190 protein-coding genes, 3 tRNA genes and 2 other RNA genes (1 of these 195 cut by a window edge) are annotated in these 230686 nt (G+C 34.0%); 67 read left to right on the forward strand and 128 right to left on the reverse strand.

Features of this window, described 5'->3' with window-relative positions; all coding sequences use genetic code 11:
- Window positions 1–20: 20 nt before the first annotated feature.
- The gene (locus AC6CH4_RS09495) at window positions 21–2138 is read right to left on the reverse strand and encodes a TonB-dependent receptor domain-containing protein (protein ID WP_498102345.1); all 2118 of its coding nucleotides are present in this window, start codon (window positions 2136–2138) and stop codon (window positions 21–23) included.
- A gap of 249 nt (window positions 2139–2387) precedes the next feature.
- Here AC6CH4_RS09495 and AC6CH4_RS09500 point away from each other — a divergent pair, with 249 nt between their 5' ends.
- Entirely contained in the window at window positions 2388–3746 is a 1359-nt protein-coding gene (locus AC6CH4_RS09500) for a sensor histidine kinase (protein WP_498102347.1), read from the forward strand.
- 10 nt (window positions 3747–3756) lie between these two features.
- Complete coding sequence (locus tag AC6CH4_RS09505; protein WP_498102349.1) at window positions 3757–4446, forward strand: response regulator transcription factor; 690 nt, start codon at window positions 3757–3759, stop codon at window positions 4444–4446.
- Between the two features lie 31 nt (window positions 4447–4477).
- Here the strand turns inward: AC6CH4_RS09505 and AC6CH4_RS09510 are convergent, their stop codons facing one another.
- Window positions 4478–5020: a hypothetical protein gene (locus AC6CH4_RS09510; RefSeq protein ID WP_498102351.1), complete on the reverse strand. Its 543-nt coding sequence runs from the start codon at window positions 5018–5020 to the stop codon at window positions 4478–4480.
- Between the two features lie 189 nt (window positions 5021–5209).
- On the opposite strand from AC6CH4_RS09510, the gene AC6CH4_RS09515 reads away from it, so the two are divergent.
- A complete protein-coding gene (locus AC6CH4_RS09515) occupies window positions 5210–5404 on the forward strand; it encodes a hypothetical protein (protein ID WP_192187960.1) in 195 nt (64 codons plus the stop codon).
- A gap of 12 nt (window positions 5405–5416) precedes the next feature.
- Here AC6CH4_RS09515 and AC6CH4_RS09520 read toward each other — a convergent pair whose 3' ends face one another.
- From AC6CH4_RS09520 to rnpB, 3 genes are all read right to left on the reverse strand, one after another.
- Complete coding sequence (locus AC6CH4_RS09520; protein WP_498102353.1) at window positions 5417–6331, reverse strand: ketopantoate reductase family protein; 915 nt, start codon at window positions 6329–6331, stop codon at window positions 5417–5419.
- 94 nt (window positions 6332–6425) lie between these two features.
- Window positions 6426–7676, reverse strand: coding sequence for a cation:dicarboxylate symporter family transporter (locus AC6CH4_RS09525; protein WP_498102355.1), 1251 nt, complete (start codon window positions 7674–7676; stop codon window positions 6426–6428).
- A 30-nt stretch (window positions 7677–7706) separates the two neighbouring features.
- An RNA gene (rnpB, locus tag AC6CH4_RS09530) (RNase P RNA component class A) lies at window positions 7707–8022 on the reverse strand.
- Window positions 8023–8145: 123 nt separating this feature from the next.
- On the opposite strand from rnpB, the gene AC6CH4_RS09535 reads away from it, so the two are divergent.
- A complete protein-coding gene (locus AC6CH4_RS09535; protein ID WP_056194495.1) occupies window positions 8146–8439 on the forward strand; it encodes an SH3 domain-containing protein in 294 nt (97 codons plus the stop codon).
- 52 nt (window positions 8440–8491) lie between these two features.
- Here AC6CH4_RS09535 and AC6CH4_RS09540 read toward each other — a convergent pair whose 3' ends face one another.
- Complete coding sequence (locus AC6CH4_RS09540) at window positions 8492–8803, reverse strand: nuclear transport factor 2 family protein (RefSeq protein WP_498102357.1); 312 nt, start codon at window positions 8801–8803, stop codon at window positions 8492–8494.
- Window positions 8804–8830: 27 nt separating this feature from the next.
- Window positions 8831–9625: an SDR family oxidoreductase gene (locus tag AC6CH4_RS09545; protein ID WP_498102359.1), complete on the reverse strand. Its 795-nt coding sequence runs from the start codon at window positions 9623–9625 to the stop codon at window positions 8831–8833.
- A gap of 127 nt (window positions 9626–9752) precedes the next feature.
- On the opposite strand from AC6CH4_RS09545, the gene AC6CH4_RS09550 reads away from it, so the two are divergent.
- Window positions 9753–10121 carry a winged helix-turn-helix transcriptional regulator gene (locus AC6CH4_RS09550; RefSeq protein WP_498102361.1) on the forward strand — a complete coding sequence of 123 codons (369 nt, stop codon included), beginning with the start codon at window positions 9753–9755 and terminating at the stop codon, window positions 10119–10121.
- A gap of 200 nt (window positions 10122–10321) precedes the next feature.
- On the opposite strand, the gene AC6CH4_RS09555 is transcribed toward AC6CH4_RS09550, so the two are convergent.
- The 7 genes from AC6CH4_RS09555 to AC6CH4_RS09585 all read right to left on the reverse strand — a co-directional run bounded on the left by AC6CH4_RS09555 (window position 10322) and on the right by AC6CH4_RS09585 (window position 14159).
- Window positions 10322–10693 (reverse strand): LysM peptidoglycan-binding domain-containing protein, encoded by a 372-nt coding sequence (locus AC6CH4_RS09555; RefSeq protein WP_498102363.1) that lies wholly within the window; start codon window positions 10691–10693, stop codon window positions 10322–10324.
- Window positions 10694–10700: 7 nt separating this feature from the next.
- Window positions 10701–11180 (reverse strand): BON domain-containing protein, encoded by a 480-nt coding sequence (locus AC6CH4_RS09560; RefSeq protein WP_498102365.1) that lies wholly within the window; start codon window positions 11178–11180, stop codon window positions 10701–10703.
- Between the two features lie 158 nt (window positions 11181–11338).
- Window positions 11339–11824 carry a cupin domain-containing protein gene (locus tag AC6CH4_RS09565; RefSeq protein WP_498102367.1) on the reverse strand — a complete coding sequence of 162 codons (486 nt, stop codon included), beginning with the start codon at window positions 11822–11824 and terminating at the stop codon, window positions 11339–11341.
- Between the two features lie 33 nt (window positions 11825–11857).
- Entirely contained in the window at window positions 11858–12307 is a 450-nt protein-coding gene (locus AC6CH4_RS09570; protein ID WP_498102369.1) for a nuclear transport factor 2 family protein, read from the reverse strand.
- A gap of 11 nt (window positions 12308–12318) precedes the next feature.
- Window positions 12319–12804 (reverse strand): hypothetical protein, encoded by a 486-nt coding sequence (locus AC6CH4_RS09575; protein ID WP_498102371.1) that lies wholly within the window; start codon window positions 12802–12804, stop codon window positions 12319–12321.
- A gap of 46 nt (window positions 12805–12850) precedes the next feature.
- Window positions 12851–13354: a LemA family protein gene (locus tag AC6CH4_RS09580; RefSeq protein WP_498102373.1), complete on the reverse strand. Its 504-nt coding sequence runs from the start codon at window positions 13352–13354 to the stop codon at window positions 12851–12853.
- 10 nt (window positions 13355–13364) lie between these two features.
- Window positions 13365–14159, reverse strand: coding sequence for a hypothetical protein (locus tag AC6CH4_RS09585; protein WP_498102375.1), 795 nt, complete (start codon window positions 14157–14159; stop codon window positions 13365–13367).
- Window positions 14160–14416: 257 nt separating this feature from the next.
- Here AC6CH4_RS09585 and dnaX point away from each other — a divergent pair, with 257 nt between their 5' ends.
- Complete coding sequence (gene dnaX / locus AC6CH4_RS09590; RefSeq protein ID WP_498102377.1) at window positions 14417–15502, forward strand: DNA polymerase III subunit gamma/tau; 1086 nt, start codon at window positions 14417–14419, stop codon at window positions 15500–15502.
- A 284-nt stretch (window positions 15503–15786) separates the two neighbouring features.
- Entirely contained in the window at window positions 15787–16203 is a 417-nt protein-coding gene (locus AC6CH4_RS09595; protein WP_225585465.1) for a DUF8439 domain-containing protein, read from the forward strand.
- A 20-nt stretch (window positions 16204–16223) separates the two neighbouring features.
- On the opposite strand, the gene AC6CH4_RS09600 is transcribed toward AC6CH4_RS09595, so the two are convergent.
- The 6 genes from AC6CH4_RS09600 to AC6CH4_RS09625 all read right to left on the reverse strand — a co-directional run bounded on the left by AC6CH4_RS09600 (window position 16224) and on the right by AC6CH4_RS09625 (window position 21716).
- Entirely contained in the window at window positions 16224–16802 is a 579-nt protein-coding gene (locus tag AC6CH4_RS09600) for an NAD(P)H-dependent oxidoreductase (RefSeq protein ID WP_498102379.1), read from the reverse strand.
- A 56-nt stretch (window positions 16803–16858) separates the two neighbouring features.
- A complete protein-coding gene (locus tag AC6CH4_RS09605; protein WP_498102381.1) occupies window positions 16859–17419 on the reverse strand; it encodes a Crp/Fnr family transcriptional regulator in 561 nt (186 codons plus the stop codon).
- A 9-nt stretch (window positions 17420–17428) separates the two neighbouring features.
- Complete coding sequence (locus AC6CH4_RS09610) at window positions 17429–18004, reverse strand: TMEM175 family protein (protein WP_498102383.1); 576 nt, start codon at window positions 18002–18004, stop codon at window positions 17429–17431.
- Window positions 18005–18217: 213 nt separating this feature from the next.
- On the reverse strand, window positions 18218–19108 hold the full coding sequence (locus AC6CH4_RS09615) for a Ppx/GppA phosphatase family protein (protein WP_056194448.1): 891 nt from the start codon (window positions 19106–19108) through the stop codon (window positions 18218–18220).
- 35 nt (window positions 19109–19143) lie between these two features.
- Window positions 19144–21225, reverse strand: coding sequence for a polyphosphate kinase 1 (ppk1, locus tag AC6CH4_RS09620; protein ID WP_498102385.1), 2082 nt, complete (start codon window positions 21223–21225; stop codon window positions 19144–19146).
- Window positions 21226–21230: 5 nt separating this feature from the next.
- Window positions 21231–21716 (reverse strand): SixA phosphatase family protein, encoded by a 486-nt coding sequence (locus AC6CH4_RS09625; protein WP_498102387.1) that lies wholly within the window; start codon window positions 21714–21716, stop codon window positions 21231–21233.
- Window positions 21717–22300: 584 nt separating this feature from the next.
- Between AC6CH4_RS09625 and AC6CH4_RS09630 the strand changes: the two genes are divergently transcribed.
- Window positions 22301–23218 carry a PorP/SprF family type IX secretion system membrane protein gene (locus tag AC6CH4_RS09630; protein ID WP_498102389.1) on the forward strand — a complete coding sequence of 306 codons (918 nt, stop codon included), beginning with the start codon at window positions 22301–22303 and terminating at the stop codon, window positions 23216–23218.
- A gap of 11 nt (window positions 23219–23229) precedes the next feature.
- Entirely contained in the window at window positions 23230–25152 is a 1923-nt protein-coding gene (locus AC6CH4_RS09635; protein WP_498102391.1) for an OmpA family protein, read from the forward strand.
- Between the two features lie 121 nt (window positions 25153–25273).
- Here the strand turns inward: AC6CH4_RS09635 and AC6CH4_RS09640 are convergent, their stop codons facing one another.
- The 7 genes from AC6CH4_RS09640 to pyrR form a co-directional block, all read right to left on the reverse strand.
- Complete coding sequence (locus tag AC6CH4_RS09640) at window positions 25274–25780, reverse strand: CAP domain-containing protein (RefSeq protein WP_498102393.1); 507 nt, start codon at window positions 25778–25780, stop codon at window positions 25274–25276.
- A gap of 173 nt (window positions 25781–25953) precedes the next feature.
- A complete protein-coding gene (gene pdxH, locus AC6CH4_RS09645) occupies window positions 25954–26598 on the reverse strand; it encodes a pyridoxamine 5'-phosphate oxidase (protein ID WP_498102395.1) in 645 nt (214 codons plus the stop codon).
- 106 nt (window positions 26599–26704) lie between these two features.
- On the reverse strand, window positions 26705–27610 hold the full coding sequence (locus tag AC6CH4_RS09650; RefSeq protein ID WP_498102397.1) for a ribonuclease Z: 906 nt from the start codon (window positions 27608–27610) through the stop codon (window positions 26705–26707).
- A 96-nt stretch (window positions 27611–27706) separates the two neighbouring features.
- Window positions 27707–28039 carry a ribonuclease Z gene (locus AC6CH4_RS09655; protein ID WP_498102399.1) on the reverse strand — a complete coding sequence of 111 codons (333 nt, stop codon included), beginning with the start codon at window positions 28037–28039 and terminating at the stop codon, window positions 27707–27709.
- 110 nt (window positions 28040–28149) lie between these two features.
- Window positions 28150–29076, reverse strand: a complete 927-nt coding sequence (locus AC6CH4_RS09660; RefSeq protein WP_498102401.1) for an aspartate carbamoyltransferase catalytic subunit — start codon at window positions 29074–29076, stop codon at window positions 28150–28152.
- 48 nt (window positions 29077–29124) lie between these two features.
- Window positions 29125–29766, reverse strand: coding sequence for a DUF6891 domain-containing protein (locus tag AC6CH4_RS09665; RefSeq protein WP_498102403.1), 642 nt, complete (start codon window positions 29764–29766; stop codon window positions 29125–29127).
- A 31-nt stretch (window positions 29767–29797) separates the two neighbouring features.
- A complete protein-coding gene (gene pyrR, locus AC6CH4_RS09670; protein WP_498102405.1) occupies window positions 29798–30337 on the reverse strand; it encodes a bifunctional pyr operon transcriptional regulator/uracil phosphoribosyltransferase PyrR in 540 nt (179 codons plus the stop codon).
- A gap of 308 nt (window positions 30338–30645) precedes the next feature.
- Between pyrR and AC6CH4_RS09675 the strand changes: the two genes are divergently transcribed.
- The 4 genes from AC6CH4_RS09675 to AC6CH4_RS09690 all read left to right on the forward strand — a co-directional run bounded on the left by AC6CH4_RS09675 (window position 30646) and on the right by AC6CH4_RS09690 (window position 33815).
- Window positions 30646–31419 (forward strand): TIR domain-containing protein, encoded by a 774-nt coding sequence (locus AC6CH4_RS09675; RefSeq protein WP_498102407.1) that lies wholly within the window; start codon window positions 30646–30648, stop codon window positions 31417–31419.
- Window positions 31420–31524: 105 nt separating this feature from the next.
- A complete protein-coding gene (locus AC6CH4_RS09680) occupies window positions 31525–32016 on the forward strand; it encodes a hypothetical protein (protein WP_498102409.1) in 492 nt (163 codons plus the stop codon).
- Window positions 32017–32151: 135 nt separating this feature from the next.
- Window positions 32152–32745, forward strand: a complete 594-nt coding sequence (locus AC6CH4_RS09685) for a dihydrofolate reductase family protein (RefSeq protein ID WP_498102411.1) — start codon at window positions 32152–32154, stop codon at window positions 32743–32745.
- An 899-nt stretch (window positions 32746–33644) separates the two neighbouring features.
- Window positions 33645–33815 (forward strand): hypothetical protein, encoded by a 171-nt coding sequence (locus AC6CH4_RS09690; protein WP_498102413.1) that lies wholly within the window; start codon window positions 33645–33647, stop codon window positions 33813–33815.
- A gap of 62 nt (window positions 33816–33877) precedes the next feature.
- Here AC6CH4_RS09690 and AC6CH4_RS09695 read toward each other — a convergent pair whose 3' ends face one another.
- The 10 genes from AC6CH4_RS09695 to AC6CH4_RS09740 form a co-directional block, all read right to left on the reverse strand.
- Entirely contained in the window at window positions 33878–35497 is a 1620-nt protein-coding gene (locus AC6CH4_RS09695; RefSeq protein WP_498102415.1) for an ABC-F family ATP-binding cassette domain-containing protein, read from the reverse strand.
- A gap of 231 nt (window positions 35498–35728) precedes the next feature.
- The gene (locus AC6CH4_RS09700; RefSeq protein WP_498102417.1) at window positions 35729–36502 is read right to left on the reverse strand and encodes a TlpA family protein disulfide reductase; all 774 of its coding nucleotides are present in this window, start codon (window positions 36500–36502) and stop codon (window positions 35729–35731) included.
- 493 nt (window positions 36503–36995) lie between these two features.
- Window positions 36996–42755 carry a glycosyl hydrolase family 18 protein gene (locus tag AC6CH4_RS09705; RefSeq protein ID WP_498102419.1) on the reverse strand — a complete coding sequence of 1920 codons (5760 nt, stop codon included), beginning with the start codon at window positions 42753–42755 and terminating at the stop codon, window positions 36996–36998.
- A 501-nt stretch (window positions 42756–43256) separates the two neighbouring features.
- Window positions 43257–45323 (reverse strand): beta-N-acetylhexosaminidase, encoded by a 2067-nt coding sequence (locus AC6CH4_RS09710; protein WP_498102421.1) that lies wholly within the window; start codon window positions 45321–45323, stop codon window positions 43257–43259.
- A gap of 153 nt (window positions 45324–45476) precedes the next feature.
- Window positions 45477–47414: a glucosamine-6-phosphate deaminase gene (nagB, locus tag AC6CH4_RS09715; protein WP_498102423.1), complete on the reverse strand. Its 1938-nt coding sequence runs from the start codon at window positions 47412–47414 to the stop codon at window positions 45477–45479.
- A 106-nt stretch (window positions 47415–47520) separates the two neighbouring features.
- Window positions 47521–49101 (reverse strand): RagB/SusD family nutrient uptake outer membrane protein, encoded by a 1581-nt coding sequence (locus AC6CH4_RS09720; RefSeq protein ID WP_498102425.1) that lies wholly within the window; start codon window positions 49099–49101, stop codon window positions 47521–47523.
- A gap of 10 nt (window positions 49102–49111) precedes the next feature.
- Complete coding sequence (locus AC6CH4_RS09725; protein WP_498102427.1) at window positions 49112–52144, reverse strand: SusC/RagA family TonB-linked outer membrane protein; 3033 nt, start codon at window positions 52142–52144, stop codon at window positions 49112–49114.
- A gap of 351 nt (window positions 52145–52495) precedes the next feature.
- On the reverse strand, window positions 52496–53521 hold the full coding sequence (locus AC6CH4_RS09730; protein ID WP_498102429.1) for a glycosyl hydrolase family 18 protein: 1026 nt from the start codon (window positions 53519–53521) through the stop codon (window positions 52496–52498).
- 85 nt (window positions 53522–53606) lie between these two features.
- Complete coding sequence (locus AC6CH4_RS09735) at window positions 53607–55130, reverse strand: SusD/RagB family nutrient-binding outer membrane lipoprotein (RefSeq protein WP_498102431.1); 1524 nt, start codon at window positions 55128–55130, stop codon at window positions 53607–53609.
- 11 nt (window positions 55131–55141) lie between these two features.
- Window positions 55142–58330, reverse strand: coding sequence for a SusC/RagA family TonB-linked outer membrane protein (locus AC6CH4_RS09740; protein ID WP_498102433.1), 3189 nt, complete (start codon window positions 58328–58330; stop codon window positions 55142–55144).
- Between the two features lie 269 nt (window positions 58331–58599).
- Between AC6CH4_RS09740 and AC6CH4_RS09745 the strand changes: the two genes are divergently transcribed.
- From AC6CH4_RS09745 to AC6CH4_RS09755, 3 genes are all read left to right on the forward strand, one after another.
- On the forward strand, window positions 58600–59652 hold the full coding sequence (locus AC6CH4_RS09745) for a sensor histidine kinase (RefSeq protein ID WP_498102435.1): 1053 nt from the start codon (window positions 58600–58602) through the stop codon (window positions 59650–59652).
- The gene (locus AC6CH4_RS09750; protein WP_492966551.1) at window positions 59642–60343 is read left to right on the forward strand and encodes a LytR/AlgR family response regulator transcription factor; all 702 of its coding nucleotides are present in this window, start codon (window positions 59642–59644) and stop codon (window positions 60341–60343) included. Before AC6CH4_RS09745 ends, AC6CH4_RS09750 begins: the two co-directional genes overlap by 11 nt.
- A gap of 177 nt (window positions 60344–60520) precedes the next feature.
- The gene (locus tag AC6CH4_RS09755; RefSeq protein ID WP_498102437.1) at window positions 60521–61990 is read left to right on the forward strand and encodes an MFS transporter; all 1470 of its coding nucleotides are present in this window, start codon (window positions 60521–60523) and stop codon (window positions 61988–61990) included.
- Window positions 61991–62081: 91 nt separating this feature from the next.
- Here the strand turns inward: AC6CH4_RS09755 and AC6CH4_RS09760 are convergent, their stop codons facing one another.
- The 4 genes from AC6CH4_RS09760 to ffs form a co-directional block, all read right to left on the reverse strand.
- Complete coding sequence (locus tag AC6CH4_RS09760; protein ID WP_498102439.1) at window positions 62082–62576, reverse strand: hypothetical protein; 495 nt, start codon at window positions 62574–62576, stop codon at window positions 62082–62084.
- An 87-nt stretch (window positions 62577–62663) separates the two neighbouring features.
- Window positions 62664–63320, reverse strand: coding sequence for a fructose-6-phosphate aldolase (fsa, locus tag AC6CH4_RS09765; protein ID WP_192187922.1), 657 nt, complete (start codon window positions 63318–63320; stop codon window positions 62664–62666).
- A gap of 118 nt (window positions 63321–63438) precedes the next feature.
- Window positions 63439–64242 (reverse strand): SDR family oxidoreductase, encoded by an 804-nt coding sequence (locus AC6CH4_RS09770; RefSeq protein WP_498102441.1) that lies wholly within the window; start codon window positions 64240–64242, stop codon window positions 63439–63441.
- A gap of 174 nt (window positions 64243–64416) precedes the next feature.
- Window positions 64417–64514: signal recognition particle sRNA small type (gene ffs / locus AC6CH4_RS09775), an RNA gene on the reverse strand.
- An 88-nt stretch (window positions 64515–64602) separates the two neighbouring features.
- Between ffs and AC6CH4_RS09780 the strand changes: the two genes are divergently transcribed.
- The gene (locus tag AC6CH4_RS09780) at window positions 64603–65655 is read left to right on the forward strand and encodes a glutaminyl-peptide cyclotransferase (protein WP_498102443.1); all 1053 of its coding nucleotides are present in this window, start codon (window positions 64603–64605) and stop codon (window positions 65653–65655) included.
- Window positions 65656–65762: 107 nt separating this feature from the next.
- Window positions 65763–67001 (forward strand): imidazolonepropionase, encoded by a 1239-nt coding sequence (gene hutI, locus AC6CH4_RS09785; RefSeq protein ID WP_498102445.1) that lies wholly within the window; start codon window positions 65763–65765, stop codon window positions 66999–67001.
- Between the two features lie 89 nt (window positions 67002–67090).
- On the opposite strand, the gene AC6CH4_RS09790 is transcribed toward hutI, so the two are convergent.
- Complete coding sequence (locus AC6CH4_RS09790; protein WP_498102447.1) at window positions 67091–67969, reverse strand: DUF8428 domain-containing protein; 879 nt, start codon at window positions 67967–67969, stop codon at window positions 67091–67093.
- Between the two features lie 96 nt (window positions 67970–68065).
- Between AC6CH4_RS09790 and AC6CH4_RS09795 the strand changes: the two genes are divergently transcribed.
- Both AC6CH4_RS09795 and AC6CH4_RS09800 read left to right on the forward strand, forming a co-directional pair.
- Window positions 68066–69103, forward strand: coding sequence for a formimidoylglutamase (locus tag AC6CH4_RS09795; protein ID WP_498102449.1), 1038 nt, complete (start codon window positions 68066–68068; stop codon window positions 69101–69103).
- A 135-nt stretch (window positions 69104–69238) separates the two neighbouring features.
- Window positions 69239–70489, forward strand: a complete 1251-nt coding sequence (locus tag AC6CH4_RS09800; RefSeq protein WP_498102451.1) for a DEAD/DEAH box helicase — start codon at window positions 69239–69241, stop codon at window positions 70487–70489.
- Here AC6CH4_RS09800 and AC6CH4_RS09805 read toward each other — a convergent pair.
- From AC6CH4_RS09805 to aroC, 3 genes are all read right to left on the reverse strand, one after another.
- Window positions 70486–72642: a response regulator gene (locus tag AC6CH4_RS09805; protein WP_498102453.1), complete on the reverse strand. Its 2157-nt coding sequence runs from the start codon at window positions 72640–72642 to the stop codon at window positions 70486–70488. The genes AC6CH4_RS09800 and AC6CH4_RS09805 overlap by 4 nt on opposite strands.
- Window positions 72643–72808: 166 nt before the next feature.
- On the reverse strand, window positions 72809–74092 hold the full coding sequence (locus AC6CH4_RS09810) for a dicarboxylate/amino acid:cation symporter (RefSeq protein ID WP_498102455.1): 1284 nt from the start codon (window positions 74090–74092) through the stop codon (window positions 72809–72811).
- A gap of 53 nt (window positions 74093–74145) precedes the next feature.
- Complete coding sequence (gene aroC, locus AC6CH4_RS09815) at window positions 74146–75204, reverse strand: chorismate synthase (RefSeq protein ID WP_498102457.1); 1059 nt, start codon at window positions 75202–75204, stop codon at window positions 74146–74148.
- A 188-nt stretch (window positions 75205–75392) separates the two neighbouring features.
- Here aroC and AC6CH4_RS09820 point away from each other — a divergent pair, with 188 nt between their 5' ends.
- Together AC6CH4_RS09820 and AC6CH4_RS09825 are read left to right on the forward strand one after the other, a co-directional pair.
- Entirely contained in the window at window positions 75393–76220 is an 828-nt protein-coding gene (locus tag AC6CH4_RS09820) for a UDP-2,3-diacylglucosamine diphosphatase (protein WP_498102459.1), read from the forward strand.
- A 162-nt stretch (window positions 76221–76382) separates the two neighbouring features.
- Window positions 76383–76880, forward strand: coding sequence for a hypothetical protein (locus AC6CH4_RS09825; protein WP_498102461.1), 498 nt, complete (start codon window positions 76383–76385; stop codon window positions 76878–76880).
- A 110-nt stretch (window positions 76881–76990) separates the two neighbouring features.
- Here the strand turns inward: AC6CH4_RS09825 and AC6CH4_RS09830 are convergent, their stop codons facing one another.
- From AC6CH4_RS09830 to AC6CH4_RS09860, 7 genes are all read right to left on the reverse strand, one after another.
- Window positions 76991–77413, reverse strand: coding sequence for a protease complex subunit PrcB family protein (locus AC6CH4_RS09830; protein ID WP_498102463.1), 423 nt, complete (start codon window positions 77411–77413; stop codon window positions 76991–76993).
- 25 nt (window positions 77414–77438) lie between these two features.
- A complete protein-coding gene (gene bshA / locus AC6CH4_RS09835) occupies window positions 77439–78575 on the reverse strand; it encodes an N-acetyl-alpha-D-glucosaminyl L-malate synthase BshA (protein ID WP_498102465.1) in 1137 nt (378 codons plus the stop codon).
- A gap of 607 nt (window positions 78576–79182) precedes the next feature.
- Window positions 79183–79665, reverse strand: a complete 483-nt coding sequence (locus AC6CH4_RS09840) for an ABC transporter ATPase (protein WP_072972053.1) — start codon at window positions 79663–79665, stop codon at window positions 79183–79185.
- 93 nt (window positions 79666–79758) lie between these two features.
- Window positions 79759–80550 (reverse strand): (Fe-S)-binding protein, encoded by a 792-nt coding sequence (locus AC6CH4_RS09845; RefSeq protein ID WP_056194314.1) that lies wholly within the window; start codon window positions 80548–80550, stop codon window positions 79759–79761.
- 126 nt (window positions 80551–80676) lie between these two features.
- Complete coding sequence (locus tag AC6CH4_RS09850) at window positions 80677–82014, reverse strand: 4Fe-4S dicluster domain-containing protein (RefSeq protein WP_498102468.1); 1338 nt, start codon at window positions 82012–82014, stop codon at window positions 80677–80679.
- A gap of 6 nt (window positions 82015–82020) precedes the next feature.
- On the reverse strand, window positions 82021–82986 hold the full coding sequence (locus tag AC6CH4_RS09855) for an MlaD family protein (protein WP_498102470.1): 966 nt from the start codon (window positions 82984–82986) through the stop codon (window positions 82021–82023).
- A gap of 50 nt (window positions 82987–83036) precedes the next feature.
- A complete protein-coding gene (locus tag AC6CH4_RS09860; protein ID WP_498102472.1) occupies window positions 83037–84158 on the reverse strand; it encodes an N-acetylmuramoyl-L-alanine amidase family protein in 1122 nt (373 codons plus the stop codon).
- A gap of 82 nt (window positions 84159–84240) precedes the next feature.
- Here AC6CH4_RS09860 and AC6CH4_RS09865 point away from each other — a divergent pair, with 82 nt between their 5' ends.
- Together AC6CH4_RS09865 and AC6CH4_RS09870 are read left to right on the forward strand one after the other, a co-directional pair.
- Window positions 84241–86937, forward strand: a complete 2697-nt coding sequence (locus tag AC6CH4_RS09865) for a putative LPS assembly protein LptD (RefSeq protein WP_498102474.1) — start codon at window positions 84241–84243, stop codon at window positions 86935–86937.
- A 25-nt stretch (window positions 86938–86962) separates the two neighbouring features.
- Window positions 86963–87343, forward strand: a complete 381-nt coding sequence (locus tag AC6CH4_RS09870) for a RidA family protein (RefSeq protein WP_056194303.1) — start codon at window positions 86963–86965, stop codon at window positions 87341–87343.
- Here the strand turns inward: AC6CH4_RS09870 and AC6CH4_RS09875 are convergent.
- The 5 genes from AC6CH4_RS09875 to AC6CH4_RS09895 all read right to left on the reverse strand — a co-directional run bounded on the left by AC6CH4_RS09875 (window position 87324) and on the right by AC6CH4_RS09895 (window position 95573).
- The gene (locus AC6CH4_RS09875) at window positions 87324–87698 is read right to left on the reverse strand and encodes a methylglyoxal synthase (RefSeq protein WP_056194557.1); all 375 of its coding nucleotides are present in this window, start codon (window positions 87696–87698) and stop codon (window positions 87324–87326) included. The genes AC6CH4_RS09870 and AC6CH4_RS09875 overlap by 20 nt on opposite strands.
- 10 nt (window positions 87699–87708) lie before the next feature.
- Entirely contained in the window at window positions 87709–88560 is an 852-nt protein-coding gene (locus AC6CH4_RS09880) for an N-acetylglucosamine kinase (protein WP_498102476.1), read from the reverse strand.
- A gap of 129 nt (window positions 88561–88689) precedes the next feature.
- On the reverse strand, window positions 88690–89694 hold the full coding sequence (gene gap / locus AC6CH4_RS09885) for a type I glyceraldehyde-3-phosphate dehydrogenase (RefSeq protein ID WP_026984486.1): 1005 nt from the start codon (window positions 89692–89694) through the stop codon (window positions 88690–88692).
- 95 nt (window positions 89695–89789) lie between these two features.
- Window positions 89790–90776 carry a 6-phosphofructokinase gene (gene pfkA, locus AC6CH4_RS09890; protein ID WP_498102478.1) on the reverse strand — a complete coding sequence of 329 codons (987 nt, stop codon included), beginning with the start codon at window positions 90774–90776 and terminating at the stop codon, window positions 89790–89792.
- A 309-nt stretch (window positions 90777–91085) separates the two neighbouring features.
- Window positions 91086–95573, reverse strand: a complete 4488-nt coding sequence (locus AC6CH4_RS09895) for a translocation/assembly module TamB domain-containing protein (RefSeq protein WP_498102480.1) — start codon at window positions 95571–95573, stop codon at window positions 91086–91088.
- 206 nt (window positions 95574–95779) lie between these two features.
- Between AC6CH4_RS09895 and tsaD the strand changes: the two genes are divergently transcribed.
- The 8 genes from tsaD to AC6CH4_RS09935 all read left to right on the forward strand — a co-directional run bounded on the left by tsaD (window position 95780) and on the right by AC6CH4_RS09935 (window position 102788).
- Window positions 95780–96802, forward strand: a complete 1023-nt coding sequence (tsaD, locus tag AC6CH4_RS09900) for a tRNA (adenosine(37)-N6)-threonylcarbamoyltransferase complex transferase subunit TsaD (RefSeq protein WP_498102482.1) — start codon at window positions 95780–95782, stop codon at window positions 96800–96802.
- Window positions 96803–96805: 3 nt separating this feature from the next.
- Window positions 96806–97519, forward strand: a complete 714-nt coding sequence (locus AC6CH4_RS09905) for a 16S rRNA (uracil(1498)-N(3))-methyltransferase (protein ID WP_498102484.1) — start codon at window positions 96806–96808, stop codon at window positions 97517–97519.
- A gap of 70 nt (window positions 97520–97589) precedes the next feature.
- The gene (locus tag AC6CH4_RS09910; protein WP_498102486.1) at window positions 97590–98228 is read left to right on the forward strand and encodes a DUF4159 domain-containing protein; all 639 of its coding nucleotides are present in this window, start codon (window positions 97590–97592) and stop codon (window positions 98226–98228) included.
- Window positions 98229–98238: 10 nt separating this feature from the next.
- Window positions 98239–98733, forward strand: coding sequence for a TrmH family RNA methyltransferase (locus AC6CH4_RS09915; RefSeq protein ID WP_498102488.1), 495 nt, complete (start codon window positions 98239–98241; stop codon window positions 98731–98733).
- A 158-nt stretch (window positions 98734–98891) separates the two neighbouring features.
- Entirely contained in the window at window positions 98892–99842 is a 951-nt protein-coding gene (locus tag AC6CH4_RS09920; RefSeq protein ID WP_498102490.1) for a zinc metalloprotease, read from the forward strand.
- A gap of 104 nt (window positions 99843–99946) precedes the next feature.
- Window positions 99947–101038 carry an AI-2E family transporter gene (locus tag AC6CH4_RS09925; protein ID WP_498102492.1) on the forward strand — a complete coding sequence of 364 codons (1092 nt, stop codon included), beginning with the start codon at window positions 99947–99949 and terminating at the stop codon, window positions 101036–101038.
- Between the two features lie 2 nt (window positions 101039–101040).
- Entirely contained in the window at window positions 101041–102222 is a 1182-nt protein-coding gene (locus AC6CH4_RS09930) for a THUMP-like domain-containing protein (protein ID WP_498102494.1), read from the forward strand.
- A 2-nt stretch (window positions 102223–102224) separates the two neighbouring features.
- On the forward strand, window positions 102225–102788 hold the full coding sequence (locus AC6CH4_RS09935) for a hypothetical protein (RefSeq protein ID WP_498102496.1): 564 nt from the start codon (window positions 102225–102227) through the stop codon (window positions 102786–102788).
- Here AC6CH4_RS09935 and AC6CH4_RS09940 read toward each other — a convergent pair whose 3' ends face one another.
- Complete coding sequence (locus AC6CH4_RS09940) at window positions 102789–103442, reverse strand: M15 family metallopeptidase (protein WP_498102498.1); 654 nt, start codon at window positions 103440–103442, stop codon at window positions 102789–102791.
- A 199-nt stretch (window positions 103443–103641) separates the two neighbouring features.
- Between AC6CH4_RS09940 and AC6CH4_RS09945 the strand changes: the two genes are divergently transcribed.
- The gene (locus AC6CH4_RS09945) at window positions 103642–104169 is read left to right on the forward strand and encodes an Ivy family c-type lysozyme inhibitor (protein ID WP_498102500.1); all 528 of its coding nucleotides are present in this window, start codon (window positions 103642–103644) and stop codon (window positions 104167–104169) included.
- A gap of 64 nt (window positions 104170–104233) precedes the next feature.
- On the opposite strand, the gene AC6CH4_RS09950 is transcribed toward AC6CH4_RS09945, so the two are convergent.
- From AC6CH4_RS09950 to AC6CH4_RS10075, 26 genes are all read right to left on the reverse strand, one after another.
- Window positions 104234–104875 (reverse strand): hypothetical protein, encoded by a 642-nt coding sequence (locus AC6CH4_RS09950; protein ID WP_498102502.1) that lies wholly within the window; start codon window positions 104873–104875, stop codon window positions 104234–104236.
- Between the two features lie 643 nt (window positions 104876–105518).
- Entirely contained in the window at window positions 105519–105935 is a 417-nt protein-coding gene (locus AC6CH4_RS09955; protein WP_498102504.1) for a hypothetical protein, read from the reverse strand.
- Window positions 105936–106048: 113 nt separating this feature from the next.
- The gene (locus AC6CH4_RS09960) at window positions 106049–106285 is read right to left on the reverse strand and encodes a hypothetical protein (RefSeq protein ID WP_498102506.1); all 237 of its coding nucleotides are present in this window, start codon (window positions 106283–106285) and stop codon (window positions 106049–106051) included.
- A gap of 219 nt (window positions 106286–106504) precedes the next feature.
- A complete protein-coding gene (locus AC6CH4_RS09965) occupies window positions 106505–106912 on the reverse strand; it encodes a hypothetical protein (protein WP_498102508.1) in 408 nt (135 codons plus the stop codon).
- Entirely contained in the window at window positions 106912–107514 is a 603-nt protein-coding gene (locus AC6CH4_RS09970; RefSeq protein WP_498102510.1) for a hypothetical protein, read from the reverse strand. Before AC6CH4_RS09970 ends, AC6CH4_RS09965 begins: the two co-directional genes overlap by 1 nt.
- A gap of 637 nt (window positions 107515–108151) precedes the next feature.
- Entirely contained in the window at window positions 108152–108547 is a 396-nt protein-coding gene (locus AC6CH4_RS09975) for a hypothetical protein (protein ID WP_498102512.1), read from the reverse strand.
- Window positions 108548–108549: 2 nt separating this feature from the next.
- Window positions 108550–108774 (reverse strand): hypothetical protein, encoded by a 225-nt coding sequence (locus AC6CH4_RS09980; protein ID WP_498102514.1) that lies wholly within the window; start codon window positions 108772–108774, stop codon window positions 108550–108552.
- The gene (locus AC6CH4_RS09985) at window positions 108728–109306 is read right to left on the reverse strand and encodes an RHS repeat domain-containing protein (RefSeq protein WP_498102516.1); all 579 of its coding nucleotides are present in this window, start codon (window positions 109304–109306) and stop codon (window positions 108728–108730) included. Before AC6CH4_RS09985 ends, AC6CH4_RS09980 begins: the two co-directional genes overlap by 47 nt.
- Before the next feature lie 714 nt (window positions 109307–110020).
- Window positions 110021–110425: a hypothetical protein gene (locus tag AC6CH4_RS09990; protein ID WP_498102518.1), complete on the reverse strand. Its 405-nt coding sequence runs from the start codon at window positions 110423–110425 to the stop codon at window positions 110021–110023.
- Window positions 110426–110467: 42 nt separating this feature from the next.
- A complete protein-coding gene (locus AC6CH4_RS09995; RefSeq protein ID WP_498102520.1) occupies window positions 110468–112279 on the reverse strand; it encodes an RHS repeat-associated core domain-containing protein in 1812 nt (603 codons plus the stop codon).
- A gap of 256 nt (window positions 112280–112535) precedes the next feature.
- Entirely contained in the window at window positions 112536–113033 is a 498-nt protein-coding gene (locus AC6CH4_RS10000; protein ID WP_498102522.1) for a hypothetical protein, read from the reverse strand.
- Between the two features lie 56 nt (window positions 113034–113089).
- Complete coding sequence (locus AC6CH4_RS10005; protein WP_498102524.1) at window positions 113090–114472, reverse strand: polymorphic toxin type 23 domain-containing protein; 1383 nt, start codon at window positions 114470–114472, stop codon at window positions 113090–113092.
- Window positions 114473–114696: 224 nt separating this feature from the next.
- A complete protein-coding gene (locus AC6CH4_RS10010; protein ID WP_498102526.1) occupies window positions 114697–124548 on the reverse strand; it encodes a SpvB/TcaC N-terminal domain-containing protein in 9852 nt (3283 codons plus the stop codon).
- Between the two features lie 81 nt (window positions 124549–124629).
- Complete coding sequence (locus tag AC6CH4_RS10015; RefSeq protein ID WP_498102528.1) at window positions 124630–126594, reverse strand: T9SS type A sorting domain-containing protein; 1965 nt, start codon at window positions 126592–126594, stop codon at window positions 124630–124632.
- Between the two features lie 31 nt (window positions 126595–126625).
- Window positions 126626–127357 (reverse strand): outer membrane beta-barrel protein, encoded by a 732-nt coding sequence (locus AC6CH4_RS10020; RefSeq protein ID WP_498102530.1) that lies wholly within the window; start codon window positions 127355–127357, stop codon window positions 126626–126628.
- Window positions 127358–127371: 14 nt separating this feature from the next.
- Window positions 127372–128073 carry an outer membrane beta-barrel protein gene (locus tag AC6CH4_RS10025; RefSeq protein WP_498102532.1) on the reverse strand — a complete coding sequence of 234 codons (702 nt, stop codon included), beginning with the start codon at window positions 128071–128073 and terminating at the stop codon, window positions 127372–127374.
- 257 nt (window positions 128074–128330) lie between these two features.
- Window positions 128331–129434 (reverse strand): fatty acid desaturase family protein, encoded by a 1104-nt coding sequence (locus AC6CH4_RS10030; RefSeq protein WP_498102534.1) that lies wholly within the window; start codon window positions 129432–129434, stop codon window positions 128331–128333.
- A 117-nt stretch (window positions 129435–129551) separates the two neighbouring features.
- The gene (locus AC6CH4_RS10035) at window positions 129552–130373 is read right to left on the reverse strand and encodes a phospholipase A (protein ID WP_498102536.1); all 822 of its coding nucleotides are present in this window, start codon (window positions 130371–130373) and stop codon (window positions 129552–129554) included.
- A 247-nt stretch (window positions 130374–130620) separates the two neighbouring features.
- Window positions 130621–131463 (reverse strand): DUF4249 domain-containing protein, encoded by an 843-nt coding sequence (locus tag AC6CH4_RS10040; RefSeq protein WP_498102538.1) that lies wholly within the window; start codon window positions 131461–131463, stop codon window positions 130621–130623.
- Between the two features lie 5 nt (window positions 131464–131468).
- Window positions 131469–134081, reverse strand: a complete 2613-nt coding sequence (locus tag AC6CH4_RS10045) for a TonB-dependent receptor (protein WP_498102540.1) — start codon at window positions 134079–134081, stop codon at window positions 131469–131471.
- A 101-nt stretch (window positions 134082–134182) separates the two neighbouring features.
- On the reverse strand, window positions 134183–135028 hold the full coding sequence (locus tag AC6CH4_RS10050) for a FecR family protein (RefSeq protein ID WP_498102542.1): 846 nt from the start codon (window positions 135026–135028) through the stop codon (window positions 134183–134185).
- A gap of 268 nt (window positions 135029–135296) precedes the next feature.
- Window positions 135297–135818 (reverse strand): RNA polymerase sigma factor, encoded by a 522-nt coding sequence (locus AC6CH4_RS10055; RefSeq protein ID WP_498102544.1) that lies wholly within the window; start codon window positions 135816–135818, stop codon window positions 135297–135299.
- A gap of 551 nt (window positions 135819–136369) precedes the next feature.
- Window positions 136370–137371, reverse strand: coding sequence for an NADP-dependent oxidoreductase (locus AC6CH4_RS10060; protein WP_498102546.1), 1002 nt, complete (start codon window positions 137369–137371; stop codon window positions 136370–136372).
- Window positions 137372–137394: 23 nt separating this feature from the next.
- Window positions 137395–138162, reverse strand: coding sequence for an SDR family oxidoreductase (locus AC6CH4_RS10065; RefSeq protein ID WP_498102548.1), 768 nt, complete (start codon window positions 138160–138162; stop codon window positions 137395–137397).
- Window positions 138163–138262: 100 nt separating this feature from the next.
- Window positions 138263–138853, reverse strand: coding sequence for a TetR/AcrR family transcriptional regulator (locus AC6CH4_RS10070; protein ID WP_498102550.1), 591 nt, complete (start codon window positions 138851–138853; stop codon window positions 138263–138265).
- A 208-nt stretch (window positions 138854–139061) separates the two neighbouring features.
- On the reverse strand, window positions 139062–139253 hold the full coding sequence (locus tag AC6CH4_RS10075; protein WP_056194237.1) for a cold-shock protein: 192 nt from the start codon (window positions 139251–139253) through the stop codon (window positions 139062–139064).
- 832 nt (window positions 139254–140085) lie between these two features.
- Between AC6CH4_RS10075 and AC6CH4_RS10080 the strand changes: the two genes are divergently transcribed.
- From AC6CH4_RS10080 to AC6CH4_RS10095, 4 genes are all read left to right on the forward strand, one after another.
- Complete coding sequence (locus tag AC6CH4_RS10080) at window positions 140086–140667, forward strand: Crp/Fnr family transcriptional regulator (protein ID WP_498102552.1); 582 nt, start codon at window positions 140086–140088, stop codon at window positions 140665–140667.
- A gap of 135 nt (window positions 140668–140802) precedes the next feature.
- Window positions 140803–141642, forward strand: coding sequence for an MBL fold metallo-hydrolase (locus tag AC6CH4_RS10085; RefSeq protein WP_498102554.1), 840 nt, complete (start codon window positions 140803–140805; stop codon window positions 141640–141642).
- 65 nt (window positions 141643–141707) lie between these two features.
- The gene (locus AC6CH4_RS10090) at window positions 141708–142097 is read left to right on the forward strand and encodes a nuclear transport factor 2 family protein (protein WP_498102556.1); all 390 of its coding nucleotides are present in this window, start codon (window positions 141708–141710) and stop codon (window positions 142095–142097) included.
- Window positions 142098–142261: 164 nt separating this feature from the next.
- A complete protein-coding gene (locus tag AC6CH4_RS10095) occupies window positions 142262–142723 on the forward strand; it encodes a Crp/Fnr family transcriptional regulator (protein ID WP_498102558.1) in 462 nt (153 codons plus the stop codon).
- 59 nt (window positions 142724–142782) lie between these two features.
- Here the strand turns inward: AC6CH4_RS10095 and AC6CH4_RS10100 are convergent, their stop codons facing one another.
- The 4 genes from AC6CH4_RS10100 to AC6CH4_RS10115 form a co-directional block, all read right to left on the reverse strand.
- Window positions 142783–143250 (reverse strand): cyclophilin-like fold protein, encoded by a 468-nt coding sequence (locus AC6CH4_RS10100; RefSeq protein WP_498102560.1) that lies wholly within the window; start codon window positions 143248–143250, stop codon window positions 142783–142785.
- 8 nt (window positions 143251–143258) lie between these two features.
- The gene (locus tag AC6CH4_RS10105; protein ID WP_498102562.1) at window positions 143259–144302 is read right to left on the reverse strand and encodes an alpha/beta hydrolase; all 1044 of its coding nucleotides are present in this window, start codon (window positions 144300–144302) and stop codon (window positions 143259–143261) included.
- Window positions 144303–144312: 10 nt separating this feature from the next.
- Complete coding sequence (locus AC6CH4_RS10110; RefSeq protein ID WP_498102564.1) at window positions 144313–144873, reverse strand: sugar O-acetyltransferase; 561 nt, start codon at window positions 144871–144873, stop codon at window positions 144313–144315.
- A 94-nt stretch (window positions 144874–144967) separates the two neighbouring features.
- A complete protein-coding gene (locus AC6CH4_RS10115; protein WP_498102566.1) occupies window positions 144968–145408 on the reverse strand; it encodes a nuclear transport factor 2 family protein in 441 nt (146 codons plus the stop codon).
- 122 nt (window positions 145409–145530) lie between these two features.
- Between AC6CH4_RS10115 and AC6CH4_RS10120 the strand changes: the two genes are divergently transcribed.
- Window positions 145531–145935, forward strand: a complete 405-nt coding sequence (locus tag AC6CH4_RS10120; RefSeq protein WP_498102568.1) for a winged helix-turn-helix transcriptional regulator — start codon at window positions 145531–145533, stop codon at window positions 145933–145935.
- A 5-nt stretch (window positions 145936–145940) separates the two neighbouring features.
- On the opposite strand, the gene AC6CH4_RS10125 is transcribed toward AC6CH4_RS10120, so the two are convergent.
- Window positions 145941–146768: a helix-turn-helix domain-containing protein gene (locus AC6CH4_RS10125; RefSeq protein WP_498102570.1), complete on the reverse strand. Its 828-nt coding sequence runs from the start codon at window positions 146766–146768 to the stop codon at window positions 145941–145943.
- Window positions 146769–146866: 98 nt separating this feature from the next.
- Here AC6CH4_RS10125 and AC6CH4_RS10130 point away from each other — a divergent pair, with 98 nt between their 5' ends.
- Window positions 146867–147028, forward strand: a complete 162-nt coding sequence (locus tag AC6CH4_RS10130; protein ID WP_498102969.1) for a pirin-like C-terminal cupin domain-containing protein — start codon at window positions 146867–146869, stop codon at window positions 147026–147028.
- A 121-nt stretch (window positions 147029–147149) separates the two neighbouring features.
- Here AC6CH4_RS10130 and AC6CH4_RS10135 read toward each other — a convergent pair whose 3' ends face one another.
- From AC6CH4_RS10135 to AC6CH4_RS10175, 9 genes are all read right to left on the reverse strand, one after another.
- Window positions 147150–148055, reverse strand: coding sequence for a carbohydrate kinase family protein (locus AC6CH4_RS10135; protein ID WP_498102572.1), 906 nt, complete (start codon window positions 148053–148055; stop codon window positions 147150–147152).
- 24 nt (window positions 148056–148079) lie between these two features.
- Window positions 148080–149633 (reverse strand): family 43 glycosylhydrolase, encoded by a 1554-nt coding sequence (locus tag AC6CH4_RS10140; protein ID WP_498102574.1) that lies wholly within the window; start codon window positions 149631–149633, stop codon window positions 148080–148082.
- 21 nt (window positions 149634–149654) lie between these two features.
- Window positions 149655–151052, reverse strand: a complete 1398-nt coding sequence (locus tag AC6CH4_RS10145; protein ID WP_498102576.1) for a DUF4960 domain-containing protein — start codon at window positions 151050–151052, stop codon at window positions 149655–149657.
- 19 nt (window positions 151053–151071) lie between these two features.
- Window positions 151072–152763, reverse strand: coding sequence for a RagB/SusD family nutrient uptake outer membrane protein (locus AC6CH4_RS10150; protein ID WP_498102578.1), 1692 nt, complete (start codon window positions 152761–152763; stop codon window positions 151072–151074).
- A 22-nt stretch (window positions 152764–152785) separates the two neighbouring features.
- Window positions 152786–155890 (reverse strand): SusC/RagA family TonB-linked outer membrane protein, encoded by a 3105-nt coding sequence (locus AC6CH4_RS10155; protein WP_498102580.1) that lies wholly within the window; start codon window positions 155888–155890, stop codon window positions 152786–152788.
- Window positions 155891–155908: 18 nt separating this feature from the next.
- Window positions 155909–157516 carry a glycoside hydrolase family 32 protein gene (locus AC6CH4_RS10160; RefSeq protein WP_498102582.1) on the reverse strand — a complete coding sequence of 536 codons (1608 nt, stop codon included), beginning with the start codon at window positions 157514–157516 and terminating at the stop codon, window positions 155909–155911.
- Complete coding sequence (locus tag AC6CH4_RS10165) at window positions 157479–158837, reverse strand: sugar porter family MFS transporter (protein ID WP_498102584.1); 1359 nt, start codon at window positions 158835–158837, stop codon at window positions 157479–157481. Before AC6CH4_RS10165 ends, AC6CH4_RS10160 begins: the two co-directional genes overlap by 38 nt.
- A gap of 230 nt (window positions 158838–159067) precedes the next feature.
- Window positions 159068–161779 carry a substrate-binding domain-containing protein gene (locus AC6CH4_RS10170; RefSeq protein ID WP_498102586.1) on the reverse strand — a complete coding sequence of 904 codons (2712 nt, stop codon included), beginning with the start codon at window positions 161777–161779 and terminating at the stop codon, window positions 159068–159070.
- Between the two features lie 258 nt (window positions 161780–162037).
- Window positions 162038–162394 carry a winged helix-turn-helix transcriptional regulator gene (locus AC6CH4_RS10175; protein WP_498102588.1) on the reverse strand — a complete coding sequence of 119 codons (357 nt, stop codon included), beginning with the start codon at window positions 162392–162394 and terminating at the stop codon, window positions 162038–162040.
- A gap of 105 nt (window positions 162395–162499) precedes the next feature.
- Between AC6CH4_RS10175 and AC6CH4_RS10180 the strand changes: the two genes are divergently transcribed.
- The gene (locus AC6CH4_RS10180) at window positions 162500–163270 is read left to right on the forward strand and encodes an SDR family NAD(P)-dependent oxidoreductase (RefSeq protein ID WP_498102590.1); all 771 of its coding nucleotides are present in this window, start codon (window positions 162500–162502) and stop codon (window positions 163268–163270) included.
- Window positions 163271–163286: 16 nt separating this feature from the next.
- Complete coding sequence (locus AC6CH4_RS10185; RefSeq protein ID WP_498102592.1) at window positions 163287–164045, forward strand: SDR family NAD(P)-dependent oxidoreductase; 759 nt, start codon at window positions 163287–163289, stop codon at window positions 164043–164045.
- A 396-nt stretch (window positions 164046–164441) separates the two neighbouring features.
- On the opposite strand, the gene AC6CH4_RS10190 is transcribed toward AC6CH4_RS10185, so the two are convergent.
- Together AC6CH4_RS10190 and AC6CH4_RS10195 are read right to left on the reverse strand one after the other, a co-directional pair.
- Window positions 164442–165872, reverse strand: a complete 1431-nt coding sequence (locus tag AC6CH4_RS10190) for a hypothetical protein (RefSeq protein ID WP_498102594.1) — start codon at window positions 165870–165872, stop codon at window positions 164442–164444.
- 25 nt (window positions 165873–165897) lie between these two features.
- A complete protein-coding gene (locus tag AC6CH4_RS10195; RefSeq protein WP_498102596.1) occupies window positions 165898–170481 on the reverse strand; it encodes a molybdopterin cofactor-binding domain-containing protein in 4584 nt (1527 codons plus the stop codon).
- A gap of 614 nt (window positions 170482–171095) precedes the next feature.
- On the opposite strand from AC6CH4_RS10195, the gene AC6CH4_RS10200 reads away from it, so the two are divergent.
- Complete coding sequence (locus AC6CH4_RS10200; protein WP_498102598.1) at window positions 171096–172826, forward strand: phospholipase D-like domain-containing protein; 1731 nt, start codon at window positions 171096–171098, stop codon at window positions 172824–172826.
- A 270-nt stretch (window positions 172827–173096) separates the two neighbouring features.
- Here AC6CH4_RS10200 and AC6CH4_RS10205 read toward each other — a convergent pair.
- From AC6CH4_RS10205 to AC6CH4_RS10215, 3 genes are all read right to left on the reverse strand, one after another.
- Window positions 173097–173170: transfer RNA gene (locus tag AC6CH4_RS10205), tRNA-Arg, on the reverse strand.
- A 31-nt stretch (window positions 173171–173201) separates the two neighbouring features.
- Window positions 173202–173276, reverse strand: a tRNA-Pro gene (locus tag AC6CH4_RS10210).
- Between the two features lie 14 nt (window positions 173277–173290).
- Window positions 173291–173374 (reverse strand) — tRNA-Ser (locus AC6CH4_RS10215).
- Between the two features lie 249 nt (window positions 173375–173623).
- On the opposite strand from AC6CH4_RS10215, the gene AC6CH4_RS10220 reads away from it, so the two are divergent.
- Complete coding sequence (locus AC6CH4_RS10220; protein ID WP_498102600.1) at window positions 173624–174802, forward strand: acetyl-CoA C-acyltransferase; 1179 nt, start codon at window positions 173624–173626, stop codon at window positions 174800–174802.
- Window positions 174803–174869: 67 nt separating this feature from the next.
- Window positions 174870–175631: a C40 family peptidase gene (locus AC6CH4_RS10225; RefSeq protein ID WP_498102602.1), complete on the forward strand. Its 762-nt coding sequence runs from the start codon at window positions 174870–174872 to the stop codon at window positions 175629–175631.
- A gap of 127 nt (window positions 175632–175758) precedes the next feature.
- Here AC6CH4_RS10225 and AC6CH4_RS10230 read toward each other — a convergent pair whose 3' ends face one another.
- Complete coding sequence (locus AC6CH4_RS10230) at window positions 175759–176604, reverse strand: AraC family transcriptional regulator (RefSeq protein WP_498102604.1); 846 nt, start codon at window positions 176602–176604, stop codon at window positions 175759–175761.
- Between the two features lie 117 nt (window positions 176605–176721).
- Here AC6CH4_RS10230 and AC6CH4_RS10235 point away from each other — a divergent pair, with 117 nt between their 5' ends.
- The 5 genes from AC6CH4_RS10235 (at window position 176722) to AC6CH4_RS10255 (ending at window position 180412) form a co-directional block, all read left to right on the forward strand.
- The gene (locus AC6CH4_RS10235) at window positions 176722–177708 is read left to right on the forward strand and encodes an aldo/keto reductase (RefSeq protein ID WP_498102606.1); all 987 of its coding nucleotides are present in this window, start codon (window positions 176722–176724) and stop codon (window positions 177706–177708) included.
- A 298-nt stretch (window positions 177709–178006) separates the two neighbouring features.
- Entirely contained in the window at window positions 178007–178612 is a 606-nt protein-coding gene (locus AC6CH4_RS10240) for an NAD(P)H-dependent oxidoreductase (RefSeq protein WP_498102608.1), read from the forward strand.
- Window positions 178613–178614: 2 nt separating this feature from the next.
- On the forward strand, window positions 178615–178893 hold the full coding sequence (locus AC6CH4_RS10245) for a putative quinol monooxygenase (protein WP_498102610.1): 279 nt from the start codon (window positions 178615–178617) through the stop codon (window positions 178891–178893).
- Window positions 178894–178906: 13 nt separating this feature from the next.
- Window positions 178907–179887, forward strand: coding sequence for a zinc-dependent alcohol dehydrogenase family protein (locus AC6CH4_RS10250; protein WP_498102612.1), 981 nt, complete (start codon window positions 178907–178909; stop codon window positions 179885–179887).
- A gap of 60 nt (window positions 179888–179947) precedes the next feature.
- Window positions 179948–180412 carry a DUF3291 domain-containing protein gene (locus tag AC6CH4_RS10255; protein ID WP_498102614.1) on the forward strand — a complete coding sequence of 155 codons (465 nt, stop codon included), beginning with the start codon at window positions 179948–179950 and terminating at the stop codon, window positions 180410–180412.
- Between the two features lie 85 nt (window positions 180413–180497).
- Here the strand turns inward: AC6CH4_RS10255 and AC6CH4_RS10260 are convergent, their stop codons facing one another.
- A complete protein-coding gene (locus tag AC6CH4_RS10260; RefSeq protein WP_498102616.1) occupies window positions 180498–181205 on the reverse strand; it encodes a class I SAM-dependent methyltransferase in 708 nt (235 codons plus the stop codon).
- A gap of 193 nt (window positions 181206–181398) precedes the next feature.
- On the opposite strand from AC6CH4_RS10260, the gene AC6CH4_RS10265 reads away from it, so the two are divergent.
- The 3 genes from AC6CH4_RS10265 (at window position 181399) to AC6CH4_RS10275 (ending at window position 183823) form a co-directional block, all read left to right on the forward strand.
- Complete coding sequence (locus AC6CH4_RS10265) at window positions 181399–182280, forward strand: LysR family transcriptional regulator (RefSeq protein WP_498102618.1); 882 nt, start codon at window positions 181399–181401, stop codon at window positions 182278–182280.
- A 121-nt stretch (window positions 182281–182401) separates the two neighbouring features.
- On the forward strand, window positions 182402–182530 hold the full coding sequence (locus AC6CH4_RS10270) for a hypothetical protein (RefSeq protein ID WP_498102620.1): 129 nt from the start codon (window positions 182402–182404) through the stop codon (window positions 182528–182530).
- Between the two features lie 15 nt (window positions 182531–182545).
- Entirely contained in the window at window positions 182546–183823 is a 1278-nt protein-coding gene (locus tag AC6CH4_RS10275; RefSeq protein ID WP_498102622.1) for a DUF2130 domain-containing protein, read from the forward strand.
- A 265-nt stretch (window positions 183824–184088) separates the two neighbouring features.
- Here AC6CH4_RS10275 and AC6CH4_RS10280 read toward each other — a convergent pair whose 3' ends face one another.
- Window positions 184089–184871 carry an META domain-containing protein gene (locus tag AC6CH4_RS10280; protein WP_498102624.1) on the reverse strand — a complete coding sequence of 261 codons (783 nt, stop codon included), beginning with the start codon at window positions 184869–184871 and terminating at the stop codon, window positions 184089–184091.
- 292 nt (window positions 184872–185163) lie between these two features.
- On the opposite strand from AC6CH4_RS10280, the gene nirB reads away from it, so the two are divergent.
- From nirB to AC6CH4_RS10335, 11 genes are all read left to right on the forward strand, one after another.
- Window positions 185164–187677, forward strand: coding sequence for a nitrite reductase large subunit NirB (gene nirB / locus AC6CH4_RS10285; protein WP_498102626.1), 2514 nt, complete (start codon window positions 185164–185166; stop codon window positions 187675–187677).
- Between the two features lie 242 nt (window positions 187678–187919).
- On the forward strand, window positions 187920–188300 hold the full coding sequence (nirD, locus tag AC6CH4_RS10290; protein WP_026984527.1) for a nitrite reductase small subunit NirD: 381 nt from the start codon (window positions 187920–187922) through the stop codon (window positions 188298–188300).
- A gap of 135 nt (window positions 188301–188435) precedes the next feature.
- Window positions 188436–189020: a DUF4202 domain-containing protein gene (locus AC6CH4_RS10295; RefSeq protein ID WP_498102628.1), complete on the forward strand. Its 585-nt coding sequence runs from the start codon at window positions 188436–188438 to the stop codon at window positions 189018–189020.
- Between the two features lie 15 nt (window positions 189021–189035).
- Window positions 189036–190841: an ATP-binding protein gene (locus AC6CH4_RS10300; RefSeq protein WP_498102630.1), complete on the forward strand. Its 1806-nt coding sequence runs from the start codon at window positions 189036–189038 to the stop codon at window positions 190839–190841.
- Window positions 190842–191142: 301 nt separating this feature from the next.
- On the forward strand, window positions 191143–191802 hold the full coding sequence (locus AC6CH4_RS10305; RefSeq protein ID WP_498102632.1) for a response regulator: 660 nt from the start codon (window positions 191143–191145) through the stop codon (window positions 191800–191802).
- Window positions 191803–191900: 98 nt separating this feature from the next.
- Window positions 191901–193379, forward strand: a complete 1479-nt coding sequence (locus tag AC6CH4_RS10310; protein WP_498102634.1) for an MFS transporter — start codon at window positions 191901–191903, stop codon at window positions 193377–193379.
- Window positions 193380–193701: 322 nt separating this feature from the next.
- The gene (locus AC6CH4_RS10315; protein WP_498102636.1) at window positions 193702–194970 is read left to right on the forward strand and encodes an alginate export family protein; all 1269 of its coding nucleotides are present in this window, start codon (window positions 193702–193704) and stop codon (window positions 194968–194970) included.
- A gap of 136 nt (window positions 194971–195106) precedes the next feature.
- Window positions 195107–195472 carry a hypothetical protein gene (locus AC6CH4_RS10320; protein WP_498102638.1) on the forward strand — a complete coding sequence of 122 codons (366 nt, stop codon included), beginning with the start codon at window positions 195107–195109 and terminating at the stop codon, window positions 195470–195472.
- 138 nt (window positions 195473–195610) lie between these two features.
- Window positions 195611–196315: a hypothetical protein gene (locus AC6CH4_RS10325; RefSeq protein WP_498102640.1), complete on the forward strand. Its 705-nt coding sequence runs from the start codon at window positions 195611–195613 to the stop codon at window positions 196313–196315.
- Between the two features lie 22 nt (window positions 196316–196337).
- Window positions 196338–197051, forward strand: coding sequence for an endonuclease/exonuclease/phosphatase family protein (locus AC6CH4_RS10330; RefSeq protein ID WP_498102642.1), 714 nt, complete (start codon window positions 196338–196340; stop codon window positions 197049–197051).
- Window positions 197052–197054: 3 nt separating this feature from the next.
- Complete coding sequence (locus AC6CH4_RS10335) at window positions 197055–197678, forward strand: class I SAM-dependent methyltransferase (protein ID WP_498102644.1); 624 nt, start codon at window positions 197055–197057, stop codon at window positions 197676–197678.
- Between the two features lie 66 nt (window positions 197679–197744).
- Here AC6CH4_RS10335 and AC6CH4_RS10340 read toward each other — a convergent pair whose 3' ends face one another.
- The 5 genes from AC6CH4_RS10340 to AC6CH4_RS10360 all read right to left on the reverse strand — a co-directional run bounded on the left by AC6CH4_RS10340 (window position 197745) and on the right by AC6CH4_RS10360 (window position 203341).
- Window positions 197745–198551 (reverse strand): ABC transporter ATP-binding protein, encoded by an 807-nt coding sequence (locus tag AC6CH4_RS10340; protein WP_498102646.1) that lies wholly within the window; start codon window positions 198549–198551, stop codon window positions 197745–197747.
- Between the two features lie 79 nt (window positions 198552–198630).
- Complete coding sequence (gene ntrB / locus AC6CH4_RS10345) at window positions 198631–199518, reverse strand: nitrate ABC transporter permease (protein WP_498102648.1); 888 nt, start codon at window positions 199516–199518, stop codon at window positions 198631–198633.
- 23 nt (window positions 199519–199541) lie between these two features.
- Window positions 199542–200771 carry a CmpA/NrtA family ABC transporter substrate-binding protein gene (locus AC6CH4_RS10350; protein WP_498102650.1) on the reverse strand — a complete coding sequence of 410 codons (1230 nt, stop codon included), beginning with the start codon at window positions 200769–200771 and terminating at the stop codon, window positions 199542–199544.
- A gap of 28 nt (window positions 200772–200799) precedes the next feature.
- Complete coding sequence (locus AC6CH4_RS10355; protein ID WP_498102652.1) at window positions 200800–202239, reverse strand: alginate export family protein; 1440 nt, start codon at window positions 202237–202239, stop codon at window positions 200800–200802.
- Window positions 202240–202636: 397 nt separating this feature from the next.
- On the reverse strand, window positions 202637–203341 hold the full coding sequence (locus AC6CH4_RS10360) for a Crp/Fnr family transcriptional regulator (protein WP_498102654.1): 705 nt from the start codon (window positions 203339–203341) through the stop codon (window positions 202637–202639).
- A 188-nt stretch (window positions 203342–203529) separates the two neighbouring features.
- Here AC6CH4_RS10360 and AC6CH4_RS10365 point away from each other — a divergent pair, with 188 nt between their 5' ends.
- From AC6CH4_RS10365 to AC6CH4_RS10375, 3 genes are all read left to right on the forward strand, one after another.
- Window positions 203530–207048 carry a molybdopterin-dependent oxidoreductase gene (locus AC6CH4_RS10365; RefSeq protein WP_498102656.1) on the forward strand — a complete coding sequence of 1173 codons (3519 nt, stop codon included), beginning with the start codon at window positions 203530–203532 and terminating at the stop codon, window positions 207046–207048.
- An 89-nt stretch (window positions 207049–207137) separates the two neighbouring features.
- Window positions 207138–208568 carry a rubredoxin gene (locus AC6CH4_RS10370; RefSeq protein WP_498102971.1) on the forward strand — a complete coding sequence of 477 codons (1431 nt, stop codon included), beginning with the start codon at window positions 207138–207140 and terminating at the stop codon, window positions 208566–208568.
- 146 nt (window positions 208569–208714) lie between these two features.
- Window positions 208715–209323 (forward strand): hypothetical protein, encoded by a 609-nt coding sequence (locus AC6CH4_RS10375; RefSeq protein ID WP_498102658.1) that lies wholly within the window; start codon window positions 208715–208717, stop codon window positions 209321–209323.
- Window positions 209324–209449: 126 nt separating this feature from the next.
- On the opposite strand, the gene moaA is transcribed toward AC6CH4_RS10375, so the two are convergent.
- The 17 genes from moaA to AC6CH4_RS10460 form a co-directional block, all read right to left on the reverse strand.
- Entirely contained in the window at window positions 209450–210457 is a 1008-nt protein-coding gene (moaA, locus tag AC6CH4_RS10380; RefSeq protein WP_498102660.1) for a GTP 3',8-cyclase MoaA, read from the reverse strand.
- Window positions 210444–211358 (reverse strand): bifunctional molybdenum cofactor biosynthesis protein MoaC/MoaB, encoded by a 915-nt coding sequence (gene moaCB / locus AC6CH4_RS10385; RefSeq protein WP_498102662.1) that lies wholly within the window; start codon window positions 211356–211358, stop codon window positions 210444–210446. The genes moaA and moaCB overlap by 14 nt, the downstream gene beginning before the upstream one ends.
- A complete protein-coding gene (locus tag AC6CH4_RS10390; RefSeq protein WP_498102665.1) occupies window positions 211351–211788 on the reverse strand; it encodes a molybdenum cofactor biosynthesis protein MoaE in 438 nt (145 codons plus the stop codon). Before AC6CH4_RS10390 ends, moaCB begins: the two co-directional genes overlap by 8 nt.
- 190 nt (window positions 211789–211978) lie before the next feature.
- Window positions 211979–213058, reverse strand: coding sequence for a molybdopterin-synthase adenylyltransferase MoeB (gene moeB, locus AC6CH4_RS10395; RefSeq protein WP_498102667.1), 1080 nt, complete (start codon window positions 213056–213058; stop codon window positions 211979–211981).
- Between the two features lie 10 nt (window positions 213059–213068).
- Window positions 213069–213305 carry a MoaD/ThiS family protein gene (locus AC6CH4_RS10400; RefSeq protein ID WP_056194042.1) on the reverse strand — a complete coding sequence of 79 codons (237 nt, stop codon included), beginning with the start codon at window positions 213303–213305 and terminating at the stop codon, window positions 213069–213071.
- Window positions 213305–214096, reverse strand: a complete 792-nt coding sequence (gene cobA / locus AC6CH4_RS10405; RefSeq protein WP_498102669.1) for a uroporphyrinogen-III C-methyltransferase — start codon at window positions 214094–214096, stop codon at window positions 213305–213307. Before cobA ends, AC6CH4_RS10400 begins: the two co-directional genes overlap by 1 nt.
- Window positions 214097–214101: 5 nt before the next feature.
- Complete coding sequence (locus AC6CH4_RS10410) at window positions 214102–214674, reverse strand: molybdenum cofactor guanylyltransferase (RefSeq protein WP_498102671.1); 573 nt, start codon at window positions 214672–214674, stop codon at window positions 214102–214104.
- Window positions 214675–214885: 211 nt separating this feature from the next.
- A complete protein-coding gene (locus tag AC6CH4_RS10415) occupies window positions 214886–215632 on the reverse strand; it encodes a sulfite exporter TauE/SafE family protein (RefSeq protein WP_498102673.1) in 747 nt (248 codons plus the stop codon).
- 149 nt (window positions 215633–215781) lie between these two features.
- Window positions 215782–216954 carry a molybdopterin molybdotransferase MoeA gene (locus AC6CH4_RS10420; RefSeq protein WP_498102675.1) on the reverse strand — a complete coding sequence of 391 codons (1173 nt, stop codon included), beginning with the start codon at window positions 216952–216954 and terminating at the stop codon, window positions 215782–215784.
- 256 nt (window positions 216955–217210) lie between these two features.
- Window positions 217211–217459 (reverse strand): DUF6755 family protein, encoded by a 249-nt coding sequence (locus tag AC6CH4_RS10425; RefSeq protein ID WP_026984554.1) that lies wholly within the window; start codon window positions 217457–217459, stop codon window positions 217211–217213.
- Between the two features lie 23 nt (window positions 217460–217482).
- Window positions 217483–217995 (reverse strand): QcrA and Rieske domain-containing protein, encoded by a 513-nt coding sequence (locus AC6CH4_RS10430; protein ID WP_498102677.1) that lies wholly within the window; start codon window positions 217993–217995, stop codon window positions 217483–217485.
- Window positions 217996–218005: 10 nt separating this feature from the next.
- Window positions 218006–218575, reverse strand: a complete 570-nt coding sequence (locus tag AC6CH4_RS10435; protein WP_498102679.1) for a 4Fe-4S dicluster domain-containing protein — start codon at window positions 218573–218575, stop codon at window positions 218006–218008.
- Between the two features lie 18 nt (window positions 218576–218593).
- Complete coding sequence (locus AC6CH4_RS10440; RefSeq protein ID WP_498102681.1) at window positions 218594–220810, reverse strand: molybdopterin oxidoreductase family protein; 2217 nt, start codon at window positions 220808–220810, stop codon at window positions 218594–218596.
- A 124-nt stretch (window positions 220811–220934) separates the two neighbouring features.
- Window positions 220935–221984, reverse strand: coding sequence for an MFS transporter (locus AC6CH4_RS10445; RefSeq protein ID WP_498102683.1), 1050 nt, complete (start codon window positions 221982–221984; stop codon window positions 220935–220937).
- Window positions 221985–222011: 27 nt separating this feature from the next.
- Window positions 222012–223604 carry a magnesium transporter MgtE N-terminal domain-containing protein gene (locus AC6CH4_RS10450; RefSeq protein ID WP_498102685.1) on the reverse strand — a complete coding sequence of 531 codons (1593 nt, stop codon included), beginning with the start codon at window positions 223602–223604 and terminating at the stop codon, window positions 222012–222014.
- A 16-nt stretch (window positions 223605–223620) separates the two neighbouring features.
- Window positions 223621–225093, reverse strand: a complete 1473-nt coding sequence (locus AC6CH4_RS10455) for an MFS transporter (RefSeq protein ID WP_498102687.1) — start codon at window positions 225091–225093, stop codon at window positions 223621–223623.
- A 204-nt stretch (window positions 225094–225297) separates the two neighbouring features.
- Window positions 225298–226770 (reverse strand): MFS transporter, encoded by a 1473-nt coding sequence (locus AC6CH4_RS10460; RefSeq protein ID WP_498102689.1) that lies wholly within the window; start codon window positions 226768–226770, stop codon window positions 225298–225300.
- A gap of 1016 nt (window positions 226771–227786) precedes the next feature.
- Between AC6CH4_RS10460 and AC6CH4_RS10465 the strand changes: the two genes are divergently transcribed.
- Window positions 227787–230686: the 5' portion of a SusC/RagA family TonB-linked outer membrane protein gene (locus tag AC6CH4_RS10465; protein WP_498102691.1), read on the forward strand. Its footprint extends 232 nt past the window's final position; the window shows 2900 of its 3132 coding nt (coding positions 1–2900); it begins with the start codon at window positions 227787–227789; the stop codon falls past the right edge of the window.

Genomic DNA, 230686 nt, shown 5'->3' on the forward strand with positions numbered 1-230686 from the left:
AAATTCAAGGGCTTTTTCTTTTATCTAACTCTATTTGAATTTTCATCGATGTTTTTCTCTTTGAATTCTGTTTCTTTTACTTTTCCAAAAGAATATCTTATTGCTAAAGAAATCTCATGATTATCGACGACATATCTTGCTTTAGAATTAATACTATTAATAGTAAATTGTTCTGTTTCAATATTATTTTTAAAAACATTATTACAGCTTAAAGTGCAATTCCATTTTTTAATAAACGTTTTTGAAACCGCCATATCGACTATAAATCTGGTGTTTGTCACAAAAACACCAGTATATTGTTTTGTTAATCCCCAAAAATTCAAAACAAAAGAATAATCTTTTGGAAGTTTAAATTCGTTATTTGAGCTATAATAGGAATATGGTTTTGACGCGAGGAATACTGCAGATTTATCTTCTATTTTCTCTAAAATAAAAATTAAAGAATTAGTTGTTGTCCAGAATTTATAAGTGAATGGTAATGTAAAATCGACTGTAAATCCAGAACTTTTATCAAAATTTATATCCTGAAAAGTCATTATATTCTTTTGATCGTCAAACGAAAAACTGTTGTAAACAGGATCTTTGGCATGCGTAAAACTCAATTTAACCGATTTATCATGATACTGAAAAGTGGTCGAAATTTCGTCAATAATTGTTGGCCCCAAATTAATATTCCTTGCATACAAAAAATAGGGATTTATATAGGTTGCCCCCTGACTTAATGAAGAATAATTAGGTCTCGAAATACTTTTAGCATAATTAAAACTCAAACTTTTTGTGCTGTCAATAGGGAATGTAAACTGTGCTTTGGGGAAAAAATTAGTATACTCTTTAGCAATCAGCGGTAATAAATCTGTTTTAAATTTTCCGTTTATATTAGTTTCTTCAACACGAACTCCAACAGAGAAATCGATCTTCTTAATTTTTCCGGAAAGTTGACTGTATCCGGCTAAATTCTCTTCTTTAAAATCATAATGGCTTATTTCATTTGTATTGGTTTCATAATAAAAGATATCAAAATCAGATTTTGAATCTGCGGCTGAATACAGTGCGCCTATTTCAAATTTCATTTCATTTTTAAGCTTTTTCTCAATGTCAATTCTGCCCGAAAAAACATTCACTTTAAACTTTTGATCACGAATTTGAGCCAATTCAAATTGTGTATAATTAAAATTATTCCGAACCTCACTCCACGATGTCTGATCAAAATTAGAATATTGAAAACCGGTAAAAATTTGTGTATCGATTGATTTTATCTTTTTATTATAATTTAAAAAAGAGTTCACGAAGTTCTTTTTACTCTCATTATCGCTATATGTCACAACATTATTTACAACGTCCTGGTTTTTATTTTCTGTTATCGTATTGATAGGAAAAATGTCCGTCTGCAACTTACTATTTATATTAAACGAAAAATAATCATCCTCATTTATTTTGTAGAACAAACCGCCGCCAAAAACAAATTGTCGTTTTTGTTTACTATCGGCTGTAACATCATATTTTGAAGCAATATCAGCATTTGTGATTTGATAATCAATACTGTGATTTTCCCAGGGCTTCAGCAAGTTGTAGTTAAAGTTAGCTTTCAGCTCCAGTTTATTTTTCTTGAAATTAGAATTAAATCCCAGATAATTATTGTAATTTTTCTTAAACGAAGCGACTTCTGAAATCTCCGTTCTGAAACTGTCTTTTTTACTAAACTTTCGTGTAATCAAAATGACGACCCGACCTTCAGCTTCATATTTAGAAGACGGATTCTGAATGATTTCAATTGTTTTAATATCGGCGACAGCCAGAGCATTTAAATCGTTCATACCCACTTTTTGATTGTCAATATAAATCAGTGGATTTCCTTTACCCACAACCGAAATACTTTCCCTATCAGCACTAACCTGAACCGTTGGTATTTTAGACAATAAATCAACTGTGTTGGGAATTGAATTAAAAATAGAATTGGAAACATCCAATTTTATATTCCCATTTTGATTCGAAAATGCTTTTTTATTTTGAGTGACAACAACTTCATTCAGCTTATTCGAAATACTATCTTTAGGTGTTTTATTCTGGGCATTTCCAAAAAGAGAAAAACATAACAATAGTAGAATTATAAAAAATTTTAGAGGCAAATAAACATTCATTTTAAAAAGATTTGGTTTAGATTGAATGCAAAAATGCTTCTAAAAAAAGGTTGCGAAGGTTAATTGAAGGTTAATGCGGAGTTAACACGCTTTTTATACCATAAAAGCATTAATTTTGAATTGAGAAATTAGCGCACAGATTTTACTGATTGAACGGATTTACACCGGTTTTAATAGTAAAGTTTTTGTAAAAAATAAAATCTGTGTAAATCCGTTCAATCCGCTTAATCTGTGGGCCAAAAAAAACTAATGAAACAAAGAATCAATTTATTAATAGCATTTTCCATTGTCGCGCTGGTCGTTTTGTCGACCGTGCAATGCTATTTGGTAAAAACCACTTACGATTATAAAGTGGCGCAGTTTCATACAGAAATCAAAAATGAAATTGCCCAGATTTCAAATAATTATAGTGATATCGATTCGGTTATAGTTTCTAAAAAAGAAGCGCTTTACAAACAATTATCAGAGAATTATATTCAGGGCAAAAACTCCAAAATAGATATTAAAAAAAACATCCTGCAGAATGAATTCAGTGATGTGTTGACCCAGAAAATAAAACGCAAGTTTGAAAGAGACTTACCTAATTTTAAAATTGATTTCGCCATTGTGCTGAATAAATTTATTCTCTACAAAAATGCCCGAAAAGCAGATACTATTTTCTCTGAAAAACCTTTTATCAGTAATAAATTATACGGCAATTTAGCTTCTTTAGATCATGCCTTTTTGGTACGGAATTATGTAGGCACAACTAACGGAACATTTGAAAATCAGGATTACAGTTTATTGACAGAAGATTCGATGTATGTTTCCGTTATTGACTGGGAAATGATCATTTTAAGACGCATGACTTTCGTTTTGATTTTGTCTTTGCTTTGTATTTTAACGCTCATAACGCTTTTTGTAATTGCCATTAAGGCTTTAATAAAACAGAAAAAAGTCAGTGACGTCAAAACTGATTTTATCAATAATATCACGCACGAACTCAAAACACCTTTGGCAACTTTAGGTATTTCTACTAAAATTTTGGAGCAGAAAAACATTCGTGAAAACGATGAAAATTTTAATGCGATTATCAATACGATTTCGCGCCAGAATAATCGCCTTCAGAGTTTGATTGATCAGGTAATGGCAAATTCATTGGCAGAAAATGAAATCGAATTGCAAAAAGAAAAAATAGAAACCGAAGATTTTCTGCTTTCCATTGTAAATGATTTTAAAATTACATTTCCAAAAATTAATCTTAAAACCGATTTTCAAACGCAGAAAACCATTTTGATTTTAGATAAATTCCATCTGACAACTGCTTTTTTAAATGTTTTGGAAAATGCCGTAAAATATGGCTCAACTACTATTACTATAAAAACCAGAATTATAGAAAAACAATTTTCGATCAGCATTGAAGATGATGGAATTGGAATTGAAAAGAACAAACAATCCCTCCTTTTCGACAAATTTTATCGCGTTCAACAAGGAAATCTGCACAACACAAAAGGTTTAGGATTAGGTCTTTATTATGTAGATCAAATTGTAAAAGCGCATCAGGGCTCTGTTAAAGTTGTAAGTGATTTAGGAAAAGGAACCGAGTTTACTATTTTATTAAAAGTTTAATTACCTTATTTTGAAAAGACTACTTTTAGCTGAAGACGATTTTGATTTTGCTGCCATTTTAAAACAATATTTAGAACTGCATCAATTCGAAGTAATCTGGGCAGAAAACGGAGAAATAGCTTTAGACTATTTTAAAAAGCAAGATTTTGATATTTGTATTTTTGACGTAATGATGCCCAAACTGGACGGGTTTTCACTGGCCGAAAAAATAATCACCATCAATCCCGAGATTCCATTTATTTTTCTAACGGCAAGAAAGTTAAAAGAAGACAAAATCATTGGCTTAAAACTAGGTGCAGACGACTACATCATAAAACCTTTTGAAGTTGACGAACTGATTTTGCGTTTGCAGAATATTCTAAAGAGAATCGAACAAAAGAGAAGTCTGGAAGGAAATAATATAATTGAAATTGGTTCTTATATTTTTGATAATGAAAGATTAACCCTCAATAATAAAAATCACGTCCAGCAGCTCACAGAAATGGAAGCTTCTCTTATTGAATATTTATATTTAAACCATAACCAGTTATTAAAAAGAGATCAAATTTTAATGTCTGTCTGGAAAAAAGACGATTATTTCTCAGGGCGCAGCATGGATGTTTTTATTAGCAGGCTTAGAAAATATTTTAATTCAGATCCAAAAATTAGAATTGAAAGTGTTCGTAATATTGGATTAGAATTTAAAATAGAAAAATCTTGACGAATCAAGGTTTTTCTATTTTATATAAGAATTAGTTTCCAATTACCCATCCTAAAGTAAAGTTGATAAGTGGTACAAATTCTGTATCATATTTATCAAAATTCACCCCGGGACCTGCGCTAAATTCCAAGTTAAACTTTCTTTTGTAAGTGCGCTGGAATCCCCAAAGAGCTCCTATTGTAAAGGAAGGAACCGATTCTCTATAATTATCATTTGTCGAAATAGATTCAAAATTATAAGCTGCATTTAAGGCAAGATAATTTCCCGAATTAAAAGCTGTTCTCTTTCCTTTTGCAGCTCTTTTTTCAAGATTGTAATAATGACGAAATTGTTCAACAATTTGTGGAAAAAAAGCAAAATTTGAATCGTAAGAGTTCGCTGAAAATCCCAAACCTAAACTTGCTTCAGAGTACAAAGTGTTTTTAGAATCAAAACCATGTTCATAAACGAAGCCTGGTAAAAACATATTAATCTTGAATTGATTTTTTTGAACAGCTGTAACTGGTTCATCTTGCGCCTGAACGGCATTAAAAAAAAGAACGGATAGAAATAAGAACAAGTAATTTTTCTTCATTTTGGTTTTTAAATTGGTTCTCACAAAAATAGTATTTAAACAACACAACCTATTAAAAACAAAAATAATTTCTTACAGAAAAACTCAAACCCAATCTTACTGCAAATCATATAAGCTTCATAAGTAATTGTATAACAGTTTAGATAATTTTAGAAGGTAAATTTGATATGAATCTTAAAAACATAAATCATGAACCTTAAAAGACTTTTTGGAGCAGTGCTTACCATTCTGGGAATTGTGGGCCTTATTTACACCGCAGTAATTTTTGCTGATACTTCAGGAGGAGAGCGAGATATTAAATCACTTATTATTTACGGAATCCTTGGAATTGTTTTCTTTACATCCGGAATCAGTTTAGTTCGAACTACAAAAGACGAATCATAGTATTATAGTATTTTACATTAATGCTATTGTAATCTTTTCATAGAGAGGAGTTTTTACGTCATATTTTAAGCCTTCGTTGACTACAAATTGTGTCAACGAAGTTACTTCTGTTTTTCTTCCTGCCAACAAATCCCTGTGCATAGACGAAGTTGCTTCTTTAGGCGATTTTTCTAGCTTGACAATAGTTTGATTGACAATATCTTTTGGCAATTGCAAGCCTTTTGCTTTGGCAACCGCTTCAATTTCATGAAGTAATTCTACATAAACTTTCATCGATTTCTTGTTTTTTTGCACCTCTCCTATATTTTGGTTTAAATAAGACGTTACCGACGCCAATGCCGAGATAAAAATAAATTTCTCCCAAACGATTTCCTCAATATTCTCAACCAAATAACTTTCGATTTTAGCTTTTTGGAGAATATTTTGTAATTCTTCTAATTTAGCAACCGAAGTCTTTTTCGAACCAAAAAATAACTTTTCATAAAAGCCCATTTTTCTAATGGTTCCCGGCGAAGCAATCATCGAAATAATATATACACAACCCTGTAAAATCTCATTTTCAGGAAATATTTTCCTGATACGTTCAGGTGCATCAACACCATTGTATAAAGGAAGAATTATAGTTGCCGGCGTAATACATTTTTTTAGTGGAAGTAAACTTTCTTTAATATCGTATGTTTTTGTAGCACAAATTAAATAATCTAAAATACCAATTTCATCAGGATTATTCGAAACCAATTTTGGGTGAACTATAATCTCATTCTCATCGGTAACTATTTTTAGTCCGCTATCAGCAATTGCCTTTTGGGTTTCACCACGGGCAATAAAAATAACCTCAACCTCGTCCGACTTAAAATAAGCTTTCGCTAAAAGTCCACCGAAGTAACCTCCTACGCCGCCTAGTCCTAAAATTCCAATTCTTTTCATAATAAACTTATTAAATGCCACAAAGGCGCAAAGACACAAAGTTTTTTACTTTTTCTTTTTTGATTTGTGTCTTTGTGTCTTCATGGCAAACACATTATTCCTCTAAAACAGGCTCCAAATTCAACTCCGTAAAATCATGCTCGGTTTTTGAAATTATAATCGTTGCGACTGTATTTCCAATTAAATTTGTAATCGCTCTTGCTTCACTCATAAATTTATCAACACCCAATAAAAAAGCCAAACCTTCCACCGGTATTTTATGGATCGCTGTCAAAGTCGAAGCCAAAACTATAAATCCGCTTCCGGTAACGCCCGCCGCGCCTTTCGAAGTAATCATCAAAATTCCGATTACACTCAGAATTTCTGCGAAACTCAAATGCACATCATACAATTGAGCAAGAAATATAACCGACATCGACAAGTAAATCGAAGTTCCGTCCAAATTAAAAGAATAACCCGTTGGAATAACCAAACCTACTACCGATTTACTACAACCCATTTGTTCCAGTTTCACCATAATACTTGGTAACGCCGCTTCTGAAGAAGATGTTCCCAGAACCAATAAAAGTTCTTCTTTAATGTATTTTAGAATCGAAAGAATACTGATTTTATAATATCTCAAAATGGTTCCCAAAATCATGAATACAAACAAAGCCATAGTCAGATAAACGCAAAGCATCAATTTTCCAAGTGGAATTAATGTCTCCAATCCAAATTTCCCAATCGTATAAGCCATTCCTCCAAAAGCACCAATTGGAGCCAAATACATAACATATTTTAATCCTGTAAAAACTACTTTTGAAAAACGTTCTAAAACCAGAATCGTCTGTTCTCTTTTTTGATAAAAATTCAAAGCTATTCCACAGACAATCGCCGCCAAAAGAACCTGTAATGTAAAATTAGAAAGGAAAAACTGCAGCCACGAAAAGTTCTCCGCAGCGTGATTTGTGTATTTGCTCGCATCCTGCAAAGCCAAACCTGATTTATCAATTTTTCCGGGTTGAAAGAAATAAGCAACACCAACTCCAATGGCTAATGAAATAGTCGAAACCACTTCAAAATAGAGTAATGCCTTCACACCAATTCGACCCACTTTTTTCAAATTTCCCATTCCGGAAATTCCCAAAACAATTGTCAGAAATATAATTGGTCCAATAAATAGTTTGATAACATCCACAAATGTTTTCCCTACAATTTCCATTTTCACACCATTTTCAGGCGAAAAATGTCCGAGTAAAACGCCGGCAATAATGGCAATCAAAACCCAAAAAGTAAGATTAGTAATGATGGTATGAAAAGTACTTTTCCTGGTTTTTGAGGAAGAGTTTGGAGTAGTTATATTCATAAATGTGATTTAGGGCTATCACAAATATATAAAAAATGCAGACCTATAAGCCGGATTCTGTCCCTGATAAATCAGGGCCTTATCATTTATCTAGATCCAGCATTACTACTGGACTCGAGCTACCTACCCTTCAACAACGGACGAGAAGCCCTTAAATGCTGATATACTTGGTATTTCACCGCATAGAGTTTACCTGGTTTCACTACAGCATTACCTGTACATACTTTCTGTTGCACTTGTCCTTACGCTATTGCTAACGTCGACGGGTGTTACCCGCTATGCTTCTCTTTGGTGTCCGGACTTTCCTCCCCTCAACGAATTGAGCGACGATAAGGCGGTCTGCGGTGCAAAAGTAGCGATTTATCAACGAAGAATCCAGCATTTAAATTTCCGTTTTTTATATATTTTTCATAACAATTTAATTTTAAATTGGTTATCTTTAAAATCCTTAATTTTTAAATTCATTATCATGACAAGAATGTATCACTACGCAACTGTTTCAAAAGCTTTAGATCAACTTCATGAAAAAGGATTTACATGTGATTTTAATCTGAACTCAGACATGATTAAAAAAAATCCTGAAAAATTTGAAATTGTACATGTGTATCGATACGAAGGGGAATCAGATCCAGGCGATGAGGCAGTTGTATACGGAATTAAATCGAATTCGGGCAAAAAGGGCGTTTATGTAGCAGGTTTCTCCGCTGACTCCGATCAGGAAACTGCAAAATTTTTATTTGATTTGAGTATAAAGGGAAGGTAATAATTAGCCGCTGAGTTTAAAATTTTAACTTTATACTCAGCGGCTTAAATAGCTAAATTGTTATTTCCAAACGATCAATTTTTCCTTCTTTTAATTCGAAATGATATTTTAAAACAATTGGACTTCCTTCAAAATTTCCTGTCACTTTTGTTGTCAGAACGTTTGTTGCAAATTCTAATGCTTCAAGTTGGGTTTGATACATTTCATTCGTTTTTTCATTCCATTTCTCTATTTCATTTAGACCTGTATGTGTTTCATTTTCATCAAAAACTAAAGCAGTTTCAGAGAAACATGCCGCATAAGCTTTACTATTAAAATTTGACTGAGCTGTCAGCAAATCTAAAATTATGTTAGGTAAATTCATCTTTATATTTTTTATTGGGTTATTAAATTAAATCGTTGGAATCGTTCCGCCATCAATAACAAATTCGGTTCCTGTTAAATAATCAGCTCTTGGCGAAACGAGAAAACCAACCAATTCTGCTACTTCTTCAGGTTGTGCTGGTCTTCCAAAAGGAATTCCGCCTAAAGCATTCATAACACTTTCGGTAGCTTCTTCAACAGTACCATTTGAACTTTCTGCAATTCTTTCCATCATTCTGACCGATGATGTTGTCATGATCCATCCCGGTGATACCGTCAATATACGAACACCTTTTGACGAAACCTCATTAGATAAACTTTTGCTGTAATTAATTAATCCTGCTTTTGCCGACGCATACGGCAAAGTAGCATCATACAAAGGTAATCTTCCCTGAATAGAGGCGATATGAATAATCACACCTGACTTCTGTTGGATCATCTCAGGTAAAAAACCACGATCTAAGCGTACCGGAGCAAACAGATTGGCCTGAAAAGTTTTCTCCCAATCTTCATCTGTCAACACCTTAAAACCTCCACCTGGAGTTTCGGAACTTCCCAGATTATTAACGAGAATATCTAATTTACCGAAAGCTATTTTTACTTCTCCAATTACTTTTTCAGTACCTTCTGACGTACTCAAATCAGCAGCAATAAAATGTATATTGCTATTTTCAATTTCAGGTTTGTTTCTTGCTGTTATAATAACTGTTGCACCAGCCTGCAATAATCTTTCTGCAATTGCTTTCCCTGTTCCTTTTGTCCCTCCGGTTACCAAAGCGATTTTGCCTGATAACTCTCCATTAAAATTAAATTCTTTTTCCATTTGTCTTTTTTTTATTAGACAAATTTCGGCAGTATGATTGGTTCATACAATTACGGAAAATCGAATTGCATAGGGATAATTTTTTCCCCTATTGTCCAGTTAAGAACATTAAGTTATTTTTGCATATATGTACGAAAGAAAAATTCCTTTGAACTTAAATTGTGGTCTCGACCTGATCGGTGAAGTGCTTTACGGCAAATGGAAAATCCGTTTACTGTGGTTTATCAATGAAGGATTTCAGCGGCCAAGTGAATTGCAGCGAAAAATTCCCGATGCTTCCAGAAGAGTCTTAAACATTCAACTGAAAGAATTGGAACAGCACGAATTAGTTTCTAAAATTATTTATGCACAGATGCCTCCTAAGGTAGAATACAGCCTAACCGATTTTGGAAAGACAATAATACCTATACTCGCTGCTTTAGGCAATTGGGGAGATGAAAATCAGGATCGTTTGAGAACCGCAATTTTAAAAGATCCTATAACTGATAGTTTATAAAGTTATTTACCGCAAAGAATGCAATAAAATTACCGCAAAGCGCGCAAAGTATTTTCTTGTTGTGTTTGAAGCTGGCTTTATTAAGTTCGCAAAGCTTTTCGTGGCGTACTTTGTGTAAAACCAGACTCTTTGCTGTTAAATAATTTAAATTAAAAAGTCCATCATAAAATGACAGACTTTCAAAACAACTCCCAACTAAATTACGAAGTTGGTATTTTCAATTTCCACCCTGGCTGAATCAGATCTGGGTTTTTAATAATATCTTTATTCGCTTCAAAAATATCTTGCCATGAAACGCCATATTCTTTTCCTATTTTTGATAAAGAATCCCCACTTTTTACTGTATATTCTGTAGTTGTTCCTTCGGCTACTTCAATATTCATCACCACATCGGCTGATCTGTAATCTGGATCTAATGTTCCGTAGCTATCCCAAAGTTTCTCTTTATCATCTGCAGATTTTGCTGTACCATCAATGTACAATACATTATCCTGCTCTCTTACCTGCAAATTTGCTATACCTAAAGTAGAAGCTAAATCTGTTAACTCTCTATATTTATCTTGTAAACTCATAACTTTTTTATTTAATAGTTAATTTGTTTTCTACTTTTTTAGGCTTCAATTCCTGCACGCTTTGAATTAACGGAGCCAATTGGCTTCTTTTAATCTCTCCAGAAAGCGTTACAACACCTCCTACAACGGTAGCACTCACGCCATCGTATGCTTTTACTACCTTACTAACCGATTTATCTAAATCAGCATCTGAATTAATTATAACAGCAGCTGCAGCAGGTTCAACATTCGGAACTGGAATTTGACAGTTATTCACTACCGTTTTAACTCCTTTAACCGCTTTAACAGTTCGCTCAATATTCTTTTTGAAAGCATCATCATCGCAAGTTCCCACAATAGTGGCAACACCTTCATGAACTGTAACCTGAACACTAGGCGTATTACTTAATTTTTCATTAATTTCTTTTTGAATATCTGCATCCTTAGGAGCGCACGCCACTAAAGAAAAAGCAAAACTCATTCCCAATAAAATAGATCTGATTTTCATAATGATATTTTTTTAGTTTATTACTTCTAAAGTTAACAAATTAAAAATCAATATTTTACAAAATAATATTATCAAATTTATATTATTTCCAGTTTTTAGTTTACAGTCGTAATCTCAGTTTTCAGTACTTGATTGAAAACTGTGATTGCGACTTAATACTAATCCAAATAATCAGGAGGAAACATTTGCTGTCCGTATTTTTCGAAGAGTGAGTTTAATTTCTCCTTTGTTTCGCTTTCTGTTTTTGAAGAAGCTGTTTCAAGATATTCCGCTATTTCTCCAAATAAATCATCTAATCCGGCTGGTGTTACGGTACACAAAAGTTTTGCCGGTTCGTTGGAAAGGTTTTTAAATCCGTGTACAATTCCGCCTTTTGGGATATTTACAAAAGAACCTTTTTTGGCAACATAACTTCCTAATTCTGATTTAAAGGAAACTTCACCTTCCAAAACAAAAAAGGTTTCTGTAAAGCCAGCATGCGAATGCGGATTAGGTCCCGCACCCGGAGGAACCGACATTTCGATTACCGCATATTCTCCATCGGTTTGTTTTCCTGAGATTATGATTCTGTAATTGCCTCCGGCTATTTTTAGTTTTTGGCCTTCGGTTTCGTTGACGGTTATGATTGGGTTTGGAGTTTTCATTTTATGGGATTGTTTTTTACTTAATACAGTGACCTATTCATGCTGCTTTACATCATTATATTGCCAAAGCACATTTATTATTTTCCATTCGCCATTTTCCTTTACTATATGCATATAATCTATCCAGGCATCGGCTATTAATTTGACAGATGCTGTTCTGGCGGAAACATCTAACAATTTCACTTCTTTTCTTGGATTTTTTGGAAATTTATCTCCTTTTACGTTATACGTTTCTGCAAGAATAATCATGTTCTCTGCAAAGTATTCTGATACAAAATCTTTCTGGGCTGTCTTATTCCTAAAAACCGATCTTTTTACCAAACGAGGATGCAAAGCATTTTCCATCAATTTTGGATTCGGAGTATGCTGCGATTCGATATAAGCTAAAGCAATACGCTTGATATCAAGTGAATCCTGAGCAGTTTGAGCGCGAAGCTGAAAAGAACAAATTGCAACTACAATTAATAGCAAGTACTTTTTCATAAAGTAAAGTTTTAGTAATTAGTGACTGGTTGTAATATAAAAAGTAATGATTCCAAATCATTCATTGGCATTTTTACAACTGATTCCATCTGCGATTCTTCAGAAGAAATAACCAACACACCTTGATTGTCTTCTTCATAACCAGCTGATTTAAAAGAATAACTCGGATTGGTAATTTCAATTTCTTTCTTTCCATCTTTAAACCATCCATAATTTACTTCATAAATGATTTTATTTTCTAATATCTCGATAGTTTCTTGCCCATAAGTGTTCCATAGAGAGAGCCTAAGAAGATAAAATCCTATTAATGAAAATAAACCTATTCCAATAAAATAACCAAATTGTAATCCGCTCTCAAGTAATAGACCAACAACAGTTCCTGCGATTGGAAATACAAAAAAAGCAAATGCCAAAAAGAACATTACAATTCTTACTGCTATTGGAGATTTTTTAACTTTTAAATTTAAAATATTATTACTGAAATTATATTGCTGCATGTTTATGAGAATTAGTTTTTAGAATCAATTTTAAGAAAGGAAAATATCAAAATTCAACGGAAGGCAATCTATCTTCATTATGATTTTCGAATATCAATTCTTTCCTATTTTGTTTTATGCAAACTTCATTATACTTTTTGATAGTTACAAAAATCTGATATTCCACAGCAGCTAACTGATCAGATAATGAAAGTATTGATTCCTGACTTTTGAGTTTAAAATCAGACTCCAAATTAACCAAAGTTCTTACTAGATGGGTATTCAATAAATCATTTGCTTGTTTTACTTTACTAACTGCATCTTTATTCAATAATTTATTCTCACACATCTTACTGAATTCCTTGGCGTAAAATGCAGTTTGTTCTAATTCTTTTTTATCTATTTTTTTTGACTTTTGAAGTTTAGATGTGAATTCAACAACCAACTCTATTTTATGTTTAAATTGATCTTTTAGTTCTACCCACTTTTGATTAATTTCGGATTCATCCTGAGCAAAAAGATTTAAACTTTGTAAAAGAAAAAATATCGTTATAATAATTATGTTTTTCATATATACTCAGTTAACTTCCTAATTTACCATAACGTTGTTGTTCAGAAAAATACAATACTATTTTTCTTCCGTTTTTTTTGCAAGGATAAAACAGTTCATAATTTCCATCATGAGAACTATACCTTACCTCATCATTATTTTTATTAAAAACACTATTTAAATATTCTCTTTCTTCCTGAGTTGTTTCATAAATATAATCTGCTTTTTGTGGCAGAATTTCTTCTTTTATACTCTCTCTGAAATAAGAATTAAAACCCAGGTAAACAGGAGAACCTTTAAGCGAATCTTTAACAATTAATGTTACGCTTGGAAAGTTTTTATCAGTGCTCGATAATATTTTTAAGGCATCTGCGGTCTCTTTAAGATATTTTTTTGAAAAAGTATAATTTAATAATTTATCATTGTTCTCTTTATTGTTATTCACTATTGATTTCGCAGATTCAATTAACATTTTTTCTTTTTTATTCGAAGTCAAATAATCTCCACCAAATAGAATTAAGGTAATCAATGGAAATATTAATAATAAAGTAATAAAGCTAGATCTGCTTGATTTCTTATTTATCTCATCTAGATTATGTTTTTCAGCAATCCTGGTCAAATTAAACATTAAATTAATTATTAGCGAACCAGACATTAGTGCAAGAATTCCTAAAACACTTAGGTAAAAAGTTTCAGTCATGTTTTCTCTAAAAACTTTCAACCCAAAAACCTGGATCATTATAAAAGTAAATACCCAATAAACTAATAAAAGTATGGATGTGATTCCGATAATATTACTTAATTTAACTATTTGTTTTGCGTTCATAAATGTTAATTATATTTAATTATTTTATCAAAACATCAATTTGTTTCGGATTAAAAATAGTACATTTTTTATTACAAAATAATTAATCACACTATTTTCATTAGAAATAATTAAAAGTAAAAAGCGCTAATTTCAAACACAACTTTCTCAGAAAAAACAGGTTACTTTTTAATGTTCAAAACACATGAAATCTTTCAATTTTTAAATTTTTAAATCATTAAATTATACTCTATATTTGCTATCGAATAAAAAAGAATATGGAACAATTTGTAGTATCGGCTCGTAAATATCGCCCACAGACCTTTAAGGATGTTGTAGGCCAGAAAGCCATTACCAACACTTTGCTAAATGCTATTGAAAGCAATCATCTTGCTTCTGCCCTTTTATTCACCGGACCGCGTGGAGTTGGAAAAACAACCTGTGCGCGTATCCTGGCACGTAAAATAAACCAGCCTGGATATGACGATCCAAATGAAGATTTTGCCTTTAACGTTTTTGAGTTAGATGCGGCTTCAAACAACTCGGTTGATGATATTCGTAGCCTGATTGATCAGGTTCGAATTCCACCACAAACAGGGCAATACAAAGTTTATATTATTGACGAGGTTCATATGTTGTCTTCGGCTGCTTTTAATGCTTTTTTGAAAACATTAGAAGAACCGCCAAAGCATGCTATTTTCATTTTAGCAACAACAGAAAAACATAAAATTATTCCAACGATTTTATCTCGTTGCCAGATATTTGATTTCAAAAGAATTACAGTAAAAGATGCTAAAGAACATTTGGCAGAAGTTGCAACAAGTCAGGGAATCAATTTTGAAGATGATGCTTTGCACATTATTGCTCAAAAAGCAGATGGTGCTATGCGTGATGCTTTATCTATTTTTGACCGTGTGGTTTCGTATTGCGGAACTAATTTAACACGCCAGGCTGTAACTGAAAATCTAAACGTTTTAGATTACGAAACCTATATCAGTATTACCGATTTACTTTTAGAGAATAAAATTCCGGATCTTTTATTGGCCTACAATGATATTCTGGCTAAAGGTTTTGACGGACATCATTTTATTGCAGGTTTAGCTTCGCATTTCAGAGATTTATTGGTTAGCAAAACTCCGGCAACTTTAAGTTTGCTTGAAGTTGGTGAACAAGCGCAACAAATGTATGGCGTACAAGCTCAAAAATGTTCGCAAGACTTTTTATTAAAAGGAATTGACATTGCCAACGACTGCGATTTAAAATATAAATTAAGCCAGAATCAGCGTCTTTTGGTCGAATTATGTTTAATGCAATTAGCCTCTATCAACTTTGATGGAGAAAAAAAAAAGTTGAGCAATTCATAATTCCCCCTACTTATTTTAAAAATGGAGGGTATTCTATAGTTGAAGTCAAAAGTCAAAAGTCGAAAGTCGAAAGTGATGCTGAAGTTCAAACTCCAAAGTTTAATGTCGAAAATCGTGCTGAAACTGGAACCGAAAACATTGCACCTCAAGCTCAAAACTCAGCAAATTTAACTACTGGAGAAGCTTCAAAAACTGAAAATTCTCAAACTGAAAATCCTTCCACCGAGAATCAACCTAAAAAAGTTTCTGCTTTTTCGCTTGCAAGTATTCGTGCGAAAAAGGAAATGGAAGAGAAGAATAAATCTTACGTAAAACCTTCGTCAGTTTTGCCTACGGAAGATTTTACAGAGACTGAAATGTTAGTGCAATGGAATAAATATGCACAACGTCTGGGTGATAAAGGTTTTAAAATTATGGAATCTTTATTATTGATAAATGATCCAAAATTAAACGGTACGGTAATTACACTTGAATTGCCAAACGAAGGTTCTAAACTAGATTTTGAAGGTCAGATTAATGGACTTTTAGGACATTTAAAAGGACATTTACACAATCACGACATTACAATTGAAATCATTGTAAATGAAGCTATAGAAACTAAGAGAAGTTTTAACGATCAGGATCGCTACAATCGTTTGTTAGAAATCAACCCAAATATTGAACTTTTGCGTTCAACCTTTGGATTGGATTTACTGGGTTAATATTTTTTTGCCACTACATTTTATTTATTTCGCAATCCGAAATCATAGACTTTTTTCAGCCATTTTTCTCTTTGCAAATCAGTAGCTGTTTTTACAATTCCGATATAACTGACTTTTACGGGTTTTACACCACAAAATTCTAAAGTCGATTTTTTAAGTTGATTAACACTTGGTCTTCCAAAAAATAATCTGTAATACCAGCCGGGCTGATCTAAAGTTGTGATAATATGCGCCGTTTTGCCTTTTAAAAGTTTATCCCACCAAACTGAATTTTCGCGATATTGAAAAGCCATTCCGGGCAAAAATAACCGGTCGATAAATCCTTTTGTAATTGCGGGCAAACCACCCCACCAAACAGGATGAATCCAGACTAAATGATCTGCGTTTTGAATTTTTTCCCACGACTTAACTAAGTCAGGTTCCAGTTCTGTTCTTTTTTGATAACCGAATTGTAGATTTGGATTAAATTGTAATTCGGCAATAGTTATGGTATCCACTTGAGCGCCTGAAGCAATTGCGCCTTTTTGGTACGAATCTGAAATGCCAAAATTGAAACTTGCCGGATTGGGATGACCATTTATAATTAGTATTTTTTTCATGATTAAGCTTTTTACAAAAATACCATTCACCTAAAAAATAATACTGGACAAATGTCCTATAAAATCGCTTTACGGATACGACTTAAATGTCTAGGAGTTACACCTAAATAAGAAGCTAAATATTGAAGCGGAATAAGCTGAAGGTATTTTTGATGATTCTGATAAAGCTCTTTATAACGTTGTGATCCGGATAATTTCTGGAAAGAAATCATTCTTTTTTGAAGTGTTACATATTCCATTTCAGTTAATTTCCGCCCGATTTCCTGCCAATGAATTCCTAGTTTATAAAGCTTCTCCAAGCTTTCACGACTTATAATCTGCAATTCTGTATCGACTAATGCCTGAATGTTTTCTTCAGCAGCATTTTGCGTTATAAAACTGGAGAAAGAAGCCATAAATTCGTTTTCAAAAGCAAAGCAATTGGTGATTTCGTCGCCCTGATGATTAAAAAAATACGATCGTAAAATTCCTTTTTTGATAAAATAGATTTCATTACAAACCTGATTTTCCCTCAAGAGAATTTCTCCTTTTTTAAGATTTCGAAAAGTAATTAAATCATCTAACTGATCTAATTCATTTTGTGGTAAAACATGAATAGATTGAAAAATAGATTTCATTTAAAAAAATTATTTAGCAAAAACTCTTTCAATTCTCTTATCAGGAATAAGCCAGGACATTGCAACAATAAAATAGGCTGCACCGGACACCCATTCGTTGTAAAACGATGCTGCAATTCCAATAGTATATAAAACTGCAGAAGCTTTTCCTTTCAAATCTTTTCCTAAAGCTTTTGCCAGCACAGAATCTTTTCCTTCCACATCTAAAACAGTTTTTTGAAGAATCACGTAAGCAATAGCACAAAGCAGTAAAATACCCCCATAAAATGCCATTGCTGCTTTTGCAAAATTATGTTCACCCATCCAGCCTGTAGCAACGGGTATTAATGACAGCCAGAACAACAAATGCAAATTAGCCCAAAGTATTTTTCCGTTTACTTTTGATAAACCGTGAAGCAAATAATGGTGATTGTTCCAATATATTCCAACATAAATAAAACTCAAAATATAACTTAAAAACTTTGGAATAAGTGGTTTTAAATCGGCAAATTCATGTCCATGAGGTACTTTGATTTCTAAAATCATAATCGTTATGATGATTGCTAAAACACCATCACTAAAAGCCTCAAGTCTGGTTTTGTTCATTTTGTATAAATTTTAAAAAAGGTTTGCCACGGCCCGAGCGATAGCCAACTGGCGAAGCAATTACACTAATTTTTACTATTTTTTTATTCGTAGTTAAATATATTAATTCGTATAAATTAGTGTAATTAGTGGCGAATATTTTTTTTGCCACAGATTAAAAGATTTTCCCAGATTATTAATCTTTCTAATCTGTGCAATCTGTGGCGAATATTTTTAAATTTTACCGTAATACATTGCTTTTACGATACCATCAGAAAGTCCGATTTTTGGAACGTAAATTTGGCGCGCTCCACTCCATTTCATCGCATTTAAGTAAATACGGGTTGCGTGGATAATAACGTCGGCACGGTCAGAGTTTAGTCCTAATTCAGCGATTCTTTGTTCGTACGTCAATGAATTTAAAAAGGCGTACTGTGAATTGATATAAATATATGAAAGCGGTTTTTCCTGTTGTTTCCCCGACATTTTAAACAATTTATTGATGTTTCCACCAGAACCAATCAAGGTTACTTCTTCATAATCTGCAGTATTGGTTTTAATCCATTTTTCGATTTCATCCCAAACGACATCGCAAACCATATCGTTTAACAAGCGAACTGTTCCTGCTTTGAATGATCTCGAATTGATCATTTTTCCGTCAGAGAACAAGGTAAACTCGGTGCTTCCACCGCCCACATCTACAAATAAATAGGTTTCGTCTGTTTTTAATAAATGATGCAAATCTGTAGAAGCAATAATGGCAGCTTCTTTTTTACCATCGATAATTTCGATTTTTATGTCGGCTTTTTTCTTAATCAAAGCGACAACTTCTTTGGCATTATACGCCTCACGCATTGCCGAGGTTGCGAACGCCATATAACGTTCTACTTTATGTACTTTCATCAAAAGGTTGAATGCTTTCATGGCATCGACCATTCGATCTATATTTTCTTCTGAAATTTCACCTACCGTAAAGGCATCTTGTCCCAAACGAATTGGCACACGAACAAGGGAACTTTTATTAAATTGTGGTTCTTTGCCTTCTTGTTCTACAACATTCGATATCAGCAGCCTCATGGCATTTGAACCGATATCTATCGCTGCATATTTTTTTATTTTAATCATGCTCACTTATGATTTGAAATTGATTTTGGTTTTTATTAATTTATTTTCTGCGGAACCTCTTCTAATACCGCAATCTTATTTTGGTAATATTTATAGGTTTCAAGCTGAGCTCTAAATGGGGCATGATGATTTCGAGGCTTGTATTTATTATCTAGTTTATAGGAATGGTATCTTACTTTAACATTCCCTTTCCATGCAATATTAAAATTGTCTATTAGTTCTTTTTTAATTTCTAAATCATAAATCGGGCATGTAACTTCGACTCTTCCGTCGAGATTTCTGGTCATAAAATCGGCCGATGATATATATACTTCGGTTAAACCGGCATTTCCAAAAATATAAACTCTTGAATGCTCCAGGTAATTATCAACGATACTTATAGCTTCGATGTTTTCGCTCATTCCCGGAATTCCCGGAATCAATGAGCAAATTCCTCTCACCTGCAACTGAATTTTTACTCCGGCATTACTTGCTTCGTATAATTTATCGATCATTTTAAAATCAGACAAACTATTCATTTTAAGCTTAATGTGTGTCTTTCTACCAGCGAGAGCGTGCAGAATTTCACGATCTATTAGTTTGATAAATTTGGTTCTTGTATAATGTGGCGATACAATTAAATGTTTGTATCGGTGTACCCTATAATTAATATCAAAGAATTCGAATATTTTAGAAATGTCTTTCAAAATTCCCTGATGGCAGGTAAACAACGTCACATCTGTATAAATTTTCGCCGTTGATTCGTTGAAATTTCCGGTTGAAATAAATCCGTAACGTCTTGTTTTTTCGTCTTCAACTCTTTCAATCACACATATTTTACTGTGTACTTTCAGACCTTTTATACCGAAAATAAGTTCAATACCTTCTGTCTGCATTTGTTCAGCATACGAAATATTCGTCGCCTCATCAAAACGGGCCTGTAGTTCGATTTGAACGGTTACTTTTTTACCATTTTTAGCTGCATTAATCAAAGAACTGATGATCTGCGAATTCTTAGCCAAACGGTACAAAGTAATTTTTATACTTGTTACTTGTGGATCAAGAGCAGCTTCACGCAAAAACTTTGTCAAATAAGAAAATGACTGGTATGGAGCATGAAGTAAATAATCTTTTTTATTGATTTTCTCCAATATACTTCCACCTAAACTTAAGCCAGGAATAGGTAATGGTTCATTTGGTTTATAGAGCAAATCATATCTTCCTAAATTTGGAAAATTCATATAATCACGACGATTATGATATCTTCCTCCCGGGATTATACTATCGGTTTCTACAATTTTCATTTTATCTAAAAAGAAACGTAATGTATCTTCTTCAATCAAATTATCATAAATGAAACGAACAGGTTCCCCTATTCTTCTGTCTTTTACTGAAGTTGCAATTTTTTCGAGCATACTTTTACTCAAATCACTATCGATATCCAACTGGGCATCTCTGGTAATTTTGATCATATGTGCCGAAACGCTCTTATAATCAAAAATATTGAAAATGTTTTTCAGATTATATCGAATTACATCATCAATTAAAATAACATAATGTTTATCATCATGTGATGGCAAGACCACAAATCTATTTATTGTTTTAGGAATTTCGATAACCGCATAACGAACTTCGTCATTTTTATTCATTTCTAACCGAACCGCTAAATATCCTAAAGTATCTTTAAGAATTGGAAACTCGGCCAAATCATTTAAGATAATAGTTACCAATTCCGGACTTAATTTTTGAATAAAAAAGTCTTTTAGAAATCTTTCCTGATCTTGTGTAATTTGGCTTTCGTTGATAATGAATATATTTTCAGCTTCAAGCTCAGCTTCAATATTACCTAAAATACGAAGACTTTCAGATTGTTGCTGAATAACGATTTCTGTAATATCCTTTACTAACTGATGGGCAGAAACGCCGCCTAAATATTTTTCGCCAGAAATTCCCGAAAGACTTAATCTCCGGATTGCGGCATAGCGAACTCTAAAAAATTCATCTAAATTGTTTGAAAAAATTCCAACAAAACGCAACCTGTCTAAAAGTGGTACTGTGTTATCTGCTGCTTCCTGAAGCACTCTTGCATTAAACGCTAACCAACTTTTTTCTCTATCGATATATTTCTGTTCGTACACTTTATTTATTTTAAATCTTTGGGGAAAATTGTTTTATGGGTTTTGCCTTTATTGATGTTATCCCAGCTTTCACTATCAAATTGCAGTGATACAAAACCTGAAGTTGGGACGTTTTCGATAAAAACATCTCCAAATTTATTAACAAAATTTGTAATAGCCTCGTTATGTCCAAAAAGAATAACGCTTTCGAAACTATTATCACATGATTTAATAACCTTTTCGAGCTGTTTATCATCAAAAGTATAAAGATCGTCTTTATAAACGATACTCTCAATAGGGTATGAAATATTTTGGGCAAAAATAAGAGCAGTTTCTGAGGCACGTGCTGCGGTACTACTCCATATGATATAGGTTTTAGGAAGAAATTTTGAAATATTTGTTGATACATCATGCGCATCCAGAATTCCTCTTTTCATCAGAGGTCTGTCAAAGTCTTTTAATGGTGCTTCCCAACTTGATTTTGCATGGCGTATTAAGATTAAATTTTTCATAGGCTGAAGTATTTAGAAACATCAAAAAAGAAGTTCTGAATTATTGAAGTTCTAATTTACAAAAGAAATTTTAATAGTTCTTACTTTTTTATTTCTGTTAACATTTGATCAAAAATTTTAACAAGGAAAAAAAAGTATTGTTTAAATTAAAAAAAACATTCCTTTTTTAAAGTGCATTAACGAGACAACCTACTATCCTGAAATGCAGTTAAAATTTATAACCATTGTGAATATTGTATGTGAAATTTTAATTTACAGCATTACAAACTAAAAAAAGTATTGGAAGAACTTCTGAAGAAAAATGACTACCAATAAATCTTATAGCCTGTCAATTAGAACTTATTTTATAGTAATTAATTATAAATCTTCTGACACTAATGTAATACAATCTAACAAAAGGGATGGCTATCTTTATCTTTCCAAATAAAGACACTTATTATGTACTTCGCTATGAACATCTATTTTGTAGCGAGATACACAATAATTAATAAAAAAAACCTTAAATTTAAAAAAGCGAATGTACCGGTTTTTTATTTTTTGGAAGTTCTATTAATAAAAATCAATAGTAATAATAAATATCTACTATGAGAACAAAATTATTTTCCTTCGTCATGATGTTTGTTACAATTGTAGGTTTTGCACAGCAGGACGCACAATTTACACAATACATGTACAATACGATAAATATTAATCCTGCCTATGCAGGTTCTCGTGGAGCTTTAAGCGTTTTTGGCTTGTACCGCACACAATGGGTAGGACTAGATGGAGCTCCTGAAACTAGTAGTTTTTCAGTCAATACACCAATTAATAATAGTAATATAGGAATTGGAGCTTCGCTATTAAATGATAAGATCGGACCAACAAATGAAAATAATATCTCACTTGATCTTTCTTATACCGTTCAGACATCGGCCAATTTCAAACTTTCTTTTGGTATTAAAGGAACTGCCAATATCTTCAATTTAGATGTGAGCAAACTAAATCCGGAAGATCAGGGAGATCCGCAGTTTCAGGATCTGGACAATAAATTCTCTCCAAATGTGGGAGCCGGGATTTATTGGCATTCTGATAAAGCATATATTGGTTTTTCTGTACCTAATTTTATTGAAACCAACCGATATGATGATAATGATGTTGCGATTTATAAAGATAAAATCAATTATTATTTGATGGCCGGTTATGTATTTGATTTGGATAAATACCAATACATAAAATTCAAACCTGCTATACTTACCAAAATGGTAGAAGGCGCACCACTTCAGGTAGATATATCCGCCAATTTTATGTTTTATGACAAATTTGTAGTCGGTGCTGCTTACAGATGGAGCGCTTCACTTAGTGCTATGGTAGGATTTCAGATCACAGATGGGCTTTATTTAGGTTATGGTTATGATCGTGAAACCACAAACTTAAATAATTATAATTCGGGATCGCATGAAATATTCCTTCGCTATGAATTCTTCAAAAATAATAGTAAAATGACAACTCCACGTTTCTTCTAAAAACTACGATTATGAAAAATTATATACTTCTTTGCCTAATAATTGTAAATGTTTTTTCATTTGACAGTTATGCACAGCAATCAAAAATAAATGCTGTCGATAAAGAGTACGACAGTTACGCTTATATTGATGCCATAAAGACTTACGAGAAGGTAGCAAACAAAGGATATAAGTCTGAAGATATGTTTAAGAAACTTGGGAATTCATACTACTTCAATTCAAATTTTGAAGGAGCTTCAAAGTGGTATGGTGAACTATTTGCCATGCATACTTCTGTCGAACCTGAGTATTATTACAGATACGCACAATCGTTAAAATCTATCGGAGAGATTGATAAGGCCAATAAACTTTTAGGGGAGTTTAATGCGAAAAACAAAACAGATAACAGAGGAAAACTTTATGAGGAAAATGTAAATTACCTTGATCAGATTAAAGCTAATTCAGGGAGATATGACATTGAAAATGCCGGAATCAATTCGAAATATTCTGACTACGGAACCTTTGTTCATGACAACAAAATATATTTTACCTCTGCACGCGATACCGGGAATTTCTCTCAACGAAAACATAAATGGACAGGAGAATATTTTACAAATCTGTATATTGCCGATGTAGATTCTTCAAAAGTCAAAAAATTCAAAACCGATCTGAATACTAAATTTCATGAATCATCACCAGCTTTTACTAAAGATGGAAAAACAGTGTATTTTACAAGAAACAATTATCTTAACGGAAAAAAAGGAAAAGATGTAGAAAAAACTACCTTAATTAAAATATACAAAGCCACGCTTGAAAATGGAAAATGGACTAATATTACCGCAGTACCATTTGCCAGCGATAATTACAGTACCGCACATCCGGCATTTAGTCCCGATGAAAAAACCTTGTATTTTGCATCTGATATGCCCGGAACGTTAGGCCAATCTGATATTTACAAAATAAGTATTAACAGCGATGGTAGTTATGGTACGCCTATAAACCTGGGTAAAACCATTAATACGGAAGGAAAGGAAACATTTCCGTATATAACCGATGAAAACGAAATCTATTTTGCTTCAGACGGACGTCCGGGACTTGGAGGATTGGATGTTTTTGCAGGAAAAATCGAAAAAGATGGAACTATAAGTGACATTCAGAATCTTGGAGCCGATATTAATTCACCTAAAGACGATTTCGCTTATGTTATTGATCCGGTTTCCCGAAAAGGATATTTTAGCTCTAATAAAGAAGGAGGACAAGGATCTGATGATATTTATAAGTTTGTAGAGAACAAAGCATTAAGATGCATACAGGAATTAAGCGGTACAATAACCGATTCTGAAACGGCTGTTATTTTATCTGGAGCAAAAGTTTCACTTTACGATAATATGGTAGTAAAAAACACCACAATTGCTGACGTTAATGGGCTTTATAAGATCCCGGTTGATTGTAGCAAAACCTATAATGTGAGAGCTGAAAAAGAAGACTATGCAACCAGAGAAATTAGCATAACAATTGGAAAACTGTCAGGGAAAACAAGCTTGCCAATTGCTTTGGACCCTACAACTTGTAAAGTAACAATTGGTGATGATTTAGGAAAATGCTTTAAAATAAAAATAATTTATTTTGATTTGGATAAATCTAACATTAGAACAGAAGCAGCCATTGATTTAGAAAAAATATTGGCTGTCTTAAATGAAAACCCAGGCATGAAACTCGATATTCGTTCACATACTGATAGTCGAGCCACCTTTAAATACAACGAAGCACTATCTGACAGAAGAGCGAAATCTACTATAGAATGGCTGATTAAAAATGGTGTCGCCGCCAACAGATTAACCGGTAAAGGCTATGGTGAAACACAGCTTGTAAATAAATGTGCCGATGATGTACCGTGTACAGAAGCAGAACATCAGGAAAACAGACGAAGCGAATTTATCATTACTGCATTGTAATTAATTAAGATTTTCATACCTATTTAAAAAGCTGTCTTTTTGAGACAACTTAAAAAAAAACCGCTGTAACCCCGTAAAGGGCTACAACGATCACTAAAAAACCAACCAGTTTTAAATTATCTTAAATTTTAACAAATATATTAGTATAGTATTTATCACCTGTTGCAGCATCCGTACTTACAGATAATCCGAAGTGGGTAAAATTACCTTTGATATTTTCTTTGTGTCGCGGGCTCTCCAGCCAGGCTTTCACTACAGCTTCAGGAGTTTTTTGTTTTCGAGCTACATTTTCACCAACCTTTTTAGCACCAATTAATTGCATGATATTTCGAGATCTCGCACTAAAACCATCATGATTTAAAACATGATTAGCAATCATGTACTTATTATGTTCCTGACATTTATAAGAGATATAATTATTTTTTTGCAATGCATTTAAACCAATTCGCACACGATAATCGTTTATTAATTTCATGATTTCTAACTCTGAATTATTGTAAGTATAATTCGTAACCGGAGCTGTTGTCGGAGTACTGCTTTCTGTTTCTTTGGCAATATTAGCAGAGCATGAGTTCATTGCAATAAAAATTGCAATGAACAGCATGGTGTGCATAATTTTCGTCTTCATAGTCATCAGCAGTTTACGCAAGCTTAAAGTAAATGTTGGGGCAAATCCTTTAAATTTTTATTTAAATTAAATCGTTTTTTTCTTACACCAAACATATTTAATTTATCGGTAAACTACAAAAATAATCGATGAACTACATGTTAATTTTTAATATCAATATAATTTTCTTACAACTAAGAAGATAATCGTTCAATTTTCCATGAATAATCAGATTGACTTTGATATCTAATCCTGTCATGTAATCTATTTGGCCTTCCCTGCCAAAATTCTACTTCTAATGGAGTTACTAAAAATCCACCCCAATTTTCAGGTCTCGGAATTGGTTTTCCTTCAAATTCTGCTTCCAGTTTTTTAAGATTTTCTTCTAAAAAAGTTCTCGACGGAATCACTTCACTTTGATTCGAAACAATAGCGCCTAATTTACTTCCGTCAGGACGTGAATCAAAATAACCATCAGAAATGTTTTCAGAAGTTTTCTGTGCAATTCCTTTAATGATCACCTGACGTTCCATTTCCTGCCAGAAAAAAGACAGGCAAACATGAGGATTCGCTTCAATTGCCTTTCCTTTTTCCGAATTATAATTGGTATAAAATATAAAACCTTCTTCAGAGAATTTCTTTAATAAAACTACTCTGGATTTTGGAAAACCATCCAAACCAATCGTTGAAACAGTCATGGCGTTTACTTCTCCGCTTGCACCGAAATCTTCCACTTCATGAAACCATCGGTTAAAAAGATTAATTGGATCTTCCGGAATATTGCTTTCTAATAATTCGCTCTTCTCGTAAGATTTTCTATAATTGCTTAAATCGTTCATTTTTTTAGACTTCTTAGATTGTTAGATTTTTAGACTTCTTAGACTTAGATTAGAATTATAGCTCTTTAACTAGTTCAGAAATAACTCATAATTCATAATTCATAATTTACCACTCGAAACTTCTTCCGTCATCTGCCAGAAGCACATTTGGAAAAATAGCTTCTGCTTGTTCTTTAAAAGAATCTATTCCATCATATCGTGTTGAATAATGGCCTAAAACCAATTGCTTTGCATTTGCTTTCAAAGCTATTGTTGCCGCTTCTTTGGCGGTTGAATGTAATGTTTTTAGTGCCAAAGGCGCTTCTGACTCTAAAAAGGTAGATTCGTGATATAAGACATCTACATTTTCAATAATCGGAATTATGGCTTCATTATAAACCGTATCAGAACAAAAAGCATAACTCATTGACGGAATCGGGTCAAAAGATAATTTGGCGTTTTCAATTACGGTTCCGTTATCAAGAGTCACATCGCCACCGCCTTTTATTTTTTGATAATAGGCTGTGTGAATATTATAATGCTGAACAGCTTCTACATTTAATTTTCTGTCTCCGGGTTTTTCCTGAAATAGAAATCCATTAGTGTATACACGATGTTTGAGCGGAATCGTTTTTACAATTACTTTTTGATCTTCAAAAATCACTTCACTTTCCTTCGACTCTAATTCGTGAAAAAACAAACTATAAGTAGTCCAGGATTCTGTTAGTTTTAATTGAAGAAGAATTAATTCTTTTATTCCTTTTGGTCCGTAAACATGTAAATCGGTCGTTCTTCCTAAAAGGGAGAACGTTGAAATTGTCCCAATTAATCCGTACAAATGATCTCCATGCAAATGCGATATAAAAATGTGATTAATTTTTGAGAATTTAATCTTGTTCTTGCGCAATTGAACCTGAGTCCCCTCGCCACAATCAATCAAAAACAATCTGTTTTTAATTTCTAAAACCTGCGAAGTCGGGTTTGTAATGGTTCTGGGAGTTGCGGCATAACAGCCAAGTATGGTTAATTTCATTTTAGATTTTAGAATTTAGATTGCAGATTTTAGATTAAAAAAACATTTTAGATTCAGTATTAAAAAAATCTAAAATCTAAAATCAGAAATCTAAAATTAAAACCCGAGGTCTCTTTCAATTTCTTCCATTTCGATAATATCGTGTGCTTCCAAAAGAGAAGGAACAACCACTAATTTATCAGAAATTGAGTTGAAATCAAGATCAGAAACTACAATTACAAATGACTTCTTTGCTTTTTTTTGTTGTTTAGAAAGCGGTAAAAAAAGTTTTAAATCGCTTTCAGACAAATTAGAATCTGCTGATAAATCGATTATAATATTCTGTTTTTCAAAGGTTTTAAATTGTTGCGTCACTTTCTCCAAAAAAGAATTAAAATCTCCCTGGGTGTCTTTAATCGTAACGGTATGTCCTTTTTGATCTACTTTCATTTTACTAAGGTACGAAGTTTTTTTTATTGTTGTTTCCGGTTTCAGTCGCAGTCTCAGTATTCAGTCTCAGCTAAAACTGAAAACTGCGACTGCGACTGTAAACTAAAATTTTACTGAATTTTAGAAGCTAAAAGATAAATAACCGCCATTCTTATCGCTACTCCATTCTCCACCTGATTCAGGATTACAGAATGATCTGAGTCCGCTACTTCAGAAGTAATCTCTACTCCCCTGTTGATTGGTCCCGGGTGCATGATGACGATTTCTTTTTCAAGAGAATCCAATAAAGGTTTATCTACTCCGTATTGCTGTGCGTATTCTCTTGTTGAAGGGAAAAAGTTCACATCCATACGTTCGTTTTGTACACGAAGCATGTTGGCAACATCGCACCATTCTAATGCTTTTCGTAAATTCGGCTCGACCGTAACACCAAGCGATTCGATATATCTCGGAATCAAGGTTTTTGGTCCGCACACTTTTACTTCTGCGCCTTGCATTTTCAAAGCATATATGTTGGACAAGGCAACTCTCGAATGCAGAATATCGCCTACAATAACCACTTTTTTTCCGGCAACATCGCCTAGTTTTTCTCTTATCGAATAACTATCTAACAACGCCTGAGTTGGATGTTCGTGCGCACCGTCGCCAGCGTTTACGATACTTGCTTTGACATTTTTAGATAAAAAATAAGCCGCTCCGGGGTTGGAGTGGCGCATTACAACCATATCAACTTTCATCGAAAGTATATTGTTAACCGTATCAATAAGTGTTTCTCCTTTTTTAACTGAAGACTGAGCCGCAGAAAAACTAATTACATCTGCCGATAATCTCTTTTGGGCTAACTCAAACGAAAGTTTGGTTCTGGTACTGTTTTCGAAGAAAATGTTAGCAATGGTGATATCTCGTAATGAAGGAACTTTTTTAATTGGTCGGTTAATGACTTCTTTAAAATGATCTGCCGTTTCAAAAATTAGGTTAATATCATTCTCGTTGATGTATTTAATTCCTAATAAATGATTTACGCTTAATTCTTTCATTTTTTATTGTTTAATTTTATTTGTCAAATTCTTTAAGAGCAGTTCCGTTTATTGAATCATTCGCTCTATAACCTCGCCATAATCCTGCAAATCTCTTCCGTCTTCATCAAAAATATGCTGCCATCTAAAACCCGGAATTTCTATTTTTGTTCTTGCCGATGGACTCCACTTTATTTGAAAACCGTTGTTTCTTAAAACTTCGGCCACTTTTTTTCCGACTTCCATTGTTACTGCATCATCAGAATTATCTACTTTTTGAAAAGCGATAAACAAACCCGGATCTTCTACTGCAACAGCTCTGGCCAAATCTTGCTGATGATAAAAACAATAACCATCAGACCAGACTTCGTTTTCCTGCAGCTCTCTTTCTACCTCCACTACTTCATATTCGCCCTCTGTTGTGGTATAACCTGCATTGTGAAGCGCAACGATGTTTTCATCGGCCAATTCATCAAACGCTTTTATTAGTCTTTCCGTATCTGTTGGATTTTTCCATTGTTTACTTTCTGCAAGTAACTTTTGGTATTCTTCTTTTATGGTGTCAAAAGCCCACTCTTCTGAAATTTCGTCTTCAAATTCGTTGTCTTCAATTTCTTCTATGATGTTCTCTTTGATCTCATCAATAGAAAGAAATCCCATTCTAACCTGATTAAAAATTGATTCATAAATAAACGTTTCGTTTTCTGTCATTATTATATTTTTCAATTTTTAAAGATTCCAATTAATTCGTAATCAGGTAAACGGCATCTTCGCCTTCGTTTTCTTTCCAGCTTACCTTTACTTTTTCATTATTTATGGCATCTACCTGACGGCCACGATAATCTGGCTGAATAGGTAAATTACGACTAAAACGTCTGTCGATTAACACTAACAATTCGATTTCTGACGGTCTCCCGAAAGATTGAATTGCTGTTAAGGCAGAACGAATGCTTCGTCCGGTAAACAAAACGTCATCGATAAAAATGACTTTTTTGTTTTCGACTATAAAATTTATTTGTGTTTTGTTGGCTTCAAGCGGTTTATCAGTACGACGAAAATCATCTCTAAAAAAAGTGATGTCTAAATATCCTAAAGAAATTTCAGGAGTCTGGTATTCGTTTTCTAATATTTGTTTTAAACGTTCAGCTAAAAAAACGCCTCTTGGCTGAATCCCGACTAAAATAGTATCGGAGAAGTCAAGATGTTTTTCGATTAACTGACAAGCCAAACGATGGAGTATGATAGTAACTTCTTTTGAATTAAGTAATACTTTTTGGCTCATAATTAAGTGTGATGTTTGGTTGGGCAAATATACGAAATCAGAATTTATTTGTTGGGGTGTTGTGGATGGAAATATTTTTTTTTGATTTGGCAAAGATTTTAGATTTGAAAATTTGTCTTTTGAAAATTTCTCGAATTTCTTTTTTAGAAAATTAAATCTTACATTTTAACTGTAGTTTTATTATAAAAATATATTTTAGCACAATATAACAATCTGACAACACTAAAATAACATTTCTTAATAGAGAAAGTTTAAAATGAAGATATTTCATAATTTATAAGTTAGATAAAATTAAATTCAAATAAATTATGATAATTAAAGAAATACAAATACTTACTGAAGGTTTATGGGAAGGCGCTAAAACTAATTTAGTATTCTTTTCCTCTATACAAACTTTTATAAAAAATTTATCTGAATTAGACTTTAGTAATGAAGATGCTTTTGAAGAAGCTGAGTTATATATTGGAAAAATTCAAGATTTTTTTTATTTATATAGAAATGATGGATCAGATATGTTTTACACCGAACCTCATTTAATTTCTACTAATAAGGAATCTGTATACCAAATTCAACAGTTAATTAGCAAAGCAAAATCATTAAATGAAATTCAACTAAAAAAAGAAATAGAAAGTTTAAAAATAAAAAAGAAGGTAAAGACTAAGGGTGAAGGTAAAATATTTATTGGACACGGTAGGAGTAAACTCTGGGCCCGGCTTCAATTTTTTTTTAAAGATGATTTAAAAGTGAATACATTAGCTTTTGAAGACGAATCTAGAACTGGAGAAACAATAATTAATATCTTAGATAATTTTTTAAATGACTCTTCATTTGCAATATTAATTATGACTGCCGAAGATGAAACAGCTTTAGGAACATCTAGAGCAAGACAAAATGTTATTCACGAAGCGGGGCTTTTTCAAGGAAGGTTAGGTTTTGATAAAGTAATTATCTTAAAGCAAGATGGTGTAGAAGAATTCTCAAATATTGCTGGATTACAATATGTCCCTTTTATGGGAGACAATATTGAACAATGTTTTTATGAAATTCAACGTAAATTAAAAAAATTAGGTCTTATTAAGTAAGTATTTTATTGGGTATGTTAAAACTTAAAAATCAGATAGCGGAATTCTTTCCATGCCAGTAAAAATTTTAGCTTTAAAAATTACATAAAACCAACATTTTTTACAATGAAAAAATTATTGTTTTTAATTTTATCACTTTCCTTTAATGCGTATTCTCAAGATAGCTTAAGATTTAAAAACGTATATATTGAAAAGGAACTATGTTACCAAATTGAAACAGGTAAATTGTTTACTGGAAAAGTACAAAGTTACAAACACAAAAACCATCTAGTTTTCGAAAACAATTATATCGATGGCCAATTAATAAAATATACCGAATATTTTAATGGTAAAAAAAGAAAAATAGCAGAAGAAATTTTTTATGACAATCATCGTTTGAAAGAAAAAAGAATTAGATACGAATATTCAATTGATTTTAAATGGACAACATATTACAACGCTAAAAACGAAAAAACTTTAGAGGAAGATTTTAAAGATGGTGTACTAGTGTACAGATGTGAATATCTGAATAATAAGAAAAATGGAATATTATTTTCTATAAATGATAAAGGAGAAAAAACAGAATGTAAATATGAAAATGGAAAGTTTATAAAATGATGAAAGCGAGTTACAATCTACACATATAAAATTGCTGCTCCTTAACCTACATAAAATACACATTATCAATAAATCAAATAAAAAAATATTTCCTTTTTTTTATATTTGATATAAACAAATAAAACACCAAACATCATGAGAAAAATAATCGTCATAACCATGATTACAATCGATGGCGTAATGCAAGCGCCTGGTGGTCCTGAAGAAGATACTTCGGGCGGTTTTGAATATGGAGGCTGGGTGGCGCCTTTTGGAGATGAAGAATATGGCAATGTCATGCAAAAACAAATGAAACCGGCAGATATTCTTTTAGGCAGAAAAACATTTGATATTTTCGAGGATTATTGGCCCAAACATGCAGAAGGCTGGCCGGGAATTAATGAAGTTACCAAATACGTTTTGTCGTCCAACAGAAAAAGCTCTGACTGGGAAAATACGGAATTTCTTTCCACTATAGGAGAAATCAAAAACCTTAAAAATTCAGAAGGCGGAGACATTAAAGTTTGGGGAAGTGCGACACTTGTTCAGCTTTTGCTTCAACATGATTTAGTCGATGAACTTGGACTCTTAATTTATCCTATAATTTTGGGCAAAGGAAAAAAACTATTCGATGATAGTTCAACTCCGTCAGGATTTGCTTTAATTGAAAGTACGGTTACGCCAAGCGGTGTGATTGCGGTAAGTTACAGACGTGGTGGAGATGTTGAGACCGGAACAATTGGAGAATAAGAAAATCAACAGCATATCAGTCCCAGCGGGACGTCATATTTATAGAACTAAATAAGTCGAATTCAAAAAAGCCCCATCGGGGTGATATTTCACTACCACAATAAAACGATATGTCGCTCCGCTGGAGCTTTTTCTCTCTTACGAAAATTAATTATCTATAAACATTATGCTCCGCTGGAGCTTTCTAATTTGAGATCAGAAGATAAAAAAGTTTATGAAAGAAAACCTTAAACAGTATATAGCGGAACCTAAAAACATATTTCTCATAGACGCTTTTGGTGCGATACTTACGGCTTTTTTACTTTTTTTCGTTCTCAGAACTTTCAATACCTTCTTTGGTTTATCTAAAACCACTTTGGAATATCTTTCTTTTTTGGCGCTGATATTTTCGATCTATTCCTTTTTTTGCTTCTTTCTATTAAATAACAATTGGAAATCGTATTTAAAAATAATCTGCATTGCCAACGTATTGTATTGCCTTTTGACTTTTGCAATTATATTGTATTATTATCAAAGTATTTCAGTGTTTGGTATCGCTTATTTTCTAGGTGAAATATTAGTTATAGCCGGACTTGTCTTCTTAGAAATCACAACAATAAGAGACAAGAATCTATTTAAAAATTAATCATTTCTGAAGATATTTTCAATAATAAAATGAAAAGTACTATTTCGCTCCTCCGGAGCTTTCTCAGTTACGCATAATTAATTAGCTATAAACATTATGCTCCGCTGGAGCTTTTAAAAAGATGCTTAAATATTTACTATTTGTACTATAAATCATCAAATATTGGAACTTTTCAACCAAATTATATAAAACATTTTTTCGCTGTTTGAAGTAATTTTATTCTACGGTAATTAGAATACTAAATTCTTTTTAAAACAATTAAAACAGCAAAATCATGCAAAAGAACATTACACGTTTGTTAATGGTATTCGTAATACTATTTTCATTTACAAGTTGCGAAGTTATTGGAGACATTTTTAAAGCCGGAATGGGATTCGGAATCTTTATCGTAATCTTTATTGTTGCGATCATTATCTGGATTTTCGCCAAGCTTTTCAGAAAATAAAAACATAAAAAAATCCCGATCGCAAAACGATCGGGATTTCTTTTTTATAGTCAGTTACACTATTACAAATTGTACATTTTCTTTCTTAATTCCTGAATTTTTTCATCATCAAGATATTCGTCAAACGTCATGTAACGGTCAATTGCTCCGTTTGGTGTCAACTCCACTACTCTATTACCAACAGTTTGTGCAAACTCGTGGTCATGCGTTGTAAAAATTACAGAACCCTTAAAGTTTTTCAATGAGTTGTTAAAAGCGGTAATCGACTCCAAATCTAAGTGATTCGTTGGTTCGTCAAGCATTAAAATATTGGCACGCTCCATCATCATTCTCGACAACATACAACGTACTTTTTCACCTCCTGATAATACACGGCTTGTTTTCAATGCTTCTTCTCCAGAGAAAATCATTTTCCCTAAGAAACCTCTAATAAAAACCTCATCGCGCTCTTCTTCTGTTTTTGCATATTGACGTAACCAATCTACCAAAGTCAAATCATTTTCAAAGAAAGAATGATTTTCAGCTGGCAAATAAGCTTGGTTTGTAGTAATTCCCCAATCAAAAGTTCCTGCGTCAGCTTGCTGGTTTCCGTTTAATATTTCGTAGAAAGCGGTTGTAGCACGTGAATCTTTAGAGAACAGCACGATTTTATCGCCTTTTGCCATATTCAAATGAACACCTTTAAACAAAAGATCTCCTTCTACAGAAGCTTCTAAATTTTCAACGTTCAAAATCTGATCTCCTGCTTCACGATCCTGATCAAAAATAATCGCAGGATAACGACGGCTTGAAGGTTTGATATCTGAAATATTCAATTTAGAAATCATTTTTTTACGAGAAGTTGCTTGTTTAGACTTTGCAACGTTCGCACTAAAACGACGAATAAATTCTTCAAGTTCCTGTTTCTTTTCTTCTGCTTTTTTGTTTTGCTGTGCACGTTGTTTCGCCGCTAATTGACTAGACTCGTACCAGAACGTATAGTTTCCTGAATAGTGATTGATTTTTCCGAAATCAATATCAGAAATATGTGTACAAACCGAATCTAAAAAGTGACGGTCGTGAGATACTACAATTACAGTATTTTCATAATTGGCTAAGAAATTCTCTAACCAGGCGATTGTTTCGAAATCCAAATCGTTGGTAGGCTCATCCATAATAAGCAAATCCGGGTTTCCAAAAAGCGCCTGCGCCAAAAGCACACGAACTTTAATTTTTCCCTCTAGATCGCCCATTAAAGTATAATGGTGTTCTTCGTTGATTCCTAAGTTAGACAACATTGACGCAGCGTCAGAATCTGCATTCCATCCGTTCATTTCTTCAAACTGAACCTGAAGCTCTCCAATTCTGTCAGCGTTTTTGTCGTTGTAGTCTAAATAAAGTTCATCCATTTCTTTTTTAACAGCGTACAAAACTTTATTCCCCATCAAAACAGTTTCCAAAACGGTATGTTCATCGAACATGTTGTGATTTTGGTTCAAAACCGACATACGTTTTCCCGGCTCTAAATGAATGTGGCCAGAAGTTGGGTCGATATCACCCGAAATGATTTTTAGAAAAGTAGATTTTCCAGCACCATTGGCTCCAATAACGCCGTAAATATTTCCGTGAGTGAAAGTGGTATTTACTTCGTCAAACAAAATTCGTTTGCCAAATTGAACTGATAAATTATTGACTGTTAACATGAATGTCTTTTTAATTAATTTTGTGCAAAATTACGAAAAAAGGTTCAGTGGTGCAAGTGAACTTAGTGGCTATGTTTTTTTATTGTTGGTGCTTATTTTTTCACCATATAAGTCATATAAGTTCATTTAAACTAAGCTTGTGATTGTATTAGCTATATCAAAATCATATAAGCTTTATGACTATTTTAAGCTAGCCTTACATTTCTTATATTACTTATATGGTTTAAAAAACTACAGTTTACTTTCTTTTGCCAACGCAACTTCCAGACTTTCAAAATTAGGCAGCACTTTTGCAATTAAACCTTCTTTATTTAGAATGAAATGGCTTGGAAAAGCATTTAAATTCAATGTTTCGTTCATGTAGATTTTCATGTCCGGAATTACAGCATAGGACAACGGTTTTCTTGCTAAAAATGTTTTTAATTGTTCTGGCGAATCTTCGGCTAAGCTTATAAAAAGAATGTCTTTTCTGTCTTTATATTCTGCTGCTAAACGGTTTACTTGTGGAAATTCTCTTATACAGGGCGTGCAGTGAATGTACCAGCATTTTACGACAATAATTTTTCCTTTCATGGTTTCGTTTGAAGCTTCATTTCCGTTTAAATCTTTAAATGAAAATTTAGGAAATGGAGTTCCTTCCATTTTATAGTTTTTAAGCGCATCAAAACCTATTTGATTGATCGTGGCTTTTATACTTGAATCGGAATTTAGGTCAATTTTGAACAGTTTATAATAATAGATTTTATCATCTGATTTTAATCGGATTGGGATAAAATTTCCATTTGCCAATTCGTTTAAAAATGATTCTTTTGAAATTTCTTTTGAGAAAGGATCAAGTGCCACAAAATCTCTGGAAAGCATGATATTTTTGCTTTGATAGGCTGACCATTGGCTGAAGTTTTTTTGAATTTGAATTGGGTCAACTTCCGGATTTCCGTATTTAGTTTGAGCTGAAGAAATGGTGAATATCAGGAGTGCTATTATTAAGCTAATTGATTTTTGCATGAGATTTTAATTGGCATTCAAAAGTACTTAAAAAATTTAATGTAGTTGCTGATGATTTAACCGCAAGGAGCGCAAGGAGTTTACGCAAAGGTCGCTAAGTTTTTATTCTCATTTTTGTGGTTACTTTGTCAAATAAAACTTCATAAAAATGACTGCCCTAGCCCTGATAGGAGCGGTATCCTTTTATGGTGTCCCGAGGCTTCGGGACCACCATAAAAGATACAAGCGGATAGCAGGAATTAGCTCCTGAAAAAATTAAAAACCCAATTTTTCTAACTAATTACATTCTACTTCTCGCATTTCACATCTCAAAACATAAAAAAACCCGGCAATAAATGCCGGGCTTATAATGCTCTACTCTAAGTGAAAACCAAATAACAAATCACTTAATTCGATGCATTTATTCGAAATAAAAACCAGATTAAAAAATAAATAACCAAACTCAATTTTAACTGTCCCAATTTTTCATTTCTAATTTTATTATTCATTGTAACTAGTTTAAAAAGTTCATTACTTTGAATGATTTTCTGTTTCCTGCTTTGTCTGTTACAACAACTATAAACAATTGTTTAGTTGTGAAACTTTGATTTTGAAGCAGGACTTCTCTGTTGTTTTGAGTGTTTTTATAACTTACTAATGATTGTCCGATTGTATTAAATACATCAACCTGAGCAATATCTTCAGTTTCATTTGTAACCGATAAAGCATCATTTCTAAAATAAGCTATTGTACTGCCTTTTAACTCAATTTTATCAACAGCTAATGTTTTGGCTGTTGACTGCGAAGCAAAATAAGTGGCATACGCTTTAGATAATTCAGATGAATTACCACAAGAAGATGCATCCCAGTTTACAGACCAAGTCATTAAACCTCTTAAAGAAGGATATGGTCCGCCTGGCTGCATAGTGTATGTTCTTCCTGAAAAAGTGGTTCCGGTTCTTAAATAATTCATAGCACTAATTCCTTCTGCCGGCGTTAAATAACCGCTACCCGCTGCACTTGGACAAGCTGGTAAGGCAATAAGAACTTTTGAGGCCGGTAAACCATCAAAATGCATTCCTGTTGTACCAATATTATACCCTTTTATCACCATATCAGTTAGGGCTGTTACCATGTTTGCTTTCTTAGCTGAACCATAATATTGACCATCTAATCCGTTTTCTCCTCCTGTATTATACAATTGTACAGCTAACAAATCCAATTCGTTACGCAAGTTTTGAATGATTGGCACGAAGGAACCAAAAGTATCATTATAGGTAGAATATCCTCCTTGTACGTATTGTGTTTCCGGAGCTGCAGTTAATAAAAATCCAGGACCATAGTAAGCTTTTAATTCTTTGAAAGCATCTACTACGTTTTTTAATCTTGGATAAGCAGAAATACCAGCATAAGAAATATCTCTTAAACCTCCTGCATTAAAATTCATCGATCCGCCTTCAAAATCAATATCAACTCCATCAAATTGATACTCATCAATAATTGCTTTTAGACCATTAACAAAAATATTTTTTTGAGTTACATTGTCTAAAACAACATGGCCATTTTGACCTCCAATAGAGACAATAACTGGAACGCCGCTATCTCTTAAGGATTTTATATCATTTTTCAACAATTGCTTATTGAAAACACCGTTGGTCAAATATCTAGTGTCATTTGTAGTTAATACTGGTGTATAACCATCACGATTAACTGTTTCTACGAAAGAATAATCAACTACGTTAAACTTACTTCCCACCATTTGAGAGAAGTATAAAAACGGAGCACCGGCATTTTCCCAAGAATGTGCATATCCTAAAATAATTTTAGACGGAAGTGCAATGAATCTATTAGTGCTCACCGGAGCAATTTTAATTGTATTGTTTAATGTAGTTACAGCAGAAGTATTATCGGTTGCTTTGATTACAACTGAATAATCCTGATAAGCAGATGGTGTAAAATTATACGTATAGGTATTATTTGCACCTGCTGCCATGTTAAATGTACCCCCATTTATTGTAATACTAACTCCTGAAACCGATCCGTCACTATCAACAGCTGTAACTGAAATTGGCACAACCTGGAAAGAACTTTGGTTTACAGTAGTATTCGATGGTGAACTCCAAGTAATTACAGGTAATGAATTAGGGCAGTTTGCACCTGAACAATTTAATGTAAAACTATATGTTTTTGCATCTGTTGTTCCGTTTGATGCAGTAGCCGTAACGGTTAACGTATGACTAAGCGAAAACTGATTTGCTGCTGGTGTCCAAATCGCTGTATAAGTTCCCGAAGAATTGCTAGTACTCAGGCTTTGTCCATCTAAACTAAATACAACAGATGAGATTGTAGTCGCGTCAGTAGCACTTAAGCCAACACTCGCAACAAAATTAATTGCTGATCCTAAATTTATAGCAATCGCCGAAGCTGTTGGCGCTGTAATAGTAACCACTGGCTTAGTCGCAACCTCCGTTTGTCTATTAAAATTATAAACCGTTGGGGTTGTTGGAACTGCAAAGTTGACTAAGTTATTTGGATAATAAGTCACTTCACCATTTTCCCATGAATTCAATTTTAAACTTGTGATAGTTGAATACCCTGCTAAAGCCGAATTGTTGTAGCTAAAATTCCCTGAAGCATCTGTGGTTGCAATAATACTTACATAGCCATGAGTATTATCCGTCCAAGGTAAAATTAGTTCGACTTTAGCACCAGAAACTGGAGTTGAACCATTTTTAACTGTTCCGCTAATTAGATTTCCGCTTACTACATTTTGTGTAAAGTTCAATGTTTTACTTGCATTGATGGCCGTATAAACTGTAGTGGCAGGACTAAAATTTAAACCTGTTTTTGCCGCTGTTACAGTATAATCTGAACCTGCAACTAAATTGGCAACGCTATAATTTCCTGAAGCATCTGAAGTTGCTGTTAAAGTAGTTGTTCCTGAAGTAGCAGAAATCGTTACGCCAGAAACTGCTGTAGTTCCGTTTTTAACTGATCCACTAACAGTATAATAAACCGGAGTTACAACTTGGGTGAAATTCAGCGTTTTATTAGAACTGATTGCATTATAAACTGTTGAAGCTGGTGTAAATGTCAATCCCGTTTTAGCAATAGTAACCGTATAATTTGATCCTGAAACTAAATTAGCAACACTATAATTTCCTGAAGCATCTGAAGTTGCTGTTAAAGTAGTTGTTCCTGTAACTGCTGAAATCGTTGCACCAGAAACTGGAGTTGCACCGTTTAAAACTGTTCCACTAACAGTATAAACTGGTGTAACTACTTGTGTAAAATTCAGCGTTTTATTTGAATTGATTGCATTGTAAATCGTTGATGCCGGAGTAAATGTCAAACCTGTTTTAGCAATAGTAACTGTGTAATTTGATCCTGAAATCAAATTAGCAATACTATAATTTCCTGAAGCATCTGAAGTTGCTGTTAAAGTAGTTGTTCCTGTTACTGCTGAAATTGTAGCACCAGAAACTGGAGTTGCTCCGTTAAGAACTGTTCCACTTACAGTATAATAAACAGGACTTACTACTTGTGTAAAATTCAACGTTTTATTTGAATTGATTGCATTGTAAATCGTTGATGCCGGAGTAAATGTCAAACCTGTTTTAACAATAGTAACTGTGTAATTTGATCCTGAAATCAAATTAGCAACACTATAATTTCCTGAAGCATCTGAAACTGCTGTTAAAGTAGTTGTTCCTGTAGTTGCAGAAATTGTTGCTCCTGAAACCGGAGTTGCTCCGTGAAGAACTGTTCCGCTAACCGTATAAGTTGTTGTAACTGCACCTGTATTAAAATCGTAAACAGTTGGATTTGCAGGAACAGCAAAGTTCGTTAGATTATTTGGTAAATAAACAACATCCCCGTTTTCCCAAGTATTTAATTTTAAACTTGAAATAGTTGTGTATCCTGTTAAAATAGCATTATCAAAGTTGTATTTTCCTTGTGCATCTGTAATCGCAATTTTACTTTGATACTGATGTGTACTATCTGTCCAAGGCAAAATCAATTCGACTTTTGCACCAGATACCGGAATTGTTCCGTTTTTAACTGTTCCGCTAATTTTACTTGAAGGAACTACGATCGCATCTTGGGAGAAGTTTAATGTTTTGTTCGCCGTTAAATTAGTATAAACTGTTGAAGCCGGAGTATACGTTTGTCCCGCTAGTGCAGCCGTCACCGTATAATTTCCGCCTGATGGCAAATTAGTAATTGAATAAACTCCACTTGCGTTTGTAGTTCCAGTAAAAGTTCCCCCTGTTGAAGTTGCTGTAACTGTAACTCCTGAAACTGGAGTACTATTATTCAAAATAGTTCCGCTTACCGTATAATAAACAATTGGTGCACCCTGAACAAAATTCAACGTTTTGTTAGCATCGATTGCATTATAAACTGTAGAAGTTGGTGTATAGGAGAATCCAGATTTCGCAGCTATTACTGTGAAGTTAAGTCCGGCAGTTAATCCTGCAACACTATAAACCCCACTTGCATTTGAAATTGCTGTCAAAGTTGTCGCTCCTGATATAGCAGAAACTGTAACTCCTGATACTGGCGTTGCTCCGTCTAAAACTGTTCCACTTACAGTATATGTTGGCTGAGTTCCGTTAATTACAACAGCAGTTTGGTTAACTGTAACATTCGTTAAAGTTACCGGAGTAAAAGTATAAGTCGCTTTTAAAGCTGTTAATTTATAAGTTTGTCCAGAAGGTAAATTATTGAATGTAAAATTTCCTGCTGTAGAAACTACTGTTTGCAATACTGCATTACTAGCGTCTCTTAATTCGACCGTTACATCTGGAACTAAAGCTGATCCATTTTTTACAGAACCTGCAATACTTACTGTTCCCGGAACAACACTTCCGAAAGAAGTATCAACCTGGTTTAATAATGCATTTGGGATTGAGCCTCTGGTATCCTGAGATAATTCCCAAACCATACCACCAGCAAGATTTCTTGATTTAATATATTGTACTTTTAAATCCATTGATTGTTTATCTTCATAAGAAATAAACTGTTTTAAAGTAGCATTGTATAAATAAGGAACTTTAGTTGTATTGTCAAAATACCTAACCCATCCCGCAACTGCTGCAGTTGATGTAACTAGCATTGTATTTGGATCTAAATAAGGATGTGAATTGGTAACCGGATTTCCAACTAAATCACAAATTTCGATACTTCCTGATTTTTCACAGGCTGCCGGACCATCCCAGGTTCCTGTCGGATTTTGTGGATTTGTACATCCTGAAACAATATATCTCGGTGCAGAAACGAATAATCCGGGTAAGTTTGGATTGGTTCCATTATTCGCAACATTGTCGAATTTTTTCCCGTAGAAAGGCAATCCCATGATTAATTTATTAGCAGGAAAACCAACAACATTCAAATATTGATTTGTCAATTCATCTAATGATTCTGATTGACTTGCTCCGTATAATGGATCATTTGAATTTCCACTTGAATATAAAGGAGCATTGTAGCAGGTTTTATCATACCAGTTTCCTCCAAAATCATATCCAAAATAGGTGATATAATCACAATAAGTCGAAATGTCTTCTGTCATTCCATATTGTGCTCTTGTGTTTGGCCCTAAATATTGTTTGGCTACATTTCGAACATTATTTCCGGCAGCTATAGTGACTAATTTATTTGGCATCGCCTGACGCATTGCTTTTAATAAATACACTAAGTTTTTGTTATCATCCGGGCTGTACTTTTGTGGAGGAATTGGTGCTCCATTGATCACTTCAGTACCGTCTGTACCTCCAGAAAGAGGATATTCCCAATCAATGTCGAATCCATCAATAAATGGATATTTTGTAATAAAGTTTGCCATGTCTGCAGCTAAAGCAGCTCTTGCTACGGGACTTGCAGCAATTGGAGAAAGATCCTGACCTTTTGTCCATCCTCCAACAGAAATTAAAATTTTTAAGTGTGGATACTTTTCCTTGAGTTTCATCAAATCATAAAAGTTTCCTTTTACAGGAGCATCCCAAGGGATTCCGCCTTCCATATGCTCAAAATCAGCATATGAATCTAAACATAATAACTTTGTATTCTCGGGATGGGCAGGATCATAAGTTGTCCCATAAAAAGAATAATTCAAATGCGTCAATTTACTTCCGTCGATCTTCGGAACATTGAAATCCCGGGCATAGATAGACCATTGCGCATAATACCCTACTACCTTTTTACCGTGAGCTGGTTGAGCTAACGCGAGTAAGGGAAACAGTAACAAAAAAAGCAATCTGTAATAATGTTTCATAATTTAATAAATATTGGTTAATAGAAAATAAATATTCCGGTTATCATATGATACATGCCAAAAACGTAGCATATAAAGAACAATAACGGGGGTTTCAGCCAACTGCAAAGTGGAAATTGCAGCCAATTGGAAATTAATTCATATTACTTCTATAAATAAATATTACTATTACCGATTCTACCATAATCACTAGCCAATAGTATTGATTGATATTTAGATATAATTTTTAAAAAATTGTATTAAATACAAGAAGATAAACTTGGGGATTCATCAATCTAAAATTCTATTTTTTGTCATGTTTTGTTTTATTCTCTTTATTTGGTTTTAAAATGTTAATACTCCGTGAATGGTTATTTTTTTTAAGCTTTTATTTTATGTTGTTTTTGAAAAAGTTTGAAATTATCCTGACTACCTTATAAATATCTCTACCAGAAATTCTGGTAGAGATAAATAATTACTAAATAATCCTGCTAACTAAAACATACTAATTCAAACCAAACTTCAAATTAATTTTTTAAGACTTTCATATACTGATAATTCAACATCTGCGTGATCTTTGCTGTTACATTGCTCTATCAAATTCTTTAAATCATCATTTTTTAATGTTGATTTATTATCTAATACAAGTAACAACTCCTGCGATGCATCGGTTAACTTTTTAGACAAAGGCAAAATGGGCTGTATTAGCGGCGCAATGGAACTCAGTTCAATTAATCCTTTATTCATAGCAATCCATTTGTTGAAAAATGCAATTACTTTTGCTTTATTTTCAGGCGATTTGTTTGCTAAATATTGAGTAACTGCCGCGTCAAAAGCTAAAGAATCTTTAGCATCAGGTGTACACGCATCTGCAAACAATGTGAATGGAGAATACATTTGATATTCAGTTCCTCCTTTATTACGTTTATATCCTTTTAAAGGTTCGCAAACATTTGTAAATTCATCTAATGCTTGTGTATCTTGATTGTTTGATATATTTCTTAAGATTACTTCTTTATTTCGAATATGCGTCAGTCCTAATTCTTCCAGTCTAAATGAGATTACATCAAGGCGTTTACGCATATTTTCAACATCTGTAATATTTTCTGCTGACCATAGTCTTTCTGCAATTGCAGCTGTTCTTGGCCAAACTCTGGAATCTATTGTTGTTGGTGTTGCAAGTTCTGTCCACATTGTTGCTTCTCCTCCTAAAATTCTTGCTTTTTCTTCAGTAGATAAATTAGCTCCTTTTGGCATTGGATCATTTAAATAATGACTCTCAACCGGATACATCAAATCAATATAATATCCATTTGACAATACTGTTTTATATCCTTTTTTTACTGCATCAACTAACGATTGACCGGCGACAACACCTTCGTTAGGTCCTCTCCATGAGTGGATAATAGCCTCTTTTGACATGTTTTTTGTCAAAATTTCTTCCCATCCCATTAGTTGCTTACCGTGTTTTTTAAGCATCGGCACTAATTGCATGGTAAAATAAGTTTGCAATTCGTGGTTTGTCGCTAAGTTATTTTTCTTTTTGAACGCTTGGATTTTCGGATTTGCATCCCAGTCTTTCCCTTCATTTTCATCTCCCCCGATATGAAAATACGCTCCGGGAAACAAAGGACAAACCTCATCAAAAAGCTCGCTTAATAATTGATATGTTTTAGGATTTGAAGGATCTAATGTTGGCGAAAAGATACCAGCATTTCTTTCAATTCCATAGGTAGCGATTGCTGTACCCTGAATATTTTTTTCTGAAGTTCCACCAGTCAGCGTAATCACTTTGCTCCCAATTTCCGGGTAAGCTGTAAGTATTGCAGATCCGTGACCCGGAACATCTATTTCCGGAACTATCAAAATACCGCGTTCATCAGCATATTTTACGATATTTTTAATTTCCTCTTGTGTGTAATACAATCCATCAGAAGCTAATTCAATTAGTTTTGGATGTTTTTTCATTTCAATTCTCCAACCCTGATCGTCTACTAAATGCCAGTGAAAAACATTCATCTTCATTGCAGCCAATCCATCAATATTTCTTTTGATAACATCAACTGGCTGAAAATGTCTTGAAGCATCTATCATCAACCCCCTCCAGGTAAATCTTGGAAAATCTGAAATTTGTGCGTTTGGAAAATAAAATGATGTATTATTATTTTGCAACATCTGCAATAACGTTTCAAGGCCATGTAACGCCCCTAAATCGCTTGTTGCATTAATTGTAATATTATTTTGTTTAATATCTAAATGATAACTTTCATCCTCATACAAACCAATTTTTCCGCTTTTAGTACAGTTAATCTGAAGTTCTGCTGTTGGAACTTCATTTAATTTTGTAATAAAACCCTGTTCAAAAAAAATACCAGCTCTACCATCTAATCGTCTTAAGAAACGGGTCACACCTCCAAAAATTCTTGGATTTGGATTTCCGGTAACATTTACTTTAAAATTCTTAGTTAAAGTAAAGTTTCCGTCGTTTAAAACAACACTTTGAGGCCAGGGCATAAGGTTTAGCTGCTCTTTTTGAATTTGAGCACTAGAAGTTAAACCCGCTAGTAGTAGGACTAATAAATATTTCATTTTATTGTGTTTGAAAGATGCTATCCGGAGACAACATTAATAAATAGATAAAAGAAACAAAACTCAGAATGACTTCTATTGAACCTCACTTTCGTTATAAAATCAAACTGAATTTTGAAATTTGATTCGCTCTAACCGAATCTGAAACTAATTTTAGTAATCAAAGCGTTTAAAAGCTTCGATTGCTTCGTATTCTGCCAAACCTAATTCATCGTATAAGATGGCTGTGTTTTTATTTCGGTCTTCTGCCCTAACCCAAAATTCTCTAGAATCGTTTCCTTGAAACATTACTCTGTCTTTTTGGGATTGGTGATATAAAATCGCGTGACGTTTCAATAATACTTCTGATGGGGAAAGCGGAACGGCCATGTCTATTTCATGAATATCCCATTCGTGCCATGCGCCTCGGTATAACCATAACCAGCAGTCATCCATATATTTTTCCGGCTTCAATTCTTTCATGGCAGCAAAAATGGCATTAAGACAAACTTCATGTGTTCCGTGCGGATCAGCCAAGTCACCTGCAGCAAATACCTGATGTGGTTTTATTTTGGCGATAATATCTTTTACGATAGCAATATCTTCCGGACCTAGCGGATTTTTCTTCACTTGTCCTGTTTCATAAAAAGGAAGATCCAGGAAATGTGTATTTTCATCTTTTAAGCCAATATATCTTGTCGCTGCATAAGATTCTCTTCGTCTGATCAGTCCTTTTAATTTTCGAACTTCCAAAGAATCGATCTGGTTTTCTGATTTTTTATTCAAAAATTCAATAACCGATTTAAAATTTATTCCGCTTCCTGCTTCGCCAATAAAATCTTTGGCAACTTCGGCAAATTTTAATGCTTCATCATCTGTAACCGCTATATTTCCAGAGGTTTGATATACAACATGTACATCGTGACCTTGTTTTATCAATTTTGAAAAAGTTCCTCCCATAGAAATCACATCATCATCAGGATGCGGACTAAAAAGAATTACTCGTTTTTTTGCAGGATTGGCTCTTTCCGGACGATGTGAATCATCAGTATTTGGTTTTCCGCCTGGCCATCCCGTAATGGTATGCTGTAATACATTGAACATATTGATGTTCAAATCATAAGCAGAACCTTCCTGTGCCAAAAGATCAGACATTCCATTATTGTTGTAATCTCTGTCTGTTAATTTTAAAATAGATTGTTTTGTTTTTTGGCATAACCAAACAATTGCTTTGCTTTTTAATTCTTGTGTCCAGATGCATTCCCCAACTAGCCAGGGTGTTTTAAAACGCGTTAATTCTACCGCTGCAGACTGGTCTAAAACGAAAGTTGCATTTGGATGATTTTGTAAAAATGTAGCAGGAACTTCTGAACTGATATCACCCTGAATAGTTCTTTTGATGATATCGGCTTTGTTTTGTCCCCAAGCCATTAATACAATTCTTTTTGATCTCATGATCGTAGAAACTCCCATGGTAATCGCTCTTTTCGGAACGTTATCAATACCATTAAAATCAGATGAAGCATCTACTCTTGTAATGTGATCCAGTGTAATAATTCGGGTACCAGAGTTAATGTGAGATCCTGGTTCGTTGAAACCTACGTGACCTGTACGCCCGATACCTAATAATTGAAAATCAAGTCCGCCGGCTTGTTTGATATTCATTTCGTAATCAATACAGTATTGATTTAATTCATCAATCGCTACAGTACCGTCAGGAATATTAACATTTTCAGGCTTGATATCAATGTGATTAAAAAGATGCTGATGCATGAAATAGTGATAGCTCTGATTGTTCTCTTTTGTCATTGGATAATATTCATCCAGATTAAAAGTGATAACATTGCTAAAACTTAGTCCTTCTTCCCTGTGCATTCTAACTAATTCCTCATATACTTTTATAGGAGAAGAACCTGTTGCTAAACCTAATACACAAGATTTGTTTTTTTCTTGTTTAGATCTAATTAACTGAGCGATTTCCTGCGCTACAATTACTGAAGCTTCTGCAGAACTTTTGAAGATTTCATTATGGATTTTTTCAAACCTTGTCTCTTCAAATTTTCCTGCACTTTTATAGCTGATATCAGGTTTTATTTCTAAAGCACTTTTCATTTTTTTCTTTTTTGGTAATTATTAAGTTGGTTTTGAAATGGTATAAGCAACTTGCATCGCTTATACCATCTACTAACCAAACTAAAATTCTTTTAATCTTGTTTTCTTAGAAGTTTGCTTTGTTAACGTCCCACCAAACTCTGGTTCCTCCGTTATCAGGACCTCCAAGTTTTGCAACACCTGAAGCAACACCACCTGAGTTTCCGGCTTTTTCAGAATTAACATAATTGATTCTTCTTGCACCAAATTCAGTAGTGATTTTACCTCCACTATAGTTTTTAAGTACAGGGAAAAGTTTAGGATATCCAGTTCTTCTATAGTCAGACCAAGCTTCTTGTCCTTCCGGGAAACCAGCAATCCATTTTTGAGTAATAATTTTTTGCAATTTAACTTCGTTATTTGCAGCAGCATCCCACGCAACAGTAACATTATTAACTGCAGGAGAGTTATTCACAGGGAAATTAGGATCTACGTAAGCTTTTGCAGTTTTTGTATTATCAGCAATATAAGCTGCTGCACCTGAAGCACCTCTTTGTTCAAATGAAGCTCTGATTCCAGCCTCATACAAATCCTGAGCAGTACCGTTCATGTTCCATCCTCTTAATGCACCTTCGGCTCTTAAGAAATAAGCTTCGGCAGTAGTCATTAAAACAATTTCTTTTGATCTGACAACAGCCCCAATACCTGAAAAATCCTGATGATCTGATTTTGCAGCGATTTCAATTCCTGTACGAACACCTTTGTATTGTCCTGGAAATTGAGTTGAAGTATCAAAATAAGTAGCTGTTCTTGGATCATTATACCCACCAAGGATCGACTCCATGTCTGCTGACATACGGATATCTAACCACGCACCACTAAGTGTATTGATTGGATTAGTGTAAACTGGAGAAACAACTTTAAATAAATCGGCATTTGTCATAAATACTCCAAACTTATGAGCTACTGCTTTTTCAGCTTGTGTTTTTGCCAATGCAGGGTCAATTTTAACAACACGCATCGCTAATCTTAAGCGTAAAGTATTTGCAAACTTTACCCATGCCTTATAATCTCCACCGTAACCTGACATATCAGTTGTTGCAAAAGATGAAGCCTCACCTGCATCTACTCTTTTAGTTAATTCAGCAACAGCCAAATCTAATTCAGCAAACATTTGATTGTAAACCTCTTGTTGTGAATCATACGCGATAGTTGCAGCAGTAGTTCCAAATTTTGAATAAATAATTGGTCCAAAAGTATCTGTTAGTCTATGCATACCTTCTACTTTCAATATTAAAGACAAAGCATAAAACTGATCGTATTTACCTTTAGATTTTTGGGCAATATCGTATGCGTTAAACATTACATTACTATAAGCATAATCCCAAATAAATCCGTTCCAGTTGTCAACCAGCGCATAAGTTGTGTTGTTTATACCACCTTCAAAGCCTGTCGGCGTAGCCATATATCCAGACCAGATATCAGAATTTAACCCTTGTTGTAATTGATAAACCCATTCTGGTGTTAAAACCTGAATATTATTAAACATTGGAGCAAATCCTCCTTTGATATGATTAAAATCCTGCTCAAATAATTCAGGAGTAATACCGTTTGGATTAGTATTAATATCTTCAAAATCACCTGTACAACCTACTGCTGCGAGTAGTGACATACAGATAGCTGTTCTTTTTATTGTATTTAATTTCATGTTTTTAAAATTAGAATGTTACATTTAAATTAAGACCGATACTTCTTGTAGATGGTAATCCATAAATATCAACACCTTGTAAACCTTCGCCTGTACTTAATGCAATATTTGGATCAAACGGTGCATCTTTGTAGATAAAGAATAAGTTTCTTGCAATTAACGAAACACTTGCAGTCTGAATAAATGGTAATTTTTTAGCACTGAAATTATATCCAATAGAAAGTTCTCTTAAGCTTACGTTAGTTGCACTATAAACATATTCTCCAGTGATTCCTGCTCTACCACCTACCTGAGTGTAGTAAAGTTGAGCATCCATAGTTGAAACCGGAGTTCCATCACTAGCTCTAACGGCATTTATGCTAACTCCACCAGCATTTCTTGCATCTCCTGTAGCTTTAGATACTCCAAAAGAATCATTCTGTGCTTGTGTCAAACTCATTACTTCACCACCAAAACGACCGTCAATTAATACATTAGCGAAGAAAGAACCTAGTTTGAATGAATTAGAAAAACCTAACATAAAATCAGGATTAGAATTTCCTACTTCTTCAAAATCAGTTTTTTGAATTGTTCCATCATCATTTAACAATATTCTTCCCTGAGCATCTTTCTTAAAGTTTATACCTTCAATAACACCAAATGGTTTTCCTTCAATTAAAGCATATCTGTAGCTATTTACACCTGCTTCAGTTAAGTTAACTCTACCTCCTAGCTCAGTAGGAATTTCTTTAACTTTATTTTTATTTTGTGAATAGTTAATGCTTGAATCCCATGAGAATTTTTCTCCTCTGATAATTCCTGCTGTAACAACTGCCTCAAAACCTTTATTTTCTATACTACCTGCATTGATACCGTAAAAATCAACTCCTTGAGAATTTCCTGCTGGTGCAACAACTTGTAAATATTGATTTTTAGTCTCTGAATTATAATAAGATAATTCAAATGCAAATCTATTATTAAACATTCTCCACTCTGTTCCAAATTCATATTCTGACTTTAATTCCGGTTTCAATGATGTTCCCGTTTTAGGAGCAGCAATTGGCTTTGGATCTGTAACCCCAGGAGTATAATAATAAGTTGGAGAAGTAATAAATGGGTAAATATCATTACCAACTTCTGCATAAGTAGCACGAACTTTACCAAAGTTAATCCATTCTGGCATTGTTGCCATTTCACTAATAATAGCTGTTAAACCAACAGACGGATAAAAGTAACTTGGACTAGATGTATTTGCTAATGTTGATGACCAGTCATTTCTAGCTGCAACGTCTAAGAATAACATTTCTTTATATCCAAATGTTGTAGCTGCAAATATAGATTGTACTTCTTTTCTGGAATCAATAGTTTGATAATTTCCTGAATTATTATTGAAGTTTTGTAATGTAAACCAGTTAGCATATTTTAATCCGCCACCAATTCCTGAATCCAAAATAGTTTTTTGGTTTCCTAATGTATTCGTAACACTTGTACCAATGTTAGCATTGAAAGAAAAGTCTTCACTGAATTTTGTATTAATAGTAGCAATTAAATCAGCATAACGTTGTGTACTTAAAGCATTTTCTACATAATATCTACCATTGACGTGAGATATTGTACCTTGAGTAGTTGCGTATATTTTTTTATCAAAAGCATTTTCAGCTCTATTGTAACTGTAACGTCCAGCAATACTTAACCAGTTATTAGCTTTATAAGTCAAAGACAATGCTCCGTTGAAGAAATTATTTTTATCTACAGATTTATTTCTATTGATACCCCAATATGGGTTTTGCATAATATCTCTGTTTGTCATCCAATTTTGAGCCATTAAGTTTCTATTTGGATCAAAAACTTCATAATTATCTTTATAATAATCAAAATCATTTCCTCTTGGCATCAAATAAACTCCTGTAAGAGGATTGAAGTAAAATCCGTTTACTGGCTTATTTACGATATCTTGAGTAGTATAATTAGCATTTGCTGCGAAAAGAAGTTTATCATCAAAGAATTTTGCTGTTTGACGAACACCAAAATTGTTTTTCTTGATACTATTTCCTGGCATAATACCTGTTCCTGAGGTATTAGAATAAGTAAATGCTGTAGAAGAATTTTCAGCAGAAGTAGAATATCCTACTGAAGTAATTTGTGTATTTCCAACATTAAAAAAGTCTTTTACATGATCTTTTGATTTTCCTGCAGCACCCCATGATTCATCAGCACCTGGAGCAGCGATGTAATCACTTTGAAATTTAGGCAAATATGCCGCTGATTCAAAAGTTGTTACAGATGAAACTGTAAGAGCTGGTTTACCAGCTTTCGCTTTTTTAGAAGATAACAAAATTACCCCATTCGCTCCCTGACTACCATATAACACAGAAGCAGCAGCACCTTTCAACACAGTCATACCTTCATAATCATCCGGATTAATAAGAGAAACAACATCACCACCATCACGGTTACCTGTAGCTGTACTACCAAAACTATCATTTGGCTGGCTTGAAGAACCATTATATAATGGAATACCATCAATAACATATAAAGGCTGATTATTTGATACCGAAGAATTTCCTCTAATTACAACTTTTGTAGAACCTCCAGTTCCGCTTGAACTTTTAGTTACAGCAACACCAGCAATTTTACCAGCAATAGTATTAATAAGGTTGGCATCTCTTACTCTTGTTAATTCTTCTCCTTTAAGCTCCTGAGCTGCGTAAGTTAAAGATTTTCTAGTTTTCTTAATACCTAAAGAAGTTACTACAACTTCATTCAATGCATTAGTAGATGCAATATTCATTTTTACATTAATTGTAGTAGCATCACCTACAACTATACTTTGCGTTTCAAGACCCACATAGCTAAAAACTAATGTTTGTCCTTTTTGTGCTTCGATTGAATACAAACCGTCAAAATCGGTAGTAGCACCTTTTTGACCTCCTTGTACTGCAACAGATGCCCCTGGCAATGGCACCCCATCAGAATCTGTAATCACACCTTTAACATTTTTTACCTGAGCAAGCGAAACCTGCGCCGTAAAAACAATCATAAAGATTAAGAAAATTTTTTTCATGTTTATTTATTTTGTTAGTTATGGTGTAAAATTATTCTTAAGGTATTGTTAAAAAAAATATATTATACAAACAGCAATAAATTTTAAACGAACGACATAAATCAATCAATAATCTGTTTTTCGAAAACGTTTTCTTTTAAATAAACAGCACATTTTGCAGTACTAAAGAAGATTATATTCAGTAAATTAACTTTTTTTACAAAACACGCAAACAAACAACAACACCTTAAAAATCTGATATTTAGATTTAAAAATTAAGTTTTATTTAACAGCCTGTTTTAACAATCTGAATAAAGTCATCTTCATATATAATTGACGCATTTATTTTTCAAAATGAGTTACAGTACTATTTTAATTACCACAAAGCCCAGTAGTTTTAAATTTTAAACTGATATATTTCTTATGAATTACATCCAGCAGTGAATACTCACCAAAAGAATCTTGTGCTACTTCCCAAATCATAATACCTCCGGTATTTTCTGAAGCAAATTGTACTTTTTGAGCAATTGTTTGTCTACCGTTATAATATATCTTACCTATTTCATCCTGATCTGCAAATTGAATTTCTACTTCTACAATTTGACTAAAAGTAGCACTAGTGACATTTGCATAAGTAAAATTATATCCATAAAATGGCACTCCAAGAGTTAATTTTTCGCTTGGAATATTATGCAGTTTATGCCAAAAATTGATTCCGTCTTGTGCATTATTAAATGAACTGTGCTGTCCGGGATTATCTGGTGTCCACGGTCCGGTACTATCATAAGACATAATATTTATAAAATCGAAGGCATTTAATGCCGCTGAATTTATATTATCAAAGCGGGAATTATTGGGTAGCGCCGCCGTCATTAACTTTTTATGTTCGCTCAGAATTTTTCTTAATTCAATAACAAAACCACTATAGCCAGTTGTTACAGCATCCCATTCCAGATCGACATCAACTCCCTCCAGATGATGAAGCTCTACAAATTTTATAATGTTTAGAATTAAATTAGGACGATTTTCAGGTTTATCAATTAACAAGGACCAAATGGTTGTCTGTTCTTCTGATAAAACTCCGCCGGCGAGCGAAATACTTATTATAATATTAGGATTGACAGATTTAGCATATTTAGCTACTGCATCAATATCTCCGTTAAAAATTATATTCCCATTTTTATCCGGATTTGCAAAGGCAATATTTAAATGTGTCAATTTGCAAAACTGAATCGAATTCATTTTACTAAAATTTTCTGAAGATAAATAACCTAAAACTCGTGCCGTTTTTACTTTTGAAATTTTAACATCGTTCTCTTTTTGTGAAGAGCAGCTATAAGCAGAAAAAAGAGAACATATAAAAAAAAGGATGCCTAATAAGGCTTTATTTTTAATCATAATTTTTAATTTAAACTTTTGTTTTTAATTTTAATTAGAATGAAAATAACACCTTATTAGGCATACAACTTATCTTGGATATTTTTTAATTTTTATCCCACCAAACTTTATTTAACCAATCGTTAGTTCCTCCCATTCTTGATAAAGCTTCTGTATAATTTACTTCATTTTTTTGCGCCTCATCATTTGGATAATATAAGCGAGTTGGTGTAACTCCTCCAGTTTCAGAATCTGCATTGGTTATTGGAATTAATTTTGGAAATCCTGTTCTTCTCCAGTTTGAATACGCTTCAATACTATTAAATATATAAGTAATCCAAAGTTGCGTTGCAATTTGTTCTTTTTCTTTTCCTGCAACTAAAGGTTTAGCAGTTAAATAAGTATTGATACTTGCCGCAGTAGCCGGTGTAGCACCATAAATTTCCAATTGCTTAATACCTGCTTCAACTCCTTTTTTATAGTAATCAGCTGCAGAGCCCGCAACCCAGCCTCTAAAAGCTGCCTCAGCCAATAATAGCTGTGTTTCTGAATAGCTAACATGTAAAAATGGTGTCGTTTTTTTCTTAAAATAATCCTGAATTCCTGAAGTTGAACTTGCGCCCATCGGAACCTCCCATTGAAAAAGTCCTGGTTTTACTCCTTCATATGGCGTTTCGCCTGGTTGTAATGGTGCTCCCCAGGCAAGACTACTAGTTGTTTTAGGAGTAGCATACATCGGCAATCTTGGATCTCCGTTATCTCTTAAATAGTCTATAACTAAAGTGCTAAAGTGATCTCCATTTTCATTACCCACAAGAGCATACGCCAATCCATTACCTCTAAAATCGATAGAAGCTGGATCATCATTAAATGTGGCATCTAAATGCTTCATGATACAGTTGTCAAGATTGCTTTCAAAAACTCCCGCTTGCAAAGCTGCTTTCACTTGCTTTTCAGATTCTGCTGGTTTTACTTCAGAAATTCTCATTCCCAAACGCAATCTTAATGTATTTGCCAATTTTTTCCATTTAGCGATATCGCCATTATAAAACAAATCGCCTTTTACTGCTCCGCCGCCAGCATTTAATTGGTTGTTAGCATCTTCCAAATCTTTAAAAAATGAAGTATAAATATCTTCCTGTTTATCATATTTAGGAGCTACGATTCCTTTCGAAAAACCTAACCCAGCTTCAGAATAAGGTATATCGCCATAAATATCAGTTATACGTTGTACAACCATAACTTTCATGATTTTAGCAACAGCATTCATATTTACCATTGAAGGATCTCCACTAGTTTTTTCGAGGATATCAACAACATTTTTTAATTCGTTTTGATAACCATTTCGCCATAATGCAGTGGCATACCCATCATTTTTCTTAAATTTGCTACCAAATTCAGTTACATTCCATGCTCCTGCATAATGCTGTACAAAGCCACCAGAATAAATCAGGTTGGCTCTCCATTGATAAAATCCATCTCCAGACATACACAATTGAGTAAACGTAAGTTGTCCGGCTGGATTTGCAGACAATGCTACTGGATCTTTTTCCAGTTCATCAAAATTTTCGGTACAGCCTACTGCAATAAACAATGTGAGTATGGCTATTATTATCTGTTTAAATTTCATAATTTCTTTTTTTAGAATGCAACTTTAATATTAAAACCATACGATCTTCTAAATGGTAATGAACCATATTCAAATCCTTGTCCGTTTCCTGAAGTATACATTGACTCCGGGTCAACGTTTGGAAGATCTTTATTAAAAGTCAATAAATTTCTTGCAAATGCAGAAATGTAAATTGAATTAATTTTTGCTCCACTATAGACACTTTTCGGAATACTATAGCCCAAACTAACTTCTCTTAATTTTACATAAGAAGCATCATAAATAAATGGTGCTGGTGAGTTATTAAATACCGTATTCCAGTAATCCTGAGGATTAACAGGAATTGTGTTTTTTACATAAACCGGATTTGCTGCTGTTCCTGTATTTACGACACCTTCTGCAACATAACCTGCTGTAGGCACCCAAGTTCCCTGACTAAAATTAGGATCACTGGCAACTGCCTCAGCTCTTGCATGATTGTATTCATCTCTACCTTCAGTAGTTACATCTAAAAGTCCTTTTGTCGCCGCAACTGAATTGGTCATAGAATATACATCCATACCAAATTTCATATCTATCAAAAATTGAAGTGTAATACCTTTATAAGTAAATCTGTTAGTTAAACCAGCTGCCCAATCCGGAAGTCCTTTTCCTAATGCTACTTTCTCATCAGTAAACAAAGGCAAGCCATTTGCTGCAACTACTTTTTCTCCAGCTTCATTTCTTAAAAAATCTCTACCCATGATAGTACCGTACTGACCGCCAACTTTAGCTACGATAGAAGCTCCAGCCCAACGAGCATCAGAAATGGTGTAAGTATTAATATCCGGATGTAGAGAAAGTATTGAGTTTTTGTTTTTTGAGAAGTTCAAATCAATTCCCCATTCAAAATCTTTAGTTTTAATTGGCGTTCCCGATAAAAATATTTCGATACCCTCATTCCTTAATTCTCCGGCATTTACAGAAATAAATTCGTAACCAGAAGTTGAAGATGAAGGTAAATCCAGTGTTTGGTCAGAAGTATCTTCACGATATACTGTAATATCAGCTTTTAACCTGTTTTTAAAAAAAGCCATTTCCAATCCAAATTCAATTCCAGTTTTAGATTGGTAAGTTAAATCAGGGTTTGGTGCCGCAGTATTTTTAATATTTACAACACTCTGACCATTGTAAGAAGCAAAAGTGGTGTAATTTAATGCATTTTTATAAGCTCCGGGAGCATTAGAAACTTGTGCCCAAGATGCTCTGAATTTACCATAAGAGAATGCATCACTTTGAATTCCAAATGCGTCTGAGAATACGAAACCTAATGAAGCTGCAGGATAAAAAGCATCTTTATTGATTACACTAAACCAATCATTTCTTCCTGTAAACTCAGTATACAAATAACCTTTGTAATCAAACTTTGCAGAACCATAAACTGAATTTGTTCTTGTTTTTGTTTCTACCGGAGCATTTTCTGTTTGGTTTACAAAATTACTTATGTATTCTGTTCCCGGTTCAATAATTTTAGTTCCGAATCTTGAGTTTTGTTCTCTTCTAAAATCTCTTCGGCTTGCTCCTAAAATTCCAGAAAAAGTAAAGTCATTTGCTAATTTAATGCCATTAAAAGTTGCAATTAAATCAGTATTCATTTCTGAAACGTTGATGTTGTTTAAACCTAAATATCCTTCATCTCTGCCTGGCCATGTACTCCCGGCAGCCATAAAATCTTTAGCGCCAAAAGCATAAGTATCTAAACCTGTTCTAAAAGTTAAGGCAACCCATTTTTTTAATTGATATGTTCCTGTAACATTTCCTATAAAACGATTTTTTACAGATGAATTATGATTTTCCTGTGTAGTAAAATAAGGATTCAATTGGTAAACATTACTGTTCCACTTATAAATTTCCCCAGTTTCCTCATTTTTATAATTTTGTAACCAGGCCTGATCTATGTTAGGAGCCAATCCACTCAATGAGTATCCAACATTATTAGGAGAATCTCCTAAACCTGGCCTATTATTAGTATTCTCTGCAATATAATTTACATTAGCATCTAAAGTAAATTTCTCTGATCTTAAAGTTGCATTTAAACTGGCATCATTTCTTTCCAAACCAGAATTTGGAATAACATCATCATTTTTTAAATTATTGAAACCAAAACGCACGAATGCATTGTCATTTCCTCCAGATACCGCTATTCCATTTGTAGTAGTAAATCCTGTTCCAAAAAAATCCTGAATATTATTTTCAACTTTTGCATATGGTTTCATCGAACCATCAAATATTTTTACTTGTTGTCCAATTGTTTCAGAGAATTTAGGGCCCCAAGCATTTGTAGTATACCCATAAATTTCTGTAGGCGATTTTAAAGGATCTGGCAATACACCATTTGATCCTGTACCATATTCACTTTGAAAATCTGAATATTTAGCATTTACCCGGTCAAAACTAACGCCGCTGGTTAATTCAACCTGAAGTTTTCCTTTGTTTCCTTTTTTAGTTGTAATTAAAATTACTCCATTTAATGCTCTTGAACCGTATAAAGCTGCAGCAGCTGCACCTTTCAATACCGTTAAGCTTTCAATGTTATTCGGATTAATACCAGAAATCCCATCTCCGTTATCTCTTCCATCAAACCACATACTATTTGCTGCATTATCATTCGATAAACCTCCGTTATCAATAGGAACACCGTCTACAATATAAAGCGGTTGATTACTCTCGCCTATACTAGAAATGCCTCTAATAATAACTCTTGTACTTCCGGCAACTCCAGTTGCAGGGATCGAAACATCAACCCCGGCTACCCTACCGGAAAGTGCTGTAGTTACATTGGTTGTAATTACTTTGTTTAATTGATCTCCTTTAACATCCTGAACTGCATACCCCAGTTCTTTCTTCTGTCTTTTAATACCTAATGCCGTAACGACAACTTCATCTAAATTTTGTGCATCCTCAGTTAGCACGACATTTAAAGTAGCTGCTGTTGTAACAGTTACTGCTTTGGTTTTAATTCCTATATACGAAAAAACAAGCACGTCACCTGGCGAGGCCTGAATTGAGTATATACCATCATAATCACTTTGAGTTGCAGTTTTTGTACCTTGAATACTAACAGTTACTCCTGGTAACGGCAATCCGTTCTGATCGCTTACTAAACCTTTGATTATTTTTACCTGTGCCAGCGTGACCTGCGCAGTTAAAAAAATCATAAAGATCAATACAATTTGTTTCATTTTGTCATGGTTTTTTTTGGTTAAGTCGCTAATTTATTGTTAAAATTAACATAAATAAAACATTTTAAACAAACAGCATTAAACCTTAAACAAACGACATAAAACACTCAACATTATGTTTTACGAAAACGATCTCTTAAAAAAATAATCGACGAAATGACAATTTTTATAAAATTTTCTTCAAAAGAATTGTGTTTTAATAACTAATTGTTTAAAGTTGCATTATATTTAAACAATTGTTAAAACGCACTAATCTCTTACCTACTAAGTTGAACGAAATTCAAAAATTAAAATTTGACATAAAACTTCAAAATCACTTCTGGTTTTGGGGTAGTTACTTTACTTTGAACTTTTTACGATGGGGTGCGTACTTTAACGATTATCCGTATTCGTTCAAATCAAATTTAGTTGAGTTCTCCTTACACATTCCTCTAGTATATTTTAATCTCTTTGTTTTGGTGCCACGTTACGTATTAAAACAGAAGTATATTACGTATACCTTTTCGTTACTATTAAGTTTATTTGCTATTTATTTACTCAAAACAGCTCTTACCTATTATATTATATCCGAAAATATCTGGCCAGAAGCAAATCGTGAATATCATCCTTTTGAGATCAATCACATTGTTGCTGTTTGTATTGGTGAATTATATGTTTTGGCAATGGCTTCATCTGTTTATTTGACTTTAACCTGGTTGCGGGAACGTGAAAGAAACAGATCATTAAGGGAAAATCAATTCAAAATCAAATTAAAGTATCTTGAAAATCAGATTCAGCCACATTTCTTTTTCAATACCTTAAATAATTTATATGCTTTATCATTAGAATCCTCCAACAAGGTTCCAGACGTTATCATTAAATTATCAAATTTGATGGAATATGTTTTATATGATGTAAAAGGAACCAAATTTGTTCCTTTAATTAAAGAAATCGATTATATTCAGAATTACATTGAAATTGAAAAGTTACGCTTTGAAAATGTAGAAGTTACGATCAACTTAGAATCTAATATTGAAGATGTTGTAGTTCCTCCGCTAATTTTTATTTCTCTGGTCGAAAATGCCTTTAAACATGGAGGTTTAAACAATCGAAACTTAAAAATTAAGATCAATTGTAAAGTTATCGATAATAAAATGTTAGATTTTGAAATCCTAAATAATTTTGTAATTTCACAAAATCTTAATTCAAAAGGTGGAATCGGATTAACTAATACCAAGAAAAGACTAAAGTTAATTTACAAAAACAATTTCAGCTTAAAACAAACCACAAAATTGAATTACTATATAATTCGTTTGCAAATACCTATTTATAATGAAGATTAAATGCGTGTTGATTGATGATGAACCATTAGCTATCAAAGTCTTACAAAATTATTTTAATAATTTTACTGATTTTGAGGTTATTGCTACATTCAATAATTCTTTAGAAGCACTTGATTTCATAAATAGCACAACTGTTGATGCCGTATTTTTGGATATCAATATGCCAATGATGACCGGATTTGAACTCATTAGTCTGATTGAAAATAAAACAAAAGTAATCATCACAACTGCATTTAGGGAATTTGCTGCTGAAAGTTATGACCTTGATGTTTTAGACTATCTGGTAAAACCTATTCCGCTTCCACGATTTATAAAATGTATTAATAAAATTACAACCGAATACAATTTAAAAAACAACATTAAAGTAGAAACAACAAAAGGTGATTCTCATATTTTCATTAAGGTTGATAAAAAAATGATGAAAATTAATATTGAAGAAATTTTATTTGTTGAAGGAATGAAGGAATATATCAAAGTAGTGACTCCTGACAAAACCTACATTACACATAAATCACTAACGTCATTATCTGAAGAATTACCTGCAGACCGCTTCCTTCGCATCCATAAATCGTATGTAATTGCCTTAAACAAGGTGAAATCTATTGAAGGAAATCGCATTCAGATACAATCTTATACTATTCCTATAGGACGAAATTATAGTAAGGATGTAAAAACTAAAATTCTTGAATAAAATACCATTCCATTTTTCATTTTCTAACTAGGTAAAAATTAACACTTTGTTGAAAAAATCATGTTGTTGGTTTAAATTTAACATTATTTGTACCTTTTTATTTTTTTTTGATATACTTAACAAATATATTTACGGTCTTCAAAAAACAATAAATTAAAAAATTAACCTTATTCAATTATGAGTTCAGAAAATGTGCAAACCAAGTGGGGGCAATTTATCTCATTGATAATCGTCTTCTTCTTTTGGGGTTTTGTTGGATCTGCCAACGACATCTTAATTCCAGTATTCAAAAAAGTATTTACCTTATCTCAGGTACAATCGCAATTAGTAGCCTGGGCATTCTACGTTTCTTACTTTGTAGGATCTATAATCTTCTTTTTAGTTTCTCTAAAAGTAGATGTTTTACAAAAATTTGGATACAAAAAAACACTTTCAGCTGGTTTAGTTCTTTCAGCTGTTGGTTCATTTTTATTCATTCCAGCTGCAACAATGGAAAGTTTCCCTTTCTTCTTAACAGCTTTGTTTACTGTTGGTTTAGGATTTTCAATTCAACAAATTGTGGCCAATCCTTTAGCTATTAAAATGGGAAGTCCTGCAACAGGAGCTCATCGCTTAACGTTGGCAGGAGGAATTAACTCTTTCGGAACAACTATTGGAGCTATTCTATTAGGAATTGCATTGTTCGGAATGGGAGACAACAAGAAAACTTCACTTTCATTAGAAGATATCAAATTACCATTTATCATCTTAGGTCTTGCTTTTATAGCTGTAGCTATTTTTATGAATTTCTCTAAAATTGAAGATCCTGCAAAAGAAGAGGAAGAAGTTGTTAAAGTAGCGCACGAAAAATTCAACATATTAGACTATCCACAACTATATTTAGGAATGTTAGGAATCTTTATTTATGTTGGTACTGAGGTAACTATTATTAGTAATTTACCCGCTCTTCTTCATACTGCAGAATTTGGGAATGTTTTAGAAGATGCCATCGCTCCTTTTATTGCTCTTTATTGGGGAAGTTTAATGATTGGTCGTTGGAATGGTGGAGTAAATGTTTTCAATACTTCAAATTTGGTAAATACAGCCCTTAAGTTTATTGTTCCTGCTATTGCATTTGGAGTAATTATTGGAGCTAATATTTTTGCAGGACATGACGTTTCTGGATTTTATATCTATCCTATCTGGATTCTACTATTTATAGCTGTAAGTTTTGTGGGAGGTAAAAATGCCGGAAAAACTTTAATGCTTTTCGGTATATCAGGCGTATTAATGATGTTGATTGGATTGGTTTGTCCAGATCCTTCAATTGCTAAATTCTTCTTTATCTCAGGAGGTTTATTCCTTTCTATCATGTGGCCTTCTATCTTCGATTTAGCGATTGCAGGTTTAGGAAAAAACACAGGAAAAGCATCTTCATTTTTAATTATGATGATTCTTGGAGGAGGAGTTATTCCTTTGGTTCAGGGAAGTATCTGTGATATTGACCTTACCAGCCCTGAAGGAATTTTCGGAATTACATGGACACATTTCTCTTATATTGTTCCATTAATCGGATTTGCATACTTAGGATTCTACGGTTTTTATTGTCCTAAAATACTAAAAAGACAAGGAATTAATCACGTTGAAGGCGGTGGCGGAGGTCACTAAACTATAAAATAACAATTAAAAAATCCCAAATTCCAATTTTTACCAATTGGAATTTGGGATTTTTTTGTTTCATATTAAAACTAATTATATCTTATTTTGCGGTAATAATGTTGTTCAAGTTTTTCTTAAAAATAGCTTTGTTTTGCTCGGATAATGTATAAACAACTTCTTTATCGGCATGAACAATAATTTTATCAATATTGGCTTCTAAAAGCGCTTTAGGATCTTTAATTTTCAATGTACAAGCACCATCAAAAAAACCATCGTCTTCAATTATTTTTCTGGCTTCAATTACAGTTCCATCACTTAAAACTGCCGAGATAGTCATTTCCTTATTTAATGTTTTAGAATAAAACCCATCCATTACCAGGAGCAAACGATAGGAGTTTTTCATTTCCGGACCTTTAAATTCATGACGTGTTATATTATATCTCAACCCTTTGGCAAGTGTCTGAAATTTTACTGTACAATCTAATTCAAAAGTAGCAACATCACCCGCTTCATTTACTGATTTCAAAACTTTAGCCTGTGCATTTATCTGCAAACCAGACATTAACAACACGAATAATACTATTATTTTTTTCATATGTGGGTTATTTGATGAATAAAAATAATAAAAAAAACGCCATCTTTTACAAGAAAAGATAGCGCTTTGATAATGTTTTAAATTTTATTATTTATTTCCTTTTTCAAAATCAGCCACAAATTGTGCTAATCCAATATCTGTTAAAGGGTGTTTCAATAATCCATAAATTGCAGAAAGAGGACCTGTCATAACATCTGCACCAATTTTAGCACAGTTTACAATGTGCATTGTATGACGTACAGAAGCTGCTAAAATTTGAGTTTCATATCCGTAATTATCATATATCAATCTAATCTCTTCGATTAAATTTAAACCGTCTGTAGAAATATCATCTAAACGACCAATAAAAGGAGAAACATAAGTTGCTCCGGCTTTTGCTGCTAATAAAGCTTGTCCAGCTGAAAATACAAGTGTTACGTTTGTTTTAATTCCTTTATCTGAGAAATATTTCGCAGCCATTACACCTTCTTTAGTCATAGGTAATTTCACTACGATTTGATCATGCAATTCAGCTAATTCTTCACCTTCTTTAATCATTCCATCATAATCCAACGCATTTACTTCAGCACTTACATCTCCTTCTACAAGATTACAGATGTCAACATAATGCTTCAAAATGTTATTTTTTCCGGTAATACCTTCTTTTGCCATCAATGATGGATTTGTTGTTACACCATCTAAAACACCTAATGCCTGTGCTTCCTTAATTTGCGCTAAATTAGCTGTATCAATAAAAAACTTCATATCTATTTATATTTAATTGTGTGTTTAAAAATTCGGTGCAAAATTACAAAATCAATAGCAATAACAATTTCAAAATCAATTTTAAATTAAACTTAAAAAATGAAAACAGTATTTGCGCCTACAATTTATAATGATTCATTAACATTTTTTCATAAACTTTATCTGGAAGAGCGCGTTTTAGTACAATAGAAAATTTCTGCATAAAAACACCAACTTTGTAGTGTACTTTAGGCCTTTTTTGTTGCATAATTTTATAAATCGCCTCTGCCATTTCATTCGGATTACTTCCTGCATCAACATGTTCATTCATCGTTGCAAGAGTATCTCCATACACTTTTTCATAAGCAGACCCTTGTATAACCGGTGCATGATAACGTCCAGAAGCAATATTGGTGGCAAAATCACCTGGTGCCACATTTGTAATTTCAATTCCAAATGACTTTACTTCCATTCGTAAAGCCTCAGTAATCAATTCTAAAGCTCCCTTTGATGCCGAATAAACACTTCTGTAAGGCAATCCCATATAAGCTGCAATTGACGTTATATTGATAATCAAGCCCGATTTTTGTTCACGCATTTTTGGTAAAACCGCTTTCATTACTTCGATTGGACCGAAAAAATTGGTTTCGAAATTATTTTTGATCTCTTCCATCGGAATTTCTTCTAATGGACCTGTAATGCCAACTCCGGCATTATTTATCACAACATCTAATCGCCCTGAAGTTGCAATAATCCTGGCTACAGCAGATTGAATAGATTCGACGTTTCGAACATCTAAAGCAACTAACGGGAAAATTGAATTCAAAACTTTTTCGGGATTTCTACTCGTTCCGTAAACAACGAAACCTTTTTTATGCAAAAATTCTCCAATAGATTTTCCAATCCCTGAAGATCCTCCGGTAATTAAAACGACTTTACTCATTTTTTAGTTAGATGTTAAATGTTATAGGTTAAACGTGATTGTCTGTGATTAGAGCTCGATGTAGGAGATAAACTTCTAACTTCTCACATATAACTTCTAACTTCCGACAGGTCCAAAAATAAAAAAATCCTCCCGAAGGAAGACTACTTTTGTATTAAATCTAAAAAAATAAAAAAATGGCAAGCGACCTACATCGCACCGCTCAACCACGTACCCTTGCTATGTTCCCATCCTGGGGGAGTCTGCAGGAGCTGGTCGTGTAGGACTTGCCGGTGCAAATATACAATCTTTTTATATTTTTGCAAGAGCTTTGTTGCTATAAAAATATCGTCGTATATTGGCTTATTCAAATTTTTAACTATGAAAAAATATAACTTCCTAACTGTCATTTTATTAGGAATCACATTAATTGGATGTGGAGATAAAAATAAAGGTGAAAATTCTTTTTTTACTATTGATGATTCTGCTTTTCCTGCTCATTTTTTACCACAAGAAGCCATTTCAATCTCAGTTTTAAATCCAAATGCAAAGGAAATCGATAGTATTGCCTACTTTATTAACGATATAAAAGTCGGAAGTACAAAAGGAGCTGAAAAATTCAAATTTGAATTAAAAGATCAAAAACTAGGTTATCAATACTTAAAAGCCACTGTTTATTTTGGCTCTGATTCTTCGGATGCTACTAAACGCGTAGAACTTGTTTCTGATATTGAACCAAAATTATTAAAATATAAAGTTGTCAATTCGTATCCGCACGATAAAAAATCTTTTACTGAAGGGTTAGAGTTTTATAATGACACTTTGTATGAAAGCACAGGACAAGAAGGCGCTTCTTATTTGAGAAAATACGATTATAAGACAGGTAAAATTTACAAACAAATAGATTTGGATAAAAAATACTTTGGAGAAGGAATTACCTTCATCAATGGTAAATTATTTCAATTAACCTGGCAAAATAAAACGGGATTTATTTACGATGCAAAAACCCTTAAACTAGAAAAAACATTTACTTACGACAAAGATATAGAAGGCTGGGGAATGACAAATGACGGAAAATATATTTACCAAACTGATAAAACAGAAAAAATCTGGAAAATGGATCCTGCAACTCAAAAAATGATTGATTATGTAAATGTATACTCCGGAGCTTCTAAAATTAAAGCCATTAATGAATTAGAATGGATAAATGGAAAAATTTACACCAATGTCTGGTTTAAAGACGCTATTGCGGTTGTAAATCCAACTTCAGGAGCTGTTGAAGGAATCCTTGACATGTCAGGTTTGCGTAAATTTATGACAGACATAACCAAAGATGATGTTTTAAACGGAATTGCCTACAACCCGAAAACTAAAACTATTTTCGTAACAGGTAAAAACTGGAGCAAAATATTTGAAATAACGGTTTCTGAATAAGAACAAAATTATTTAAACACGAATTTCACAAATTTTCACGAGTAGATTAGTGATAATTTGTGAAATTCATGTTTTATAGCACTACATAAACAACTAAATCAATAGTAATGATTACTCTAATTAAAAATATAAAAGAACTGCTTCAGGTTCGGGAAACATCAGTTTCTAAGGTTTCAGGAGCTGAAATGGCAATTCTTCCCACCATAAAAAATGCTTTTCTTATTCTAAAAGATAATCTGATTGAAGATTTTGGATCGATGGAAAATCTTCCCGAAATCAAAGCAGATAAAATTATTGATGCAAATGACCGAATTATTCTTCCAACATGGTGCGACAGTCATACGCATATTGTATACGCAGGAAATCGCGAACAGGAATTTGTAGACAGAATCAACGGATTTAGCTATGAAGAAATCGCTAATCGTGGAGGTGGGATTTTAAATTCGGCTAAAAAACTCAACGAAACTTCTGAAGAAGAAATTTACGAGCAATCAAAACTTCGATTAGAGGAAGTCATGCATTTAGGAACCGGAGCTGTCGAAATAAAATCAGGCTACGGGCTTACCGTTGAAGGTGAATTGAAAATGCTTCGTGTTATTAAAAAATTGGCAGAGAATTATCCAATTTCGATTAAAGCAACTTTTTTAGGTGCACATGCTTTTCCTGTGCATTATAAAGAAAACAAACAAGGTTATATTGATGAAATTATAACCAAGATGCTTCCTGAAATAGCACAAAACAAATTGGCCGATTATATTGATGTTTTTTGTGAAACAGGTTATTTTTCTGTAGAAGAAACAGAGAAAATAATGGAAGCCGGTATTCAATTTGGCTTAAAGCCAAAAATTCATGTTAATCAATTCAACTCTATTGGAGGAATTCAGTCTGGAATCAAATTTAAGGCCCTTTCTGTTGATCATCTCGAAATTATGAACCCGGAAGATATCGAAGCTTTAAAAAACACTGAAACGATGCCTGTGGCATTGCCTTCGTGTTCTTACTTTTTAAGTATTCCATATACACCTGCACGCGAAATGATAAAAGCAGGTTTACCTCTTGCTTTGGCAACAGATTTTAATCCCGGCTCTACTCCATCCGGAAATATGAATTTTGTGGTCGCAACGGCTTGCATCAAAATGAAAATGACTCCTGAAGAAGCTATTAACGCAGCAACAATAAACGGCGCTTATGCAATGGGACTTTCAGAAACCCATGGAAGTATTACAAAGGGAAAAAAAGCAAATTTAATACTAACAAAGCCAATTTCGTCTTATTATCAGATTCCATATGCTTTTGGTAGTAATCTAATTGAAAGTGTTTTTCTGGAAGGAGAAATTCTGAACTAATTTTTAAAAATTCTTTTTAATAAAAAAAGGTCTGTAAAAAACTTCACAGACCTTTAATATTTTAGTGGTATTTATCCCGATGGACGCTATTATCTCAAAGAGAAACTAGTTTTAGAAACTAACTCATCATTATCAAAAACATTGATAAAATAAGTCCCTTTTTCGAAATCTTTACCAATTAAATCTTCAGAAACATTTACAGATTTATTTTCATATTGAACAGTAGTTTTAAAACTATAAGTCAATGTGTTATCACCAAAAGTTTCTGTTTTTTTATCTCCTAAAACATTGTTTTTACTGTCAATAACCTGTACATAATAGGTTTTATCTCCAGATTTTGCGATTTGATTCTCAGCAATTGTAAAACTAACTTTTAAAACATCAGCACGACTTGCTTTATCTGTTTCAACTTGTTTACCAGAACCTTTTACTTTGTAAGCAATTGTTTTAGTATTTAAAACTGATAATTTAGAACCTTTTTCAACCGTTTTAGCCAATTCTTCATTTTGACCAACTAATACTTCATTGTATTTTTTCGACTCTCCTAAAACCACAATTGTACTGTCTCTTTGAACTGTAAGAACACCATTTTGTTTTTTCAATTCATCGTTTTCAGCAACTAAAGTTTTCATTTTACCTTGCATTGCCTGAACCTGAGATCTGTATTTAGATACATCTCCTTTAGATTTATTCAAATCGTCCATCAAAGCGACCACTTTGTCTCTTTCCTGGATTAGTTCATCAGACATTGATGTGTTTTCAGCGATAGCAGCATCATAAGTTGACTTCAATTCTTGTAAATCTTTCATAACAGATTCTTTTTCTGTCATGGTTGTTGTAAGCTCTGTTTTAACTACTTCTGTATCAGAAGACAATTTAAAAATATACACTAAGCTACCGATCAATAGGACTGCTAAAACTGCGATTACCGCTTTTAGACTTGAGTTGTTGTTCTTTGGGTTTTCCATATTTAATAATTTTCTTTAAAAACAAATTTAAGAATTAATATATCCTAATAACGTAAGTTAATACAATTATATTATTTTTGAGCAATATTTTTTTTTATGGAGAAACTAATTCCTTTTACTGTTAATGATTTAGCAAAAGTTACAAACCACCGAAGTGGTGAAATAAAGTTTGGAGAAAAGATGATTGTCATCCCGAAAGGTGTTGACAAAATTACTTTTCTAAAAGAAAGTGAGGCTAAATATGTGCTTTTGGGAATTCCTGAAGATATTGGCGTGCGTGCAAATTACGGAAGACCCGGAGCTGCATCGGCATGGCAATGTGCTATAAAAAGCATCGCTAATATTCAGCATAATCGTTTTTCAAAAGGAAGTCAGATTATTGTTTTAGGGCAAATAAATGTTGCTGAAGAAATGCGCGATGTTGAAAATCTGGATTTTAACGACATCGACGACCGTTCAAAATTAAGTCAGTTAGTTGAAAAAATTGACAAGGAAGTTTCACATATTATTTTTACTATTGTCAAAGCAGGAAAGACTCCAATTATTATTGGTGGAGGACATAACAATGCCTATGGAAATATAAAAGGTTCAGCTTTAGCCAAAGGAAAACCTATAAACGCCATTAATTTTGATGCCCATTCTGATTTCAGAATTTTAGAAGGACGTCACAGCGGAAACGGTTTCTCTTATGCTTATGAAGAAGGTTTTCTGAAAAAATACTTCATTTTTGGTTTGCATGAAAATTATACATCAAAAAGTGTTCTGGATATCATTAAAAAATTAGAAGATCGTGTACGTTATAATACGTATGACAGTGTAAATATTCGAAAAGAAAAAGAATTCAACAAGGAAATGATTATGGCCTTAGAATTTATCAAAAATGATTCTTATGGTATCGAAATTGATTTGGACGCCATTCCAAATATCGCCAGTAGTGCCATGACGATTAGTGGATTCTCAGTAGAAGAATTAAGACAGTTTGTTTCTTTCTTTGGACAACATAAAAATGCCACTTATTTACACATTTGCGAAGGAGCACCAGATTTAGCTGATTCTCCAAACAACAATTTAATAGGAAAACTAATTGGCTATTTGATAACCGATTTCATTAAGGCAAACAACGAAAAAATTTAATCTTAACTGAAATTTAAATAACCAAAAATTAGTGTATTTCCCAAATAAACCCCAATTCAAATAAACGATTGGCTGAATAAACCTATCTTTGCACAGAATTTTAGTACTTTAAACTAAAATCTTAATACCTAAGATATGTTATTCGAAGATTTATCACTTTCAAAAAGTATACAAAAAGCCGTATTTGAAGAAGGCTACCTAAACCCCACTCCCATTCAGGAACAATCTATCCCGATCGTTTTATCAGGAAGAGATTTAATTGGGTGCGCGCAAACGGGTACAGGAAAAACAGCGGCATTTGCTATTCCAATCATACATCAGTTACACCGAATTGTTGGTTCAACAAAAAAAGCCAAAGTAATTCGTGCCCTTATAGTTACACCAACACGTGAATTAGCGGTTCAGATTGGACAAAGTTTTGATACTTATGCTAAATACACCAACTTAACGCAATTAACCATTTTTGGTGGCGTTTCTCAAAATCCCCAGGTTGACACTTTAAAAAATGGTGTTGACATTTTGGTAGCAACTCCGGGGAGATTACTGGATTTACAAAAACAAGGATTTCTTGATTTAGATCATTTACACACCTTGGTTTTAGATGAAGCCGATCAAATGCTGGATATGGGATTTATAAACGATGTGAAAAAGATCGTAAAATTAACTCCTAAAAACCGCCAGACTTTATTATTCTCTGCGACGATGCCAATTGCGATTCGTGAACTGGCTGAAATGTTCTTGCAAGATCCTGCAAAAGTAGAAGTTTCTCCAGTTTCATCAACTGCTGAAACTGTAGAACAACGTGTTTATTTTGTTGAAAAAACAGAGAAAAGAAATTTATTATATCATTTAATAAAAAATGAAAACTTATCAAATGTACTTGTTTTTTCAAGAACCAAACATGGCGCAGATAATGTTGTAAAAGCACTTCGTAAAAAAGATATTCCTGCTGAGGCTATTCACGGTGATAAATCACAAAATGCAAGACAACGTGTTTTGGATGCATTTAAAAATAAAGAAGTTGGTGTTCTTGTCGCTACAGATATTGCTGCAAGAGGAATCGACATCGATCAATTGCCATTTGTAATCAACTTTGATTTGCCTAATATTCCTGAAACCTATGTTCACCGAATTGGAAGAACCGGACGTGCAGGAAATGGTGGAATTGCTATTTCATTTTGTGGTAAAGATGAAGAACCCTATTGGAAAGACATTCAAAAACTAATAAAAGTAGATGTAAAGACAATTAACGACCATCCTTATCCGTGGCATTCCGGAAGCCCGGAAGCAACAGCAGAAAAGCCGAAAAATTCTAACCGAAGCGGCGGGGCTCATAAATCAAGAAAATCAAACGCTTCTAAGCAAAACAAAAAACGTTGGTATTAACCAACGTTTTTTGTTTCTTTTATTAAGTAACTGATAATTTTAAATAGTTTAACTGGTTCAAACGGTTTCACTATAATATCATTTATTCCAGCTGAAATTGCTTCATCTGTTATTTCGTCTTTATCAAAAGCAGTTAAGGCTACAATTGGAGTTTTTACATCTTGCAAACGAATTCTTTTAGTTGTTTCAAATCCATTCATCAAAGGCATATTAATATCCATTAAAATTAGGTCAAAATTTTCATTTTCTAAAATTTCTAAAGCTTTAAAACCATCATCAACTACTTTACATACATAATTATTTTTTTCAATAATCTTTTTTGTAACCAACTGATTGATCAGATTATCTTCAACAATTAAAATTTTATATACTTCATTAGATGTTAAATCAACCTCTATTTCATTAATAATATTCTTGGTTTTTTGAGGATTATGTTCAAACGGAATTACAAATGAAAATGAAGTTCCTGCACCAATATCACTTTCCAAATTGATCGTACTTCCAAAAAGTCCTAAAAGTCTTTTCACTATACTTAATCCCAATCCGGTTCCCTGATAATCTTCGTCTTTTCTTCCAACCTGAACAAATTTTTCAAAAATTTTGCCTTGATCTACAACAGCAATTCCAACACCATTATCTATAATATGAAACTCTAAAAAATAAATTCTTTCTTCAACTTTACTAAGCTTAACAATGATTTCTACTTCACCATCTTTAGTAAATTTTAGTGCATTACTAACTAAATTCATAAGTATCTGAGCCAATCTCAGTTTATCACCAATCAAATACTCAGGAATACACGGATCAATATCAACCTTAATTTTATTATTGTTTTTCTGTGACAGAAAAGAAAGTGAATTTTTAATCATTGTAATTTCATCTGAAATATTAAATGTCAGATTTTCAAGAACAACTTTATTTTCCTCAATTTTATTAATCTGCAAAATATCATTTACCAAAGACAATAAATAACGTGCAGAAAATTTCAATGAACTCAAATGCTGACTTTGAGATAATTCTTTATGTTCTTCTAATAACATATTCGTAATACCAACAACACCGTACAGAGGTGTACGCAATTCATGACTTATAGTCGATATAAACTGAGTTTTGAGTAGTGAGGCTTCTTCTGCGATTTCTTTTGCTTTTAAAAGCTCTAAATTGTTTTGTTTTTTAAATCTAATATTTTTAATCAGGGTAATAATCAAAAAAATCAGAATAAGTGAAATCAAAACAAACAGAATTACAATAATCCGGGATTTTTTAAGACTTTGATATTGTGAAATTTTTTCATTTTCAATTTTATCAATTTGTCTTTTGTATTCGTCCAATTCAAGATTAAAACCTGCTATCGAAGCTTTTTTAAGTTTTTCTTCGTTATATAATTCTTCTGTAATTTTATTGTATGAAGTTAGGCTTTCGTAAGCTTCTTTATATTTCTCCATTTTAGTTAAAAACTTGGAATATTCTAAATGGGCATAGGACAAATCTGATTTCTCATCGCTATTTTTTCCTGCTTCTATTGCATTTATAAAATAAACATTTGCTATGTCATTTTCATTTCTGAAACTGGCATACATTCCATTCAACATGTTTACAACAATTTCTGTTGATTCATCACCATATTTCTCAATGTTGTTGCCTACAAACTTTAAATAAGGGTAACCCTCTTTAAATTTTCCTATATCAAAATAAGCCCAGGCAATATTTACATTTGTAAAATAAACCTGACTGATGTTGTTTATTTTTAAGCTATAAGCAATTGATTTTTTATAATAACTAATTCCTTTATCAAACTGTTTTTTTTCAAAACAATATATATTCCCTAAATTATTATGAAGACTATATTTTATCGAATCGTTATCGGTTTTATTGGCGTAATTTAAACTTTTATTATAGAAAAAAATAGCCTTATCAAACTCTGATAATTCATTATAATTGCCTGCAATAATCTTATAGGATTTTGCGATTAAATAATTATTTTTTGAGGAGGTTGCATAATTTAAGGCTACACGCGAAGTAATTAATGATTTTTCGAAATTGGTCTCCTTAAAATCTTCCCAGGCCTGCTTAACAAGTTTATTAATTTTCGCATCTGAAATTATTTCCGATTGCGCATTCGCTGAATTGAAAAAACAATTCAGAAATAACATAAGAAGAAAAAAAATCCGCATACGGGGCATAGGTCGGCTAATTTTCTCAAATATACGCTTAAAAATAAAAAAAAGCTGTATTTACTTTAAAAATACAGCTTTTTCTTTTATTTTTTTATCTCTTTAATCTTATCTTAATTGACAATATATATAAATATTTTCTTATTTATTTTTCAAAATTAGCTTCTATTTCCTTATTATTTTCCCATTGCCCAACTACAGAAGTTGCAAGAGCATTTCCTAAAACATTTGTAGCACTTCTAAACATATCACAAAAGTGATCAATAGGTAAAATTAATGCGATTCCTTCAACCGGAATATCAAACATACCACATGTTGCCGCAACCACCACTAAACTAGCTCTTGGAACACCTGCAATTCCTTTACTGGTTAACATCAAAACCAAAAGCATTACCATCTGAGTACCTATATCCAGGTGAACGCCATAAAATTGCGCGATAAATATACTGGCAAAAGTCATGTACATCATACTCCCGTCCAGATTAAAAGAATATCCAAGCGGTAACATAAAAGATACGATTTTATCTTTTACACCAAACTCTTCCAATTCCTCAGTTAATTTTGGAAAAACAGCTTCACTACTAGTTGTTCCAAAAGCAATTGCCAATGGTCCAATAATACGTCTTAATAACTCTGTCATTCTTCCTTTCAGGAAAATATAACCAACTGCGATTAAAATAACCCATAATGTACTGATTCCTATTAGGAACGATCCAAAGAATTTAAAATAGGTAATTACTAACTCCTCAGCATCTCTTACAGCAAACACACCCGCAATGGCCCCAAAAACTCCAATTGGAGCAAAGTTCATTACATAGTTTACCATTTTCAAAACAATATGCGACGCTTTATCTAATGCATTAATTACTGGCTTCACAGTACTTCCTAATGAAGCTGCTGCCAATCCAAAAAAGATTGAGAATATTACAATCTGTAAAATCTCATTAGTTGCCATTGCTTCAAAAATACTTTTAGGAACAATATGCTCAACAAAATTCTCAATAGAAAGTATTTTAGTTTTACCCGTTACTTCTGAGGCTGCTGCCATGTCGACATGATCTAATTTTAAACCTACTCCCGGTTCTAAAATATTGACATAAAACAAACCAATTAATAAGGATATAAAAGAAGCTGTAAAAAACCATCCAAGCGCCTTTCCTCCAATTCTTCCAACCGTTTTTATATCTCCAAGTTTGGCAATTCCAACTACTAAAGTGGTAAATACTAAAGGCGAAATAATCATTTGTACCAATCGTATAAATACGGTGGCTAACATTTTTATTTTATTGCTAAACGATTGCGCTGCTTCTGGCGAAATATAATTGTGCAATATAATTCCTAAAGTAGCTCCAAGAACCATTGCAATTATAATTTGCCCGGTTAGTCCTGAAAGAAATGATTTTTTTTTGGTTTCTGTAATTTGCTGCATTAATTTGTTTGTTTTAAATTAAAATATTAAGACCCTCACTGCCTTAACTTTTATTAATATGTTTTGTTGATCAAATAAAAATCAGCCAAAACAATCGCCGCCATTGCCTCAACAATTGGCACTGCACGAGGTACTACACACGGATCATGACGGCCTTTACCTGTCATTGGTGTAATATTTCCTTTATTATCTAATGAATCCTGAGTCTGCATGATAGTTGCAACAGGTTTGAAGGCTACTCTAAAGTAGATATCCATACCGTTACTAATTCCGCCCTGAATTCCGCCGGAAAGATTTGTTTTTGTAGTTCCGTCAGGATTGTATAAGTCATTGTGCTCACTTCCTTTCATTTCAGATCCTGAAAATCCACTTCCGTATTCAAAACCTTTTACCGCATTGATAGAAAGCATTGCTTTGCCAAGTTCTGCATGCAATTTATCAAAAACTGGTTCGCCCAGACCAACCGGAACGTTCTGAATTACACATGAAACAATACCCCCAACAGTATCCCCTTGTTTACGGATATCACGAATATATTCTTCCATAATTGCAGCCGATTTTTCATCCGGGCAACGAACAGGATTACTTTCAATTTTTGAAAAATCCAAATCCTGATAAGGAGTATCCAAATGAATTGGCCCAACAGATGAAACGTAAGCATTAATTTTAATCTCAGGTAACATTTGTTTTGCAATAGCACCCGCCACTACTCTACTGGCAGTTTCTCTTGCAGAACTTCTTCCGCCTCCGCGATAGTCACGAAAACCATACTTTTGATCGTATACGTAATCTGCATGACTTGGTCTGTAGTTATCTTTTATATGCGAGTAATCATCTGATTTTTGATTGGTATTCGGGATAATAAAACCAATCGGAGTTCCGGTTGTTTTTCCTTCAAAAATTCCAGATAAAAACTGAACTGCATCTGGTTCTTTTCTTTGTGTTACAATTGCTGATTGTCCTGGTTTTCTTCGAGACATTTCAACTTCAATTGCTTCTAAATCAAGTTGTATTCCTGATGGACATCCATCTATAATTCCGCCTAAAGCTTCACCATGAGATTCTCCAAATGTTGTAACTTTATATAGGGTGCCGTAGCTATTTCCTGCCATTGTAATTTGTTTTGAGCAAATGTAAGTTTTATGAATTAAATTAAAAAATTTAAAGTTGGTATTATTAAGTAAAGGTTAAGTTGGCTAAAAATCATAATTTATTAAAATTGAAGCCAAATTGATAACCTTTTGATAAAACAAAACTACTTCAGTTTTCTTTTATTTGCTAAACTTCAAATCAAGAAAAATTGAAAAAAAGAAATGTCGAATTGGTTATTCTTTCTGATGTTCATTTAGGGACTTACGGAAGCCACGCCAAAGAACTAAACAACTACTTATCAAGCATTAAACCAAAAACTTTAGTCCTAAACGGCGACATTATTGATGCCTGGCAATTTAGAAAATCATATTTTCCTAAAGCGCATTTAAGAGTCATTCAACGAATTATTGGGATGGCTACTAAAGGTACAAAAGTGTATTACATCACTGGAAACCATGATGAAATCCTTCGTAAATTCAGCGACATGAATATGGGGAATTTTGCGTTGCTAGATAAACTTGTTTTAGATTTAGACGATAAAAAAGCCTGGATTTTTCATGGAGATGTTTTTGATGCTTCTGTACAGCACTCCAAATGGATAGCAAAATTAGGCGGTTTAGGCTATGATTATTTAATTCTGAGCAATCGATTTGCCAATTGGTGTTTAGCAAAACTAGGTCGCGAACCATACTCATTTTCAAAAAAAATTAAAGCCAGCGTAAAAAAAGCAGTGAAGTTTATTTCAGATTTCGAAACTACAGCAACTGATTTGGCCATCGAAAAAAAATATGATTATGTAATTTGCGGACATATTCATGAACCAAAAATTGTTACCAAAGAAAACAAACACGGATCTACTTTATACCTGAACTCTGGTGATTGGGTTGAAAATTTAACAGCATTGGAATATCATAAAAAACGTTGGAAATTATTTTCTTACGCTGAATCAAATTTAACTGGAGAAGATGAAAATTTATTTGAAATGGAAGACATTGTTGCTTCCCAGTTAATTACTTCCTTTATAACAAAGAAATAACTATCTAAAAACAAGAAACATGGCGTTATTATTGACCTCCGCATTTTAACATGCGAGTTGACAAATGCATAAAATGTGAATTATATAACAATATTAAGGAATCTTATACGTTCTATGATTGGTCCTAATTATACATTTGACAAAAATTAATAACCATTTTTTATGAAAAAAATCATTTTATCTGCCATTATGCTATTTGGATTAGCGTTTACAGCTCAAGCACAAGACATCGCTAAAAACGCCCTTGGATTACGTTTAGGAGACAATAACGGATTTGGAGGAGAGATATCATACCAAAGAGGTTTATCTCAAAAAAACAGACTTGAGTTTGATTTAGGATGGAGAAACAGTAGCGACGTTGACGCTATTAAAGCAGTTGGTCTTTACCAATGGGTTTGGAACATCGATGGAGGTTTTAACTGGTACGCTGGTGTTGGTGCTGGTATCGCAGCGTGGGATCATGATTACTACAACAATAATGTAAAATATAATGATAGCGGAACTTACGTTTTTGCTGCAGGAGATATTGGTATTGAATATGGATTTAAAGAAGTGCCTATTTTATTATCATTAGATGCAAGACCTGAAATTGGTTCAGGATATTATGACGATGACAACTTTGGATTTGATGTTGGTTTAGGAATCAAATTCAAATTCTAAATAAAAATTAAAAAATAATTGTAAAAAAACCTGTCGCCTTAAATTACGACAGGTTTTTTTTATTTGTCACACTAAGCGAAGTCAAAGTGTACTTGTTGTAAGTCGAGAAATCACTTAATAATAATTTCTTTTTTTGAATGAACTTTCACGACTGTATAAGGATAAGTAATCACTTGTATTGTCATAGCATCCGCAGCCGGATTATTTTCTTTAACAGTGATAATAATATTTTTATCGGTTTCTTCTACTTTTTCAACTCCAATAGAATACCCACCAGTATTTTTCTCCCCCATGTTCAAAATAACATAGTTAGAAGTATTAATATCAGCCTGTTTCATTTTATCAGCCAAAAGAGGATCATTTTCTAACATTTTGATCTCATTTGGTTCTGTCAAAATTTCATAAAACTTGATATTTCCACCGCCGTCTGATTGTGTTGTTAAAACTTCATACAATGCTTTTGAATCTGATGTTTTTTTTGCTCCACAAGAAATTAAAACAAAAACTGCTAAAACCGAAATTACTTTTTTCATTTACGTTACTTTAAAATTAATGTTTCTAACCTTTATAATCATCAATTGCTTTTTGATATAGGGCTTCGTATATTGGAAGTATGTTTTTGATATCAAATTTCTTTGCCACTTCAAGAGCATTCTCTTTAAACTTATTTAAAACTTCATCATTTTCCAGAATTTTAATCGCATTTGCAGCCATTTCCTCAACATTTCCAACATTACTCAAATATCCGGAAACGCCATCAAAATTAACTTCGGGAAGCCCACCTGAATTGCTGGAAATAACCGGAACACCACAAGCCATTGCTTCTAAAGCAGCCAAACCAAAACTTTCTGTTTCAGACGGAAGCAAAAACAAATCTGTCAAACATAAAATCTTGTCGATTTCATTACTGTTTCCAAAGAAAATTACTTTATCGTAAATCCCTAATTCCATGCATAGAATCTCCGCTTTCTCTTTTTCAGGACCATCACCCACCATCATTAATTTAGCAGGCATCACTTTCTGAATATTATAGAAAATCTTAATAATATCCGGAATACGTTTTACTTTTCTAAAGTTACTGATATGAGTAATAATGCGCTCATTTTCCTTCGCCATAACATAACGGTGACAAGGAGCAGTCGGATCTTTCTTAACTTTATCCAATTCAATAAAATTTGGAATTACCTTTATTTTATTCTTGATTTTGAATAATTTCAAGGTATCATCCTTCAGACTCTGTGAAACCGAAGTAACATAATCTGATTTATTGATACTGAAAGTTACGGCTGGTTTATAAAATGGATGATTTCCAACTAATGTAATATCCGTTCCGTGAAGCGTTGTAATCATCGGCAAATTAATTCCTTCGTTTTTTAGCATTTGCTTGGCCATATAGCCTGCATACGCGTGTGGAATTGCATAATGTACATGAAGAACTTCAATTTTATATAATTTCACCATATCAACCAATTTGCTTGACAAAGCCAATTCGTAAGGCTGATAATGGAAAAGAGGATATTCAGGAACGTTTACTTCGTGATAATGAACATTAGGATTTAAAAGTGCCAACCTAACCGGCTGACTGTAGGTAATAAAGTGGATTTCGTGTCCGCGTCTGGCTAATTCGAGGCCTAATTCTGTGGCTACAACCCCACTTCCGCCAAATGTCGGATAACAAACTATTGCTATTTTCATGTATTAAATTTAGTACTACGAAAGTACTCAAAAATCACGTTTAATCGAAGTATTCATTTGTTAGATTTTTGTGAATATTCGATTTATCAGATTATTAGATTGTTAGATCTTTAGAATATTAAACTTGCTTAAACCATTAGATCATAGACTTCTTAAAATTCTTATATCTTTTAGTTTAACAAAATCTTTATAAGCCCTTTTGTCTCAGTCAAACTCATAATTCATAACTAATAATTCATATTTTTTATCAGGAGCAGAAGTTTCATTTTCAAAAGAACGACCCGTCCCGCTGTCCACTATATCTTTTATGGTGAACCCCACCATAAAAGGATATCGCTCCCATCGGGGCTAGTATAGAGGTTTTTGTTTTTATAAGAAAGTAATACTTGAAAATTTAGTAACTATCAATCAGGCGGATGCAAACCATAAAACATTCTACCTGTATAATAATCCAATACTAAATATTCAATCATTATCAGAATGAAAAGCATTATAATTATTTTTATCTTTCTAATCTTCATTTTTTCATGTCTTTAACTAGTATTTCGTCTAACAAAAAAGGCATAAAACCTAAATTTTATGCCTTTTCATATATTATAAACTTCTCTTAGAAAAATCTGCTATGCCAGCTATCAGCAGCAGGAACTTCCCAAGATTCATTAAATTCCTCGATATTGTTTACCAAATTATTAAACACAATCGTATTCTCAGAAACTGATTTATCTTTAACCATTTTCTTGAAATCGATTAATGTCTTGTGTGCGATATGTTCGCCATTTTTAAAAGTTACGTTCATTTTATCTAACAAATCAACGTTGTACTTTTTCTCTAAACTCTGAATAAATTCAACAGAGCTATCAATAGAACATCCTGTAGCTGCTTGTACTTCCTGATTCACTGCGAGAATAATAAATCGGTTGTATTTCAATAAATACGAAGCTTCTAAACTCGTTCCGTGCGCCGCCCATTCTTCAACAAAAGCTTTTAGGTCAGTTTCAATTTCAGAAAATTCTTCCTCAGAAAATTTTCTGTTTGATTGATAAATCCAAACTCTGGATTCACCAGGTAAATTTTCAAAAGGTATATACATTTTTAATTTTTCTTTTAGTTTATTTGTTTCAGGTTTCAGGTTTCAGGCTCAAAAACTTAGAACCTTAGTATCTTAGCAGCTCAGAACCTTTTTTTACAAATCTTGTGCATTAGCAATTAACTCCGCAATATCCATTACTTTAACCTGTCCTTCTTTCTCCTGATGTTTAATACCGTCAGTTAACATCGTGTTACAGAATGGGCAACCAGCTGCAATGATGTCTGGCTGTACTTCTAAAGCATCTTCGGTACGCAACACGTTCACTTCTTTGTTTCCTGGTTCAGCATCTTTAAACATCTGTGCTCCACCAGCTCCACAGCATAATCCATTTGCTTTTGAGCGTTTCATTTCGACCAATTCAACATCAAGTTTCTGAATTAAATCTCTAGGTGCTTCGTATACTTTATTCGCTCTTCCTAAATAACAAGGATCGTGAAAAGTGATTTTTTTCCCTTTAAACTGGCCGCCTTCAACAGTCAATCTTCCTTCATCGATTAATGACTTTAAAAATTCAGTATGATGAATTACATCATATTGACCACCCAATTCAGGATATTCATTTTTTAAAGTATTAAAACAATGCGGGCAAGCTGTAACAATCTTTTTAGCCTCATATGCATTTAAAACCTCAATATTCATCATGGCCTGCATCTGAAACAAAAATTCATTTCCAGCACGTTTTGCAGGATCTCCGGTACAACTCTCTTCTGTACCTAAAACTGCAAATGAAACATTAGTACGATTTAAAATACGTACAAATGCTTTGGTAATTTTTTTTGCTCTATCATCAAAACTTCCTGCACAACCCACCCAAAATAAAACTTCTGGCTGTTTTCCTTCGGCTAGCATTTCAGCCATTGTTGGCACTACTAAACTTTCTGACATCTTCTTTTGTTGTTAAATCGGTTAATCGTTAAATTGGTTAATCGCACTCTCTCTACTATAACCTCCACTAAAAACCTTTATATTTTATTCAATGAATTAAACTGTTAAACAAGTAACCTTTTAATTCTAGTTCTCGTTCTTCCAGTTCAATCTGTCTTGTTGACTGTATTGCCATGGTGCTCCATTATTTTCAATATTCGTCATCATAGCATTCAATGACATTGGAGCAGCACTTTGTTCCATCACCAAATAACGACGCATATCCATAATAATAGACAACGGACTAATATTTACCGGACATTCTTCAACACAAGCATTACAAGAGGTACAAGCCCACAATTCTTCCGGTGTAATATAATCGTTTAATAATGTTTTATTATCCGGAACAAAAACACCTTTATTGGCATCAATATTTTTTCCTACTTCCTGCAAACGATCTCTTGTATCCATCATAATTTTACGAGGAGACAATTTTTTACCCGTTTGATTTGCCGGACAAGCTGATGTACAACGCCCGCATTCTGTACACGTATAAGCGTTTAATAACTGCACCCAATTTAAATCCTGAACATCGCTTGCGCCAAATTTACTCGGCGTTGCATTTTCATCAACCGGCGCTGCTGCAAACGGATCAGCATTTGGATCCATCATTAACTTAACTTCTTTTGTAACCGATTCTAAATTATCAAATTTCCCTTTCGGATTTAAATCTGCAAAATAGGTATTTGGAAAAGCCAAAAGAATATGTAAGTGTTTAGAAAAGTATAGATAGTTCATAAAAACTAAAATACCCGCAATATGAACCCACCAGAAAACTTCAAACAACATCATAACCAACTCATTCGACATTCCATTAAACATCGGGGCGATAAATTGACTTACAGGAAAAGTTCCTGCTTTATAAAAATGAGAAAATCCTCCCGGAACATTCTGTAAATGCAAATCAGAGGCGTTCATCAATAAAAACAAAATCATCAATACCGTTTCAAAATACAGAATATAATTAGCATCACTTTTAGGAAAACCTTTTAAATCTGAATGTATAAAACGTTTCATTCTAACAATGTTTCTTCTAATCCAGAAAACGGTAACAGCAAAAATTACCAGTATTGCCAATATTTCAAATGAAGCAATTAAAACATCATAAACTACACCTAAATAAGGTGCAAAAATTCTATGAGTTCCAAATAATCCATCAATGATAATTTCAAGTAATTCTATATTTATGATAATAAATCCAACGTATACAATAATATGCAATACACCAGCAACAGGACGTTTCACCATTTTAGATTGTCCAAGAGCAATCAATGCCATGTTTGCCCAACGTGCTTTCGGATTGTCTTTTCGATCTACATCAACTCCCAATTTTATGTTCCTGATTATTTTTTTTACACTAGATGCAAAAAAACCAAAACCAGCTATCAGAAGTATAGCGAATAAAATATTATCTAAATAACTCATTCCTTATTATTTTTTGTCGGTTGTATTGGCATCTTCTACAGGTGCAACGTATGGTTTATTTTTCTTTCCAAAAAGAGAAACATTTACATAACGTGTTGGATATAATCGAACATCCTGCAATAATAATTCAAGCTCTTTTGAAGTTTTAGCTAAATTATTATACAAAGCATCATCATTCAATAATTTACCTGCAGAACCTTTTCCTGAGTTTAAGTTAGTCATAATACCATCTACTTTTGCTAAAGTTTGGTTTAAGTTTCTAACTGTTTTTCCAAGATCGGCTTTACTTAAAGAATCTGATATTTTATTGAAGTTGCTTGACATTTTATTAAAGTTTGTTACCACTCCATTAATCTGTGCTTTGTTAGTATCTAAAATAGAATTAAGACTTCCTGAGGCTCTATGAAATTGCTCCATTGTCTGACTCAATTCTGACAATGACTTTTTCAAATCTTCCTGGCCTTTTTTATCCAAAACATTGTTTAACCCGCTAACAAGCGTGTTTATGTTTGCCAGCATTAGATTTAATTTTTGCTGAATTGGCTCTATTTTACCGCCTAAAGATTCTGTTAATCCTAATTCTATAGTTGCTTCCAAGGTTTGCCCATCTACCGCAGGGTCTTTATCCGCAAGATTCGGAATAATTTTAATTTGTTTTCCTCCGATTAAACTCGGAGAATATAATGCTGCTTTACTGGTTTTAGAAATTGGAAAATCAGTTTTTAACTGAAGTTCAACTAATAATCTACCCGTTGTTTCGTTGATTGTAATTTTATTTACTTTACCAATTCCCAGTCCGTTTAAGGTTACCGGAGCTGATTGTGATAAATCTTCAACATTATCATATTCTACATATAATGTTTTGTAATTTGTAAAAAGATCTCTGCCTTTTAAAAAGCTGTAGCCCCAAATAAATAATAAAATTGACGCGATGACTAAAATAGCCGTTTTAATTTCTCTTGTTAGTTTCAAAATTCTAAGTGTTTGTACAAAATTAATATAAATATTCGAACTTGTGGCTATTATTTAGTGGCGTCCTGAATACTGATTTTTTCTCCGTCTTTATATGCTATTAAAAAAGAAGCCCCATATCCTTTACTTTTAGCTTCTTGCAAATATTTTTGTGCCGCCTGATAATCTGAAGTTTCCTCGTAGAAATATTTATAAATATTATTTTCATACAACATCGTCACATTTTTCAGTCCTTTAAAGTTCTTTGGCTCTAAAGGTGTCTTTTTAATACTGGCAATCAATTGTACTTTAAAGATAGTTCCTTTTGTTGCATTTTTGTTTGTTGTCGGAGCAGCTATAACCGTTTTTGGTTTAGCAGTATCTTTTGCTGGTCTAGCATCCATTACTTCCGGAACTCCAGAACCAAAATACTCTCTTTTGTAACTTATAATTGCTTCAGCGATAGCTTTGGCGATATCATTTTGACCTTCTTCCGAATTTAAAATATTTCCTTCAGTAGGGTTCGAAACGAAACCAGTTTCAACCAAAACCCTAGGCATATAAGCTTTATGCAGTACCATAAATGGTGCTTGTTTTACCCCACCCTGACGAAGTTTTTTTCCTAATCTGTCAAAATTATCTTCGATTTTACTGGCCAATGCAATACTATTATCTAAATATTCTTCCTGCATTAAGGTCATTCCAATCATAGATTCCGGAGAATTCGGATCGTAACCTTCATACTTACGTTTATAATCTTTCTCCAAAGTAATTACCGAGTTCTCTTTTTTCGCAGCTTCAAGATTCGATGCTACTTTACTTAAACCCATTACATAAGTTTCGGTTCCGTCTGCAGCAGTATTTTTGTTTGCATTACAGTGGATAGAAACAAAAATATTTGAGTTGGCTCTGTTAGCAATATTGGCTCTTTCGACCAAATCGATAAAAACATCCGTCTTACGGGTATAAATGACATTAACATTTGGGCTGTCTTCTAAAATTTTTCCAACTTTTAACACAATGGCCAATGCAATATTTTTCTCGATTCTTCCGCTATAGACGGCTCCAAAGTCATGATCACCGTGTCCGGCATCAAGTGTTACCTTAAAAACATTTGCCTGACTGTATGCGCAAAATGAAATTATAGTTAGAAGAAAACTAAATATTAGCCTAGTTTTGTTAAATATGTTCATAAATCTAAAAGTTAATTTTAATAAAATGCAACTGCTATAATTTTTACAATTGATTATTTTTGCCAAAAAATTATATGTAAGTTTGACATGTCAAAAAACAAGCCATACTTTTACAAAAATAGCATTTAAACCTTTGCATACAAACTTATTTAATATCGTTTTATTATCATTTTTCCTAACACTAGGATGTGGTAAATTATATTCGCAAGAGATAAAAATCAAAAAAAACGCATTACCTGTTGAAAAACAAACAGATAAAACCACTACCACTGTACAAGATACAGTAAAATTGGACACTGTTCGACCTAAAAAGACTTTTCTTGATGGAAAAGTAAAGTATAGGGCAAAAGACTATGCGAAAATCGATCAGAAAAACAAACTCATTACCTTATATAACGAAGCTGAATTATATTACAAAGACGTAGAGTTAAAATCTGGTATAATTGTTTTGAATTATGAAAAAGATGAAGTCTATGCTGGAAGGATAAAAGATTCTGCAGGTGTTTTGAGTCAATTTCCAAATTTCAAGCAAGGAGCAAGTGAGGTTCAGCCAGACTCTATCCGTTTTAATTTTAAAACAAAAAAAGCATTAATCTATAATTCCAGAACGGAACAAGGCGAATTCAAAATCAAAGCCGCTGTTACTAAAAAAGAGAATGATTCTGTTTATTTCTTAAAAGGCGCGCGCTTTACAACTTCAAGTGATGTAGACAATCCCGAATATTACTTTCAGACCAATAAAGTAAAGTTTATTCCGGGAAAGAAAGTAGTTACAGGTTTAACTAATATGGTTATTGCAGACGTTCCCACTCCTCTTGCCTTACCTTTTGCATACTTCCCGATGAGTCAGGAAAAGAGTGTTTCAGGAATCATTATACCAAGTTACAATGACTCCAACACAAGAGGTTTCTCTTTGCAAAATGGTGGTTATTACTTTGCATTAAGCGATAATTATGACCTGACTGTTTTAGGAGATTACTATACGAACGGAAGTTATGCCATGCGTTTTGAATCTTCGTATGCAAAAAAATACAAGTACCGTGGAAATGTAAATGTTCGTTTTGAGAATTTGATCAGTAGCGAAAGAGGTTACCCTGATTATTCAAAGCAAAATATTTACAATATTCAGTGGTCACATTCGAAAGACACCAAATCAAATCCTAACTCAACTTTTTCTGCTTCTGTGAATATGGGTAGCAGTAAATACTTTAAACAATCTATTAATCAAGCAAACGTTGGTTCAAATCTAAACAACACTTTAAGTTCGTCTATCTCTTATAATAAAACTTTTAATACAATTCCCGGGGCTCGTATAGCTTTAACGGCAACACACCAGCAAAATACACAAACAGAAGAAATTCAAATGACACTACCATCCTTACAAGGTAGTATTGATCGTGTCTATCCTTTTGTTGGTAAAGACGGTGTTAAAAAAGGCCTTATTAAAAACATTAACTTACAGTACAATGTAACCGGACAAAATAGATTTGTCACTACTGATTCTTTATTCTTTAAACCTCAAATGTTTAGAGACGCACAAATTGGACTCCAACAATCGATTCCTATTAGTACCAACTTTAAAATATTCAAGTATTTTAGTGCGGGAGCATCAACAAACTATCAGGAAACCTGGGTTACAAAAACAATAGAAAAAAATTACGATCCAACTCAAAACAAAGTTGTCGATCAGACAATAAACGGTTTTGATGCTTTCAGAACTTACAATTTCAGTTCTAATTTAGGAACTACCATTTATGGTACTTTTAATTTTGGTGATGATAAAAGAATTCAATCGATTCGTCACGTTATGAGACCATCTATTACATACTCATACACTCCAAGTTTTGAAAAATATTATGATAATTACTATGTAGATGCTTCAGGAAGAATATCAAATTCCTATTCACGCTTTGATGGAGGTGTTTACGGAGCTCCTAGTAAAGAAAACTCAAACATTGTTGGTTTTGCCTTAAGCAATACTTTTGAAGCTAAAGTGAGAGATCGTGACAGCACAAAGACCGAGCCTAAAAAAATAATGTTGTTAAACAACTTAAATTTTAGCACAAGCTATAATTTTAATGCTGATGGCAAAGACATCCTAGGTTGGCAGCCAGTCCTTGTAAGTGGAGGAACACAGCTTTTTGACAACAAAATGAATGTTAATTTTGGTGCTACTTTAGATCCCTATGCAATTGATAATTCCGGAAAGAGAATGGACGTCTACAACATTGACAATGGTGGCAGCTTATTCAGAATGACAAGTGCTAACTTAACATTAAACTACTCTTTTTCAAATAAAGGAGTCAAGGAAGAAAACAAACAAAGTGAGCGGAATGGTGGTCGTAAAGATGATTTATTTGGCACTAATACAGACTTAAATGATAGCCGCAATAGTCAGTTTGCAGAGGAAAAAGATGATGGCGAAGATGTTATAACCGAATTCTTTAATTCGAAGATCCCATGGGACATGACAATGGCTTATTCATTAACTTATTCTAACATAAACAGAGAAAGTAAAATAACCGGAAATTCTATCATGGTTTCTGTCAATATGGACATTACACCTAAATGGAAAGGTGGAGTTTCTACCGGTTACGATTTCGTTCAAAAAGGGGTAACTTTCACACAATTTCGTTTTGAAAGAGATTTATTAAGCTGGAGAATGGCTTTCAACTGGACACCACTAGGTCCTAACTCAAACTGGAATTTCTTTATCGGAATCAAATCAGGGGTTCTTAGCGACATCAAGTGGAATAAACGAAGTACTTCAAACCGATAATTTACATTCTATTAAAATAATTATTATGAAAAAAATCATCTTTACCGAAAAAGCTCCCGCTCCAATCGGACCATACAATCAGGCCGTATTATCAGGAAATACGCTATACGCTTCAGGGCAGATTGCAATAAACCCAGCTTCAGGAGAACTTGTTACTGAAAACATCAATGACGAAACAAAGCAAGTAATGGAGAACATTGCCGCTATTCTGGAAGCTGCAAATATGACTTTTGAAAACGTTGTTAAAGCAACTATTTTCATTATGGACATGAATAATTTTAGTGCTATAAATACGATTTACGGATCTTATTTTAACGAAAAAACCGCTCCAGCTCGTGAAACGGTTCAAGTGGCATGTTTGCCAAAAAATGTAAATGTTGAAATTTCTATAATTGCTGTGCAATAGCATCTAATAATAATTGTGCCGTTGCTTCATTCGTTGCCAGCGGCACATTATGTACATCGCAAACACGAATCAACATATTAATATCTGCCTCATGCGGATGGCTCGATAAGGGATCTTTAAAAAAGAACACCATTTGAGTTATTCCTTCTGCAACTCTTCCTGCAATTTGCGCATCACCACCAAGAGGTCCTGAAAGCATTCTTTGCGTCTTAAAACCCGCAGCTTCCGCTTTTCCTCCAGTAGTTCCTGTACCAATCAATTTTATTTTTTCATGATGTAAAACATCTGAATTTTTAATTAAAAAATTAATTAAATCAGCCTTTTTACCATCATGAGCAATAATCGCAATCTCCATAAAACCAGAACTATTGATTAGCAACATGGTAGGCAATTAGTCCATCAATTGGTCTTCTTAAAACATTTCCTAATTGAAGCTCATATTTATCAAATGTTTCTTGTAATTCGTCTTTTAAATAAAAAGCGATAGAACCTACAAAATGCACAGGTACTTCTTTACAATTATCATATTGCTTGATATAATTTTTAACGAAAGATTTCATCCCTTTGAAAATAATTTTTCTGCAGAAATCAGTGTCTTTATGTTTAATTAAGAACTTTGCAAAAGTCGCTAAATAAGCGTTTGGGTTTGGTTCTTTATATAGTTTATTTTTAATAAAATCAGGATCCAAGTCGTATTCTTTTTCAAATTCAACAGCCAATTCTTTAGGCATTTTATTAAAGTAATACTTTCTGATTAATTCTTTTCCAAAAACATTTCCACTACAATCATCCATAGCAATATAACCTAATGATTGAACTTTTTGATGCAATACTTTTCCATCAAAATAACTGCAGTTAGAACCTGTTCCAAGAATACTTACTATTGCTTGTTCTCCTTTTGGAGTTGTCGCATAAACTGCAGCATAAGTATCTTCATGAACCTCTACAATTGCGTTAACAAAATACTCCTGAAAGATTTGTGTCAATGCAATTTTCATTCTGTCAGTACCACATCCTGCTCCATAAAAAAACAAATGTGATGCATTTTTTTTATTTTGTAAAATATCAAAACGATCGTTTAGTCTTTCAATAATTTCCGGACCGTCAAGAATTTCAGGGTTTAATCCCAAAGTTTGTGTCGTGAATAATACTTTTCCATTATCATCAATTGCAATCCAATCGGCTTTAGTAGACCCACTATCAACTATTAATTTCATTTTTTTTTGTTTTTGGATTAGTTTTTCTTCAATAAATTAAAAGTGTATTTTTTACATTAATTAAAGACGAAACAAAATAAGAAAATCCCGTTACTTTGAAATAACGGGATTTTGCAAAATTATATAATTTTATTTTAAACCTGCAATGTGCACAGATAAATCAATCAATTTACTAGAGTATCCATACTCATTATCATACCAGGAGACTAATTTGAAGAAAGTTGAATTTAAACCAATTCCAGCTGTAGCATCAATGATTGAAGTTCTTTTATCAGAAATAAAATCCTGAGAAACAACTGCATCTTCAGTATATCCTAAGATACCTTTCATTGTAGTTTCAGAAGCATTCTTTAAAACAGCCATAATTTCTTCATAAGAAGTTTCTTTAGCTACTTTTACAGTTAAATCTACTGTAGAAACGTCAGCAGTAGGAACACGGAAAGCCATACCAGTTAATTTTCCATTCAATTCAGGAATAACTTTTCCAACAGCTTTTGCAGCACCAGTTGAAGATGGGATAATGTTGATGCTTGCAGCACGTCCACCTCTCCAGTCTTTTCTAGAAGGACCATCAGCTGTCATTTGAGTTGAAGTTGTTGCGTGAACAGTTGTCATTAAAGCTTCTACGATTCCAAAGTTATCGTGAATAACTTTAGCTAGAGGAGCTAAACAGTTTGTAGTACAAGAAGCGTTAGAAACTACTAAATCTGTAGCTTTTGCTGTCTCGTGGTTTACTCCCATTACAAACATTGGAGCATCTGCTGATGGAGCAGAAATAATTACTTTTTTAGCACCACCTTTAATGTGCTCATTTGCAGTTTCGATAGTTGTAAAGATACCGGTACATTCAGCAACTACATCAACATCAACTTCATTCCATTTTAAATCAGCTGGATTTCTTTCTGCAGTGATACGGATGTTTCTTCCGTTTACATAAAGTTTTCCTTCTTTTACTTCTACAGTTCCGTTGAAACGACCGTGAACTGAATCATATTTTAATAAGTAAGCTAAGTGATCAACATCTAACAAATCGTTGATTGCAACTACTTCTACATTATCTCTATTGAAAGTTTCTCTAAAAACGATTCTTCCGATACGTCCGAATCCGTTTATTCCTAATTTTACTTTTGACATTTTACTAAATTTTTTGCTTTTGTTTTTGTTACACTAATTTAAAGTCTAATTTCCTCACAATAAACTTCTTTCCTTTTTAAACTTTTTTATTTATTTTATGTTGACATGATGTCAGACACTCTTAATAATTCTCTATCAATTTCAGATTTACCTTTAATTGCTTGCTCCAATGGTGTCAAAGCCACTTTATCTTCACGAAGTCCAACCATATAATTTGATTTTCCTTCTATTAAAGACTCAACTGCTTTTACTCCTAAACGGCTTGCAAGAACACGGTCAAAACAAGATGGCGAACCACCACGTTGCATGTGTCCCAATACAGAAACTCTTACGTCGTACTCAGGTAAATTAGCTTCAACGTAATCTTTTAATTCGAATACATTTTTACCAATTTTATCACCTTCAGCAATTACAACTATACTCGATGATTTTCCTGAAGCTTTACTTTTTTGAAGAGAGTCTAGCAATCTGTCTAAACCTAAATCTTCTTCAGGAATAAGGATTTCTTCGGCACCAGCTCCAATACCAGCATTAAGAGCGATATGCCCTGCATCTCTACCCATAACCTCTACAAAAAACAGACGATTATGTGAACTTGCAGTATCTCTGATTTTATCGATACAATCTACTACAGTATTTAAAGCAGTATCATAACCTAAAGTATGAGTTGTACCAAAAATATCATTATCAATTGTTCCCGGAATTCCCATTACAGGAAAGCCATATTCAGCATTAAAAATTAAACCTCCGGTAAAACTTCCGTCTCCTCCAATAACAACTAAAGCATCAACTCCAGCCTTCACAAGATTTTCATGAGCTTTTTTTCTACCTTCAGGGGTTCTAAACTCAACAGAACGAGCCGATTTTAAGATCGTTCCACCTTTGTTTACAATGTTATTTACACTTCGAGGGCCCATTTCTTTAAAATCTCCTTCGATCATTCCCTGATACCCTCTATAAATTCCTATGCATTCTATATTATGATAAGCACATGTTCGAACAACTGATCGTATTGCGGCATTCATTCCAGGTGAATCTCCTCCTGAGGTTAGAACACCAACTTTTTTTATTGTTTTTGGCATTATTTAAGTATTAAAGTGTAAAATTAGCAAACATTCACCACTTTTCAGGTTATGATTGTAATAAATTAATAAAATATGTTAAATTCAAACGTTTTCGTTAATAAGTTTTTTGATATGAAAAAATTCATTTAAAATAATAAAAGCCCCTTATTTTAATTAAATCCTTAAAATTAACAATACATAAATGAAGTGTTATAAAATTATGCTGTTTCCTTAATTTGACGAAAAAAATTGAAGCATCTAAAATTAACACAAAAAAACCATTCGTTGCAGCGAATGGTTTTATAATTGTACTTTTTTAACAAAAGCTTAAAAATCGTCATTATCCGGAATTAATCCCTGATTGTTATTTTGAGGCTGTGGTTGCTTTTCTTCTTCCTTTTTATCCGTCTTCTTTTTATTCTTATCAGTCTCTTTTTTACTAGAAAAATTTATATAATCCGGATTCAAATTAGAATCTTGTAAATCATCCGAAGAGCCTTTTAAAGTCCTTTCAAGCTTATGACTCTTAAACAGCTTATTTACCAATTCGCTGAAAGTATCAAAATCTACTTCATATGAAATACCAACACCTTGTGTATAACCAATTCCCTGTCCTATATAATTAATATCGTTTTCTTTATTAAACAGACGAAGGTTCATTGATCCATCTTCATTTACCCTGTAAAGTATTTCAATATCTCCTACGATTGCCGATTCATTTACTCCTCCAACAGGAACACCTACTTTTCCGTTAATTGAGATTTTCTCATTAATCTGTGACGAAATATTTGCTACGAACTGACCATCTGCTTCCTGACCTATTCGTTTATCTGCAGATATAAAGTTCAGGTCGATATTAAACTTATCATTATCAGATTTTATAATTCCACCCAATAAACTGGCAGCTGTTTCGGCAAATGTTCCTGACAAATCACTTTGATTAAATCCGTCCGGACTCATAAACGAACCTGTTGACAATAGATATAAAGCCTGCGTTTGTCGTACATCTTTATCGTCTAACTTATATTGTATCTCGGATTTCAAAACACTACTTACGGATGGAAACTGAATATCAAAATTTGGCTCCGGGCTTGCTAAATCTCCTCTTAAGCCAATAACCACCTCTACGGGTACTTTTTTATTGAAAGAAGAATTTTCCAAAAGTACCGCTGGATTTGCTGATGTTCTGTAAACGGCTTCTAAATTTAACTGGGCTTTCATCGGGTTTCCTTCCCAAATAATTGATCCTCCTTTTTTAACCGCAAACTTTTTATCAATTAAACCTCCGTATTTAAAATTATATGTTCCTTCATATGCCTGGAAATCTCCCCACATATTAAATTTACCGAGTGTATTAATTTTAAATAATAGCGATCCGTATCCTTTACCTTTCATTCCATGTCCGGAATTTCGATCCAGAATTACCTCTACTTCTGCATCAGGCGTAATATCAAAATCAAATTCAAGTTCAAGTCCATTATAATTCCTCGTTTTTTCTACAATACCATTTTCTAAATTGTATTTTTCTTTTGGTGTAACAAAATGTATCCAGCTACTTTCTCCAACACTTTGGACATTATTGATCGGAATTTTAACTTCGGTACCTTTCTCTGATTTTGCATCAACTTTTATAAATAAATTTTCTGTCGGTCCTTTTATACTTGCTGTACCATTTATATACGCAGTACCAAAATAAGCTGCATCGTCACTATCTTTAGTATCAAGTGCCAATAATCGTTTTGAAGTAATGGTTAAATCTAATTTCCAATCACCAAAATTATGATGTTCGATACTTCCGTTTAACAATCCTTTTGTTCCGTACTTTGTGTCAGTTAATTGATTATTTCTGAATAAGAATTTCTCATCAGTTAAATCAATTACAGTTCGATCACTCAATTCATAATCCGTATTCAGATAAGGAATGGTCATCCCCGCTTTCTCAACATACAGCCTTCCGTTAATTTCAGGCTTTTTTAGATTCCCCACAACAGCAGCATTTCCGGAAACAGATCCGCGAACATTTGATAAAACATCTTTACCAACTGTTCCTAAGGTTGCCAGATTAAATCCTTCGAGTTTTAGATTTAGATCCAGAAAAGTTTCTTTGTTTTCAATTGCAAAGGTTCCACTGGCATTAAATGATTCTGTAAAACCATTATGAATGGATGAATTTATAGTGAATTTTCTCAGATTCTCATCTCCTGAAATATCAAAATCTAAAGTTCCTAATTCTGTATTATTTAAATTAAGATGATCAATAACAATGGAAGCCGTGGGTTGATAAACATCTTTATTTTGTTTAAAATTCACATTTCCATTTAAATTACCATTAAAAACAAATTTTGAATTTAAAGGAGTAATTTTATTAATATCAACATCTTCAAAATTGAGCACAATATCCTTATAATCACTGCCTTTTAAAACTCCGTTTAAATCAATTTTTTGATCTTCATGGGACAAAACAATATTATTAATCGTAAAGTTTTTAAAATTTTTATCAAAAACAATCTGATTATCTTCTGCTTCTTCTTCATTTAAATACCATAAGTAGTCTTTAAATTTCATTTCAGATTTTTTGATTCCGACTATATTATTTTTGTTTTTATCTATAGTATGAAACAAATCTAAATTATAATAATCCTGTCCTTTTTCTCCCCCCTTAAATTCTGAACGAACAAACAAAGTATCTTTTGAAGTTACATTAATCAAACTAAAATCGCGTATTTTATAATATGGTGTTTTAATACTATCCAACTCTATAAACGCATTATAAAGTGGGTTTTTATTATCAATATTAACCCGGATATTATCGAATGTATTTTTTGCTGCCGTAACTTTTTGCGATTTAAATCTAAACTTAAATTCATTTAAATCGGCGTCAATCTTACCACGAACAACAGTAGACGAGTCAACATTGATTTCAGGATATAACATCTCAACAACCTTGTCATACACATGAAAATTGAAACGCAAAAACTGTCCTTTTTTAACTTTATAAGGTTTATAATTTGTGTAAAGACTTCCAACGGAATTCATTACCAATTTATCTAATTGTGCAAACTGAAATTTACCCACAATTTTACCATCAACAATATCAGTAGAATTAATAGTGATAGTTCGTAACCTATCAGCATCGAAACTTGAATTGATCGTTAACTCATCAAATTCGTAAGTTGCTTTTGGATTTTGGTAAACAGCATCCTTTATATAAATATTTCCCTGAAGATTTTCGATTGAATTTCCTGAAACCTGAACAACTGCGTCACCGGTAAAATGTGAAATAGAATCGTTTATAAATTTAAGCTTACGTAAATCCGCATTCTCCACATTGATATGAAAATCATATTTATTTTCGCGCGTACTTAAATCTACTAAACCATCAAATGTCAAGGATAAATTAGGGTCATTTACAGAAATCTGTCCTTTATAATAGGGCAACTTAAAATTACCATTGACTACTATATTATTATAGGTATACTTATTATAGTCTAATTTAGCAATATCACCTTTTATAATGGTATTGAGGTATTTCTCAGTAAAACCTACACCATCAACATCTAAATCCAAGGTTGTTCTTCCTATATCTTTTCGATTTAATAAAGCACCAACATCAAAATTCTCCAGGACAATATTTCCAGAGTAAGATGCTTTATCAATAAAATCCATATTATTTAAATGAAGATCGACCTGGCCACTACCTATATCGGTAATCATTTTAAAATCGGCTTCCAATGCAATAGTAGAAACTTTTGCTTTTCCTATAATAGTAAATTTACCAACTCTTTTTAGCTCTTTTGGAAGTTTCTTTCCTAAAACAATTGGAAGCAAGGCAACCAAATTATCATAACTGGAAACCAGCCTGTCAAACTTACCATCCATCGAAAACTTCTGTTCTTTGGAACCTAAAAGGTTTTTAAAATTTATATTACCAACAATTCTCGAACCATTGGTATCTGTAAGCCTCAAACCTCTTAAATTAAGATTATTAAGAGGACCTTTTAATTTTGTCTTAAGCTTAAAATGCTGGTTCTTACCCAAACCATCATAAAAGTAACGAAGATCATTTGTTGCAATTGACGAAGAATCAATCGTAACATTAAATTTCACTTTATCCGTAAAGTTTAAAAAATCCTCTACTTTATAATTTAAAATTGCCTGACCATAAATAGATGATCTTTTAGTTTTTATAGCTAAGTTTTCAACTTTTATTTGCTTTTTGGTATAACTGAATTTCCCGGCAAAATTTGAAACATAAAGACCACGATGATCTAAAAATGAAAAGCGATGAATTATAGTATTGATATCAGGTCCGTATAATTTAAAATCACTGATGTAAGCATTAAGTTTTGTGAATGCCAAAAATTTAGGTGTCTTTTTATTCTCGTCAGTGACAGAAAAAATCCCTTTTGAAATATATGCATTTTTAGCAGTCAGTAAAAAATGCTTATTTGTTTTAGAAGGTTTATCAGAATCAAAAAGTCGTATAAACTTATTGATATTGTTTTCGTTTTCGTTTTTATACGTTTTCAAATTAAAGATCAAACCGGTTAAACGCAAATCGCCAAAAATCAAATCTCCGTCTAATAATCTTTTGATGCTTAAAATGTCTGTAGAAATAATATCAGAGTAGATTAAAACTTTTTTGTGATGATCATAGATCAAAACTTTTTTAAGTTTTACGCCGCCAAAAATGTTTATTGCAACCTTATCAACGTGAATATCGGTTTTAAAATCCTCATTAAGGGAAGTAGTAACATATTGGGCAATTTTAGTCTGAACTATAGGCAAAGACAGCGTTATAGCAAGTGCCAACAAAAGTAAAATTAACCCAATTAGGGTTCGAGATATTATTTTCTTTACTTTTTTGATAGCTTCTTAATTTTAGTTTTCTTTTAAATTCACTTTGAACAGACAAAGAGCGACTGTTTTTGATAAAAATTCTTTAATTTTGGCTTCTCCTTACAATCAAAGAAAATTAAAAATTTGATTTGTCAAATATAATCCAAAATTCGTGCCTTTATATGCAAAATTCAGAGGTTTTTATTCTTGCCATCGAAAGTTCCTGCGATGATACTGCTGCTGCAGTTTTACATAACGATAAAGTACTCTCAAATGTTGTGGCCAATCAGCTTATTCACAACCAATACGGTGGTGTCGTACCTGAGTTAGCTTCAAGAGCTCATCAGCAAAATATAGTTCCTGTTATTGATGCTGCATTACGCAAAGCAAATGTACAAAAAGAACAACTAACAGCCATTGCCTTTACACAAGGTCCTGGTTTAATGGGATCATTATTGGTAGGAAGTTCGTTTAGCAAATCATTATCATTGGCCTTACAAATTCCGTTAATTGCTGTAAATCACATGCATGCTCATATTTTAGCGCATTTTATTGATGAAGAAGGATTTGACAAACCTGAATTACCATTTATAGCCTTAACGATTAGTGGAGGACATACGCAGATAGTAAAAGTGAATGGCTTTTTTGATATGGAAATTATTGGAGAAACCACAGATGATGCCGTTGGAGAAGCTTTTGACAAAAGTGCCAAAATTCTTGGACTTCCCTACCCTGGCGGACCATTAATTGACAAATATGCGAAAGAAGGAAATCCTAAAGCTTTTGCGTTTACAAAACCAAAAGTACCGGGATTAGATTTTAGTTTCTCCGGATTAAAAACAGCTATTTTATATTTTATTCAGAAGAAAAAACTGGAAAACCCAAATTTCATTGAAGAAAACCTGAATGACATTTGTGCTTCTATACAATATACCATTATCGAAATTTTAATGGACAAATTAAAATTAGCGGTAAAAGAAACCGGAATAAAACAAATTGCAATTGGCGGAGGAGTTTCTGCAAATTCCGGAATTAGAACGCGATTGAAAGAAAGTGAAGGCAAATACGGATGGAAAACTTTTGTTCCGAAATTTGAATACACTACAGATAATGCTGCAATGATTGGCATTGTAGGATACCAAAAATATTTATCAAGTCGTTTTGAAACTCAGGCCGTAGTTTCGAAAGCGCGAATTCAATTTTAAATTATGCAATTATTTTACAATCCTGATATAGACGAAACTACTGAAACTTTTTCTTTTGATAAAGAAGAAAGCCGACATATTATAAAGGTTCTTCGCAAAAAAGATTCAGACATTTTACACGTTACAAATGGCTTAGGTTTATTGTTTGAAACAGAAATTACACTGGCTTCTGACAATAAATGTATTGTTGAAGTACTTTCGATAAAAAAATCTCCAGAGCCAAAATTTCGTTTGCATCTGGCTGTGGCTCCAACCAAAATGAATGATCGTTTTGAATGGTTTTTAGAAAAAGCTACTGAAATTGGAATTCAGGAAATTACGCCTGTTATCTGTGACAGATCTGAGAGAAAAGTGATTAATTTAGAACGTTTCGAAAAAATAATTCTTTCAGCAATGAAACAATCCAATGAAACGTATTTACCAAAATTAAATGAAGCAATTTCGTTTAAAGAATTTATCAAACAAAAAAATGAAGGTTTGCAATTGATTGCACATTGTGAAGAAACTGATAAAAAATCACTGAAAGGAGTTTTAAAACCGAATGAAAATGTAACAATTCTGATTGGTCCCGAAGGTGATTTTTCAGATAAGGAAATTGCATTGGCTTTAGAAAATAATTTTCAGCCGGTAATGTTAGGCAATACGCGTTTGCGTACTGAAACTGCTGCGGTTGTGGCATGTCATAGTGTTGTTTTTTTTAATGAGATTCCTAATTAAACACAATCTTGTCATCCCGAGGAACGAGGGGTCACAAAAAAACTCCATTGCATAAAAAAATATGAATTATATGAAAAAAATATTTTACTTATTATTCTTCATTTCTGTTTCTTCCTTTTCACAAGAAATTGCTTTATTAAAATATAGTGGCGGTGGCGATTGGTATGCAAATCCCACTTCATTACCAAACCTCATACGTTTTTGCAATTCAAATATCAATACACGAATAAAAGCAAAACCATCAACGGTTGAACCAGGCAATCCTGATTTGCTTTCCTATCCTTTTGTACACATGACCGGACATGGAAATGTTGTTTTTAGTGATGCCGATGTAACTAATCTTAGAAATTATCTAACAGCCGGAGGTTTTCTTCATATTGATGATAATTACGGAATGGATCAATACATTCGAAAAGAAATCAAAAAAATATTCCCAAATAATAATTTAGTCGAAATCCCGGCAAATCATCCTATTTTTCAGAAACCCTTTCCTTTCCCGAATGGCTTGCCAAAAATTCATGAACACGACGGAACGCGTCCACAGGCTTTTGGAATTTTCGTAGAGAATAAGCTTGTTTTATTATACACTTACGAATGTGACTTAGGCGACGGCTGGGAAGATCCGGAAGTACATAATGATCCCACTGATGTTCGTGACAAAGCCCTAAAAATGGGTGCTAATATCATCAATTATATTTTCACCAATTAATTATAGAAAAGTGCAACTTACTCACGAAGAAAATCAATTTGAGCGAAAAACGTTTCCCATAACCCTAGTGTGTGATAATATCTATTTTCAGCAAAACATTGGTTCTCTTTTTAGAATAAGTGAGGCTTTTGGTGTAGAGAACATTATTTTTTTAGGAAAAGATATTCCATTGACCCCACGAAAAATCAATAAAACTTCACGAAGCACTCATCTTCATGTGCCACATACTGTAATCGAACAAACCTCCGATTTAGTTACGTATTTACTTCAAAATAACTTTGAAATTATTGCGTTGGAAATCGCCAGTATCAGCAAACCACTTAAAGAAGTCAATATTCCTGAAAATCAAAAAATTGCACTTATTATAGGTAGTGAAATTGATGGAATTTCAGATGATCTTTTAAAAATTTCAAATCAAATTGTTCATATTAATATGTTTGGAAAGAACAGTAGTATGAATGTTGTGCAAGCTGCAAGTATTGCTTTGTACGAATTTACTTCTTAATAATTTAGCTTAAATTTTTGTAAGAATCAAGCCGTACGGGCTGTTGTAAAATTCTCACAAAAAAAATGTTATAAAAATTTGGACTGAAAATCATTTTGTTATAAAATTGCCACATAATTAACCAAATTTAATTTTTTATAACAAAAACCCAAATTATTATGAAAAAAGTTCTTATTACCGCATTTACAGCATTAGTGCTGTTTTCTTGTCAAAATGACCAAACCGAACCAACAAGTTCAGATGCTAGTGCTGCTACAGAGCGTCGTTGTGCTTCGCAAGAAGTTTTGGAAGCACAATTAAAAGCAGATCCAATGTTAGCCATTAAAATGAATGAGATTGAAGCTTTTACTACGAACCGAATCTTAACGAATCGTTTGGTAAATGGTAAAATCGAAATTCCGGTTGTAGTAAACGTTTTGTATAAAACGACTGCACAAAACATTTCAAACGCACAAATTCAATCACAAATTGATGTGCTGAACAAAGATTTCAATGCTTTAAACTCTGATTATAATAGTGTTCCGGCACTTTTTGCAGGAGTAAAAGCCAATGTAGGGATTACATTTGTTTTAGATCAGGTTATCCGAAAATCTACAACAAAAACTTCCTGGGGAACTAATGATGCCATGAAAAAAACAGCTCAGGGTGGAATTGCACCAACGTCTCCAACAACAAAACTTAATCTTTGGTCTTGTGCTATTGGCGGAGGAATCTTAGGTTATGCACAATTTCCTGGTGGAGCATCTGCTACTGACGGAGTTGTAATTGATTCCAGATATTTCGGTTTATCTGGTGCTGCCAATGCTCCATTTAACTTAGGAAGAACAGGAACTCACGAAGTGGGTCACTGGATGAATTTACGTCATATCTGGGGAGATGCTACTTGTGGAAGCGATTTAGTATCTGATACTCCAACACACAATACTGCAAATTATGGTGTACCGACATACCCTCATTACAGCACTTGTTCAGGAACTCCTGTTGAGATGACCATGAACTACATGGACTATACTGATGATAATGGAATGTATATGTTCTCACTAGGACAAAAAAGCAGAATGGCTGCTATATTTGTTTCTGGAGGTCCAAGAGCAGCATTTGGAATCTAAAGAAAAAATGAATCAAATAAGAAAGCGAGATCTAACGATCTCGCTTTTTTTATTCCTAAAAAATTTCAAAAGCTTTTCCTATATTTATAGTCTAAAAATAAATCATGATAACATCAAAAGTCATTTCAAACGGAATTTTACGAGCTTTAGCTACAATCTTAGTTATTGCTGCTGTTTTATATTTTTTATATGAAATTCAAACCGTAATCGTTTATTTATGCATTTCATTAATATTATGTTTGATCGCAAATCCTCTGGTTCAATTTTTAAAAAATAAATTAAAGTTTAGCAATTCATTAGCCGCAACCACTACAATTATAATTTTTATATTATTAATGGTGGGATTCATTTTGCTGTTTGTTCCGTTAATTATTTCTCAGGCCAATAATTTGTCGCTTTTGGATACCAACCATCTTCAACAACAATTCTTTGAAACAGAACGTAGCATAGAAAATTATTTCAATATTCAACATGTTGACTTAGCTAAGGTCCTGAATGATTCTAAAATTACCTCAGCATTTAGTTTTGGTTATTTTTCAAGCTTTATAAATTCAATAATGGGTTTTATGGCTGATATGGGAATGGGACTTGTTTCTGTATTTTTTATTACCTTCTTTTTTATTAAAGATCAGGAGGATTTTAAAGCAGGAGCCAAAAGAATTCTTCCCGACACGAACGAAGATAAAATCTTAAATTCTATTACAAAAATTAATCATTTACTGACCCGTTATTTTATTGGGTTATTACTTCAATTAACCGTTGTCTTCATTTTGTATTTAATTGTATTGACGGTTTTCGGAAATAAAAATGCACTGGTAATTGCTTTTTTATGTGCCATTTTAAATATCATTCCGTACATCGGACCAATTATAGGGACTATACTAGCAGCCATATTAACTATGATCAGTTTGATTGGTAGTGACTTTCAATCAGAGATTTTGCCAACAACCATATATGTAGTTATAGGTTTCTTACTGGTTCAGGCTATTGACAATAATATCAGTCAGCCCATAATTTCATCAAAAAGTGTAAATTCGCACCCGCTAGAAATATTCCTGGTTACTTTAATCAGTGGAATTACTTTTGGAATTGTTGGAATGGTGATTGCAATTCCGGTTTTTACCATGTTAAAAGTAATTTTGAAAGAATTTTTTCCTGACAATAAAATTGTTTCCGTATTAACTGAAAAAATCTAACATTGAATTCGTCTCTTTTAAGTAAAAACATTCAGGAATTTATAACTAAAAATACTTGTGCAGAAATTACAAAATTGGCACTTCAGAAAAATCCTTTTCCCGAAGTGGACTGGATATTGATTCTGAACCAAATAGAAGCAAAAACAAAAGCAAAAGACAAATTACCCACTTGGTTTTCAACCGAAAATATAATTTACCCGAGTAAAATATCGGTCGAACAAACCTCATCTGAAAAAACAGCTGCTTATAAAGCTTCTTTAATTTCCGGAGAAAGTTTAATTGATCTTACGGGAGGTTTTGGTGTTGATGATTATTATTTTTCAAAACGATTTAAAAATGTAACCCATTGCGAGATAAACGAAGATTTATCTGCAATCGTTAAACATAACTTCGAACAACTACAAATAACAAATTGTTATTTTTTTGCCAATGATTCTACAAATGTTCTAACAGAACTGAATCAGAAATGGGATTGGATTTATATTGATCCTTCAAGAAGAAATGATGCAAAAGGCAAAGTTTTCATGTTAAAAGACTGTTTGCCAAATGTCCCTGAATTATTGGATTTCTATTTCGAAAAAACAGATTCTATCTTAATAAAAACAGCTCCTTTATTAGATATTTCCGCTGGTTTATCAGAATTAAAATTTGTCAAATACATTCACATAATTGCTTTAGAAAATGAGGTAAAAGAATTGCTTTTTGAAATTCACAATCATTATTCAGGCGAAATCACAATCAAAACTGCCAATATCTTAAAAGATAAAATCGAAACATTTGAATTTATTTTGAATGATGAATCTGATTTTGTTTCTTATAATCTACCGCAAAAGTTTTTATACGAACCAAATTCAGCCATAATGAAATCTGGTGGTTTTGATGAAGTAAGCTCAATTTTCAAAATAAATAAACTTCACAAACACTCTCATTTATATACTTCTGAAGACTTAATTGATTTTCCGGGAAGGGCTTTCGAAATAGAAAAAGTGATTTCGTACAACAAAAATGAGATGAAAACAGTGCTTCTAAATCAGCAGGCAAACATCACAACACGCAATTTTCCGGACACGGTAGAAAACATTCGAAAAAAGTGGAAAATAAAAAATGGTGGAAATTTATATTGTTTTTTTACAACAGATAAAAATGATAACAAAATAGTTTTAATTTGCAGAAAAATAATTTAAAAATGAAACAACTAATTACGCTAACTTTTTTTCTATTAACCCTTACCGCATTCGCCCAAAAACCATGTGAATACAGTGCCAACGTTACCGATTCTATTGGTACTTATAAAATTACAAATGAATATTTAATGAGCGAAAAGAGCTTTGGAGGCTCGTTTAGCTATGTATTCTTTTCATTGGCACAAACAGATGGTCTGCCAACATTAAATTTACAATTGATTCAAAAAAGCAAGGATTTTATAAAGGCAAATTGCTTTGATAAAAACTCAAAAGTCTTTTTACAATTACAAAATGGTAAAATTGTCACTTTAATGCACATTGATCAGGAAAACTGTGGAACACTTATTCGTGATAAAGGTTTTGATAATCGTGTAAACACAGGAATTTTTGTATTTATGAAAGACAGCTATGATGAACTGAAAAAATCTCCGGTTAACATAATGCGTATTAAATACCTGACGACTACAGAAGATTATATAGTAAGAAGTGAATTAACCTCTGAGATGAATGGAAAAGTATATAAACCAGATACTTATTTCATTGAAAATATAAGATGTGTGGAATAACTATTCGCAATTCCATTTTTGATTCGAAACTTTATCTTTTAAACCTGTTTTTAAATTATAATGCCACCACTCTGAATCAAATGAATTAAAGCCATTTTTAATCATTACTTTCTTAAGATACTTTCTATTTGATTTAACTTCATTTGAAAGTTTAGTGTAATTATGACTGGCCTGTATTCCGAAGAAATCAAAAGGAGTTCCCATATCAACTTCTTTTCCATTCGAATAAACTAATGAAATATCTATGGCTCCTCCTCTATTATGGATGGAGCCTTTTTTTGGATCTGCCACATACTCGGGATTCGAAACAATCTCCCACATCTTTTTCTGGATTGATAAAGGCCTGTAACAATCATACAATTTAATTTTAAAGCCTTTTTTCTTAAAATCATTATTGGCTGCAATTAGCGCCTGAACGGTTTTGAAACGCAGAAGACACTCGGCACAATCATAAACTTTTGCTTTCAGAAAATTATCTTCTGTAGCATATTTCATGTCGTAGATGAAATCCTGGCTGAAATCTTTTAGATTAACAAAAGTGGTATCGGCAATTTCTTGTTTTACTTCACTTGTATAAACTTCATTTTGGGCATTGGAAGTAAATCCCCAAAAAAGAGAAATTAAAAAAAACAAAGAATTAATGGATTTTGACATGAACAGACATTTTTAATTGAGAAGCTTTCTGAAAAGTAAATATAACAATAAATAAAGCAAAACTTATTTACGTAATGTTTCAAACTGATAAATACGTCTGATTTTCAATTCATTTTTTAGCTGTTTTTTTGATCTTTTTTCGCTAAATTAGCTAATAAGATTTTATAAATCAATCATTTAATTCCAAAATTAAAATACTATGAAGAATAGAGCCAAACATTTATTTATAGTTGTAATGAGTTGTTTTATATTGATTTCATGCAAAAAAGAAACAGTTAAAAGCGTTCCTACGACAGATTCAACTTCAATAATAACGCATTCCTTAAAATCTGATTCAGCCATAATTAATCCGTCAGATACCTTAAATAATTTAGTAGACAAAAGCGTAATCGGAACCCATTTATTAACTGAAAGTAGTATCACTCCAAGATTAAAAACGCTGTTAGGAAGTGATTTCGATCAAATGGTTAAACACTGGAACACAGAAACTCCCTTTACAAAAGAAGGCGATATTTTGCATGCGAGTGGCTGCAAGCAACACGATTGCAACACTTATTCTTATGATCTATATATTGATGCAAAAAACAACAAAATCAATGTGTATAAGTTTAGTCAATCAAAACTAACAGTCTTTGCTGAAGATGATTTCAGAATTGTTTTAAAAGATTCACTATTGCAGGATTTAAATACTAAAAAACTTAATGCTAATATTCCGAAAGAGAAATAGAAAAATTATCAAAAACAAAACCCACTCAATCTAAAGTGGGTTTTTAGTTTTTGTATTCTAAGTTTTATTTGCATTTATATTTTTCGAAAATTGCTTTTAATTGGTTCAAAACATCTCCGTTTTTAAAGTCTTGTTTTTCAATTGCCTCAATTAGTTTAGGACAACCTGCAAAAGCTTCTTTTGCCATTTTTCTGATTAGTGAATCTGTTCCTATTGCAAAACCGTTTGAAGCTGTGGTCGCATTACCAAAAACTAATTCTTCACTGTTCTTTTTACCAAAATAATAAGCTGTATTGGCAAAAGTCACTACGGTACTGGTCCCACCTGCGTTTGGTCTTCGGCCGCCTTCAGCACCAATACCGCCAATTTTTACATCTTTGTCATATATGATATAAAACCAGACCTTTTTTCTTGATCTTGAAAACTTACCTGTCAAAAGATTGGCTGTAGTTGCATAAAGTCTTTCGGCTATATACTTTTTATCATCAGATATATATTCGATTTTTTTAATATCAATACTTGCAATTTTTTCTTTTTTAGCTTCTTCATCTGTTTTAAAAACGACTTTAGAATCATCACTCTCTACCATTTCAGCAAGTCCATTTTTTGTTGACCCGTCTTCCATATACAAAACTGCTTTGCTAAATTTGGCATGCCCTGTAATTGTAAATAAAATAGCAATTACCAATAAAATTATTTTTTTCATGTTGGATTATTTTAATAGTAAATGTAGTATAAAATAGTCTTATTAAACTAATAAAAACAGAAGAAAAATCAAGCAAAAAAAGAGAAAATAAAAATAATTATTTTAAATAAATTGCTATCTAATACTGGTAAACTACTAATCCGTTTAACTTTATTTATTAATGTAAAAATTAGAATAAAATGACAGTATCAATAATAAATTTAAAATATAAATCTTTTAGGGTTAAGTCTAAATAGGTAAACTTTTTTAAGGACCAGACACTTTTTCGATACTCTTTGAGTTCACGAGCACCATAATCGCATTTGCATGTGGAACTATATTTTACATAGTTTAAAAAACTTAAGAAGCAACATATTATTGTTCGTTCATCTAATTTTTTTTACAAAAACATTCTGCACATTATTTTGGAAAATTATTATTACCAACTTTAAGTTTAAAAAACTCCTCACCCGATTCTACTAAAGAAACGTTCGTTTTAAAATTTCTTTTTGTTATATCTATTATAGATTCCTGAAATTTATTGTAATCCAACATCTATTCTATACTTTGTAGATGTGCTTTGCGTTCACACACAAGAGGCCAGTGTCAACGGAGTTTTTTTTTAAAATCTTCTTTTTTTAATCAGACTATGCATTTCGATAATTTAAAAATTTTCGGATTCTATTTGATCAATCCAACTTTCATTCATATATTCTTCTACTTCTGAATATCTTAAACTATTCTCATTAATAATTTCAAAGTCTTGCTCCCATTTCTCTAAACTATCAATTCTTTGAAAAATGTAAAAAATATCATTGTTCGATAATTTAATAAAGTGACTAACGAGTTCATCTTCTTTTATCTGAACAATATGCAGTTCATTCTTTAATTCTCTATAATCAATTTTTCTCCAATTATAATTTGAATTCTTAATTAATTCACTTTCCTCTAAAAAAATAAACTTCGAAGAATCAAAAAATAAACATTTCGTTACTCCTTGATATTTAATTAAAATCTTGAGACCATAACTGGTGTTTTCTTCGTAATAATGATAAATACTATCAATCAATCTTTTCTCCATTAATTATCTTTTAACTCCTTTTGTAATTACATAGTCTTATGTAGTTTTAACTATTACCTTACTCGTGCTCTACGAAGTGTTTTATTTAAGGTACAAATGCCTCCAACTTTACGCTACGTAGGCGGTCCAGGTGGAACACCTAAACTTCGTACGTAATTGTCCAAAGCTTTTTGCTGCTCGGTTGTTAGTTTTCCGTAATTCACTCCTGCCGCTGTTAATTTTAGTGATTGGGCAAATGATCCATTACCCAGTTTACTCACTATTCGGCCTGCTCCTTCAAAATAATGTTTGGTAAACTTACCTTTACTTATTACGAAATAGAGAGAAACATAACCGGTATAATCGTCCATATGTACTATTGTGGCAGCCGTTTCACCATTAATGGCAACATTTTGAGAATCTCCTGAACTTTTAATTACGCGTTCGCTAGAGATTACTATAAATCACTGATTATATGTAAATGTTAGGTAAAATTACAACTGTCAACATATCTGATACACTACCCAAATGATCAGGGCGAAAATATAGTGTGCCTCTTTTCCATTTCTATAAGTAATAGAGGAGGGATTTTAATTGGAACCTATAATTTCCCCACTTTCTAAATTTGTTTTTACATATAATGAAGCAGGCATGCGTTTATCAAAATTATTGTTTTTTTCAAACAAAAAAGTATTTCCTTTTAGTTTTCCTATAACAGTTTTATTCATGTATTTAAATTCAATATTTAAAGTATCATTTTCTAAATTTAGTATTCTCCAAGAACTAATAATATTTTCTTTATTGTCATCATTAGATTTAAGATAATATTTATTATTGTTTTTTAAAATAAGATAATAGTACATGTTGTTATTTGCCAATTCTATTGGTTGCTTGTCGATAACATATACGCCTAATATTTCATTTTGTGAAATGTTGTTACATCCTAAAAAAAATGACATCATTACTAATATAATTAAAAAATTTATTTTATTTTCCATTATTCATTGTCTCTTACCTCTGTTAAAATATATCTAGCAGGTTGTTTATTTTGATTACCTACTTCAACTTTCTTATTTTGATTATATGGAATATTACCATCTGCTCCATCAGAAAAATAATATGTTCCATCTGTTGTTTTACTTAATCTAAATTTGTTAAGCACTATATCTGTACCAACATTTTCTTTTGTTTGTTCTTTATGCCCTTCTCCTGCATAATTATCATAATAAGAAAAATATGCACCATCTTTATCTCTACCCATTCCAACAATTGTAATATAATGATTAGTCGCACTATTTGGATTTCCCGTATTTTTATTAGAATCATACATCACTCCGGCCATTACTGCTTTACCTTCGTTAAGATTTTCAATAATTGTATTAATACCTTTTTGTAGATTTAATTTCGACGTATCTCCACCTTTTTTTACATACATATCTACTCTATGCTTAGACCCAACAGCAGTATATTTTCCTGTTGAACCTTGGTTTACTTGTAATCGACTGTAATCAGCACATTCACCAGTTCTATAAGATGTTTGTTTATAAAACCCTTTACCCCAGCTAAAATTCCATTCACTTTCTTGGATTGTCTTAGACATATATGGAATCCATTTTTTTCCTGACAGAACGTTTAAAACATTCGAAAAGCCATTGTATACTGGTTTTTGATCATTCCCATCCGGATCTCTAAAACGAACTGGACTATTAAAAGCATAAATATAATTGGGTTTCTAGGCCAGGTTTTATTCTTATTATTTGTCTACTCTCTTGCTAATGAAAAATATCATAAACCTTCGCCACCTAACAAACTTCTAAGAGCGGTATTAACAGCCGTTGAACAAATGAGACTTATATAACAGCTCAAAAAAGATGACAAGAAAAACAATCTTTAAACTCATTGATTAAGATGCTTACCATAAAAAATTAAAGATTACTTCGCTAAAAATGTAGAAACGAAATAGAATATATCAAAAACCACTTCGCATTAAAGTGGTTTTTTGCATATATGTTTTATTGGATAACTAAATATCTAAAATCAAGACTTTTTAGATATCTTTCTTAATGTAAACAACAAAACACATATTATTAAAACATTCAGAATCATTAAACGATAAGCATCTATATCTGTTTTATCTGGAATATTATGTCCACTAGCGTGGCTAAGAGACCACATAAAACAAAGAAATGCAAATGTCAGGATAAATAATATTAGAAGAATATAGATTATTGTTTTCATTAAAAATTTTCTTTAAGTATATAATGCCCTTTATCTTTCATAGCCTCTAATGTGAATCCATTATCATAAAAAAGGTCTGTAACTGTTCCTAATTGTTTTTTTGACATTCCACTGAAATCCAGCACCATACCACCTCTCAAATTAACGCCATTATTTTTTTTATTAAACAAACTCAATACAATTGCTGCAGATTTAGTTATTAATCTCGCTTTTCTAGTATCTCCATACATATCATTTACTAACATTTTATCAGCAGACCATTTACTTGTCCAATCTAAATGCTCAGCTGTACTCGCTCCATTATGCGCATAAGCATCTTGCAATGCATGAAGTCCCTGACCTAATGTGTCTTCGTTTAAACCGGTTTTGTTGATCCATAATATTTGACCATCCAAATTCAAATTTGCATTGCTTCGCTATGCTTCATACCGTCTTTTTGCTCTGCATTAGACATCATTGAATGCCACCTACTATTCTTTTCATCTTGTGAACCTGCTGTAGCGGAATAATCAATATCATTTCGGTATCCCAAACTTCCTGATTTTCCTAAATTATTTAAAGTAAGAGCCTTTTTATCAGGATGATCTGCATACATACTCGCACGATGTGCAATTCTTTGCATACATACTCGCACGATGTGCAATTCTTCTAGCGTCACCCCTACTGAACCCAGCCTTTAACATAGCATTAATAGTAATTTGATAATGCACAGATACAGCATATTTCCCATCAGGGTCAACAAATAAAATAGGATTGTTAAAAGCATAAACATAGCTTCCAAAATTAGGCATTTTCTCTGCCATAGGATCAACATTCAACCACAAAGAAGTCTTCATATCCAAATACCTAGCCCCATAATAGCTCAGATTCGTCTCCCGATCCAATTCCTTCCCATTAAACAAATAGGGTGAACTAAACGACGAACTATGCTCCTCAAACAAAACCTCCCCAAAAGCAATATATTCCACGTGCTGACTTATGCTTCCGTTTCGGGTTGTAATATACGAAGTACTTCCCAAATGATCAGGATGAAAATAAAAAATATCATTCTCTAGCAGACCAATTCCCGTAAAACCTTCTCCGGACTTAACCGTTGTAGGTTCTACTGGTGGTCCAAATTGTACGGGTGGTCCCGGAACATCTCCAGGGTGCATTAAAAATTGGGTTTCTCGGCCAGCCTTCCGGCGGTTCAGCTCATAACTCGCTTTGGTAAACTCACCCTGACAGGTTGCTTTTGCCGATTTTAACCGGTAAAAATCATCGTATTGATATTCATGACTTTTGTCTTTCCATACTTTATCATGTTTCGAATGTCACCAATACATCTGTAACACTTGGTACGGTTTGACCTCATTTTTTTTTTGATTTAAGACATTTTAAAATTAAAGAAGCCGTCTCAAAACAAAATTTGATACGTTTCTTAATTTTTATACATTTTTAAACCACACCAAAACTATGTTACATAACAAGTCATTATAGTGCTGCCGCCTACGCAGCGCACTATAAACTCGTTATGTAAAATAGCACATTTCTTTAAGACCTCTCCCATTCCCACGCTTCTGCCACCGCACTAAGATTTTTTTTTATTTGCTCAGTCTCGGCAAGGGCTAGGCCTGTTTTTTTTGGAAGAATGCCAGATATTTAAACAAACCAAAACCTATCGTCTTTGCAAGCTTTCTCCCAAAAAAAACAAGCAGATCTCAAAATGTTTTTCTTTGAAGATTTGATTTGCAAGCATAAAAAAAACTCGCCATTGCCGAAGAGTTTTGATTTCTATTTTTCTTGCCGATAAACTTACGGGTGCGAAGTCAGGAGACATTCACAGCTTTTCATAAGAACTCTTCGAAGAGCAGGAGACCACTTACTATTTATTTTATAAGTAAAATATTTGAACAGATCGGATAATCTATTTTAACTTGCCTTCTTTTTGTGTCATTTGCATCAAGACCAACTTCCAAATACTGACTTACAGCGGTTAAATCTTTTTTTGACATACTATTTAAAAGAATAGAAAATTCTTTATCGCCATATCTTTTCATTAATTGATATAAAACATATCCGTGATCATATCCACCAGCATCATAAATGTAATCAACCTTTAAAATTTTCAATGTTGCACTATTATCTTTGGCATAAGCTTTATTTAAATTTTCAACATAAGAAGAATAATTATCTCCTAGCGCCAATTCTAATGTATTTGAAATTGGTATTTGTGATTGTTCTTTACATCCATAAAACAACAAACAAATTACTATAATTAAACTTTTTTTCATATTTGATTATTTAATTTTGTTTATAATTAATTTCATTTTTTCCTACTCAGTAACTTTAATTGTACCAAATTTCTTCTGGGTTGTAAAGGGAACATATTTTTGTTTACCTCTATTATCCGGAACATCTTCCGATGAAGTTTTATTAATCATAGTGTTAATAACACTCCATTCTTCTGCTCTTTGCTCCGTAGTCATTTGCACATCATCTTTATTTATAGTAACACAACCCCAGCTAACCCGTCCTGGATGCAAATTATACCCATTACGTTTTTTTCCTTGTGCATTTAGTTCTCCTGGCCTATCATCTTTTTTATCATACGGGCTACTATCTTTTGGGTCTAAAACAAAGAAAGAATCATGATCTGGGTTTGTATTTCCTTTATTTTCTAAAATATTATATTCCCCTTTTGAAATTGGTTTCTCATTTGGTCTATCTGGATCATTACGTACAATTTTACCATCATCTGAATGTCCACCAGTAAAAACATTTTCAACAACTAAAACTTGGTTATGAGTTAAATTTCCTTTTTTATCCCTAACACCATTTAGCTTATAATTTTTAGCATTAACATATAAAATCGGAAGTCCTGATTTATATTGGTCACGGTCAATAAGAGTAAGTCTGCCTGTTGTTTTATTAAAAGCCCCAATTATATCCTTACCATCTGGATCAATTAAGTTAATAGGATTATTAGCCACAAAAACATAAGCTCCTATATTTGGATATTTTTCCATTTTAGGATCCGTATTCAACCAAAGACTAGTCTTAGCATCGTAATACCTCGCTCCATAATAACTCAAATTCGTCTCCCTATCCAATTCCTTACCATTAAACAAATAAGGACTAGAAAAAGAAGAACTATGCTCCTCAAACAAAACCTCCCCAAAAGCAATATATTCCAAGTGCTGGCTTATGCTTCCGTTGCGAGTGGTAATATACGAAGTACTTCCCAAATGATCAGGATGAAAATAAAAAATATCATTCTCTGGCAAGCCAATTCCGGTAAACCCTTCTCCGGCTTTTACCGTTGTAGGCTCTACTGGCGGACCAAATTGTACAGGTGGTCCCGGAACATCGCCCGGCGCATTAAAAATAGGATTACGTGGCCAGCCTTCCGGTGGTTCCTGATTTTCTTCTACTGGTTTTAATACTTCACTTGGGTATGGATCACCCGTAAATTCCGGTGTCGCATAAATGCCTTGTTGCGTTGGTGGTCCGGGAGGAACTCCCAAACCTCTCACATAGTTATCCAAAGCTTTTTGCTGCTCAGCGGTAAGTTTGGAATAATTTACACCACCCGCTGTTAATTTTAACGGTTGGGCAAATGATCCATTACCCAGTTTACTTACAATTCGCCCTGCTCCTTCAAAGTAATGTTTCGTGAATTTACCTTTGCTTATTACAAAATACGGAGAAACATAACCTGTGTAATCATCGGTATGTACAATTGTGGCAGCCGTTTCACCATTAATGGCAACATTTTGAGAATCTCCCGAACTTTTAATTACGCGTTCGCCTGAAGCATCATAGGTAAATTGGTGAATTCTTCCGTTATCGTTAATACCTGATAAACGGTTTTCTTCATCCCAGGTCATTTTTCTGAAACTTTTTTCTTCAGTATAACCTGTTGGGTTTCCGTTACCATCGTACGCATATTCTCTCGGAATAGCTTTCCCTGCTTCCGCAATTTTGTTTGGCGCGTTAGGATGCAATTCGTTATCGTAATTATAATCTAAAACATACCCTTTCTGTTCATTGTTTACGTTATGCACTAAATCTTTCTTTGTGATATTATGCATTTTGTTATAGCTCATGTTCAGGTAACGAGACTTTGTCTTTCCATACTTTATCATGTTTGGAATGTCACCAACACATCTGAAACACTTAGTCCGGTTTGAACTCATTTTTTTCGATTTAATACAATATAGAATAAAAAAACAACCCGAAGGTTGTTTAAATTTTTATGCGATATTAATATAAATCATTGATAATCTGTGAATGTTTGATGCAATAATTAACCACCAACATATCTGATACATTACCAATGTTAGGCAAAATTATTTACTACCCACACATCTGCTATAGTACCATAATCTTTTGAAGTGCTCACTACCAGTCTGCTTTATAGTTTAAATATGCAAATGGTACTTTACGTTTTACATATTTGTAAGTATTGCTTCGTGGTTTATCATCCCTTACATATAAAGTATCCCCAACGAAAGTCAAAGTTTGATTTAGTTTTCCTGTCCAGCCCCAATCATTTGCAATTGAAAATAAATCTGATTTTATTGATGTCTGTTCTTCGTAATAAACACCACGGTAACCAGAATAATATGGATTAAAGTCATGGACACTTTCATTTAACTCTCTATCTAAATAAAACAAATTAAAACATCCATTCGAATAGAATCTATAAACTCCATAGAATCTATTTTCAATATGATTATCCAATCGTGTTAACTTATTATATTTGACACTAAATTCTTCATAAACGACAGTTGTATCAACTATTCTGAGTAGCTCTTTATTAAACTTAGCCTTGTTCTTATAAACACTTTTGTCAAATGGAACTTTTGTTATTTCATTTTGTAACTTATATGTTTTCATTTTGCAAGAAACAAATAAATATAAAACAAAACTATAAATTAATATTTTTTTCATGATTAATAATGAGTGAATTTATTAGAACTATTACCATATTGTGCAAATGGTTTTATTGAATTACTTAAAGTGATAAATCCTGGCTGTTGCGTACCTGGCAGGTTGTGAGCAAACATATCTTGTATTGGGTGTCTTACGTACCTATCTGAATCGATGCCTAATTTTACACCTTTAAAACCTATATAGGCAGAGCCCATTCGGTAAGGCGTATTTTCTTCATTTACAAAACCATTAGGCATTCGGACACCAAAATTGCCAATTTCCATTTTACCTATCTTTTCGTCATCACCCTTGTAATTATTTCTAAAGCCAGTAAACAAGTTAAATCCTGCGCTAATTTCTCCTACGGGTAACCCCACCGCTGCTGTTCTATGCGAATCGTTACCATCTCCTAACCCAATAAGATTAAAGGGCATGCCATCATTTTCATAAGACATACTAAAATCACCTGCATTTACACTCAGTATTCCTGTTTGTTGTTTAAATTCAGACATACCCCCAGTACCACTAAAAAAGTTTGTACCTAGACTTACATTAGTATTTCCATCATCAAAGCCACCCATAATAGAACCTCTAAATTCTATTCCACTTTTCCCTGTGTTGGAAAAAGAGCCAAAAGCAGTAGCGCTACCTCCTCCGGAAACATTAATTTTGCCTATATTTTGAGAGATGGAAGCACTGATACCTATACTATTATTATGCGTACCAAAATTGAACTTTAAACTAATATTTACTGTTGGAGGATCTATTGGATCTTCCTCACTCATTCCACTAGGGTCAATCAAATTCATTGGATTTTGACTAACATAAATATAGGGAGAGTTCACGTAAAATTCCTCCGCCAACGGATCAACAGACAACCACAAACTGGTCTTCATATCCAAATACCTAGCACTATAATAAGAAAGATTCGTCTCCCTATCCAATTCCTTTCCATTAAATAAATAAGGCGAAGAATATGAACTAGAGTGCTCCTCAAACAAAACCTCCCCAAAAGCAATATATTCCACGTGCTGACTTATGCTTCCGTTTCGCGTTGTAATATACGAAGTACTTCCTAAATGATCGGGATGAAAATAAAAAATATCATTTTCTGGCATACCAATTCCTGTGAAACCCTCTCCTGCTTTTACTGTTGTAGGTTCTACAGGTGGTCCAAATTGCACCGGTGGTCCGGGAACATCTCCAGGCGCATTGAAAACAGGGTTACGGGGCCATCCTTCCGGCGGTTCCTGATTTTCCTCTACTGGTTTTAATACTTCGCTTGGGTATGGATCGCCTCTAATAAAAAAACTCTCCAAATAATGACGAGTTTTGTCTGCTGTTTTTATTTTTTTATATGACTTTTCTTTTACAAGTAAATATTGTAGTAGGCTTATGTGCAATGTGGTATTACTAACATTTGCTAAGAGATACTAGCTACTACCTTTTTTTTTCATTATAGTAAAAAGCACTATTAGAAAAAGACTTAAACCTGTCATGCAAATTAACCATTTATTACTTTCCTCTGGAATATTATGGCCACTGCCATAAGTTATTAACCATAAAAAGCATATTAGTAGAAAAAAAATATACGCTAGTATCAATAAAATGTAAACTATAATTTTCATCAGAAATTTTGTTTAAGTGTATACGTGTTGTTTAATTCTTTTGTTTTTTCTAATACAAATCCATTTTGATAAAATAAATCAGAAACTTTGTCTAGCTGTTTTCTTGTCATTCCATTTAAATCTAATTTCATTCCATTTTTTAAATTTGCTCCATTATTTTTTTTGTTAAACAAACTCAAAACTATCCCAGCAGATTCAGTTATTAATTCTGCCTTTGCTGTATCTCCATACATGTCATTGGCAAGCATTCCTATCGCTGACATTGTACTATTCTTTAAATTTAAATGTTCATCTGTACTAGCTCCATCATGTGCATAGGCATCCTGTAGTGCATGCAATGCTTGGTACATTTTACCTTCGTCTAGTCCGTTTTGTTGTTCAAAAATATTAGACCACCCAAATTGTAATCCTCTTTGCATTGCGTAATAATGTGTCTTTCCTTTCTTCTTTTCTGCATTAGACATCATTGAGTGCCAAACACTATTCTTTTCATCCTGTGACCCAGCTGTCTTTGAATAATCAAAATCACTTCTATAGTGCATACTTCCTGATTTCCCTAAATTATTAAGAGTGAGGGCAGTCTTATCAGGATGATCTGCATACATACTTGCACCATGTGCAATTCTTCTAGCATCTGCTTTACTGAATCCAGCTTTAATCATCGCATTAACAGTAATTCTATAATGAACAGAAACTGCATAATTTCCATCTGGATCTACAAAAACCGTAGGATTATTAAAAGCATAAACATATCCACCAAAATTTGGCATTTTCTCTGTCATAGAATCCACACTCAACCACAAACTAGTCTTCATATCCAAATACCTAGCCCCATAATAACTAAGATTCGTCTCCCTATCCAATTCCTTCCCATTAAACAAATAGGGCGAACTGAACGATGAGCTATGCTCCTCAAACAAAACCTCCCCAAAAGCAATATATTCCACGTGCTGTGAGATAGAACCGTTTCGAGTGGTAATATACGAAGTACTTCCCAAATGATCCGGATGAAAATAAAAAATATCGTTTTCTGGCAGACCAATTCCCGTGAAACCTTCTCCTGGTTTTACGGTAGTTGGTTCTACAGGTGGTCCAAATTGCACCGGTGGTCCGGGAACATCGCCCGGAGCATTGAAAATTGGATTTCTTGGCCAGCCTTCCGGTGGCTCCTGATTTTCTTCAACCGGTTTTAATACTTCACTTGGGTATGGATCACCTGTGAATTCTGGTGTGGCATAGATACCTTGTTGCGTAGGAGGTCCGGGAGGAACTCCCAAACCTCTTACATAATTATCCAACGCTTTTTGCTGCTCGGCAGTAAGTTTAGAATAATTTACACCACCCGCTGTTATGCCTAATGGCTGGGCAAATGTTCCGTTACCCAATTTGCTTACAATACGTCCTGCTCCTTCAAAATAATGTTTGGTAAATTTTCCTTTGCTTATAACAAAGTAAGGAGAAACATAACCGGTATAATCATCGGTATGTACTATTGTGGCAGCCGTTTCACCATTGATAGCAACATTTTGTGAATCTCCAGAACTTTTAATTACACGTTCGCCAGAGGCATCATACGTAAATTGGTGTATTATTCCGTTATCGTTAATACCTGATAAACGGTTTTCTTCATCCCACGTCATTTTTCTGAAACTTTTTTCTTCTGTATAACCCGTTGGGTTTCCGTTCCCATCGTAAACATATTCTCTCGGAACAGTTTTTCCTGCTTCCGCAATTTTGTTTGGCGCGTTAGGATGGAGTTCGTTGTCGTAATTATAATCTAAAACATAGCCTTTCTGCACGTTGTTTACGGTATGCACTAAATCTTTCTTCGTAATATTGTGCATTTTGTTATAGCTCATATTCAGCTCATAACTTGCTTTGGTAAACTCGCCCTGATAGGTTGCTTTTGCCGATTTTAATCGGTAAAAATCATCGTATTGGTATTCATGATTTGATGTTCCGCCCAGTGTATTATTTACTACCGGGGCAGTATTTTTAATCCCTAAAACATTTCCAACAAGGTCGTAACTATAACTGTTATTCATGACTTGTCTTGTACCGCTTTTTACTTGCAATTGCTGTAATCGGCGCATAACAGCATCATAGGTATAATTTGTTTCGGTCTCGTTCCCGTACTTTAAATACTTACGCTGCTCAAATTCGTCATAACTTAATTGTTTGATGTAATCGTAGGTATGGCTTTCTTTTTTACCCTGCATACTTTGCAAGTTTCCCGCACGATTGTAAGTGTAGTCTACTACTTCACCATCAGGATAGGTCATTTTCTGGATTCGGTTCCAGGTGTCGTATTCGAATTGTGAAATATAAGTTTGAATATCCGTTGGTGTAATGCGAAGGGTGCGAATTTCTTTTTCAACCTCACCTAATTTACCATAGAAAAACTCCTGTCCGCCACTGGCATCCTGTACAAACCATAATCGGCCACGGCGTGCTGCGGTTCCATCGGCTTTGCCGTAATTGTATTGTACATTGTTTTGTGGGTTTTTAGGATATTTTATAGACTCTAATCTATTAAAATTATATTCGTATTGTATTGCTCCTCCATTGGGTACTGTATTTTTTATATCCTGTGTAATACGGGAGGTTAAATTTCCTGCCAAATCGTATTGCATCGTTGTAGTTCCTGCATCAGGATGTGTAAACTCAATTCGTCTTCCGAGCCAGTCATAAGTGCTTTTGGTAACATGATCCATCGCATCGGTTACTTTTATCATTTCACCCAATGCGTTTGTCTCAAACTTCGTCAGCAAATCATTTTGCATACTGGCCATATTTTGTCCTGTGGCGTCGGTATAGGTTTGGCTTGTTTTATTCAGGGCATCGGTTTGCGTCGTACGCAAAACTGGTACACCGTCATAATTTTCTAAAGCAAAAGTTGTAGTATTGCTGCTTCCATCCGGCAAAGTAACTTTTACAGCACGTCCCACTTCATCATAATCTGTTTTAGTTGGTGTTACATTTGATATAGCGGTACTAAAATTATTATCTATAGTGGTAGTCGTTGTTGGGTAATAACTTGTTGTGGCTCTACCTAAACCGTCATAAATTACTTTTCCTGATACGATTTGTGCTTCCTGATCCGGGCTTCCGGCTGCAGTAAATAAACTGGCTGTTTTTTTAACCTGTAGGGCTCTGCCTAATCCATCTGTATACGTTAAGGTTTCAATGTCCTTATCCAATTCCGGATCGTAATTTTTGGTTTTGGCGTACGGAACTTTTGCTTCAGGGAAATATTCATACGCGATGGTATACGGTTTTCCGGAAGCGATTTCGTAAGCTGCTTTGATTGTAGCTATACGTCCTTTGCCATCCAGCGTATAAATTGTATTTTGGTCGTTACGATCTGTTGTTTTTAACGGTGCTCCAAAACGATAATCATAGTCCATTTTGTTCTGGTATCCAAATGCATCTTTAATTTCGGTCATGTATTGATGATTGTCGGCATCAAATACATACTCCAGCGTCATACGCTGCCCTTTGTAATTGGCAGGACCGGTTATTTTTTGCAGGTTTCCGTAAGTATCATAGGTAATATCCGTTAAAGCTATTTTATCGGCAGCACTATAGTTTTTTATCTGTGTAACCTCTGCTGTTGTTGTATTGATGGTTGTGGCTCTTTTTCGTCTTAAACCATCCGTAGTAAATACCTCTAATTGTTTTGGAATTCCGCCATAATACGGCGTTGTACTTTCATAATAACTAATTTTAGCCGTTACTTTATCATTTGCCGTTCCATTTCCTAAATCTTCATACTGTGTAATGTTTCCATTAGCATCATAGGTATTAAACGTATTGGTTTCCAGATAATCACTTCCACCTTCATATATTTTTTGATTGGCATGAATCAATCCCACAAAAATGCGTTTGGCATCGCAAACTGGTAAATTTAATTCTGACACCGGAACACTTGCCTGCGTCACCACATCAATAAAACTATATTCGTTTTCTGACTCCTGACGCATTTTGTTGTTTTTATCCAATGTATAACTGTGCTTCAAAAGATTTTTACGGAAATAATCCTGATTGTAAAATTCCTGAACCGTTGTGGCGAAAACTGAATTATCAGCCGCATCAATCTGTTCCTGAATTACTTTTCCAAAACCATAAAATTCTCTTTCGCGGCGATCGTGGTAACCGTCTTCGTATCTGAATTTAGCAATCGAATGATCGATACCGTCACCAACATGTCCGTCAAAAATATCAACAGATTGTAAAACCCATTTCGCTGATGGGTTTTCGTAGCTCGGTTTTAATAAATTATAATCAACCACATAACTATTTCCTGCAGCGTTGGTGACACTTTTTAGTTTATTGGTTCTTTTAATATTAGAAAGCTGAACGGTAAGATTATTATCATCTTTAGAAACGATATAATCCAGATTTCCATCACCATCAATATCCATATACGTTCCTTCAGAACGGCTTGTGCTCCATCCTTTACTTCCTCCAACGGTTGGCGTTATACGGAGCAGCCAAACTGTAATATCAAAGGAGAAATTGGCATTCATCCCATAGCTTACCCCTTTGTTTAAATTCATTTCTGAATATTTTGGATAAACAACCGGTGTATCAAAAGAGCCTCCTAAATTAAAGGCTACCCGCATTGTATTGCCCTGATAACTTATTTTATCAGCCAGTCCATCTCCATTTATATCTAAAAATGATTCATCAACATCTGATTCTGATCTTGCATAATTGGCCCCTCCAGAGATAGACCCCTGCTTAATGCTAAAACCCAATCCGGCACTCCAGTCTGTAGAAAATCCTTTATTCAGACTTCCAAGATTCCAGTTTCCGCCTGGAACAAATCCGTAACCGGTATTTAGCAAAACATCACCTGAATCTGTGATTTTATCCGGCAGGCCGTCACCATTAATATCACTGTGCACCATTACGGCACGATCTGTTCCTTTACCCTGCGAAGCACTAACAGAAATCTGGTCTTTTGCTTTTTCTGCTTCTTCATCAGCACAAGTTTTTGAAGCTTCTCTTTGAGCCGCAGCTTTTCCTACTGTCATACCTAGTCCGCTTTTAGCTGAACCGTGGCTATAACTTCCTCCAAAATTAGGCCCTTCAGAAGTTGTCTTTGCGTGACTGAAATTATCTCCAATATCTATAATTTCATCTGATATTTTCCCAACCGGAGCTGTAAGCTGAACACTTCCACCACGAATATAATCCGGAAAACGGTCTCCATTAAAATCACTCATGGTCTGAGTAACATACGAATCTCCATCTATCGATTTACTGTAACCTATATTGGCAAATCCGGCAGAAGCCCCTGCAGAGATACTTTTACTTTTGTTTTCACTAATCATGTCAAGTGCCGTTGTACTTCCTCCCTGTAAAGTTGGTAGTGAAAAATCGGCATAATCAGCTATATCATCTTCTCCCAATCTTGAAGTTCCGATCGTTTGTCCTTTGATATAAATTCCTTCCTCAAGACCTTCCCATTTCAATTTTGTATAAGAAGGATTTAAAGAAACAAAATAACTGTCTGCGACTTCATAACCTTTACCATCATAATTATCAGGATCGGTATTATTTAAATCCGGCTCTGTATTATAAGCGTCTGATTGTTTTAATTGCGTTTGATCTATGGTATTGGAAGCTAAATTTCCATTGATAACAAAACCTCCCCAATTTCTATGATACAAGCCTAAAGTTCTTTCATCCGGATTTAAAAGACTGTAAATAGAATAATCATCTGTAGCGGTATTCCAAATTACATCATCTGTAAGATCAGCCAGATCTTTTAAATCGGTAACCTGAACCTGAATATTTAAAGCATTTTGTTTTGGATAATTTCTAAGTATAGCTACTGATGCCGGATTAGAAATGGTTACTTCTAACTGAATGGGAACTCCCGCTGCTGCTGAAGGATAATCAACTGCATTGTCAAAAGCACTGATCACTTCTATCAAAGTTCCGGCCGTCAATTTATATCTTTTACGGGCTAATAATGTATTGTTTTGTTTGGCCGAAACAATTACATCGCCATTATAGGTATTCAAAGATCCCGGAGGAAAAGCTGTTGCCAAAACCAAATCAGCAGGCAATATATTTAGTTTTACTTTTCCGCTTGTGGTTGAAGTAATACCGGGCATTGTATAATTTCCTTCTCTTTTATTATATAACAAATGAGAAACTTCCATAGGAACTTCTTCTAAAATCCCTCCCGGATAAGCAGGTACTGTTACTGTTGGCGCAAAAGAAATAGTCTGCCAATTGATATTGGTCGCTGTTTCTAAGGCAAGACTAACCTGGGTTTCGGCTTCGAATGCTGGTAAAGCAATTGAGGCCAGATTAAAAGTAGCTACTTCGTTTGCCAAAAAAGTTTTTTCGAAAACAACCACAGGAGCACTGGACTGATCCAGATACGTTTTGGTAATGACAAATCTGATGTGATCGGAGGTAACAGGCTTATTCAGAATTCCTTTTACTATAACATTTCCGGCAGTTGATATTGTTTTCCCTGCCAGAGAACTACTCAGGAAATCTGTACTTGCCTGATAGGTAGCTAATGAATAAGAATTGACATCTTTCAAATTGGCAGCTACTGCAACATCGCTATCAACTAAATTTCCGTTGACATTCCTGTCAAATTGTTTCACCTGAGAATATGTGATAATGGGATCCCAAATTACGGTATCAAAACTTCCATCTTTTAGAGAACTAACCCTAAAATACAAGCGTTCGCCTTTTTCTACAGAAATTGCTGTGTTTTGTTTGCTTTTACTGCTATAATCAGTGGCACTAATAGCCTCATTCCATAATAACTGATTTCCTTTTTGAAAATACAAATGAACACCATCTGCTTTATCATTTCCGGCATTATTAACATATTCTGTACGAGCTTTAATTCCTTCTGGTGTTGATTCCTTAACCAATTGATATTGGTGCGAAACAGAGATAATTCCTTTTACAGGAGCCTCCCACATACGAACGACATCATGTAACGGATTTTGTTTTTCGATCTCAGCCGCCGAAATAGATGTATAACCCGGAATGGTTACATTTCCTCCTCCAAAAACAGGTGATGGGGTGCCCGTACTACTCGCTTTAAATGTTGGAATTCCGTTTTCTAATCTATTATAATATACTTGTCCGTTTTGAACAAAATCAATCAGTCCGTCTCCATTAAAGTCCATAAAATAGACTTTAGTTTTACTGCTTGAACGCTGCTGATCGTAACCAATGTTTCCGTATTTTAAATTTAAATCGACACCCCAGTTAAACGAAGTTGATTTTGAAAATCCGACATCACTAATATTAATAGACTGCAATTCTCCAAAAGCATTTTGCCCGGATGCTGCCAGATTTTTTCTGTAATAAACACCATCTTTTGTTTTAAAAACTTTATCCGGCAATCCGTCTCCGTCTAAATCTTCTAATATTACAGCTGTATCCGAGGTTCCCCAGCTGTTTCCTCCGTGACCACCAACGGTAAAACCTTTTAAACTTCCGGCATTTGTTGCCAAACCTATTCCAAGTCTGTAACTAACACCAACCGTAGACCCTTCAGAACTGCTTACCAAAGAGTGCTTTCCTGAAAACAACAAATCACTAAAAGACGGAATAGAACTGTTTCTAAGATTGTCATTTGGCACACTCCAACTTTGAGCTGTTCCAAAAGGATTGTATTTTCCGGAAGCATCACGCACATCATCAAAATAATCCAGTGTATTGGTATAAAACAATTTCGATTCCGAATCATATTCTGAAACTGATTTCAAAAGTGTTTTCTTAAAAGCACCTTCTTTATAATTCAGTTCGTAACTGCGAACCATATCGCTTTTATAGCGTACTTCAATTTTTCTTAATAATTGATTGTTCAGTTGTTTGAATCCCAATCTGGCAGAAACCTGAACATCCGGACGGTTTGCTTCTCCTAAATCGCTACTTTTTACAAAAGTAACGCTGTAATTTCCTTTTTCAGAACCAAAACCAGTGTAGTACACTTTTTTAAGATACAATTCGCCATCTTTTTTATCGTACTCGTAGGTAACTTTATTTCCTTTTAAATCGACTTGCTCACATAATGCCCAATGCCCAATATTTCCTGAAGCATCCTGCAAAATACCATCTGTTGCAAGTCCAGAGGCTGTTCCTCCGTAATAACTCGCAACTCCGCTTTTATCTTTTACAACCCAGTAATAATTTTTAGGAGAGGATCCTTTACGGATGATTTGCTGAAAAGCACCTTCTCGTCTTGGGTAAAATTGTTTATCTGTTGTTCTGCCAACCCATTCTGCTCTATGCGAATTTGGTATTAATTGTTCTCCTGCAATTGCATAGGTTTCTGTTTCTTTTGATGCGTCATATCTTGGTGCTCCCCAACGGGTTTCGATACTAACGGCCGGTGCCGAAATATCCCAGCCCATACCCGCCCAACTGTGACCGCCGTCACTATCGTACTGCAGGTTAAAGGAGGGCTGCATACCGCCTCTTCCGTTTGGAATAACAATAGAAAATCCTGTACTTGCTGTTCCTCGACCCTTTGCAGAAGGGGGAGCTATTGACTGAATTCCAACTAATGGACTTGCTGCTTTTAAATCTTTTATACTTGTTGGGGTATATCCGGAAGTTTCTGGCGATTCCGGCATTTTAATGATACCGGCTATAAAGTCTGTAAAATGGGTTGTTTTCGCCTTAATAATTCCTTGTTTAATATCCAGAGAATCTTTGGTTAATTCCTGCCACAATCTTTTGTTTTCATCAAAATAAAATACGTTGATATCTTTTTCTGTATAACCCTCCGGAATTGCTTTTTTATCAAATGGCAATGATAAGGTCACGGCTTTTTCGAAAATAGTTCCGTGTGGCAATAATCTAAATCCGGCGTTTGTTCCGGTAACATTAACCATTGCTGAATTTAGTGGTGCAATGTCAATTTTTCGTAAAGCGCTTACCGATACAGATACATTGTTTTTTAAAGCTCCAACTGGAAAAACTGCTAGAAATTCCTTATAAGCCAGTTTATTTTCAGTCTGAAAATCAATTATTTTCGAAATACGTTCTTTTGCGTTTTCAAGTGGTCGAAAACGATCTACTTTCAAAAACTGATTAACTTCTAATTTTTCGTTTATAAGTACACCTGAAGTAGTTTCTTTAGTAACCTGAATAGCTTTTCCTGCTGTTGAAGCGTCTAAAACTAATTCAAATTCAGGCTGATTGACATCAATAGCCATTCCGCCAATACTCATTTTTTTTATCTGAGAGGGAAAATTAGTTCCTTTGATGTACAGTTTACCCTCTGATTTTAATAAAGTATACTGAAATGAAGGTGTTGTTGATTTATAAACAATTCGAACATTTTTAATTCGATATCCATTTGAAATTCCTTCGGGTGTGGTAAACAATAAAACGTTATCCCCGGCTCTCAAAGACTTTTCAGAAAGCAATTCTGATTGTTTGGTCCAGTTTTTATTTTGAGATAAAAATTGCCCTCCAATACTAGGCTGGTTGTTTAAACTTCTTGAAATTGAAGCTGCCTGATCGTATCCATACAATTCATATTCCAAATAAGCATTTTCATTATCAGAAGGCAATGCATCAACTTTAAGATGAAAAACGTTATCATAAGCATCATCAACATCCGATTCGCTTTTTACACCAATAATTCCCTCAACAATATCTGCACTAAACGATTTTGTATTCTTATTTTCTTTTGTAAAAACGGCTATCGAATCTGCTTCTTTTTCTGAAATTGTCAATTCTTTTTCCGAATTATTTTCAGTGAAAAAAGCAGCTATCTTGTAAGGTCCAAAATTGGCCGCAAACAAAAAGGAACCTATTAAAAATACCAGTATTATAATTTTATTTTTCATAAAGTATGATAATCGAATATGGGGGCAATCGGTTTATTTTTAAATCTCAATCTGTAATTTGTTCTGTAAAACAGAGCTCAATTACTTCACAATTACTTTGAAAGTTTTAGTGCCAAAATCAGAATTCACAGTAACCAGGTATATGCCTGCAGCACTTTTTATAACCTCATCATACAAATACGTTTCTATCTGTGTGAATTGTTTTTGTTTTACAAGAGCTCCGGTTGGCGAATAAATGCTAATAGTTGCATTTGTCTTTGTTGGAAATTGCATAGCTATAGAAAAGCGGCCATCAATTGTTGGATTTGGATATAGAATCAATATACTCGAATCTGTTATCTCTTTTCCATCTGTTGCAACTGCAATTTTCGTCGCGGTTTTACATTCCAGATCGTTGAGTAACCTTAATTCATAAGTACCCGGCTGATCAATTAATATCTTAGGATTATTGTCAATAAAATCACCTTCATAATACCATTGATATTCATAATTCCCTGCCGGAAGACCCACACTGGCATCAAGTGTTAAAGCATTCCCTTCCGTTAAAAGATAATCAGGTTTTAGGTTCGGAAATGTTCCTTGTTTATCTGCTACAAATACGGTTTCATTATACAAATTTCCTTTTCCGTCCCTAACAACATAATCATAAGTTCCCGAAGAAAGTTTTAGTCCGGAAGTACTTTTTGCTGCCTGATTCCATTGTTTTACAACAGCCTCGCTGCCTTCTTTTTTCACAGTAACGGTAAATGGAGCTTCACCACCTTCTATCGTATAATTTAGCTCACCAGATCCGGCTACTCCGCAAGTCGCTTCGGTAATCCAGACTCTGCTAAACATTGCCGGTGCTACTTTGATTGTGAATTTCGCTTTTCCTGTTTTTTGTTTGTCCCAGTTAAAATCTGTCAAAACCAATTTTTCTTTACTGGATGTGCTTGCCAGACGAATGTATTCCGAATCTTTTTCGTCATACGTGCCTTTGCCTGAATAATCGACCAATAGCCAGTAATAAGTATCTTGTGGCAGAGTACTTTTAATAAAGTTTGGATTAAAACTCCATTCCAGACTTAAGTCGGTTGGATTGCTAAAATCTAATTGCCATTCTCTTGCAATACCAATTGGCTCTCCTTGCTCCTGTTTTTTGATCAGAAGATTTTTTCCGTTGTCACTCCAAAATGCAAAATAATTGTCCGGAATTGTATTTGATTTACTTTTAAGGCCAATTGTCAAAAGTCCTTCTTCGATCATATTACTGCTTTTGGGCTGCAATAATCCGCTCGCATCATCACGGCCAATTCCGGTAATGGAATACTCGAATCCTTTATGTTGACTGATATCCCAAATCGTTTGTCCCTTGCTGTTTAAGTAGTTTTTACTATCAAACTGCGAAAGCGAAATACCGTATTTTATCGCCAAATAACTGGCTACTTTTTGCGTTTCAAGGCCGGATAAAACTCGGTTATAAACCAGAATTTCACTTATATTTCCTTTAAATTCTTCGGGCGGGAGTTTTTCAAATTTAGACTTTTGCCCAATCGTTAATGAGGATAACTTTGCAACACTATCAGTAACATTCTGTTGAAAAAAATGAATATTGGCTTTATGGGGTTTAATTTTTTCCTGATACGATTGATAGGAGTATTTTTTTAAATCGACTAATCGTTTATTCGTTGCTACCGAAATTGTTTTTTGAGGATCGTTTATAGTCCATAAAAATTGCTCTTTCAAACTATCTTTTACTTTGTAAACCATAAACAAAGTCTGCTTTCTTTTACTTTCTGATCCCAATGGCAAAATCAAAGAATCCTGTGTTGTATCAAAAACAATACTTGGATTGAAATTAAAAGCTGCACCGTTGTGTTTTTTTCCTGATATTTTGGCTTCCTTTTTTGTTAGGCTTTCCCAATAATAAGCGTCACCACTATTTCTGGATTTTATCCAAAATTGTGGTTCTTCTACTAATCCCGGTAAAACTTTCTTTTGAGAATAAACGGAATTACCTGCCATCAAAATTCCCAAAAAAGCTATTATAAAAATCTTTCTACACATAATTTCTAGGTTTTTAAAGGATAAGCAACTATTAGAAATTCGCTAAGTCATCAAAGTCAAAAGAATAACCGATAATCAATGAAATACTATTGATTTTGTTTTTATTCTCGCTGTAACGGTGACCGTTTTCTTCAGTAGCCAAAGCATCTGTAAGCCCTAAAGTATAGCGTGCTCCTATGCTTAAATTGGAATTAAAATCATATCCTGCAGCTAACATTCCATAGAAATAATTTTTCCCTGTCAAAGATTCTTTTAACACTTTTTGCACATTGGCATCCGGTTCAAAATAAGTGCCTGAGTTTCCAAAAACTTCCTGGGCATTAGAGGTATATTTGATATTATCGCTTGCTATATTAAAACCAACATAAGGACCGGCTCCGATATAAAATCCTTCAGCAGGATAATACTTAAATTGTGCGCCAACATTGATATAACTATAACCAAAAGTCATTTTATATTTAAGCCCTTCATTATCTTCATAATTCAAATCGGTACTTTGGCCTGAATAGGAAAGTTCTGTCTGGATGCTTACTTTTGCATACGGGTATTTCCAATTGATGACAAGACCTGCCGTCCCGCCAAACTTTCCCTCTTCTTTTAAAGTGTAACCTTCATAAATTCCTTTTGGAACTATCACGTCTGGCAGATTTGACATTTTAGAATAAATTCCACCACCAAAAAGACCATAAGTTATCTCTCTGTCACCTTGTGCAAATAGCGATTTTGTACTTACTAATAAAAGAAGTAAAATAATTTTTTTCATGTTTTTTATTGAAATTACCATTGATGAAAACTGTAGCCTAACGAAAAACAAATAACACTGCTTTTGTTTTGATTTTCGATAAACTGAAAGGAAGAAGAATTACTTTTAACCACATCTTTTACTCCTAAATAATAGCGCAAATCGAAGTGAATACTCTGGTGTAATTCATATCCAACTGCAAAGCATAAAGCGAAATCGTCTTTTCCCTCCAGACCATCTATATAAAACTGTCTGGTGGCAACGTCGTACATTCCGTCTGCTTCATTGGATTTATAAGTAACGTTATTAGCTGATAAACTGATGCCGTAGAATGCCCCAAAGCCTAAATTTAAGCCTTCATAAGGATAAACTTTATACAAAGCACCAAGCTGCAGATAAGAATAGTGCAGACCTAACTCAAATTCTTTTCCTGTAGTGTCATGATAGTTAACGGTTTCTCCCGCTTGTCTGAATAAAATTTCAGGCTGAATAGCAACACGGGTATCGTAAAGTTTGCAATTCATGAAAAATCCGCCTTCTAATCCGTAGGCTCCTTTGCTTTCCATAGCACTGTTATCAAAAGTGTTATCGCGACCCTTAATGCTCTCTGGCAAATTACTAATTTTAGAAGACAGTCCTCCCAACTTTAAACCGTAGGTAATATTGGTCTCATTTTGACCATGAAGTGCAACGTTAAAAAAGCAACCAAATATTAATACGTGTAATATTACTTTCATCCACAAAATTTTTTGCGAATATATGTATTAATATCCGAAAACTGTTGGGCTAAAATTGATTAAAATCAAAATAATCGGACAAATTACACATTCTTAAAAAGAAGAAAAAAAACGAAAGAATTGACAAAAAAAATCTTAATTTGTAATCAAATTTATTTCGATTCAGGAGTAGACAGATTAAAATAAACTTAATGCTTTGGAATAAAAAATCCACTCTGACCACGGTGGATTTTAATCGAAATCTTTATAAAATATCCTTATATCTCCCCAGTCATTAAAATATTTTCCTGTACACCTTTCTGCTTAAGCATTCTGAAGTGCGACCGTACGGCATGATAAAAAGGATAAGAAGTATAAGGGAGATCATATTCTTTAGCATAGCGTCTTATAATTGGCGTAATATAAGGATAGTAAGTATGTCCAACTCCCGGAAAAAGATGATGCGCCACATGATGTGTAAAACCTCCGTATAAAAAATTAGCCAATTTACTCTCTGTACTGAAATCTTTAGTTACAATCATTTGATGCGTTGCCCATGTTGCCGAAAGATTTCCCTCTTCGTCTGTCCCCGGAAAGTGCGCATCTTCATCAACATGTGTAGATACAAGTGCCACAACACCAAGTGCACTACCACACATATGCATAGCGAGCCAGGCATATAAAACTACATACCAGGGCTGGTTTAACAGAAACATCGGAATAAAAAGCAGATACACCAAATTAATTATTTTAGCGGCAAACATTTTATAAATTTCTATCGTTGGAATTTTATCAACTACTTTTTTTACATAGTTATTTTTCTTCCCAAAAAAATCTTTAAAATCTCTAATATAAATCCAATTCAGGCTATAAAGCGGATAGATAAGCCACATGTAAATATGTTGGTATTTGTGATAATTAAATAAAGGACTGTTTGGAAAAATTCTGATAATGTCGCTTTGTTTAATATCTATATCCCAATCAGGAACGTTTGGATAAGCATGATGAAGATTGATGTGACGACGTGTCCAGAGCCAGTGATTACCTCCAAAAAGCTCCAAAACATACATAAACCATTCGTTATGCCTGGATTTTTTGAACAATGCGCCGTGCGCAGCATCATGAAATGCATTGATAAAAAGCACGATCATGGTAATACCACACAAAATATAAAAGAGAAATAATAAAGCTGTGCTGTTTCCGAATAGCAAAATACAAGAATAAAATAAAAAGAAAAATACAACTAGTCCTAAAGACTTAATTATATTAAACCGATACAGAGATGTTTTTTTTAAAACCGTTTCATTTACTTCCTTTCGAATCTTTTTAAAAAAATCATCAGTACCAGGTTTAAGATAAACCGGGCGATTTAATTTTTCCATAATGATTATTGGCTAGAAATTCTTACAACAAATTTAATAAAAAAAAGTTAAAACATACTATATCAAATCGTTACAAATTGAAAAAAGAAAAACAGTTGGCTTTAAGAATTAAAAAAATTAAAAAATTCCCATATTTTCAGGTTTAATCGTAAATCCTACCCGTATCATACTTTTGTGCTCCTGATAATCAATCAAACTTTCAGTATAACCTATAAACCATTGAAGTGTCAGATAATAATTTTCTTTTTTATAAGGCCTCCAGTTCACCTGTGTCTGCAAAGAGCCGTAATTGATAAGGCCGCTTCCTTTCCTGAAAAGAATATCGGCACTCCATCTACCTGGCTGTATCTGATACGTTGCACTTGCTTCGCCATAACCTACATATTTAGTAAGTTCAGGATTATCTTCCTTATCAACAAGTGGAATCCATCCCCTTAATCCGACAACCCATCTTGGAGAAATCTGTGATTTTAATGAGAAAGCAAGCATGTTCCAGGTTCTGGAATAAATAGAATCCCTGCCGTTTGATTCGTGTTCTAAAGAAATTGTTGCATATGTCAGTCTTCCGCCTTTTAAATAAAACGGACGAACAACGGCAACGCCGGGATTAAAATTAATTTCGGCAAATGGTTTTGAGTTTGCATAAATGTCCCAAAAAGCTTTTTGAGTGTACATTAAATAAGGAAAGAAACCACCCCATAATGGTTTTGATTTTAACCGGAGTTTAAAACTCACCTGATATTTTACGTCGGCAGAGTTCCGATCGATGGGTTCATCAAGAGGAACACCCGTTAGAAAATAATTGTCTTTGTGAACAGAAAAACTAGGTTCTTTTAAAAGTGAATCTGCTGCCCGAAAGTTTTTTTTAGGTTCTAAAATTTGTGAATTTGCTTTGAATGAAAACAGAATCAAACAAAGGAATAGGTATTTTAAGTACATTATTATAGTTTAAGTTGTAGCTTCTTTTTTTGCTTTTAAACTAATGTACGTTATTATTAGAAATCATATTGACTCAATAAAATTAGAGTTAACCCAATAAAATTAATCTTAGCATTTATTATTTTTTAATAACAGAACTCAGAAAAATTCCGTTCCACGGTTTAAATACTTTCATAAAAAAAATACATCTGACATACATTATTTATATGCCAGATGTAATTACAAATCAACCTTCAATTAATTTTTTTTATTTTACCACATAAGAAACTTTATCAGCTTCGCAAAGCCTGAAATAACCAAAGGCAAAATTATTAGAATCGCTTGTATTTACAATATTACCTCTGATATTTCCCGGAGGAATAGAAAACGGACTTCCTCCGTATATTTCTAAAATTAAATTCATGTAATTATAAAAGTTTTTAGAAATACCACGATGTGTAATATTATATGTTATTCCCGGTTTTATTTTATCATCGTCTGTGAATCGGGTGTCCATTTCATTTCCATTAAAGAATTCATCACGTGAAAGATCGTATTCTGGAAAAAGCAGATAATTACTTTTAAAATCTGTCAGATAGTAATTGACCTGATCAGCAGGGTCCTTATAATAAAATACGATCTCAATAAACTCGTCTCCCACTGCATCCTTAACCGTTTCCTGCTCTACCCTGTCAATTGGCGCTACCGCTGTCAGCTTTTCAACTGCTCTGAAAGTTTGTCCTTCTGCAGCTACAGAAAGTGTATAATCCATATTCAAAACAGGAACAAAATTAGTACATACATAAGACCCCGGTTCTGTTTCGTTAAAAGTAAAAACATCTCCATTACTATTTTCAATTTTTACCTGTGCTCCTGAAACTTTTGGTGTAGTGTTATTGTAATAGGGAGCCGTTTTACTCACTTTTATTACCTGTTCATTGCCAGCTGTTCCTTTTTGCCAAATAATTTCTGCGTCGATAACTAATTTTGTTTGACCTGTTTCTAAATCAAGTTGTACGACATCTTCACAAGATGAAAAAAACAGTACGAAAATAAGACTCAATAAAGCCAGTGCTTTACTTTTAAAAGTATACTTATTAATCCTTTGCATATTCATTAAAATTTAAAATTATAAGAAATACCAGGTACTATTCCAAAAATTGAAAGTCTTCTGGTTTCATTCGCTCCCGTGTCCTCATTTGTTGCAAACGTCATAGAAGCGGCATTTTTTCTATTGTAGATATTATAGATGCTAAATACCCAATAGCTTTGCCATCCTTTCTTTTTGTCTGGCTTAGGTGTATAAGTTGCTGCTAAATCCAAGTGATGAAAAAGTGGTAATCTGTTTTCATTTCTCAAAGAAAAATTAGGAATGTTGATGCCTCCAAATTCATAATAGCCATTCGCATAAGTAACAGGTTGACCGGATTGTAAGGTAAAATTAGCATTGAAAGACCATTTTGGATTGTATTCATAACTTCCTACAATGCTCAAATTGTGCAATTTATCATATCCTGACAAATACCAATCACCATTTGCAATACCCGGTTCTTCAGGCGTTCTTCCCGGCGTTTTTTGCTCGGCTCTTGATAAAGTATATGAAACCCATCCTGTGAAACGTCCGGCATTCTTTCTGAACGATAATTCCATACCGTATGATCTGGCTTTACCATTCAAAATAACCTGCTCTACATTATTATTCGCCAATATATCTGCTCCGTCTATATAATCAATGCGGTTTTGGATTTTCTTATAAAACAATTCTCCTTCAAAAGAATAATCTTTGTCTCTTAAGTTCTTAAAATATCCTACGGCATACTGGTCCAGTATCTGAGGTTTTGTAAAAGGTCCGCTTGGCGTCCAGATTGTCATGGGTAATGGAGACTGGGTATTTGATAACATATGAATGTATTGTGCCATTCTGTTATAACTTGCTTTTACAGAAGTATCGTCGTTAAAAGCGTATGACAATGCTGCACGCGGTTCCAGATTATCAAATTTATTGATTGTTTCTCCGCTTTTATAAGAGATGCTTCCGGTTGGGGTCCCTTCTTCATAAATATTATATAACGGATTATAAACAACAGCCTGTCCATTTTCATACGTACTGATTTCCTCTCCTCCTAAACGATAAAACATACTATAACGAAGTCCGTATCTAAGATTCAGTTTCTCCGTAATCTGATGTTCAAAATCTAAATAAACAGAAGATTCAAAAGCATATTTTTTGTCCAGCTGTTTGTAATTAAACTGCGATTCTGAAGTGGTAGGTTTTACCGTTCCCGGATTGAAGCTGTAATATTGACCGTCGATTCCGTAATTCAATTTTAACTTCTCTGATAAAGTCTGATTCCAGGTATACTTAAGTCCATACGTCTGAATGTTATTGTTCCATTTAAAAAATTCTGTCGGCAAACCAAGATTAAATCTGTAATCGCTATAGAAAACCGATAAATTGGTATTTAAATTGTCCGAAAACTTATGCTTCCAGCTTAAGTTTCCCATAGTATTTCCAAAGGTGCTGGTAAAACGGTTATCTATATCAAAAACATCATTCCCAAAATATCCCGAAAAAGCAATCGAGTTATTGGCATTGAAACGATAATTAAGTTTCGTATTGATATCATAAAACTTTGCTGAATTACTATTATCATTAAGTTTTAAAAATAAATGGGCATAAGAAGTACGTCCTGCAACAATAAAGGAACCTTTACCTTTCTCGATAGGCCCCTGTACTAAAAGTCGGCTTGATATTAAACCAATACCACCGTTTACTTTATAATCTTCAAAGTCTCCGGTTTGCTGGGTTACATCAAGAACGGAAGAAACTCGTCCACCATATTTTGACGGAATTCCTCCTTTGTATAAATCTAATCCGTTTATAATATCTGCATTAAAAATTGAGAAAAATCCAAACATGTGAGAATCACCATATACTGGAGCACCGTCTAAAAGAATCAAATTCTGATCGGCAGCACCTCCGCGAACGTTAAAACCAGACGAAGCTTCTCCGGCATTTGTAACTCCTGGCAATGTCAATAACGATTTTAAAGGATCCGGCTCACCCATAGCGGCCGGAATCTTTTTTATTTCTTCCATAGTAAGCTTATTAACACTCATTTGGGTATTTCTCACATCAACAGCTTTGTTACTGGTTATGATAACCTGCTCTAGTTCCTGGCTGTCTGCGTCCATGGTAAAATTTATTCTTGCATCATCAGAAACCGTAATTTGTGCTTCTTTATCTTTTAAGCCAACATAACTAATCTGGACAGTATAGTTACCTTTATTTAACTCAATAGAAAACTTTCCCTCACTATCTGTAGTTGCGTCGGTAGAAAGCTCTTTTATGAAAATATTAGCACCAATAACAGGCTGCCTGCTGTCATCAAAAACCTGCCCCATCAGTTTAATTTTTCTTTTAGGCGCTTTTGTGGATTTTTGTCTAACAAAAATATTACTGCCTACGATTGAAAACTGAACTGGAGTGCTTTTGTTTAGTTCGCTAACAAGTTCTTTTATTTCGATACGGTTATAAGTCTTTTTTTTAGTAAAATACTTTTGACTTGTATCGATCTGGTCTGTAAAGGCGAATTTAAAATCTGTCTGATTCTCAATTTGTTTAAATAATTCTTTTAGCGTTACAGTATTATCAACAGTTATCGTAATGTTTTGAGAAAACATACTACAACTGAATAAAAAAAAGCATGCTGAAATTATATGCTTCATGAAATTTCGTATTTTTGAATATTATTAAATGGGATAGTTTTATACTATCCTGACGATGAGGAAGGATGTTTAGTTTCGCGGCTAGGACATCCTTTTCTTTTCTATTGAAAAGTAACTTCTTTTAATTCTTCATTTATTTCAAAGTTTAGGTTATACATTTCTGATATTAATTGCGCAATTATTTTTAAATCTTCTTTTTTATTGATTCGGACTGTAATTTTCTGGTTATAATATTCCTGCGGAAGCGTCATTTTATAACCATAATTCTCCTTAATATAGGTACTAACATCGATTAATTTAGCGTTGTCAAAATCAGTATATCTGTTAAATTCGGTTACTAAGGCTGCATTATTTTTTCCATAAGTAAAGGTCTCACCTGGTACCAAAATCCATTTTTTATCCTGATTTTTTATGCTCATCTGAACGCTTCCTTCATAAAGTGATACACTTACTTCACTTTGTTCATTGCCTTTTACTGTAAAAGAAGTTCCTAAAACGGTAGTTGTAGTTTCATTGCAGGAAACTTCAAAAGGATGTTTTTTATCTTTTTTTACTTTAAAATAGCCTTCTCCTTCAATTTCAATTTTCCTGTTAGTTTCAAAATTATTAGCATACCTAATTCGGGAATTCGGACCTAATTCTACCTTCGAACTATCCGGTAAGAAAACCGTTTTTATTTTTGAAGTTGTATTTTCAATTACATTTGAAGCAAGTTCACTATTTTGCACTACCGGACCTCTATTAAAATAAATCCCGGTTCCAATAAGCACAAAAATTAAAACTGCCGCCGCTGCCGCGTAACGCCAAACTCTAAATTTCTGTTTCTTTGGAGGAAAGGCTTTAGAATGAAAATCATCCCATGAAGCCTCTTTCATATCATCTGTATGTGAAATGGGAGTTTCATCCCAGATTTTTTTTAATTCTTCTTCTAATTTCTTTTCGTCCATGTCTTTTGAGTATTAAAGTTTTTGACAATAAAATCCCTGTTTATTAAAAACACCATAAACCATGTCCTTAATATCTCTGTTGGTTTCGATTCTTAGAATTCTTTGACGATTTTTGAAATCAAAATATATAATACAATCGGAAATAATGAACTGTAAGTGAACCACAATTAAGCTTGCGTCTTTCTTAGTTCTAACATTTGTTTTATACGTCTCAATATGCATTTTTATGTTCTGTTTATATCTATAACAAACGAGAACACAAAAGTTCCTAATGGTCTTCGACTTTTTTTCGAATAAATTTACTGGCGAGATAAATATGATTGGCAATGGTCTTTTCAGAAAGATCCGTAATTTCTGCAATCTCCTTATAGCTAAGGTTTTCCAGTTTATGTAAAGTAAATATTTTTTGCTGCTGCTCAGGAAGCAGATTTATGAAAGTATATAATTTTTCTTTTCTTTCTTCAAAAATTCCTGTATCAGAATCCTCTTGTTCCATTTCGAATTGTAAAGGATCAAGTTGAATTATCTTATTTTCGCGATTAACGTGGTTGATAATGATGTTCTTGCATATTGTAAACAATTGTTTATCAAATAAAACATCTTCATTAAGTAATTCTCTTTTATTGTATAATCTTAAAAAAGTTTCCTGGACAAAATCCTGCGGAGTAAGAACTGTAAAATTAAATCGTCTGGCAATGTTTATTAGTTTATCATAGTAATTCAGGTAAACTTCCTTGAAAGAAGCCTCGTTACCTTTTTTTAAACTTAATATAAACTTTTTATTGTCCATCCTAATATAGTCATTAGTCTTAACTCAATGCTCAGAATAATATTGTATTATAAGCGATAGCTGAAGATTGCCTTAATAAACTTTGACTGCAAAGAACTGAAATTTTTATGCTAAAATTATCTAACTGAAAAATATAATTTTAAAAATTTGTAATCTTAATATTAACTTTGTCCAAACAGGTCGATTTTGGCTTGAACACAGAGGATTAGAATTTTCTTCCTCCCGATTAGAAATTGGAATACTCCTTCTACAGAATTAACCCATAAAATTAATTTTGACATAAAAAAAGCCACTCAAACTGAGGGCTTTTGCTCTGAATATAGATGATATAAATTCGAAATATTTAATCATACACTTCCAATTCAAAACAAGCATTCGGTTTTTGGTTTAAATCAGTTAAATCCCATTCCCAAATTTAAATCATAATTGATTTTCGTTAAAATTACACATAGGGCCACAATGAACGAAATTAAAAAAATTTCATTTATAACTATTTGTAAATTAGATGCTCATTTTAAATTGAAAATGATGATCAATCTCTAAAAGATTATTTATTTTATTTTAATAACAACTTTCCCTTTGGCACGTCCACTTTCTACGTAAATCAATGCTTCACTTGTTTTATCGAACGGGAAAATTTTATCTATAACCGGTTTAATTATTCCAGATTCAATAAGTGTTGTAATGCTGCTTAATTGTTCTCCATTCGCTTTCATAAATAAAAAAGAATAGTCAACATTTTTATTTTTTGCCTTTTTACGAATCCCGAGACTTATTAGAGAAAGAATTATCTTTATAAACCATGGCGCTTTAATTTCTTTAGCAAAATCTGGTGTTGGTGGCCCGGAAATCGAAATAAGTTTCCCACCGGATTTTAGTATTTTCAATGATTTTTCAAGTGTTTTTTGATCCTGACTATTTAATACAGCATCATAATTACTCAACCTGTTTTCGAAATCGCTATTCTTATAATCAATAATAAGATCTGCACCAAGTTCATTAAGTAAATCGAAACTTTTGGCACTTGCAGTTGTAGCAACTGTTGCACCCAAATGTTTGGCTAACTGAATTGCAATTGTTCCTACCCCTCCTGAACCTGCCTGAATAAATACTTTTTGCCCTTTTTTGATTTGTGCCCTTTCAACCAAAACCTGCCAGGCCGTTAATGCAACCAAGGGGATAGAAGCCGCCTCTTCCATTGAAATGTTTTTGGGTTTAAGCGCAACATCTCTTTCATCTATTGAAATAAATTCGGCAAATGTACCTATCCGATGATCTGCTGGCCGGGCATAAACTTCATCGCCAACTTTAAACTTTTTTACATTTTTTCCAATCTTTGTAATTACTCCGGCTACATCATGTCCTAAAATTAATGGAAGCTTATACGGTAAAATGAGTTTAAATTCTCCCGTTTTTATTTTTGAGTCTAAAAGATTTACTCCGGCGGCATGAACCTCAACCAGAACATCATTATCTTTTACTTCTGGGTCAGGTATTTCAGCAAGCTGTAAACTCTCATTTTTACTATACTTATTAATTGTGAATGCTTTCATTTTATATCTTTTTAAAGTTCTTATTACTGTTTTAAGCCGGCATATATCTTTTTAGGATTTACCAAATTGAAAGCTAGTTTTGGGGAAAATCTGCTTACAAAATATAATAATTTTGCATCTCCTACCCGAATCGTAAACTGATCTTTTTTGATTCCTGAAATAAGTGCTTTCACTAATTGCCCGGGAGTCATTTTCTTGTCATTTCTTTGAGCCGTCATCTCTGTTGCTACAACAGGCGGAAGCAGTTCAAATACTTTTACATTGCTGCCTAGTATCTCTAAATTTTTTCTAAGTGTTCTTGTATAAAAACTTAAAGCTGTTTTTGTTGCTGAATAAGTTGGTTCTTCTAAAGCTGGTACCAAACTCAAAATAGATGTTGTATTTATTATGGCACTTTCTGTTCTTGATTTTAGCATGTCTATAAAAAGAGTATTCAGTCTTATAACACCAAAATAATTGATATTCATTTCATAAATCGCATTCTTCAGAATTTGTTCATTTGCAATTCCGAGATTAAGCGCCGGGCTTCCAACGCCTGCATTATTGTACAAAATATCAATTCCGCCTAAGGAAACCACTTTGTCAAAAAGTACTTTTGAATCTTCGGGATTTTCAACATCACTTTTTATAACCGTTAATGATGGAAACAATCTTTTAGCTTCATCTAATTTGGTCTGATTTCTACCGGTGATAATTACATTTGCGTCTTCAGCTAAAAACTGTCTCGCCGATTCTAAACCAATACCAGAACCACCTCCGGTAATTAATATCGTTTTACCTTTAATATTCATTGCTGTTTTATTTAAAAAATTGTTTTGCTTTTTAATTTTTTTTAGACTTTTTAGTTTATTTTAAAATATACCAAAAAGTTTATTTTATCGGAAAAAAAAGCTATATTCTGTATTGTTCCAATTCCGTTTTTAAACTTTTAATAAGGCCTTGCATAGGCTTTGCTGTATCCATCACTCTACACATTACAATGCCCCCCTCAACTGAAGCTACCAATTTAAAAGCAAAAACTACAGGATCGAGAGTCTTGGAAAATTCACCATTATCAATTCCATGCTGAAGCAAAGCGGTCAATTCTTGCTGACCAATTTTAAACACTTTTGCTACTTTTCCCTTTATAATAGGATAATTATCATCCGCTTGTACAGCTGTATTGAATATCGGACATCCACCAGAAATATATGTTTCAAAAGGATTTTTATAAAAATCTAAAAAGGCAAATATTTTACCTTTAATCGTTTTTCCTTTGTAGACTTCTGCCCTAATTTTATCCGAAACCATTTTAAGCGCTAAATCAATAACTTGTTCAGACAAATCATCTTTACCTTCAAAGTGGCCATAAAGGCATCCTTTTGTAAGCTTTGTTGCTTCGAGAACATCATCTATACTCACTCCGGAAATACCTTTTTCATTATAAAGAGGCACTGCAGTTTCAAGAATGAATTGTTTTGTTTTTTCTGCTTTTGTGAGCATTATAGTTTCAAAATTAGATTGCAAATATACTAAAAAGTATATTTTAATAACATTAAAATTTAAAATAATTTAATTTTGTTCTTAATTTCATGTTTTGGTGAGTGATATAAAAGTGTTTTACTATCCACAAATTAAAATTAAGAATAATTTAGTGATATAAAAAAAGCACCTGCCATAGCAGGTGCTTTATATTCTTTCTTGTAGAATGTTAAGCTACAACTACATTTACTGCATTAGGACCTTTTTTTCCTTCTGCCACGTCGTAACGTACTTCATCGTTCTCACGAATATTTTCTGATAGACCCGAAACGTGAACAAAGATTTCACTTCCGCCATTCTTTGGTGTTATAAACCCAAAACCTTTTTCTTCATTAAAGAATTTTACTGTACCTTCTTGCATCTTATAATTATTTATTATCCACAAATGTAAGACTTTTAACATTATAACACTGAAAAAGAATAACTTATATTCAAATATTTTTAAGTATGATCCTATTCTTTTTTAACTTATTGTAGAAATATGCACCCTAATATATTGAAAAATAGACGTTCTGCTACCTTTTTATATACAACTAATATGATAAAAGCCTTGAGCATACTAATAAAAATAGACTCATAATCAAGAGAATACAATTTATCTTCCTATAAAACTTTCTCTTCTCATTTATCAATAAATTTATATTTTTTAACTTTCCGATGAAAATTAAAGATGGAAATTATATAATTGCGAGCATCAAAAAATATAAAAATATCTATTGATTAAAATTCATCTTTGAATATTTCAAGTTGAAACTTATTTACTCTAAATCACTTCTGGTGCTATTAGAACACCATTTTTGGCAATAATTTAGGTATATTACAACCGCTTTTTCAAAATTTTAATAAAAATCTTACATGCTAAGATAATATAACGCATTATTGCATTAACAAAGATTTTAAGTAAACATAAAATGGAAGATTATGTTTATGGACGGCCCGTCATTTACATAACTGTATCTGGCGGGTTTTCCATTTTAAGTCTAATAGTCCAAAATTCGAACCTTTCGTTAGAAGATTTAAAGCTTTTAGCTGATTGCTTTAACGATTAAATCAGTAAAGCATGTTTAAAAAATATAAATTTTATGTAAAAACTACAAAATTCATTATAATTATCCTTTGTCAGTGTCAATGCATATTTATGTACCTTAGCAAAGCTAAAAAAACACTTTAACAGCCTTTTTGTATATTGTTATATGAAAGCACTTTTAAAACAAAATATCGCTCAACATATTTCTCTTTCAGAAAATGAAACAGAAGAGTTTTGCAATTTATTTGAACAAAAGTTAATCCCAAAAAAGAGCTTTCTACTCAGAGAAGGTGAGATTTGCAAATTTGAAGGTTTTGTTACCAAAGGGCTTTTTCGGGTTTATCATATTGACAAAAACGGTTTTGAACAAATACTTTATTTTGCTATTGAAAATTGGTGGATTACTGATATTGACAGTTTTACTACCGAAACTCCTTCACAACTTTTCATAGAAGCGCTTGAAGACAGCGAAGTGCTTTTAATTTCTAAAAATAATAAGGAGTTTGCCTATGCTAATTTGCCTAAAATTGAAAAGTTATTTCGGGTAATGACACAAAAAACGCACGTTGCCCTTCAACGAAGAATGATTGATAATTTGAGTAAAACAGCAGATTCCCGTTATATCGAATTTATAGAAAAATATCCACAGCTTATCCAACGACTTTCTAATATTCAAATAGCTGCCTATTTGGGAATTACCAATGTTTTTTTGAGTAATATTCGAAAGAAAATTGCTGCCAAAAAATAAGACTTTCCTTTTATTTATTAAACTAGTTTAATGTTTTGAGATCACATATCGTTTGATCTTTGCAGTGTTAATTTAACACAACAAATGAAGAACAATATCTCAACAGTATCTTCAATAATTTTAATCTTATTTAATATGGAATCACAAGCACAGAGTTTTAAAACTATTGAAGCCAATAATTTAAAACTAGAAGTTTACAACGCATCTGAAAATAGTTTTGGTGTAGCATCAGTAATTGTATCCGGAAAAACAGATGCAGTTTTGATTGACGCACAATTTACTTTGGCAGATGCCGAAAAAGTAGCGCAGGAAATTAAAGCAAGTGGTAAAAAACTGACCTCCATTTTTGTTTCTCACGGCGATCCTGATTTTTATTTCGGACTGGAAGTATTCAAAAAATATTTTCCTGAAGTTACTGCTTATGCTTCTCTTGCAACAGTAGAACATATTAAAGCTACAGCTCAAAAGAAACTGGAAGTTTGGGGCGAAAGATTAGGCAAAAACATTACATCAAACGTTATTTTGCCACAGGTTTTAAAGGGAAACAGCATTGAATTGGAAGGTCAGAAATTAGAAATCATCGGTTTGGAAGAATTTCCGACTAAGACTTTTGTATGGATTCCTTCTATCAAAGCAGTTGTGGGCGGAATCAATATTTTTGGAACTACTTTTCATCTTTGGATGGCTGATGCTCAAACTACTGAAGCCCGTAAAAACTGGATTACCGTTTTAGATAAAATCTCGGCTTTGAAACCTGAAATTGTAATTCCGGCTCACGCCAATTCCAATTCTCCATTTGATATAGCTGCCGTAAATCATACCAAAAGTTACATTCAATTCTATGAAGAAGCGTTAAAAGCCAATAAAACATCAGAAGCCTTAATTACAGCTTTGAAAACAAAATATCCAACACTTACTTTTGAAACTGCCTTAATGATTGGTGCAAAAGTAAATACTGGAGAAATGAAATGGTAAAATCTATTCTTTACAGCCTGATAGCACTTTTAGCCTTGTCAGGCTGTTCTTTAAATAAAAACATAATGACAAATCTTGAAATAGTTAAAAGCACTTACGAAGGAAAAACTTCGGAAGAAAATGGTCAAAATCTCGCTAAACATGTTGCCAAAGCTATTTCGTGGACAGAAGCAAAAGGCTTTCCCTACGCAGGAACTTACATTGGTTTAGAAAATATAACCAAAAATGTCTTTAGTCGATTGGGAAGTGAATGGATAGATTATAAATTTACTCCGGAAGATTACGTTGCCAGCGATAATAAAGTCGTTGCTTACGGAACTTACACGGGAACCTATAAAATTACAGGCAAATCATTCACCGCCAGAGTGGCTCATGTTTGGAAATTAAAAGACAGCAAAATTATCAGTTTTGAACAGTTTGTAGATAGCCAGACTGTAAATGATGCTGTGAAATAAAGCCCTTTTTTTATACCTTGCATTGTTTTAATGAATCAGCAACTAATGCACTAAAAATTAATAGCTTATATCAGCCAATATGCAAATTTACCGCTTACAACTGAAGAGTAAGCCTTAATTGTTGCGACCTTTAAACCAAAAAAGCTACGAAAAAAACAATACTTTTGCAAGAAGGCGATGTATGTAAATATGCTGGTTTTATTGTAAAAGGAGCTATGCGCCAATACAGTGTTGATGATAAAGGTACAGAACATATAGTACATTTATTCGTTGAAAATTATTGGGCAAACGATCGTGAAAGCGCAACGATACTTACTCCATCAAAATACAATATTGATACCTGGGAAGATACTGAACTTCTCATTATTACAAGAGCTGAAATGATCGATTTGATGGACAAAATACCTTCCATATCACAAATGATACGTTTAATGGATGAAAGAAATGCCATTGCCAACCAACGCAGATTAAGCTCTACTATCAGTAATGCTGCAGAAAAACGTTATGAAGAGTTTGCAGCTCATCATCCGCAATTTATTCAACGTTTTCCACAGCATCTTATCGCTTCTTATTTAGGAATTACCAAAGAAACATTGAGCCGAATTAGAAAACAAGGGATAAAATAACTTCTTTTTAGTTTAAGTATATAAAAAAACCGTTGATGAGTATCAACGATTTTTATTTGTTATTCCAATTCAAAAGTTACTGTCGTATTTCCTGAACCTAGTGCCGATGTTAAACCTGTTACATCATCTACCTTTCCTAATTTTGTGTAACTGTAAGATGTTGAAAAAGTTTTGTAAAACAATACCAAAATTTTTGAACCATACAACATTAAGTCACCATTATTTATAGTTCCGGGATTAGAAGCGTTTGTTGAAATACTTTTAGGTAAATCATAATATTTTTCATTTCCATTCAATTCAGTCATATGAATTGTCAGAGGTAATATTTCTTTAAATGCTTTTGCCGAGTTATTGTCAAAAAGCGAAGCGGTAAAGGTTTGTGAATTGACCGTTATTTTAATTTTACCGTTTGTCATTGTGTTGTTATTTACTATGTTGCTATTATTATCTTCGTCTTTACTACACGACGATCCGCTGCTGCTAATAACTGAAATAAAAGTCAAGAAAATTAAAAATGAAAGTTTCATATCTATTACTATTTCAAGTATTCTTTAAAGAAAACATCTAATTTATTAAAAGGAATAACATCCACTTTGTCATACAAATCTACATGTACAGTATTTGGGATTATTATTAATTCTTTTGGTTCATTTGCTACTTTAAAAATGTCTTCACTAAAATATCGTGAGTGCGCATTTTCTCCTGCGATTAAAAGCATTGGTCTTGGCGAAATTTCTTTTACATAAGCTAGTATTGGCATATTCATAAATGATATTGGGTTGGTAATTAACCATGCTCCGTTTGAGTTTACAGAATTGGGATGAAAGCCACGTGGTGTTCTGTAATAATCAAAATATTCTTTTATAAATTGTGGTTCGTCACCTTTCAATGTTTCAGGTAAATTTCTTGGACCGTCTGCCGGTTTTCCTTTTTCAGCGTCTTTCCAGCGTTGCTGACCCAAACTTTCCAGGGTTTTGGTACGTTGTTCTGGCGTGACAACATCGTTGTAACCTTTTGACATTACTCTGGTCATATCATACAAACTTGTCGTAGCAACAGCTTTCACCCGCTTATCAATGGCAGTTGCATTTAAAGCAAAACCGCCAAAACCACAAATTCCGATGATACCTATTTTGCTTCTGTCAACGTTTTTCTGCAATCCTAAAAAGTCAACTGCAGCACTAAAATCTTCGGTATTGATTTCTGGCGAAGCTACATTTCTTGGTTCGCCACCACTTTCGCCTGTGTAAGACGGGTCAAACGCCACAACAGCAAAACCTCTTTCTGCCATTTGATTGGCATATAATCCTGATGATTGTTGTTTCACTGCTCCAAAAGGTCCGCCGATTGCTAATGCCGGTAATTTTTCAGTTCTTGCATTTTTTGGAAGATAGAGATCGCCCGAAAGTGTGATGCCGTATCGGTTTTTGAATGTTACTTTTTGACGGGTTACTTTATCACTTAATTGAAAGGTATAATGTTCTGTTGTTTCCATTTTTTTTAATTTAGATTTTTTGTCTTGTGCAAATACTTGTCTTGTTAAAAGAAGCATCATTGCGATTATCAAAGTTTTTTTCATTTTTATTAAATTAAATTATTTTTAAAATTTTAGCAGGAATTCCGCCCACGATGGTATTGTCAGGAACATCTTTTGAAACGACCGAACCCGATGCCACGATAGCATTTTCGCCAATAGTGACACCTTGCAAAATGGTTGCATTTGCACCAATCCATGCATTTTTTTTAATGTGAATTGGTTTTGGAATTAAAGAATGCCGGTCTTCTATTTCGATTGGATGTCCTTCGGTTAGCAAACTTACTTTCGGCGCTATCAATACATTGTCTTCTATGGTAATTCCTCCTAAATCAAGAAAAACGCAATCAAAGTTGATGAATACATTTTTGCCAATTTTAGTATGCTTTCCGTAATTAATATGCAATGGAGTGAATACAGTTACGCTTTCGTCGATTTCAGAATCAGTAATTTGGCTTAAAAAATTTCTGATTTCAGCAAGGTTTGATGAATTATTCATCTCAGTCAATAATTTCTTTGTAGTAAAGGAAGCTTCACGCATTTTATAGGCATCTTTATCGGTAGGCGAGATAATTTCTCCTTTTTTTAATCGCTCAAATATCGTTGTTGTTTGCATTGTCTATTAAGATTTATAATGCAAAATTAAAGACAAAGCCTCGCAGTGGCTTTACTGCGAGGCTCAAAGAATCTTTCTGAGAAGCTCAATAAAATTAAGAAATAGGTCTTGCTTCGATAATCAGAAAATGAGCCACGCGGTCTTTGATGAACCATTTCCCATTTTGAAACAAATAATTATCATCATATTTTACACTGTAATCAGTCAAAATATCTTTTCCTTCAACTTCTCTGATCATTTTGATTTGAGTGAAAGAAATTCCTACAGCAGCTTCGTTGTTGATATTTACGGTATGCTGACCGTTCAATGTAAAATAGGTTTTTACCAGAGATGCATGATGGTTGAAATCCTTTTCCATATTTTCCCTTCCGGAAACATCGGCTACCAAAGCACCACCCATATAAACTTTGTAAGTAACATCCGGTGTGAATAGATCCATCACTTCAGCAATTTTTTTGTCATCACTTAAATAAGCATAATCGTCAATTAAGTTTCTAAGTTCTTCTTTTGTTTTTAAAATTTCCAGTGTCATCATTTTGTTCTTTAATTAAATTTAAAATTCACTTTGTGTAATTATTACAAGTCAAAATTATATTATATTTGCTTACTATTTATTAGTCATTACCTAAAGGTTAGCAAGTAACAAACAACATAGTGATGGATAAAACTCAAGAAAATCAAACAGATAACAAAGAATTTACAGAAGAATGTCATAAAGTTTTAATGGCAGTTTCAGATGCATTATATGCCATTGGCGGTAAATGGAAACTGATGATTATCATTGCGATGGCAAGAGGAAATAAACGATTTACAGAAATTCAAAGGCAGGTCACAGGAATTTCCGCACGAGTTCTTTCAAGTGAATTAAAAGAACTGGAAATGAATGGTTTTATCATCAAAAAAGTAGAAAATGGCTATCCGGTAAGCATACAATATGAACTTCTACCCTATAGCCATACGTTAGAAGAAGTTGTGGGAGCAATGACAAAATGGGGAATGCAACATCGCGAAAAAATTAAAACCGAACAGTCTACTGGAAAATTAAAAAATGATAAAAAGTAAAATACCTAAACTTCTGTTGGTGGAATTCCGTATTGTTTTTTAAATGCGGTTGAAAAATGAGAAGGGTTTTTAAAACCAACTTCCGTATAAACATCTTGTATTTTTTTGTTTTCTTCTTTTAATTTTATGTAAGCCATTTCCAAGCGCTTTTTTATCAGCCATTTTTGAGGTGTGAGGCTGCTAATTTTTTTGAAATCTCTTTTGAAAGTTGCTAAACTTCGTCCGGTAAACGAAGCGATTTGTTCCATCGAAAGTTCTTCCATATAGTTAGCATTGAGGAATTCCAAAAGGTCAATTTTCCAAGGTTCTGCAAAATCAAAAAGTATGGGATAAAGTTCTTCGTTGCTATTCAGTAAAGCGTAAATTCCTTCCAATAATTTCAAATGTGCGACACCTTCTGTTGGTTGTATGTTGCTATCAAAATAAGGGGTGAGCGATTGAAATAAACTTTCTATTGCAGGACCTGGTTCTAACTTGAAGACCGTTTTATCAGAAATTTTTATAGCTGCAGGAATTTCAGATTTGTTCATTTTGCTGTAAAAATCACGTAATACATTACGCTTAAACGTTAACGAAATACCTTTGTATAAATCTTCACCTTTGCTGTTTTTGTACATTTTCAAGCGATGGTCTCTTCGAATAAAAGCACAATCTCCTACCTGCAATTTTATTTTTTTGTTTCTGTCTTCTATAATCTGTTCGCCGGAATACAAATAAACCAAAACGTGTTCAGGCGTAGCGTGAATACACTTTTCGCTATAATCAGCAAAGCAGGAAAGAAATATTCCTGAATAACTTAATGTTTTTAATTTATCTTCTTGTTGTAAGTCCATCTTTATTGTTGTTTTACTAATGTACAAAAGTAAAATCTATCTTTCTAATTTTCTTTGCTCTAAGGTTCATTTTATCTTTCTGTGAGGCTCAAATTGCAATCGATATTCTGTTATTTGGTGGCGAAGAATATATAGAACCTGTTGTAGCAGAAGGTCCATTTGTAATGAACAGTCAGGAAGAAATAGTTCAGGCTTATCAGGATTTTTACGCCGGAAAATATGATAAAATTAATCTGTTAAATAAAAAACAACAGCATTAAAAAATTCTGAATTGGCAATAAATAAGTATTACTGGTGACTTTTGGTCCAATAAAAAAATGCCTCCAAATAAGTTTTGGAGGCATTTCAAATTCAAGTGGATTTCTTTTAAAATTTAAAATGTTATAATTTTACCTTAACGATCATATTTTCAATTTTAGAATACGAAATCTCGGGATTGGCGCCTGGTGCTCCTGCCACTAAAGCTCCTACTGCACAAGCAAAGTCAATAGCAGTTTGTGGAGATTTACCAGTTAGCAAGGATGTTATTAGAGCTGCTAAAAACGAGTCGCCTGCTCCTACTGTATCGGCAACTTCAACAGGATAACCACCATTTTCATAAATTTTCCCTTCCCACATTAACAAAGCTCCGTGCTTACCTTTAGTTACACACATCGCGGTTACTTTGGTTTTTTCTGCAATGAAGTGCATATTTTCTTCCAAACCCGTAAATGGCGACTGCATGGCTGCACTAATTTCTAATAATTCCTCATCATTGAATTTTATAAAATTGGCCGAATGCATTAATTGTTCCAGAATTTCATATGAATAATGAGGCTTTCTTAAATTAACATCAAAAACCTTATAAGCCTGTGTTTGCAACAATTCTTCCAAAGATTGCCTTGATACCTCATCCCTGCAAACTAAACTTCCGTAAATTAAAACATCAGCATCAGCAACTACTTTTTTTGCAAAATCGTTCAATACAATTTTATCCCAAGCCGATGGATAATTGATTTCATAACTTGCAGAACCACGTTCATTCAGCGTCACGTTTACTAATCCGGTTGCAAAATTTTCGGTTTGCATAATAGCGCTCGTTTCAAGTCCCAAACTTTTTACCTGATCGATAATCGCTTTGCCATCTTCATCATTTCCTACACAGCTAATCATGGCCACATCACAGCCTAATGTTTTCATACGCAAAGCTACATTTAGCGGTGCTCCGCCAATCTTTTTTTCATTGGCAAAAACGTCCCAAAGCACCTCTCCATAGGCCACTGCCTTAAGGTTTTTTCCGTTATTCATTCTAAAATTATTTTATATTAATGTTTATTCTGGTTGCGTAATCTGAAGATTTGAAATTACGGTGTTTTGTCCTTCAGCAATTAATCCCCATTTATTCTTGTCTCTTCCGTAAATACGGTTCGTCAAAGCCGCTTTTCCGTTAATGTAAAGTACGACAACGCTTCCCTCAGTAATTATTTCAACAGCATATTTTGTATTTATTTGAAATTGAAAAGGCATTCGGGTTACTTCCTGTGACGCAGAATTATATCCGATGATTTTCCCTTTCGTTATATCAAAAATAATCTTATAATAGCTTCCGGAATCATTGGTATGAAAAACAAATCCTGAAACACCATTTGCATTTCCCAAAGTAACCTCTGCTTTTATTCTGGCTTTTTTGCCTATAGATTTAAACGTTGCCAATGCTTTATTTGTTGTACCGGACAAAGTATAATTTCCTGAAGTTATAGTTACATTTTCTGAAATCGCATCAACCTCAGCAGTTATATTTTTAGAAAATAAATCTTTTACTTTTTGAGGAGCCTGAGTTCCTAAAGTTCCATCAGAATTTTGAATTAATTCATGGATCACCATATTTCCGGCCCAGTCTTTATTTCCAAGATCGTTTTCAGGTATTTTTCTGGCATTCCATCCAAAAACATATCTTTTATTTCCATCAGAAGCTGTTTTTCCGGCATAAAAATATTCTCCGTCAATTAAATCATTTTGTGGCGCATTCCAGGGTCCGTTAATAGATGTTGCCATTCTGTAATGTGTGCCTTTATTACCGCTCCAGTTTTCAGAAAATATCAAATACCAGTAATTTCCCATTTTAAAAATATCGGCACATTCCATCATTAAGTAATTTTCCTGCGGAGTTGTGGTGTAAATTGGCGTTTGAACATCCCACTTTCCGGAAACCGGATCTGCACTTGTAAAATGCAATAAAACTGCTTTTCTACCCGGCTCAGTTTGTGTACTAACCAACATCGAATACTTTTTCAGCTCATCATTGTAAAACACATGCGGATCTCTAAAATCATAATTATAATATCCGGCAGGTGCAGTGATTTTAAACGATGGCACTTTTGTCCAATTTTTTAAATCAGTACTGGTAGCACACAAGACACTTTCTCTGGCATTTGATTGCACAAAAGCCGGTGTTTCATTGTGTCCAGTGTAATAAAAGTAATAAAGATTGCCCACTTTTACAACTGATCCTGTGCCAATGGCAAAATCAGGATCAGCAGTTTTTCCAAATGGAATTGTTTGCCCTTCGTAGGTAAAATGAGCCAAATCTGTACTTATATACTCATGAATATCATGAAAACCTTTTCCGGCAGGTTTATTCTGGGCATCATGAAGAAAATAAATATGGAATTTTCCGTTATCAAAAAAGGGCATTATGTCACCTGTATAACCGGCACTGTAATAGGGATCATTTGTTCCCATCCATTGTGAGGGCGGTACAGGATAAATGCTTGTCATTTCAGACTCGCCTCCTGAAACAGAACCTCCAATATACGTATCGTCCTGACTACAGGAAACAAGCGAAAAGAAAATGGAAGCGATTGTTATTATATTTCTATATTTCATTTTTATTGAATTCAAATTAAATTAATTTTTAGCCAGATAATTAATACTGTTTTGTGTCAAAAGCTTAATATTATTAATGAATTCATTAGCCTGGCTTGGAACACCACTGCTATTGGTTTCGTTATACCAGTCGTAGGCTCCCATCGAAATTACGATCACATTTTTATTGGTTGCGGTGTTTGGAAATTCTGCAATGGTAACTCTTCCGTCAAGATTATTGTCCCAGGCCTCACTGGCTAAATTGGTTCCGCCTGTTTGGTTTCTCCAGCCTTCGCCATTAACATATCCTCCCCATTCCGGCACAAACCACCATCCAGTATGGTTTAATCTGAAAGTTCCGCCTTGCAATAGATTCGCTTTCCCAGTTTCATAAGTTGTTAACCCTTCAAAAATGGGATGATTTTCATGCCCTTTAAATGACATTCCCCAAGAGTTTGCATCTACAAATCCGTTTGGAGGAAAATCTCCAAAAACATTATTCGGCCCTTTTCCTGAAGGAACAATTCCTAAAGCATCTACATATTGAGAGGCAAAAGATGTCAAAAGTAAATTCCCTCCATTAGCTCTGAAATTCTTTAAAGCTGTTGTTACCGCAGGTTTATAGGCAATTGCCGGTAAATTTGCTGCTGAATCAAAATGCCACCAGATTACGTCAACATCGCTTAGATCTGCACCGTTTTCAACACTGCCAAATGAAATGTATTTCGCCCCGCTAAAAGTTGAAAAGAACCAATTAGCAGCCGTAATTTCATCCATATTTGTAATTTCAGCTCTTGTAGCAGCTGTTCCTAAAAAAGCAACTACCAATCCTGTTACCGGAACTCCAACTTTAGCCGTATAATTCACGCTTTTTCCGTTAGATGTTACCACAAAAGTTACTGCATTTGTAAAATCAATTGTAGCCCCGGAAGCAGGTGAAATAGAAACACCTTCTGTTGTTTCAATAACCGGTTTTAGCGTTGTCAAATTAGTTCCTTCTGGCAAGGTCATACTAATTGTTTTGTTTACATCATTTACAGTTGCCGCAACTCCGTTAATCGTAAAACTCTTAATTGGGCTCAAAACTACCGTCGTTACGGTGTAATCTTTGTACAAATTACCATTTACAACTCTAAATGTTACCGGATTTGTAAAGTTGACTGGTACTGTTATATCAAGATTTGATGTTGCTCCGGCCTGTAAAACAATTTCAGGTTTTACAGCAGTAATATCTGATCCATAAGGCATTGTTACATTAATTTTTCCTGTTTTCTGATCAATTTGTCCTGCTACTCCATTTATTTTAAAAGAAGTAACATTAGAAGGTGAATTGACATCAAAACCGCCACTCTCAAAGTTATTTTCACAGGCAGTAATCATAAAAAGCAATGACAGTATCAAAGACACTTTGGTCCAATATTTATATATATGTTTTTTCATACTAATGATCTTTAAAAGATTAATAACCTGGATTTTGTTTGTACAATCCCTGACTGAAATTAATTTGCTTCAACGGAATTGGGCAATACTCTTCTTTATGCGCATCAAAAAAGGCATCCTGATAATAAGTGCGTTTTGTTTTTTCTCCAGCATAAAAGTCATTCAGTACCTGATCTGTTACTCCCCAACGAACTAAATCAAAGAAACGATTTCCTTCCATTGCCAATTCTAAACGACGTTCGAAGCGCATTGCTTTACGTGCATAATCCTGTGTCCAGTTGCAATTAACTCCGTTAACATAAGTGTTGATTTTAAAGTTCTTCACATACGGAAGTCTTCCTGTACTTTGAGCAGCTCGCTCTCTAATTTGATTGATCAATGGTAAAGCTTCTGATTGTCTTCCTAATTCAATCAAAGCTTCGGCACGCATCAAAATCACATCGGCATAACGAATCTGGATTCTGTTTTTTGAATTTCCATAAAACGGATCAATATTCACCACACAGCTGCAGCTTGGCGCCACATTTTCTTTTAATGAAGCAAAATAGCCATACGTTCCCGGAGATCTTACCCAGGCTTCAACATATAAAAATTCCGGATCATATTTATAAGGCAAGCCTGGCATCGCAACAGTATGATACAATCTTGGATCAACCGTATTAGCATCTATATTTTTATAATCAAAATCCTGATTGTTATAGGTGTCAAATTCCGGTAAACCATTAGCACCTGTTTTAAAAGCATTTACTAAATTTTGACTTGGTTTATGAAAATCGCAGCATCCTAATCCCTGAGGTGTTGAAAGCACATCTGAAAAATTTAATCTTCCGTATAAAGTTCCATCGTTATCTGAAAATTGAATTGAGAAAATCGATTCAGCTCCGTTTTCAAAAGTTCCAGGTAAAAAGTTATTAGCAAAATCTGGCTCTAAACTTGCTTTACCTATTACTTTATCTGTTGCTGCAATTACTTCCTGCAAATGCTGTTGATTGATTCCTGTAACTTTATAAGTTTCATCTTGCGTATAAGCCTGATACAAACGAGTTTTTGCTAAATAAGCATACGCCGCTTTTTGAGTCGCACGGCCAACTTGTGGCTGTGTTTCCGGCAAATTATCGGCGGCAGCCTGAAAATCTTCAGCAATTTTATTCCAAAGTTCTTCGTTTGAAAGCGCTTTGTTTGAGATCGTTTTATAATCTTCAACAGGAATATCTTCTGTGATGTAAGGAACGTTTCTGAACATAATTTTCAACATAAAATAAAAATGTCCTCTTAAAAAACGCATCTCGGCCATACGAGTTTTCTTTAGCGGATAATCTGCCTCTGAAATTTGCTCTAAAGCTTTCAAAGCTTTATTAGCTCTGGAAACTCCAACATAACTGATGTACCAGAAAGAATCCAACTCTCCAAAATCTGGTCTGATATTATTGGAAACTTCAAAAAAGTGAAAATCCTGAATATCGTTAGTTCCGCTTCCGCCTTTGTAAGCATCGTCAGAACGAACATTCCCAAAAGGCCACAAACTATAAGGCGAATCATAATGATCATTTCCTAACTGTGCATAAGCTGCATTCATAAATCCTTCTACCGATTGAGGCGTTACAATATCTTCTTCAGACAATACACCACGCGGATCATTTTCAAGAAAATCAGAACAGGATGCCATTAATCCCAGCACTAAAAACCCTGTTATATATAGTATTTTTTTCATGTTTTTTTGATTTAATCTTTTATTATAAAGTAAAACTAAGACCAGCGGTAAAAGTCGTTGGCTGAGGATATCCAAACCCTGCATTTTCAGGATCTACACCAGTAAAGTTTTTAGCATCAATGATCAGTAGATTTTGTCCGCTGATATAGAATCTAAAGCTTTCGAAATTCATTTTTTTCAACAAATTTTTTGGCAGACTATATCCAAATTGTAAAACACGCAGTTTAAGATAGTTTCCATTTTCTACATAATAAGTTGAGAATCTTGACTCTGCATTTCTGTCTACCGTTGTTAAAGCCGGAATTGTAGAATTTGGATTATCTAAAGACCAGGCATTTAATAAACGAGTTCCCTTGTTAGAACCTACGTCATCAACACTCCAAAAATCAGTTTGATATTTGGTATTGTTAATCACCTCAACATCACTTGCTCCTTCCCAGAAAGTGGTGAAATCCCAATTTTTATACCCTAATCCTAAATTAAATCCGTACAACAAGCCCGGGTTTGGATTCCCAATCCAGGTGCGATCTTTATCTGTAATAGTTCCGTCACCGTTTAAATCTTTGTAACGAATTCTTCCAAGACCTTTCCCTTCCTGATTGGCCGAGTTATCTACTTCGTCCTGACTTTTAAATAATCCGTCAGCAACATAACCATACATAGAGTTAATCGGACGACCTAAAATATTATCATTTAATCCGTCTCCTCCGTAATTATTTTTCACTTCATCCGGCAATTCTGTAATCTTGTTTTTGTTTGCAGAAATATTAGCCGAAATGTCATATTTCAATCCGAATGAGGTTTCGTCACGGTATCCTAAAGAAACTTCCCATCCTTCATTTTCCATCGAAGCACCGTTTACCCAACGATTTCCACCTTCGCCAATTACTCCTAAATAAGGTGGTAACACCAGAATATCTTCCGTTTTCTTGATATAATAATCAACCGAACCGCTTAATTTTTGTTTGAATAATCCGAAATCTAAACCAATGTTGGTTTGTGTAGTCGTTTCCCATTTTAAATCATCATTTCCAGATTGTGTTGCAATAAAACCAGAAGGAAGTAATCCGTTTCCGTTTCCTGCAATATCATAAGCTGTTCCGTAAGATGTAGCCCAGGTTGGGCTCCCGCCTGCATAACTAGCCAAATAAAGACTGTAAACGGCAGTATTACTAATTTCCTGATTTCCGGTTTGTCCCCAGCCAGCACGTAATTTTAAATCTGAAATAATCGGTGCGTTATTTTTTATGAAATTTTCATTACTGATTCTCCATCCTGCCGAAACTGCCGGAAAGGTTCCGAATTGGTTGTTTTTACCAAAACGGGAAGAACCGTCACGACGAATTGTAGCTGAAAGTAAATAACGGTTATCAAACTCATAGTCAGCTTTTCCAAAATAAGAAAGCAATGAATATACGGTTGAAGTTCCGCTTGTAAACGATTCTCCTGTTCCAGCATCAGGATACATATAATCAGGTGTTTCGATCAAAAAGTCATTTTTACGTAAAGTTGTGGTGTCAAAAATATCTTTATACATCTCGGTTCCTGCCATTAAATTCAAATTGCTTTTTCCGAAATTCAGGCTATAAATTGCTGTATTTGTCCATGTCCATTTATCGCTCACCGATTGGTCAATTGTAACTGATGTCTGATCATTTTGCAAATAACCAGATTGGTAACTTCTTTGCAAAGTGCGTTTTTTATAAGACCCGTAATCAATACCAAAACTACTCTTGATATGAAGATTTTTGATAATCTCTAAATCGGCATACATATTTCCAAAAAGACGCAAATAATCGTATTTATTGTCTTTGTTATATTCTAAAAGACGAACCGGATTTTGTCTGTCATTCATTCCTCCTACAGGCCCGCCCCAGCCTTTTCCGTCAACAGTTCGTACCGGAATAATTGGCAAAGCACGAAGCGCAGGATCTAAAACTCCAGGGTCTGTAACTTCGTTGGTACGATTCAAACTAAAATTTTCTCCGATAACCAGCTTACCATCAAAATATTTATAAGAGCCATTCATTCTGGCAGAGATTCTTTCAAAATCGGTTGTTTTTACGACACCTTCACTTCCGTAATAGCCTAATGAAAAAACATAACTTCCTTTGTCTGATGCGTTTGAAACTGATAAATCATAAGAATTTGCTATTCCGGTTTGCGAAATTGCGTCGTACCAGTCTGTATTAGAAGCTTTCAGTGTTTGATTAGCATCTAAATATTCAGGCACCAAAACTTTGTTTAACTCTGGTTTATTATTGTTAACCGACCAATCAAATTGATAACGCAGGTTATTATTGTTCGGATTTAATCCGTCGTTGATATTCGCCTGCCATAAAGCCTCACCAAATTGATTGGCATTCAGTACTTCCTGTTTTCTGGAATAATCAGAAATTGAGGTATAAGTGCTAAAATTGATTCTCATTTTACCCTCTTTTCCTTTTTTGGTTGTAATAATAATTACTCCATTTGAAGCACGAGAACCATAAATACTCGCTGAAGAAGCATCTTTTAAAACCTGAATGGTTTCAATATCATTTGAATTTAATTCGTGCATTCCTGATTTGGTTGGCATTCCGTCAATTACATAAAGAGGATCTGTATTGTTTAATGTTCCAACTCCACGAATTACCACTTTTGTATTTCCTCCACTCGGAGATCCGTCAGATGAAACCTTCACCCCCGCTACCCTTCCTTGCAGCGCTTTAATAGGGTTTGGCTCCGGCTGTTTCATGACTTCCTTCATGTTTACAACAGCAACCGCTCCGGTAATATCTGTTTTCTTTTGTTTTGAATATCCTGTTACAACAACTTCATTAAGTTGATTGTTGTCTACTTTTAAAATTATATTAAGTGTTTTTTGTCCTTTAATGGGAATCGATTGTGGCGCGTATCCGATAAAAGAAACAACAATTACTGCATCTGAATTTATATTTCCGAAAGAAAAATTTCCATCAAAATCTGTTACTGTACTGGTATTAGTTCCGGAAATAATTATGGTTGCTCCCGGAAGTGGCATTCCGTCATCTGACGAGATTACCGTTCCTTTAATTCCGCTTTCCTGTGCTGTCATAATCAGCATTGGAAAGAAGAAAAATAGAAAATAAATAATTTTACTTTTCATGAGGTTAGTGGTTTTTAGTTAGTTTATATTTAATTGGTTAATTACGAGGTTGCTCAATTCAATTCCTTCGTTTGAAGAAACCGACAGAGAAGTAAATGGCTGGTTTGTGAAAAAGATTTCGGTGATTACTTTTTCGCCATTGTTGTAAAATATTTCAATAGAGGTTTTGTCTAAAATTATTTTAAAAACACCCTCTTTTTGATTTCCATCTAATGTTGCTTTGGTGATCGTTGAAGCAAATTTTTCTGAGAAATCGTTTTTTCCTGCCTTCGAACGGTCCAGAAATAAATAATGATCTGAATTATTGATCCCGAAAGTCAAAGCTTCTCCCGCTGTGTTTGAAAGTGTAAAAGTGCAGGTATCCTGTTTTAAGTTTTTTAAATTAAAATTGACAATCGCCTGGGTTAAATCAATTTTTCCTGCTTCAGGAATTGAAAGTTTTCCTTTTCCTTTAAGGTTTTTCCCTTTGATCGTTTTAGAAACATATTTATTGATTTCTTTTACCGGATTGCTAACCAGACTATAATCATTTCCTTTTTTGATTAACTGAATTTCACGGGCAATTGTAGTACTGCTTCTCCAGATATTAGTGGGAACTTGCTGTGCATAATCCCAATTAGACATCCATCCAATAAATAATCTTCGTCCGTCAGCACTCGGAACATTGTTCCAGGTTACTCCTGCATAATTATCTTTTCCATAATCAATCCAAACGGCCTTTTCCTGTTCTACTCTTTTGGCAAAATTTTGATCTAATATAAAAGTCGTTCCATCAAAATCTCCAATAAAATATTGTGTACCAGAACCGCCATTTGCCCCACCCGGATTTAAACTCTGAATTAAAACCCATTTGGTTTCATTGCTGTTTTTTACTTTTATCTGAAAGAAATCCGGACATTCCCAAACACCTCCGTGAGCTCCGATATTCTTTCCGAAATCAGATAAATATTCCCAGCTTTTAAGATCTTTAGATTTGTAAAACTGAGCTCTGTCCTGGGCTGCCAAAACCAGTATCCATTGTTTGTGGGTTTCATCCCAGGTCATTTTTGGGTCGCGGAAATCAGGAATTCCAGGGTTTTTTATGACAGGATTTCCTTCCTCAAATTTCTGCCATGTAAAACCATTATCGTTCGAATAGGCAATATCTTGCTGTTCTACATCAATTTTGTTTTCTTTTTCCTTTGTCATATCATGCAAAGTATAAATCGCAACAATTGGAGCTGTTTTTCCGGTACCTAAACCTGACGTATTATTGGTATCTACAACCGAACTTCCCGAAAAAATATATTTGCCATTGTCCGGATAAATGGCAATGGGCTGTTCCTCCCATCTAATTAAATCCTTGCTTACTGCATGTCCCCAATGCATTGGTCCCCATTTATTTCCATCAGGATAATGTTGATAAGACAAATGATATAGTCCGTTAGAATAAAACATTCCATTAGGATCATTCATCCAGCCTTTTTTTGGTGTAAAATGAAAATTAGGACGGTACATTTGTTCTTCTGTAGAAGTTGATACCGAAACAGTAGTCGTTTGTGCAACAGCCGAATATGGTTTACAACCTCCTATTGCTAGTAGTATAGCACTATAAAATGCCAGCGGTAGATGTTTCTTTGATTTCATTTTTTTTGATATTTTTTTTGGTTAGATTTTCGCTTAATAGTTCTAAAGAAATTCCTTTAGTTTCCGGCATTATAAAAATTACAAACAGTAATTGCAGCACCATCATTAATGTAAAAATTAAGAACACGACTTCCGGACCTATTTCTGAAAATAACATCGGAACTAAGGATGGAATAATTGCTGCTAAAACCCAGTGCACTGAACTTCCAAAAGCCTGTCCTGAAGCACGAATGTGATTTGGAAAAATTTCTGAGATGAAAACCCAGATAACAGCTCCCTGGCCAATGGCGTGAGAAGCGATAAATAAGAAAAGAAAAATGGGTACTGATAATCCTCCCCAATTGAAATAAAACGAAGCAGAGACCAATCCTAAAGAAATAATATATCCAATGGAACCAATGTACATTAACAACTTTCTTCCTAATTTGTCAATTAATGCTACTCCGATTAAAGTAAAGATAAGATTGGTAATCCCGATTCCGATACTGCTCAACAAAGCTGTGTTTTGTCCTAAACCTGCTTCTTCAAAAATTCTCGGTGCATAATATAAAAAGGCATTGATTCCTGAAAACTGATTAAAAAATGCAATTAAAAAAGCCAACATTAACGGGAAACGGTATTTTTTCATGAAGATGTTTTCGTGTTTAGTAATACCATTTTCTCGCGAATCATCCATAATATCTGTAAGATTTGCTGTCGGATCAATTTTGAATAATACTTTACGCGCTTCTTCATCTCGGTTTTTAGACAATAACCATCTTGGACTTTCCGGAATTGTAAGTATAAAAAGAATATAAATAAAAGATGGAATAGCCTGAACCCCAACCATCCAACGCCAGGCATTTTCTCCAATATCTTTTAAAAAGTAGTTGGAGATAAAGGCAATTAAAATTCCTAATACAATATTAAACTGATACAAGGCTACTAATCGTCCGCGCTTGTCAGCCGGAGCAATTTCAGAAACATAAGCCGGAGCAGCAATGGTTGAAGCACCAACACCTAAACCTCCAATAAATCTGAAAGCAGCAAATACAAATGGATCATTTGCAAAAGCAGCACCTACAGCTGAAATGAAATATAAGATCCCGATCCAGAATAGTGTTTTTTTACGACCTATCTTATTGGTTGGGATTCCTCCAAAAATAGCACCTACAACGGTTCCCCAAAGTGCCATTGCCATAACAACAGAACCATGAAAAGCATCAGAAGAATGCCAAAGAAGCTGTAATTGTTTATCAGCTCCAGAAATAACTACGGTATCAAAACCGAATAGAAAACCTGCCAGTGCAGCAGTAACAGACCAAATCAATATCTTATTCATTGTAGATGTATTAAAAACTTGTTGCTAAGATATCCGCAAAAAAAACAACTTATTTTTAATGATGTTACAATTTAATCCTATAATTATTGATAGTTTGACATATAAACCATAAAACCTTTGTTTATAAGGCTTTACATGATTTAAAATTTATTTACGAAAACCGTGTAGTTTCGATTTTGTTACATCGGGTTTAAAATTGATACACGAATTGTATCAATTTTAAACCAATATCAATTTGAAGACTTGTATTCCTTTGGTGAAATTCCAAATTTATTCTTAAAAGCTGTAGAAAAATAGTTTGGAGAAGAGAACCCAAGTGAGTATGCAATTTCAGAAATATTCATATTATTTGACTTTAAAAGCTCTGCTGCTTTCTCCAATTTTACATTATTAATGTGATCGCTGATATTAATTCCGATAATAGCTTTTACCTTTCTATACAATTGAACCCTTGAAACACCAAGCTTATCGGCTAAATCTTCTACAGAGAATTTAGGATTATCGACATTCATCTTAATAATATCATTCATTTTAGTTATGAAAGACTGCTCCTGATTGCCGAATTTAGATTCAGGTTCAATACGATAAATATTATTGGTATAATAATAACGTAGTTTTTCTCTGTTAAAAAGCAAACCTGAAATTGATTGTTTTAAAATTGAAAGACTAAAAGGTTTCGTTAGATACTGATCAACACCACTCTGCAATCCTTTTAAAACAGATTCTTTGTTACTTTGAGCGGTTAAAATAATAATTGGAATATGTGAGGATCTTAAATCCTTTTTCAATTCTTTACTAATTTCATAACCGTCCTTGTCTACCAAATTAATGTCGCAAATGATGATATCCGGAACAATTTCTATTGCTTTTTCTATTGCATCGCTTCCGTCAGAAGTATGAACCACATATTCGTTTGATAATTTAGCTTTTAAAAATGTAACCAAATCGATATTGTCTTCTATAACCAAAAGGGTATGTTTTTCTGATTCAGAAAGCGCATTTACTTCATTCAAATCAGCTTCAATATCTAAATTATCAGATATTAAATTTGGAGTTACGTTTAGATTTTCTGCCTTATTAATCATTTCAGAAGGTTGTAAATGACTATTTCCTTTTAATAGCGTAATCACAAACTCGCTTCCTTGTTTTGATTTTAATTCAATTGTTCCCTGATGTAACAGCACAAATTCTTTTGACAGATGAAGTCCGATTCCTGAGCTGTTTTTATTATTATTTGAAGCTCTAAAAAAGGGATTAAAAACATTAGACAATTCATTTTCAGGTATCCCAATTCCTGAATCTTTAAAACTAATTTTAACTGTATTGTTCTGATTTTCAACAATCGAAATGTTTATTTTTCCGTTATCGGGTGTAAATTTAAAGGCGTTAGAAAGCAAATTGAAATATACCTTATCCATCAAACCTCTATCAATAAACAACTCCAGATTTTTGTTTTTGCAGGTAAGCTGAAAATCAATATTTCTGCGGGCTGCTTCGCCTTTAAAATTGGTCATTACTTCATTTGTAAAATCGTAAATCTTTGTATTTGAAGCCCTTAACGTAAACTTTTGCTCTTCGATTTTTCTAAAATCCAATAGCTGGTTTATTAATCGCAACAATCTATTCGAATTTTTATGAATTAGTTTCACCTCGTCAATAAGCGCAGTTCCTTTAATTTTTTCGTTTTCAATTAAGGACTCTACATAACTCATAATTAAAGTTATGGGTGTTTTAAACTCATGTGAAAGTCCTGTAAAGAAATTCAATTTGGCTTCATTGCTTCTTTCTGCAATTTTTGCCATTTCCTGAATTTCATTATTCTGATCGATTACCGTTTGATTAATTCTTTCGAGTTGTTTTTTCTTTCTTGAAATAGAAATAGTCGAATAAATACTGTAAATCGTCAAACTCAAAATAATCACTAAGAAAAAACTCAGTAACCGAACCAGATTGTTCTGTGAGGCATATTCTCTTTCCTGTACATTTATTGCTCCTTGTTGTGACTCGATAACAGCTTGTTGCTGATCCACTTTATCCATTTGATTCTCAATGATTTCAGCATTATTCTTGTCGATAACAATTGTATTTAGAATATTATTTTTAGAAATCGGTTCTTTGTTATACATTTTTAAAGCCAATTTCAATGCTTCGTTTCCTCCTGTAGGATACAAAATAGTTCCGTCTAAAACACCACTTTTCACCAATTCAATTCCTCCATTAACCGTATTGAGTCCATCAACACCAATAAATTTAATTTTTTTCTCTAATCCCACAGTTTTAGCCGTTTCCCAGGCACTTAATGCCATACGATCGTTATGGGCAAAAATGTATTCAATATCCGGATTTTGCAAAAGAATCGTTTTCAAAGGTGCTTTAACAGATTCTCCCTCCCAATCGCCATGAATGGTATTTCCGACTTTGAAACGCTTGTTTTCATTGATTATCTGATCAAATCCCAGACTGCGTTCATATGCTGGCGACGAACCATTTGCACCAGTAATTTCAATAATTTTACCAGAACCTTTACTGTGCGAAATAATATATCGGGCAGCAATTCTGCCAATTTCAATATTATCAGCTCCAAGATATGCGGTGTAATTTTCGCCGTCAATTTTCCGGTCTACTACAAGAACCGGGATTCCCGCCTTTATCGATTTTTCGACAACTGCAGTTAAAGGTTTAGATTGAATTGGAGATACAATAATGACATCTACCTTATTAGAAATGAATCTTTCAATATCTTCAATTTGTTTCTCGATATTGTTATTAGCGTCTTTAATGGTCAGATCAACTTCAGGGCGTAATGAAGCTTCTATTTTTATCGAGCTGTTCATTTGTTTGCGCCAATCGTCGGTAGCCATAGCTTGAGAAAACCCGACTTTTATTTTATCTCCTTGTTTTTGTTTACAGGAAACTAAACTTAATGATACTATAATAAGCATCAAAATATATTTTACAAATTGATACATGAATTAAGAATTAATGTAAATAAAAAGAATTTTACAATATCTTCGGGAACAGGCAACTTGTCAAAATAATTAGGAAGGATTATTTTGTAATGACAAGTAAGAAGAATATATAAATGTAAAGGTAAAATTAAACTTTTATTTCATGTACACAAATCAGTAATAAGATATCTATACAAAAAATTGAAGCGACCGCTCTTGTACCTACATGTTATTAGAGAACAAAGACAAACCTTATTTTCCGACAATGTGCTTTCGGTGTGCTATTCCCCAATCTGTAAGATTGCTGATGATGGTTTGTAGCGTATCACCATGTTCCGTAAGTTCATATTGAACCGTTATAGGCTGGGTATCTAAGACGGTTCGTTTTACCAATTGGTTTATTTCCAGTTCTTTTAGTTCTTTACTCAACATTCTGTTGGAAATTCCTTCTATATCATTTAAAATATCAGAAAATCGTCTTTTACCGTAACAGCAAATAGACGAAATAATAGAAATCTTCCATTTTCCATTCAGCACGTCCATTGAATCCTGAACGGCTCTCATTCTTTTCTTTTGTTCCTGTTGAAACTCTTCTATTTTACACCCCATAATGTTACTTAGTTACCTCTGTGTTACTGTTATTTTTAAGCACAAAGTTACTAAAAGTAACTTTACTAATCTAACTTTGCTGCTCAATCATTAAAAAAAGAAATAATGAGTAAATTAAAAAATAAGGTAACCGTGATTACAGGAGGCAATAGCGGTATCGGGTTTGGTATTGCTGAAGCATTTAAAAATGAAGGCGCCGTAGGAGTTATTGTCGGCAGAAATCAGGAAACTTTAGATAGTTCATTAGCCCAACTTGGAGATAATTTCATAGCTATAAATGCCGATGTAACCAACCTTGCCGACCTGGAAAGAGTGTTTGCAACAACAACTGAAAAATTTGGTAAAATAGATGTGATTGTAGCCAATGCAGGTGGTGCAGTTACAGGAGCAGCATTTGGTTCTGTAGCAGATATTGGCGAAGCCGACTATGACAAGACAATGGATTTAAACCTGAAAAGCGTTTACTTCACTGTTCATAAAGGACTTCCTTATATGAATGATGGTGGTTCTATTATTCTTATCGGATCAAATGCAGCGCATCGGGCATACACATCATTTTCACTTTATGGTGCTATCAAGGCCGCTGTTATTCATTTTGCAAAAGGATTTTCAAACGATCTTTTAGACAGAAGGATTAGAGTAAATGTAATATCACCAGGTACAACAGATACACCTGTATTTGACAAGTTTGTTCCTGCCGAACAACTGGAAGCTGTAAAAAAATACTGGGCAGATGTAATGCCAATAGGAAGAATTGGACAACCCTCTGACATTGGCAAAACAGCGGTATTTCTAGCTTCTGATGATTCATCGTTTATGCTTGGCACTGAACTCCTGGTTGATGGCGGTCTAACCTATTTATCGCCAACTAAATAATTAAAATAATTTTCAAATGAGTAAATTAAAAAACAAAGTAGCGATAATAACAGGTGCATCAAAAGGAATAGGTGCATCTATCGCAAAACACTTTGCCGAAGAAGGCGCAAAGGTTGTTGTAAATTATGCTTCAAGCAAAGAAGGAGCCGATAAAGTGGTGAAAGCCATAACCGACAATGGAGGCATAGCCATTTCGGTACAGGCCAATGTATCAAAAGAAGCTGATGTAATCAGGCTGTTTGAAGAAACAAGGAAGGCTTTCGGCACGTTGGATATTTTGGTAAACAACGCGGCCTATCAAGGATACACACCTATTGAACAGGTATCAGCAGAGTCTTTTCATCAGCATTTCAACGTCAATGTTTTGGGGGCTCTACTTGCTATCCAGGCATCTTTAAAACTGTTTAGCGATAAGGGCGGTAATATAATCAACATCAGTTCGGGTGCAAGCAAAATGCCTCTTCCGGCGGCCTCGTTGTACTCTGCAACTAAAGCAGCATTAGATGCCATAACGATTTCTTTGTCGAAAGAACTGGGTGCAAAAAACATTCGGATCAATTCTATTTTGCCGGGCGCTACGGAAACAGAAGGTGCAACCAATGCGGGTGTCACTGCTGGCAGTGAGTATGAAACAATGTTTGTCGCCAATACACCGCTTGGTCGTAGAGGTCAGCCCAAAGATATTGCGAAAGTTGCCGTATTTCTTGCTTCCGATGATGCAGCGTGGATTACGGGAGAGCAAATTTCCGTTTCGGGTGGTATGTATGGGTTTTAAATTTAAAAAAATGGAGGACAATGGACGAACTAGTGCCCGGTTCCATCAACTATATATTAAAATAATTGTTTCAAAAATATAAGTTTATTTCAAATCCTTGTTTCTCCGGAAGCAGGGATTTTTTTATTTCAAACTTTATCAAAAAGACCAAGAAGATATCGAACATCAAATCATTGTTTTTTATTATCTGTTTTCATGTTCGTGAAAAATATGCGAAAATGTTGTAAAAAGTAGCGTTTTGTTGTGGTAAACAAAGAAAATAAAAAAGTAGTAAAAACAAAAAAGCCACTCGTTTGAGTGGCTTTTGATGTGAACACAGAAAGATTCGAACCTTCGACCGTTCCGATTGAAAATCGAGCTTTGCTATAATGAATTATTATTATTTTGAGTCTAGGGTTATTTATTAGGTGCAATATCTCCACGGCGAATAGGTACATGAACAGCTTTGTACTGAGAAGCAAATCTTCCTTTTTCTGAAGCTTCTTTAGCAGTGAAAAAATTTTCTAAAGCAATAGCTACCTGAAAAGAGAAATCTGTTGAATATACATTTGGATTCATAGAGGTACCGCATTCTATATTTTGGAACCATTCCATCCATTTATTACCACCACCACCTACAGGAGGAGTCTTACCACCATCTGGAGCGGCATTCGGCGGAACAAGTGATGTAACTGCCGGATATTGAGCCGCATTATGACATGACATACATGAAACAGTATTCAAATCAGCAGGCCCATCTAATCTGCCATTCCATCCAAGGTGCTGAGGAGGAAGATTTGGACTTTCGAAAATCACAGTCTCTTTCAGATCTTTATTTACTTCGGTCTTAATTGGAGGATATGGTGATGTTTTGTTAATTCTGTTTTCAGGATCATTTCCCCATGTAAGTCCAACAGGTACAAGGTTCATTAATTTGTTTTTCTTATTCAATTTACCGTTATAACAGAAAGTTCCAAATACCCAACCGGTTCCTTCAGGATTGCTTGCACTTCTGTCTGCTCTTGGGTCCCGAATAGAAATATCCATTTGCAAAAGATGTACATCAGAAACGACTCTTTTGTCTGATTTCCAGAAATTTTCAGTAATATAAGCTTTCCATGTTAATGGATTTACAAGATAATCGACAAAATCAGTTCCTTTAGGTGCATCGGTAAAAAGTAATTTTACAAAAACAGTTCCTGTTGGGAATCCGCCATCATCATAACGTTTATCCAAAACTTTTATATTAGGATTTTGCGGGGATTTCCACATTTTACCCATAGCGTAGCCCGCCTTGTCATTAATTAAAGTAATTGCATAAACAGAATAATCACCTTCAACTCCTTTCAGTCCCGGTCCTAATTGAAGAGGCCCCAGAGGTGCTTCTTTAATAAGACCATGAAAACCTTCTGTACCTCCATTTGGAGGATAAGCACCCGGTCCTTCAACACTTGGATGCAGCCATGGAATATGGTACCAGTCGCGAACTTTATTTTTGAATGGATTCCATTCTTCTGTGTTTCCCTCAAAACCATAATCGCGAACGGCTTCTATATATTTTAAAGGTTCTTTTTTGAAATCGATATCAAGAAATTTAGGCATTTCTTTAGGCATTTCAGTCGGGAAATCTGTTTTTAGACGAAATATAGGCTGATCAGCATATTTATCTCTGTATTCCTGAGGGCTTACCATATAACCGAAATCTGGAAATCCATTTTCTTCATAATTTTGTTGCTCTAATGCAGCTAAGGCTTTGTTCTTTTTTGCTGTAGCCGGTTCTTCCTGTTTTTTGTTGCAGGAGGCCAACAAGATGGAAATTGCTAAAATAAGCGGTCGTAATTGTTTCATAAATAGTTGATTTGGTTGTTAGTTATTATTCTACTAGTTTATTTTGATTTATCTCACAAGCTTTGCGAACTTCCTGTACAGTGGCTGGGGCATCTAGGCGAAAAAGAGGGGATAGATTACGCTCTATTCTTGAAGCACGTATAGCATCTTTTATTGCAAAGAAGACACTGTTAGCCAATACTAAAGGAGGTTCTCCAACTTCTTTGGCAGAAAATATCTGGTTAGGATCTGGAGGGATACTTTGTACAGACTTTTCATCTCTAGGAAAAAGGAACGTATTCATTTCCAAAGGAATGGTTGTAATAGCAGGAATTTTATAGCGCCAGGTGTTGGTCGAATTTAATCGCCCTATATTTGGGCCTTCAGTTTCTGACACTAACTTTTCAGTTAAAAGATATCCAATACCCTGAACAAAAGCACCTTCTATTTGTCCTATATCTATGGCAGGATTCATACTCCATCCCATATCATAAATAATATCAGAACTAATGATTTTTACTTCTCCGGTAAGAATATCTACTTCAGTAACAGAACATGCCACTGAATAAGTGAAGCCAACAAATGAATCAACGCCACCGCCAAGTGTTGCATCTTTAATGCGTTTTATACCCGGAATATTTGGTTGGTCAGTTTCAGTTTTAAATGTCATAGCCGGAACCTGAGCCTCACCACCTTTTATTTTTGCATTAAAAGTAACAATAAGATTTACTCTGTTTGAGGCCGCTAAATCGACCAGATTTTGCCAAATCATAGGTTTGTTTCCTTTATTGGCGTTAACTTCTTTAGCCCAGCCTTTATTTTCTCCGGCACCATAGTTCCAAAAATCTATATTCTTGCTCATGCACCATTCTTCGCCATTTTCTTTCAGCATTTGATAGCCAAATTCCATAAGTCGGGCTCGCATTTCTTCACAGGTTTGTTTTACAGCTTCGCAAGAATAAGGAGTTCCAGTAGAACCTCCTGTACTTGTAGGGTTTGGCGTAATGCTCGTATTTACATTGTCAATAAATATCATTTCCATCGGGATTCCCAAGACGTAAGCAGCAACTTGTTGCGCCTGAGTAACCAATCCTTGTCCAATTTCAACACCCCCCTGATGAATGATAACAGTTCCATCATTTGGATTGATGGCTACAATAGCGGTTGATTGTTCTAACGCAAGAAAATTATATCCTGACCCATATTTTACAGGAATCATAGAAATACCTCTTTTAAACCATTTGTTTTCTTTGTTGAATTTCTGAACTTCTTCATATTTGGCTTCAAAATTTGAGACCTTTTTAGCGTAAGCCCATACTTGTTTCATATAACAATAAGTAAGTGCCTGTCCAAATGGAGTCACATCACCACGGTCGTAAAGATTTTTTTCACGTAAGTCTTCCGGTCTCATATTTATGGAAACAGCAGCATCATCAATAGCATTTTCTACAATATTTTTTCCTTGTACATCCCCAAAGGCACGCATTGCTGTACTGGGAGCGGTATTGGTTCGGCATACATCAATTTGACTTTCAAAGTTTTTAATTTTGTATGCATTATCCGTGCGTAGCTGGATACAGTTGGAAACAATAAAAGAACAGTCATAAAATGCACCGCCATCACCCCACATTTTTAATTGAAAGCCATGAATGATCCCTTTGTTTTCTTGTTTATATTCTCCGGTATCTACGGCAATTTCGTATTCTCCGTAATAAGCATGACGTTTTCCTATCATTGCGGTATCTTCGTCACGAGGTATTGCAAGTCTAACAGGTCTTTTAGTAGCTTTTGCCGCAACTGCAGTTGGACCGGCAACAAAACGGGTTTGTTCCGTTTTTCCTCCAAATCCCCCCCCTACAGGCGGTACTTTAATTTCAACTTGATGATGATACATTGCTAATGCTGAAGCAACCGTATCGTGCATTCCTCCCGGACTCTGGACAGATGGCTGAACTTTTATACGTCCTTCATCAAGAGGAGTTGCAATACAAGCTTGTGGTTCCATGTAGAAATGAGCTTGTCCTCCACAAAGTTGAGAGGAAGTGACAACTTTACAAGGAATATTGTCTACATTCTCTTCTCGGGAATCTATCTTTTTATCTCTTATAAGATTTTGAGGCGGGATTGGCTGAAGGTTTTTTGCCCAGTCAAATTGGCTTCCCGGACGTGTTATTTTCCAAATATGAGAAGTAAAAGGAGAATCGGCAGGTGCATCCGGAAAGACACTTCCTTTTTTGATAGCTTCAAGTAAATCGATAATGGGTTCACTCCATTGTTCTGTCCAGGGAGCTCCTGGTTTTGTATATTGTACACATTCTGTAGAAACGTATGCAGCAATTTTGATCGCATCCTGTTCGTTTGTTGCAAGTATCATAGCGATAGATTGCCCTACATAACTTATTAATTGTTCTGCAAAAAGAGGTTGATCATTTCCCATACCCTGATAATTAACCCCACCGTTTTTAATGTCTTTATAGGTAATAATATCGCTAAAAGTTGGGAATTTGCTCTTTAGATATTCTCGTAAATTTGTTATCGAAGTTTTTTTATTGTCGACAATAAATGAGTAATTCATCAGTGCTCTCTGACTTTGTACAAATGCGCCGTTTAAGGTAAGTGGCGGTACAGGAAGCTCATGTGTGTAATGAGTTTGCCCTGATGTTTGATACACGGCGGTAACCTTGATATAAGGTTGCGCGACTGGGGCTTTATAATCTTGTGTTTTATAATTTTGAACACCATTACTTACAGGCCAGTTACCCCATTTGTTTTCTGCTATCGAACTCAGATTTTCCGGAATCTCAGCTCCTTTAGCTACCAAAGCATTTACAATTGATTTGTAAAAAAAAGAAACTGCCAATTGGGTACGATAATCAGAAGTAAAACCTTCATTAGGAACTTCTTTCATGCGTTCTTCCTGAATATTAAGTTCTTTACGAACTTCTTTTGCCAGAATTTCTGAAAGGTTATTAACATCTTTTAATGTTAATTCTTTATTTTTCATTGCTTTTTCAGTTTCTATAGCTCTCCACGGATAAGGAGCAATACCACCAAATGCAATTATGGCAGACTTAACAATACATTCATTGTTGATGTTAAAATTGGTAGTTGCATTTACAATACTGTGCGCGTTTACTTCACGAAGGGCTACTTTTTGAGCAAATACAACGTCATTAGTATCTTTTAAAGGAATTTCATATGTTTTTAGAACAATAATATCGGCAAGTTTTGGATCATTTTTAACTGCTTCAACGAGTTCTTCGGCTGTTTTTGTATATTCTTTAAATTCGTAATTTTTTTCAAATAAATAGTAATTGATTTTTGTTTCTACAGCATATAAAGTTGTAAAAAGATCAGATGGAAATGGTTCGCCTTTACCTAACGAAATATGTTTTAGCACCAACATGGTATTACCTCCAATTGTAGCAACATTACGAACAATACGACCGGCAGTTCTGCGTGCCATGTAATCTAATGCCTCTAAAGTTGTAATATCCGATTTGGATATTTTTTGGGCACCAAATTTTGCATGCTCGATACCTTTAGAAAGTATTTCAATTAAAGCATTATACGTGATGCTGGCTGAGACTTGAAGATGGTCATTTGTTACTTCATTTTTTGTATTTAATTCTGGAATAAACCTAATATCAGCATAAAAAGTAGTTGGTAAATATTCATTTTTGTAAATGCCATACGATGTATTAGCATGCACCAGTCGAACGTTTTCGGTGTTTTTTAGAATTTCAGCCAGTTCCGTCAGTGAAGTTGGAGTTGCCCAACGGCTAGTCGAAACTCTCGAGGCTGGTTTTTGCGCTTCTTCAGGAAAAGGAATTTCGAGTTTGCCGGGAAGCTGAGCTTTACTTACAGGATCCAGTGTACAAGGCATTCTCTTTTTTTCATCAGTAGCATTCCAGTCAGAAGCAAAAGTTTTCATTCCGGTCAGGATAGATCGATAACCGGTACAACGACATAAATTTCCATCAAACGCCTGTTCGATTTCTTTTTTGGTTGCATTTTCATTATTGATTATAAATTCAGACATATTCATTACAAATCCTACGCTGCAATAACCGCACTGACTCCCATTGTTTAATGCCAATTGATAAGCGACAGGGTTTATCCCCAAATGTGTTTCTTCAGAGGGAAAATCAGAGATTTCTTCTATGATTTTTATGTCTGCTGTACAGCTTGTATTCTGAGCGTTTTTAATAGATTGCTCAACAGCAATAAGTTTGTTCTCGGCTGCTTTTTTTGCTTCATCTAGTACAGGAGAGTTGTCTTCATCAAAAGGAACACTAGTGCGTGTCGAACTAGTTTTTAGCCTTAAATACTTTGGGTCAGGTTTACGGGCAGCGCCGGTTCCTTCGATAGTAGTAACAGAAAGGCCTCCTATAGCACATACAGGTCTAAGACAGGAATTTATAGCCAGATGACTGGCTTTGTTTTTTTCGTTGTTCCATTCAGATATAATAACGGTGCAACCACCGCAACCACCTTGTCCACACGGTTTTTTGGGACCACAAAGACCTACTTCAGGAGATCTTAAATAATCAATTAAAAGTAAATCCGGTGAAGGATTTTCTATGGTCGTAGGTTTTCCGTTTAGAAAGAAATTTACAGTATTTTTCATATTAGTTAGAGAGAATTGGTTCGGTTTTTTAATTTATTTAAGCACGTAAGGAAGTACATAGTTAACAGCATAAATATTTGATTAACAAACAATAACAAATATAATACAGACTTTTAAATCAGGACTAAGTAGTAATACCTGTTTTTAAGATTAAACCTATAAAAAAAGATTTTTTGAGAGTATTTTATCACCTAATACCCTACTAATAGTCACTAATAAAATTGCGGAGGTTTTGAAAAGATGAGAATACGATAGTTAATTAGATTTTTATTACTAAAGAATTGATCTGACTAAAAAAGTGTTAATCATTTTTGACAAAACAAAATAAACAACTAAAAATCAACACAATACACATAAAAAAAGACAAAAAACAGGTATAAATACTTACTATAATATTAAGCGGTTTACTTAATTTCACATCGATGTAATCTAATCCGAAATACTAAAACATTTAGTCAGATTACAAAGACCGGAGTTAGTAGTTTCTTTCATGGTCGAATGAATGCTTACCAAAATTGCACAAAATATCAACTTTTTAGAATTGGGGTTTTAAATAAGACAATTCTAAAATCAATCAAGTTCGGAAAATACTATTAATCTTAAAATGAAGCACAATGGCAAATAACCCAAATTCCGGTTATCAGGAAACCGGTACAAATGAAATGGCACTTTTTACATTAAAAGTTCACCGTGGAGACGGTATGGCACTATTAGGAATGAACTGGAAAAACGGAAAGCCAACTCCCGATTTTGTAGGCTTTTCAATTGAATATAAGGAACCTAATGGTAATAAATTTTTCCCATTAAGAAACAGAATCAGTTTTCCTGAAGCAGATAAAACAGACCCTAACGTAAGATATACATTGCATAGCCCACTACAAGTCTTTCGCTGGGTACATTTTCCACGTAATCCTGAAATTGAAGGTTTATTTACTTATGTAGTTAAACCGGTATTTATGAATAAAAACAAAGAATTAAGTTATGGCGAATCGCAACAGTGTTCCATAGCACTTGCACGAGAGACTTATCCGAATGCATTAAATGTAACATTTACTCGAGGTTTTATTTCTTCGCAGGCTTTTGTCGATCGTTATGAGGAAAAAGGAGACATTAAAACATTGCTTCCTGCCAAGTCCAAAGAAGGACTTGATTTTAAACCCACACATTCGCTTGCTAAAGATGCTTTGAAATGGATGGGATTTGAAGCGTACAATGCCATTTTAAAAATTTTGGATGATGCAATAAAAGATGACACTGCAAAAGTTTCCGTGATTGCTTATGACCTGAACGAACCCGAAATTGTGAATCGCTTAAAAAAATTAAAAAAGCGTCTACGAATAATTATTGATAATTCAAAAGATCATGGAGAAGAAGGCTCGGCAGAAAACAAAGCCGCTGAAATGCTAAAAATTACAGCAGGAAAAAATCAGGTCATTCGTCAGAAGATGGGCAGCTTACAACATAATAAAACAATCATTGTTGATGGACATGATTTAAAGAAAGTAGTTTGCGGATCAACAAATTTATCATGGCGTGGTATTTTCGTCCAAAATAATAATGCCATCATACTATCAGGAAACAAACCCGTAGAATTATTTAATGAAGCTTTTGAAGATTTTTGGTCTGTTGGCGAAAGCAATACCGTCTCTTTATTCAACAATACAAAATCTGCTACTTGGCAATCACTTGGACTACCCAATATTGATGCTAAAGTAACATTCTCCCCACATAGTACCGAAAATACTGTACTTCAATCTATCGGAGAGGATGTCGCAACTATTAAATCAAGCCTTTTATACTCTATGGCTTTTCTTTCACAAACAGGCGGGCCTATCAGAGAGGCATTAACTAAGATAACCGAAAATGAAAAAATATTTGTTTATGGAATTGCGGATAAGCCTGTTGGCGGAATCAATTTAAAAAACACAGATGGAAACCCACAACCTGTTTCACCTGCAGTGATCAGTGAAAATATCCCAGAGCCTTTCAAAAAAGAACCTGTAGGCGGCGGCGGGATACGCATGCATCATAAATTTTTGGTCATGGATTTTAATACCGAAGATGCGAGGGTGTATATGGGATCTTATAATTTTTCCGGAGTAGCAGATTCTGCTAATGGTGAAAATCTATTACTGATTAAAGACAGAAAAGTTGCGACATCATATATGATTGAAGCAGTTAGAATATTTGATCACTATGAATTCAGGCTTGCAAGATCAAAAGCCGATGCTAAAAATCAGAAGTTAGAACTAAAATTACCTCCAAACGATAATAGACAGAAATCATGGTGGGATAAATATTATTCAGATAAAAGACGCTCTAAGGACCGTGAATTATTCTCATAATTATCATTTTATTTCTATTAAATAAATAGTTAGTTGGTATGGTAAACATCCTGAATAAAATTACTATAATATCCAGACAAAAACTGAAGGACTATAGCTTAGAGAAACATCTCTTCATTAGTCCTTCGCTATTTATTAAATTATTTTATTTCTTATTTATTGAAGAAAGATTCGAACTCCAATTGTCCCGATTGAAAATTGAGATGTAGTTATGCACACTAAAAAAAACCAATACAAAACAAAAAAGCCACTCAATTGAGTGGCTTTTCGTGAACGCAGAAGGATTCGAACCTTCGACCGCCTGCTTAGAAGGCAGGTGCTCTATCCAGCTGAGCTATGCGTCCATTTGTTTTAAAACTTATGGCAAAGTTTCTGTCGGGGTGGCAGGATTCGAACCTGCGGCCTCCTGCTCCCAAAGCAGGCGCGATAACCGGGCTACGCTACACCCCGAAGGCAAATTTAAGCGGAGAGACAGGGACTCGAACCCTGGCGACGGTTACCCGTCGACAGATTAGCAATCTGCTCCATTACCGCTCTGGCACCTCTCCAAGCTCAAGGAACGTGTCCTGTTTTGCGGTTGCAAATGTAAGACAACATTCCATATCTCACAACTATTTCTACGCTTTTTTTAAACTTTTTTCAATCTTTTTTTTAAACCACTTCACAATCAAACGAATAGAATTAACAAAAAATTCATATAAATTTAAAATCCAGTCGAATTGACACAAATTGACACAAAATTTGAATTTATTTAAATAAAGAGTAAATTTGCTTGATTAACTAATATTAAACAGAAAATGAACAAAAGAGTTGTTATCGTTTCTGCCGTTAGAACACCTATCGGAAGTTTCATGGGAGGGTTATCTACCGTACCCGCACCAAAATTAGGTGCTGCCGCTATAAAAGGCGCACTTCAAAAAATTAACCTAGACCCAAAATTAGTTGATGAAGTTTTTATGGGCAACGTTGTTCAGGCAGGAGTTGGACAAGCTCCCGCACGTCAGGCCGCGCTTTTTGCCGGTTTGTCTGAAGAAGTTGCTGCTACAACTGTAAACAAAGTTTGTGCTTCCGGAATGAAAGCTGTTATGTTCGCTGCACAGGCAATTGCTTGTGGTGATGCTGAAATAGTAGTAGCCGGAGGAATGGAAAACATGAGTTTGATTCCGCATTACGTACAAATGCGTAACGGAACAAAATTCGGACCTGCAACAATGCTTGACGGAATGCAAAAAGATGGTTTGACAGATGCTTACGATAACAACGCAATGGGAGTTTGCGCTGATTTATGTGCGTCTGAATACAACATCAGCCGTGAAGAACAGGATAATTTTGCTATTCAATCTTATGAAAGAAGTGCTAAAGCCTGGGATGCCGGAAAATTCGACAATGAAATTGTTCCTGTTGAAGTTCCACAAAGACGTGGTGAACCAGTTATCTTTTCAAAAGATGAAGAATACACTAATGTAAAATTGGATAAAATTCCTTCCTTAAGCGCTGTTTTCACCAAAGACGGAACGGTTACTGCTGCAAATGCATCAACAATAAATGACGGAGCTGCTGCTTTAGTTTTAATGTCTGAAGAAAAAGCAATTGCATTAGGATTAAAACCTTTAGCTTACATCAAAGGTTACGCTGATGCTGCTCAGGAACCAAAATGGTTTACAACAAGTCCGGCAAAAGCATTACCAAAAGCATTAAACAAAGCTGGAATCGCAATTGGAGATGTTGATTATTTCGAATTCAACGAAGCTTTCGCAGTGGTTGGATTAGCCAATTCAAAAATCCTTGATCTGGATAATAGTAAAGTAAACGTAAATGGTGGCGCTGTTTCATTAGGACATCCTCTTGGTTGTTCAGGAGCCAGAATCATCGTAACTTTACTAAATGTTTTAGAACAAAATGATGCCAAAACCGGTGCTGCTGCAATTTGCAACGGTGGTGGTGGTGCCTCAGCAATTGTTATCGAAAGAGCTTAAATAATACAATAGATTGGGAGTTATTGCTTTAAATAACTCCCAATTTTCAACTTATAAATTACCCTAAATGTTCGGAATTTGCAATCTCGCCATAGTACCCGTTCGATCTGAACCAAGTGACAGAAGTGAAATCGTTACACAACTTTTGTTTGGCGAGCACATCGAAATTTTAGAACGTCAAAATCAATGGGCGCGAATAAAAATTCAGTTTGATGACTATGAAGGCTGGGTAGATTCTAAACAATATCAGGTAATTTCAGAAGCAAATTATAATCAGTTAAGCAAAGAAGCTATTATTCTAAATGCTGATTTGATTGATTATATCACGGCTCCGGAAAATTTATTACTGCCAATTCCGCTTGGTGCTTCCCTTACCTTTTTAAATAATAGTGAAATCAATACTTCAAACTTTGATTTCGAAGGAACAAAAACCAGTGGTGTCAAACCAAAAAGTGCTTTAATAAATACTGCTTTCATGTATTTGAACGCTCCCTATCTTTGGGGCGGAAAAACACCTTTCGGAATAGATTGTTCGGGTTTTACTCAAATGGTTTATAAATTAAACGGCTATAAAATACATCGCGACGCTTCACAGCAAGCACTTGACGGCGAACCATTAAGTTTTATTGAAGAGAGCGAAGCAGGAGATTTAGCCTTTTTTGACAACGACGAAGGAAATATCATTCATGTCGGAATAATTATGGACAATAATTACATCATTCACGCCAGTGGAAAAGTACGTATTGACCGTTTAGACCACTTAGGAATTTACAATCCCGAATTGAATAAACACACACATAAACTGCGTGTGATTAAGAAAATTATTTAGTTTTTAGCCACAGATTAAAGGATTAAAATGATTTTAAAATCTGTGTTAATCTGTGAAATCAGTGGCAAAAAAAACCTGATAATCCGTGTTTTCGCTTGCGAATCCGCGTCATCCGCGTGCCAATTCATCACGCACTAATTCGAATCGTCTTTCTAAATTCCGAAGGACTATTTCCCTTCTGCTTCTTAAAGAATTTATTAAAGTGACTCTCATCCGTAAAACCAAATTCATATGCAATCTCATTAATTCGTTTATCACTGAATTGCAAACGGTGTTCAATCAACTTCGTTTTATAATTGCTGATATATTGTTGCATAGTTTCACTGGCATGCTTCTTAAAATACCTACCTAGATAAGTATTCGAAATTCCGAAATATTCACTAAGTGATTCCGCTTTTATTTTCTCCGGATAGTAAATATTATTCTGAATATATTGCAGAATATCCATCGCTTTCCCTTCAGTTCCAACATTTACCTGTTCCGGTAAATACTTCGCAATATTTCTCGCTACAATAATAATCAGTGTATTAACCAGTTGCTGAATCAATTCCTGATTGTACACATCTTTATCATGATGTTCCCGAATAATGGCTTCCACCATTACTTTTACCAGACATTTATCAGCCTGATTTTTTAAAATACAACCCGGCTGATGATTCGCATTCTGCAAAATATATTCTAAACGCTGAATGTTTTCATTTTGCAAACTCGAGTTCTTCAAATAAATATCATTGAATCTTAAAAAGAAAAACTTCGTTTTGGTGGCAATCGTAAAATTATGGCAATCTTCAGGTGTCAATAAAAACATATGCCCTGCATCATATTCAAAAATATTTTTATTGATGCATTGCGAGCCTGTTCCACCCAAAATATAAACCAATTCGAAGAAATTATGACGATCTCCAACATCCGGATACTCATCCAGAGTTTCAAAGGAAACGGTAAACGGCTCGTATAAATTTTCTTTTTTCATGAGGTACAAATTATTTGAAGCTGCAAATTTACATAAAAAAGACAAATATATACAAGTTAACACTCTTAAAAATGGTATAATTTTGCCAAGTGATTTAAGATTTAAAAATACAACATTATGGAATATAGAAAATTAGGCAATAGCGAACTCGAATTATCAACTATTACATACGGCGCATTTGCTATTGGGGGAAATATGTGGGGCGGAAATGAAAAAGCAGATTCAATCGCTTCCATTCAGGCTTCAATCGACCACGGCGTGACCACAATCGACACCGCTCCTTTTTACGGATTTGGTTTAAGCGAAGAAATGATTGGCGAAGCTATAAAATCTCACGATCGTTCAAAAGTTCAGTTATTGACAAAATTTGGTTTAGTTTGGGACGGAAGCAACAACGGAAAAGGCGATTTCTTTTTCGATGCCGATGACAACGGAAAGAAAATCCCGGTTTACAAATACGCTTCAAAAGGTAACATTATTAAAGAAGTCGAAGAAAGTTTAAAACGTCTTCAAACCGATTATATTGACTTGTTACAAATTCACTGGCCAGACTCCACTACTCCAATTCAGGAAACAATGGAAGCTTTGCAAACTTTGATTCAACAAGGAAAAATCAGAGCAGCCGGAGTTAGTAATTATAGTGCTTCACAAATTCAGGAAGCACAAAAAACAATTCAATTAGCATCAGACCAGGTTCCGTTTAGTATGTTAAATCGAAAAATAGAAACCGATTTGATTCCGTTAACCCTTGCAGAAAAAATCGGGATTATTGCTTACAGTCCAATGGAAAGAGGTTTATTAACCGGAAAATATTTCACAGACAGCAAACTAAAAGATAGCGATCATAGAAATGGTTATTTCGGTCAGTTTGATCTTCAAAAAGTAAAAACTTTAGTTGAAGAATTGAGTTCATTGGCAAATGCAAAACACATTTCAATCTCACAATTGGTTTTACGATGGACCACTTTACAAGAAGGAATCACAATCGTTTTGGCCGGAGCAAGAAACGCAGAACAGGCTATTTCAAATGCAAAAGCAATGGATTTTGATTTATCGATTTCCGAATTAGATTTCATCAATCAGGCTATTTCTAAAGTAAAATAAAAAGTTTTTCAAACACATAGAAACATAGCTAATCACACTGTTGAAAGGCATTTCACTTAGCCTAAAAACACATAGCTATGTGTGAGAAACTAGTTTCTTTCCACATCCTTTTTTAGCCAAAGAAAACTATGTTTCTATGTGTTTAAAATTATGCGCAACAATAAAAACAATTTTGGTGTGACCCCGCAGAAAAAGCGGGGTCGGCTATCCACAATATCTTTTGTTTTTTAAAGAAAAAAACAAAAGGATATTTGCTCCTATCCCTCACACTCACGAATTCATAAGAAGATTTAAAGACATGAAGAAAATATTTATCATCAACGGAAGTCAAAATTTCGCACATTCGGGCGGAAAATTCAACCAAACCGTTACCGACTGGACAATCGAATATTTAACAAACAGCAAGCAATTCGAAATAAAAACAACCGGCATCAAACAAGGTTTTGATCTTGACGAAGAAGTAGAAAAATTCGTTTGGGCAGACGTTGTCGTTTATCACACTCCAGTTTGGTGGTTTCAATTACCAAACCTTTTCAAAAAATACATCGACGACGTTTTCACAGCCGGGCACAACAAAGGAATTTACAGAAGCGACGGAAGAACCAGAACCAATCCGGACATTAATTACGGAACTGGCGGACAACTACACGGACGCAAATACATGTTAACCACAAGTTGGAATGCGCCTGCAACTGCTTTCACACTTCCAGGAGAATTCTTCGAAGAAACTTCTGTAGATGACGGAGCTATGTTTGGTTTCCATAAAATGAATAAATTTGTAGGTATGGAAAAATTAGACAGTTTCCATTTCCACGACGTTGAAAAAGGTGCTACTGCCGAAAACATTGACATCTTTAAGAAAAACTATACCAATCACTTAGAGCAAATTTTTAAAACTTTATAACTATGATCTCTATTACCGCAATCATCAAAAGTAAACAGGAAAACATTGAACAAGTTCGAAACATGATTCATCATTTGGTTACCGAAACCAGAAAAGAAGCTGCTTGCGTGCGTTACGACCTGCATACAACCGAAAATGTTTTTATCATTTGGGAAGAATGGAAAGATCAGGCTGGTCTTGATATTCACAATAATCAAACTTATTTACTGGATTTTATTAAGCAAAGCGAAAATTTAGTTGCCTTGCCAATTCAGGTTTATAAAACAGTTCAAACACTTTAATTCAAACAAACTTATGAAAGCACTTTTCACAAATACATACGAATCCGATTTTGTAACAACTGAAATCGCAAAACCAAGTCCGAAAAAAGGAGAAGTTTTGGTAAAAATTCACGCAAGTGGCGTTAACCCGATCGATAATAAAATACGATTAGGACTTTCACCTTATGCATCACCTGTATTACCAGCTATTTTAGGAACTGATCTTGCCGGCGTTATTGAAGAAATTGGCGAAGACGTTAACAATTTTAAAATTGGCGATGAAGTTTACGGACTTGCTGGTGGCGTTTTAGGTCTTCAGGGAACTTTAGCAGAATACACAGCCGTTGACGCTGACTTATTAGCTAAGAAACCAAACAATTTAACCATGAAAGAAGCTGCCGGAATTCCGTTAGTTTTACTGACAGCATGGGAAGGTTTAATTGACAAGGTAAAAGTAAAAAAAGGTGACAAAGTTTTGGTGCACGCCGGAGCTGGTGGTGTTGGTCATATAGTCGTTCAGCTTGCCAAAATTTTTGGTGCAGATGTTTATGCAACTGTTTCTTCTCAAAAAGCGGACATTGTAAAAGGATTTGGAGCCACACCAATTGATTATAAAACAGAAACCGTTGAAGAATATGTAAATCAATATACGAACGGAAAAGGTTTTGATATTATTTACGACACTGTTGGCGGTCAATCGCTGGACGAGTCCTTTAGCGCCATTCGTCATTATGGACAAATCGCGAGTTGCTACGCCTTTGGAACACATAGTTTAGCAACAGGATCATTGCGTTCTGCAAGTTTGCATGGTGTTTTTGTTTTGCACCCGATGATTAGTGGTGAAGGTCGAAAACATCACGGAGATATTCTTAAAGAAGCTACAAAATTAATTGAAGAAGGAAAATTAAAACCTCTTGTTGATCCTCGAAAATTTACTTTAGATAATGCTATGGAAGCTCACAAAGCCGTTAGCGATGGTTCATCAGTTGGGAAAATTGTTATAGATATAACGTAATCGTTAAAAATAATTACTCAAAAAACGGTTAACTTGCTTGCTATTCACAAACATATAAATATGAGTAACTATCATCTTGCCGAAATTAATATTGCCAAAATGAAAGGAGTCACTATAAATGATCCGATCATGAAAGAATTTGTAGATAATTTAGACCTTGTCAACAAGTTAGCCGAAGATAGCGAAGGTTTCGTCTGGAGACTGAAAGATGATAGTTATAATGCAACAAGTCTGAATCCGTATAATGACGAACAGATTATTGTCAATGTTTCGGTTTGGCAAAATATTGAGACTTTAGAACATTATATGTACAAAACGTTTCATAGCGAATTTCTAAGACGCCGTAAAGAATGGTTTCTAAAATTCGGAAAAGCAGCAACAGCAATGTGGTGGATCCCGAAAGGACATATTCCAACGCTTGAAGAAGCCGTAGAAAAATTAGATTATCTACAGCAAAATGGTCCTTCACACTTGGTTTTTGATTTTAAAAATAAGTTTTCTGCACCTACAATAGAAACTGTATAAGTTTTCGCCACGAATTCACGAATTAATCTAATACATTCCACATAGGTTTAAAAAAAATAAATTCGTGAATTCGTGGCAAAAAAAACTATTTAATCCCACCAAAAGCGCCAAAACACATATTCTTGTGTAAAATTTCAACGCTGGTAAAACCAATTTTCTTCATCAAATCTAACTGATAATTCATTGATCTTGGAGTATCTTCTTTCTCTACATAATCTAAAACCTTCTGACGGTATTCTGCACCACCAATTCCCTCTAAATAATCGCCATAACGCTGCCAGGTATATTCATTTAATAATTCTGTATCTTGTGTAATCAAATCCGAAATCATAAAACATCCTCTTGGTTTTAATAACTTAAATATTTTAGTAAAAGTAATTTCCCAATCTTCGTCATCTCTTAAATGATGCAAAACCGCTCCGGCCAAAATAATATCAAAATAATTTTCAGGCAATTCTACTTCACGAATATCGCCTTGCTTTACTTCTACTTTTCCAGTGGTTTCATTTGAAACTCTTTTGAAAGCGCGATCCAACATTGGCAAACTCAAATCGACCAAAGTGCAATTTAAATTGGGCAACTTAGACAACATTTTCAAAGTATAATTCCCGGCACCACATCCAATATCCAAAACATTTACAGCATTCGGTACAATTCTTTTTGAGGCTTCCGTAATTAATTCTAAAGAAATGGTAGCATCGATTGTCGCGACTTGTCCGGTTTCTAAATTCGAAAATCGTTCGACATCATTATCAAACCGCTCTCTGATCTCTTCAATAGTTGATTTTTTCATAATTTTATTTTTAGTTATAAGTTACTCGTTATAAGTTATTTGTTGTACTTCATTCATTTTTCGATTCAACTTCCGAGATAACAACTGACGTGTAACCCTAACATTTAACTTTTAACTTTCAACCAAAATTACCATTTTGATATATACTTCAAAAATACTTATTTTGTCAATTATTAATACTTAATAGGTATTCATGGAATTACGTCATTTGAAATATTTTTTGGCTGTAGCCGAAGAACTAAACTTTACTAAGGCTTCAGAAAAACTATTTATCTCGCAACCACCTTTAAGCAGGCAGATTATGGAATTGGAAGAAGAACTTCATGCAAAGCTTTTCATTCGGAACAATAAAAAAGTAGAACTAACAGAAGCTGGAAAATATTTTGAAAAAGAGGTTATTGCTCTCTTTCAGAACTTGGAACGAATATCTCTTAAAACAAAAAAAATAGCCGAAAATGTTTCCGGCGAATTCAGAATCGCTTATATCAGTTCGATTTATTCTTCTGTAATTTCAGATTTGATCAAGCAATTGAAAGAACAATTTCCGTATGTGAATTTCAAACTTTTTGAAGTTTCCACAACCAAGCAAATTTCAGCTTTAGAACAGGGAAAAATTGATTTAGGAATTATTCGCTCGCCTATAAAATCTCCTAAAATAAAAGCACAATTGTGGTTTCAGGACGGATTTTCAGTAGTTTATAATAAGAGTTTGATCCAAATTAAATCCGAAGAAGATATTCCGAATCTAAAAGACGAAACTTTCGTATTTTTCAACAAAGATTATGCACCTCATTATCATGAAGTTTTATTGGAGCTTTGCGCGTTTTATGGCTTTGAACCGAAAGTCGTTCACGAATCAAATAACATCAATTCAATTGTTCAATTGGTTAAAAATGGTTTGGGAATTTCGATTGTTCCGTCGAACATTGCAAGGAATAATTCGGATACAGAAATTAGTTTTATTGAATTGAAAAAAGTCAATTTATTCACTGATGTTTCGTTAATTACTTCAAAAGAAGACGATTCTGAAATTACAAAATCTGCGGTAGAATTTTTGTTGAATTTTGCTAAATAGTTTGCCACAACCCGAGCGATAGCGAAATGACGAAGCAATTACACGAATTTTCACGAATTAATTTAGAACTATGGAAATCCGTAAAAACTAAAAAACAAAAGTACTTAAATTGCATATCGCAATGAAAACAAACACAAAACAATTAATAAAAATTCGTGTAATTCGTGGCAAAAAAGTTACAATTTATCACATGGAAACACCTGAAAAGACCGAACTTTTAAATACCTTAGCAAATTATAATTCTCGTTAAAAAAATCAACAAAAAATGGCTGAGCAATCTTCAATTATATGCCCAAATTGCGGGACACCAATCGATGTAAATGATGTTTTAAAACATCAGTTGGAAGATAGTATCCGTAAAGAATTTCAACAAAAAGCCAATGCTCAATCCAGGGAATTGGAACTTAAAAATGAACAATTCGAAAAAGCCAAAGCCGACTTTGAAGCTAAAAAGAAACAGGAAAATGAACTTTTCGCTGAACGTTTGGAACGTGAAAAAAAAACAGCCGAAAAAGAAATTACCGAAAAGCTAAAAACCAAACTTGAAGAAGAAAATAAAGATCGTTTGACCTTAATGGAAAAAGAACTTTCTGAGAAATCAGAGAAGCTTCGTGAACTGAATAAAATGACGGGCGAAATTGCAAAACTCCAACGTGAAAAACTGGAAATGAAGGAAGCAATCGAAGCGGAGGCTCAAAAACAATTGAACGCTACTTTGGTTTTAGAACGTGATAAAATTCGTAAACAGGAAGAAGAGAAGAACGAACTTAAAATAAAAGAATACCAGAAACAATCTGACGATCAGAAAAAGCTAATCGAAGAAATGAAACGCAAGCAGGAACAAGGTTCTATGCAGTTACAAGGCGAAGTAATGGAATTAGCGATCGAAGAATGGCTGGCGAATAATTTCCCGTTAGACAGTATCGACGAAGTTAAAAAAGGCGCTAACGGTGCGGATTGCCTTCAGATTGTAAATACACGTGAATTGCAAAATTGTGGTTCTATTTACTACGAAAGTAAACGTACCAAAGCTTTTCAACCCGCCTGGATTGAAAAATTTAAAAATGATATTAGAAGAAAAAGAGCCAATATCGGAGTTTTGGTAACCGAAGTTATGCCAGCCGGAATGGACCGAATGGGAATGCGCGACGGAATCTGGATTTGTACTTATGAAGAGTTTAAAGGTCTGAGTGCCGTTTTACGTCAGTCTTTGATTCAGGTAAGTCAGGCAGTTCAGGCGCAGGAAAACAAAGGCGATAAAATGTCGATGTTATATGACTTTTTAACAAGCAACGAGTTCCGTTTGCAGATTGAAGGAATCGTAGAAGGTTTTACGCAAATGCAAGGCGATCTTGATGCCGAAAAAAGAGCCATGCAACGCATCTGGAAACAACGCGAAAAACAAATCGAAAAAGTGGTTCATAATACTTTAGGAATGTACGGATCGATTCGTGGTATTGCGGGAAATGCGGTTCAGACAGTCCGTGCTTTAGAATTGGATTTTATTGAAAAAGAAGAAGATTCAAAAGAATTATTGGAATAACTTTTTTAAATACCAATAATTTAAATACCAAATACCAATTTTCCACAAAGTATGTCATTGCGAGGAACGAAGCAACCACATTTGCTAAATAAATTTGCTTTTTAGTGCGGTTGCTTCGTTCCTCGCAATGACAATATTATGGTTGTTTTATCAAAAAAAATCTTCTTATGAAAATGATTGCCATAGCCCTGATGGGAGGGAAAATCCTTTTGTGCCGGGGTTCGGCACAAAAGATTGGAAGGACAGCAGGAATAGCTCCTAAAAATTAATCAACCTTTCTAAAAACCAACAATTTCCCTGAAGGATTTGAAAGCGTCAATCGATTATCTCCTATAGAATATGTTGTAACACTTTGAAGCGCTTTCGTAAATTCATTTTCTTTATTTCCTGGTGCGCAGGCCATTAAAGTTGAAATTACTTTGGTAAATCTTAAAACATCTTTTTCATAGAATAGTGTTCCGCTGATCGAATTACAGCCTCCAAAACCCATAAATGTGTTTTCCTGTGAGTGAATTTCGATTCTTGGTAACTCCTTTTGATAATCGGCTATAAAAACTTTATAACCGTTTAATTCTTCCAAAACCCAAATATCGTGCAGGCGGTAATCGGTGATATATTTTCCACAGCCTTCTACTTTTTTGGACTCCAGCTCTGAATTGTTTTTAATTTCAACTGATACCTTATAAGGTGAAATCGCACCGGACATTGAATCCTGACAATCCAATTGCTGAATGGTAACGGTTGCGGTTGTCTTCTCATTACTCAATTTATACATTTTAACATTCGCATCCATCGCTTTTATCGGTTCAACAGATGAAAAAATGATTTTTTCTTTGCCCGGAATCAACGAAGTAAAAATAGTTTGCTCCTTCCCTAGTGTTATTCCCCAGAATGGTTCATTTCCGGTTGCTTTAAAATAGATGGTCATATCGGCTTCCTGAGAGCTGGATGCCGAATTACCTGCAGTAGCATCTGAAACGGATCCGGATGTTGGTTTACAACTTGCCATCAAGGACATTAAAAGCAAGAACGAAAGTATATTTTTCATGAGATTCTATTTAGGAATGAATTTGATTTTGAGAAACAAATTCAAAAATTCAATTGAATTTACGACAATTTTCTGAAATCCTTATTTAGAATCCTTTCAAATTTAGGAAAATCTGTATCAAAATGATAAAAATTATAATGATGCAAAATCTTCCAAAATCCGCACTACGTAAGAGATTACGATAAAATACGTAATAATTGAAACTATTTTTTCAACAAAAAAGCTTTTACAGTACGTATTTTTATAAGTATAAATACTTATATTTGCGTAGTAATACTTAATTAAAGAAATCATGATAAGAGTAATAGTAGTTGGAAACGGCATGGTTGGTTATAAATTTTGCGAAAAATTCATTGCAAAATCAGGACAGGAAAAGTATCAGATTACCGTCTTTGGTGAAGAACCAAGACGCGCTTACGACCGTGTTCACTTAAGTGAATACTTTGGAGGAAAAACCGCTGATGACTTATCAATGTCGACTAGCGAATGGTACGCAGAAAACAATATTACTCTGAATACTTCTGAATTAATTACAGATATTAACAGAACAGAAAAAACAATACATACACATTTAGAAAAAATACATACTTACGATTACTTAGTTTTGGCAACAGGATCTTCAGCATTTGTACCACCAATAGACGGGGTTGAAAAAGAAGGTGTTTTTGTCTACAGAACGATCGAAGATCTGGATGCGATTATGGCTTATGCAAAAAAAATAAAACAAAAAGGTGCGACAGAAGCCGCGGTTTTAGGAGGCGGATTATTAGGTCTTGAAGCTGCAAAAGCGGTTCGTGATTTAGGTCTTAATCCACATGTAGTGGAATTTGCTCCAAGATTAATGCCGAGACAATTGGACAAAGGCGCGAGCGACATGCTACAATCTAAAATTGAAGAATTAAATATTGGCATTCATTTAAACAAAGCCACACAATATATTGACGGAAAAGAGTGCATAACGGGAATGATGTTTGCCAACGAAGAATTGTTAAAAGTTGATATGTTGGTTATATCTGCCGGAATCAAACCTCGCGACGAACTAGCTAGAGTTTCAGGACTTGAAGTTGGTGTACGAGGCGGCGTTGTGGTAAACAATCAGATGCAGACATCAGATCCTTCTATTTATGCGATTGGCGAAGTGGCTTTATACAATCAAAACATTTACGGACTTGTTGCTCCAGGTTACGAAATGGCCGATGTAGCCGCTGAGCAAATCTTAAATGGTTCTAAAACCATGAGAGAAACCATCGATATGTCGACACAATTGAAATTGATTGGTGTTGAAGTTGCGAGTTTTGGTGATCCTTTTATCGAAAATGACGACGTAACTGCCATTATTTATGAGAATAAATTATCAGGAGTTTACAAAAGAATCAACGTTACTAAAGATTCTAAAACCTTATTGGGCGGAATTTTAGTTGGGGATTCAAGCGATTATAATTCTTTATTTCAGATTTACAGCAATGCTATGGCTTTGCCTAAAAATCCGGAAGATTTGATTTTAGGGTCAAGAGACGGTTCTGAAGGTTCAAGTTTAGGAAGCGTTTTAGACTTGCCGGATACAGCTGTAATCTGCTCTTGCGAAAATGTAACAAAAGGTTCTATTTGCTGTTCGCTTTTAGATGAAACCTGCTCTAGTTTTTCAGATGTTGTAAAACATACCAAAGCAACTTCGGGTTGTGGAGGCTGTAAACCAATGGTTTCTGATTTGGTAAAAGCAACTCAAAAATCATTAGGAAAAGAAGTAAAAGAGGTTATCTGTGAGCATTTTAATTATAACCGTCAGGAATTATTTGACTTAGTAAAAATCAATAAATACGAGAATTTCTACGATGTAATCGATCATCACGGAAAAGGTGACGGTTGTGAAGTTTGCAAACCAGTTGTAGCTTCTATTTTCTCCAGTATTTATAATGATACAGCCAACAAACACGTAACCACGCAAGATACTAACGATAGATTTTTGGCCAATATTCAACGAAATGGAACTTATTCAGTTGTACCAAGAGTTGCCGGTGGAGAAATTACTGCAGAGAAATTAATTGTTATTGGAGAAGTTGCCAAACAATTCGATTTATACACTAAAATCACTGGTGCTCAACGTGTTGATTTATTCGGAGCGCATTTGAATGATCTTCCTAAAATCTGGAAAATCTTAATTGACAATGGTTTTGAAAGTGGTCACGCTTACGGAAAATCGCTTCGTGCCGTTAAAAGCTGTGTCGGAAACGCATGGTGCCGTTACGGAATGGACGACAGCGCCGGATTTGCAATCGAACTGGAAAACAGATATAAAGGAATTCGTTCTCCTCATAAATTAAAAGGTGGTGTTTCGGCCTGTATTCGTGAATGTGCCGAAGCCCGCGGAAAAGATTTCGGTTTAATTGCTGTTGAAGGCGGATGGAATTTATACATCGCCGGAAATGGTGGAGCAAATCCAAAACACGCTGTTTTATTAGCTGAAAAAATTGACAAAGAAACAGTTATCAAATACATGGATCGCTTTTTAATGTATTACATCCGTACAGCTGGTCCACTAATTAGAACTTCAACCTGGTTAGAAAAACTAGACGGTGGTTTAGAGTATTTGAAAGAAGTAATTATTCAAGATAGTTTAGGTCTTTGCGAAACCTTAGAAGCTGAAATGCAAACTTTAGTTAACACTTTTGAATGCGAATGGAAACAAGTATTAGAAAAACCAAGATTATTAAAACGTTTCAACCATTTTGTAAACTCTGAAGAGAAAGATGACAATATTGTTTTTGTTCCGTTAAGAGATCAAAAAGCGCCAAAAGCGTGGACTTAAAAAAGTTGTTTTAATCTCGCAAAGACGCAAAGTCGCAAAGTCAAATTGTAAAAACTTAAAGAAAAAAAACTTAGCGCCTTTGCGTCTTTGCGAGCAATTTTCGTCCTAAAGGAATAAGCTCCAAAAAAAAGAAATAATATCACAAACGTTTGCTGTCCTCTTACCCTCTTTTTTACTGCGCCATCAAACTCTCTTGATTGTAAAAAGAGGGATAAGAAACAGGAACCAAAAAAATGCTCAAAATGGAAGAAATCTTAAGTCAATACGAAACAGTACATCCAAACGATGCTACAATTTGGTTCAAAGCCGGAAAAGTAGAAGATTTTCCAACCAATCGCGGGGGCTGTATCAAATACAAAAACAAGCAAATCGCGATTTTCAATTTTACACGCCGCAACGAATGGTATGCTTGTCAAAATGCCTGTCCACATAAAATGGAAATGGTTTTGGCCAGAGGAATGACGGGATCTACAGATGATATTCCGAAAATTGCATGTCCGATGCATAAAAAAACTTTTTCATTGGTTGATGGTTCAAACTTAAATGGAGATGACGATTTAAAAATTGCAACATATCCGATTAAAGTTGTTGAGGATGAAGTATTTGTTGGGTTTGTAGACTAGACTTTTAAGAGGCAAGAAACAAGAAGCAAGATTTGAAAAACTTTATCATCTTGCTTCTTGCTTCTTTCATCTCATTTTCGACTTTCGACTTCTATACTTATTTCCGTATATTTGAAATCTATTATCCAACCAACAATGACTACACCTTTTCAAAAAGCAAGCGAATGGATTGATGCCGAAAACGCTCAGGATCCGAATATCGAAATCGACCAAAATAACGAATATCCTAAAGAATTACTTTATTCAAACAGGATGTACGAAAGGCTGATGCAATTTGAGCCTGAAGCTTCTGAAGAAGTTCAGATCGCTTCAAAAGCACAACACATTTGTCGATGGAAAGTCGCTCGCGAATCGTACCCAATGGATCGTGTGGGATACTTGCGATGGAGAGAAGAATTGAAAAAATTTCATGCTAAACTTACTGCTGAAATCTTAGAAAAAGCAGGCTATAAACAGGATTTTATTGATCGTGTTTCTTTTTTAATCGAAAAAAAGTTACTTAAAAAAGATGCCGAAACCCAATTGCTTGAAGATGTTATTTGTTTAGTCTTTTTAGAATATTATTTAGATCCTTTTGTACACAAACACGATGATGAAAAACTAAAGAATATCATCAAAAAAACCTGGGATAAAATGTCTGACAAAGGACATCAGGAAGCCTTAAAAATCAACTATTCTGAAGAAAATCTAAACTTGATAAAAGCATCTTTAGGACTGTAATCTGATTTTTTTATTATGAAGAAGAGCAATCAGGAAGCTGCAGATAAAATTACTTTCAAAAATTTACGCCGTCTGTATTTTTTTGCACTCTGGACTATTGCTGTAACCATCATTTTAAGTCAGTTTTTAGTTCAATATAATTTAAAACAACAGTTTAGCGATTCTAAAATCATTAATATTTCAGGAAAGCAAAGAATGCTGAGCCAGAAAATTGTCAAAGAAGTTCTGATTTTACATTATGTTTCTGACACTACTTCTCAAAAACAGATTTCCCATCTAAAAAATGTTTTATCACTTTGGAAAAATAATCAGAATTCACTCGAAAACGGAAGTGATAGTCTGGCTTTTCCAAAAGAAAAAAGCGAGACTCTTGATAAATTTTACCTTGAAATAAAACCAAGCTTCAATAGTATTGTAAAAACCACCGATTTGTTTCTGCTAAATTTAGAGCAGAAAAACAAAGCCGCAGATAATCAAAAACTAGTTGCGATTATTCTAAAAAATGAAGGTGTTTTTCTTTCGAAAATGAATCAGATTGTAAGTCAGTACGATCTTGAAGCACATGAAAAAGTTACGGAACAGCGCAGAATCGAATATTGGATTTTTGCCTTTACTCTATTTGTTTTGCTGCTGGAGTTTTTCTTTATTTTCAAACCTACCAACAAAAAAATTGAGAAACTAATTGCTAAACTTTTATATTCTGAAAAGAAAGCACTAAAACTCGCATACGACACCGAGATTATCAGCGAAATAAAGGAAAACTCCGTTAAAGAATTAAAATCGCTCAATTATGCGATGGAAAATACGTTGCTTTATTGCCGCATTGCACCTGATGGTTCGATTATTCATATTGGAGAAAAATTTGCCAAACTTTTAAACTACACCAAGTTTTCGTCCAACAAAAAATTCTCTGAAGTTTTAACTACTGACGAAAAAGAACAATTAAATATTGATCGCATCATTTTTGAGAAACAGCGCAGTGGCTGGCAGGGCGAAATTAATATTATCAATAAGGAAGGACAAAATATTTGGCTGGATTTATCAATGGTCCCGGTTACCATAAAAAAAGACGAACTAGAACTTTTGATTATTTGTTTCAACATTACAGAACGTAAAAAAGCACAGCGTGAAGTCGAACGTCTGAATATTGAAAACAGTACCGAAAAAATCAATCAGCAAAAGGTTATTTCGAGTAAAATTGTTGAAAATCAGGAAAACGAGCAAAACCGAATCGCAAAAGAAATTCACGATGGAATTGGGCAAATGTTAACTGGTTTAAAATTTAGCTTGGAAAGTATCAATCTGGATGACAAGGAAAAATCGGCTCAAAAAATTGAATATCTAAAGAAATTATCACTTGATATTATTAAAGGAGTTCGTACGGCAACTTTCAACCTGATGCCACCGGAATTAAGTGATCATGGAATTGTTTCTTCTTTAGCAAAATTGACACAGGAACTTTCAAAATTAACCGGAAAAGAAATTCTGTTTTACAATAAAACCGATTTTAGTAAGCGTTTGGATTCTCTAATCGAAATCAACATTTATCGCCTTACCCAGGAAGCAATAAACAATGCCATAAAATACGCTGAATCTTCACATATTATTGTGCAGCTTTCACACAGCAATACTTTACTAAGTATTATTGTAGATGACAATGGTAAAGGTTTTGATGTTGCCGCTGTCGATAAAAAACGAAACAGCGAATCCGGAATGGGAATGTTGTTTATGAAAGAAAGAATTCAATACATCAATGGGCGAGTTTTCTTCAAATCAATTCCGGGTGAAGGAACAAGGATTACTTTTAATATTCCCATTTGAGTAATTAGATAATTTGTCAATTAGATAATTAGATAATTTTCCGTTGTATCTTTCAATCACACAGGAAACTCCGCAATCAAAATCTCCAATCTTTGTCGAGCTACTAGTGTGATCCTTCCTCCGTCAGGATGACAAGATTGCGCAAAAAAATAACCGATTAACAACGTTGTTTTTACATTATCTAATTATCTAATTGACACATTTTCTAATTCACGCATTTTCAAATTTAAAAATTACGTATATTAGCATCTTCTTTATAGATGAATATACGTAAAAATTCAGAATCAAAATTAAGTAAAATATGAGTGCTACTATTCGAGTTGTCCTGGCAGATGATCATGTATTTGTAAGAGATGGAATAAAATCTTTACTGGAAAACGAAGCAAACATTGAGGTTGTAGGCGAAGCTATTGATGGTGCCGATGCTCTTGAAGTTGTCGCTGACAGTAAACCTGATTTACTTATAGTAGATATTCGTATGCCAAACTTAACCGGGATTGAGGTAGTAGAAAAACTTAGAAGCGATAATAACGATGTAAAAATCATTATGCTTTCTATGCACGAGTCTGAAGAATACGTATTGAAATCGATTAAGGCCGGAGCGGATGGTTATCTATTGAAAGGTTCGAGTAAAGAAGAATTTCTAAAAGCCCTTCATACAGTAGCGGCAGGCGGAAAATATTTTAGCGGAGATATCTCCTCTATACTTATTGGTCAATTAACAAACGCTTCTACTTCATTAGAACCTAAGCAAAATTTAGGTGAAGAAATGATGATTACTAAAAGAGAAAAAGAAATTCTGACACTTTTATTATCCGGAAAAGGAAATAAAGAAATTGCCGAAGCACTTGATATCAGTAAACGAACTGCAGAAGTGCATCGTTTTAACCTGATGAAGAAACTGAAAGTTAAAAACTTAATGGAACTTTCGAATAAAGCAACTGAATATTCTTTACTATAAAAACTACGTATAATTACGTAATTATTTTTCAAAAACTGCGTTTTCGCAGTTTTTAACTACGTTATAGTACTTATTTTTGTTAAAAAATATTAAGTGCTATGAAAAATACAAACTCACTCTCGCAATCACACAAAATTTTATTCTTAAATACCCTGGCTTTCACTGTGTGTTTCGCCTGCTGGACATTAAATGGCGTTTTAGTAACCTTTTTAGTTGATAATGGCATCTTTCACTGGAGCGTTGTTCAGGTTGGATGGCTTCTTGGAATTCCGATTCTGACAGGATCTATTATGCGTTTGCCAATTGGTATACTTACAGATAAGTTTGGAGGGAAATATGTTTTTTCATTATTGCTTCTGCTCTGCTCAATCCCTTTATTTTTACTGCCTTTAGCAGATAGTTTTATAACATTCGCTTTATTGAGTTTTTTATTCGGAATGGTTGGTACGAGTTTTGCCGTGGGTATTGGGTATACTTCCATCTGGTATCCAAAAGAATGGCAGGGACGCGCTTTGGGAATCTTTGGAATGGGAAATGCCGGTGCTGCAATCACTACTTTTTTAGCACCTTCCTTATTGAATCATTTTTCTATAGAAGATCCTCAAAATGGCTGGAAAATACTTCCTGTAATTTATGGTGTAGCGTTGGTCATTATTGGAATTGCCTTTTTAATTTTCGCTAAAAACAAGAAAATAGAAAACAATACAAAAAGTGTTTCTCAAATGCTTAAATCTCTTAAATCTGCCCGAGTTTGGCGTTTTGGAGCTTATTACTTTTTAGTTTTCGGGTGTTTTGTGGCTTACTCACAATGGTTATTGCCGAATTTCATGAACGTGTATCAAACGAGTTTAGTAATGGGTGGATTATTTGCAACACTTTTTAGTTTACCTTCAGGTGTTATCAGGGCTTTTGGAGGTTATCTGTCTGATAAGTTTGGCGCCAGAAAAGTGATGTATTGGGTTTTAAGCTCTTCCGTAATTTTAAGCGCATTATTAATGATTCCGAAAATGGAAATTACTACAACCGGACCAGGAGTTTTAGCCAGCAAAAAAGGAGTTATCACTGCTGTTTCTGATCAAAATATTAAAGTTGGCGACACTGATTTTGCAGTTGCTCAAAAGAAAGAAAACGAAACCGAAAATGCTATTTTCCCAACCAGAACTTCCTGGCAACAAGTTGTAGTGCAACAAAACCAAACGGTAAAGAAAAAAGAATTACTGGCAAAAGGAATTACCGTAATTAAATTCGATGCCAATATGTGGGTTTTTCTAGTGCTGGTTATTCTAATCGGAATCTCTTGGGGAATTGGGAAAGCCGCGGTTTACAAACACATTCCGGAATACTTCCCGACAGAAGTTGGTGTTGTTGGCGGAATGGTTGGAATGATTGGTGGTTTGGGTGGTTTCTTTGGTCCGATTATCTTTGGATATTTACTGACCTCAACCGGAATCTGGTCAAGTTCATGGATTTTTATTTTAGTGTTTTCAGTTGTATGTCTAATTTGGATGCATTATACCATTACCAAAATAATGAACGAAAAACAGCCTGTATTAGCACGTGTTATCGACAGACAATAATTTTCATAGTTAATTAATTTCGGCGAAAGCCAAATAGTTCTAATTTCTCTGCTAAAAGAGCTTTTGATTGATTTCGAAAGCTCTTTTTGTGTTTTTGGTTCTCCATATAAAGTCAAAAGAGAGAGTATTAAGCATTGTTTGTTCTGTATTTTGAACAAAAATCATCATTAAATAAAAATATTTAAATTGTATCTAACTCATTTTAAACAACAAACAATTCAATCTACTTTAAATCCAAAAAATAATTTACAAATATGATTTTTATCATTTAAGAAAATCCTATTAATCTTATAAATTTGCGACTCATCAAAATAAAAAAGAAATGAAAAAGCTAAGAATACTTATTTTATTAGTATTAGGAGGAATGAGCGCTTCAATTCAGGCGCAGGAATTAGATGTAAATTTACAAGTTAGACCACGTTTTGAATACAGAAATGGATACAAAACACTTTTACCCGAAGGTCAGGAAGGAACTTCTCAGATTTCACAGCGTTCCCGTTTAAACTTTAATTACAAACAAGAGCAATTAACAGTAAAATTAACCCTTCAGAACACAAGAACATGGGGCGATGTTGTACCTGCAGCAACAGCAGATAAAAATGGAGTAGCTGTTTTTGAAGCATGGGCACAATATGATTTTACTGAAAAATGGAGCGCCAGAATGGGACGCCAGGTGCTATCCTACGACAATCAACGTATTCTGGGAGAGCAAGACTGGGGACAGCAGGCACAAAGTCACGATGCATTGACAGTAAGTTATCATACTGAAACACAGAAATTAGATTTGGGAGGGGCTTACAATTCAACTGCTGAAAATGTTCTTCAGACTCCTTATACCGTTAATACTTATAAAACATTGCAATATGCATGGTATCATAACCAATTCTATACTGAACTAGGTTTAAGTTTTTTATTACTTAACACCGGTTACGAATATGCAAATCCCGATGCTAAATTATTAGTAGATTACAAACAAACATTTGGACTATACCTTACATACAAAAAGAATAAAATAGACAGTAATTTTTGGCTATACGGGCAAACAGGAAAAAGCAACGATTTACAAGTGAGCGCCTGGAATGCTGCAGCTAACTTTGGTTACCAAATAACCGAATCATTCAAAGCCGGATTAGGATATGAATTCCTATCTGGAAAAGCGTCAAATGACGGAAGCACAGTTATAAAATCATTCAATCCAATATTTGGAACAAACCATGGTTTTAATGGTTATATGGATTATTTTTATGTTGGAAATCACTTAAATAATGTTGGCTTGCAAGATGCATTTGTAAAATTAAACTATAATATAAACAAATGGCAATTTGCTTTGATTCCGCACGTATTTTTATCTGCAGCCGATGTAGTCACTCCTCTACCACAAGACGAACAATTGGACTCTTATTTAGGAACTGAAATTGATGCAACTTTTGGTTATAATTTCAAAAAAGACATTACAGTATCAGGAGGTTACTCCCAAATGTTTGGCTCTAAAACTTTAGAATTTATAAAAACCGGAGATGCTGACCACACTAACAATTGGGCCTGGTTGATGATTTCTGTAAATCCAAGAATTTTTAGCTGGAAAAAATAGTTTTTCTTTAAAATTAACCTATATATTTTACCCTTTTCTTATTTCAGAAAAGGGTATTTTTTTTTCTTAATAAAATGTTATTATTTGCTTTAATTAATTATATTTGAATCGATTATGAACCCCCAATTCTATCCTAATGAAACAATTTTTAAAACTATCTATGTTGACCTTTTTTGTCACACACACTGGCATTGGTCAAAAATTCAATGAGACTTTAATTTCAAAAAACTCAGAAATTAATTTTGCAAAAACACAAAAAAGAGGAATTAAAAAAAACAACATTATTTATTATGTTGAAAACGATCTACAAACCATATCTGCTTATAAAGGAAGCAAATTGAAATGGCAAACCAATGTAATTTCTATTTGCGGAAAACCAAAAAATGGTAATCCTGAAATAAGATATGTAGGATATAATACAGACAAACTCCTTATCGTTATGGGAAAACACAATTTTGCCGAAATTGACATTAATAGCGGTGTAACAAGACTTGTTGGTTAAGATTAAAGTACAAAGCGATATTTAATCTAATTTCTAAAATATATATTTTTAATTTACCCTTTTTCAGTTCTGGAAAAGGGTATTTTTTTTAGGTTTTTACATAAATTATTTTGCTTCTTAAATTGCTATATTTGGTATATGAAGAAACTTTTAAACTTATCATTGCTAATAGTAATTATTCTTTTTTCTAGTTGTGAGAAGAAAATCACAGATTTAGAGTTTGAGAAAAATGTTATGACTGAAATCTTCCCAAGTTTAATCGATTCAACCTGCATTGATATTAGAATCTTTTTTGAACCGCCTCCTATTGTAGGCAAAATTACATACGACAACGAAGGAAATTATGTTCGTGTAGATTCTACAAAAGGAACTAATGAACAAAAGCAAAAATTATTAGACTGGAAAAATCATATAAAAAATATTGAAAAAGATACATCTAAAATAATTATTGCATTTGATCCATTAATAAAAGACAATTCTAGAGATTTAAAAGAAGATTTCAAAACACATTTTAAAAATTCAAAGATCTTTTTATCAAAAGAAAAAAAAGAAACCGAATACGTTTTTGATTTTAAAAACATAAAACTCAATAATAAATTTCGACTTAAAGACATTGCTCTATTTCCAAAAGATAATAAAGCAATTTGGAAAGCAAAATACGATTTTATATTTGGAGGGGTGGTTTCATTTTCAAGAATACAATTCGATAAAGATAAAAAATTTGGGATATTAGATGGCGGTTTTTCTTGTGGCAGACATTGCGGGCAAGGATTTAGAATTTATATTAAAAAAGTCAATAATAAATGGATTATTGATGAAGTTGAAGGAACTTGGATTGCTTAGTCATTTTTAAAATTTCCAATAAATGAAACTCATAACCTGGAATTGCAACATGGCATTCAGAAAAAAGGCAGAATTCATTCTGCCTTATGACCCTGATATTGCTGTAATTTCTGAGTGTGAAAGTCCTGAAAAACTCAAATTCCCTACTGACTCGAAACTACCAACCGACATTCTTTGGTACGGCACAAATCCGCATAAAGGTATTGGCATTTTCTCTTATGGTGATTATCGGTTTCAATTGCTCGATTGTCATAATCCGAGTTTCAAGAATATTCTACCTATTGCCGTTACGGGCGGAAAAGTTGATTTTACTTTGTTTGCAGTCTGGGCCAATAATCCGTCAGATAAGGATGGCGCTTATGTAACTCAGGTTTGGAAAGCTATCAATTATTATGAAGCTTTAATTAGCGAAACCAAAACGATTTTAATTGGTGATTTCAACAGCAACACCATTTGGGACAAACCACGTCGTGAAGGAAATCATACTACAGTGGTAAACAAACTCGAAGCAAAGAAAATTTATAGTACCTATCATAAATTTTTCAATCAAATCCAGGGTAAAGAAGAGCATCCTACTTTGTATCTTTATCGTCACGAAAACAAACCTTATCATCTTGATTATTGTTTTGCTTCAAATGATTTTATAGAAGTTCTGGACCATGTCGAAGTTGGAACTTATCACGACTGGACCATACACAGTGACCACAAACCTTTAATTATTAACTTTAATCTATAAATAATGAATGACACCTGGACGGAAAGATGGAATGACCGCTACAGCAACTCAGCATTTGCGTATGGCGAGGAACCCAATAATTTCTTTAAAGAACAAATCGAAAAATTAGATCCCGAAACCATTCTTTTTCCTGCCGAAGGCGAAGGCCGTAATGCTGTTTATGCAGCAAAACTAGGTTGGAAAGTTGCTGCTTTTGATATCAGCGAAGAAGGAAAAAACAAAGCTTTAAAACTCGCCGAAGCCAACAATGTAAAAATCGATTATAAAGTTGGAGATTTAGAATCGCTGAATTATCAACCCGAACAATTTGATGCAATTGCTCTAATTTACGCTCATTTCCCAGCCGAAATCAAATCCTATCTTCATAGGACACTTGAAACTTATTTACGAAAAGACGGAATCATTATTTTTGAAGCTTTCAGCAAAAAGCATTTGGAATATCTTGCTATAAATGATAAGGTTGGAGGACCAAAAGACATTGAGTCTTTATTTTCCATTGAGGAAATAAAAGCTGATTTTCCGAACTATGAGATTATCCAATTAGAAGAAACTGAAATTGAATTAAACGAAGGATTGTTCCATAACGGAAAAGGTTCTGTAATTCGATTTGTCGGAAAGAAAAAGTAACTAATACAAATGTTGAGACGCTCGCTCCGCAGTGCGTCTCAACAGAACATTTCAACTAAATTCTCCTTAATTTTTATACTTCATTCCCATATCTTCAATAGAGAATTTGTCCGTCAATAAATGCAATAATTTATCTCTTAAGGTAATATATTCAGGCATTTTTACAATTTCAATTTTATTTCTCGGCCTTGGCAAATGTACTTCTACAATTTCTCTGATGGTTGATGCCGGACCATTATTCAATACCACAATTCTATCGGATAAAAACAAAGCTTCTTCAATATCATGCGTGATCATTACGATTGTTTTTTCCCTGTTGTCTAAATTCCACAATTTCAAAACTTCCAACTGCATCGATCCCTTTGTTAAGGCATCTAAAGCCCCGAAAGGTTCATCTAAAAGTAATACTCCCGGATTTATGGCGAATGCTCTCGCAATAGCAACACGTTGTTTCATTCCGCCCGAAAGTTGTCCGGGTAATTTATCTTTATGCTCAAATAAATTGACCATTTTTAGGTTCTCAATCACAATTTCGTGTTTCTCTTTTTTCGAGCAATTCATAACCGAATCAACAGCCTGAAAGATATTTTGTTCGACTGTTAACCAGGGTAAAAGTGAATAATTCTGAAAAACAATTCCGCGATCCGGTCCCGGTCCTTTTATTTTTTGACTGGCCAATTCTACAGAACCGCCCGTTGGCGTCAGCATTCCGCCAATGGCATTCATAATAGTCGATTTTCCACAACCTGAATGCCCGATAATCGAAATGATTTCACCTTTTTGAATGGATAAATTAATATTACGAACAGCAATGTATTTTCCTTTTGGAGTTGGAAATGATATCTCTAAATTTTTGATTTCTAAATAACTCATGAGTTTATAATTTTAGATTGTTGATTTCAGATTTTAGATTGGAAAACCTTTGAACCTTTGTAATTCTGTACCTTTGAGCCTATGATTTATAAGCTACTTTGTTTTCTATGTAAGTGAAAAATTTATCGAATATCAAACCAACTATTCCAATGATGATGATGGCTGAAATTACTTTTTCTAAACTTAGGGCGTTCCAGCTGTCCCATACGAAGAAACCGATTCCGGCACCTCCTGAAAGCATTTCTCCGGCTACAATTACCAGCCATGCAACGCTGATGCTCAAACGTAATCCGGTTATAATGTGGGGCAAACTAAACGGAATCAAAATTTTAGTCAGATAACGCATTTTTGAGAAACCAAATGCTTTTGCTACATTTTTATGATCTTGTGGAATCGAAGCGATTCCGAAAGAAGTATTGATTAAAGTCGACCATAATGATGTAATGAAAACGATAAATATAGTTGCCATGCCTGTATCTTTAAAAACTACCAGCCCAATTGGAAACCATGCCAAAGGCGAAACTGGTTTTAAAAGCTGTACAATTGGATACATAATTTGTTTGCAAATCGTACTGGCTCCCATCAAAATCCCAATTGGAATTGCTACTAATGAACCTAATAAAAAACCCAGTAAAACGGTTTTTATTGAATTGAATAATTGCAGTCCAATTCCTTTATCATTTGGTCCGTAATCGTAAAACGGGTCGCTCAGCATTTCTTTCAAAACGGTAAAAGTAGCCAAAGGTCCAGGAAGTGCATCTTTAGTATAAAAACTCAATAAGCTCCAAAAGCCAATAAATAAAGTAATTCCGATTCCTGCAAATGCAGTTGATTTTAGTTTAATCAAAATTGAATTTAAAATCAATTTTGATTTCTCATTTCTTCCGCTATCAATTGCGGTGTTAGGCATCAAAACTTCTGTTTGATTCGCAATATCGCCTAGCGTTAAGGTATCTTTATTAGACATGATATTCTGATTTAAATTAAAAATTATTTTTTAACCACTTTTAAGTAAGCCGCCGGGTTTGAAGGATCAAAAACCGTTTTATCCATTGTTAATGAGAAAGGTTTCATATCATCATTTGGCACTTTTACTTTCATACTTTTGGCCACTTCTTCATATAAATCCTGTAAAATCAACTTATCGGCGATTGCTTTATAATTTGGCGCCTCTTTCAAATATCCAAATCGAACATATTGCGCCATAGCCCAAATCGCGTATGATTTGCGAGGATAATTAACCAAACCGCCTTTGTAAAACAACATATAATCTTTGGCATAAACTTCCGTTCCCTGGTTACAACCCAAATCGTAATTTCCCATTAATCTATTTTCAATAACATCTGCAGGAGCATTTACATAAGGGGCTTTCCCTATTATTGCAGCCGCTTTTTTACGATTTGCCGGATTATCTAACCAAATACAGGCTTCTAAAACAGCTTTCATCACTTTTACAAGATCAGTTCTTCTTTTTTCACTGAATTCTTTGTTTACAACCAATGCTTTTTCAGGATGGTCTTTCCAGATATCTTGCGAAGCCACTTGTGTAAAACCAATTCCCTGTTTTACGGCGACTCCTCCCCAAGGCTCGCCTACACAATACCCGTCCATATTTCCAACTTTCATATTGGCTACCATTTGCGGAGGCGGAATCGTAATAATTTTAGATGTTTTTTGGCTCACGCCTGCAATTGCCATCCAGTTTCTTAACCATAAATCGTGTGTTCCTCCAGGAAAAGTCATAGCAAAAGTCACTTCTTTTTCTGCCTTAAGTTTAGCCGCCACAACAGGCGCAATTTTATTCATTTGTTTGAAACCTACTTTCCCACAAAAATCATTTGAAAGTGTAATAGCCTGACCATTAACGTTCAGCATCATGGCGATTTTCATTTCAGAACCTGCTTTTCCTCCTACCCCAGTATAAACCGAAAACGGCATTGAATACAGACAGTGCGCTCCGTCTAATTCTCCGGTTAAAATTTTATCACGAACATTGGCCCATGAAGATTCTTTGGTTACCACAACTTCGACTCCATACTTTTTAAACAATCCTAATTCTTTTGCCATTACGATTGGAGAACAATCTGTTAGTGGAATAAATCCGAGTTTTACAGGATCATTTTGAGCTGCAACTTCTGAAAAAGAAACGGCTAAAACGAGTATTAAAGTCAGTATCACTCTTTTGAAAACTTCTGGTGTGTATATCTGTATTTTTTTCATTTTTAAGAAATTTAAAAGTTATTTTTTTTTATTTTTTAGCTAAAAAATTAGGTTTAATGTTTAGCATTACATAGGCAAACTGTGGGCTTAAGTCAGGATTCGCAACATTTTTAACCGTTGCAGAAGCCATAGAATTTGTTGCTTTCATGAAAGAATAACCAGCTTCGATATTGATGATTTTGGTTAGGTTGTATTTTACAAGTAAATCCAATTCGGTTCCTAAATAAGAGTTTAGTTTTCCACCGGCACCATTAGATAAAGTATTTGCCGATTCAAAACCGTGAATATCCAATGCGAAACTTAGATTGTCTTTAGCATTATATTTTATTTTGAAGAAGTAATCCAGTAAACCTTGTTTTCCAAAACCGTTTGCAGCATAAAAATAATCCATGCTTCCCCAGAATTTATGTGGTGTTCCGTAAAGTGGATCAAATCGATTGTCTTTTGAATCGGCCGTAACTGTTTTGGTTCCGTCATCTCCAGATAAAAAATCAACTCCAGGGCCAATGAACAATTTTCTTCCTACTTGTAAAGTTGATGTAATCGAAAACAAATTGGCGTTTAATGATCTTCCATCTTTATTTTTTCCACCTTGATAGTAGTAACTTCCCATCAAATTTAATTTTCGTGTTACATTTGTGTTGAAATAAATTCCGGTTGTATTTCGACTCCAAACTCCTGTTCCGTTTACTTTTGTAGTTACTGGTGGCGTTCCCGCAGTCACTAAAGTATATTTGTTGAAATCATCTTTGAAGAATAAAAAAGACAAATCACCAAAGAAGAATTTTCTGCCCACATAAGCATATTGAAATGATTTATACATCGTTCCAATTCCGTTAGTTCCTGCGCCGTAAGCCGGATTGGTTCCATTGTAAATTGTTCCTGCATTATTTTCTTTATTCTGATTAAAAGCAGCTCCAACATCAGCAATCCAGCCTTTATTGGCAAATTTAAAAACGATCGCATCGTGGCGTCTTCCTTGTTGTAACCAATCTAAACTTCCCAAGACTTTTTGATCATCATAAGAAATTTCCTGACGTCCGGCTTTTATAGAAAGGTTCTCAATCGTACTTACAGTATCATTCAAAAAAATCTCGGCCCAGGCTTCGTGTAATAAAATTCCGTTATTTGCTTCTGTTGTTGTTCTATTGATAGAGGAAGCATCTTGCCCCCAAACGCGAACGTCTTGCAAAGCGGTAAAAATTTTAAATCTGTATCCGGAATATCCGGCATTTAATCTTGTTCTCTGACTTGTAAATAAAGCAGCCTTATCTCCTTCTTGTTGTAACGTTCCTTGTCCGGCACGCATTTCAACACGATCTCTTAACTGACCTGTAAGTGTAAATTGCGCTTTTGCTTCATAGCTTCCCAACATCGTTAATACAAAACCCAATAGAATAGATTTTGAAAGTTTTGATGTAAAAATAGTGTTGTGGTTTTTTAATATTGTATTGGTTAATTTGCTCATAATAATTTGTTTTGATTTGTATGAAGCAAATTTATATACGTATAAATACTTAAGTACAATACTTATACCATATTAAAACATTTTTTTTAACCAATAAAACGCGTTTGAAAGTCAATTTGTTTTCTGCGTTTTCGCATGAAGTTGATTTGAAGTCCCGTAAAATAAAAGGTTTTGGAGATTACGTAGTTCAACTTAATTAGATAATGTGGCAATTAGGTAATTAGATAATTTTTGGAAGAAAGAGAATAGAATAAAGAGCAAAGAAGCAAGAAGCAAGAATAAAGAGTATAGAGTATAGAATATAGAGAAAAGAGGAATGGATTTGTATCTATTATAGGGAGCAAACCTGAAACTTGAAACCTAAACCAAAGAAAACCTGAAACTTGAAACAAAAAAACTAAAAGTATTTATGTTCCATGATTTCTGATTGAAGTTTCGGAATGGCAAGGATGCCAATTCTTTTGCCAACTGTTTTTATTAGTGACTCTTTTTTAAGACTTGACAGCACTCTAATAACTTGTTCTTCAGTAGTCCCGGCGAAGTCTGCGATTTCTTTTCTTGAAAGTTCAATTTCAATTAGGCCGTTTATTTGTCCAAATTTTCGGTGGATATACAATAACAAATCAATAACGCGCTCACGTACATTCATATGGGCGATTTTACGGATATTGTTTTCGCTTTTGTTGAGTTCATCGGCGTAAAACAGCATTAAGGCATACGTAAATTCAGGAACGTTCTGAAGAATTTCCATCATGGTTTCATTACTGAAATTACATAAAACTGTATCTTCAAGAGCATAAGCACCAATAAGATAACGTTTACTTGTTCCGAAACCACGAAAACCAATTGTGTCTCCATTTTTAGTAAGACGAACAATTTGTTCACGTCCGTTGATTCCGGTTTTAACCGTTTTGACTTTTCCTTTACATATAAAATAAAGCCCCTGAATTGGAGCACCTTCAATGATAAACTGCTGCGATTTTTTGCAGACAAAACTATGTTTCTTCTGAACATATTGTTTCATTTGTTCTAAATGCAGATGCTTTTTAATAAAACAGTTCTCGTTGGCGCAGGTATAACAAATTGCTTGCTCGTCTTTCATGAGTTCTAAATTTTAACCGATTTAAAAACTAATTTGTTGTTCCTCATTTATTTTCATCAAAAATAGAAAAATAATTTCAAAAAATACGTATTTATACGTAAAAATACTTATTTTTGTCTAAGTCAAATACGTGAGGCATTTACGACTGGACATAATTACTATAGTTGTATTTAAAAAAAGAAGCTGTAATGCAAAATACCAAAATCAAAACTACCTGTTCATATTGTGGCGTCGGCTGCGGAATTATCGTCACCAATGATGCCAAAAATGGTGTGATGGTAACGGGCGACAAAGATCATCCTGTCAACAAAGGAATGTTGTGTTCTAAAGGAATGAATTTGCATTACGTAGTCAATGATACTTCTGACCGAATTTTATATCCTGAAATGCGAGGCAGCAAATCCTATCCGCTGGAACGCGTAAGCTGGGATACCGCTCTTGATCGCGCCGCAGCAGTTTTTACTTCTATCATAAAAAAACACGGACCTGACAGCGTTGGGTTTTATATTTCAGGCCAATGTTTAACAGAAGAATATTATTTAGTCAATAAACTCGTAAAAGGTTTTTTGAAAACCAATAATATAGATACCAATTCGAGACTTTGCATGAGTTCTGCGGTTGTGGGTTATAAAAAGACTTTTGGAGAAGATTCTGTGCCAATTGCTTATGACGATATCGAACTGGCAGATACTTTTCTGATTACAGGTGCAAATCCGGCCTGGTGTCATCCTATTTTATTCAGAAGAATTGAAAAACACAAAGAGAATAATCCAAAAATAAAAATTATTGTTATTGATCCGAGACGAACAGATACAGCAGCTTTCGCCGATTTACATCTTCAAATTATTCCCGGATCTGATATTATTTTATACCATGCCATCGCCAGACGTATTATCGAAAAAGGTTACGTAGACCATGATTTCGTAAAAAATAATGCGGAGAATTTCAAACAATATAAAGACTTAGTACTAGGAACTTCGCTTGAAAAAGCTTCTAAACTTTGCGGAATTTCAGTAAACGACATTAAACTTGCCGCCGATATTATCGGAAAAGCAAAAGGTTTTATTTCGCTTTGGGCAATGGGACTAAATCAAAGTGCAGTTGGTGTTGATAAAAATACTGCTTTACTCAATTTATCTTTATTGACAGGACAAATTGGAAAACCGGGTTCCGGGCCATTTTCATTAACCGGACAACCCAACGCAATGGGAGGACGCGAAGTGGGCGGAATGGCGACACTTTTGGCTGCACACAAAGACATTGCAAATCCGGAACATCGTAAAGAAGTGGCTGATTTTTGGGGAGTTGACGAAATCTCAGACAAACCGGGATTGACTGCAACCGAAATGTTTGAAGCATTGGAATCTGGAAAAATGAAAGCCGTTTGGATCATCTGTACCAATCCGATGGTGAGTCTACCGGATTCCCGACGTATTGAGAAAGCATTGCAAAATGCCAAATTTGTTGTGGTTCAGGATATTTCACATAACGCTGATACGTCAAAATATGCCGATCTTTTATTGCCTGCCGCCGGTTGGCTGGAAAAAGAAGGTACAATGACGAATTCAGAGCGTCGTATCTCTTATTTACCAAAAGGAATCAATGCACCCGGAGAAGCACTTCCGGACATTGAAATCTTAATTCGTTTTGCTAAAAAAATGAATTTCAATGGTTTCAATTTTAATAGTGCCGAAGAAGTTTATAAAGAACATTGCGCGCTGACCAAAAATACCAATATTGATATTTCATTTTTAAATTATCATCGATTAAGAACCGAAGGTACTTTTCAATGGCCAGTTCCTGATTATGGACATCCGGGAACTCCCCGCCTTTTTACCGATAAAAAATTCTATACGCCATCAAAAAAAGCAATTTTCAATTTACCAACGGCTATTGAAAATACTTCGGAACAACCAAGTCCACAATTTCCTTTTATCCTAACTACAGGACGAGTTCGTGACCAATGGCATACGATGACCAAGACCGGAAAAGTATCGCGATTGATGACGCACACGCCAAGTCCGGTTTTAGAAATTAATCCGATTGATGCTTATAAAAACGACATCAAAAATGGTGACATTGTAATCGTTTCCAGTAAAAACGGAGAAGTTAGGGTAAAAGCAAAAGTGACAGATTCAATCAGAGAAAAAGTAGTTTTCCTGCCAATGCATTGGGGAAAACAGCTTGATAATGATTTGAATCGAACAAATAATTTAACCAATACAGTTGTTGATCCTGTTTCAAAAGAACCTGATTTTAAATATACGACCGTTGCTATTACGAAATATGTAAAACCTTTCCAGAAAATTGCCATTGTTGGAGCTGGCGCCGCAGCCTTCCGTTTTATTCAAAATTATCGCGAGTTCAATTCAACCGATGAAATTATTGTTTTTTCGAATGAAGTAAACCCGTTTTACAATCGCGTTTTGCTGCCGGAATACATGACAGGCGAATTTACCTGGCAACAATTACTAAAAGTAAAAGACGGTGAAGCTTTAAGTAAACTAAAAATTACGATGAAAGCCGGTGTAGCAGTTGATAAAATAAATGCAACGGCAAAAACCATAACAGATAGTTTAGGCGAAACCCACACTTTCGATTCTTTGATTTTAGCAACAGGAAGCCGCCCTTTTATTCCTGAAAATGCACAACTTCATTTACCAGGACGTTTTACAGTTCGCCGTAAAGAAGACGCTGACCGACTAAAAGCCTATCTTGACAATACAAATTTGCCTCCGGAAGAACAACATGTTGTTATTATTGGCGGTGGTTTATTAGGATTGGAATTGGCTGCAGCCTTAAAACATAAAAAAATAAAGATCACTATAATTCAAAGGGCCTCCCGTTTGATGGAGCGTCAGTTAGATTTGATTTCTAGTAAATTATTGGCCGAGGAAGTTCAGCTTCGCGATATCCAGATTTATTTTGATAATGAAGTTAGTACTGTCTTTGAAACTGAGAATCCAAACGAACTTGAAATCGCCCTTAAAAGTGGCAGAATCATTACGGCAAATACCATCGTGTATACGATCGGAACTATTCCGAATATCGAAATTGCCCGTGAAACAGGGCTTGCCTGTGGTCGTGGTGTAAAAGTAAATCAGTATTTACAATCTTCAAATCCTGATATTTATGCCATTGGAGAAATAGCCGAATTTGATAATAAACTGTTCGGAATCACTTCTGCTGCGGAAGAACAGGCTGATATTTTAGCTAACTATTTAGCCGGTGATATTAGCAGTTATTACAAAGGCTCGGTTTTAATGAACATTCTGAAACTGGAAGATATTAATCTTTGCAGCATTGGAGATATTGAGATTCCGGAAAACGATGATTCTTACGAAGAAATTGTTTTTGCCGATCTAAAACAGCGTTATTACAAAAAATGCATCGTTAAAAATGACTTGCTTGTTGGAGCCATTTTGATGGGAGACAAAAATGAATTTGCCGAGTTCAAAACGATGATCGAAAGCAAAATCGAATTATCAGACAAACGAAATTCATTATTAAGAGGAAGTTCAAATGCCAAACCTGTTTTAGGAAAATTAGTTTGTTCCTGCAGTCAGGTTGGAGCTGGAAATATTGAAGAAACCATTAAAGGTGGTGTCAATAATTTCACCGATTTATGTAAAAACACCGGAGCCGGATTAGGCTGCGGAAGCTGTAAGACAGAGGTAAAAGAGATACTTGCAAAGTGTAAAATTTAGTTTCTTTTGTTTCAGGTTTCAAGTTTCAAGTTGTTGGAACGCACAGAACCTGAAACAAAAAAAACTTGAAACTTGAAACAATAAAAGACATGGAATTGACAAGATTAATAGTAAAGGGAGGCGTTATTTCGCCAGGAGAATTACGTGAAGTAGTCAATATGGCAATGGATCATGGTTTGGATTCGATTTCATTTGGTTCAAGACAGGATATTATTTTTCCGAAGGGATTAAATCTATCCAGCAAAGAAAAAATTGGGAAACATCATTTTGTTTTTCCAAATGAAAAAAGTGGTAACAACATTGTTTCATCGTATGTTTCAACGGATATTTTCAGAAATACCAATTGGCTTACAGGAAACAAATTCTTATATATTTTAGAGCAATTCAAAGAACAGCCAAAACTAAAAGTCAACATTAATGACCCTAAACAACAGTTGGTTCCATTGTTTACAGGTCACTTAAATTTTATTGCTTCGGAGCATGAAGATTATTGGTATTTGTACATTCGTTTACCAAAATGGGAACGTATGGAAGTTTATCCTATTTTGATTTACAGCTGGGATATTGCTACTTTTTATTACGAAATCGAAAAAATAGTAGCTGAAGAATCTTATGGAATTGATATGATTTTCAGTTTAGTAAGCGAAGCATTAGACACCAATAACAGAACCATTGATAAACCATTAAATGTGCCGTTTTATCCTTTTCCATATTACGAAGGAATGAACCGAATGGGAATTGATCAGTATTGGCTCGGCTTGTATTGGAGAAATAATTTATACGATTTAGATTTCCTGAAAGAAATGTGTGATTTATGTTTTGATTGCAAAATCGGAAAAATATGTATCACGCCATGGAAATCGTTTATTGTAAAAGGAATTCCGAAGGATCGAAAACTAGAATGGGAGAAATTTTTAGGCAAAAAAGGAATCAATGTTCGTCATTCTTTATTAGAATTAAATTGGCATTTGCCAGTGGCGATGGAATGGGCTTTGAATCTGAAAACCTTTTTGGTTCGAACACTTGATCAATTTGATATTAGTACCTACGGATTAACTTTTGGAATCTCTGAATACAATCGTGACGGTCATTATTTTACTTCGATTGTAGTTGAAAAAAATGAATTGCCGAAGGACTTAGAATCGATTAAAATCCGTGATACTTATAATGTTTTATTTGCAAAGAATTTCGATCCAAATACGCGCGAGTACATTGTACATTCACAAGATATTGACAAATTAGAACTTCCAACTATTTTGATTGAATTAAGCCGAAAATACTTTGAGGAACTTGGAAATTCTATTCCGGAATCAATTGAAAATACACAGAAAAAAGAAAAACCTCAATTGGATATTTACCAATGCCAGGAATGTTTGACACTTTATAATTCGGAATATGGAGATGAAAATCAGGGAATTCCAAAAGGTATTTTATTTACCGATTTATCTGAAACGTATTGTTGTTCATTATGTGAAGCACCAAAAAGTAATTTTAAGATTTTGGAAATAGTCGAAAATTAATTGTTTGGTTTGTGTAATCTTAAGGAAAATCTTAACATTAATGTATTTAAATATTGATTAAATTTAGCTTAACTAAGAATTGTGAAACAATTGATTTCTACTTCGTTCTTGGTTTAACTCTATTTTACTCAATAAAACATACAATTATGATAAAAAGAACAACCAGAACCCCAGCCGTAAAAAATACTGAAACACCAGCAACAGAACCTACAAAACAAGTTACTGAAAATACTGCAGAAGCTAAACCTGTTGCTCAAAAAGCTCCGGCAAAAACAGCTCCAGGAACGGCAGCGAAAGCCCCGGCGGCAACTATAAAATCATCTGCCAAAACTCCTGTAAAACCAGCTTCTAACACAACTCCAAAAGCAGTAGTTAAAAGAACAACAACCACGCCGCCAAAAGGCTCAACTGTAACTCCGGAAATTATCGAAATTGAAACCCTTTCCAGGAATGTGAGTGATAAACCTCAAGCGATTTTAAATCTTGATGAAATTGCAATAGAAATTGTAAAAAACAAATCGAAAGACAAAAAGGTAAAAAATAAGCTAAAGGAGAAAAAAGAAAAGGCTAAGAAAAGAGAAAAAGCTATAAAAGCAGTGATAAAAAAGCTGGAAAAAGCAAAGCTGAAATCTGATACTAAAAAGAAAGAAAAAGCTAAAAAAGAAAAGGAAAAGAAAGCCAAGGCAAAAGCTAAAAAGGCTGAAAAAGAAAAAGGTAAAAAAGGTAAATCAAAGGATAAAAAGAAGAAAAAATAATAATTTGAAAAGGGTTTAACTTGATTAAAGTTGAACCTTTTTTTTTAGCTTTTGTATGAACGTATCGTTTGTCATCCCGAGGAACGAGGGACGAGGGATCACAATATTGCGTGTACATCTCTAAACTTACCCCCCAATCGCAATCATACTACGATTATCAAAATGCAAGGCAGGATCATCCATTTCAGAAACGGTAACCATTCCCGCACGAACTTTTTTCTTATTTTTAATAGATTCTGAAATCAAATTGGTAATCGATTCGCCATTTCTAAAAGCTGTCAATAAATCAGTTTCAGAATTAGAGAAAAGGCAATTCTTGATTTTGCCATTTGCCGTCAGGCGGATGCGGTTACAGCCATCACAAAACGGATTAGTAATAGAACTTATGATTCCGAAATCGCCCTGAAAACCTTTTATTTTATAGGTTCTGGCTGTGAAGTTTTTCTCATCTTCTAATTTTTGAATTTCTTCAGATGGAAATACATTATTTACTTCTGATAAAATCTCATTTTGCGATACCATTTTGCTTCTGTCCCACTCGTTTCCCGCAAAAGGCATAAACTCAATGAAACGAACTGAAATCGGTAAAAACTGCGTTAACTGAACAAAATCAGTAATTTCATTCTCATTGAAGCCTTTCATCAAAACCACATTTACTTTTACATGAAAATCATTATTCAAAAGCAAATGCAGATTATCAATCACTTTCTCAAACTGATTTCTAAGTGTTATCGTGTGAAATTTGGATGAAACCAAAGTATCTAAACTCAAATTGATTTTTTTGATGTTAGCTTGTTTTAAAGCTTCAATATGGCGATCGATTAAAATACCGTTTGTAGTAATCGAAAGTGAAGTTTCCAAAGTTGATAATTTCGAAATAATCTCGGGGAAATCCTTTCTTAATAAAGGTTCTCCTCCTGTTAATCTAATTTTATCTACACCATTTTCTACGAAAGTCTGAGCCAAAGCAAAAATTTCATCCGCCGTCATTAAACTGGCTTTTGGAGACAATGCGATTCCATCAGCAGGCATGCAATACGTACAACGCAAATTGCATTTCTCCAGCAACGAAATACGCAAATAATTGTGTTTTCGCCCAAAATCATCCGTTAAAATGGTCTTAGAGGGTGTCATGATTTTTTCCTTTTAAAATATGAAAAACGTGCATTACATGAGGGAAAACAGCATCCATTGATTCTCTGGCTCCGTTTGTTGATCCCGGCAAAGCCAAAACCAAGCTTTTTCCTAATGTTCCTGCTACCGTTCTTGATAACATAGCATACGGCATTCTTTGTTGTCCGTAATTGCGAATCGCTTCTTCAATTCCCGGTATTCTGCTTTCTAATAAAGGCGATAATGCTTCCGGTGTTACATCTCTTGGAGATAAACCAGTTCCGCCGGTAAAAATCACCAATTGATGTTCTTTGGCGAAAGCCTTTGTTTTTTCCTGAATAATATCAATTTCATCCGGAATAATCTCGTAATGCGCTGTATCAACTCCGTAAGAATCCAGTTTTTCAACGATGATTTTTCCGGAGCGATCTTCTTTATCGCCTGCAAAAATGGAATCGGAACAAACAAAAACTGCCGCTTTTATTACGTTCGGAAATTTATTTTTAAAAGAAGATTTTCCGCCTTCTTTATTAATTAATTTGATGGTTGAAATTTCGATTTCCTTATCAATCGGTTTTAGCATATCGTACATCGTCAAGGCAACAATCGAAGCGCCGTGCATGGCCTCAACCTCAACTCCGGTTTTGTAAACCGTTTTTACATTGAAGATAATCTGAATGGTCAAACCTTCAATTTTATATTCCACCGAAGTAAATTCAATTGGAATCGGATGACAATCCGGGATTGATAAATGCGTGTTTTTAACCGCAAATAAACCGGCCGTTTTTGCCATTTCAAGCACATTTCCTTTAGGAACCAAGTTATTCACTACAGCATCAATTGTTTCCTGTTTACTTACTTTGACAATTGCTGTTGCTGTTGCAGTTCTTAACGTGCTTATTTTATGCGTAATATCAACCATTAGTATTTTGTTTCCAGGTGAATGTATCGTTTTCAAACATTTCTTTACCAAAAATCGGTACATCGGTTTTAATCCAGTTTACGATGGCTTCTGTCGCTTCATAAACTTGTTTTCTCCGTGTTGCCGAAACAAATACGAACAAACAAATCTCGCCTGCTTTTACCACGCCTAAACTGTGATAAATGTGCATACAAGTTAAGTCGAATTTGGCAAAAGCTTTTTCACGAATGGCATGTAAAGCTTCATTTGCCATATCGGCATAAGCGGAATAATCAATAGCCACAACGGTATTATCATGAATTACATCGGCTCGAACTTGCCCTAAAAAAATATTGTGCGCACCAATCGTATGTTTGGATTGATGTTTGGCAATCGACTCCGCTATAAATTCAGGAGAAATTGGTCCTTCTACAAATACACTTTTACTCATTGTTTTTTATTTTTTTGCCAAAGATTGCACTGATTAAATAGATTTTTTCTTGCCACGAATTACACAAATTTTCACTAATTTTTATTTTGATTGCGAGAATTAAAACTTTTAATTCGTGGAAATTGGTGTAATTCGTGGCAAGAAAATTATTGCAAAGAATTTAAAATCCTTTCAATCGCGTAATCTGTGGCTATACTTTTATTTTTTCTTCTTTAAATATCTGGCTTAAAGCCAAAGCTCCTCCGGTAATACTTTTTACATTTTTGAAATTCTTTTTCTGAAGCAATTCAGCTGCAATTTTACTTCTGATTCCAGATTGACAATAAATATAAATTGTTTGATTTGGATTTAATTTTTCGATTTGATTTTCCAATTTCATTAATGGAATCTGAATCCTATTTTTGAAATTTAATTTCGGTAGTTCTTCTTCATTTCGAACATCCAAAAACAAAACCTCATCATTATCTATTTCATTCAAAATTACCTCTGCAGCAATTTCTTCGACCTGATTTTCAATTACTTTATATTTATCTTCAAAAATCGTTTTATTCACTTCAAAAGCTGTATTCTTCTCAAAGTCATACTTTTGTTGTTCGTTATTTAAAATATTATAAACCAGTATTTTACCACTCAAAACCTCTCCTATTTCTAGAATTATCTTGATTACTTCATTTGCCTGTAGCATTCCTATAATTCCAACTGAAATTCCGATTACTCCGGCATCTTCACAATTTAAAGACTGGCTGCTTTCATCCGGATACAAACAGCGGTATGTTGGTCCGTTTTTGTAATTAAAAACCGAAACCTGTCCCTGAAATCTAAAAATAGATCCATAAACCATTGGTTTATTTGTTACTAAACAAGCGTCGTTTATTAGATATTTTATCGAAAGATTGTCTGTCGCATCAACAATAATATCATATTGTTCGAATAACGAAATCGCGTTTTTTCCTGAAAGCTTTTCTGCAATCGAATTAACTTTCACTAACGGATTTAATTCGGAAACCATTGCTTTGGCTTGCTCCACTTTGTAATTTCCAACAGCCGAAGTTTTATAAATAACCTGACGTTGTAAATTCGAAACTTCAATAACATCATCATCAACAATCCCAATTTCACCAACACCGGCCGCAGCCAAATAAGGCAAAACAGCAGCGCCCAAACCGCCCGCACCTATTATCAAAACTTTTGCCTTAGATAATTTGTACTGGCCATCCTCTCCTATTTCAGGGAGGATTATTTGTCGGCTATAACGTGTTGAATCTTTCATTAAATTAATTTTAGCCGCCTGCAAAGGGTGGCAACAGAGCGACAACATCGCTTGTCTGCAATTTATAATCGGTTGTTTTTGGTACTATTTTTTGATTAACAGCCACACTAAAACTAAGCGAATCGAATTGGTATTTTATTTCTAAATCCTGCAATAATTGTTGCAGTGAAACTTCAGAAAAAGCAACTTTTTCGAATTCACATTTGGTCTTTTCGGCCACAGCTCCAAAATATTTAATCTCAATCATTATTCTAAATTTAAATTCTGAAAGATAAACTCATCATCAAAATGCTCTTGGAAATAAGAAGTCAATTTTGAAGTATTTTTTACCACTTCTCCAATCACAATAATTGCCGGAGAAGAAATCTTTTTTTCTGATACCAATTTAGTAATTGAACTGATAGTTCCAACTACCTTTTGTTCTGTATTTTTTGTTCCGTTTTGAATGATGGCTATTGGCAAATCATCAGTTCGGTTTTCTTTATAAATCGAAATTATTTCTTCCAGTTTATGCATTCCCATCAAAATTACAACCGTTGCAGCCGACTTTGAAGCCAAATATACGTCTTTAGACAATTGGTGATTGGAAGTCGTTCCTGTAATTACCCAGAAACTTTCTGCAACCTGACGTTGTGTTAAGCTAATTCCAACCGAGGCCGGGACACCCAATGCTGATGAAATTCCGGGAACAATTGCTGTTTCCAGACCAAATTGCTCTACATAATCAATTTCTTCGCTTCCCCTTCCAAAAATAAAAGGATCTCCTCCTTTTAAACGAACTACATGACCATGGCGATTTGCCATCGAAATAATCAATTCATTAATCTGATCCTGTGTGTAAGCATGACAGCCCAAACGTTTACCCACAAAAACAATTTCTGCATTTGTAGCATATTGCAATAATTCTTCGTTTACTAATGCATCGTATAAAACAACGTCGGCACTTTCTAACGCTTTTATCGCTTTTAATGTAATCAATTCAACATCTCCAGGACCTGCGCCTACAATTGTTAATTTTGGTGTCTTTGAGTTTCGCATAACTTCTAACTTAAATTGATATTCAGGTCGTTTAATTCGTCAACCGAATTAATATTTGTTAAATGAAAGTTTTCACTTTCATCAATATTGAGGATTTGATGCGGAATTTTTGCCAGCAAATCCATCATTTTTAATTCATCGTTATCAATTGCGCTTTTGATAACGGGCAATACTTTTTTAGAATAAATCCCGATCAACGGATGTAATCTGCTTTCTGAAGCAAAAACCGTAATTTCAGCTTCATCATTATGTTTTGAAATTAGTTCTGACAATAACTCTGTTGATATTAACGGAATATCACAACTCAAAATCAAATTAAATTCGGTTTCAGAATTCGTCAGTGCCGTATATATTCCTCCCAACGGCCCTTTATCAGAAATGATATCGGGTATTTTTTGATAAGGCAAATAATCATATTCTTTGGTTGCTGTGATTAACTTTATCTGTTCTGTAACAGGCAAAATCGCCTGAATAATATGTTCAATAAATGGTTTCCCCTGAAACAGCACCAATCCTTTTTCAGACTGCATTCTGGAACTTTTTCCTCCACAAAGAATAAATACTGTTAGTGTTTCCATATTTTTTTTGTTTCAGGTTTACTTTGTTTCAGGTTTCAGGTTAAAATGAGAAAAAATTTTACCGCAAAGAGCGCTAAGTTTTTTTATTATTTATTGACTTTAAATAAGTTCGCAAAGCTTAAACTGCACAAAGCTTAGCGAACCTTGCTATTTCTATAAACTGCTTTGCAAAGCCTTGCGTACTTTGCGGTTACTTTTAATTTATTAATTATTACGGAAAAATCAATTTAATGCTGGCCATCAAAATCACCGTTCCCAAAACAATTTTTAATGTTTTATTAGAAAAATAACCACTGCCATAATAGCCACCCAAAACACCTCCTAAAACGGCAATCGGAACTAAATAAAAACTTTCTGTCGGAATTGTTTTCCCTCCTAAAAAGAAGCCCATAATTCCGGCGAATGAATTCACAAAAATGAACAAACTCGAAATCGCGGCCGATTCCTTAATCGACGCCCATCCTAAAAACAATAAAATCGGGCTTAAAATAATTCCGCCACCAATACCTAACATTCCTGATAATAATCCAATAATAAAACCAATTGTCAATGCAAGCGGGATATTAATCGTCACGGCTTCTTTTTCTTTAAAATTGAATATTCCGAACAATCTTAAAGCTGCAAAAACTAAAACAACTCCCAAAACAATCTTGTAAATCGTATTATCTAAAGTGATAAAACCTCCAATAAATGCTGCCGGAATCGAGGCTATTGCAAAAGGATAAAATAATTTAGGCTTGAAATAATTCATTTTATAATAAAATAAAAACGAAATACTCGAAACAAACAAATTCAATAATAAGGCCGATGGTTTCATAACTGAAATCGGAAAAGCAAAAATCGTCATCAAAGCCAAATAACCCGAAGCCCCACCATGCCCAACACTGGAATATAAAAATGCAATCACGATTAATGCGAAGCTAAAAAGGATAATATTTTCGGAACTAAGGAGATTCATTTTGTTTTTGTTTCAGGTTTTCTTTGTTTCATGCTATGTGTTTATTTTTACATACCGCACTATAAGCTTGAAATTCTTTATTCTTTATTCTTTATTCTTTATTCTTTATTCTTTATTCTTTATTCTTTATTCTTTATTCTAAAAATCTTCTAATCAATTGGCAACAAAGTTACAAGTGCACCTTTTTTAAGATTTTCTGTATCATTCGGCACAATCAGTAAACTGTTGGCAATCGCAAATGTATTAAGCATTGCAGAACTTTGGCTGTCTAAAACTGTTACATGAGTTTCATCATACAAAGCTTTTAAAAATAATGTTTTACCAGTTGAATTTGTAATTTCACTATTCAATTTTCGCATTAATTTTGGTAAATGAATTTCCGAAAAACCCATTCTGTTTTTAATCGCCGGATAAACGTAAACATAAAAATTAGTCAGTGAAGATGCCGGATTTCCAGGCAAAGCAAAAACGAGGCTTTCATTTTTACGTCCGAAAAACATTGGTTTTCCGGGCTTCTGATTGATTTTGTAAAAAAGCTCATCAACACCATTGGCCAATAAAGCGTCTTTTACAAAATCATAATCACCCACTGAAATTCCACCGGAAATTAATATTATATCATTTTTTTCAAGAATGCCTTTTAACGCTTTTTTAGTCGCTTTAAGATTATCTTTAACCTTATAACTTTTTATTTTCTTTATTCCGATCGTTTGCAGTGCCGCCTGAAGCATCACCGAATTACTTTCGTAAATCTTTCCTTTCGGTAATTTTTTACCCGGTTTTACCAATTCATTTCCAGTCACTAATATAGCTATTTTAGGCTTTTTATAAACTGATATTTCAGTAATTCCGAGACAAGCTAAAAAACCGATCGCCGCTGGTGTAATCAAAGTATTGGTTTCAAAAACAACCTCTTCTTTTTTTATCTGCTCCCCTTTTGCGCGGACATTTGTAAATTGTGTTGGCATTCTGGTAATTAAAATGGAATTTTCATTAGCCATCACATGTTCCTGCATTACAACAGTATCTGCATCATCCGGAACAAAAGCACCTGTGAAAATGCGGACTGCTTCGTTTCCCTTTAATTTTATATTTGCATGATCTCCTGCTTGTGAACTACTTACAACATCATACTGATGTTTTTCACCATGTATAAAAGCGTAACCATCCATAGCCGATTGGCGAAAGGGCGGCATATCAATTGGCGAATAAACACTTTCGGCCAAAACATAACCTAATGCTTTGCGTACCAGTATTTTTTGAGCCGGCATTTTAGTGCTATTTTCCGCAATAATCGATAAGGCTTGTTCAACTTGAATCATGGCTGCTATATTATTACAAGCAAAAAATACTTATTACAAATATAAGTATTATTACTTAGTTTAAATCGTTAATTATCTAAAATATTTAAAGATTATAAATTTATGCTTAATTCTTCAAATACGTTCAGAAAAAACAAAAAATAGCATTTTGATGCTGCTTAAATTTGGAATTCAGCAATGAGCTTGGATTGGATTTTTATCATTGTTTTTAAAAATTCAACGGAATCAAACGAACTGAATTCAAATTTCAGTTGAATTATTTCTTTTTAAAGTTCCCTTTCGGAAGATAATAAAGCCATGAAAAGCCTATCAAAAACAATATAGCCGATGCTATAAATGCAGGAAGTAAAATTTCTTTGTTGTTATCTAATGCATTGTTCAGTGAAGCATATAACAGCCAAATTTGAATACTCACATTTAAAATTAGTATAAAAATAAGGGTCGAAAGAATATTGTTCAATTTATTAGGATTGGCGCGATTCTGACTTCTTCTAAATGTACTCATGATCATTCATTTTTAAATTTATTCTAACTCTCTTTTTCTTGTATCAAAGCCTTAACGTAGACTTTGTTTTCTTTGAAAAAAACTTCTAATTGAGGTAAAGCTCTAGGCGGCGGGCCTGCAATTACATCGCCGGTCATGGCATCAAAAGAACCTTCATGGCAGGGACAATGAATAATTCCGGTTCCAGGTTTGTAAAATACAGAACAGGATAAATGCGTACATTTTTGTTCATAAGCCCTGAAATCTCCACTTTCTAAATGCACTAAAATATAAGGGACAGTACTGCCTTCAATTACGAAACCTCTGGTTCCGCCAACAGGGACTTCCTCTTTATTGCAAATAAAATGTTCACCTTGTACTTCTTCTTTTGGCAATAAATAAGCTTTTGCAGCTACAAATCCGCTGCCTATCATTAATCCTCCTGAAACAAAAGTCAGGAATTTTGCAAAATCACGTCGGCTTACCTGTGTTGATTGCTGCTTTTGTATTGGGAAATCTTTTTTCCAGTTTTTATTTAAATTATCTTCTTTAGACATGGATTTAGATTTAATATATTCTTAATTCATTACTGCCTTTAGGCATCATAATATTTACTTTGGTATTGACCGTTTCTTTTCCAAAAATGAAAGTGTTTACGGGAGAACTGTTTGGTCTCATTTCTTCAATTTCTGCCCTTGTTCCGTAAAATAAAGCACCGCTTGGACAAACTGTGGCGCACATTGGTTTTTTACCCACGCTGGTTCTGTCATAACACATGGTACATTTCATCATCAGATCGTATTCTTCCATTTTTTTAGGAACTCCAAAAGGGCATGCCATCACACAGTTGGAACATCCTATGCATCTTTCCGTACTGGCTGTATGCACCACTCCAAATTCATCCTGCGAAATAGCATCTGCCGGACAAACATTGGCACAAACCGGATCTTCGCAATGCATGCAAACCTGAACCGTTGTTTGAATCGTTGAAGAACGTTCGACATAATTTACACTGATCAAGGATTCCTGACCATTCGTTTCACATTCGGCGCAAGCCATTTCGCAAGCTTTGCAGCCAATACAGCGTTGCAGATCTACAAAAAACTCTTCATTTTTATTAAAATTAGTCAGATTCATAATTTTATTTTTTATAGATTAAACACTTGCATAAGCTTCAGATTCTTTAGATGACGGAGCAATTTTTCCTTGCGGATCTAATAAACACGCACAAACTTTAAATTCAGGTATTTTAGAAATAGGATCTAAAGTTCCCGGCGTCAATTGGTTTGCTGATTTGGCTCCCGGCCAATGATAGGGTATAAATACAGTATCCATTCGAATCGTTTCAACAATATTTGCCGGAAAAATTCCTTCTCCTCTTCGGGTGACAACTCTTACTAATTCTCGTTGTTTTATATTATATTTTGAAGCTAATTCCGGGTGAATTTCTAACATTGGTTCCGGAAATTGATCAACCAGTTTACCAATTCGGCGTGTTTGTGTTCCGCTTAAATATTGCGAAACTACACGTCCTGTGGTTAATATGATTGGATATTCATCATCTGTAACTTCACCTGGCAATTTATAAGGAGCGGGATTAAAATGTGCTTTTCCATCCGGAGTTTTAAACTTTTTGTCTTCCCATAATCTGGGAGTTCCCGGATGATCTTCAGATGGACAAGGCCAAAAAATGCCCATATTATCCTCCACTTTTTTATAAGTAATTCCAAAATAATCGGCTGTTCCTCCTTTAGAAGCCACTCTTAATTCATTAAAAATGGCTTCGCTGTTATCATAAGTAAATTTATCTTTCTCACCCAAACGTTCCGCTATTTCTAATAATATTGAAGTATCCGTTCTTGCATCTCCGGGAGGTGTTACCGCTTGTCGAATACGAATAACACGTCCTTCTGCCGAAGTTGTAGTTCCCTCTTCTTCTTCCTGTAAAGAACCGGCTAAAACAATATCTGCATGACGGGCCGTTTCATTCAGAAAGAAATCAATACATACATAGAATTCTAATTTTTCCAAAGCCGATCTGACATAATTATTATTGGGAAGGGAAACTAACGGATTAAAGCAAATTGATATTAATCCTTTGATTTCATCACGATGAATTGCTTCTATAATTTCATAAGCTGTTAATCCTTTTCCAGGCATGTCCTTTTCATCAATTCCCCAAACTTCAGCAATATATTTTCGGTGTTCCGGATTTTCAATATCTCTATTTCCCGGCAATTGATCACATTTATGACCGTGTTCCCTTCCTCCTTGTCCATTTCCCTGGCCTGTAATTGTTCCGTAACCACAATAAGGTCTGCCAATTCTTCCTGTTGCCAAAACCAAATTAATACACCCTAAAACATTATCAACTCCTTTTGAGTGATGTTCTATGCCTCGTGCATGCAGCAGGAAACTTGTTTTCGCTTTGCCCCATAATTCGGCTGCAGTCATAATTTTATCTTTATCAATTCCGGTAATTTCTTCTGCCCATTCTAAAGTATAATCTTTTACCGCATCGATTGTTTCCTGAAATCCAGATGTATAATTGTCTATAAAATCGTGATCCAGCATGTCGTGATCAACCAAATATTTTAGCATAGCGCCATATAAAGCCGAATCAGTTCCGGGTTTTACATCTAAATGAATATCTGCCGTTCTGGCTAGCGGAATCATTCTTGGATCGATCACAATTAATTTTGCTCCGCGATCTCTAGCTTTCCATATCCAGTGTGTTAGTGTTGGAAAAGTTTCACTAATGTTTGCTCCGGCAACTATTATTACTTCCGCGTATTCTAAATCAGAATAATTGTTGGAAGCCCTGTCTAAACCAAATGCTTTTTTATTTCCGGCACCGGCACTTACCATACAAAGTCTTCCGTTATAATCCAGATTTCTGGTTTTTAAAGCAACCCGCGCAAATTTTCCAACCAAATAACTTTTTTCATTAGTAAGCGATACGCCTGACAACATTGAAAAAGCATGTTTACCGTATTTATCCTGAATTCTTTTTATTTCAGAAACCGTTTTATCCATCGCTTCATCCCAGGTTGTTTTTTCAAACCCTTTTCCTTCTACTCTTTTTATAGGATGTAAAAGACGGTCCGGGTGATTATTTTGAAGATAACGCTGCACCCCTTTTGGACAAAGACGCCCTTCATTAAAAGGAAATTCCATCCACGGTTCAAATCCTACTACTTTATTATCTTTTACTGACAATTGAATCCCGCATTGCATCCCGCAGAAACAGCAATGTGTTTTTACAAGCTCATCAGGTTCATCTCTACCTTCGTAACCATCTTTTGGCGCATAATTTAGATGAGGACCAAAAGCCTCAATTATTTTTTCAATTGATACAGGTAATTTTGCCATTTTTGTTTTGTTTTTTTTGTTTCAAGTTTCAGGTTTCAGGTTGATTTAGTTTGTCTATAAAGTAAAGTTTACACAAAGTGAGAACTTGAAACTTGAAACAAAAGAAACCTGAAACTACATTTTTCTATCCAAATAAGTTTCCACCCTCTAATCTTGCTTTTAAATGTGCTTGTGCCAAACGGGATCTTTTTCCTTCGGGGCTTAAGTCAAGATGTGACGTTCCGTCTTCGTGCGTGAAGTCAAAACCTAATTGTTTGGTCACGATTTTTAAATCGTCTATATGAAGTTGTGTTGCAAATTCTTCTCCGGTGTGTGGACACACTGCCATTCCTCTTTTAACTCCTTCTTTTTTATAAATATGAGCTCCAATTTGGGCTGGACGCTGAATAATATGAAAGAACTTTCCAAACGGAATCCATATTAAAAACATAATTACGGTAACGGCGTGAATTACAGCAAGAAAGTCATACGCAAATCCTTTCATGAATTGATAGGAATAAGTAAGACATAATCCTGTAACTGAAATTGCAATTAATAGAATAAGAGGTAATAAATCGCCTTCAAAAGATTGTGTGGCTATTAAACCGGGATTTGTTAATCGTCTTCGGAGATAATATACAGATCCAATTATGACCAGCCATGAAGACCAGTTTAAAGCATGAAAAATCAGAAATGCGAGAAAAGATCCTATTTCAAAATCCATCATTTTAAAACCGAAAAAATGGGCTTCGTAAATGGAAATGGAATTTGGAGCTAATGTAAAATGAATCCAGCCAAATGTCAGCGGAATGGTTATGGCAAAAGCTGACATGCATCCTAATGCAATACAAAAATGGGCAAACCAACGGTATTTACTTCTTGGATAAATGAATTTTTGAACTACAATATTCCCCACAGATTCTTTTCCTAAAAACCATAAATGTGAAAGTATTTTTCCTGTGAATAAAAATTGAAGACTGCGTTTGAAGTACATCCAGGTTGGTGGTCTTTGAAGCCAAACCGAATATCTATATACAATTCCGAAGAAAGCAAATACAGTTCCGAATAAATAAGTGATTAATGCAGCATCAAAATTTTGCAGTTTTCTTGAACCGTAAAAAACAAAAACAATAGTTAATGCTGATACTGCAGTTGCTATAAGTAAGGCCTTGGTATTAAACGTTTTATTTTTCATCGTTAATTAAAATTTAATGATTACTTCTTAACTCGGCCTTTCACAATTCTTGCGATTATAGAACCACCAATTTACACCTGTAGCTAATATAGTGAAAATAACAACACCAATAAAGAATTGATTTACAGTGCCATTAGCAGAAATATTATTCCCAATAAGTTTTGAAAAGATAAATGGACCAAATGCTGCAATTGCGGCTGTCCACCCAATAACACCTGCCGCCTGACGTTGATTTTCAGCGAAAATAATGGGATATTGTCTAAAAGTACCAGCATTTCCAATTCCTGTAAAGAAGAACATTCCTAAAATTACGGCTACAAAGAGAGGAAATTGATCCATACTTGTCGGTGCTACTAATCCCTGAGTTACCAGAATAATAGCTCCAGCCAAAATTCCTAAACCGGTAATTGTAGTTAGTATGGCACCTCCAACTTTATCAGCAACAAAACCAAAAGCTATTCTGCTTGCAGAGCCAATAAGTGGTCCATAAAAAGCATATAATAAAGGATCTGGCGCATTTGGAAAATCTCCATATAAAAATTTAATCATTAATGGAAAGGCAGCTGATAAACCTGCAAAAGTTCCAAAAGTCATCAAATACGTTATCGTGCAATACCAGGTATGTTTATTGGAGAAAATATCCAATTGCTCTTTTATTGAAGCTTTCATCGGAATACTTCTTAAATAAAACCAGCTTACAATTGACAGCAATATTAAGAAAGGAACAAACCAAAAAGCAGCCGACTGCAAGTAAATTTCTTTGTTTTTAACAGCCATATTTTGAGGATTAATATTGTTTAGTATTTTCTCTGCCAATTTCGGGTTTGCGTTTGCAATCGCTTTTGCTTTCGCCTTTATAGGTAGTGAAATAAACAAATCAGCTTTATCATCTGAAGTAATGGAGGTTTTAACCGAGTCAATAATAGTTTTCTTTACGTTTGAAAGTATTTTAGTCTGTACTTCGGCATTAAGTAAGCCAAAAACTTCTTTTTGTTTTTCGATGGTTGAATTCTGAAGAACGCTAATTGTTTCTTTTTGATCAATGCTGGTAAATACTGAAGCTGTTCCGTAAATTCCAACGCTGATAATAAGTGGCGTAACAAACTGTGCTACTGAAACCCCGAAATTTCCAATTCCGGCTTGTATTCCTAACGCTGTTCCTTTTAGTCTTTTTGGAAAAAACAAACTGGTACTTGGCATATAAGAAGAGAAATCTCCACCTCCAAAACCAGTTGTAAAAGCTAAAACTGCAAATACCCAAAATGGTGTATTGACATTCATGACTGCAAAACCAATTCCAATTACAGGAATTAATTTGATTGCGGTTGCAAAAGAAACCACATGTCTTGTCCCGAAAATGGGTAATATAAAAGTGTGAATGATTCTTAAAAATCCAGCGGCCAATCCGGGAATTGCAGTTAACCAGAACAATTGATCTTTCGAAAAATTAAATCCTAAGCCTGGTAATTTTACGGCTATTACGCTCATCATAAACCAAGAGGCAAATGATAATATTAAAGTAATCGTTGTTATTGTTAAAGTTCTCCATGCAGTTTTACTTCCGGCAGTATTCCAAAACATTTCATCTTCAGGCTCCCATCTATCTAACCAAGTTTTCATATTATTGTTTTTTTTATTATTTATCTTCTATATCTCTGGTAAAATCTGGTGATTTAATTCGCATTGCCTTTATAATAGTTTGGTGCATCCAAAGCAAACAAAGAACTGAAACTGCAAAAATGAAGATCCAGGAACTGGTCCATAATCCGGTCGAATTAAGCAAATAACCAAAGATTATAGGACCTACAAATCCACCAAGTCCACCTATTAAACCAACCATTCCGCCAACAACTCCTACTTCATTTGGAAAATATTCCGGAATGTGTTTGTACACAGCGGCCTTTCCAATTCCCCACGAAATTCCTATCAGGATTACCAAAACCACATACACCCAAAGATTGGCGCTAAACTTAATTTGAGTAATTCCTTTCGCTAATAATTCTTTCTTTTTGACTTCCTGATTTTGTTTTACCACGATTTCCTGCCAGGAATTTTTTACCGGAAAAATTGAAGTTTCATTTTTGTTATCGATGTGTTTCTCTAAAACATTATGAACCTTTCCATTTACTGTTATTTCATTAGCAGAAACCTCGTTAACAATACCATTTGTAGAAGCCATAACACCTGGTCCTGTTGTAAACACTTCCATTTTTGGAAACATCAATAAAAAACTGATTACTATTGATGACCCCAAAACCCAGTACATTACTTTTCTGGCTCCGAATTTGTCTGACAAATAACCTCCAAAAGCTCTAATTACACCGGATGGCAAACTAAACATAGTCGCAAACATTCCCCCCATTACTAAAGAGGTGTGATAGACATTCATAAAATTGGGTAAAAGCCATTGTGAATAGGCTACGAAGAAACCGAAAACTAAAAAGTAGTACGCACCAAAACGCCAAACGCGGCTGTTTTTAAGTGGCGACAATAATTCTGTCATTGATTTTGAAGCTGCCTGATTGGTTTTATTTTTAGCACCAACAATAAACAGCAATCCTATAATTACTAAAGCAGTACCATAAATAACAGGCAATGTTTTCCAACCATTCATTGGATCTTTTTCTGAAAGATTATTTAATAAGGTAGGTGCAATAAAAGTGGTAATCGCCGCACCTGCATTTCCCATTCCGAAGATACCTAACGCCCTTCCCTGCCAACTTTTTGGATACCATACAGAGGTATAACCAATTCCGACAGCAAAGCTTGTTCCTACCAATCCGAAGAAAAAACTTAAAACGGCAAAACTCCAAAATGAATTTGCAAACGGAAGTAAAAAAAGAGGCACAGAACACAATAATAGTAAAACAGTAAAAACAATTTTACCGCCATATTTATCTGTTAGAATACCTATTGGAAGTCGGAATATTGAACCTGACAAAATAGGAATTCCTAACAACCAGCCTGTTTCTACAACTGTCCAGTTAAAAATACTTTTATCGACAAGATAAGTGACAAGAACACCATTTAATGTCCAGCAGGCAAAACATACTGTAAAAGCAAGTGTGTTTAAAAATAAAATTCGGTGAGATTGAGATAAACCGCTCATAAAAAGGCTTTTAAAATGTACTTAACCAATGAGACACTATGTTCTCATTTGAAGTAAAATTATAGCCTTGTATCCTTGCAGAAAATGACATATATCATATAAAGATATTTATATCCTTTATGTATAAAAATGAAGTAATAAAAAAGCTTGCCTCTTAAATTAAAGAAACAAGCTTTTATAAAATATTGATACTATAAAATCAGTTTAACTTTTTCTATCCATGTCTTTCGCATATTCAGGTGACTTCTCTTTCATTAAATTAACCACAACACGATGCATCCAGATAAGACAGACTAACGAAACTGCTAAAATAAATACCCAGGAACTTGTCCAAAAACCAGTAAAACTTAGTAAATATCCGAAAATAATAGGCCCGAAAAAACCTCCTAAACCGCCCAGCATACCAACCATTCCTCCAATTACTCCTACTTCATTTGGAAAATAATCCGGAATATGTTTGTATACCGCAGCGGCACCAATTCCCCAAGCGGCGCCAATTAAAATAACGAGTGCTAAATAAATCCACATATTGGCTTCAAAATGAATTTGAGTTATTCCCTCTGCCAATAAATCTTTCTTTTGAATTTGTTGATTTTGTTGTACAACTACTTCTTGCCATGATTTTTTTGAAGGCAAAATTTTGCTTTGTTTTGCCTCTTTATTCTCTTTTGTTATGGCATACGTTTTATCTCCAACCACAATCTGATCTTCTGAAACCTTTGTGACTGTTCCTGCCTTATCAGCCAAAAGACCGGATCCGGCAGTAGTAATTTCCATTTTCGGAAACATTAATAAGAAGCTTAAAACAACTGAAGAACTCAAAACCCAATACATTACTTTTCGGGCTCCAAAACGATCCGATAAAAAACCACCATAGGCTCTAATTACACCTGTTGGTAAACTAAAAAATGATGCAAACAGACCTCCTGTGACTAATGTAGTATGATATACATTCATAAAATTGGGTAATAACCATTGTGAGAAACTGACAAAAGAACCAAAAACAAGAAAATAATAAAGTCCAAACCGCCAGACACGAACGCTTTTTAAAGGCTGTAGTAATTGTTTGACTGTTTTTGATGTTGCTTCTACTTTTTTATTTGTTGTAAAAATAAAGAATACAATTCCTGTCGCTAATAAAGCAATTCCATAAATGACAGGCAGCCATTTCCATCCATTTTCCGGATCATTCTCTGTAAAATTATTGAGTAAGGTTGGTGCTAAAAATGTTGTCAAAGCTGCACCTGAACTTCCCATTCCGAAAATTCCTAATGCCCTTCCCTGCCATTCCTTTGGATACCAAATCGAAGTATATCCTACGCCAATGGCAAAACTGGTACCCACCATTCCGAAAAGAAAACTTAAAATGGCAAATGTCCAAAAGTTCGTTGCAAAAGGAAGTAAAAATAACGGAATTGAACTTAGAACTAATAAACATGAAAATACTGGTTTTCCTCCGTATTTATCAGTTAAAATTCCCATTGGCAATCGCATAATAGAACCGGTTAAAATCGGAATTCCCAATAACCATCCTATTTCGACGACACTCCATTCAAAAATACCACGATCATTTAAAAAGGTAACCAAAACCCCGTTGAGTGTCCAACAGGCGAAACAAACCATAAAACCTAGTGTATTGAAAAAAAGAATGCGATGAGATTGTGAAAGATTTGCCATAGAATAGTATTTAGGAAGATTTTTTCTAAAACGTAAATCGTTATATATCAAGCAAAAAATAAGTAATCTTTTGCTTATGAAAATTGAGCCTTATAAAATTAAGCAAAAATATATTACTAAATAACTAAATACCAAGTATTTAAATCTTATTGATTTTTGGAATTAGCTTTAAAAAATTATTTTTTTTTATTTTTTTTGAAATGTTTGAAATATTGAATTTTAGTTTGCTCAAAAAGACCTAAATATTTTTAAATAATTGCTTTTCAGACGTTTTTAGATCAGTTTCCTTAATTACACAAATAATCAAAACATAAAAAATAAGTATAAAATACTACATTTTAAAGTCTTGTACGAATAGGAATTTAACTTTTTTAATTTTTTAAAAAAGTTATTTAACCAACTAAAAATCAATTTATTACAAGCATAAAACTTCTGTATTTAGTTCTTTATTTCTTACTGTAAAAAAAAATATTAAGTTTTTTTTGGTTTTTATTAGATTAAAATTAACTTTGTCTATAGGATTAGTAGAGTTTAAAATCATATTTAAAACCAAAAAAACTATATTTTGAAAACAACCGAAAGCATATCGTATTTAAATCTTCAAAAAAAATATACTTATAACACGTTTTGTTATATGTGCTTCTGTTGCTAAATCTTAGCATTTTTTTTCGTTTAACGATTTTTTTATTCATTATTAAATCGGAACCAAAACGAAACTATATAAAATTCACCACCAAAATTCTTATTGAAAATTCCAAAAATCTATTTGATGCATTTATTTGTATTGAAATGATTCTTGAAACTATACCTATAAATCAAAAAAAATAATTAATAACTAAATACCTGAAAAATGAAAAAAATGCATCGCTGCTGTATATAAATAAAAAAAGCCATTTCTGCGGCAACAGAAATGGCGAGGCTTAAAGAATATTTATCGCTAAATCAAGAACACATTTAGAGTGCTGAAAAATCAGTGCCCAGGGCGTCTTGTTAATTACTTAAACCAGTACAAAGAAATGAAAAAAAATTTAAAAATATACTCAATACTATTTCTCCTGCTTCTGACGGCCGGAGTTACTGCTCAAAATACAACACCATTAATCCAATCCAAATTAGACGGAACTGTTGTAGATGATGTTACCAACCAGCCGATTATTGGAGCGTCTGTTATTATTAAAGGAACAACACACGGAGTTCAAACCGACGCAGAAGGAAAATTTTATTTTCAGACAGGTCAAAAATTACCATATACTTTAATCGTAAGTTACATTGGGTATAAAAAAGCGGAGATAATCGTTGACAAAAATCCTGTTACGATCCATTTAAAAGAAGAGCGTCAGGAATTAGATGAATTAGTAGTTGTAGGATACGGTTCTCAAAAGAGAAAAGACATTACAGGTTCTGTAGCTTCGGTTCCAAAAGCAAATTTATCCCAGGTTACCTCATCAGCAGATAACTTATTACGTGGTGCTATTCCGGGAATTGTAGTTACACAAAGTTCTGGTCGTCCGGGAGCCTCTTCAAGTGTACGTATCAGAGGAGGAAACTCGATTACTGCTGGTAACGAACCACTGTATGTAGTAGACGGAGTTTTAATTTACAATGATAATAATAATAGTACCGCCGGAGTGGCATATGCAGGAGCTACTGTTAATGTATTATCTACTATTAATCCAGGTGATATAGAGTCGATTGAAGTTCTAAAAGATGCCTCTGCAACTGCAATTTATGGGTCTCGTGGAGCAAATGGAGTGGTAATTATTACCACCAAAAAAGGAACAAAAGGTCAGGATAATATTTCATATCAAGGCTATTTCGGATTCCAGAATGTTTCAAAAAAACTACATGTAATGAATGCCAGTCAATGGGCAAGTTTACGTAATGACGTTCAGGCAAGTATTGGTCAGGCACCTTCATTTTCTGCAGCTCAAATAGAAGCTTTTAAAACTTCAGGAAGTTATGACTGGCAAGATGCCGTTTTTAGAACTGCGGCACCGGTTCAAAATCACCAATTGTCTTTTTCAGGCGGAGATGAACGTTCAAGATATGCCATTTCAGCAGGTTATTTTCAACAGGAAGGAATTGTAATCGCTTCAGATTTTAAAAGAATTTCCCTCCGTGTCAATTACGAAAGAAATTATTCTCAGAATTTTAAATTTGGTGTAAATGCTAACTATAGCAATTCGGTTGCAAATGGTGTTGGAACAAACGGCGGGTCTTCTGCCGGCAGACAGCCCAACCCGCTAGTTGTTGCTTTGTATCAACCTCCTGTGGTCCCTATTAAAAATGCCGATGGAAGTTATAATTTAACTAATAATCCTTATGCAACTGCAGTTAATGGAATTATTGCAAATCCGATTAATGATTTGGAAAACACAACCAACGAAACGAAAATCAACAGAATTTTGACCAACTTATTTGGTGAATATAAAATAACCAAAAAACTTACTGCAAAAGTTGCTGTTAGTGGAGATGTTCTTGATACCAAACAAAATTATTATGCGCCGTCAACTACAACTACCGGAGCCGGAACTAAAGGTTTAGCCTCAGTTGGAGATCGTTTAGTAAGTTCCGTATTGAATGAAAACACATTGAATTACAACACTAATTTTGGTGAAAATCATAAGTTCTCTGCTTTAGGAGGATACACTCTTCAATACACTAAAGGCGAAGTAGTAAATGCCGGTGCAAATACTTTTATAAACGATGCCAATACATACAATGCTATACAAGATGGTGTTCCGATAAAACCTTATAGTGATGCATTTGAAAGTGTATTAAAATCCTGGTTAGCGAGAGTAAACTACTCTTATAAAGGAAAATACAACTTCACGCTTTCAGGACGTGCAGATGGTTCTTCAAGATTTGGGTCAGAATCACTTTGGGGTTATTTCCCATCAGCAGGGTTTTCCTGGAATATTACGGATGAAGATTTTGCCAACAACATCAAAGGTGTGACGGAAGCCAAATTGAGAATAACAGCCGGAACAACAGGAAACCAGGAAATTGGAAATTATCTTTCTTTGGCACAAATGGGTTCCGTAAACTATTCATTCGGAAGTACAATTTATACAGGTTTAGCTCCTACCCGACTAGCAAATCCGGATTTGAAATGGGAAAAAACAAATCAGTATAACGTTGGTTTAGATTTATCATTATTAGACAGAAAAATCAATTTTGTTTTTGATGTTTATTACAAGAAAACAAACGATTTGTTAATCAACGTGCCAGTTTCGTTGACTTCAGGGTTTGCAACTGTTTTACAGAATATTGGTGGAGTTGAAAATAAAGGTATTGAGATTGGTTTGATTACAGAAAACATCAAAACAGAAAACTTTTCATGGAATTCTAACTTCGTTTTCTCTGCCAACAAAAACAAAGTTGTTTCGATAGGAAATGGAGTTGACCAATTTTTCCCAATTGTTCCAAATGGTTCATTATTACAACAACAACCTGTAACAGTAAAAGTAGGATTGCCTTTAGGAACTTTCTGGGGATACAAAACGAATGGAATTTTCCAGACTCAGGAAGAAGTTAACACACAACCAAAAATAAACAGTTTAGCCAATACAAAAATAGGTGACAGAAGATATGTCGATACGAATGGAGATGGTGTTATAACTGCCCTTGACAAAGGAAATCTTGGAACTTCTCAGCCAAAATTTGTTGGAAGTTTTAGCAATACAATTTCTTATAATGATTTTGATCTGAATTTCTCTTTCCAGGGTGCTTACGGCGGAAAAATCTTCAATGCGCTTAATCAGCAATTAGAAATTTCGACTCTTGGAACTAATGCTAACGTTACACTTGAAGATCGTTGGACACCAGCTAACCCAAGCAATGAAGTTCCGAGAGCAACAAGTTCTCCTCTTGGAATCGTTTCAGAACGCTACGTAGAAGATGCTTCTTTCTTAAG

Source organism: Flavobacterium sp. GQ95 (assembly GCF_059758655.1).

What these genes read in the sequence shown, in the direction of transcription:
- AC6CH4_RS09495 (WP_498102345.1), bottom strand. Translation starts at nt 2,138, where the DNA reads ATGAATGTTTATTTGCCTCTAAAATTTTTTATAATTCTACTATTGTTA.
- AC6CH4_RS09500 (WP_498102347.1), top strand. Translation starts at nt 2,388, where the DNA reads ATGAAACAAAGAATCAATTTATTAATAGCATTTTCCATTGTCGCGCTG.
- AC6CH4_RS09510 (WP_498102351.1), bottom strand. Translation starts at nt 5,020, where the DNA reads ATGAAGAAAAATTACTTGTTCTTATTTCTATCCGTTCTTTTTTTTAAT.
- AC6CH4_RS09515 (WP_192187960.1), top strand. Translation starts at nt 5,210, where the DNA reads ATGAACCTTAAAAGACTTTTTGGAGCAGTGCTTACCATTCTGGGAATT.
- AC6CH4_RS09520 (WP_498102353.1), bottom strand. Translation starts at nt 6,331, where the DNA reads ATGAAAAGAATTGGAATTTTAGGACTAGGCGGCGTAGGAGGTTACTTC.
- AC6CH4_RS09525 (WP_498102355.1), bottom strand. Translation starts at nt 7,676, where the DNA reads ATGAATATAACTACTCCAAACTCTTCCTCAAAAACCAGGAAAAGTACT.
- AC6CH4_RS09535 (WP_056194495.1), top strand. Translation starts at nt 8,146, where the DNA reads ATGACAAGAATGTATCACTACGCAACTGTTTCAAAAGCTTTAGATCAA.
- AC6CH4_RS09540 (WP_498102357.1), bottom strand. Translation starts at nt 8,803, where the DNA reads ATGAATTTACCTAACATAATTTTAGATTTGCTGACAGCTCAGTCAAAT.
- AC6CH4_RS09545 (WP_498102359.1), bottom strand. Translation starts at nt 9,625, where the DNA reads ATGGAAAAAGAATTTAATTTTAATGGAGAGTTATCAGGCAAAATCGCT.
- AC6CH4_RS09550 (WP_498102361.1), top strand. Translation starts at nt 9,753, where the DNA reads ATGTACGAAAGAAAAATTCCTTTGAACTTAAATTGTGGTCTCGACCTG.
- AC6CH4_RS09555 (WP_498102363.1), bottom strand. Translation starts at nt 10,693, where the DNA reads ATGAGTTTACAAGATAAATATAGAGAGTTAACAGATTTAGCTTCTACT.
- AC6CH4_RS09560 (WP_498102365.1), bottom strand. Translation starts at nt 11,180, where the DNA reads ATGAAAATCAGATCTATTTTATTGGGAATGAGTTTTGCTTTTTCTTTA.
- AC6CH4_RS09565 (WP_498102367.1), bottom strand. Translation starts at nt 11,824, where the DNA reads ATGAAAACTCCAAACCCAATCATAACCGTCAACGAAACCGAAGGCCAA.
- AC6CH4_RS09570 (WP_498102369.1), bottom strand. Translation starts at nt 12,307, where the DNA reads ATGAAAAAGTACTTGCTATTAATTGTAGTTGCAATTTGTTCTTTTCAG.
- AC6CH4_RS09575 (WP_498102371.1), bottom strand. Translation starts at nt 12,804, where the DNA reads ATGCAGCAATATAATTTCAGTAATAATATTTTAAATTTAAAAGTTAAA.
- AC6CH4_RS09580 (WP_498102373.1), bottom strand. Translation starts at nt 13,354, where the DNA reads ATGAAAAACATAATTATTATAACGATATTTTTTCTTTTACAAAGTTTA.
- AC6CH4_RS09585 (WP_498102375.1), bottom strand. Translation starts at nt 14,159, where the DNA reads ATGAACGCAAAACAAATAGTTAAATTAAGTAATATTATCGGAATCACA.
- dnaX (WP_498102377.1), top strand. Translation starts at nt 14,417, where the DNA reads ATGGAACAATTTGTAGTATCGGCTCGTAAATATCGCCCACAGACCTTT.
- AC6CH4_RS09595 (WP_225585465.1), top strand. Translation starts at nt 15,787, where the DNA reads ATGGAAGAGAAGAATAAATCTTACGTAAAACCTTCGTCAGTTTTGCCT.
- AC6CH4_RS09600 (WP_498102379.1), bottom strand. Translation starts at nt 16,802, where the DNA reads ATGAAAAAAATACTAATTATAAATGGTCATCCCAATCCGGCAAGTTTC.
- AC6CH4_RS09605 (WP_498102381.1), bottom strand. Translation starts at nt 17,419, where the DNA reads ATGAAATCTATTTTTCAATCTATTCATGTTTTACCACAAAATGAATTA.
- AC6CH4_RS09610 (WP_498102383.1), bottom strand. Translation starts at nt 18,004, where the DNA reads ATGAACAAAACCAGACTTGAGGCTTTTAGTGATGGTGTTTTAGCAATC.
- AC6CH4_RS09615 (WP_056194448.1), bottom strand. Translation starts at nt 19,108, where the DNA reads ATGATTAAAATAAAAAAATATGCAGCGATAGATATCGGTTCAAATGCC.
- AC6CH4_RS09625 (WP_498102387.1), bottom strand. Translation starts at nt 21,716, where the DNA reads ATGAAAAATTTAATCTTAATACGCCATGCAAAATCAAGTTGGGAAGCA.
- AC6CH4_RS09630 (WP_498102389.1), top strand. Translation starts at nt 22,301, where the DNA reads ATGAGAACAAAATTATTTTCCTTCGTCATGATGTTTGTTACAATTGTA.
- AC6CH4_RS09635 (WP_498102391.1), top strand. Translation starts at nt 23,230, where the DNA reads ATGAAAAATTATATACTTCTTTGCCTAATAATTGTAAATGTTTTTTCA.
- AC6CH4_RS09640 (WP_498102393.1), bottom strand. Translation starts at nt 25,780, where the DNA reads ATGAAGACGAAAATTATGCACACCATGCTGTTCATTGCAATTTTTATT.
- pdxH (WP_498102395.1), bottom strand. Translation starts at nt 26,598, where the DNA reads ATGAACGATTTAAGCAATTATAGAAAATCTTACGAGAAGAGCGAATTA.
- AC6CH4_RS09650 (WP_498102397.1), bottom strand. Translation starts at nt 27,610, where the DNA reads ATGAAATTAACCATACTTGGCTGTTATGCCGCAACTCCCAGAACCATT.
- AC6CH4_RS09655 (WP_498102399.1), bottom strand. Translation starts at nt 28,039, where the DNA reads ATGAAAGTAGATCAAAAAGGACATACCGTTACGATTAAAGACACCCAG.
- AC6CH4_RS09660 (WP_498102401.1), bottom strand. Translation starts at nt 29,076, where the DNA reads ATGAAAGAATTAAGCGTAAATCATTTATTAGGAATTAAATACATCAAC.
- AC6CH4_RS09665 (WP_498102403.1), bottom strand. Translation starts at nt 29,766, where the DNA reads ATGACAGAAAACGAAACGTTTATTTATGAATCAATTTTTAATCAGGTT.
- pyrR (WP_498102405.1), bottom strand. Translation starts at nt 30,337, where the DNA reads ATGAGCCAAAAAGTATTACTTAATTCAAAAGAAGTTACTATCATACTC.
- AC6CH4_RS09675 (WP_498102407.1), top strand. Translation starts at nt 30,646, where the DNA reads ATGATAATTAAAGAAATACAAATACTTACTGAAGGTTTATGGGAAGGC.
- AC6CH4_RS09680 (WP_498102409.1), top strand. Translation starts at nt 31,525, where the DNA reads ATGAAAAAATTATTGTTTTTAATTTTATCACTTTCCTTTAATGCGTAT.
- AC6CH4_RS09685 (WP_498102411.1), top strand. Translation starts at nt 32,152, where the DNA reads ATGAGAAAAATAATCGTCATAACCATGATTACAATCGATGGCGTAATG.
- AC6CH4_RS09690 (WP_498102413.1), top strand. Translation starts at nt 33,645, where the DNA reads ATGCAAAAGAACATTACACGTTTGTTAATGGTATTCGTAATACTATTT.
- AC6CH4_RS09695 (WP_498102415.1), bottom strand. Translation starts at nt 35,497, where the DNA reads ATGTTAACAGTCAATAATTTATCAGTTCAATTTGGCAAACGAATTTTG.
- AC6CH4_RS09700 (WP_498102417.1), bottom strand. Translation starts at nt 36,502, where the DNA reads ATGCAAAAATCAATTAGCTTAATAATAGCACTCCTGATATTCACCATT.
- AC6CH4_RS09705 (WP_498102419.1), bottom strand. Translation starts at nt 42,755, where the DNA reads ATGAAACATTATTACAGATTGCTTTTTTTGTTACTGTTTCCCTTACTC.
- AC6CH4_RS09710 (WP_498102421.1), bottom strand. Translation starts at nt 45,323, where the DNA reads ATGAAATATTTATTAGTCCTACTACTAGCGGGTTTAACTTCTAGTGCT.
- nagB (WP_498102423.1), bottom strand. Translation starts at nt 47,414, where the DNA reads ATGAAAAGTGCTTTAGAAATAAAACCTGATATCAGCTATAAAAGTGCA.
- AC6CH4_RS09720 (WP_498102425.1), bottom strand. Translation starts at nt 49,101, where the DNA reads ATGAAATTAAATACAATAAAAAGAACAGCTATCTGTATGTCACTACTC.
- AC6CH4_RS09725 (WP_498102427.1), bottom strand. Translation starts at nt 52,144, where the DNA reads ATGAAAAAAATTTTCTTAATCTTTATGATTGTTTTTACGGCGCAGGTT.
- AC6CH4_RS09730 (WP_498102429.1), bottom strand. Translation starts at nt 53,521, where the DNA reads ATGATTAAAAATAAAGCCTTATTAGGCATCCTTTTTTTTATATGTTCT.
- AC6CH4_RS09735 (WP_498102431.1), bottom strand. Translation starts at nt 55,130, where the DNA reads ATGAAATTTAAACAGATAATAATAGCCATACTCACATTGTTTATTGCA.
- AC6CH4_RS09740 (WP_498102433.1), bottom strand. Translation starts at nt 58,330, where the DNA reads ATGAAACAAATTGTATTGATCTTTATGATTTTTTTAACTGCGCAGGTC.
- AC6CH4_RS09750 (WP_492966551.1), top strand. Translation starts at nt 59,642, where the DNA reads ATGAAGATTAAATGCGTGTTGATTGATGATGAACCATTAGCTATCAAA.
- AC6CH4_RS09755 (WP_498102437.1), top strand. Translation starts at nt 60,521, where the DNA reads ATGAGTTCAGAAAATGTGCAAACCAAGTGGGGGCAATTTATCTCATTG.
- AC6CH4_RS09760 (WP_498102439.1), bottom strand. Translation starts at nt 62,576, where the DNA reads ATGAAAAAAATAATAGTATTATTCGTGTTGTTAATGTCTGGTTTGCAG.
- fsa (WP_192187922.1), bottom strand. Translation starts at nt 63,320, where the DNA reads ATGAAGTTTTTTATTGATACAGCTAATTTAGCGCAAATTAAGGAAGCA.
- AC6CH4_RS09770 (WP_498102441.1), bottom strand. Translation starts at nt 64,242, where the DNA reads ATGAGTAAAGTCGTTTTAATTACCGGAGGATCTTCAGGGATTGGAAAA.
- AC6CH4_RS09780 (WP_498102443.1), top strand. Translation starts at nt 64,603, where the DNA reads ATGAAAAAATATAACTTCCTAACTGTCATTTTATTAGGAATCACATTA.
- hutI (WP_498102445.1), top strand. Translation starts at nt 65,763, where the DNA reads ATGATTACTCTAATTAAAAATATAAAAGAACTGCTTCAGGTTCGGGAA.
- AC6CH4_RS09790 (WP_498102447.1), bottom strand. Translation starts at nt 67,969, where the DNA reads ATGGAAAACCCAAAGAACAACAACTCAAGTCTAAAAGCGGTAATCGCA.
- AC6CH4_RS09795 (WP_498102449.1), top strand. Translation starts at nt 68,066, where the DNA reads ATGGAGAAACTAATTCCTTTTACTGTTAATGATTTAGCAAAAGTTACA.
- AC6CH4_RS09800 (WP_498102451.1), top strand. Translation starts at nt 69,239, where the DNA reads ATGTTATTCGAAGATTTATCACTTTCAAAAAGTATACAAAAAGCCGTA.
- AC6CH4_RS09805 (WP_498102453.1), bottom strand. Translation starts at nt 72,642, where the DNA reads ATGTTATTTCTGAATTGTTTTTTCAATTCAGCGAATGCGCAATCGGAA.
- AC6CH4_RS09810 (WP_498102455.1), bottom strand. Translation starts at nt 74,092, where the DNA reads ATGCAGCAAATTACAGAAACCAAAAAAAAATCATTTCTTTCAGGACTA.
- aroC (WP_498102457.1), bottom strand. Translation starts at nt 75,204, where the DNA reads ATGGCAGGAAATAGCTACGGCACCCTATATAAAGTTACAACATTTGGA.
- AC6CH4_RS09825 (WP_498102461.1), top strand. Translation starts at nt 76,383, where the DNA reads ATGAAAAAAATCATTTTATCTGCCATTATGCTATTTGGATTAGCGTTT.
- AC6CH4_RS09830 (WP_498102463.1), bottom strand. Translation starts at nt 77,413, where the DNA reads ATGAAAAAAGTAATTTCGGTTTTAGCAGTTTTTGTTTTAATTTCTTGT.
- bshA (WP_498102465.1), bottom strand. Translation starts at nt 78,575, where the DNA reads ATGAAAATAGCAATAGTTTGTTATCCGACATTTGGCGGAAGTGGGGTT.
- AC6CH4_RS09840 (WP_072972053.1), bottom strand. Translation starts at nt 79,665, where the DNA reads ATGTATATACCTTTTGAAAATTTACCTGGTGAATCCAGAGTTTGGATT.
- AC6CH4_RS09845 (WP_056194314.1), bottom strand. Translation starts at nt 80,550, where the DNA reads ATGTCAGAAAGTTTAGTAGTGCCAACAATGGCTGAAATGCTAGCCGAA.
- AC6CH4_RS09850 (WP_498102468.1), bottom strand. Translation starts at nt 82,014, where the DNA reads ATGAGTTATTTAGATAATATTTTATTCGCTATACTTCTGATAGCTGGT.
- AC6CH4_RS09860 (WP_498102472.1), bottom strand. Translation starts at nt 84,158, where the DNA reads ATGAACATATTTAACAAAACTAGGCTAATATTTAGTTTTCTTCTAACT.
- AC6CH4_RS09870 (WP_056194303.1), top strand. Translation starts at nt 86,963, where the DNA reads ATGAAAAAAATCATCTTTACCGAAAAAGCTCCCGCTCCAATCGGACCA.
- AC6CH4_RS09875 (WP_056194557.1), bottom strand. Translation starts at nt 87,698, where the DNA reads ATGGAGATTGCGATTATTGCTCATGATGGTAAAAAGGCTGATTTAATT.
- AC6CH4_RS09880 (WP_498102476.1), bottom strand. Translation starts at nt 88,560, where the DNA reads ATGAAATTAATAGTTGATAGTGGGTCTACTAAAGCCGATTGGATTGCA.
- gap (WP_026984486.1), bottom strand. Translation starts at nt 89,694, where the DNA reads ATGTCAAAAGTAAAATTAGGAATAAACGGATTCGGACGTATCGGAAGA.
- pfkA (WP_498102478.1), bottom strand. Translation starts at nt 90,776, where the DNA reads ATGCCAAAAACAATAAAAAAAGTTGGTGTTCTAACCTCAGGAGGAGAT.
- tsaD (WP_498102482.1), top strand. Translation starts at nt 95,780, where the DNA reads ATGCAAAATTCAGAGGTTTTTATTCTTGCCATCGAAAGTTCCTGCGAT.
- AC6CH4_RS09905 (WP_498102484.1), top strand. Translation starts at nt 96,806, where the DNA reads ATGCAATTATTTTACAATCCTGATATAGACGAAACTACTGAAACTTTT.
- AC6CH4_RS09910 (WP_498102486.1), top strand. Translation starts at nt 97,590, where the DNA reads ATGAAAAAAATATTTTACTTATTATTCTTCATTTCTGTTTCTTCCTTT.
- AC6CH4_RS09920 (WP_498102490.1), top strand. Translation starts at nt 98,892, where the DNA reads ATGAAAAAAGTTCTTATTACCGCATTTACAGCATTAGTGCTGTTTTCT.
- AC6CH4_RS09925 (WP_498102492.1), top strand. Translation starts at nt 99,947, where the DNA reads ATGATAACATCAAAAGTCATTTCAAACGGAATTTTACGAGCTTTAGCT.
- AC6CH4_RS09935 (WP_498102496.1), top strand. Translation starts at nt 102,225, where the DNA reads ATGAAACAACTAATTACGCTAACTTTTTTTCTATTAACCCTTACCGCA.
- AC6CH4_RS09940 (WP_498102498.1), bottom strand. Translation starts at nt 103,442, where the DNA reads ATGTCAAAATCCATTAATTCTTTGTTTTTTTTAATTTCTCTTTTTTGG.
- AC6CH4_RS09945 (WP_498102500.1), top strand. Translation starts at nt 103,642, where the DNA reads ATGAAGAATAGAGCCAAACATTTATTTATAGTTGTAATGAGTTGTTTT.
- AC6CH4_RS09950 (WP_498102502.1), bottom strand. Translation starts at nt 104,875, where the DNA reads ATGAAAAAAATAATTTTATTGGTAATTGCTATTTTATTTACAATTACA.
- AC6CH4_RS09955 (WP_498102504.1), bottom strand. Translation starts at nt 105,935, where the DNA reads ATGGAGAAAAGATTGATTGATAGTATTTATCATTATTACGAAGAAAAC.
- AC6CH4_RS09960 (WP_498102506.1), bottom strand. Translation starts at nt 106,285, where the DNA reads ATGGACGATTATACCGGTTATGTTTCTCTCTATTTCGTAATAAGTAAA.
- AC6CH4_RS09965 (WP_498102508.1), bottom strand. Translation starts at nt 106,912, where the DNA reads ATGGAAAATAAAATAAATTTTTTAATTATATTAGTAATGATGTCATTT.
- AC6CH4_RS09970 (WP_498102510.1), bottom strand. Translation starts at nt 107,514, where the DNA reads ATGTCTAAGACAATCCAAGAAAGTGAATGGAATTTTAGCTGGGGTAAA.
- AC6CH4_RS09980 (WP_498102514.1), bottom strand. Translation starts at nt 108,774, where the DNA reads ATGCAAAGAATTGCACATCGTGCGAGTATGTATGCAGATCATCCTGAT.
- AC6CH4_RS09985 (WP_498102516.1), bottom strand. Translation starts at nt 109,306, where the DNA reads ATGCACCCTGGAGATGTTCCGGGACCACCCGTACAATTTGGACCACCA.
- AC6CH4_RS09990 (WP_498102518.1), bottom strand. Translation starts at nt 110,425, where the DNA reads ATGAAAAAAAGTTTAATTATAGTAATTTGTTTGTTGTTTTATGGATGT.
- AC6CH4_RS09995 (WP_498102520.1), bottom strand. Translation starts at nt 112,279, where the DNA reads ATGATAAAGTATGGAAAGACAAAGTCTCGTTACCTGAACATGAGCTAT.
- AC6CH4_RS10000 (WP_498102522.1), bottom strand. Translation starts at nt 113,033, where the DNA reads ATGAAAACATATAAGTTACAAAATGAAATAACAAAAGTTCCATTTGAC.
- AC6CH4_RS10010 (WP_498102526.1), bottom strand. Translation starts at nt 124,548, where the DNA reads ATGAAAAATAAAATTATAATACTGGTATTTTTAATAGGTTCCTTTTTG.
- AC6CH4_RS10015 (WP_498102528.1), bottom strand. Translation starts at nt 126,594, where the DNA reads ATGTGTAGAAAGATTTTTATAATAGCTTTTTTGGGAATTTTGATGGCA.
- AC6CH4_RS10020 (WP_498102530.1), bottom strand. Translation starts at nt 127,357, where the DNA reads ATGAAAAAAATTATTTTACTTCTTTTATTAGTAAGTACAAAATCGCTA.
- AC6CH4_RS10025 (WP_498102532.1), bottom strand. Translation starts at nt 128,073, where the DNA reads ATGAAAGTAATATTACACGTATTAATATTTGGTTGCTTTTTTAACGTT.
- AC6CH4_RS10030 (WP_498102534.1), bottom strand. Translation starts at nt 129,434, where the DNA reads ATGGAAAAATTAAATCGCCCGGTTTATCTTAAACCTGGTACTGATGAT.
- AC6CH4_RS10035 (WP_498102536.1), bottom strand. Translation starts at nt 130,373, where the DNA reads ATGTACTTAAAATACCTATTCCTTTGTTTGATTCTGTTTTCATTCAAA.
- AC6CH4_RS10040 (WP_498102538.1), bottom strand. Translation starts at nt 131,463, where the DNA reads ATGCAAAGGATTAATAAGTATACTTTTAAAAGTAAAGCACTGGCTTTA.
- AC6CH4_RS10045 (WP_498102540.1), bottom strand. Translation starts at nt 134,081, where the DNA reads ATGAAGCATATAATTTCAGCATGCTTTTTTTTATTCAGTTGTAGTATG.
- AC6CH4_RS10050 (WP_498102542.1), bottom strand. Translation starts at nt 135,028, where the DNA reads ATGGACGAAAAGAAATTAGAAGAAGAATTAAAAAAAATCTGGGATGAA.
- AC6CH4_RS10055 (WP_498102544.1), bottom strand. Translation starts at nt 135,818, where the DNA reads ATGGACAATAAAAAGTTTATATTAAGTTTAAAAAAAGGTAACGAGGCT.
- AC6CH4_RS10060 (WP_498102546.1), bottom strand. Translation starts at nt 137,371, where the DNA reads ATGAAAGCATTCACAATTAATAAGTATAGTAAAAATGAGAGTTTACAG.
- AC6CH4_RS10065 (WP_498102548.1), bottom strand. Translation starts at nt 138,162, where the DNA reads ATGAATATTAAAGGTAAAACGATATTAATTACCGGAGGTGGTTCTGGT.
- AC6CH4_RS10070 (WP_498102550.1), bottom strand. Translation starts at nt 138,853, where the DNA reads ATGCTCACAAAAGCAGAAAAAACAAAACAATTCATTCTTGAAACTGCA.
- AC6CH4_RS10075 (WP_056194237.1), bottom strand. Translation starts at nt 139,253, where the DNA reads ATGCAAGAAGGTACAGTAAAATTCTTTAATGAAGAAAAAGGTTTTGGG.
- AC6CH4_RS10080 (WP_498102552.1), top strand. Translation starts at nt 140,086, where the DNA reads ATGAAAGCACTTTTAAAACAAAATATCGCTCAACATATTTCTCTTTCA.
- AC6CH4_RS10085 (WP_498102554.1), top strand. Translation starts at nt 140,803, where the DNA reads ATGGAATCACAAGCACAGAGTTTTAAAACTATTGAAGCCAATAATTTA.
- AC6CH4_RS10090 (WP_498102556.1), top strand. Translation starts at nt 141,708, where the DNA reads ATGACAAATCTTGAAATAGTTAAAAGCACTTACGAAGGAAAAACTTCG.
- AC6CH4_RS10100 (WP_498102560.1), bottom strand. Translation starts at nt 143,250, where the DNA reads ATGAAACTTTCATTTTTAATTTTCTTGACTTTTATTTCAGTTATTAGC.
- AC6CH4_RS10105 (WP_498102562.1), bottom strand. Translation starts at nt 144,302, where the DNA reads ATGAAAAAAACTTTGATAATCGCAATGATGCTTCTTTTAACAAGACAA.
- AC6CH4_RS10110 (WP_498102564.1), bottom strand. Translation starts at nt 144,873, where the DNA reads ATGCAAACAACAACGATATTTGAGCGATTAAAAAAAGGAGAAATTATC.
- AC6CH4_RS10115 (WP_498102566.1), bottom strand. Translation starts at nt 145,408, where the DNA reads ATGATGACACTGGAAATTTTAAAAACAAAAGAAGAACTTAGAAACTTA.
- AC6CH4_RS10120 (WP_498102568.1), top strand. Translation starts at nt 145,531, where the DNA reads ATGGATAAAACTCAAGAAAATCAAACAGATAACAAAGAATTTACAGAA.
- AC6CH4_RS10125 (WP_498102570.1), bottom strand. Translation starts at nt 146,768, where the DNA reads ATGGACTTACAACAAGAAGATAAATTAAAAACATTAAGTTATTCAGGA.
- AC6CH4_RS10135 (WP_498102572.1), bottom strand. Translation starts at nt 148,055, where the DNA reads ATGAATAACGGAAAAAACCTTAAGGCAGTGGCCTATGGAGAGGTGCTT.
- AC6CH4_RS10140 (WP_498102574.1), bottom strand. Translation starts at nt 149,633, where the DNA reads ATGAAATATAGAAATATAATAACAATCGCTTCCATTTTCTTTTCGCTT.
- AC6CH4_RS10145 (WP_498102576.1), bottom strand. Translation starts at nt 151,052, where the DNA reads ATGAAAAAACATATATATAAATATTGGACCAAAGTGTCTTTGATACTG.
- AC6CH4_RS10150 (WP_498102578.1), bottom strand. Translation starts at nt 152,763, where the DNA reads ATGAAAAAAATACTATATATAACAGGGTTTTTAGTGCTGGGATTAATG.
- AC6CH4_RS10155 (WP_498102580.1), bottom strand. Translation starts at nt 155,890, where the DNA reads ATGAAAAGTAAAATTATTTATTTTCTATTTTTCTTCTTTCCAATGCTG.
- AC6CH4_RS10160 (WP_498102582.1), bottom strand. Translation starts at nt 157,516, where the DNA reads ATGAAATCAAAGAAACATCTACCGCTGGCATTTTATAGTGCTATACTA.
- AC6CH4_RS10165 (WP_498102584.1), bottom strand. Translation starts at nt 158,837, where the DNA reads ATGAATAAGATATTGATTTGGTCTGTTACTGCTGCACTGGCAGGTTTT.
- AC6CH4_RS10170 (WP_498102586.1), bottom strand. Translation starts at nt 161,779, where the DNA reads ATGCTTATTATAGTATCATTAAGTTTAGTTTCCTGTAAACAAAAACAA.
- AC6CH4_RS10175 (WP_498102588.1), bottom strand. Translation starts at nt 162,394, where the DNA reads ATGGGGTGTAAAATAGAAGAGTTTCAACAGGAACAAAAGAAAAGAATG.
- AC6CH4_RS10180 (WP_498102590.1), top strand. Translation starts at nt 162,500, where the DNA reads ATGAGTAAATTAAAAAATAAGGTAACCGTGATTACAGGAGGCAATAGC.
- AC6CH4_RS10185 (WP_498102592.1), top strand. Translation starts at nt 163,287, where the DNA reads ATGAGTAAATTAAAAAACAAAGTAGCGATAATAACAGGTGCATCAAAA.
- AC6CH4_RS10190 (WP_498102594.1), bottom strand. Translation starts at nt 165,872, where the DNA reads ATGAAACAATTACGACCGCTTATTTTAGCAATTTCCATCTTGTTGGCC.
- AC6CH4_RS10195 (WP_498102596.1), bottom strand. Translation starts at nt 170,481, where the DNA reads ATGAAAAATACTGTAAATTTCTTTCTAAACGGAAAACCTACGACCATA.
- AC6CH4_RS10200 (WP_498102598.1), top strand. Translation starts at nt 171,096, where the DNA reads ATGGCAAATAACCCAAATTCCGGTTATCAGGAAACCGGTACAAATGAA.
- AC6CH4_RS10220 (WP_498102600.1), top strand. Translation starts at nt 173,624, where the DNA reads ATGAACAAAAGAGTTGTTATCGTTTCTGCCGTTAGAACACCTATCGGA.
- AC6CH4_RS10225 (WP_498102602.1), top strand. Translation starts at nt 174,870, where the DNA reads ATGTTCGGAATTTGCAATCTCGCCATAGTACCCGTTCGATCTGAACCA.
- AC6CH4_RS10230 (WP_498102604.1), bottom strand. Translation starts at nt 176,604, where the DNA reads ATGAAAAAAGAAAATTTATACGAGCCGTTTACCGTTTCCTTTGAAACT.
- AC6CH4_RS10235 (WP_498102606.1), top strand. Translation starts at nt 176,722, where the DNA reads ATGGAATATAGAAAATTAGGCAATAGCGAACTCGAATTATCAACTATT.
- AC6CH4_RS10240 (WP_498102608.1), top strand. Translation starts at nt 178,007, where the DNA reads ATGAAGAAAATATTTATCATCAACGGAAGTCAAAATTTCGCACATTCG.
- AC6CH4_RS10245 (WP_498102610.1), top strand. Translation starts at nt 178,615, where the DNA reads ATGATCTCTATTACCGCAATCATCAAAAGTAAACAGGAAAACATTGAA.
- AC6CH4_RS10250 (WP_498102612.1), top strand. Translation starts at nt 178,907, where the DNA reads ATGAAAGCACTTTTCACAAATACATACGAATCCGATTTTGTAACAACT.
- AC6CH4_RS10255 (WP_498102614.1), top strand. Translation starts at nt 179,948, where the DNA reads ATGAGTAACTATCATCTTGCCGAAATTAATATTGCCAAAATGAAAGGA.
- AC6CH4_RS10260 (WP_498102616.1), bottom strand. Translation starts at nt 181,205, where the DNA reads ATGAAAAAATCAACTATTGAAGAGATCAGAGAGCGGTTTGATAATGAT.
- AC6CH4_RS10265 (WP_498102618.1), top strand. Translation starts at nt 181,399, where the DNA reads ATGGAATTACGTCATTTGAAATATTTTTTGGCTGTAGCCGAAGAACTA.
- AC6CH4_RS10270 (WP_498102620.1), top strand. Translation starts at nt 182,402, where the DNA reads ATGAAAACAAACACAAAACAATTAATAAAAATTCGTGTAATTCGTGGC.
- AC6CH4_RS10275 (WP_498102622.1), top strand. Translation starts at nt 182,546, where the DNA reads ATGGCTGAGCAATCTTCAATTATATGCCCAAATTGCGGGACACCAATC.
- AC6CH4_RS10280 (WP_498102624.1), bottom strand. Translation starts at nt 184,871, where the DNA reads ATGAAAAATATACTTTCGTTCTTGCTTTTAATGTCCTTGATGGCAAGT.
- nirB (WP_498102626.1), top strand. Translation starts at nt 185,164, where the DNA reads ATGATAAGAGTAATAGTAGTTGGAAACGGCATGGTTGGTTATAAATTT.
- nirD (WP_026984527.1), top strand. Translation starts at nt 187,920, where the DNA reads ATGGAAGAAATCTTAAGTCAATACGAAACAGTACATCCAAACGATGCT.
- AC6CH4_RS10295 (WP_498102628.1), top strand. Translation starts at nt 188,436, where the DNA reads ATGACTACACCTTTTCAAAAAGCAAGCGAATGGATTGATGCCGAAAAC.
- AC6CH4_RS10300 (WP_498102630.1), top strand. Translation starts at nt 189,036, where the DNA reads ATGAAGAAGAGCAATCAGGAAGCTGCAGATAAAATTACTTTCAAAAAT.
- AC6CH4_RS10305 (WP_498102632.1), top strand. Translation starts at nt 191,143, where the DNA reads ATGAGTGCTACTATTCGAGTTGTCCTGGCAGATGATCATGTATTTGTA.
- AC6CH4_RS10310 (WP_498102634.1), top strand. Translation starts at nt 191,901, where the DNA reads ATGAAAAATACAAACTCACTCTCGCAATCACACAAAATTTTATTCTTA.
- AC6CH4_RS10315 (WP_498102636.1), top strand. Translation starts at nt 193,702, where the DNA reads ATGAAAAAGCTAAGAATACTTATTTTATTAGTATTAGGAGGAATGAGC.
- AC6CH4_RS10320 (WP_498102638.1), top strand. Translation starts at nt 195,107, where the DNA reads ATGAAACAATTTTTAAAACTATCTATGTTGACCTTTTTTGTCACACAC.
- AC6CH4_RS10325 (WP_498102640.1), top strand. Translation starts at nt 195,611, where the DNA reads ATGAAGAAACTTTTAAACTTATCATTGCTAATAGTAATTATTCTTTTT.
- AC6CH4_RS10330 (WP_498102642.1), top strand. Translation starts at nt 196,338, where the DNA reads ATGAAACTCATAACCTGGAATTGCAACATGGCATTCAGAAAAAAGGCA.
- AC6CH4_RS10335 (WP_498102644.1), top strand. Translation starts at nt 197,055, where the DNA reads ATGAATGACACCTGGACGGAAAGATGGAATGACCGCTACAGCAACTCA.
- AC6CH4_RS10340 (WP_498102646.1), bottom strand. Translation starts at nt 198,551, where the DNA reads ATGAGTTATTTAGAAATCAAAAATTTAGAGATATCATTTCCAACTCCA.
- ntrB (WP_498102648.1), bottom strand. Translation starts at nt 199,518, where the DNA reads ATGTCTAATAAAGATACCTTAACGCTAGGCGATATTGCGAATCAAACA.
- AC6CH4_RS10350 (WP_498102650.1), bottom strand. Translation starts at nt 200,771, where the DNA reads ATGAAAAAAATACAGATATACACACCAGAAGTTTTCAAAAGAGTGATA.
- AC6CH4_RS10355 (WP_498102652.1), bottom strand. Translation starts at nt 202,239, where the DNA reads ATGAGCAAATTAACCAATACAATATTAAAAAACCACAACACTATTTTT.
- AC6CH4_RS10360 (WP_498102654.1), bottom strand. Translation starts at nt 203,341, where the DNA reads ATGAAAGACGAGCAAGCAATTTGTTATACCTGCGCCAACGAGAACTGT.
- AC6CH4_RS10365 (WP_498102656.1), top strand. Translation starts at nt 203,530, where the DNA reads ATGCAAAATACCAAAATCAAAACTACCTGTTCATATTGTGGCGTCGGC.
- AC6CH4_RS10370 (WP_498102971.1), top strand. Translation starts at nt 207,138, where the DNA reads ATGGAATTGACAAGATTAATAGTAAAGGGAGGCGTTATTTCGCCAGGA.
- AC6CH4_RS10375 (WP_498102658.1), top strand. Translation starts at nt 208,715, where the DNA reads ATGATAAAAAGAACAACCAGAACCCCAGCCGTAAAAAATACTGAAACA.
- moaA (WP_498102660.1), bottom strand. Translation starts at nt 210,457, where the DNA reads ATGACACCCTCTAAGACCATTTTAACGGATGATTTTGGGCGAAAACAC.
- moaCB (WP_498102662.1), bottom strand. Translation starts at nt 211,358, where the DNA reads ATGGTTGATATTACGCATAAAATAAGCACGTTAAGAACTGCAACAGCA.
- AC6CH4_RS10390 (WP_498102665.1), bottom strand. Translation starts at nt 211,788, where the DNA reads ATGAGTAAAAGTGTATTTGTAGAAGGACCAATTTCTCCTGAATTTATA.
- moeB (WP_498102667.1), bottom strand. Translation starts at nt 213,058, where the DNA reads ATGAAAGATTCAACACGTTATAGCCGACAAATAATCCTCCCTGAAATA.
- AC6CH4_RS10400 (WP_056194042.1), bottom strand. Translation starts at nt 213,305, where the DNA reads ATGATTGAGATTAAATATTTTGGAGCTGTGGCCGAAAAGACCAAATGT.
- cobA (WP_498102669.1), bottom strand. Translation starts at nt 214,096, where the DNA reads ATGCGAAACTCAAAGACACCAAAATTAACAATTGTAGGCGCAGGTCCT.
- AC6CH4_RS10410 (WP_498102671.1), bottom strand. Translation starts at nt 214,674, where the DNA reads ATGGAAACACTAACAGTATTTATTCTTTGTGGAGGAAAAAGTTCCAGA.
- AC6CH4_RS10415 (WP_498102673.1), bottom strand. Translation starts at nt 215,632, where the DNA reads ATGAATCTCCTTAGTTCCGAAAATATTATCCTTTTTAGCTTCGCATTA.
- AC6CH4_RS10420 (WP_498102675.1), bottom strand. Translation starts at nt 216,954, where the DNA reads ATGATTCAAGTTGAACAAGCCTTATCGATTATTGCGGAAAATAGCACT.
- AC6CH4_RS10425 (WP_026984554.1), bottom strand. Translation starts at nt 217,459, where the DNA reads ATGAGTACATTTAGAAGAAGTCAGAATCGCGCCAATCCTAATAAATTG.
- AC6CH4_RS10430 (WP_498102677.1), bottom strand. Translation starts at nt 217,995, where the DNA reads ATGTCTAAAGAAGATAATTTAAATAAAAACTGGAAAAAAGATTTCCCA.
- AC6CH4_RS10435 (WP_498102679.1), bottom strand. Translation starts at nt 218,575, where the DNA reads ATGAATCTGACTAATTTTAATAAAAATGAAGAGTTTTTTGTAGATCTG.
- AC6CH4_RS10440 (WP_498102681.1), bottom strand. Translation starts at nt 220,810, where the DNA reads ATGGCAAAATTACCTGTATCAATTGAAAAAATAATTGAGGCTTTTGGT.
- AC6CH4_RS10445 (WP_498102683.1), bottom strand. Translation starts at nt 221,984, where the DNA reads ATGAAAAATAAAACGTTTAATACCAAGGCCTTACTTATAGCAACTGCA.
- AC6CH4_RS10450 (WP_498102685.1), bottom strand. Translation starts at nt 223,604, where the DNA reads ATGAAAACTTGGTTAGATAGATGGGAGCCTGAAGATGAAATGTTTTGG.
- AC6CH4_RS10455 (WP_498102687.1), bottom strand. Translation starts at nt 225,093, where the DNA reads ATGAGCGGTTTATCTCAATCTCACCGAATTTTATTTTTAAACACACTT.
- AC6CH4_RS10460 (WP_498102689.1), bottom strand. Translation starts at nt 226,770, where the DNA reads ATGGCAAATCTTTCACAATCTCATCGCATTCTTTTTTTCAATACACTA.